The organism is Herminiimonas fonticola (assembly GCF_003293745.1).
GTDB lineage: Bacteria > Pseudomonadota > Gammaproteobacteria > Burkholderiales > Burkholderiaceae_D > Oxalicibacterium > Oxalicibacterium fonticola.
This window is the reverse complement of sequence record NZ_PTLZ01000001.1, coordinates 1,034,052-1,264,737: the sequence shown is the minus strand read 5'-3', so window position 1 is coordinate 1,264,737 and position 230,686 is coordinate 1,034,052. Positions and strand designations below refer to the sequence as shown.

The 230,686-nt window shown below is 51.1% G+C and carries 222 protein-coding genes, 5 tRNA genes, 1 pseudogene and 1 riboswitch (2 of these 229 only partly in view); of the genes and pseudogenes, 87 read left to right on the top strand and 141 right to left on the bottom strand.

Going from position 1 to position 230,686, the window contains the following annotated elements; all coding sequences use genetic code 11:
* Positions 1–2,237, top strand: partial view of a DNA mismatch repair protein MutS gene (mutS, locus tag Hfont_RS06280; protein WP_112991423.1) — the 3' portion only. 412 nt of this gene lie to the left of the window's left edge; 2,237 of the gene's 2,649 nt are visible here — the last part of the coding sequence; its start codon lies off the left edge, out of view; it ends in the stop codon at positions 2,235–2,237.
* A complete protein-coding gene (locus Hfont_RS06275) occupies positions 2,234–3,184 on the top strand; it encodes a hypothetical protein (RefSeq protein ID WP_112991422.1) in 951 nt (316 codons plus the stop codon). The genes mutS and Hfont_RS06275 overlap by 4 nt, the downstream gene beginning before the upstream one ends.
* A 114-nt stretch (positions 3,185–3,298) precedes the next feature.
* Here the strand turns inward: Hfont_RS06275 and Hfont_RS06270 are convergent, their stop codons facing one another.
* Positions 3,299–3,844 (bottom strand): FKBP-type peptidyl-prolyl cis-trans isomerase, encoded by a 546-nt coding sequence (locus Hfont_RS06270; protein WP_112991744.1) that lies wholly within the window; start codon positions 3,842–3,844, stop codon positions 3,299–3,301.
* A 98-nt stretch (positions 3,845–3,942) separates the two neighbouring features.
* On the opposite strand from Hfont_RS06270, the gene Hfont_RS06265 reads away from it, so the two are divergent.
* Together Hfont_RS06265 and Hfont_RS06260 are read left to right on the top strand one after the other, a co-directional pair.
* Positions 3,943–5,064 (top strand): cupin domain-containing protein, encoded by a 1,122-nt coding sequence (locus Hfont_RS06265; protein WP_112991421.1) that lies wholly within the window; start codon positions 3,943–3,945, stop codon positions 5,062–5,064.
* 294 nt (positions 5,065–5,358) lie between these two features.
* The gene (locus tag Hfont_RS06260) at positions 5,359–5,586 is read left to right on the top strand and encodes a hypothetical protein (protein WP_112991420.1); all 228 of its coding nucleotides are present in this window, start codon (positions 5,359–5,361) and stop codon (positions 5,584–5,586) included.
* Between the two features lie 100 nt (positions 5,587–5,686).
* Here the strand turns inward: Hfont_RS06260 and Hfont_RS06255 are convergent, their stop codons facing one another.
* The 12 genes from Hfont_RS06255 to Hfont_RS06200 all read right to left on the bottom strand — a co-directional run bounded on the left by Hfont_RS06255 (position 5,687) and on the right by Hfont_RS06200 (position 16,464).
* Positions 5,687–6,466 carry an MBL fold metallo-hydrolase gene (locus Hfont_RS06255; protein WP_112991419.1) on the bottom strand — a complete coding sequence of 260 codons (780 nt, stop codon included), beginning with the start codon at positions 6,464–6,466 and terminating at the stop codon, positions 5,687–5,689.
* A 40-nt stretch (positions 6,467–6,506) separates the two neighbouring features.
* On the bottom strand, positions 6,507–7,658 hold the full coding sequence (bamC, locus tag Hfont_RS06250) for an outer membrane protein assembly factor BamC (protein ID WP_181666418.1): 1,152 nt from the start codon (positions 7,656–7,658) through the stop codon (positions 6,507–6,509).
* 83 nt (positions 7,659–7,741) lie between these two features.
* On the bottom strand, positions 7,742–8,620 hold the full coding sequence (gene dapA, locus Hfont_RS06245; RefSeq protein WP_112991418.1) for a 4-hydroxy-tetrahydrodipicolinate synthase: 879 nt from the start codon (positions 8,618–8,620) through the stop codon (positions 7,742–7,744).
* Between the two features lie 83 nt (positions 8,621–8,703).
* A complete protein-coding gene (locus tag Hfont_RS06240; RefSeq protein ID WP_112991417.1) occupies positions 8,704–9,297 on the bottom strand; it encodes a class I SAM-dependent methyltransferase in 594 nt (197 codons plus the stop codon).
* On the bottom strand, positions 9,294–10,499 hold the full coding sequence (locus Hfont_RS06235) for a tryptophan--tRNA ligase (protein WP_112991416.1): 1,206 nt from the start codon (positions 10,497–10,499) through the stop codon (positions 9,294–9,296). Before Hfont_RS06235 ends, Hfont_RS06240 begins: the two co-directional genes overlap by 4 nt.
* 6 nt (positions 10,500–10,505) lie before the next feature.
* Positions 10,506–11,162 carry a site-2 protease family protein gene (locus Hfont_RS06230; RefSeq protein WP_112991415.1) on the bottom strand — a complete coding sequence of 219 codons (657 nt, stop codon included), beginning with the start codon at positions 11,160–11,162 and terminating at the stop codon, positions 10,506–10,508.
* Between the two features lie 148 nt (positions 11,163–11,310).
* Positions 11,311–11,934, bottom strand: coding sequence for an L-threonylcarbamoyladenylate synthase (locus Hfont_RS06225; protein ID WP_112991742.1), 624 nt, complete (start codon positions 11,932–11,934; stop codon positions 11,311–11,313).
* Between the two features lie 67 nt (positions 11,935–12,001).
* Positions 12,002–12,874, bottom strand: a complete 873-nt coding sequence (gene htpX, locus Hfont_RS06220) for a protease HtpX (RefSeq protein ID WP_112991414.1) — start codon at positions 12,872–12,874, stop codon at positions 12,002–12,004.
* A gap of 129 nt (positions 12,875–13,003) precedes the next feature.
* On the bottom strand, positions 13,004–13,840 hold the full coding sequence (locus tag Hfont_RS06215; protein WP_112991413.1) for a 3',5'-nucleoside bisphosphate phosphatase: 837 nt from the start codon (positions 13,838–13,840) through the stop codon (positions 13,004–13,006).
* A gap of 97 nt (positions 13,841–13,937) precedes the next feature.
* Complete coding sequence (locus Hfont_RS06210; RefSeq protein WP_112991412.1) at positions 13,938–14,819, bottom strand: alpha/beta fold hydrolase; 882 nt, start codon at positions 14,817–14,819, stop codon at positions 13,938–13,940.
* Positions 14,820–15,093: 274 nt separating this feature from the next.
* A complete protein-coding gene (locus Hfont_RS06205; RefSeq protein ID WP_112991411.1) occupies positions 15,094–15,390 on the bottom strand; it encodes a hypothetical protein in 297 nt (98 codons plus the stop codon).
* Between the two features lie 219 nt (positions 15,391–15,609).
* Positions 15,610–16,464, bottom strand: coding sequence for a ferritin-like domain-containing protein (locus Hfont_RS06200; RefSeq protein ID WP_112991410.1), 855 nt, complete (start codon positions 16,462–16,464; stop codon positions 15,610–15,612).
* A gap of 172 nt (positions 16,465–16,636) precedes the next feature.
* Between Hfont_RS06200 and Hfont_RS06195 the strand changes: the two genes are divergently transcribed.
* Together Hfont_RS06195 and hslO are read left to right on the top strand one after the other, a co-directional pair.
* Positions 16,637–17,161: a gamma carbonic anhydrase family protein gene (locus tag Hfont_RS06195; RefSeq protein ID WP_112991741.1), complete on the top strand. Its 525-nt coding sequence runs from the start codon at positions 16,637–16,639 to the stop codon at positions 17,159–17,161.
* A gap of 2 nt (positions 17,162–17,163) precedes the next feature.
* Positions 17,164–18,090, top strand: a complete 927-nt coding sequence (gene hslO, locus Hfont_RS06190; RefSeq protein ID WP_112991409.1) for an Hsp33 family molecular chaperone HslO — start codon at positions 17,164–17,166, stop codon at positions 18,088–18,090.
* A gap of 69 nt (positions 18,091–18,159) precedes the next feature.
* On the opposite strand, the gene ftsB is transcribed toward hslO, so the two are convergent.
* The 7 genes from ftsB to Hfont_RS06155 form a co-directional block, all read right to left on the bottom strand.
* Complete coding sequence (gene ftsB / locus Hfont_RS06185) at positions 18,160–18,492, bottom strand: cell division protein FtsB (protein ID WP_112991408.1); 333 nt, start codon at positions 18,490–18,492, stop codon at positions 18,160–18,162.
* A 55-nt stretch (positions 18,493–18,547) separates the two neighbouring features.
* The gene (gene eno / locus Hfont_RS06180) at positions 18,548–19,831 is read right to left on the bottom strand and encodes a phosphopyruvate hydratase (RefSeq protein WP_112991407.1); all 1,284 of its coding nucleotides are present in this window, start codon (positions 19,829–19,831) and stop codon (positions 18,548–18,550) included.
* Positions 19,832–19,918: 87 nt separating this feature from the next.
* Positions 19,919–21,574 (bottom strand): CTP synthase, encoded by a 1,656-nt coding sequence (locus Hfont_RS06175; protein ID WP_112991406.1) that lies wholly within the window; start codon positions 21,572–21,574, stop codon positions 19,919–19,921.
* A gap of 86 nt (positions 21,575–21,660) precedes the next feature.
* Positions 21,661–24,090, bottom strand: coding sequence for a DNA internalization-related competence protein ComEC/Rec2 (locus Hfont_RS06170; protein ID WP_112991405.1), 2,430 nt, complete (start codon positions 24,088–24,090; stop codon positions 21,661–21,663).
* A gap of 7 nt (positions 24,091–24,097) precedes the next feature.
* Positions 24,098–24,895: a TatD family hydrolase gene (locus tag Hfont_RS06165; protein ID WP_112991404.1), complete on the bottom strand. Its 798-nt coding sequence runs from the start codon at positions 24,893–24,895 to the stop codon at positions 24,098–24,100.
* An 82-nt stretch (positions 24,896–24,977) separates the two neighbouring features.
* Positions 24,978–25,679 carry a lipoprotein-releasing ABC transporter ATP-binding protein LolD gene (lolD, locus tag Hfont_RS06160; protein ID WP_112991403.1) on the bottom strand — a complete coding sequence of 234 codons (702 nt, stop codon included), beginning with the start codon at positions 25,677–25,679 and terminating at the stop codon, positions 24,978–24,980.
* Positions 25,672–26,937, bottom strand: a complete 1,266-nt coding sequence (locus Hfont_RS06155) for a lipoprotein-releasing ABC transporter permease subunit (protein ID WP_112991740.1) — start codon at positions 26,935–26,937, stop codon at positions 25,672–25,674. Before Hfont_RS06155 ends, lolD begins: the two co-directional genes overlap by 8 nt.
* A 235-nt stretch (positions 26,938–27,172) precedes the next feature.
* On the opposite strand from Hfont_RS06155, the gene Hfont_RS06150 reads away from it, so the two are divergent.
* Both Hfont_RS06150 and recJ read left to right on the top strand, forming a co-directional pair.
* Positions 27,173–28,210: a hypothetical protein gene (locus Hfont_RS06150; RefSeq protein WP_112991402.1), complete on the top strand. Its 1,038-nt coding sequence runs from the start codon at positions 27,173–27,175 to the stop codon at positions 28,208–28,210.
* Complete coding sequence (gene recJ / locus Hfont_RS06145; RefSeq protein ID WP_112991401.1) at positions 28,207–29,904, top strand: single-stranded-DNA-specific exonuclease RecJ; 1,698 nt, start codon at positions 28,207–28,209, stop codon at positions 29,902–29,904. The genes Hfont_RS06150 and recJ overlap by 4 nt, the downstream gene beginning before the upstream one ends.
* Before the next feature lie 23 nt (positions 29,905–29,927).
* Here recJ and Hfont_RS06140 read toward each other — a convergent pair whose 3' ends face one another.
* Positions 29,928–30,653 (bottom strand): hypothetical protein, encoded by a 726-nt coding sequence (locus tag Hfont_RS06140; RefSeq protein WP_112991400.1) that lies wholly within the window; start codon positions 30,651–30,653, stop codon positions 29,928–29,930.
* Between the two features lie 143 nt (positions 30,654–30,796).
* Between Hfont_RS06140 and prfB the strand changes: the two genes are divergently transcribed.
* The 3 genes from prfB to Hfont_RS06125 all read left to right on the top strand — a co-directional run bounded on the left by prfB (position 30,797) and on the right by Hfont_RS06125 (position 34,349).
* Positions 30,797–31,901, top strand: a protein-coding gene (prfB, locus tag Hfont_RS06135; protein ID WP_112991739.1) for a peptide chain release factor 2 whose coding sequence is annotated in 2 segments (ribosomal slippage) — positions 30,797–30,877 and positions 30,879–31,901 — 1,104 coding nt in all. Because the reading frame shifts where the segments join, the coding sequence is not laid out codon by codon here.
* 76 nt (positions 31,902–31,977) lie between these two features.
* On the top strand, positions 31,978–33,513 hold the full coding sequence (gene lysS / locus Hfont_RS06130; protein ID WP_112991399.1) for a lysine--tRNA ligase: 1,536 nt from the start codon (positions 31,978–31,980) through the stop codon (positions 33,511–33,513).
* A 191-nt stretch (positions 33,514–33,704) separates the two neighbouring features.
* On the top strand, positions 33,705–34,349 hold the full coding sequence (locus tag Hfont_RS06125; RefSeq protein ID WP_112991398.1) for a glycine zipper 2TM domain-containing protein: 645 nt from the start codon (positions 33,705–33,707) through the stop codon (positions 34,347–34,349).
* A gap of 104 nt (positions 34,350–34,453) precedes the next feature.
* Here Hfont_RS06125 and iscX read toward each other — a convergent pair whose 3' ends face one another.
* The 8 genes from iscX to iscR form a co-directional block, all read right to left on the bottom strand.
* Positions 34,454–34,648: a Fe-S cluster assembly protein IscX gene (gene iscX / locus Hfont_RS06120; RefSeq protein WP_112991397.1), complete on the bottom strand. Its 195-nt coding sequence runs from the start codon at positions 34,646–34,648 to the stop codon at positions 34,454–34,456.
* A 20-nt stretch (positions 34,649–34,668) separates the two neighbouring features.
* Positions 34,669–35,007 carry an ISC system 2Fe-2S type ferredoxin gene (gene fdx, locus Hfont_RS06115; protein ID WP_112991396.1) on the bottom strand — a complete coding sequence of 113 codons (339 nt, stop codon included), beginning with the start codon at positions 35,005–35,007 and terminating at the stop codon, positions 34,669–34,671.
* A 112-nt stretch (positions 35,008–35,119) separates the two neighbouring features.
* Positions 35,120–36,982: a Fe-S protein assembly chaperone HscA gene (hscA, locus tag Hfont_RS06110; protein ID WP_112991395.1), complete on the bottom strand. Its 1,863-nt coding sequence runs from the start codon at positions 36,980–36,982 to the stop codon at positions 35,120–35,122.
* 65 nt (positions 36,983–37,047) lie between these two features.
* A complete protein-coding gene (hscB, locus tag Hfont_RS06105) occupies positions 37,048–37,563 on the bottom strand; it encodes a Fe-S protein assembly co-chaperone HscB (RefSeq protein WP_112991394.1) in 516 nt (171 codons plus the stop codon).
* A 163-nt stretch (positions 37,564–37,726) separates the two neighbouring features.
* Positions 37,727–38,050 carry an iron-sulfur cluster assembly protein IscA gene (iscA, locus tag Hfont_RS06100; protein WP_112991738.1) on the bottom strand — a complete coding sequence of 108 codons (324 nt, stop codon included), beginning with the start codon at positions 38,048–38,050 and terminating at the stop codon, positions 37,727–37,729.
* A 62-nt stretch (positions 38,051–38,112) separates the two neighbouring features.
* The gene (gene iscU, locus Hfont_RS06095) at positions 38,113–38,517 is read right to left on the bottom strand and encodes a Fe-S cluster assembly scaffold IscU (RefSeq protein WP_112991393.1); all 405 of its coding nucleotides are present in this window, start codon (positions 38,515–38,517) and stop codon (positions 38,113–38,115) included.
* Between the two features lie 54 nt (positions 38,518–38,571).
* Entirely contained in the window at positions 38,572–39,825 is a 1,254-nt protein-coding gene (locus Hfont_RS06090; RefSeq protein ID WP_112991392.1) for an IscS subfamily cysteine desulfurase, read from the bottom strand.
* Between the two features lie 18 nt (positions 39,826–39,843).
* Positions 39,844–40,317: a Fe-S cluster assembly transcriptional regulator IscR gene (gene iscR / locus Hfont_RS06085; RefSeq protein ID WP_012079108.1), complete on the bottom strand. Its 474-nt coding sequence runs from the start codon at positions 40,315–40,317 to the stop codon at positions 39,844–39,846.
* A 523-nt stretch (positions 40,318–40,840) separates the two neighbouring features.
* On the opposite strand from iscR, the gene Hfont_RS06080 reads away from it, so the two are divergent.
* Positions 40,841–41,569, top strand: coding sequence for a TetR/AcrR family transcriptional regulator (locus Hfont_RS06080; RefSeq protein ID WP_112991391.1), 729 nt, complete (start codon positions 40,841–40,843; stop codon positions 41,567–41,569).
* On the opposite strand, the gene Hfont_RS06075 is transcribed toward Hfont_RS06080, so the two are convergent.
* A complete protein-coding gene (locus Hfont_RS06075; protein WP_112991390.1) occupies positions 41,566–42,357 on the bottom strand; it encodes a uracil-DNA glycosylase family protein in 792 nt (263 codons plus the stop codon). The genes Hfont_RS06080 and Hfont_RS06075 overlap by 4 nt on opposite strands.
* A gap of 137 nt (positions 42,358–42,494) precedes the next feature.
* A complete protein-coding gene (uvrB, locus tag Hfont_RS06070; protein ID WP_112991389.1) occupies positions 42,495–44,588 on the bottom strand; it encodes an excinuclease ABC subunit UvrB in 2,094 nt (697 codons plus the stop codon).
* 117 nt (positions 44,589–44,705) lie between these two features.
* On the opposite strand from uvrB, the gene Hfont_RS06065 reads away from it, so the two are divergent.
* Complete coding sequence (locus Hfont_RS06065; RefSeq protein WP_112991737.1) at positions 44,706–45,920, top strand: amino acid aminotransferase; 1,215 nt, start codon at positions 44,706–44,708, stop codon at positions 45,918–45,920.
* Between the two features lie 105 nt (positions 45,921–46,025).
* Positions 46,026–46,101 (top strand) — tRNA-Asn (locus Hfont_RS06060).
* Positions 46,102–46,535: 434 nt separating this feature from the next.
* On the opposite strand, the gene Hfont_RS06050 is transcribed toward Hfont_RS06060, so the two are convergent.
* From Hfont_RS06050 to Hfont_RS06020, 7 genes are all read right to left on the bottom strand, one after another.
* Positions 46,536–47,336, bottom strand: a complete 801-nt coding sequence (locus Hfont_RS06050) for a putative bifunctional diguanylate cyclase/phosphodiesterase (protein WP_162845866.1) — start codon at positions 47,334–47,336, stop codon at positions 46,536–46,538.
* Positions 47,337–47,340: 4 nt separating this feature from the next.
* Positions 47,341–48,642 (bottom strand): diguanylate cyclase domain-containing protein, encoded by a 1,302-nt coding sequence (locus Hfont_RS06045; protein WP_112991386.1) that lies wholly within the window; start codon positions 48,640–48,642, stop codon positions 47,341–47,343.
* Positions 48,643–48,780: 138 nt separating this feature from the next.
* Complete coding sequence (locus tag Hfont_RS06040; protein WP_133467269.1) at positions 48,781–49,269, bottom strand: hypothetical protein; 489 nt, start codon at positions 49,267–49,269, stop codon at positions 48,781–48,783.
* A gap of 386 nt (positions 49,270–49,655) precedes the next feature.
* Positions 49,656–49,865 carry an OmpW family outer membrane protein gene (locus Hfont_RS15300; RefSeq protein ID WP_421800980.1) on the bottom strand — a complete coding sequence of 70 codons (210 nt, stop codon included), beginning with the start codon at positions 49,863–49,865 and terminating at the stop codon, positions 49,656–49,658.
* A 212-nt stretch (positions 49,866–50,077) separates the two neighbouring features.
* Positions 50,078–51,418, bottom strand: coding sequence for an SAM-dependent methyltransferase (locus Hfont_RS06030; RefSeq protein WP_112991384.1), 1,341 nt, complete (start codon positions 51,416–51,418; stop codon positions 50,078–50,080).
* Between the two features lie 386 nt (positions 51,419–51,804).
* Positions 51,805–52,170: a hypothetical protein gene (locus Hfont_RS06025; protein WP_112991383.1), complete on the bottom strand. Its 366-nt coding sequence runs from the start codon at positions 52,168–52,170 to the stop codon at positions 51,805–51,807.
* Positions 52,171–52,221: 51 nt separating this feature from the next.
* Entirely contained in the window at positions 52,222–52,536 is a 315-nt protein-coding gene (locus Hfont_RS06020) for a hypothetical protein (RefSeq protein WP_112991382.1), read from the bottom strand.
* A gap of 362 nt (positions 52,537–52,898) precedes the next feature.
* Here Hfont_RS06020 and Hfont_RS06015 point away from each other — a divergent pair, with 362 nt between their 5' ends.
* Positions 52,899–53,690 (top strand): hydroxymethylpyrimidine/phosphomethylpyrimidine kinase, encoded by a 792-nt coding sequence (locus Hfont_RS06015; protein WP_112991381.1) that lies wholly within the window; start codon positions 52,899–52,901, stop codon positions 53,688–53,690.
* A gap of 91 nt (positions 53,691–53,781) precedes the next feature.
* Here the strand turns inward: Hfont_RS06015 and Hfont_RS06010 are convergent.
* From Hfont_RS06010 to Hfont_RS05995, 4 genes are all read right to left on the bottom strand, one after another.
* A tRNA-Val gene (locus Hfont_RS06010) sits at positions 53,782–53,856 on the bottom strand.
* A 37-nt stretch (positions 53,857–53,893) separates the two neighbouring features.
* Entirely contained in the window at positions 53,894–54,601 is a 708-nt protein-coding gene (dnaQ, locus tag Hfont_RS06005) for a DNA polymerase III subunit epsilon (protein ID WP_112991380.1), read from the bottom strand.
* A gap of 157 nt (positions 54,602–54,758) precedes the next feature.
* The gene (rnhA, locus tag Hfont_RS06000; RefSeq protein WP_112991379.1) at positions 54,759–55,196 is read right to left on the bottom strand and encodes a ribonuclease HI; all 438 of its coding nucleotides are present in this window, start codon (positions 55,194–55,196) and stop codon (positions 54,759–54,761) included.
* Between the two features lie 42 nt (positions 55,197–55,238).
* On the bottom strand, positions 55,239–56,009 hold the full coding sequence (locus tag Hfont_RS05995) for a class I SAM-dependent methyltransferase (RefSeq protein WP_112991735.1): 771 nt from the start codon (positions 56,007–56,009) through the stop codon (positions 55,239–55,241).
* Between the two features lie 4 nt (positions 56,010–56,013).
* On the opposite strand from Hfont_RS05995, the gene gloB reads away from it, so the two are divergent.
* Both gloB and Hfont_RS05985 read left to right on the top strand, forming a co-directional pair.
* Positions 56,014–56,787, top strand: a complete 774-nt coding sequence (gloB, locus tag Hfont_RS05990; protein ID WP_112991736.1) for a hydroxyacylglutathione hydrolase — start codon at positions 56,014–56,016, stop codon at positions 56,785–56,787.
* A gap of 180 nt (positions 56,788–56,967) precedes the next feature.
* A complete protein-coding gene (locus Hfont_RS05985; RefSeq protein WP_112991378.1) occupies positions 56,968–58,539 on the top strand; it encodes a transglycosylase SLT domain-containing protein in 1,572 nt (523 codons plus the stop codon).
* A 48-nt stretch (positions 58,540–58,587) separates the two neighbouring features.
* On the opposite strand, the gene Hfont_RS05980 is transcribed toward Hfont_RS05985, so the two are convergent.
* The 4 genes from Hfont_RS05980 to Hfont_RS05965 are packed head-to-tail and all read right to left on the bottom strand — an operon-like array spanning position 58,588 to position 64,112.
* Positions 58,588–60,189: an ABC transporter ATP-binding protein gene (locus Hfont_RS05980; protein ID WP_112991377.1), complete on the bottom strand. Its 1,602-nt coding sequence runs from the start codon at positions 60,187–60,189 to the stop codon at positions 58,588–58,590.
* Positions 60,186–61,247: an ABC transporter permease gene (locus Hfont_RS05975; protein ID WP_112991376.1), complete on the bottom strand. Its 1,062-nt coding sequence runs from the start codon at positions 61,245–61,247 to the stop codon at positions 60,186–60,188. Before Hfont_RS05975 ends, Hfont_RS05980 begins: the two co-directional genes overlap by 4 nt.
* Complete coding sequence (locus Hfont_RS05970; protein ID WP_112991375.1) at positions 61,244–62,302, bottom strand: microcin C ABC transporter permease YejB; 1,059 nt, start codon at positions 62,300–62,302, stop codon at positions 61,244–61,246. The genes Hfont_RS05975 and Hfont_RS05970 overlap by 4 nt, the downstream gene beginning before the upstream one ends.
* Positions 62,303–62,312: 10 nt before the next feature.
* On the bottom strand, positions 62,313–64,112 hold the full coding sequence (locus Hfont_RS05965) for an extracellular solute-binding protein (RefSeq protein WP_112991374.1): 1,800 nt from the start codon (positions 64,110–64,112) through the stop codon (positions 62,313–62,315).
* Between the two features lie 257 nt (positions 64,113–64,369).
* Here Hfont_RS05965 and fabI point away from each other — a divergent pair, with 257 nt between their 5' ends.
* Both fabI and Hfont_RS05955 read left to right on the top strand, forming a co-directional pair.
* Positions 64,370–65,158: an enoyl-ACP reductase FabI gene (gene fabI, locus Hfont_RS05960; protein WP_112991373.1), complete on the top strand. Its 789-nt coding sequence runs from the start codon at positions 64,370–64,372 to the stop codon at positions 65,156–65,158.
* Between the two features lie 428 nt (positions 65,159–65,586).
* Positions 65,587–66,996, top strand: coding sequence for a DEAD/DEAH box helicase (locus tag Hfont_RS05955; protein ID WP_112991372.1), 1,410 nt, complete (start codon positions 65,587–65,589; stop codon positions 66,994–66,996).
* Here the strand turns inward: Hfont_RS05955 and Hfont_RS15045 are convergent.
* On the bottom strand, positions 66,993–67,139 hold the full coding sequence (locus Hfont_RS15045) for a hypothetical protein (protein WP_162845864.1): 147 nt from the start codon (positions 67,137–67,139) through the stop codon (positions 66,993–66,995). The genes Hfont_RS05955 and Hfont_RS15045 overlap by 4 nt on opposite strands.
* Between Hfont_RS15045 and Hfont_RS05950 the strand changes: the two genes are divergently transcribed.
* From Hfont_RS05950 to leuA, 3 genes are all read left to right on the top strand, one after another.
* Complete coding sequence (locus tag Hfont_RS05950) at positions 67,138–67,512, top strand: YXWGXW repeat-containing protein (RefSeq protein WP_112991371.1); 375 nt, start codon at positions 67,138–67,140, stop codon at positions 67,510–67,512. The genes Hfont_RS15045 and Hfont_RS05950 overlap by 2 nt on opposite strands.
* A 95-nt stretch (positions 67,513–67,607) precedes the next feature.
* Positions 67,608–68,420, top strand: a complete 813-nt coding sequence (locus Hfont_RS05945) for a DODA-type extradiol aromatic ring-opening family dioxygenase (RefSeq protein ID WP_112991734.1) — start codon at positions 67,608–67,610, stop codon at positions 68,418–68,420.
* Positions 68,421–68,793: 373 nt separating this feature from the next.
* Positions 68,794–70,455 carry a 2-isopropylmalate synthase gene (gene leuA / locus Hfont_RS05940; protein WP_112991370.1) on the top strand — a complete coding sequence of 554 codons (1,662 nt, stop codon included), beginning with the start codon at positions 68,794–68,796 and terminating at the stop codon, positions 70,453–70,455.
* A 69-nt stretch (positions 70,456–70,524) separates the two neighbouring features.
* Here the strand turns inward: leuA and egtB are convergent, their stop codons facing one another.
* Both egtB and egtD read right to left on the bottom strand, forming a co-directional pair.
* Positions 70,525–71,751 (bottom strand): ergothioneine biosynthesis protein EgtB, encoded by a 1,227-nt coding sequence (gene egtB / locus Hfont_RS05935; protein ID WP_112991369.1) that lies wholly within the window; start codon positions 71,749–71,751, stop codon positions 70,525–70,527.
* 91 nt (positions 71,752–71,842) lie between these two features.
* A complete protein-coding gene (egtD, locus tag Hfont_RS05930; protein WP_112991368.1) occupies positions 71,843–72,805 on the bottom strand; it encodes an L-histidine N(alpha)-methyltransferase in 963 nt (320 codons plus the stop codon).
* A 386-nt stretch (positions 72,806–73,191) separates the two neighbouring features.
* Between egtD and Hfont_RS05925 the strand changes: the two genes are divergently transcribed.
* The 7 genes from Hfont_RS05925 (at position 73,192) to Hfont_RS05895 (ending at position 80,458) form a co-directional block, all read left to right on the top strand.
* On the top strand, positions 73,192–74,979 hold the full coding sequence (locus Hfont_RS05925) for an ABC transporter transmembrane domain-containing protein (protein WP_112991367.1): 1,788 nt from the start codon (positions 73,192–73,194) through the stop codon (positions 74,977–74,979).
* A gap of 113 nt (positions 74,980–75,092) precedes the next feature.
* Positions 75,093–76,067 carry a thymidylate synthase gene (locus tag Hfont_RS05920; RefSeq protein WP_112991366.1) on the top strand — a complete coding sequence of 325 codons (975 nt, stop codon included), beginning with the start codon at positions 75,093–75,095 and terminating at the stop codon, positions 76,065–76,067.
* A gap of 29 nt (positions 76,068–76,096) precedes the next feature.
* A complete protein-coding gene (locus tag Hfont_RS05915; protein ID WP_112991365.1) occupies positions 76,097–76,585 on the top strand; it encodes a dihydrofolate reductase in 489 nt (162 codons plus the stop codon).
* 206 nt (positions 76,586–76,791) lie between these two features.
* A complete protein-coding gene (locus tag Hfont_RS05910; RefSeq protein ID WP_112991364.1) occupies positions 76,792–79,044 on the top strand; it encodes an arginine/lysine/ornithine decarboxylase in 2,253 nt (750 codons plus the stop codon).
* Positions 79,045–79,072: 28 nt separating this feature from the next.
* Entirely contained in the window at positions 79,073–79,495 is a 423-nt protein-coding gene (locus tag Hfont_RS05905) for a VOC family protein (RefSeq protein ID WP_112991363.1), read from the top strand.
* Between the two features lie 30 nt (positions 79,496–79,525).
* Entirely contained in the window at positions 79,526–79,912 is a 387-nt protein-coding gene (locus Hfont_RS05900) for a DUF488 domain-containing protein (protein WP_112991362.1), read from the top strand.
* 93 nt (positions 79,913–80,005) lie between these two features.
* Positions 80,006–80,458: a PliI family lysozyme inhibitor of I-type lysozyme gene (locus tag Hfont_RS05895; RefSeq protein ID WP_112991361.1), complete on the top strand. Its 453-nt coding sequence runs from the start codon at positions 80,006–80,008 to the stop codon at positions 80,456–80,458.
* A 144-nt stretch (positions 80,459–80,602) separates the two neighbouring features.
* On the opposite strand, the gene Hfont_RS05890 is transcribed toward Hfont_RS05895, so the two are convergent.
* The 4 genes from Hfont_RS05890 to Hfont_RS05875 all read right to left on the bottom strand — a co-directional run bounded on the left by Hfont_RS05890 (position 80,603) and on the right by Hfont_RS05875 (position 85,271).
* Complete coding sequence (locus Hfont_RS05890) at positions 80,603–80,992, bottom strand: VOC family protein (protein ID WP_338322769.1); 390 nt, start codon at positions 80,990–80,992, stop codon at positions 80,603–80,605.
* A gap of 23 nt (positions 80,993–81,015) precedes the next feature.
* Positions 81,016–83,949 carry an HD domain-containing phosphohydrolase gene (locus tag Hfont_RS05885; RefSeq protein ID WP_112991359.1) on the bottom strand — a complete coding sequence of 978 codons (2,934 nt, stop codon included), beginning with the start codon at positions 83,947–83,949 and terminating at the stop codon, positions 81,016–81,018.
* A 222-nt stretch (positions 83,950–84,171) separates the two neighbouring features.
* On the bottom strand, positions 84,172–84,702 hold the full coding sequence (locus Hfont_RS05880) for a chromate transporter (RefSeq protein WP_112991358.1): 531 nt from the start codon (positions 84,700–84,702) through the stop codon (positions 84,172–84,174).
* Positions 84,699–85,271 (bottom strand): chromate transporter, encoded by a 573-nt coding sequence (locus Hfont_RS05875; protein ID WP_181666417.1) that lies wholly within the window; start codon positions 85,269–85,271, stop codon positions 84,699–84,701. Before Hfont_RS05875 ends, Hfont_RS05880 begins: the two co-directional genes overlap by 4 nt.
* 103 nt (positions 85,272–85,374) lie before the next feature.
* Between Hfont_RS05875 and Hfont_RS05870 the strand changes: the two genes are divergently transcribed.
* Complete coding sequence (locus Hfont_RS05870) at positions 85,375–86,301, top strand: LysR family transcriptional regulator (RefSeq protein WP_112991357.1); 927 nt, start codon at positions 85,375–85,377, stop codon at positions 86,299–86,301.
* Between the two features lie 120 nt (positions 86,302–86,421).
* On the opposite strand, the gene Hfont_RS05865 is transcribed toward Hfont_RS05870, so the two are convergent.
* The 3 genes from Hfont_RS05865 to hrpA form a co-directional block, all read right to left on the bottom strand.
* A complete protein-coding gene (locus Hfont_RS05865; protein WP_112991356.1) occupies positions 86,422–87,063 on the bottom strand; it encodes a hypothetical protein in 642 nt (213 codons plus the stop codon).
* Entirely contained in the window at positions 87,060–87,626 is a 567-nt protein-coding gene (dcd, locus tag Hfont_RS05860; RefSeq protein WP_112991355.1) for a dCTP deaminase, read from the bottom strand. The genes Hfont_RS05865 and dcd overlap by 4 nt, the downstream gene beginning before the upstream one ends.
* A 91-nt stretch (positions 87,627–87,717) precedes the next feature.
* Positions 87,718–91,773 carry an ATP-dependent RNA helicase HrpA gene (gene hrpA / locus Hfont_RS05855; RefSeq protein WP_421800979.1) on the bottom strand — a complete coding sequence of 1,352 codons (4,056 nt, stop codon included), beginning with the start codon at positions 91,771–91,773 and terminating at the stop codon, positions 87,718–87,720.
* A gap of 85 nt (positions 91,774–91,858) precedes the next feature.
* Here hrpA and argA point away from each other — a divergent pair, with 85 nt between their 5' ends.
* Together argA and Hfont_RS05845 are read left to right on the top strand one after the other, a co-directional pair.
* Positions 91,859–93,169, top strand: a complete 1,311-nt coding sequence (gene argA / locus Hfont_RS05850) for an amino-acid N-acetyltransferase (RefSeq protein ID WP_112991354.1) — start codon at positions 91,859–91,861, stop codon at positions 93,167–93,169.
* Positions 93,170–93,289: 120 nt separating this feature from the next.
* Positions 93,290–93,562, top strand: a complete 273-nt coding sequence (locus Hfont_RS05845; protein ID WP_011870593.1) for an oxidative damage protection protein — start codon at positions 93,290–93,292, stop codon at positions 93,560–93,562.
* Between the two features lie 82 nt (positions 93,563–93,644).
* Here Hfont_RS05845 and Hfont_RS05840 read toward each other — a convergent pair whose 3' ends face one another.
* The 3 genes from Hfont_RS05840 to Hfont_RS05830 form a co-directional block, all read right to left on the bottom strand.
* Entirely contained in the window at positions 93,645–94,355 is a 711-nt protein-coding gene (locus Hfont_RS05840; protein WP_241523017.1) for a carbonic anhydrase family protein, read from the bottom strand.
* Positions 94,356–94,668: 313 nt separating this feature from the next.
* On the bottom strand, positions 94,669–95,121 hold the full coding sequence (locus Hfont_RS05835) for a DUF2721 domain-containing protein (protein WP_112991353.1): 453 nt from the start codon (positions 95,119–95,121) through the stop codon (positions 94,669–94,671).
* Between the two features lie 171 nt (positions 95,122–95,292).
* Positions 95,293–96,195 (bottom strand): recombination-associated protein RdgC, encoded by a 903-nt coding sequence (locus Hfont_RS05830; protein WP_112991352.1) that lies wholly within the window; start codon positions 96,193–96,195, stop codon positions 95,293–95,295.
* Positions 96,196–96,512: 317 nt separating this feature from the next.
* Here Hfont_RS05830 and minC point away from each other — a divergent pair, with 317 nt between their 5' ends.
* The 5 genes from minC to fghA all read left to right on the top strand — a co-directional run bounded on the left by minC (position 96,513) and on the right by fghA (position 100,568).
* Positions 96,513–97,313, top strand: a complete 801-nt coding sequence (minC, locus tag Hfont_RS05825) for a septum site-determining protein MinC (RefSeq protein ID WP_112991351.1) — start codon at positions 96,513–96,515, stop codon at positions 97,311–97,313.
* A gap of 34 nt (positions 97,314–97,347) precedes the next feature.
* Positions 97,348–98,163, top strand: coding sequence for a septum site-determining protein MinD (gene minD, locus Hfont_RS05820; RefSeq protein WP_112991350.1), 816 nt, complete (start codon positions 97,348–97,350; stop codon positions 98,161–98,163).
* A gap of 2 nt (positions 98,164–98,165) precedes the next feature.
* Positions 98,166–98,435: a cell division topological specificity factor MinE gene (gene minE / locus Hfont_RS05815; protein WP_112991349.1), complete on the top strand. Its 270-nt coding sequence runs from the start codon at positions 98,166–98,168 to the stop codon at positions 98,433–98,435.
* A 147-nt stretch (positions 98,436–98,582) separates the two neighbouring features.
* Positions 98,583–99,689, top strand: coding sequence for an S-(hydroxymethyl)glutathione dehydrogenase/class III alcohol dehydrogenase (locus tag Hfont_RS05810; RefSeq protein WP_112991348.1), 1,107 nt, complete (start codon positions 98,583–98,585; stop codon positions 99,687–99,689).
* Positions 99,690–99,725: 36 nt separating this feature from the next.
* Complete coding sequence (gene fghA / locus Hfont_RS05805) at positions 99,726–100,568, top strand: S-formylglutathione hydrolase (RefSeq protein WP_112991347.1); 843 nt, start codon at positions 99,726–99,728, stop codon at positions 100,566–100,568.
* Positions 100,569–100,703: 135 nt separating this feature from the next.
* On the opposite strand, the gene Hfont_RS05800 is transcribed toward fghA, so the two are convergent.
* The 4 genes from Hfont_RS05800 to Hfont_RS05785 form a co-directional block, all read right to left on the bottom strand.
* Positions 100,704–102,422: a methyl-accepting chemotaxis protein gene (locus tag Hfont_RS05800; RefSeq protein ID WP_112991346.1), complete on the bottom strand. Its 1,719-nt coding sequence runs from the start codon at positions 102,420–102,422 to the stop codon at positions 100,704–100,706.
* Between the two features lie 598 nt (positions 102,423–103,020).
* Positions 103,021–103,734, bottom strand: a complete 714-nt coding sequence (locus Hfont_RS05795) for an rRNA pseudouridine synthase (protein ID WP_112991345.1) — start codon at positions 103,732–103,734, stop codon at positions 103,021–103,023.
* A gap of 140 nt (positions 103,735–103,874) precedes the next feature.
* Positions 103,875–104,516, bottom strand: a complete 642-nt coding sequence (locus tag Hfont_RS05790) for a DUF5610 domain-containing protein (protein ID WP_112991730.1) — start codon at positions 104,514–104,516, stop codon at positions 103,875–103,877.
* An 11-nt stretch (positions 104,517–104,527) separates the two neighbouring features.
* Positions 104,528–104,815: a hypothetical protein gene (locus Hfont_RS05785; protein ID WP_112991344.1), complete on the bottom strand. Its 288-nt coding sequence runs from the start codon at positions 104,813–104,815 to the stop codon at positions 104,528–104,530.
* Between the two features lie 98 nt (positions 104,816–104,913).
* Between Hfont_RS05785 and Hfont_RS05780 the strand changes: the two genes are divergently transcribed.
* The 5 genes from Hfont_RS05780 (at position 104,914) to Hfont_RS05760 (ending at position 110,659) form a co-directional block, all read left to right on the top strand.
* Positions 104,914–107,133 (top strand): YgiQ family radical SAM protein, encoded by a 2,220-nt coding sequence (locus tag Hfont_RS05780; protein WP_211338190.1) that lies wholly within the window; start codon positions 104,914–104,916, stop codon positions 107,131–107,133.
* Positions 107,134–107,319: 186 nt separating this feature from the next.
* A complete protein-coding gene (gshA, locus tag Hfont_RS05775) occupies positions 107,320–108,906 on the top strand; it encodes a glutamate--cysteine ligase (protein ID WP_112991342.1) in 1,587 nt (528 codons plus the stop codon).
* Positions 108,907–109,150: 244 nt separating this feature from the next.
* Complete coding sequence (locus tag Hfont_RS05770; RefSeq protein ID WP_112991341.1) at positions 109,151–109,333, top strand: hypothetical protein; 183 nt, start codon at positions 109,151–109,153, stop codon at positions 109,331–109,333.
* Positions 109,330–109,641: a BON domain-containing protein gene (locus Hfont_RS05765; RefSeq protein WP_112991340.1), complete on the top strand. Its 312-nt coding sequence runs from the start codon at positions 109,330–109,332 to the stop codon at positions 109,639–109,641. Before Hfont_RS05770 ends, Hfont_RS05765 begins: the two co-directional genes overlap by 4 nt.
* A 325-nt stretch (positions 109,642–109,966) precedes the next feature.
* Positions 109,967–110,659 carry a YiaD family glycine zipper/OmpA-like lipoprotein gene (locus tag Hfont_RS05760; RefSeq protein WP_112991339.1) on the top strand — a complete coding sequence of 231 codons (693 nt, stop codon included), beginning with the start codon at positions 109,967–109,969 and terminating at the stop codon, positions 110,657–110,659.
* Positions 110,660–110,801: 142 nt separating this feature from the next.
* Here the strand turns inward: Hfont_RS05760 and Hfont_RS05755 are convergent, their stop codons facing one another.
* From Hfont_RS05755 to glyA, 3 genes are all read right to left on the bottom strand, one after another.
* On the bottom strand, positions 110,802–111,650 hold the full coding sequence (locus tag Hfont_RS05755) for a Crp/Fnr family transcriptional regulator (RefSeq protein WP_112991338.1): 849 nt from the start codon (positions 111,648–111,650) through the stop codon (positions 110,802–110,804).
* Between the two features lie 233 nt (positions 111,651–111,883).
* A complete protein-coding gene (gene nrdR, locus Hfont_RS05750) occupies positions 111,884–112,354 on the bottom strand; it encodes a transcriptional regulator NrdR (RefSeq protein ID WP_112991337.1) in 471 nt (156 codons plus the stop codon).
* Between the two features lie 259 nt (positions 112,355–112,613).
* On the bottom strand, positions 112,614–113,858 hold the full coding sequence (gene glyA, locus Hfont_RS05745) for a serine hydroxymethyltransferase (protein WP_112991336.1): 1,245 nt from the start codon (positions 113,856–113,858) through the stop codon (positions 112,614–112,616).
* A 168-nt stretch (positions 113,859–114,026) separates the two neighbouring features.
* Positions 114,027–114,131: riboswitch (ZMP/ZTP riboswitch) on the bottom strand.
* A gap of 224 nt (positions 114,132–114,355) precedes the next feature.
* Here glyA and xth point away from each other — a divergent pair.
* The gene (xth, locus tag Hfont_RS05740) at positions 114,356–115,120 is read left to right on the top strand and encodes an exodeoxyribonuclease III (RefSeq protein WP_112991729.1); all 765 of its coding nucleotides are present in this window, start codon (positions 114,356–114,358) and stop codon (positions 115,118–115,120) included.
* A gap of 199 nt (positions 115,121–115,319) precedes the next feature.
* Here xth and Hfont_RS05735 read toward each other — a convergent pair whose 3' ends face one another.
* Together Hfont_RS05735 and Hfont_RS05730 are read right to left on the bottom strand one after the other, a co-directional pair.
* On the bottom strand, positions 115,320–117,074 hold the full coding sequence (locus Hfont_RS05735; RefSeq protein WP_112991335.1) for an ATP-binding protein: 1,755 nt from the start codon (positions 117,072–117,074) through the stop codon (positions 115,320–115,322).
* Between the two features lie 9 nt (positions 117,075–117,083).
* Entirely contained in the window at positions 117,084–118,412 is a 1,329-nt protein-coding gene (locus tag Hfont_RS05730; RefSeq protein WP_206604461.1) for a DNA cytosine methyltransferase, read from the bottom strand.
* A gap of 66 nt (positions 118,413–118,478) precedes the next feature.
* On the opposite strand from Hfont_RS05730, the gene Hfont_RS05725 reads away from it, so the two are divergent.
* Positions 118,479–119,234, top strand: coding sequence for a SprT-like domain-containing protein (locus Hfont_RS05725; protein ID WP_112991334.1), 756 nt, complete (start codon positions 118,479–118,481; stop codon positions 119,232–119,234).
* A 52-nt stretch (positions 119,235–119,286) separates the two neighbouring features.
* Here Hfont_RS05725 and Hfont_RS05720 read toward each other — a convergent pair whose 3' ends face one another.
* The 7 genes from Hfont_RS05720 to Hfont_RS05690 form a co-directional block, all read right to left on the bottom strand.
* Positions 119,287–119,520, bottom strand: coding sequence for a hypothetical protein (locus tag Hfont_RS05720; RefSeq protein WP_112991333.1), 234 nt, complete (start codon positions 119,518–119,520; stop codon positions 119,287–119,289).
* A gap of 197 nt (positions 119,521–119,717) precedes the next feature.
* Positions 119,718–120,404: a hypothetical protein gene (locus Hfont_RS05715; protein ID WP_112991332.1), complete on the bottom strand. Its 687-nt coding sequence runs from the start codon at positions 120,402–120,404 to the stop codon at positions 119,718–119,720.
* A gap of 32 nt (positions 120,405–120,436) precedes the next feature.
* Positions 120,437–122,467, bottom strand: a complete 2,031-nt coding sequence (locus Hfont_RS15190; RefSeq protein WP_112991331.1) for a nuclease-related domain-containing protein — start codon at positions 122,465–122,467, stop codon at positions 120,437–120,439.
* Between the two features lie 238 nt (positions 122,468–122,705).
* A complete protein-coding gene (locus Hfont_RS05705; RefSeq protein ID WP_112991330.1) occupies positions 122,706–123,581 on the bottom strand; it encodes a hypothetical protein in 876 nt (291 codons plus the stop codon).
* Positions 123,582–123,646: 65 nt separating this feature from the next.
* On the bottom strand, positions 123,647–124,192 hold the full coding sequence (locus Hfont_RS05700) for a hypothetical protein (RefSeq protein WP_112991329.1): 546 nt from the start codon (positions 124,190–124,192) through the stop codon (positions 123,647–123,649).
* A 60-nt stretch (positions 124,193–124,252) separates the two neighbouring features.
* A complete protein-coding gene (locus tag Hfont_RS15130) occupies positions 124,253–124,987 on the bottom strand; it encodes a type II toxin-antitoxin system RelE family toxin (RefSeq protein ID WP_206604460.1) in 735 nt (244 codons plus the stop codon).
* A 127-nt stretch (positions 124,988–125,114) separates the two neighbouring features.
* The gene (locus tag Hfont_RS05690) at positions 125,115–125,381 is read right to left on the bottom strand and encodes a hypothetical protein (protein WP_133467268.1); all 267 of its coding nucleotides are present in this window, start codon (positions 125,379–125,381) and stop codon (positions 125,115–125,117) included.
* A 375-nt stretch (positions 125,382–125,756) separates the two neighbouring features.
* On the opposite strand from Hfont_RS05690, the gene Hfont_RS05685 reads away from it, so the two are divergent.
* A complete protein-coding gene (locus Hfont_RS05685; RefSeq protein WP_112991327.1) occupies positions 125,757–126,158 on the top strand; it encodes a helix-turn-helix domain-containing protein in 402 nt (133 codons plus the stop codon).
* Between the two features lie 235 nt (positions 126,159–126,393).
* Positions 126,394–127,485, top strand: coding sequence for an IS1595 family transposase (locus Hfont_RS05680; RefSeq protein ID WP_112991326.1), 1,092 nt, complete (start codon positions 126,394–126,396; stop codon positions 127,483–127,485).
* Here the strand turns inward: Hfont_RS05680 and Hfont_RS05675 are convergent.
* The 6 genes from Hfont_RS05675 to Hfont_RS05650 all read right to left on the bottom strand — a co-directional run bounded on the left by Hfont_RS05675 (position 127,482) and on the right by Hfont_RS05650 (position 131,650).
* Positions 127,482–128,000 carry a hypothetical protein gene (locus Hfont_RS05675; protein WP_112991325.1) on the bottom strand — a complete coding sequence of 173 codons (519 nt, stop codon included), beginning with the start codon at positions 127,998–128,000 and terminating at the stop codon, positions 127,482–127,484. The two genes, Hfont_RS05680 and Hfont_RS05675, sit on opposite strands and share 4 nt — an antisense overlap.
* A gap of 103 nt (positions 128,001–128,103) precedes the next feature.
* Positions 128,104–129,081 carry a Bug family tripartite tricarboxylate transporter substrate binding protein gene (locus tag Hfont_RS05670; protein ID WP_112991324.1) on the bottom strand — a complete coding sequence of 326 codons (978 nt, stop codon included), beginning with the start codon at positions 129,079–129,081 and terminating at the stop codon, positions 128,104–128,106.
* 176 nt (positions 129,082–129,257) lie between these two features.
* Positions 129,258–129,608 carry a DUF6572 domain-containing protein gene (locus Hfont_RS05665; protein WP_112991323.1) on the bottom strand — a complete coding sequence of 117 codons (351 nt, stop codon included), beginning with the start codon at positions 129,606–129,608 and terminating at the stop codon, positions 129,258–129,260.
* A gap of 97 nt (positions 129,609–129,705) precedes the next feature.
* The gene (locus Hfont_RS05660) at positions 129,706–129,963 is read right to left on the bottom strand and encodes a hypothetical protein (RefSeq protein ID WP_112991322.1); all 258 of its coding nucleotides are present in this window, start codon (positions 129,961–129,963) and stop codon (positions 129,706–129,708) included.
* A gap of 21 nt (positions 129,964–129,984) precedes the next feature.
* Entirely contained in the window at positions 129,985–130,641 is a 657-nt protein-coding gene (locus Hfont_RS05655; RefSeq protein WP_112991321.1) for a class I SAM-dependent methyltransferase, read from the bottom strand.
* Positions 130,642–130,708: 67 nt separating this feature from the next.
* A complete protein-coding gene (locus Hfont_RS05650; protein ID WP_112991320.1) occupies positions 130,709–131,650 on the bottom strand; it encodes a CysB family HTH-type transcriptional regulator in 942 nt (313 codons plus the stop codon).
* Positions 131,651–131,802: 152 nt separating this feature from the next.
* Between Hfont_RS05650 and Hfont_RS05645 the strand changes: the two genes are divergently transcribed.
* From Hfont_RS05645 to cobA, 7 genes are read left to right on the top strand one after another with little or no spacing between them, the layout of a single operon-like run.
* On the top strand, positions 131,803–132,576 hold the full coding sequence (locus Hfont_RS05645; RefSeq protein ID WP_112991319.1) for a sulfite exporter TauE/SafE family protein: 774 nt from the start codon (positions 131,803–131,805) through the stop codon (positions 132,574–132,576).
* A gap of 10 nt (positions 132,577–132,586) precedes the next feature.
* Positions 132,587–134,281: a nitrite/sulfite reductase gene (locus Hfont_RS05640; protein ID WP_112991318.1), complete on the top strand. Its 1,695-nt coding sequence runs from the start codon at positions 132,587–132,589 to the stop codon at positions 134,279–134,281.
* Positions 134,274–134,840 (top strand): DUF934 domain-containing protein, encoded by a 567-nt coding sequence (locus tag Hfont_RS05635; RefSeq protein ID WP_112991317.1) that lies wholly within the window; start codon positions 134,274–134,276, stop codon positions 134,838–134,840. The genes Hfont_RS05640 and Hfont_RS05635 overlap by 8 nt, the downstream gene beginning before the upstream one ends.
* A complete protein-coding gene (locus Hfont_RS05630) occupies positions 134,837–135,571 on the top strand; it encodes a phosphoadenylyl-sulfate reductase (protein WP_112991316.1) in 735 nt (244 codons plus the stop codon). The genes Hfont_RS05635 and Hfont_RS05630 overlap by 4 nt, the downstream gene beginning before the upstream one ends.
* A 6-nt stretch (positions 135,572–135,577) precedes the next feature.
* Positions 135,578–136,513 carry a sulfate adenylyltransferase subunit CysD gene (cysD, locus tag Hfont_RS05625; RefSeq protein ID WP_112991315.1) on the top strand — a complete coding sequence of 312 codons (936 nt, stop codon included), beginning with the start codon at positions 135,578–135,580 and terminating at the stop codon, positions 136,511–136,513.
* A complete protein-coding gene (locus Hfont_RS05620; protein WP_112991314.1) occupies positions 136,513–137,838 on the top strand; it encodes a sulfate adenylyltransferase subunit 1 in 1,326 nt (441 codons plus the stop codon). Before cysD ends, Hfont_RS05620 begins: the two co-directional genes overlap by 1 nt.
* A 27-nt stretch (positions 137,839–137,865) precedes the next feature.
* Positions 137,866–138,594, top strand: coding sequence for a uroporphyrinogen-III C-methyltransferase (gene cobA, locus Hfont_RS05615; protein ID WP_112991313.1), 729 nt, complete (start codon positions 137,866–137,868; stop codon positions 138,592–138,594).
* Between the two features lie 78 nt (positions 138,595–138,672).
* On the opposite strand, the gene Hfont_RS05610 is transcribed toward cobA, so the two are convergent.
* From Hfont_RS05610 to lptF, 3 genes are read right to left on the bottom strand one after another with little or no spacing between them, the layout of a single operon-like run.
* Positions 138,673–139,053: a sirohydrochlorin chelatase gene (locus Hfont_RS05610; RefSeq protein ID WP_112991312.1), complete on the bottom strand. Its 381-nt coding sequence runs from the start codon at positions 139,051–139,053 to the stop codon at positions 138,673–138,675.
* Between the two features lie 2 nt (positions 139,054–139,055).
* Entirely contained in the window at positions 139,056–140,204 is a 1,149-nt protein-coding gene (gene lptG / locus Hfont_RS05605; protein ID WP_112991311.1) for an LPS export ABC transporter permease LptG, read from the bottom strand.
* Positions 140,201–141,331, bottom strand: coding sequence for an LPS export ABC transporter permease LptF (gene lptF, locus Hfont_RS05600; protein ID WP_112991310.1), 1,131 nt, complete (start codon positions 141,329–141,331; stop codon positions 140,201–140,203). The genes lptG and lptF overlap by 4 nt, the downstream gene beginning before the upstream one ends.
* 39 nt (positions 141,332–141,370) lie before the next feature.
* On the opposite strand from lptF, the gene Hfont_RS05595 reads away from it, so the two are divergent.
* From Hfont_RS05595 to Hfont_RS05550, 10 genes are all read left to right on the top strand, one after another.
* Positions 141,371–142,882: a leucyl aminopeptidase gene (locus Hfont_RS05595; RefSeq protein WP_112991309.1), complete on the top strand. Its 1,512-nt coding sequence runs from the start codon at positions 141,371–141,373 to the stop codon at positions 142,880–142,882.
* Between the two features lie 122 nt (positions 142,883–143,004).
* Positions 143,005–143,751 carry an SDR family NAD(P)-dependent oxidoreductase gene (locus tag Hfont_RS05590; RefSeq protein WP_112991308.1) on the top strand — a complete coding sequence of 249 codons (747 nt, stop codon included), beginning with the start codon at positions 143,005–143,007 and terminating at the stop codon, positions 143,749–143,751.
* 141 nt (positions 143,752–143,892) lie between these two features.
* A complete protein-coding gene (gene ybgC / locus Hfont_RS05585; protein ID WP_112991307.1) occupies positions 143,893–144,318 on the top strand; it encodes a tol-pal system-associated acyl-CoA thioesterase in 426 nt (141 codons plus the stop codon).
* 160 nt (positions 144,319–144,478) lie between these two features.
* Positions 144,479–145,171 carry a protein TolQ gene (gene tolQ, locus Hfont_RS05580; protein ID WP_112991306.1) on the top strand — a complete coding sequence of 231 codons (693 nt, stop codon included), beginning with the start codon at positions 144,479–144,481 and terminating at the stop codon, positions 145,169–145,171.
* Between the two features lie 11 nt (positions 145,172–145,182).
* A complete protein-coding gene (locus tag Hfont_RS05575; protein WP_112991305.1) occupies positions 145,183–145,620 on the top strand; it encodes an ExbD/TolR family protein in 438 nt (145 codons plus the stop codon).
* A gap of 10 nt (positions 145,621–145,630) precedes the next feature.
* Positions 145,631–146,503, top strand: coding sequence for a cell envelope integrity protein TolA (tolA, locus tag Hfont_RS05570; protein ID WP_112991304.1), 873 nt, complete (start codon positions 145,631–145,633; stop codon positions 146,501–146,503).
* Between the two features lie 3 nt (positions 146,504–146,506).
* Positions 146,507–147,778, top strand: a complete 1,272-nt coding sequence (tolB, locus tag Hfont_RS05565) for a Tol-Pal system beta propeller repeat protein TolB (RefSeq protein ID WP_112991303.1) — start codon at positions 146,507–146,509, stop codon at positions 147,776–147,778.
* Between the two features lie 58 nt (positions 147,779–147,836).
* The gene (gene pal / locus Hfont_RS05560; RefSeq protein WP_112991302.1) at positions 147,837–148,340 is read left to right on the top strand and encodes a peptidoglycan-associated lipoprotein Pal; all 504 of its coding nucleotides are present in this window, start codon (positions 147,837–147,839) and stop codon (positions 148,338–148,340) included.
* Between the two features lie 5 nt (positions 148,341–148,345).
* Positions 148,346–149,083 carry a tol-pal system protein YbgF gene (gene ybgF, locus Hfont_RS05555; protein ID WP_112991301.1) on the top strand — a complete coding sequence of 246 codons (738 nt, stop codon included), beginning with the start codon at positions 148,346–148,348 and terminating at the stop codon, positions 149,081–149,083.
* 258 nt (positions 149,084–149,341) lie between these two features.
* A tRNA-Lys gene (locus Hfont_RS05550) sits at positions 149,342–149,417 on the top strand.
* A gap of 212 nt (positions 149,418–149,629) precedes the next feature.
* Here Hfont_RS05550 and Hfont_RS05545 read toward each other — a convergent pair.
* The 8 genes from Hfont_RS05545 to Hfont_RS05510 all read right to left on the bottom strand — a co-directional run bounded on the left by Hfont_RS05545 (position 149,630) and on the right by Hfont_RS05510 (position 156,767).
* Complete coding sequence (locus tag Hfont_RS05545; protein WP_112991300.1) at positions 149,630–149,983, bottom strand: PilZ domain-containing protein; 354 nt, start codon at positions 149,981–149,983, stop codon at positions 149,630–149,632.
* A 128-nt stretch (positions 149,984–150,111) separates the two neighbouring features.
* Positions 150,112–150,984, bottom strand: a complete 873-nt coding sequence (locus Hfont_RS05540) for an ABC transporter permease (RefSeq protein WP_181666416.1) — start codon at positions 150,982–150,984, stop codon at positions 150,112–150,114.
* Positions 150,977–151,909: an ABC transporter ATP-binding protein gene (locus tag Hfont_RS05535; protein WP_241523016.1), complete on the bottom strand. Its 933-nt coding sequence runs from the start codon at positions 151,907–151,909 to the stop codon at positions 150,977–150,979. The genes Hfont_RS05540 and Hfont_RS05535 overlap by 8 nt, the downstream gene beginning before the upstream one ends.
* A gap of 1 nt (position 151,910) precedes the next feature.
* The gene (locus Hfont_RS05530) at positions 151,911–152,915 is read right to left on the bottom strand and encodes an ABC transporter substrate-binding protein (protein WP_112991298.1); all 1,005 of its coding nucleotides are present in this window, start codon (positions 152,913–152,915) and stop codon (positions 151,911–151,913) included.
* A 2-nt stretch (positions 152,916–152,917) separates the two neighbouring features.
* A complete protein-coding gene (locus Hfont_RS05525; protein WP_112991297.1) occupies positions 152,918–153,970 on the bottom strand; it encodes an ABC transporter substrate-binding protein in 1,053 nt (350 codons plus the stop codon).
* Positions 153,971–154,065: 95 nt separating this feature from the next.
* Entirely contained in the window at positions 154,066–154,959 is an 894-nt protein-coding gene (locus Hfont_RS05520; RefSeq protein WP_112991296.1) for a TauD/TfdA dioxygenase family protein, read from the bottom strand.
* Positions 154,960–155,127: 168 nt separating this feature from the next.
* Positions 155,128–156,090: a serine O-acetyltransferase EpsC gene (gene epsC / locus Hfont_RS05515; protein ID WP_112991295.1), complete on the bottom strand. Its 963-nt coding sequence runs from the start codon at positions 156,088–156,090 to the stop codon at positions 155,128–155,130.
* Between the two features lie 401 nt (positions 156,091–156,491).
* On the bottom strand, positions 156,492–156,767 hold the full coding sequence (locus Hfont_RS05510) for a hypothetical protein (protein WP_112991726.1): 276 nt from the start codon (positions 156,765–156,767) through the stop codon (positions 156,492–156,494).
* Between the two features lie 357 nt (positions 156,768–157,124).
* On the opposite strand from Hfont_RS05510, the gene Hfont_RS05505 reads away from it, so the two are divergent.
* The 3 genes from Hfont_RS05505 to Hfont_RS05495 all read left to right on the top strand — a co-directional run bounded on the left by Hfont_RS05505 (position 157,125) and on the right by Hfont_RS05495 (position 158,147).
* On the top strand, positions 157,125–157,379 hold the full coding sequence (locus tag Hfont_RS05505) for a hypothetical protein (RefSeq protein ID WP_112991294.1): 255 nt from the start codon (positions 157,125–157,127) through the stop codon (positions 157,377–157,379).
* Between the two features lie 79 nt (positions 157,380–157,458).
* The gene (locus tag Hfont_RS05500; protein ID WP_112991293.1) at positions 157,459–157,806 is read left to right on the top strand and encodes an ElaB/YgaM/YqjD family protein; all 348 of its coding nucleotides are present in this window, start codon (positions 157,459–157,461) and stop codon (positions 157,804–157,806) included.
* Positions 157,807–158,003: 197 nt separating this feature from the next.
* Positions 158,004–158,147: an entericidin A/B family lipoprotein gene (locus Hfont_RS05495; RefSeq protein ID WP_112991292.1), complete on the top strand. Its 144-nt coding sequence runs from the start codon at positions 158,004–158,006 to the stop codon at positions 158,145–158,147.
* A gap of 122 nt (positions 158,148–158,269) precedes the next feature.
* Here Hfont_RS05495 and Hfont_RS05490 read toward each other — a convergent pair whose 3' ends face one another.
* The 3 genes from Hfont_RS05490 to dusA all read right to left on the bottom strand — a co-directional run bounded on the left by Hfont_RS05490 (position 158,270) and on the right by dusA (position 160,785).
* Positions 158,270–158,815 carry a DUF421 domain-containing protein gene (locus Hfont_RS05490; protein WP_162845863.1) on the bottom strand — a complete coding sequence of 182 codons (546 nt, stop codon included), beginning with the start codon at positions 158,813–158,815 and terminating at the stop codon, positions 158,270–158,272.
* Between the two features lie 203 nt (positions 158,816–159,018).
* Positions 159,019–159,477 (bottom strand): BON domain-containing protein, encoded by a 459-nt coding sequence (locus Hfont_RS05485; protein WP_112991291.1) that lies wholly within the window; start codon positions 159,475–159,477, stop codon positions 159,019–159,021.
* Positions 159,478–159,771: 294 nt separating this feature from the next.
* Complete coding sequence (gene dusA / locus Hfont_RS05480; protein ID WP_181666415.1) at positions 159,772–160,785, bottom strand: tRNA dihydrouridine(20/20a) synthase DusA; 1,014 nt, start codon at positions 160,783–160,785, stop codon at positions 159,772–159,774.
* Positions 160,786–161,023: 238 nt separating this feature from the next.
* Here dusA and aptA point away from each other — a divergent pair, with 238 nt between their 5' ends.
* Positions 161,024–162,343, top strand: coding sequence for an omega-aminotransferase AptA (gene aptA, locus Hfont_RS05475; protein ID WP_112991288.1), 1,320 nt, complete (start codon positions 161,024–161,026; stop codon positions 162,341–162,343).
* Positions 162,344–162,510: 167 nt separating this feature from the next.
* Here aptA and typA read toward each other — a convergent pair whose 3' ends face one another.
* The 9 genes from typA to Hfont_RS05430 form a co-directional block, all read right to left on the bottom strand.
* Positions 162,511–164,346: a translational GTPase TypA gene (typA, locus tag Hfont_RS05470; RefSeq protein ID WP_112991286.1), complete on the bottom strand. Its 1,836-nt coding sequence runs from the start codon at positions 164,344–164,346 to the stop codon at positions 162,511–162,513.
* A 202-nt stretch (positions 164,347–164,548) separates the two neighbouring features.
* Positions 164,549–165,490: a tRNA pseudouridine(55) synthase TruB gene (truB, locus tag Hfont_RS05465; protein WP_112991285.1), complete on the bottom strand. Its 942-nt coding sequence runs from the start codon at positions 165,488–165,490 to the stop codon at positions 164,549–164,551.
* A gap of 123 nt (positions 165,491–165,613) precedes the next feature.
* The gene (gene rbfA, locus Hfont_RS05460; RefSeq protein ID WP_112991283.1) at positions 165,614–166,000 is read right to left on the bottom strand and encodes a 30S ribosome-binding factor RbfA; all 387 of its coding nucleotides are present in this window, start codon (positions 165,998–166,000) and stop codon (positions 165,614–165,616) included.
* Between the two features lie 117 nt (positions 166,001–166,117).
* Entirely contained in the window at positions 166,118–168,922 is a 2,805-nt protein-coding gene (gene infB / locus Hfont_RS05455) for a translation initiation factor IF-2 (protein WP_112991281.1), read from the bottom strand.
* A 49-nt stretch (positions 168,923–168,971) separates the two neighbouring features.
* Entirely contained in the window at positions 168,972–170,531 is a 1,560-nt protein-coding gene (gene nusA, locus Hfont_RS05450; protein WP_112991280.1) for a transcription termination factor NusA, read from the bottom strand.
* Positions 170,528–171,013, bottom strand: a complete 486-nt coding sequence (gene rimP / locus Hfont_RS05445; protein WP_112991278.1) for a ribosome maturation factor RimP — start codon at positions 171,011–171,013, stop codon at positions 170,528–170,530. Before rimP ends, nusA begins: the two co-directional genes overlap by 4 nt.
* A 292-nt stretch (positions 171,014–171,305) precedes the next feature.
* Entirely contained in the window at positions 171,306–172,943 is a 1,638-nt protein-coding gene (rluB, locus tag Hfont_RS05440; protein ID WP_112991276.1) for a 23S rRNA pseudouridine(2605) synthase RluB, read from the bottom strand.
* Complete coding sequence (scpB, locus tag Hfont_RS05435; RefSeq protein ID WP_112991274.1) at positions 172,921–173,814, bottom strand: SMC-Scp complex subunit ScpB; 894 nt, start codon at positions 173,812–173,814, stop codon at positions 172,921–172,923. The genes rluB and scpB overlap by 23 nt, the downstream gene beginning before the upstream one ends.
* Positions 173,815–173,973: 159 nt before the next feature.
* Positions 173,974–174,050, bottom strand: a tRNA-Met gene (locus Hfont_RS05430).
* 140 nt (positions 174,051–174,190) lie between these two features.
* Between Hfont_RS05430 and Hfont_RS05425 the strand changes: the two genes are divergently transcribed.
* Positions 174,191–174,778 (top strand): NUDIX hydrolase, encoded by a 588-nt coding sequence (locus Hfont_RS05425; protein ID WP_112991273.1) that lies wholly within the window; start codon positions 174,191–174,193, stop codon positions 174,776–174,778.
* A gap of 55 nt (positions 174,779–174,833) precedes the next feature.
* Here Hfont_RS05425 and Hfont_RS05420 read toward each other — a convergent pair whose 3' ends face one another.
* Positions 174,834–176,036, bottom strand: coding sequence for an ammonium transporter (locus tag Hfont_RS05420; protein ID WP_112991271.1), 1,203 nt, complete (start codon positions 176,034–176,036; stop codon positions 174,834–174,836).
* A gap of 182 nt (positions 176,037–176,218) precedes the next feature.
* On the opposite strand from Hfont_RS05420, the gene aat reads away from it, so the two are divergent.
* From aat to Hfont_RS05405, 3 genes are all read left to right on the top strand, one after another.
* Positions 176,219–176,950 carry a leucyl/phenylalanyl-tRNA--protein transferase gene (gene aat / locus Hfont_RS05415; protein WP_112991269.1) on the top strand — a complete coding sequence of 244 codons (732 nt, stop codon included), beginning with the start codon at positions 176,219–176,221 and terminating at the stop codon, positions 176,948–176,950.
* A gap of 92 nt (positions 176,951–177,042) precedes the next feature.
* Positions 177,043–177,792: an arginyltransferase gene (locus Hfont_RS05410; protein WP_112991267.1), complete on the top strand. Its 750-nt coding sequence runs from the start codon at positions 177,043–177,045 to the stop codon at positions 177,790–177,792.
* Positions 177,793–177,882: 90 nt separating this feature from the next.
* A complete protein-coding gene (locus tag Hfont_RS05405) occupies positions 177,883–178,923 on the top strand; it encodes a quinone-dependent dihydroorotate dehydrogenase (protein WP_112991266.1) in 1,041 nt (346 codons plus the stop codon).
* Positions 178,924–179,049: 126 nt separating this feature from the next.
* On the opposite strand, the gene clpA is transcribed toward Hfont_RS05405, so the two are convergent.
* Both clpA and clpS read right to left on the bottom strand, forming a co-directional pair.
* On the bottom strand, positions 179,050–181,353 hold the full coding sequence (clpA, locus tag Hfont_RS05400) for an ATP-dependent Clp protease ATP-binding subunit ClpA (RefSeq protein ID WP_112991264.1): 2,304 nt from the start codon (positions 181,351–181,353) through the stop codon (positions 179,050–179,052).
* A complete protein-coding gene (gene clpS, locus Hfont_RS05395) occupies positions 181,350–181,658 on the bottom strand; it encodes an ATP-dependent Clp protease adapter ClpS (protein WP_112991262.1) in 309 nt (102 codons plus the stop codon). The genes clpA and clpS overlap by 4 nt, the downstream gene beginning before the upstream one ends.
* Positions 181,659–181,992: 334 nt before the next feature.
* On the opposite strand from clpS, the gene cspE reads away from it, so the two are divergent.
* From cspE to Hfont_RS05380, 3 genes are all read left to right on the top strand, one after another.
* Positions 181,993–182,196, top strand: a complete 204-nt coding sequence (gene cspE, locus Hfont_RS05390) for a transcription antiterminator/RNA stability regulator CspE (RefSeq protein WP_009665919.1) — start codon at positions 181,993–181,995, stop codon at positions 182,194–182,196.
* 183 nt (positions 182,197–182,379) lie between these two features.
* Positions 182,380–182,940, top strand: coding sequence for a pseudouridine synthase (locus Hfont_RS05385; RefSeq protein WP_112991260.1), 561 nt, complete (start codon positions 182,380–182,382; stop codon positions 182,938–182,940).
* Between the two features lie 129 nt (positions 182,941–183,069).
* Complete coding sequence (locus tag Hfont_RS05380; protein ID WP_112991258.1) at positions 183,070–183,525, top strand: DUF192 domain-containing protein; 456 nt, start codon at positions 183,070–183,072, stop codon at positions 183,523–183,525.
* A gap of 136 nt (positions 183,526–183,661) precedes the next feature.
* Here the strand turns inward: Hfont_RS05380 and rpsT are convergent, their stop codons facing one another.
* Complete coding sequence (gene rpsT / locus Hfont_RS05375) at positions 183,662–183,925, bottom strand: 30S ribosomal protein S20 (protein WP_112991257.1); 264 nt, start codon at positions 183,923–183,925, stop codon at positions 183,662–183,664.
* A 346-nt stretch (positions 183,926–184,271) separates the two neighbouring features.
* On the opposite strand from rpsT, the gene murJ reads away from it, so the two are divergent.
* The gene (murJ, locus tag Hfont_RS05370) at positions 184,272–185,822 is read left to right on the top strand and encodes a murein biosynthesis integral membrane protein MurJ (protein ID WP_112991255.1); all 1,551 of its coding nucleotides are present in this window, start codon (positions 184,272–184,274) and stop codon (positions 185,820–185,822) included.
* Positions 185,823–185,881: 59 nt separating this feature from the next.
* A complete protein-coding gene (locus Hfont_RS05365; protein ID WP_112991254.1) occupies positions 185,882–186,721 on the top strand; it encodes a SirB1 family protein in 840 nt (279 codons plus the stop codon).
* A gap of 52 nt (positions 186,722–186,773) precedes the next feature.
* On the opposite strand, the gene Hfont_RS05360 is transcribed toward Hfont_RS05365, so the two are convergent.
* Complete coding sequence (locus Hfont_RS05360) at positions 186,774–188,687, bottom strand: ATP-binding cassette domain-containing protein (protein ID WP_112991252.1); 1,914 nt, start codon at positions 188,685–188,687, stop codon at positions 186,774–186,776.
* Between the two features lie 171 nt (positions 188,688–188,858).
* Between Hfont_RS05360 and Hfont_RS05355 the strand changes: the two genes are divergently transcribed.
* From Hfont_RS05355 to Hfont_RS05340, 4 genes are all read left to right on the top strand, one after another.
* A tRNA-Arg gene (locus tag Hfont_RS05355) sits at positions 188,859–188,933 on the top strand.
* Positions 188,934–189,059: 126 nt separating this feature from the next.
* Positions 189,060–190,145, top strand: coding sequence for a DNA cytosine methyltransferase (locus tag Hfont_RS05350; RefSeq protein WP_241523015.1), 1,086 nt, complete (start codon positions 189,060–189,062; stop codon positions 190,143–190,145).
* 3 nt (positions 190,146–190,148) lie between these two features.
* Positions 190,149–191,231, top strand: coding sequence for a DUF262 domain-containing protein (locus Hfont_RS05345; RefSeq protein ID WP_112991250.1), 1,083 nt, complete (start codon positions 190,149–190,151; stop codon positions 191,229–191,231).
* Positions 191,231–191,905 carry an MAE_28990/MAE_18760 family HEPN-like nuclease gene (locus Hfont_RS05340; RefSeq protein WP_112991248.1) on the top strand — a complete coding sequence of 225 codons (675 nt, stop codon included), beginning with the start codon at positions 191,231–191,233 and terminating at the stop codon, positions 191,903–191,905. The genes Hfont_RS05345 and Hfont_RS05340 overlap by 1 nt, the downstream gene beginning before the upstream one ends.
* Positions 191,906–192,176: 271 nt before the next feature.
* Here the strand turns inward: Hfont_RS05340 and Hfont_RS05335 are convergent.
* A pseudogene (locus tag Hfont_RS05335) lies at positions 192,177–192,752 on the bottom strand (aminotransferase class V-fold PLP-dependent enzyme); the annotation flags it as partial.
* A 286-nt stretch (positions 192,753–193,038) separates the two neighbouring features.
* On the opposite strand from Hfont_RS05335, the gene Hfont_RS05330 reads away from it, so the two are divergent.
* Positions 193,039–193,524 (top strand): outer membrane lipoprotein, encoded by a 486-nt coding sequence (locus Hfont_RS05330; protein WP_112991246.1) that lies wholly within the window; start codon positions 193,039–193,041, stop codon positions 193,522–193,524.
* Positions 193,525–193,631: 107 nt separating this feature from the next.
* Here the strand turns inward: Hfont_RS05330 and Hfont_RS05325 are convergent, their stop codons facing one another.
* On the bottom strand, positions 193,632–194,327 hold the full coding sequence (locus tag Hfont_RS05325) for a fumarylacetoacetate hydrolase family protein (RefSeq protein ID WP_112991245.1): 696 nt from the start codon (positions 194,325–194,327) through the stop codon (positions 193,632–193,634).
* A gap of 303 nt (positions 194,328–194,630) precedes the next feature.
* Between Hfont_RS05325 and Hfont_RS05320 the strand changes: the two genes are divergently transcribed.
* Positions 194,631–195,329: a GntR family transcriptional regulator gene (locus Hfont_RS05320; protein WP_112991243.1), complete on the top strand. Its 699-nt coding sequence runs from the start codon at positions 194,631–194,633 to the stop codon at positions 195,327–195,329.
* 108 nt (positions 195,330–195,437) lie between these two features.
* Here Hfont_RS05320 and Hfont_RS05315 read toward each other — a convergent pair whose 3' ends face one another.
* The 8 genes from Hfont_RS05315 to Hfont_RS05280 all read right to left on the bottom strand — a co-directional run bounded on the left by Hfont_RS05315 (position 195,438) and on the right by Hfont_RS05280 (position 204,434).
* Entirely contained in the window at positions 195,438–197,033 is a 1,596-nt protein-coding gene (locus Hfont_RS05315; protein ID WP_112991242.1) for a gamma-glutamyltransferase family protein, read from the bottom strand.
* A 172-nt stretch (positions 197,034–197,205) separates the two neighbouring features.
* Positions 197,206–198,528 (bottom strand): oxalate/formate MFS antiporter, encoded by a 1,323-nt coding sequence (gene oxlT / locus Hfont_RS05310; protein ID WP_112991240.1) that lies wholly within the window; start codon positions 198,526–198,528, stop codon positions 197,206–197,208.
* Between the two features lie 429 nt (positions 198,529–198,957).
* Entirely contained in the window at positions 198,958–199,683 is a 726-nt protein-coding gene (locus Hfont_RS05305) for an ABC transporter ATP-binding protein (protein WP_112991239.1), read from the bottom strand.
* 154 nt (positions 199,684–199,837) lie between these two features.
* Positions 199,838–200,611 (bottom strand): ABC transporter ATP-binding protein, encoded by a 774-nt coding sequence (locus Hfont_RS05300; RefSeq protein WP_112991723.1) that lies wholly within the window; start codon positions 200,609–200,611, stop codon positions 199,838–199,840.
* 10 nt (positions 200,612–200,621) lie between these two features.
* On the bottom strand, positions 200,622–201,836 hold the full coding sequence (locus Hfont_RS05295) for an ABC transporter permease subunit (protein ID WP_112991237.1): 1,215 nt from the start codon (positions 201,834–201,836) through the stop codon (positions 200,622–200,624).
* A 9-nt stretch (positions 201,837–201,845) separates the two neighbouring features.
* Positions 201,846–202,775, bottom strand: coding sequence for a branched-chain amino acid ABC transporter permease (locus Hfont_RS05290; protein ID WP_112991235.1), 930 nt, complete (start codon positions 202,773–202,775; stop codon positions 201,846–201,848).
* A gap of 178 nt (positions 202,776–202,953) precedes the next feature.
* On the bottom strand, positions 202,954–203,883 hold the full coding sequence (gene ispH, locus Hfont_RS05285; RefSeq protein ID WP_112991234.1) for a 4-hydroxy-3-methylbut-2-enyl diphosphate reductase: 930 nt from the start codon (positions 203,881–203,883) through the stop codon (positions 202,954–202,956).
* Between the two features lie 95 nt (positions 203,884–203,978).
* The gene (locus Hfont_RS05280; RefSeq protein WP_112991232.1) at positions 203,979–204,434 is read right to left on the bottom strand and encodes an FKBP-type peptidyl-prolyl cis-trans isomerase; all 456 of its coding nucleotides are present in this window, start codon (positions 204,432–204,434) and stop codon (positions 203,979–203,981) included.
* A gap of 156 nt (positions 204,435–204,590) precedes the next feature.
* Between Hfont_RS05280 and radC the strand changes: the two genes are divergently transcribed.
* The 3 genes from radC to rpmG all read left to right on the top strand — a co-directional run bounded on the left by radC (position 204,591) and on the right by rpmG (position 205,956).
* A complete protein-coding gene (gene radC, locus Hfont_RS05275; protein ID WP_112991231.1) occupies positions 204,591–205,265 on the top strand; it encodes a RadC family protein in 675 nt (224 codons plus the stop codon).
* A gap of 263 nt (positions 205,266–205,528) precedes the next feature.
* Positions 205,529–205,765, top strand: a complete 237-nt coding sequence (rpmB, locus tag Hfont_RS05270) for a 50S ribosomal protein L28 (RefSeq protein ID WP_011871857.1) — start codon at positions 205,529–205,531, stop codon at positions 205,763–205,765.
* A gap of 23 nt (positions 205,766–205,788) precedes the next feature.
* Positions 205,789–205,956: a 50S ribosomal protein L33 gene (gene rpmG, locus Hfont_RS05265; protein WP_009667251.1), complete on the top strand. Its 168-nt coding sequence runs from the start codon at positions 205,789–205,791 to the stop codon at positions 205,954–205,956.
* A gap of 83 nt (positions 205,957–206,039) precedes the next feature.
* Here the strand turns inward: rpmG and Hfont_RS05260 are convergent, their stop codons facing one another.
* The 10 genes from Hfont_RS05260 to dctP form a co-directional block, all read right to left on the bottom strand.
* Positions 206,040–206,987, bottom strand: a complete 948-nt coding sequence (locus Hfont_RS05260) for an ACP S-malonyltransferase (RefSeq protein ID WP_112991229.1) — start codon at positions 206,985–206,987, stop codon at positions 206,040–206,042.
* 42 nt (positions 206,988–207,029) lie between these two features.
* The gene (mdcB, locus tag Hfont_RS05255) at positions 207,030–207,839 is read right to left on the bottom strand and encodes a triphosphoribosyl-dephospho-CoA synthase MdcB (protein ID WP_241523014.1); all 810 of its coding nucleotides are present in this window, start codon (positions 207,837–207,839) and stop codon (positions 207,030–207,032) included.
* Between the two features lie 95 nt (positions 207,840–207,934).
* Positions 207,935–208,600, bottom strand: coding sequence for a malonate decarboxylase holo-[acyl-carrier-protein] synthase (gene mdcG, locus Hfont_RS05250; protein WP_112991225.1), 666 nt, complete (start codon positions 208,598–208,600; stop codon positions 207,935–207,937).
* On the bottom strand, positions 208,584–209,300 hold the full coding sequence (locus tag Hfont_RS05245) for a biotin-independent malonate decarboxylase subunit gamma (protein ID WP_112991223.1): 717 nt from the start codon (positions 209,298–209,300) through the stop codon (positions 208,584–208,586). Before Hfont_RS05245 ends, mdcG begins: the two co-directional genes overlap by 17 nt.
* Positions 209,297–210,196, bottom strand: coding sequence for a biotin-independent malonate decarboxylase subunit beta (locus tag Hfont_RS05240; protein ID WP_112991722.1), 900 nt, complete (start codon positions 210,194–210,196; stop codon positions 209,297–209,299). Before Hfont_RS05240 ends, Hfont_RS05245 begins: the two co-directional genes overlap by 4 nt.
* 8 nt (positions 210,197–210,204) lie before the next feature.
* Entirely contained in the window at positions 210,205–210,519 is a 315-nt protein-coding gene (mdcC, locus tag Hfont_RS05235; protein WP_112991222.1) for a malonate decarboxylase acyl carrier protein, read from the bottom strand.
* A gap of 8 nt (positions 210,520–210,527) precedes the next feature.
* Complete coding sequence (gene mdcA, locus Hfont_RS05230; protein ID WP_112991220.1) at positions 210,528–212,168, bottom strand: malonate decarboxylase subunit alpha; 1,641 nt, start codon at positions 212,166–212,168, stop codon at positions 210,528–210,530.
* The gene (locus Hfont_RS05225; protein WP_112991218.1) at positions 212,168–213,514 is read right to left on the bottom strand and encodes a TRAP transporter large permease; all 1,347 of its coding nucleotides are present in this window, start codon (positions 213,512–213,514) and stop codon (positions 212,168–212,170) included. The genes mdcA and Hfont_RS05225 overlap by 1 nt, the downstream gene beginning before the upstream one ends.
* Before the next feature lies 1 nt (position 213,515).
* Entirely contained in the window at positions 213,516–214,052 is a 537-nt protein-coding gene (locus Hfont_RS05220; protein WP_112991217.1) for a TRAP transporter small permease, read from the bottom strand.
* A gap of 61 nt (positions 214,053–214,113) precedes the next feature.
* Positions 214,114–215,142 (bottom strand): TRAP transporter substrate-binding protein DctP, encoded by a 1,029-nt coding sequence (gene dctP, locus Hfont_RS05215; protein ID WP_112991216.1) that lies wholly within the window; start codon positions 215,140–215,142, stop codon positions 214,114–214,116.
* A 301-nt stretch (positions 215,143–215,443) separates the two neighbouring features.
* On the opposite strand from dctP, the gene Hfont_RS05210 reads away from it, so the two are divergent.
* Positions 215,444–216,106, top strand: a complete 663-nt coding sequence (locus Hfont_RS05210) for a GntR family transcriptional regulator (protein WP_112991214.1) — start codon at positions 215,444–215,446, stop codon at positions 216,104–216,106.
* Positions 216,107–216,119: 13 nt separating this feature from the next.
* Here Hfont_RS05210 and Hfont_RS05205 read toward each other — a convergent pair whose 3' ends face one another.
* Positions 216,120–217,028, bottom strand: a complete 909-nt coding sequence (locus Hfont_RS05205; RefSeq protein ID WP_112991212.1) for a LysR family transcriptional regulator — start codon at positions 217,026–217,028, stop codon at positions 216,120–216,122.
* A gap of 192 nt (positions 217,029–217,220) precedes the next feature.
* Between Hfont_RS05205 and Hfont_RS05200 the strand changes: the two genes are divergently transcribed.
* Positions 217,221–217,970, top strand: a complete 750-nt coding sequence (locus Hfont_RS05200; RefSeq protein WP_112991211.1) for a maleate cis-trans isomerase family protein — start codon at positions 217,221–217,223, stop codon at positions 217,968–217,970.
* Positions 217,971–218,197: 227 nt separating this feature from the next.
* Here the strand turns inward: Hfont_RS05200 and Hfont_RS05195 are convergent, their stop codons facing one another.
* The 11 genes from Hfont_RS05195 to kdsB form a co-directional block, all read right to left on the bottom strand.
* A complete protein-coding gene (locus tag Hfont_RS05195; RefSeq protein ID WP_112991209.1) occupies positions 218,198–219,391 on the bottom strand; it encodes a DesA family fatty acid desaturase in 1,194 nt (397 codons plus the stop codon).
* Positions 219,392–219,496: 105 nt separating this feature from the next.
* Complete coding sequence (locus tag Hfont_RS05190; protein ID WP_112991208.1) at positions 219,497–220,852, bottom strand: mechanosensitive ion channel family protein; 1,356 nt, start codon at positions 220,850–220,852, stop codon at positions 219,497–219,499.
* Positions 220,853–220,874: 22 nt separating this feature from the next.
* Complete coding sequence (locus tag Hfont_RS05185) at positions 220,875–222,137, bottom strand: RsmB/NOP family class I SAM-dependent RNA methyltransferase (RefSeq protein ID WP_112991206.1); 1,263 nt, start codon at positions 222,135–222,137, stop codon at positions 220,875–220,877.
* Positions 222,138–222,221: 84 nt separating this feature from the next.
* Positions 222,222–222,851 (bottom strand): phosphoribosylglycinamide formyltransferase, encoded by a 630-nt coding sequence (gene purN, locus Hfont_RS05180; RefSeq protein WP_112991721.1) that lies wholly within the window; start codon positions 222,849–222,851, stop codon positions 222,222–222,224.
* A 165-nt stretch (positions 222,852–223,016) separates the two neighbouring features.
* The gene (locus Hfont_RS05175; protein WP_112991204.1) at positions 223,017–223,415 is read right to left on the bottom strand and encodes a barstar family protein; all 399 of its coding nucleotides are present in this window, start codon (positions 223,413–223,415) and stop codon (positions 223,017–223,019) included.
* Between the two features lie 59 nt (positions 223,416–223,474).
* Positions 223,475–223,849: a guanyl-specific ribonuclease gene (locus tag Hfont_RS05170; RefSeq protein ID WP_112991203.1), complete on the bottom strand. Its 375-nt coding sequence runs from the start codon at positions 223,847–223,849 to the stop codon at positions 223,475–223,477.
* Between the two features lie 122 nt (positions 223,850–223,971).
* Entirely contained in the window at positions 223,972–225,198 is a 1,227-nt protein-coding gene (locus tag Hfont_RS05165) for a patatin-like phospholipase family protein (RefSeq protein ID WP_112991201.1), read from the bottom strand.
* Positions 225,199–225,284: 86 nt separating this feature from the next.
* A complete protein-coding gene (ggt, locus tag Hfont_RS05160) occupies positions 225,285–227,075 on the bottom strand; it encodes a gamma-glutamyltransferase (RefSeq protein WP_112991199.1) in 1,791 nt (596 codons plus the stop codon).
* Between the two features lie 169 nt (positions 227,076–227,244).
* Positions 227,245–229,395: a sodium-translocating pyrophosphatase gene (locus Hfont_RS05155; protein ID WP_112991197.1), complete on the bottom strand. Its 2,151-nt coding sequence runs from the start codon at positions 229,393–229,395 to the stop codon at positions 227,245–227,247.
* A 261-nt stretch (positions 229,396–229,656) separates the two neighbouring features.
* Entirely contained in the window at positions 229,657–230,313 is a 657-nt protein-coding gene (gene adk / locus Hfont_RS05150) for an adenylate kinase (protein WP_112991195.1), read from the bottom strand.
* Positions 230,314–230,479: 166 nt separating this feature from the next.
* Positions 230,480–230,686, bottom strand: partial view of a 3-deoxy-manno-octulosonate cytidylyltransferase gene (kdsB, locus tag Hfont_RS05145; protein ID WP_112991194.1) — the final stretch only. It continues 546 nt past the right edge of the window; only the last 207 of its 753 coding nucleotides appear in the window; its start codon lies beyond the right edge, outside the window — the gene reads right to left on this strand; its stop codon occupies positions 230,480–230,482.

Genomic DNA, 230,686 nt, shown 5'->3' with positions numbered 1-230,686 from the left:
TGTACAGCACGACACAACGCAAAACCGTCACCATCGGCATGGCTTGGCTATCGATGGCGAGTGGTGTCTTGAAGTTGATGGAATTTTCCACCGATGCCGAGAATGCAGATACACGTTTGAAGCATGAACTGGAACGCATCGCACCGGCTGAAATTTTATTGCCAGGCAATGTCAACGACCTGTTCAATGAATTCGCGTTTGTAAAAAATACCACCGTACCGGACTGGCACTTCGATATCACGCACGGTACGAAAGCTTTGTATGAACAATTGAATGTTGCCGCCCTCACCGGCTTTGGCGCGGAGAATCTGACGGCTGCCATAGGCGCTGCTGGCGCATTGCTGCTCTATGCACAATCCACGCAAGGTAAAGGCCTGCAGCATGTACGCACGCTGACGGTAGAAACAGAAAACGAATTCATAGGACTTGATGCCGCCACGCGCCGCAATCTGGAGCTGACCGAAACCATACGTGGCCAGGACGCCAATTCAGGCACGCTGTTCTCCTTGCTCGATCACTGTCGTACCGCGATGGGTTCGCGCTTGCTGCGCCATTGGCTGCATCATGCTCGCCGCGATCAAACCGTCGCACGCGCGCGGCATGCGGCGATTAATGCGTTGATGCGCGCAGATGCGAGCACAGGCATCTCTTCCACATTGGCCTCAGTGCCCGACGTCGAACGCATCACCACACGCATCGCCCTGCAATCAGCACGTCCACGCGATCTGGCTGGGATGCGTGGCGGTTTGCAGCAATTGCCGTCCTTGCGCGCCTACGTTTCAATGTGCAACAAGGATGCCGATGCACCTTTGCTGAAAGCCATACACGACGCACTAGCAACACCAAGCGAATGCCTGGATTTGGTAGAGCGTTCGATCGCGATGGAACCGGCCGCGATGGTGCGCGATGGCGGCGTGATTGCTCGCGGTTACGACGCCGAACTGGATGAGCTGCGCGGACTGTCGGAAAACGCCGGGCAATTCCTGGTTGATCTGGAAACGCGCGAGCGCGCACGTACAGGCATCAACAATCTGCGCGTCGAGTACAACAAGGTGCACGGTTTTTACATCGAAGTCACGCACGGTCAGACCGACAAGGTGCCGGACGATTATCGCCGGCGACAAACATTAAAAAATGCCGAACGTTACATCACGCCGGAACTAAAGGCTTTTGAAGACAAAGCCTTGTCCGCACAGGAGCGTGCGCTCTCCCGAGAAAAATATCTGTACGACCAGGTTCTGCAGCAGATGGCACAGCACATCGGCACGCTGCAAAACATCGCGCATGCGCTCGCGCAACTCGATACGCTGGCCGCACTGACTGAGCATGCCTTGCGTCACAACTGGTCTATGCCACAGTTGGTTGCCGAGCCCATGATCAAGATAGAACAAGGTCGACACCCGGTAGTCGAAAACCATATAGAACGCTTTATCGCCAACGATTGTCTGTTGAGTGATGAAAGCAAACTGCTGCTGATTACCGGACCGAATATGGGCGGTAAATCGACCTACATGCGACAGGTTGCCTTGATTACCTTGCTGGCCTATATTGGTAGTTTTGTGCCGGCCGAGAGCGCTACCATAGGCCCTATCGACCGCATCTTTACGCGCATAGGCGCAGCGGACGATCTGGCTGGTGGCCGCTCTACTTTCATGGTGGAAATGACGGAATCTGCCGCTATTCTGAATGGTGCCACCGAGAACTCACTGGTCCTGATGGATGAAGTCGGACGCGGTACCTCAACCTTCGACGGCCTCGCGCTGGCGTGGGCTATCGCCAAGCATTTGATCGACACGACACGCAGCTTTACGTTGTTTGCCACACATTATTTTGAACTGACGCAGCTGCCTGAGGTCCATTCATCAGCCGCCAACGTGCATTTATCGGCGGTGGAGCACAAGGACAAGATTGTTTTCTTGCATGCAGTAGAAGCCGGTCCTGCATCGCAAAGCTATGGCTTGCAGGTTGCTCAACTGGCTGGCGTGCCGCAAGCCGTGATTCGCGCTGCACGCAAGCATCTGGCATCGCTGGAAGCCAGCTCGATGCAGACTACTCCGCAGTTCGATCTGTTTGCTGATCCTGGCATGGCGGCAACAGTTGCTGATGACGAAATTTCTGTACCAGTGTCTGCGATTGAAGAAGCACTTGTCTCCATCAACCCCGACGCCTTGTCACCACGCGATGCATTGGATGCACTTTACAGATTGAAGGAACTGAGTAATCAGCATAAAGAATGAAGAAATTTGCAGCTCCCTTGCTGATGGCTTTTACGCTACTGCATCCAGTATTTGCGCACAGTACACAGTCCAGTCCATTTAGTTTTGGCGTGATTGCCAAACCGCTCAAGGCAGCAGCCGGGGCAGGCATGGTGCGCGATGCCATTACAGAAAGCGATGCAGACAACCTCGCTTTTGTCGTCGCCAATGGTGTCAAGGCTGGCGACGAAAGCTGCAGCGACGAGGCGTATAAAAATCGGCGCAGCCTGTTCGATGAAGCAAAGAACGGTTTGATCGTTTCGATCACCGCCAGCGACTGGGCACAATGTGTCAGCGCCAAGAATCGCTCTATTTCCGCTGAGCGCCTGAGTCGCTTGCGCGATGTATTTTTTGCTGATGAATTCTCTTTTGGCGACAGCAAAATACCGTTGGTACATCAATCCACAATGCCGAAATTCCGACTGTATGCAGAGAACATGCACTGGCGCATAGGCGACGTGATGTTTGCGACTGTCAATCTGCCATCAAACAATAATAACTATCTGAATGCTGCAGGCCGCAATAGCGAATTCGAAGATCGACAAATCGCCAATAACGACTGGCTGAAGCGTATTTTTCTGACGGCAAAAATCAGCAAGCTGGATGGCGTCGTCATATTTTGCGACGGTAATCCGCTGATTCATGTGGAGAATTCATCGTTTTTTTCCTCTACCGGAAAACGCGAAGGCTTTGCCGATATCCGTAAACAGATCACTGCATTTGCGGGGAAATTTCAGGGGAAAATCCTGATAGTGCACAGCGATCTGGATGCGCGCCGCATGTCGAATGCAAACGGCATAGAGTGGAAAGCCAATATCGGGACATTGCACACTGAAGTACCGTGGATAAAAATCACGGTTGACTCCAGCCAGCCGCAACTATTCGCAATGAAGAATCCGTCAATCTCAACACAAGCAGCGCGTCGATAAGATTGCGCATCAAACGCATGTGAATAAGCAGCTATAAAAATAAAAAAGGATGCGTTGAACGCATCCTTTTTTTATTTTCCAAACCCGTTCTTTTAAACAGGCAGCAAGCAACGATTAATGAATCGGATGCGTACGGAAGTGATCGCCTTCTTCACCGTCGTCATCTTCTGCACCGTGATGATGACCATGTGCGCCATGCACATGTTCGTGCGCAATTTCTTCTTCGGTTGCTTCACGCACATCGGTTACCTTCAGCGTAAAGCGCAAAGCCATGCCGGCCAATGGATGATTGCCATCCAGCACAACCTTGTCATCGGCAATATCGGTCACCGTGAAAATGAGCGGTTGCTCATCTTCATCTTCTGTTTCTGGGGAACCTTCGAATTGCATACCGACTTCCAGCGGTGTAGGCAGACGACCACGTGGTTCGATTTTTACCAGGTTAGGATCGTAATCGCCGAATGCGTCTTGCGGTTCAACCTGGATCGTATCTTCAAAGCCGACTTCCTTGCCGTCCAGCGCTTCTTCAATCTTTGGCAAGGTATTTTCATAGCCACCATGCAGGTAGACCATAGGGTCACGACTTTCTTCAATCAAATCGCCTTGCGCGTCCAACAATTTGTAATCAACGGTCACGACCGTATTTTTGGCAATCTTCATGATGATCCTTTCATTTTGTGTGGTCGCCATTATACCCGTGACGATATGAGATGAATACCTGGCTTCTGCGCTGCGAGGCCTGCCTATATAATGACGTCATGAAAAAATTGACTCTTTTAGGCGGCATTACCGCCGCAGAATTTCTGCGTGACTACTGGCACAAAAAACCCCTGGTGATTCGCCAGGCAATCCCTGACTTCAAAGCCTTACTCTCTCGGGAAGAACTATTCGAGCTGGTTCAAAGCGACGAGGTTGAATCGCGCTTGATCACACACGAAAAGCGGCACTGGAAGATGGACAACGGCCCTTTTGAGCAAGTTCCTCCATTGGCACAGAAAAACTGGACCTTGCTGGTGCAAGGCGTCAATCTGGTCGATGAAGCAGTTGATGCATTGATGCGGCAATTCGATTTTGTACCGGATGCACGTCTGGACGATCTGATGATCAGCTATGCGACGGAAACCGGCGGTGTCGGTGCGCATTTCGACTCCTACGATGTGTTCCTGCTGCAGGCACATGGGCATAGGCGCTGGCGCATTAGCGCGCAAACAGATTTGACGCTGGTTGACGACGTACCGCTGAAGATATTGAAGAACTTCAAGGCCGAAGAAGAATTCATTCTGGCTCCTGGCGATATGCTGTACCTGCCACCGCAATACGCGCATGAAGGCGTAGCGATGGACGAATGCATGACTTATTCCATAGGTTTCCGCGCGCCCTCATATCAGGAATTGGGGGAGGCATTCCTCGAGTCGATGATAGAAACGATATACCTGCCCGGCCGCTATGCAGATCCCGATTTGAAGTTACCGAAACACAAAGCCGAAATCAGCAATACCATGCTGTCCCGGGTCAGCGCCGAATTGAACAAGGTCAGATTCACGCAAGAAGATATCGCGCTGTTTTTGGGCGAATATCTATCCGAACCCAAAGCCCACATCTTTTTCGACGCGCCAGAACCACTTTTGACAAGCACCCGTTTTATCCAGAAAGCCAGAAAAAATGGCGTAAAACTGTCGCTCAAGACTCAGATGCTGCACCGCGACAATTACGTCTTTATCAACGGTACTTCTTTTGAAGTTGGACCAGAAGACTTGGCAGTTCTTCAAGTTTTAGCCAATGAACGAACCTTGAACGGTGTAATTATCGCCTCGGCATCAGAAGACATTATTGATGCCTTGCATACCTGGTACAAGGACGGCTGGCTGACTTTGCAATAGCGTAAAAAGGGCGAAATTGCCGGAAGTAACCTGTTTGCCAGCGCGTTCGAATCAGGTATATCAGGGCCATTTTGGCAGGGAATAAATATTATCAGGGCAGCACACTTACCAAAATGTAAAAGTGTTGTGTCACAAGCAAAAAGAAGCGCTATAATTATCGGTTAGGAAGGTTTCGTTTCATCGCACCGCAGCATTTGGTTCGAAATACGTACGAAGCACCCTATAGAGCGATAATTACCGGTAATTATTCATCGCAAATTAATATCAACCCTGACTTATTATTGAAAGATAATCATGACAAAATCCCTGCTGATCGCATCCCTGTTGGCTATCGCTTTGACCGCTTGCTCGAAAAAAGAAGAAGCACCAGCTGCTCCTGCAGCTGAAGTTACAGCTCCAGCACCAGCTGCTGAAGCTCCAGCAGCACCAGCAGCTGCTCCAGCTGAAGCTCCAGCAGCACCAGCTGCTGAAGCTCCAGCAGCTCCTGCAGCACCAGCAGCTGAAGCTCCAGCCGCTAAATAATTCAGATTATTTCTGAATGAAAAAGCCGACCCTCAGGTCGGCTTTTTTTATGTCTTTCTTGTTAGTAGCAATTGAAATAAATCCTAAGTACTACCCAGCTTTATCTATCCGCCACATTCACCCAGAAAAATCCTTCTTCCTGACATGCGATCATCACGTCGACGCTATCCGCGACCACGTCTGTTAATGCAGTCCGTGCAAGCTCAGGCGTATTATTTTTAAGACTCAGGTGAGCGCCGACTATACGTTTCAGCCGGGATTTATCCAGCTCGCTCAGAATTTCACTGGCCGTCTGATTCGATAAATGTCCGTAATCGCCGCCTATGCGCTGCTTCAGCGATGGAGGATAAGTGGAATCACGCAGCATCTGGCGATCATGGTTACATTCCAGCATCAAGGCATCGCAAGCAGCCAGCTCGGTAATCAAATGCGCAGTCGCATGGCCAGCATCGGTCAACACGCCCAGCCTCAAGGCTCCATTGCTTGCCACATACTGCACCGGCTCGCGCGCATCATGCGGCACCGTGTATGGAGACAGCTCCAGATCGCCAATTGAGAAAATGCCACCATCTCGACAGAAATGAATATCCACATCGTCGCAACGATCGCGAGTTGCTTGATAAGTGCCGAAGGTAAGCCACACCGGCAGGCGATGACGCCGCGCAAACTTGAATACGCCGCCAACATGGTCTTGATGTTCGTGAGTAACGATGATGCCGGCCAGATCGGCAGGTGTCATCTGCAGTCGTTCGAGACGGCGTTCGGTTTCCCGAATGCCGAAGCCGCAATCCAGCATGACTGTGGTGCTAGTCGTGCCGGATTGGGTAGAAATGAGTAAGGCGTTTCCTTCGCTACCACTGCCGAGACTGGCAAACTTCACCGTGATACCTCAGCAGTCGCAGGAAAAATCAAGTCCGCTTTTACTTCAGTTGTTCGTTCAACAAAGTCAGGATTTTTTCACCGGTTTTCGACGCTTCCGGTTTGCCATCATTGTTCTGAACAGAAATCTGGCTGGAATCGGTAGCGCCCTTGACGGAGATGCGATAACGGGTAGCAGCCTTGTCTTTTTCAGTTTTGGAACCACCGAAGGTGAACAGGTTGCTGAAGAAGCCTTTTTTCTCGGTGTTCTTGGCATCGTCACCTTGATCGACATAACGTACGAAGTACAAACCTTGCGTACGGTCTCGATCTTCAACGGTAAAGCCGACACGATCCAGCGCCAAACCTACGCGACGCCATGCACGATCAAAACCTTCGTCAACCTGAACGTAACTAGCGTTAGCGCTTTTGATCATTTTTGCACGCGAGGATTGCGCGGCAACATTCGCAACAGCAGCTTTGGCACGCGTACCTTCAACGCCGAGCTGAATCATCAGGCGCGACAGGAATTCAGCTTCCAGATCCGGATCAGAAGGACGTGCGGTCCATACTGTGGTTTCCTTGTCTGTGCCGGTCAAGACTTCTTCGGCACCACGGTGGCTGACATAGACTTCAGTCGCGCCATCGCCACGACGTTCAAGACGGGTACGAAATTTATCGCGCTCACCGGTTGAATAGAGCGAGTCGAAAATCTTGCCGAGCGAATTGCGAAGAAAATCTTGTGGAATTTTTGCGCGGTTTTCTGCCCAGTCAGTTTCCATCACGCCAGTTTGCGGCGCATCAAGGCTGATCAGAAAACCATTGTCCTGCCAGAAATCCTTGATTTGCGGCCACAATACTTCAGGTGGTTGATTGACGACCAGCCAGCGTTGCGAACCATCGCGCTCTACGCGTACATCCGACAATGCTTTAGGTGCAACCGTGGCAGCCTGCTCGGCTGGACGCGTACCTTGTTGCTGATTGTAGGCAGATGCAGTTGCTGTGCCACGATTGGAATCCGGCAATGCGTAACGATTTTCACGTTGCAGCTGCGTCAGGTCCGGCGGGATTTCCAGCGTAGGCGTCTTCTTGACCTCGCTTTTATAATCGATGCGTCCTGGTTCCAGCATGGAATTGATGGAGCTGCATCCAGCCAGGCCGGTGAGCGCGAGCACGTAAATCATTCCACGTTTTGCGAAGCTGCTTTGAGCCATGTAAGAAATCTTCCGAGTAATAAAGTGAATACTTAAAAAGTCTGTTCAGCAGGTAACTTCAGATGCTGGCGCCAAATCGAGGCTTATTGTAATACACCCGATTCACGCATCGCCGCGCGCACGACATCATGGTATTCCGCAGCCAGTGGCACGATAGGCAAACGCATGCCCGGTGGGATGAGGCCGATTTCCGCCATTGCCCATTTCAATGGAACAGGATTCGGTTCGACGAAGAGCTTGTTATGCAATGGGAACAGCTTGTTATTGATGGAAATTGCTTCGGCAACGCGCTGATTCATCGCGGCATCGCACAGCTCATGCATGCCACGTGGCGCGATATTCGCCGTCACTGAAATATTGCCTTTTGCTCCGCAAAACATCAGTGCCATTGCAGTAGCATCGTCGCCGGAATAAACCGCGAACTCTGCCGGTTTCAAACGCATCAGGTCTGCGCCACGAGCGATATTGCCGGTCGCATCCTTGACACCGATCACGCCTGGAATTTGCGCCAGACGCAGGATCGTTTCATTTGCCATATCGGCGACAGTACGACCAGGCACGTTATACAGAATAGCCGGCAGATCAACCGCTTCGGCGATTTTTTTGAAGTGCTGATACATGCCTTCTTGCGTCGGACGATTGTAGTAAGGAACAACCAGCAAAGAAGCATCCGCGCCCACGTCTTTGGCAAACTGGGTCAGTTCAATCGCTTCGGAAGTGGAGTTGCCGCCTGTGCCGGCAATGATAGGAATACGCTTGGCAGTATGGTCAACCGCGACGCGAATCAGCTCGCAATGTTCATCAACCGAAACGGTAGGCGATTCACCTGTGGTCCCGACGATCACGATGCCGTCCGTACCTTCGGCGATATGCCAATCGATCAATTTGCGCAGACCCGGCAAATCGAGTGAGCCGTCCGCGTGCATGGGAGTAACGATTGCGACTATGCTGCCCTGAATCATAATAGTGTGTGAACGAAAAATTGGAGAATATTAGATTGTAGCGGATCGCCCGCTTGTGTGGTGCAGTCTTGCTCAGACGCAGATCAAATTAAGCGAAGATTTTCCGGTGGCAGGCGGTGGCGGCTCTTGATGGCGCAGATTCTTTGCACCATGGCCGGTTTTGGCGTATCGATATAGCCATCTTCATAGGCAATTACCTGCAAACCGTGACTGTGCGTGATTTCCAGCAATTCACCATGTCGCAGTAAAAAATCCGGATTCGACGGCTTGCCAAATTGCTCATTCCCCAGTGCGAAAGTTTCATAGATAAGGATGCCGTCGATTGCCAGACTGGCGATCATCTTCGTCCACAGCGGTCTATGCAGATAGTTCACCACGACCACACCGGCAAAACGTTCTGCGGCAAATGGCCACGGATTGCCGTTTTCCAGATCCACTTGCTGGGTCTGGATACCTTCTCCAGCTGCTAAAGCCAGTGCATCGGCATTGCGATCCACCGCCAACACAGGATGTCCCTGCCCTGCCAGCCAGCGGCTGTGACGTCCGGCACCAGAGGCGAGATCCAGTACTTCGCCGGATGGAATCAAGTGGGTAAAACGTGTCACCCAGGCCGACGGCTTCGAAATCAAATGTGAATCGGCATCGTGCACTACTGCATTTTTGCCGTCGGCACTCATGAGCGGTAACCCAAACCCATCGCGTCACGTACTTCGCGCATGGTTTCCTGCGCCAGCGCACGTGCCTTGTCGCGCCCGTCGGCGACAATTGCACGCACCAGCGATGGATCGTCGATGTATTTCTGCGCACGTTCACGCATAGGCTCCTGCTCTTTCAGCACGCCGTCGATCACTGGCTGTTTGCATTCAATGCAACCAATGCCAGCTGATGTACAACCTTTGACTACCCACTCCTTGGTCGGCGCATCGGAATACACCAGGTGCAATTGCCAAACCGGGCATTTTTCCGGATCACCAACGTCGGTGCGACGCACACGCGCAGGATCGGTCGGCATCGTACGGATTTTCTTGGTCAAACTCTCTTTGTCTTCACGCAAGGTAATCGAATTGCCATAGCTCTTGGACATTTTTTGTCCATCGAGCCCCGGCATACGCGATGCTTCCGTAAGACGTGCTTGTGGTTCGAGCAAAATCTGTTTGCGGGTGCCGGCCAAATAACCGAACAGGCGCTCGCGATCGGTTTCGCTGATGCTTTGCACGCTATCCAGCAAGGTTTTCGCCCAGCCCAAAGCTTCGGCATTGCCCTGTTCTTGATACGCAGTGCGCAATTCCTTGTACTGCTTGCCTTGCTTGCCGCTCAATTTCTTCAATGTGTCGGCGACTTTTTCTTCAAAGCCTTTTTCCTTGCCGTACAGATGGTTAAAGCGGCGCGCAATTTCACGCATCATTTCGATATGTGGAATCTGATCGGCGCCCACCGGTACCTGCGTCGCGCGATAAATCAATACGTCTGCCGCTTGCAACAAGGGGTAACCGAGAAAGCCGTAAGTCGCGAGATCGCGTTCCGACAATTTTTCCTGCTGGTCTTTATAGGTCGGCACACGTTCCAGCCAACCCAGTGGCGTGATCATCGATAGCAGCAAATGCAACTCGGCATGCTCGACCACTTGCGATTGAATGAACAGGCTCGATTTATTTGGATCAATACCGGCCGCCAGCCAGTCGATCAGCATTTCCCAGGTACTACTTTCGATGATGCTCGGATCGTCGTAATGCGTCGTCAGTGCATGCCAATCGGCGACGAAGAACAGGCAAGGCACTTCAGATTGCAGTTTGATCCAATTCTTCAGCGCACCGTGATAGTGGCCAAGATGCATCGCGCCTGTCGGGCGCATACCGGAAACAACGCGATCAATAGACATAAAAACTCAGTTCAGAAAAAAAGTAAGGGGAGATACAAGCAGCAGCAAACCAGTTTTGGCAATTCCCATGACCGGCCCCATCCAGAAGTGCAGCACGTTCAAAAACATTAATCCCAGCACGATAAAGAAACCATACGGCTCCAGTTGTGCAAATTTATACGCATATTTATGCGGCAGGATGCTGGTCATGATGCGTCCGCCATCCAGTGGTGGAATCGGGAACATATTGAAGGCAAAAATCACCAGATTGGTCAGCACGCCGGCTTGAGCCATGCGCATAAAGAACTCTTCGCCGGAATTAAAGGCATGCAGGAAGATCATCAGCACCAGCCACATCAGCGCCATCGCCAGATTAGCCAGTGGCCCGGCCAGCGCGACAAAAGCCATCTGCTTTTTTGGATTACGCAGATTGCCGAAATTGACCGGAACCGGCTTCGCGTAGCCAAACAGAAACGGACTGCCGACGAAATACAGCACGATAGGAATCAGCAAAGTCCCGATAGGGTCGATGTGCTTGAGTGGATTCATGCTCATGCGACCTTGCGCATAAGCAGTCGTATCACCGAAGTATTTGGCGGCGTAAGCATGTGCTGCTTCGTGCAGCGTGATTGCAAAGACAATCGGCAACGCATAAACAGCAAAAGTTTGGACGAGTTCGTTCATGGGCAGGATTTTATCAGAGGGAAGGCTGCAATTTGCGGCGGCAAACAAAGCAATTGCATGCCAGCAGGCTGGTCACGGATACAGTAGCGTAGACACAAGGAGGAAAAGAAGGCTGAATACACTACCCAGCCTCGATTGAGAAAACGATTTAAAGACCGAATGGCGATGCATCGCCGCGCCCTTGCCGCTGCAGCACGGGTTCGGGGCCAGTCAGATCTATGACCGTGGTCGGCTCCAGGCTGCATGCGCCACCATCGATCACCAAATCGACCACCTTGGCCAAGCGATCACGTACTTCTTCCGGATCTGTCAGAGGTTCATTTTCATTCGGCAAAATCAAGGTCGTACCTAACAAGGGCTGCCTCAATTCTTCCAGCACCGCATGCACAATCCGGTTTTCCGGTACGCGCAAACCTATGGTTTTGCGTGAAGGATGACTCAGGCGGCGCGGTACTTCCTTGGTTGCTTCCAGAATAAAAGTGTAGGAACCCGGCGTTGCCGCTTTCAGCAAACGATATTGCTGGTTATCGACTTTCGCATACAGAGCGATTTCACTCAGGTCACGACACAGCAAAGTCAGGTGATGCTTGTCATCGACATTGCGTATCCGACGCAGGCGCGTCACCGCATCCTTGTCATCAAGATGGCAAACCAGCGCATAGCAGGAGTCGGTAGGCATCGCGACGATGCCGCCCTCTTTGATAATCTGCACGGCTTGATTAATCAAGCGCTGCTGCGGATTGTCCGGGTGTATCTGAAAAAATTGGCTCATGAAATAATAAAACCCAAGAAATACGGCGACCATCTGGTCGCCGTCGTATGCCTACTTATTGAGAGAATCAGCGAATTTCGCGCAAGGCAGCGATACGTTGTTCTATCGGCGGATGGCTGGAAAACAAAGACATGAATCCAGGTTTGTCATTGATACCCAGCGAAGCCAAACCTTCCGGCAAACTGGAAGGCGTAATGCCGCCCAGACGTGCCAGCGCATTCATCATAGGTTGCGGGCTGCCGAGCAATTTTGCAGCACCAGCATCAGCGCGGAATTCGCGATGGCGCGAGAACCATGCAACGATTACCGAAGCAGCGATACCGAACACGATCTGCGAGACAATCACTGTGACCGTGTAGCCGATACCCTGACCGCTGTTGTTGTCTTTCGAAATGGCACGATCGACAAAGTAACCGACCACGCGTGACAGGAACACGACGAAGGTATTCACCACGCCTTGCACCAAGGTCATTGTTACCATATCGCCATTCGCGACGTGGGCAACTTCATGCGCCAGAACAGCCTCGACTTCTTCCTTGGTCATGCTTTGCAGCAGACCTGTCGAAACAGCAACGAGAGCAGAATTTTTGAAAGCGCCGGTTGCAAACGCATTCGGCTCGCCGTCATACACAGCGACTTCAGGCATCGCGATACCTGCGCGTTCCGACAATTTGCGTACTGAGTCGATCAGCCACAACTCTGTGCTCGACGAAGGTGCATCGATGACACGCGCGCCTGTCGACCATTTCGCCATAGGTTTGCTGATCAGCAGCGAGATGATGGAACCAGTAAAACCCACTACCAGCGAAAACACCAGCAGCATAGGCAGGTTCAAACCGGCTTGTGAAATAAAGCGATCCACACCCAGCAGCGACAAAACAATCGACATCACTGCGATGACGGCAATGTTCGTTGCGACGAAGAGGATAATTCGTTTCATTCAATAATCTCCAGAGGGAATTAGATGCGTAGGATAAATAGGGACGCCGGCTGATATTTCAAGAGCGCAAGATAACTGATTAAGTGACTTCGCTCAACAAGCTGCTCCATGAGCAACATCGCGAGAAATTCAAATAGGCCAGTCGTGCCAGATTGGTTTTACGCCGGATGGCAATGGCGGTAATTGGCCCAGATCCACCCGCGATTCACCTAGCCCGTGAAAATCGGAGCCACGCGACGCCAGAAAACCGTAGTTGTTCGCAACTTTTGCGTAATAGCCGTACTGATCTACCGTGTGACTGCCGGTGGTGACTTCAATCGCAGCGCCACCCAAATCCTTGAATTCACTGAACAATGCATCAAAGGCAAGGTCGCTGAATTTGTAACGTCCCGGATGCGCAATCACGGCGATGCCGCCAGCACTGCGTATCCACTCAACTGCATTTTGTAAAGTCGCCCAGCGATGCGGTACGAAACCCGGCTTGCCTTCGCCCAGATAATCGGCAAAAACATCGTGCAAATCTTTGCTCAAGCCTAATTCGATAATGTAGCGAGCGAAATGGGTGCGTGAAATCAAATCCGGATTGCCGACGAACTTGAGCGCACCTTCGAATGCACCTGGAATACCAGCTGCTGCAAGTTGTGCGGAAATCTCTCGCGCACGTTGTTCGCGACCGCCACGCGTGGCAGTAAGTCCTTGCACCAGCGTCGGATTGGTTTCATCAATTTGCAAACCGACGATATGCACGGTTTGGCCGGCCCATGTAGTAGAGATTTCAACGCCTGCTACAAAGGGCAGAGCTAGCGATGCCGCAACGGCTCGCGCTTCTGCTATGCCACTCAACTCGTCGTGATCTGTTATCGCCCACACATCCACGCCATTTGCCTTGGCGCGCGTTGCCAGCGCCGTCGGCGTCAGCGTACCGTCGGAGATATTGGAATGACAATGGAGGTCAACGTTCAGCATGCAAATTTATATAGATAATGTCCAAGGCAGAAATACAACTCGATTGTACGCGTGATAAACGTATTTTGTTGCGATGCAAAATGATGCCAGTCACGTTTTAAACCAGAAATTGATCCATCGCATGTGCCACAATCTCAGGCTGATCATGCTGCAGCATATGGCCTGCATCCGCCACCATCAACTTGGTGACCTTAGTCGCATTCTGTAAATGCGCAACACGTCTGTCAATCTCTGCACGTGCCTGTTCGTTGGACCCCATGCGTGGCAGCAGTTCACTATTTTTTGCCTCGACCCACAATACGTCCGCAGTCACTGCTTGCCAACATGCCATGACTTCTTCAACGCGATACAAGTTCGGATTAGGCAGCTTGTGCCACGGATCGGCTTGAATATCCCATGTACCGGCTTCATTTTTCGCGGCCCAATGCTGTGCCAGAAATGCAGCGCGCTCATCGCTTAAACGCGGATTGTTTTTCTGCAGACGTAGCGCGACTTGTTGCGATGTCGCATAGCTGCGCAGGTTTGGATTGTTCCGCACTTCTTCCAGCCATCTTGCGTAACGTGCCGGCGCTTCGTTCGCTTGCGTTGTCGGCATGCCAAAGCCTTCCAGCATGATGAGCTTCTTGATTCGGGCAGGACGTACACCGGCGTAAATACCCGCGACATTTGCCCCCAGGCTATGGCCTAATAAATTGACAGGCTGCTTAGGCGCATAGTGCTGCAGTATCGCATCCAGATCAGCCAGATAGTCAGGAAACCAATATGACTTGCCAGCATACTCACTCAACCCGAAGCCACGCCAGTCAGGTGCGATCACGTGCCAATCGCGCTGCAGCGCATCGACCAGAAACTGGAATGAAGCAGACACGTCCATCCAGCCATGCAGCATGAATAACAGTGGTGCATTGTTGTCCCCCCAATGCCGGATGTGATACTGCATGCCACGAATAGGCAGGAATTCGGAGCGCGAAGATTTCATGCGGAATGACGATAGAAAGCTGTGAATAAAAATGTGCAATTACCTGCGATGAAAATTCTGCAAGCAGGAACAAAGGATAGACCATCATTTAGCTGTCGGCCAGCGTGCACTGATTCAGAATTTCTTGGTATGAAAAATCCTCAAGTCGCATGGTGAACACTGAGCTGAAACAAACCTTAAAGCTTCAACGGAAAGTGAAGCCGATGATTACGCAAACCGTTAACCAGAAAGCGCGTCGATGATCCCGAATCATCGACGCGCTATGTAGACGTGCTTACTTGTCTTTAGGAGCTTCCTGCATTTTTTGACCGATTTCTTCCAGCTTCTTGCCAGTTGCATCCTGCATATTTGCTACGCTTTGGCTAGCTTCAGCTTTTGCCTTGTCAGCCTCTTGGCCGACTTTGGTCGTGGCCTCATCTATTTTTTGCCCTGCAGTGGTGGCAGCCTGATCAATTTTTTGACCTGCAGTTTCTGCCGGGCCAGCGACGTCTTCTTTTTTCTGGCAGGCAGCCAAACCTGCGATCAACACAGTAGCGGCGAGTATGGAAACGAGAGTTTTGCTTGAATTCATGATTTTCCCTTTTATCAATTGACGTTATAAATCTGAAATGATGCGAAAAAATGCCTGAAGCCAACAAACCCTTGCGGCAACTTATTGTCGTCTTGTAGGACATCCTTTGCGCATTCGATTGCCGAGTACCTCACGAGATAACTCAATTGCAATCTTTCATCTGACTATCAACTTCTAATCAAGTTTCATCCACGTAGTAACAAGGTGTAACCCTGACAACTACTTTAATACAGTGGCTGATGGTACGCCATCCATTAGCGCCGTCAATTCGATCTCGCTAAAACCAGCCGCTCGTCTGGCAGGAAAATTAAACGGTCCTCTTAGTACAGGCGCTTTGTATTGCACAGTCAAGATTGCATAGGTCGCGACCGGATCGAGACTGCGTTCGTCACACAGCACCTTGTACCAATGATTACCGATGGCGACGTGACCGATTTCATCACGCAGGATGATGTCAAGAATCTCCGCCGCTGGCTGATCGCCGGCCTGCGCCAGCTTGGCCCGCGTCATCGGCGTCGCATCCAGTCCGCGCGCCTCCAATGTGCGCGGCACCAGCGCCATTCGCGCCAGAATATCGCCGCTGGTTTTATCGGCCATTTCCCACATGCTGTTATGCGCCGAGAAATCGCCATATTGATAACCTAAGGTCTGCAAATGTGCCGCCAATAATGAGAAGTGCAAAGCCTCCTCACCTGCTACTTGCAGCCAATCCGCATAGTAGGCCTGCGGCATCCCGGCAAAACGCCACACCGCATCCAAGGCGAGATTGATCGCGTTGAATTCAATATGTGTCAGTGCATGAATCATCGCCGCGCGCCCTTCCACCGTAAGCATGGATCTATGTTTTACAAACCTGGGCGAGATCAGTTCAGGTCTAACGGGCCGCCCCGGTATGGGCAGTTGCGTCGCCAATCGCTGCTGTGTATTCAACGACAATTGACCCTCTTGCCATCTTGTCGCCATGGCTATCACACCTTGTGCCTTGCAGGACGGATCGGTTTCACCCGCCCATCGCAATGCGAGCGTACGCAATTCCGTGACATCTGAGGGCGCAGTAAGGTGGGGACTATTCATCTGAGTGACGTAAAATAATGCCTTTGCAGGCGGAAAAAGCTCAAGAGATGACATTGTGGAGGAAAAAACTCTTCCAATTCCGCTATTTGGCCCCATTTGCATGCATTGCTGGAATCTTGCGTATCAACGCTATCAGCACGCTGCCCCGACAACCACCAACTTTATTGAAACCATGGCTATCTACCAATTAGGCGAACACGTTCCGGATATCGCAGCCTCTGCCTACATTACCGATTCGGCAACGGTAGTCGGGCGCGTCACGATCAAGGCCAATTCCAGCGTCTGGTTTCAAGTGACGGTGCGCGGCGATAACGAAGACATCACTATCGGCGAAAACTGCAATCTGCAGGAAGGTGCCGTGTTGCATGCCGACCCCGGCTTCCCGCTCACGCTGGCAGACAATGTGAGCGTAGGCCATCAAGCGATGATCCATGGCTGCAGCGTCGGCGAAGGATCGCTGATCGGCATTCAAGCCGTCATTTTGAACGGCGCAAAGATAGGCAAGAACTGCCTGGTCGGTGCCGGCGCATTGGTCACTGAAGGCAAGGAATTTCCGGATAACTCGCTGATACTCGGTACCCCTGCCAAGGTGGTACGCACACTGAGCGAAAGTGATATCGCCAACCTGCATAGAATCGCCGACAGTTACGTGGCGCGCAGTCGCGAGTTTAAAAATACATTGAAGAAAATAGGATAAGCATGGCTGACACAATGCAAAAATTCGTGTTTGAAGACGCGACCGTGCGTGGTGAACTGGTAGATGTTTCCGAAACCTGGAAGCATGTTCAAGCACGTCGCGATTACCCAACGGCGGTAAAAACCGTTTTGGGTGAAATGCTGGCGGCAACCGCATTGCTCTCGGCAAACTTGAAATTCAACGGTGCCATCATCATGCAAATATATGGTGACGGCCCCTTGCGGCTGCTGGTCGTCGAGTGCGATTCGGATCTGAACATGCGCGCCACTGCCAAGCTGGCAGAACATGCGATTGTCAGCGACGACGCCACACTGCCGCAGCTTGTAAACGTCAAAGGCGAAGGTCGCTTCGTCATTACCCTGGATCCAAAAGACAAATTACCAGGCCAACAAGCCTATCAGGGTATCGTGCCGCTGGATGGCGACACGGTCGCTACCGTGATTGAAAACTACATGCTGCGCTCGGAACAACTCGATACCAAGCTGTGGCTCGCTACTGACAATGAAGTCTCGCGTGGTTTGTTGTTGCAAAAACTGCCGCATGAAGGCGGCATCGTCACCAACACTGAAAGTGATCTGGCAACCTGGGATAGATCGGTGATGCTCGCATCCACCTTGCGCCAGGAAGAGATGATTACAACTGATGTCGAAACCCTGATGCGCCGTTTGTTCTGGGAAGAAACGATACGCGTCTTCGACCCGCAACATCCAAACTTTCTGTGCACCTGCACCCGCGAAAAAGTCGGCACGATGTTGCAAATGCTGGGACAGGAAGAAGTGAATTCTGCACTTGAAGAATTAGGCAAACTCGCAGTCGATTGCGACTTCTGCGGTCAGCACTATGAATTTGATCAGGTCGACTGCGCCCATCTGTTTACAACAGAGGCGCCGGTAGAAACCCTGATTGCCGCCAGCCCGATCAAACACTGAAAAAAACAATACGAGAATAAAAAAACGCGCTTAACTTAACTAAGCGCGTTTTTTATTCGCATGCATTATTCAGTGCTTCTCTTTAGGTTCAATCTTGGGCGGCGGGATAGAGACGAAGGTAGACTTCTTGGTCGGATCAAGAACTTGCACGAAGATTTCGTTTTCCTTGATCATGCCCAGCTCGTAACGGGCCCGCTCTTCGACCGCACCTGTACCGTCCTTCAAATCCTGCACTTCGGAATTAAGCTTCGCATTGCGCGCTCTTAATTCATCGTTCTTCTTTTGTGCAGCGACGACTTGCTGGTCCAGATCCCACACGCGCAACCATCCACCCTTGCCCAACCACAGTGGGTACTGAATCAGCACAACGAGTGCAGCGAGGCAGAGAATGATGAGGCGCATCGGACATTTACACGGCAAATCCGGTCATGCAGCAAAGCCACATGACCGATAGGGATTACTTCAAATTGTAAAACGCACTACGACCAGGATAGCTGGCGATGTCGCCCAGATCTTCCTCGATACGCAACAACTGGTTGTACTTCGCCATGCGATCCGAACGTGACATCGAGCCGGTTTTGATTTGCAGGGAATTGGTACCAACCGCGATATCGGCAATCGTCGAATCTTCGGTTTCGCCTGAGCGATGCGAGATCACGGCTGTGTAACCGGCGCGTTTTGCCATTTCAATCGCTGCGAATGTTTCTGTCAGCGTACCGATCTGGTTGATCTTGATCAGAATCGAATTGGCGATGTTCTTCTCTATGCCTTCGCGCAGGATCTTGGTGTTGGTAACGAACAGATCGTCGCCTACCAATTGCACTTTCTTGCCCAAGGCGGCGGTCAAGGTTGCCCAACCTTCCCAGTCGTTTTCGGCCATGCCGTCTTCGATCGAGATAATAGGATATTTGTCGCACCAGGTTGCCAGCAGATTGGTGAAATCAGTGCTCGACAAGGTCAGGCCTTCGCCTTCCAGATGGTATTTGCCGTCTTTGTAGAATTCGCTGGCTGCGCAATCCAGGCCCAACGCGATTTGCGTGCCTGGCTCGTAGCCCGCTTCTTCAATCGCTTGCAAGATCAGCTTGATTGCTGCTTCATGGTTTTCAACCGATGGTGCGAAACCACCTTCGTCACCAACCGAAGTAGGCAAGCCTTTGTCGTTCAGGATTTTTTTCAGTGTATGGAACACTTCTGCGCCATAACGCAGTGCTTCACGGAAGCTGGGAGCGCCAACCGGAATGATCATGAACTCTTGCAGATCAAGGTTGTTGTTGGCGTGTGCGCCGCCGTTGATGACGTTCATCATAGGCACTGGCATTTGCATAGCGCCTGAACCGCCGAAGTAGCGATACAGCGGCAAGCCGGATTCTTCAGCAGCTGCCTTCGCAACCGCCATCGACACTGCCAGCGTTGCATTCGCGCCCAGACGTGCCTTGTTGTCAGTGCCGTCCAGATCAATCAGCGTGCGGTCGAGGAATGCTTGTTCGTTCGCATCCAGACCCATGATCGCTTCGGAGATTTCTGTATTGATGTATTCGCAGGCTTTCAATACGCCTTTGCCGAAATAGCGGCTCTTGTCGCCATCACGCAATTCGATTGCTTCACGCGAACCAGTCGATGCGCCGGATGGTACCGAAGCACGGCCCATGACGCCGGATTCCAGCAGTACATCGCATTCCACGGTTGGATTGCCGCGTGAATCGATAATTTCACGTCCTATGATGTCAACAATTGCACTCATCTATTTCTCCCTAAATCAGCAAAATTCTGAATAACGTTTTGTAAACGATGGCAGGTCTCAGCATGCATGCCTAGACCTGCGCTGTCGTTAGCCCACTTTTTTTGATGTCGCCTGATTTTGCGCCAGCGCAGCCTTGATGAACGAGATGAACAACGGATGTCCATCGCGCGGCGTTGACTTGAACTCAGGGTGATATTGCACGCCTACGTACCATGGATGTGCATTCTTGCCGGTACGCGGCAATTCCATGATTTCGCACAGCGATTCGGTTGGCGTACGAGCGGACACGATCAAACCCGCATCTTCGACACGACCAAGGTAATGATTATTTGCTTCGTAACGATGACGGTGACGTTCGGTAACTTCGGTGCCATAGATTTCAGCAGCGAGCGTGCCCGGTTTGACTGCGCAGGTTTGCGCACCCAAACGCATGGTGCCGCCCAGATCTGAATTCAAGTCACGACGCTCAACCTTGCCGTCATGGTTTTGCCATTCATTGATCAGCGCAACAACTGGCTGTTCCGTATCCGGATCGAATTCAGTCGAATTCGCTTTGGTCAGACCCGCCATATTGCGCGCATATTCAATCAGCGCGACTTGCATGCCCAAACAGATACCGAAATAAGGAATGCTTTGTTCACGTGCGAAACGCGCAGCAGCAATCTTGCCTTCCACACCGCGTTTGCCGAAGCCACCAGGCACCAGAATCGCGTCGTACTTGGCCAGACATTGCGGACCATTGGTTTCGATTTCTTCCGAATCCAGATATTCAATATTGACGCGGCTTTCGGTATGAATACCGGCGTGACGCAATGCTTCGGTCAATGATTTGTAGGATTCGGTCAGATCGACGTACTTGCCGACCATGCCGATCGTGACGCTGTGCTTAGGATTTTCCAGTGCGTGCACCAGCTTGGTCCAGACCGACAAATCAGCCGGTTTTGGCGATAGGGCCAGTTTTTCGCAGACGATGCGATCCAGACCTTGGTCGAACAGCATCTGTGGAATTTTGTAGATCGTGTCTGCATCCCATACCGAGATCACAGCATCTTCTTGCACGTTCGAGAACAGCGAAATCTTCGCGCGTTCATCATCCGGAATCGGTCTATCGGCGCGGCACAACAATGCGTCTGGCGAAATACCGATTTCGCGCAGTTTTTGCACGCTGTGTTGCGTAGGCTTGGTTTTCAATTCGCCGGCAGAAACCAGATATGGCACCAAGGTCAGATGCACGAATGCAGCCGCATTACGACCGGCGCGCAAGCTCAGTTGACGAGCCGCTTCGAGGAAAGGCAAGGATTCGATATCACCGACGGTACCGCCAATTTCTACCAAGGCAACGTCGAAACCTTCGGCGCCGCGATAGATGTAATCCTGAATTTCATTGGTGATGTGCGGGATGACTTGAACCGTTTTGCCGAGGTATTCACCACGACGCTCCTTGCGGATAACGGATTCATAAATCTGGCCGGTCGTGAAGTTATTCACCTTGCGCATTTTCGCAGTGATGAAACGTTCATAGTGACCCAGATCCAGATCGGTCTCGGCGCCGTCTTCGGTAACGAAAACTTCGCCGTGCTGGAATGGACTCATCGTGCCGGGATCGACGTTGATATACGGATCGAGCTTGAGAAGAGTGACTTTGAGGCCGCGCGATTCAAGGATCGCGGCGAGAGAGGCGGCTGCAATCCCTTTGCCTAGGGAAGACACAACGCCGCCAGTTACGAATACAAACTTGGTCATTACAGAAGGTGCCGAATGGCACGTGCGGGAAATTCGAATTATACCTCAAACATGCACAATTCTTCGCCGTTTTAGCAGGAATTTAATTAACGGCCATACCAATATCTGGCATGTTCGACACGATACTCGCTCACGTCCAACGTAGAGCCAAAGTGTAAAGTAATTGTCCCCGCCTCGTCATTACGCAGCCGCGTAATACCTAATTCGCCGTAGCGTTCGAAAATTTCCGGTTTGGGATGGCGGTAACGATTGCGATAGCCGACCTGAAACAAGGCGATCTGCGGATGTACTGCCTGCAGGAACGGCAAGGTTGACGAGGTACCACTGCCGTGATGCGGCGCGAGTAAAACATGCGCCGCCAGCTTGGTAGCTCCGCCCTCCACTAGCTCGGCTTCCTGTACCGCTTCTATATCGCCGGGCAATAAAATGGAAAGCCCATTCAAAGTGATCTTCAAAGTACAACTACGGGCGTTCGGCTTCCATTTATCGCTGGCATAACTAGCTGCCGTCGGATGCAGCAACTCAAAATCGGCGCCATCCCAATGCCACGCTTGGCCGGCAACACATGGTTCATGCAAGGAAGCTGCATTAACAATCGGATGCTGAAGCGGCAAGGACGACGATACCCGGGCTATCTTTATTTCTTTCATGATCGATAACGCGCCGCCCGCATGATCCATATCGCTATGCGAAATCATCATGCCATCCAATTGATTTATGCCACGTGCACGCAAATAAGGCAGGATCACGCGATTGCCACCATCCGATTCCGGCGAATAAAACGGCCCAGTGTCATATAAAAAGCGATGCTGTTCGGTTTCTATCAACAGCGCCATGCCCTGCCCCACATCAAACGCAGTCACCCACATTTCTCCGGCACGCGGATGCGTAGGTGCATTCAACACCAGCGGCAACCATGCAAAGAAACCGAGGTAACGCGCAGGCCAGCCGCGCGGTGCCAGCATCCACAGCGTGCCTATCAAGGCCAGCGCAAACATCCACCAACTTGGAACAGGCGCAGCCCACACTGCCCATGAAAATTCACTTAGCCAATTGAGCAACTGCGCTAATTCCGCCACTAAAAAATGTGCAGTTAATAGACACCAGCCCGATAAAGGCGATGGCAATACGCTACCGACCAGCGCCAACGGCGTCACCAGAAAACTGACCAGCGGAATTGCGATTGCATTGGCGACAGGACTCACCAGAGAAGTTTGCCCGAACAACAGAACTGTAAGTGGCACCAAACCCAAGGTCACTGCATATTGCGTCAAGGTCGCGCTCTTCAAAACCGTGCGCCAATGTGATTGCCCATCAACAGCATTCGCTGTCGCACGTCCGACGCTGACGTACAAAATCACGGCGACTGCAGCAAACGACAGCCAGAACCCCGGCCCCAACACCGCCCACGGATCCAGCAGAACTACCAGACCCAAAGCCAGACATAACACGTGCGAAATACTGGTAATGCGGCCACACCACAAAGCCGTCGCCACCACACCCAGCATGATCAAGGTACGCTGCGCCGGCAATCCGGAACCGGCGAGGAGTACATAAATTAAAGCGGCCAATGCACCAGCCAACGCGGCGGCTTTTTGTGCTGGCAAGATCAGGGGCAAACGGGCAGAAGTAAAAAATGATCGGCGCCATAGCGCAAAAATCAAACCGGCAAACAAGGCTGCAACCATCGTAATGTGCAAACCTGAAATCGACACCAGGTGAGAAATGCCAGTTCGATTGAACACTGTCCAATCCGATTGACTGATCGCGCGCTGATCTCCGACTACCAGCGCTACGATCACACCGGCATAAGGTTTATCCTGCAATGCGTGTTGCACACGTTCGCGCAACCAGCTGCGACAGCGTTCGACAACATGATTGAAACTGAAAACAAAGTCGTCGAGTCGCACATTCTTTTGCTCAATGGATGGCTCGGGACGGATATAACCGGTCGCCCTGATGTTTTGCTCCAGCAGCCACATTTCGTAATCAAAGCCCGATGGGTTCGCGTTGCCGTGCGGCTTGCGCAAACGCACTGTGAATTGCCAGCGTTCGCCGGGCTGTACTTCAGTGATTTTTTGTTTTGCGTCCGCTTTGATATTGCTGTAGTCGTAATCGGTATACCAGGACAAGGCCAGCTTGCCTGGAATAACAGGTGCCAAGCCTTCCAGCGGCAACACCTTTTCAACCGCAAAATTAAATCGCACACCACGCTCGAAATAACTGGGCATGCTATTTATCGTGCCAACTATCGTTATATCTTGCCCTTCCAGTTCTTTCGACAGTTCATGCGATAAATAATAATGCGCAAACAGCGCCGCCCAGACAAAGCCCAGCAGCACGCCCATCACTGCACGTAAAAGAATTTTGAATTGAGATGGAGGAGCGTGACGACTCAGCGCAAAAAGCGCGCAAGCAAGAATGAACAGGAAGATGAGAAGGAAGTACTGAGGCAGCGTCGCCTGCATCTGCAGCCAGGCAGCACCGACGACGAAGCCGACGATCGCGCTGCGCATACGGCAGCTAGATCACGACACCGAGTCGCGGCATCGCGACTAGCGCGTTCGCAGACGTGATTTGCGCAATGGCAGCAACTGGCATGTCGCGCAATTCAGCCAATACCTGACCTATGCGTGGCAATTGCTCGGGGCTATTGCGTTCTGGATGTACCCATGCGGGAGAAATATCGGGTGCATCGGTTTCCAACACGATGGAATCAATGGGTAGCGTAGTTGCAAGACGACGCAACTGCAATGCACGTGTAAAGGTCATTGCGCCGCCAAAGCCGAGCTTGAATCCAAGCTCGATAAAAATCTCGGCCTGTTGAAAGCTGCCATTGAACGCATGCGCAATGCCACCGATAACGTTGATGCGGCGCAGATATTTCAGAATACTGTCCTGTGATTTACGTACATGCAGTAATACAGGCAAGCCAAAATCGCGCGCGATCTTCAGTTGTTCGGTGTAGAAAAATTCCTGCTTCTCGCGCATCTCGGGCGTCGTCAAGATCGGAATAAAAAAATCCAGACCGATTTCGCCAATTGCTACAAAGCGTGTATCGGTCATTGCAGCTTCGACAGCGACGCGCATCGCGGCAAGGTCTTCTTCCCTGGCCTGCGGTACAAAGATCGGATGTATACCCAGCGCGTAAGTGCAATTGGAATTTCTGTGTGCCAGCGACTCCACTGTGGCGAAGTTATCGCGCGCAACTGCAGGGATGACGATCATCGTCACAGCCTGCTGCTGTGCACGCGCAGCGACCGCATCTTCTTCAGACGCAAACTCCGCCGCATCCAGATGGCAATGGGTATCTATCCACATATCAGTCGATCACCGTCGAACAGTTAAACCGTATGCAGGCATCCATCATGTCGACTCCGGCTCCAAACTAGTTGATCGCTAATTAGCTATGGTGCAACTCATCACTGTAGGTTTGCAAACCGTCGTCAGACAGACGCAAAATGCGATCGCAATGCGTCGCAAGCTCAACGTCATGCGTAACGATGACAAATGCAGTGCCCAGCGTATGCGATAACTCCAGCATCAGGTCGAAGGTTTTGTGCGCGGTGTGCCTATCCAGATTGCCGGTAGGCTCATCGGCCAGCACGCATGCAGGTTGCGTCACCAGAGCACGCGCCAGTGCAACACGCTGACGTTCGCCGCCCGACAATTCACCCGGTACGTGTGTGACGCGATGTTCGAGGCCGACGCGTGCCAGAATCGCACGTGCTGCTTCATGTGCTTCCGCACGCGGTACGCGACGTATCATCAGCGGCATGGCGACATTATCCAGTGCCGAAAACTCAGGCAACAGATGATGGAATTGATAAACGAAACCCAACGAGCGATTGCGCAAGTTGCCACGGGTCTTTTCGTCCAGACTCGCAAAATCCTGATTCAGCAAAGTCACCGAACCAGTAGTCGGCGTATCCAGTCCGCCCAGCAAATGCAGCAAAGTCGATTTGCCCGAACCGGACGCACCGACGATCGCCACGCGTTCGCCTTTGACGATATCGAGATTGATACCCTTCAATACATCGACCGCGTATTTCCCTTGCGTAAATGTCTTCGCAAGATCGCGGCAAGCCAATACATGTTCACTCATAACGCAATGCCTCTGCAGGTTTTACACGGGCGGCCCACCAGCTTGGGTAAATCGTCGCCAGGAATGCCAGTACAACCGCCACACCGCCAATAGTCCACACATCTGGCCAACGCAAGTCGGACGGCAATGAACTGATCAGGTAAATATCTTTAGGCAGGAATTGCACGTGCAAGAGTCTTTCGATAAACGGCACGATGACATCGATATTGGACGCGATCAATACACCGCCACCGACACCGATTGCCGTACCGGCCAAGCCCACCAGCGCGCCCTGGATCATGAAGATCTTCATGATGGAACCCGGAGATGCACCCAGCGTACGCAAAATTGCAATATCCGCCTGCTTGTCGGTCACCGTCATCACCAGCGTCGATACCAGGTTGAATGCAGCAACCGCAATGATCAAAGTCAGGATGATGAACATCATGCGTTTTTCAGTCTGCACGGCAGCGAACCAGTTGCGATTCTGACGCGACCAGTCACGTATCAACACATCGCCGCTCAAGGTCCGTGACAAATCCAGTGCGACTTGCGGTGCACGTTGCATGTCTTCGATTTTCAAACGCAGGCCGGACGGCGCGCCCAGCTTGAACATCTTCATCGCGTCGTCGATATGGATAAACGCCAGCGTCGAGTCGTATTCGAAATGTCCCGAATCGAAGATGCCAACCACCGTGAATTGCTTGAGTCGCGGAATCACACCGGCCGGCGTAACCTGCCCTTGCGGCGCGATCATCGTGACCTTGTCGCCGAGTTGCGCATTCATGCTGCGCGCCAGTTCATTGCCAAGGACGATATTAAATTCGCCACCGCGCAAATCATTCAGGCTACCCCATTTGACTTGCGAAGCCACATCCGAAACCTTGGGCTCCTGATCCGGCAACACCCCGCGCACGGCGACGCCGCGCAGCGTTTCGTCGCGCGTCATCATTGCTTGCGCATCGACATACGGCGCTGCGCCAAGTACTTCCTTGTTGGTGAATGCCTCGCGTGCAGTGTTTTGCCAATCCGGCAAAGCACCTTGCGGCTCGAAGATTTCTATATGCGACAGCACCGACAACATGCGATCGCGCACTTCTTTTTGAAAACCGTTCATCACTGACAGTACGACTATCAACGCCGCCACGCCCAGCGCAATACCAGCCATGGAAATCAGTGAAATGAATGAAATGAAGCTGTTGCGGCCACTGCGTTTGCCGGCACGTGTATACCGTATGCCAACCAGCCACTCGAAAGATAGATTTTTTATGATGCTCAATGAAGGCTCCTGAATGCAGCACGCAGTTTGCCATACATTTTCGACTACCAGCAAAGTGCAGAAACGAAAATCGGCAATCCCATTTATTAGCGTGCTTGCGCCATCTATTGAGTGGCGACGTACGCCGAACGTTCCATGCATCCAGCAAATAGTAGCTTGCCGAATCGTCGCGCATACACCAGAAGAACAGCGATATCGCCGCCAGAAGTAGTCGCAATTGCCCTACAATCGCGGCATGACTCAACTTGAACTTCTTTTACCTTTCGCAATGCCGCCTGCCGAAATGGCGCGTGACCTGCTGCGTGAACTGAAAATGCCGTCGCTCGCCATGCTGCTGGCCCGCTCCAGCCGTTCGGCACATCAGGTTTTCGATGGATTTTCGCGCGCTTTGCCGCATGAATACTGGCTGACTCGCCAGTTCGACTCCGACAACAGCCCAGCCCTGGCGACTAGCGCCATGCGCAGCTTTAACCTGCCTGCTGAAACCGGCGTATGGTTCATTTTGCAACCGGTACATCTGCACATTTCGCGCGATCATCTGGTCTTGACTGATACTCGCCAATTACAACTTGCAGAATCCGATGCACGCGCCTTGTTCGATATCGTGCAGCCCTTGTTTGAAGAAATCGGCAAGACCTTGGTATACGGCGATGCGCAAACCTGGTTCATGCGCGCCGATGACTGGCACGCACTGCGCACATCCACATCCGATGCCGCCTGCGGCCACAACATCGATATCTGGATGCCGAAGGGACCGCGTGAGCGCGACTGGCGCCGTCTGCAAAATGAAATCCAGATGCATTGGCATGCACACGCAATCAACGAACAACGAGAAACACGCGGACTGAAGCCGATTAATTCAGTCTGGTTATCAGGTGGCGCAGAAGCAGAAAAAACTTCGGAAGCAAATACAAAATTTGAAGAAGCATTCATTTTTTTAAATGAGCGGAATTCTTTTACAGCCCTGACAAAAAAACAGATTCCCATTACGTCCTCGGCAGATATTTTCGATGCAAAACCACAGCACGGCTTGCTGGTTTTGGACAATCTGATAGGACCTGCGTTGGCAGGCGATTGGTCAGAATGGCTGATGTGTTTTCAGTCCATGGAAGAACGATGGTTTGCGCCATTGCTGCAAGCCTTGCAGGATGGGCGACTCGACAAACTCGCGATTACGATCAGCCACAACACGGTCTATTCCACCTTCGCCATCAGCAAATCTTCACTACGTAAATTCTGGTGCAAACCTGCGCTGGCACGTCTTGCATCATGACCCGTATTGTCACCAGACCCTATCCGTTTCGCGATGCCGAACGCATGCACCAAGGCGGCGTACATCCTGTCATGGCGCGCCTGTATGCAGCGCGCGGCCTGCTTGACTTGAAAGAACTGACCAGCGACCTGACTGCACTGATCCCTCCTCCCGGCTTGCTGCATATCGATGTCGCTGCAGTATTTCTGGCGGATGCGATTGCAGAAAAAAGGAAACTGGTCATCGTCGCCGACTACGATTGCGACGGCGCGACCGCTTGCGCCATCGCCTTGCGCGGTTTGCGCGCCATGGGCGCGATTGTCGATTTCATTGTGCCGAACCGTTTTGAATACGGCTATGGACTGACGCCGGAAATCGTCGCACTCGCCGTACGCGAAAAATCGCCAGACATCATCGTCACCGTCGATAACGGTATCGCCAGCATAGACGGTGTGGCAGAAGCAAATCGACGCGGCATTGATGTCGTGGTCACCGATCATCATTTGCCGGCAGATACCTTGCCGGCGGCACGCGTGATCGTCAATCCGAATCAGCCTGACTGCGGCTTCCCCAGCAAAAATCTGGCTGGCGTCGGCGTTATGTTTTACGTATTACTGGCCTTGCGTGCAGAAATGCGCAAGCGCGGCATCTTCGATGCGCAAACCCAACCAAAACTGGACACATTGCTCGATCTGGTAGCGCTCGGCACCGTGGCTGACGTAGTCAAGCTCGACGCCAACAATCGCATCCTGGTCGCACAAGGCTTGAAGCGCATGCGCGCAGGTCGCATGCATGCCGGCATTGCTGCGTTGTTCCGTGCAGCCGGTCGCGAAGCGCGGCGTGCGTCCCCCTTCGATCTTGGCTTTGCACTTGGGCCGCGCCTGAATGCAGCCGGACGTCTATCGGATATGTCGCTCGGTATTGAATGCCTGACAACCGACGACGAAGGTCGTGCCTGGGCGATTGCGCAACAACTCGATGAAATCAATCGTGAACGCCGCACCATAGAAGCCGACATGCAGGAAACCGCCCTGCTCCTGCTCGACAGTTTCGATCCGCAAAACAAGACCACCATCAGCGTCTTCGATGCCAGCTGGCATCAAGGCGTAATCGGGATTGTTGCATCCCGTTTGAAAGACAAGTTTTATCGCCCGACCATTACCTTTGCCGATGCAGGCGATGGCTGGATCAAGGGTTCGGGACGTTCGATTGCAGGTTTCCATTTGCGCGATGCACTGGATCTGGTTTCCAAGCATGCGCCGACCTTGATCGATAAATTCGGTGGTCATGCGATGGCGGCTGGTTTGACGATACGTGCTGATGCGCTGGACGCTTTCACACAAGCGTTTGAAGCAGTTGGCAAGGATTGGCTGAATCAGAATCAGCTGGAACGCGTAATCGAAACCGACGGCCCGCTCGAATCAGCCTATTTCACCACGCAATTCATTGAATTGATGGAAGCACAAGTGTGGGGACAGGGTTTTGCGCCGCCACTGTTTTGCGATGAGTTCCGCGTCATCAATCAACGCATCCTTAAAGAACGTCATCTGAAATTGACTCTGGAAAAAGACGGTGTGAACTACGATGCGATCTGGTTTGGCCACATCGATTCTTTACCCAATCGAGCTAGAGTCGCGTACCGCTTGGACGCCAATGAGTTCAATGGCAGAACGCGCGTGCAATTGCTGGTCGAGCACGCGGAAGCCACCGAGTAAGAAGTAAGGTACTGTCTTCTTACTCAACGCACTGGCAGGAATTGCAGCAAGGACCCGCCAAACAAATTTTGCACATAGTTAATACCAACCCGCCGGTATTTTTCAGTCACGAATTCGGCCAACAGATCGAGGCGTCCGACGATCTTGCCGAATTCGCGCTCGAAGCTTAAATTACGCCCGCTCTCGCTGATATCGTCGGACAGCAGCAATATCTTCCCTGTCGCATCGCGGCGACTGCCCATCAACCAGATGGCGATTTCGATATTGCGTGCCGCGTTGTAAAGATGTTGTGCATCCAGGCCGTCGATCAAAAAGAATTCAGTCTTGCCATCATGCGCGGTGATGATCATGTCGGTGGACGCATAGATGAATGCGGCCACCCGATCACCGCTGAAATCAGGCGTCAAGGCCAGCGATAGAGCCTTGATATCACGCTGCCCCTGCAGCCCCGGCCATACCTGTCTTTGCTCTATCGCGTTACGTACGCGTTTGACCGCATCTTCGCGGGTGGCAGCAGTCTTTTTCCATTCGGCTGGATTGCGCCGGTACAGCTTGTCCATTAACAGATAGAGGCTGTCCAGATTGTCGCGCATGGCGATGGTGGCGATACGATTGGTATCGGACTGCCCCATTTCCTTGCCACTGGTAGACGCGCCCTTGACTTCCCCGCGCGGTGCCGGCGTTGCCGTGCAACCCGCCAATACGGCACACATGCACAACAGCCAGCAAGCGCGGCGCGATCCTTCCATATTTGTTACTCCCTTATTAATTTTTATAAAAAAAGGACCGTAAAAACTGAAAACAATTCAATCCGCAAGACTGTATCCAGGACAGGCTTAAAACACAGTGTGGCTCGCGTATAATGTCCGGTTTTACCGCAAAAGAAAATACTATGGAAGCCGAACGCCTCAATTCCCTCGAATCCCTGCTCGCCGATCTCACGACTCGCGCGACCGAACTTCGGAGGTATCTTTGACTTCGATATCAAGTCAGAGAAACTAGACCAAGTCAACGGCGAACTGGAAGATCCTAAAGTCTGGGATGACCCAAAACGCGCCCAGGAACTGGGCAAAGAAAAGAAATCGCTGGAAGCGATCGTGCATACCCTCATCAAGGTCGATGCCGAGCTGAAAGACGCGCACGACCTGTTCGCGATGGCACGTGAAGAAAAAGACGAAGACACCATCGTCGCGATTGAAGCGGATACACAAGAACTGCTGAAGATCGTCGAAGGCATGGAATTTCGCCGCATGTTCAGCGGCCCCATGGATGCGAATAATTGCTTCATCGATATCCAGGCCGGTGCCGGCGGTACCGAGGCACAGGATTGGGCATCGATGCTGTTGCGCCAGTATCTGCGCTATTGCGAACGCAAAGGCTTCAAGGTTGAAGTCCTGGAACAATCCGATGGCGAGGTTGCGGGTATTAAAACTGCCACACTGAAAGTCGAAGGCGAATACGCCTACGGCCTGCTGCGCACCGAAACCGGCGTGCATCGCCTGGTACGCAAATCCCCATTCGATTCTGCCAACGGTCGCCACACGTCTTTCTCCAGCCTGTTCGTGTATCCCGAAGTCGATGATTCGATCGAGATCGACATCAACCCAGCCGACGTGCGCATTGATACCTATCGCGCGTCCGGCGCCGGTGGCCAGCACATCAACAAAACCGATTCTGCTGTGCGTCTAACGCATGGTCCATCCGGTATCGTCGTGCAGTGCCAGAACGATAGATCACAGCACCGTAACAAGGCCGAAGCATGGGACATGCTGAAAGCCAAGCTGTTTGAACTGGAAATGCGCAACCGCATGAGCGAACAGCAAAAACTGGAAGACTCCAAAACCGATGTCGGCTGGGGTCATCAGATCCGCTCTTACGTGCTGGATCAGTCGCGCATCAAGGATTTGCGCACCGGCTTTGAAACCGGTAATACCAAGGCAGTGCTGGATGGCGATCTGGACGACTTTATCGCCGCATCGCTGAAGCAAGGCGTTTAATTCACCTTTATTCACCTGCATCAACACGCTTGTCACTGCTTCATTTTTAATCGCATTCACTTAACAGATTGTCCCCATGACTACGCATAACGACGACGCTGCAGCATCGCTACCGATAGACGAAAACAAAATCATCGCCGAGCGCCGCGCCAAGCTGAGCGCCTTGCGCGAGCAAGGCATTGCCTTCCCTAATGACTTCCGCCCGCAGCACAAGGCGGCTGATCTGCAGGAAAAGTATGCCGGCAAGACACGCGAAGAACTGGAAGCAGAATCTGTCACCGTCGTGCTGGCAGGTCGCATGATGCTGAAACGTGAAGCGGGCAAGAAAGCTGCATTCGCAACTTTGCAGGATGCATCCGGCCCGAAAGCCGATGGCCGCATCCAGATCTACGCGACACTGGATCTGACCGGCGAAGCGGCGATGGCTGCGCTGCATCACTATGACCTCGGCGATATCCTGGGTGTCAGCGGCACACTGTTCAAAACCAAGACCGACGAATTGACGATCAAGGTGTCCGAACTGCGCCTGATCACCAAATCGCTGCGTCCGCTGCCGGACAAATTCCATGGCCTGGCCGATCAGGAAACCAAATATCGTCAGCGTTACGTTGATCTGATCATGAATGAAGACACGCGTCGTACCTTCAAGGCGCGTACTGCTGCGATCTCATCGATTCGTCGCTTCATGGAAAAGAACGAGTTCATGGAAGTGGAAACGCCGATGCTGCACACGATTCCCGGTGGCGCAGCGGCCAAGCCTTTCACGACTCATCACAATGCACTCGACATGCAAATGTTTTTGCGTATCGCGCCTGAGCTGTACCTGAAACGGCTGGTCGTCGGCGGTTTCGATCGCGTGTTCGAGATCAACCGCAACTTTCGTAACGAAGGTGTATCGATCCGTCACAATCCTGAATTCACGATGATGGAATTCTATGCGGCCTACACCGATTACAAATGGTTGATGGATTTCACCGAAGCAGTAATTCGCCAGGCGGCAATCGATGCGCATGGCACAGCGACACTGACTTACGGTGGTCGCGAGCTGGATCTGGCTAAACCCTTCCATCGTTTGACGATTGTTGAAGCGATCAACAAGTACGCACCTGGCTATAGTGCTGAACAACTCAACGATGCAGAATTCATCAAGAAAGAACTGCTGAAATTCGGCGTCAAACCGCATGCACATTCCGGCCTCGGTGCCTTGCAACTCGCACTGTTTGAAGAAACTGCGGAAGCGCAACTGTGGGAACCAACCTACATCATCGATTATCCGGTTGAAGTGTCACCACTGGCACGCGCATCGGACACCGTCACCGGCATTACCGAGCGCTTTGAGTTGTTCATGGTTGGTCGCGAAATCGCCAACGGCTTCTCCGAATTGAACGATGCAGAAGATCAGGCAGCGCGCTTCCAGGCGCAAGTCGCCGCGAAAGATGCGGGCGACGAAGAAGCAATGTTTTACGACGCTGACTATATACGCGCGCTGGAATACGGCATGCCACCAGCCGGCGGTTGCGGCATCGGCATTGATAGGCTGATGATGATCATCACCGATTCGCCTAATATCCGCGACGTATTGCTGTTCCCGCATCTGCGCCGCGAAGATTAAGTTCCCGCAAGGAAACCAGAAAAAAGGACTGCTACGGCAGTCCTTTTTTATTACGGCAACTAATGATTGCTACCCCTTCATGGTTACATCAACTTACATCTGACACAGGTTTAAGCTTTCTATTTGCTTCAAGCGGAGCAATACTTTGTTCACATTAACAAATCGTGGAAATGCCCACATCCGGAGGATTTATGGAAACCAACAATAATTCAAAACGTATTCATCCCCTCGTTGCTGCCGCTGCCGTCGGCGTATTGCTCGTCAGTCTGGTCGGCGTTGCTGCAATGACCGGTATGCTCCCAAATTCAAATAGCGAGGGCTCGCAAAAAGAAGCCATCGCTGCCTTGGAAAAAGACGCTGCAGATAAAGCGGCAGCAGCACAAGCTGCTGAAGATAAAGCATATCAAGCACGTAAAGAAGCGGACGAACGCCAGGCTGCAGCAAGCAAGACAGCCAATCAAGCCAAATCCAGCTCCTCTACCAAGGTTGCACAAGCACAAATTTGCTACGACTGCGGTCGTATCGAATCGATACGTTCAGTACAAACCCAGGCTAAACCGAGCGGTGTTGGTATCGTTGGCGGCGCAGTAGTGGGCGGCTTGCTGGGCAATCAGATCGGTAACGGCAATGGTCGCAGTCTGGCAACGGTTGCTGGTGCAGTAGGTGGCGGCTATGCCGGTAACGAAATTGAAAAACGTACGCGCACCGCGACAACATATGAAGTACGTGTACGCATGGAAGATGGCAAGATCCGCACCTTCCCTTACGATCATCAGCCAAACTGGAACACAGGTGATCGTGTTCGCGTAGTAGATGGTTATTTGCGCGCGCGTTAATCTGTAAGCGGAAACAAAAAAGAGCGGCAAATTGCCGCTCTTTTTTATGTCCTGCGATTCCCTACTGAACTCAGATCAGTCTGTTGCCGCAATTATTCCAGGCTTTATTCCGCTTCTTCTATCCAGGCCTGTTGAATTGCTTCCAGAATTTTCTCACCGGAACGATCAGGTGCGTCATCAAAGTCTTCCAGCTCACAGACCCATTTATGCAAATCGGTAAAGCGCACAGTCAGCGGGTCAATATCAGGAAATTTATCCCTCAACTCTTCCGCAATACGGATGGTATCTGTCCATTTCATCGCAAGCTCCTCAGTTCTTTTTAGTGATTTTCGCTAGCGTGGTTGATCGTGTAACGCGGGATTTCCACCACCAGATCTTCGTTTGCCACAATAGCCTGACACGACAGGCGCGATGCCGCTTCCAGGCCCCACGCTTTATCGAGCAAATCTTCTTCGGTCTCACCCGCTTCGTTCAGCGAATTGAAGCCTTCGCGCACGATCACGTGACAGGTCGTGCAGGCACAGGATTTCTCACATGCATGTTCGATATCGATATCGTTTTCAAGCAAGGCATCGCATATCGATTTTCCGGCTGGCGCTTCAATCACGGCGCCGTCAGGGCACAAGGCATGGTGGGGAAGAACAACAATTTGCGGCACTTGGTTTACCTCGAAAGTTAAATGTTATTACGTTGAAAAACGGCATCTACTTTGCCGATTTCCTCAACGCCATGCTGCTTTTTTGCCCAGCTAAACAAGGGCAAATGATCAATCAAATCTCGTCCAGTTTCTTGCCCGACAAGGCAGTGCGTACGCTTCTATCCATTCTACGCGCGGCAAATTCTTCTGTCCCGTGCGCCAGTGCATCGACCGCCGCCTTGATCGCTACGTGATCAGTGCCGTCACCAGTCTGCCGGACCTTTTCAAGCAAAGCGATGACATCTTTTTGCTCATCATCCGATAGCAAGTTCGCATCGGCATCCAGCGCCGATTGCGTCGCCAATACAATACGTTCTGCTTCCACCTGCTCTTCGCGCAAGGCACGCAAAGCCATATCCACATCTGCCGATTTGAATGAATCCTGCAGCATTTGCGAGATCTGATCGTCGGCCAAACCGTATGAAGGTTTGACACTGATCGATGCTTCTACGCCTGAACGCAACTCGCGTGCAGAAACCGACAGCAAACCATCGGCGTCCACTTGATAAGTTACGCGTATGCGCGCCGCACCAGCCGCCATAGGCGGAATGCCGCGCAATTCAAACTTTGCCAATGAACGGCAATCCGTTACCAACTCGCGTTCGCCCTGCACGATATGCACGGCGAGCGCCGTCTGGCCATCCTTGAAGGTCGTGAATTCTTGGGCACGCGCGCATGGAATCGTCGAATTACGCGGGATAACTTTTTCTACCAGGCCGCCCATGGTTTCGATACCCAGCGACAGTGGAATCACATCCAGCAACAACCAGTCATCTCCAGCAGCACGATTGCCAGCCAGCAGATTCGCCTGAATTGCAGCACCCAGCGCCACTACTTTATCGGGATCGATGTTCGCCAAAGGCGTGGTCTGGAAAAAATCGCCAACAGCTTTTCGTATATGCGGCATGCGTGTTGCACCGCCAACCATCACCACACCATCAACATCATCCACAGTCAGGTCTGCATCGCGCAAAGCCTTCTTGGTTGGCGTAATCGTCTTCGCGACCAGATGCTGCGTGATCTGGATAAAATCTGCCGCGGTTACTGTGACATGTACTTCTTCGCCGGACGTCAGCACAGCGTCGATATGCGTTTCCGATTTCGACGACAACAGTTCTTTCGCTTCGCGTGACTTGACCATCAGGATGCTGGTATCGATATCCGATAAAGGTGCCAGATTGGATTGCTCGATAATCCAGCAAAACAAACGATGATCGAAATCGTCACCGCCCAGCGCAGAATCGCCGCCGGTAGACAGCACTTCAAACACGCCTTTAGTCAATTTCAGAATAGATACGTCGAAGGTGCCGCCGCCCAGATCGTAGACGGCGAACACGCCTTCCGACGCGTTGTCGAGTCCATAGGCAATCGCTGCTGCAGTCGGCTCATTCAGCAAACGTAATACGTTCAGACCAGCCAATTTGGCTGCGTCTTTCGTCGCCTGGCGTTGCGCATCGTCGAAATATGCAGGCACGGTAATCACTGCCCCCACCAGCTCATCGCCCAATGCGTCTTCAGCTTGCTGGCGCAAGGTCGCGAGAATCTCTGCCGATACTTCAACCGGGCTCTTAACGCCGGCAACGGTTTTCAATTGCACCATACCCGGCGTATCGAGAAAATCGTAAGGCAGATTTTCAGCGTACGCGATGTCTTTCAAGCCGCGCCCCATGAAGCGCTTGACGGAAACGATCGTGTTCTTCGGATCGGCATTCTGCGCCGCTTGCGCCTTGTAGCCGATATGCGCATTACCATTTTTCAGGTAATGCACAACCGACGGCAGCAATGAGCGCCCTTCTTCATCGGTCAATACTTCTGGAATGCTGTTGCGCACAGTGGCAACCAGCGAATTAGTCGTACCGAGATCGATACCAACGGCCAGCCTGTGCTGATGCGGTGCGGTAGACATGCCGGGTTCGGCGATTTGAAGTAGAGCCATATTCGTTTGTAACTTATCTCAGGTAAGTCGCTGCCATCGTTAATCGACGACAGCGGACAACAATGCTAGTCCGGTAACGTATCCAGCGCGATGGATACTTCATCTGCAAATTTTTCGAGGAACATCAACTGCCGCACCAAACCGGCCGCCTGCGTAAAATCGTTGGCGTCCAGCAATTGGGCGATCTCTAACAACTCTATCTTGCGTGCGCTGCGAATGTCGTCATCCAGCGTTTCCAGCTCAGCTCTATTCTTTTGCGCGCGCGCTTCACTGAGCGCTTCACGCCATTCCATTTGTTGCATCAGGAACTCGACCGGCATCGCCGTATTCGATTCTGTCTGCAGATCGACGCCATTCAACTCGCACAAATATGCTGCGCGCTTGAATGGACTTTTTAATGTCTTGTACGCTTCGTTCGCGCGCGTAGCCCATTGCATCGCAACACGCTTTTCAGCATCGGAGGCATTTGCGAACTTGTCTGGATGGACCTGATTCTGCACGCTGTGATAAGCGCTATCGAGTGCGCTGGCATCAATCGTGAAACGTTGCGGCAGATGAAAAAGGTCGAAGTGGTTTTGCATTTCTTGTGCGCTGGCGGTCGGCTGGCTTATCTTGCGATGCAGCGCTATCGCTGCCGAATGATTGATGCATCAAATAAAAGAGCCTGCACACGTTCTACAGGCTCTATCGGAACAAAACATCTGTTGACATCTGCGGCAATTTTCGCCGTACAGTCGTCACGTATCAAATACGGAAGCTTTCGCCACAACCGCATTCATCCTTGACGTTCGGGTTATGGAATTTAAAGCCTTCGTTCAAACCTTCTCGCGCAAAATCCAGCTCTGTGCCATCGATATACGGCAAGCTTTTAGGATCAACAAAGACCTTCACGCCATGCGATTCAAATACGCTATCTTCGGTCGCGCTTTCGTCCACGTATTCCAGCTTGTACGCGAGGCCGGAGCACCCGGTCGTGCGCACGCCGAAACGAAGGCCGATACCTTTTCCGCGCCGTTCCATGTAGCGATTGATGTGTTTCGCTGCTTTTTCAGTCAATGTAATAGCCATGATTCTTCGCTCAAAAAGATTGTCGTTGAAGCGCGCAGAAAATGCTGCGCGAACCAACAAACTTAAGCCGCTTTTTCCGTTTCTACGACGCCATGCTTGGTTTTGTAATCCAGCACTGCAGCCTTGATCGCATCTTCAGCCAGAATCGAGCAGTGAATTTTCACTGGTGGCAATGCCAGCTCTTCGGCGATTTGCGTGTTCTTGATCGCCAGCGCTTGATCCAGCGTCTTGCCTTTGACCCATTCGGTCACCAGCGACGACGATGCAATCGCCGAACCGCAACCGTAGGTTTTGAATTTTGCATCTTCGATCAAGCCGTCTGCACCGACCTTGATCTGCAGTTTCATGACGTCGCCGCAAGCCGGCGCACCAACCATGCCGGTACCGATAGTGTCATCACCTTTATCGAACGCACCAACGTTGCGTGGATTTTCGTAATGATCGAGAACTTTGTCTGAGTAAGCCATTTTGATGCTCCTAGTTAAACCTTGCTTCTGCTTTATTTGCAGAAACAAAAACGATTAGTGTGCCGCCCATTGAATCGTGCTGATGTCGATCCCGTCTTTGTACATATCCCACAGCGGCGACAATTCACGCAGCTTGGTGACTTTTTCCTTGATCAGATTGATCGTGAAATCCACGTCTTCTTCGGTAGTAAAACGACCGAAAGTAAAACGAATCGAGCTATGTGCCAGTTCGTCGCTACGACCTAGCGCTCTCAATACATAAGATGGTTCCAGACTGGCCGAAGTACAAGCCGAACCTGAAGAAACAGCCAAATCCTTGATTGCCATGATCAGCGACTCACCTTCAACGTAGTTGAAACTGACGTTCAGGTTGTGCGGTACGCGGTGATCCATATCGCCATTGATATAGACCTCCTCCATATCCATCAAGCCTTTGGCCAGACGATCGCGCAAACCCTTGATACGGACGATTTCTTCATCCATTTCTTCGCGGGCGATACGGAAAGCCTCACCCATGCCGACGATCTGATGCGTTGCCAGCGTGCCCGAACGCAAGCCGCGCTCATGACCGCCACCGTGCATTTGTGCTTCGATACGCACACGCGGTTTGCGACGCACATACAAGGCGCCTATGCCTTTAGGGCCGTAGGTTTTGTGCGCGGTAAATGTCATCAGGTCGACTTTGGTTTTTTCCAGGTCGATTTTGACTTTGCCGGTTGCCTGCGCAGCGTCGCAATGGAAAATGATGCCCTTGCTGCGGCAAAGTTCACCGATTTCATCGATAGGCTGAATCACGCCGATTTCATTGTTGACCAGCATGACCGATACCAGGATCGTGTCTGGGCGAATCGCTTCAGCCAACTGCTCAATCGTGATCAAGCCATTGTCTTGTGGTTGCAAATAAGTTGCTTCAAAACCCTGGCGCTCCAATTCACGCACGGTATCCAGCACAGCTTTGTGCTCGGTCTTCACCGTGATGATGTGCTTACCCTTGGTTTTATAGAATTGTGCTGCGCCTTTGAGCGCCAGGTTGTTGCCCTCCGTTGCACCCGAAGTCCAGATGATTTCGCGCGTATCCGCATTCACCAGTTTGGCGACTTGTTCACGCGCATCTTCCACCGCTTTTTCTGCCGTCCAGCCGTACATATGGCTGCGCGAAGCCGGATTACCGAACTGCTCGCGCAGATAAGGAATCATCTTGTCGGCTACACGTGGATCGATAGGCGTCGTCGCCGAGTAATCCATATAAATCGGAAAGTGCGGCGCCTTGATCGTATCTATCAAGCTTTTATCTAACGGGGCATTCATCTTTTATAGCTCCAATAATCAAACGGCTGCGTGGTTACGGTGCACCACCACCACGCATTGTTCAGAAATCTTTTGTTTTTGCTGATCGACCAAGTCTTTCAAAGACACAGAATCGAGATAATCCACCATTTTTGCATTCAGCGTTGCCCACAGGTCATGTGTCATGCAACGTCCACCATGTTCATGCTCGGGGCTGTGGCAATTTTCCTTGCCGCCGCATTGTGTTGCATCCAGCGGCTCATCAACTGCAATGATGATATCGGCGACCGTTACATCCTCTGCACGTCGCGCCAGGTTGTAACCACCACCCGGCCCGCGTACCGACTCCACGATTTCATGGCGACGCAATTTGCCAAACAATTGCTCCAGATACGACAGAGAAATTTCTTGCCGCTGGCTAATACCGGCGAGCGTCACGGGACCATTGTCCTGACGCAATGCCAAGTCAATCATTGCTGTTACAGCAAAACGTCCTTTAGTCGTCAAACGCATTAAATACCGCCTCTAGAATCAACCTGAGTGTAATCACCCGAGTTGTTGATCGATTTGGTCAAGTATAACAAACTTGACTGAATCTGTCAGGTACTCGCTTTTTCCCAATCCGCCCAGCTTGGATGGGTATAAGGACATCCGATTTCCACACATCAATTTTATTCCCTAACCATCCGCTCGACATTGACCGGCGTCACTAAGCGGAGATTTTGCTATATGCGCATATTCAAAAATTTCCCTCGGCAAACACCCATAACTGATGTCTTCATGAGCTCACTTAACCTCTCATCATCTCAACCCAGAAACCGCAGTCAAGTACCAGCAAAATGAACCAAAATAAAAACTTTGAACGATCATTCAGTTACTTGATTAACAAATACAAATCCCGCACAAAAAATAGAACAAAAATCGATATTCCGAGGGGCATCAACACATGTCTTGCGGATACTTTATATTTTGAGCGAATATTCAATTTATAATGAGTGCCATATTAATTGACTGAAACTTCGTTTCGATATCCGCAATGGCCACACGCATTACCAAGACCCCGCAATCCCCCACTCAAAAAGCCGACAAAAAACGAGTCGAGGTCCTGAAGGCTGCCGGCAAATGTTTCCGCAAAACCGGCTTCCACCAAACCTCCATGCAGCAGATTTGCGCCGAAACCGGCTTGGGTCCTGGCGCGGTTTATCGTTATTTCACTGGCAAGGAAGCCATCATCGAAGCGATGGTTGAAGACGAGCGTCGCCAGGCGCGCGCCATGTTGCTGCAAATGCGCGATGCCGAATCCATACAGGCTGCCTTGAGCGCCATCACACGCCAGTTTGCCGAACGCTATCGCGCTGGCGGCGATGCCAGCCTGATGACCGAGGTTTATGCCGAAGGCATGCGTAGCAAACGGGTGGGCGCCGTTTTACGCAAGATAGAAGCGGAATGGATCATGGGATTGACCAATCTGTTGCGCATTGCACAGGCGCGTGGGCAGATAGACGCGTCGCTTGATGCCGCGCAAACAGCCTTGTTCCTGACCGGCATGTGGGATGGGATGGTGATACGCCAGCATTTTCATGCGCATGAAGATCCGCAGGCGCTGCCGAATTTCTTTGAAACCATGATTGCGCGACTGCTGGCAAAGGATAACAAGGTCAGTGGCAAGCCATTGACGACGCCACCCATCGAGAACTCATTGTTTGCCGAAGAATTGAAGAAGCGCGCAGAGTCGGAAGATCTGCGCCAGCTCAGTCTGATTTAAACCGAATTCTTTTTCAGCAGATGCATGGCGCCGAAAAGCTCCTGCATCACCGGATTGGCAATAAAGCTCAGGTTGTATGGATGCTCGGAGACTTTTTTCGGAAAGCGAGCACTCTCAGGTAAAGCCTCCAACTGTACGGCAATTTTCCCCCACAACACCAAGCTTGGTGGCTGCTCTGCCCCCCGATCTGCGTGATCTGCCAAGGCTGCCAGCACCGTTTGCAAAAACGGTATCCACGGCTTGGCTTCCTTCACCGGCGGCACATGTGAACGGAAAACCAGCGCCGCATTCAGTAATAAAAAGCCGTGCGCGATCAGATTAGCCTGCAATTCCGGCAAGGTTTGAATCACGTTTGACGCTGGCGCCTGCGCCTTTGCAGATACACCCGCCAGCGCATCGCCTGTGGTTTGCGCTATGGCCAATTGACCATCCGTCACCAGCAACATCTTCATGAAATTGCGTAATGAGGTCGCGCGATTGACTTGTTTAGACAAGCCTTTCTCCGACCACAGGGAGCCAACTGCACCATCCATGAAGCAAACGCCAGTCGCACTGTCGGCCCGCGGATAAGGTCCTTCACCAACCAATACATAACGCACTGCGTCCAAAGGCTGGGCGAATGCAGCAAACAATCTGCCGCCATTCGGCAAGTAATTATCTTCGGCCAGCGCAGGTAAATAATCGGGAAATGCCTTGTGAACTGCGTTCAGGCCGGCCAATAGTATCGGGCGCCACGATGCGTCGGCGACGTCCAGCATAGCGAGGAAAGATGATGGAATAGCTTGCATGCAGTTTAAAGCCAAAGGTTTACAGCCTGAGTTTCATACAGGCCGACGAAAGCAGCGATTGTAGCCGCAAGATACAGACACAAGTCGAATTGCTGTTCGTCACAACCTTCATTTCAATCCAGCATAAGCGCTAAAAATTATGCGCCAGCCAAGGATTCGATAGTGTCCGTCCCGGATGCGCCAAACAATTGCTCCTTCAATATTCGCAACTGATCACGCACTTGCGCGGCTTTTTCGAACTCCAGGTTTTTTGCATGGCCAAGCATCTGTTTTTCCAGACGTTTGATTTCCTTGCTGACCTGCTTCTCGCTCATCGCTTCATACTTCGCATGCTCTTGTGCGGCATTCAACTCTTCGCGCGCTTCCTGCGGGCTGTACACACCATCGATCAATTCCCGAATATTTTTCTTGATACCCATCGGTGTGATGTTATTCGCAGTATTAAACGCGATCTGCTTGGCGCGACGGCGTTCAGTCTCGTCAATCGCGCGTCGCATCGAATCAGTTACCTTGTCGCCATAGAGGATAGCCATACCACTTAAATTACGCGCAGCACGGCCTATGGTTTGAATCAGACTGCGCTCGGAGCGCAGGAAGCCTTCCTTGTCCGCATCCAGAATCGCCACCAATGAAACCTCAGGCAAATCCAGACCCTCGCGCAACAAGTTAATACCCACCAGCACATCGAAAGTACCCAGACGTAAATCCCTGAGGATTTCCACGCGCTCAACGGTATCAATATCGCTGTGCAGGTAACGCACCTTGATACCGTTATCGCTCAAAAATTCGGTTAACTGCTCAGACATGCGCTTGGTCAGCGTCGTCACCAACACACGCTCATGTTTTTTCACGCGCTCGGTAATTTCCGACATCAGGTCATCGACCTGAGTCAAAGCCGGACGCACGCTGATCAAGGGATCGACCAGGCCGGTCGGACGCACAACCTGCTCTACTACCTGATCGGCATGCGTGTTTTCATAATCAGCTGGCGTGGCGGAAACAAATACCATTTGCCGCATTTTTCCTTCGAACTCATCAAAGCGCAGTGGCCGATTATCCAGCGCTGAAGGCAGGCGGAAACCGTAATCAACCAGATTGGTTTTGCGCGCCCTATCGCCGTTGTACATGCCATTGAGCTGTCCCATCAGCACGTGCGACTCATCCATGAACATCAGGGCGTCTTGAGGCAGATAATCGACCAGTGTTGGCGGCGGATCGCCTGCCTTGGCACCACTCAAGTGACGTGAATAGTTTTCGATGCCTTTGGTAAAACCGATTTCCTGCATCATCTCCAGATCGAACCTCGTACGCTGCTCCAGCCTTTGTTCTTCGATCAATCTGTTTTCCTTGCGGAAAAATTCCAGGCGATCTCGCAATTCATCCTTGATGGTTTCTATCGCACGCAACACGGTCGCACGCGGCGTCACATAATGCGAACCCGGATAAACGGTAAAACGTGGAATTTTTTGCCGTACGCGGCCGGTTAATGGATCGAATAGCTGCAGACTTTCAATTTCGTCATCGAACATTTCAATGCGAATTGCCAGCTCGGCATGTTCCGCCGGGAAGATATCGATGGTGTCGCCACGCACGCGGAAAGTCCCGCGGCCGAAATCGACTTCATTACGTGTGTATTGCATCGCGATCAAGCGCGCAATCACATCGCGCTGGCTGACTTTGTCCTTGGCACGCAAGGTCAGGATCATCTGATGGTATTCGGTCGGGTTACCAATACCGTAAATCGCCGAGACCGTTGCAATGATCACCACATCGCGACGCTCCATCAGCGATTTGGTGCAGGACAGACGCATCTGCTCAATATGTTCATTGATAGACGAATCTTTCTCAATAAACAAATCGCGCTGCGGCACATAAGCTTCAGGCTGGTAATAATCGTAATAACTGACGAAATATTCCACCGCATTCTGCGGAAAAAACTCGCGGAATTCGCTGTAAAGCTGCGCCGCCAAAGTCTTGTTCGGCGCAAACACAATCGCCGGGCGCCCCATGCGCGCAATCACGTTAGCGACGGTATACGTCTTGCCCGAACCCGTGACGCCAAGCAAGGTTTGGTAAAACAAGCCATCGTCTATGCCTTCCACCAGCTTTGCAATCGCGGTCGGCTGATCGCCGGCCGGAGGAAATGGCTGGTGCAGACGGAACGGGGAATTCGGGAAGGTAACAATTTTCGATTCGTCAACGGAATCGGTAACTTGGGATAAATCAGCCATTTAAATCCGACCTTTGGTAAAATAGTGAGTCGCATTTTCCGCAAGACTTATGGTCTTGCGCTCTATACAACCCCACTGCAAAACGACCGTTTGCAGCTAACTTTTGATGTTATCACGATGAACGCACCTCTTCCTGCTTCGCTCCTCAACGCCATTGAAATGGCGCCCCGTGACCCGATTCTTGGCATTACCGAGGCGTTTAACGCCGACAAGAATCCGAATAAGATCAATCTTGGCGTCGGCGTTTATAACGACGACAACGGCAAATTGCCGCTGCTGGAATGCGTGCGTAAAGCCGAATTGCAATTGATGGAAAAACTGTCGCCGCGCGGCTACCTGCCGATCGACGGCCTGGCCGCTTACGACAAGGCAGTACAAGAACTCGTATTTGGTGCCGATAGCTCGGTAGTCAAGGACAAACGTGCAGTGACCGCACAAGCAATCGGCGGCACAGGCGCATTGAAACTCGGCGCAGATTTCCTGAAACGCTTTGCGCCAAACGCGCAAGTCTGGATCAGCGATCCAAGCTGGGAAAACCACCGCGCTCTGTTTGAGTCGGCTGGCTTCGTCGTCAACAATTATCCATACTACGATGCAGCAACCCGTGGCGTAAATTTCGCCGGCATGCTGGATACACTTAAATCGATTCCTAGCGGCTCCATCGTTCTGTTGCACGCTTGCTGCCACAACCCAACCGGTGCCGATCTGAGCGACGCGCAATGGTTGGAAGTTCTGAACGTTGTGACAACACGCGGCTTGATTCCATTCCTCGACATGGCCTATCAAGGTTTTGGCGACGGCATTGAATCGGACGGCAAAGTCGTACGCCAGTTCGCTGAAGCAGGCGGCGCTGTATTCGTCTCCAACTCATTCTCCAAATCGTTCTCGTTGTACGGCGAACGCGTTGGTGCATTGAGCATCGTTTCCAGTAACGCAGAAGAAGCAGCACGCGTCCTGTCGCAATTGAAACGCGTCATCCGCACCAACTACTCCAACCCACCTATCCACGGCGGCCAAGTCGTTGCAACAGCTCTGGCATCACCAGAACTGCGCGCACTGTGGGAAGAAGAACTGGCGGGCATGCGCGTACGCATTCGTGAAATGCGTCAAGCGTTTGTGCAAAAATTGAAAGAACAGGCACCTGGCCACAATTTCGATTTCGTTATCGCACAACGCGGCATGTTCTCGTACTCAGGCTTGACCAAACCACAAGTAGATCGCCTGCGTGATGAGTTCTCGATTTACGCTGTCGACACCGGCCGTATCTGCGTCGCTGCGCTGAATACAAAAAACATCGATTACGTTATTGCAGCAATCGCAAAAGTTCTTTAATATTCGCGCCTGCAATAAATTTCTGCGTCAAGTAAACGAAGCAAAGAAATTTATTGCACAAGCTTTGACAAGCGAGCAAGAAACATCTTATAATCTCGCTTCTGTTCCCTGATAGCTCAGTTGGTAGAGCGACGGACTGTTAATCCGCAGGTCCCTGGTTCGAGTCCAGGTCGGGGAGCCACAGAATATGAAGGGCCTAGTTGAAAAACTAGGCCCTTTTCTTTTGTCCAATCCAGTTGGAGATAGAGCCAACGATGATCCGTAGAAGCGGATAGAAAAATCTCCGCATGACGAGGATTTTTAGATGCTGAAATATGCGCTTGGCATTCTTTCGAGTCATCTTGAATTCAGTTTTAAATTTAGGAGCTTGCATGTGGCAACCATCGAGCATACCTACGCAAATAAATACTCCCGACTTCCACTCCATAAATACGCGATCAAGTTCTTAGTCTGCTACAACAATTATGTAGCGCAGCCATAGAAGCAAGGGCAGACGCTAAACAGATGCGCGCGATTTAATATCCATTGAGATTTGAAAAAGTACATGATCGGATGTCCGCCTTTGCAAGGCAGTAAACACAAGATCAGTTGGATGAGCCGAGTTCCGCAAAACAATTAACAACTGTGTGGGCTTTTCTGTCGGAACAAAAGAGCTTCGAACTCTCCAATAGATAAAGGCCCGCTGAAAAAATAACCCTGAAACAATCCACAGCCATTTGCTAATAGAAAATTTCTTTGCTCTTCAGTTTCCACGCCTTCAGCTATCACCTCCAAATTCAAACTATGTGCCATGGCGATAATGGTCTGCACGACAATCGCGTCAGATGCCTTGAGCAGCATGTTATGCACGAAAGACTGGTCTATTTTGAGCTGATTTAACGGTAACCTGGTCAAGCCTGAAAGTGATGAATAGCCGGTTCCAAAATCATCCATGGAGAAACTAACGCCCAATTTTTTTATACTTTCCATCTTTATGGAAGTAGCTTCGACGTCGTGCATCATGCTTTCCGTCAATTCGAGTTTCAGGCGCGCTGGATTGATTCCACTCGCCGTAATCACATCGATTAACAAAGATACAAAGTCCTCCTGCAAAAACTGGCGTGCGCTAACATTCACGGCGATCTGAAGATCACTGGTACGCGGGTCTTTTTCCCAAGTCTTGATCTGCTCACAGGCTGTTTGCAGTACAAAAAGTCCAATGCCGATAATCAATCCGGTATCTTCGGCGATCTTGATGAAATCATTCGGCAATATCAGTCCCCGTTCGGGATTTCGCCACCTCACCAAAGCCTCCGCTGCGATAATTTTTCCGTCAGAGTTTAATTGCGGCTCGAAATAAACTTCCAGGTGGTGTTCTCTCAGTGCATATCGCAACTCCTGTGCGAGCTTTAAGTAAGCTGCTACAGTGGCTTGCATCTCCTCATTGAAAAAACATAAGGAGTTCCCCCCCCTCTTTTTTAGCTTGATACATCGCCATATCTGCATTCTGTAACAGCGCCTTGGGAGATTCGCCTCCCTCAAACATACAGACCCCAATGCTGGCAGTGCAAGTAAATTCACAATCAAGAAATTGATATGGCTTGGCTAAAGAAGTCAGAATTTCCCTGCCTATTGTCATTGCCTGCCGTGCCGCCTCCACTTCGCTCGCGTTTAAGTCGCTCACTAATACAACAAATTCGTCACCACCCAGCCTGGCGACAGTATCTTCATACCGCACGGAATGACGCAGACGCTCGCCAATTTCAATCAGCAATTGGTCTCCCGCAGCATGCCCCTTGGTGTCGTTAATTGTTTTGAAGTTATCCAGATCAAGGAATAATAGCGCGCCGCGCAAACCACCTTGTGGCAATTTGGCCAATATCCTGGTGAGTCTATTCTCTAGATGCAAACGATTAGGAAGTTGTGTCAGCGAATCATAAAATGCCAATCGCTTGATTTCTTCATGAGCGTTACTGTGAGTTATGTCATACAGAAAACCGACGTAAGATGAAACTGTCCCCTGATCTGGCTTGATCGATGAGATGTTGAGCCACCCGACAAAAGGATGCCCATCCTTGCGTCGTTCGTGTATTTCACCCTGCCAATGACCATGCGCCAGGATGGAGTCAAATATCAATTTATACGTTTCTTGTTCTGGACTTTCCGAACTGAGTAGCTGCACGCTCTTACCTCGCAGCTCTTGCCCTGTATAACCCGTTAGCTTGGTAAAGGTTTTATTGACATGCAGAATTATTCCGTCGGGATCTGTGATGCAAACTCCAGCAACAGATTCAAGTGCGCTAGCAGCGATCCGAAGCTTTTCTTGCCCCTTCTTCTGCGAAGTCATGTCAAACATGAGGTATCTGCAAGGTAACAACTGGCCGGCTGTATCTCTCAGGCCACTCGTACTTAGGGAGATGTGACGTGCGGCACCGTCTTTTGATAGCAGATCCAGCTCAAGACCTGAGAACTCAGATTGAGTGGCTAGTACGGATTCTGCCCATAGTTTTTCCTGACTATTGCTCGTCAAGAAGTCACTGAATTTCTTTTTACCTATTAATTCTTCTGAGGTGGAGGCCAGCCAGCGCACTACATGCGAGTCAACACTGAAGAAAGTACCGTCGGCAGCAAGGCTGTAACTGCCAAACGGCATTTGGTCATACAGAAGGGCAACTTCAGCTTCAAGCTTCTCAATCTTTTCTATAAAAAGGGCTTTTTCCTTTTTGAATCGGCAACTGTACATTTCGCCACCTTCAGAAAATAAGCACCGAATCAGCTACACAAATTTATAAAAAATAATGATGCAGCTATTGCTATACCAAGAATCAGATTTAAAAAAGACACCATTCCGGTTTTATTTGCAAAACGGGAATTAAATAATTTATTTCGCTAATGATTTCGCAACATCAGAAGCACGGTTTGCCATTTTGGCAGCCTCTGCCGCGGCTGAAGTTGCTCTTACTGTGGCATGTGCAGCCTCAGCCGAAGCTTGCACTGCCATTTCTTCTGCTTGAGCAGCAGCAGCAGATGCGGCGGCGGCGGCGGCAGCAGATGCGGCGGCGGCCGCTTCAGATGCGGCCAAAGCAGCTTGACCCGCCGCCTCTGCGGCAGCAGATGTGGCCTCAACCAATTGCGCTGAAGCAGAGGCCATCGCAGCGACCGTAGCACTCTTGCAAGCCATGGCTGCTTTTTCAGCGGCGGCAGCCGATCGCAATGCACACTCCAAGGCATTTTCGGTAAGCCCCTTCATCGTTTGAAGTGTTTCTGCATAGCGCTTATTAACGATCAGATAGCCATCCCGGAGAGAAGAGAAATCCGACTCTAATCGCGTCAGCCTGTCACTAATGATTTTGTCTGAATCTGTATTCATAAATTGCTATTTCCCGATAAGAATTAAGTAGCTCAATAAAACCGCTTTGCTAAATTCGATTATTGTCAAATCAATATATATCCGAAATGCCGCATGCCGCAACAAAAAACAAACAACAGAATCGATAATGCCAGTGCTGACTAAATATTGAGCAGCCATAGTATTGCGAATGCGTCGCTTTCATTTTCTTCTGTTGCTACAAGCAAGCGTGGCGCACTCAAATCAAAGCCTTGAATCCCTGAATTTGACTTGAGAGTGACGCGCATTAAGTTTGGCAACTGTCAAATCAAAACTCTGCCTCGCGTAACCTTTAGCAGAATAAGCAAGCCCAACTCCTAGCAGCCAAGGATCAATTTTGGCAGCGCTCAGTTGTCCCACTACGGTGCTTACATCGCTTCGACTCTCCAGAGCCATGCACCGGTGAGCAACTTGACGCTGGAAATCTGCGTGTAATTGATACCGGCTCCAACATACGGGCTGATCGTTTTTCCAGGTGTGGAGTGATATTGCACTATGAGTGTTGGCGGCCGATGTTTAAAGGTGCCAATCTCAGTACCGTCGAGGGAAGCTTTCTGCGTTTGCGGATAAATCAGCACCAACTCGGCTGTCCAATTCGTTGTAAAAAATACTGGCTAGAGAAACTAATGCGCTGCCAAGACTGACTTTTCACGATAACTCCGGCGTTGATGGGAACGAATACCAAGGTATCGCACCAACATTCTCAGAGCTTGATCTTGATCAAATATGTCGCAAACTAATGAAAAATATGGCCGGGCATAGAAGTATCTGCGCTGTGATACATCATGACTCACGCTGTATCACAGCCACGAGCGCTGCGATAAATATCGCTACGCGTCAGTGGAACCGCAGGTTTATCGCCCCCCGGTTTGGACGCGAGTATCTGATAAATGCCGGTGCCGCCAGATTCAAACTCCAGTGCACACGCAGCCATATAGAGACGCCAGACGCGATAAGCCGATTCGCTGACATATTCCAATACCTCTTCACGTCGCGCTTCCAGACGGCTGACCCAATGCCTGAGCGTCAGCGCATAGTGCGGGCGTAGCGCTTCTACATCATGGATTTCAAAACCGGTTTGCTCCATCCTGCGTTGGACATTACTGACCGTATCCAGCTCGCCATCGGGAAATACATAGCGATTGATGAACTCGGTATCGATCGTGCGTTGCCAGCCTTCTTCGTCGTGCGTAATACCGTGATTAAGGAATAGACCGCCAGGACGCAGCACGCGCTTGATGGCCGCGTTATACATAGGCTGATTCGCCAAACCTACATGTTCAAACATGCCGATGCTGGAAACCTTGTCGTAAACGGCCTCACCTTCCAGATCGCGATAATCACGCAACTCGACGGTCACCAGCTCATTCAATCCTTCCGCTGCGATACGTGCCTGCGCATACTCGTACTGCTTTTGACTCAGTGTGATGCCATGCGCACGCACGCCGTAATGACGCGCAGCCCAGCACACCATCGCGCCCCAACCGCAACCAACGTCAAGCAAGCGCTCTCCCGGTGCCAGCCGCAGCTTGCGGCAGATATGGTCGAGTTTATGTTCCTGTGCGTGCTCTAGCGTGTCATCCTCGGATTCAAAATAGGCGCAGGAATACACCATCTCCTTGTCTAGCCATAATTTATAAAACAGATTCGATACATCGTAGTGAAATGCGATGGCGGCCTGATCACTGACTTTTGAATGTCGATGCGAAAAACCACCGGCATCAAATGGAATGTTGGCGAGATTTTTTGGTTTTGCCGGCAAGCGCCAGGCATCGCGCACCAACGCCCAACGCACGCCTAGCGAAAAATTGAAAGTTTGAAAATACTGCTTCAATCCAAGCGCCGCATACAGATCGCCCTCAACATCAATCAAGCCATTAATGTAGGCATCGGCTAGCGGCAATGGGCTGTGTCCGAATATCAGTTTGCGCAAGACCACGGTATCTTTTAACAAGAGAGTAAATTTGGGTGTGGTGATTTCAATATGGTGCAGTTGGTCGTTCAACAAACGTAGCGCTGTCGCACCGGGAAAGTCCCGCAACAAATGAGTCAATATCCGCAATGCAGCATCCGCCTGCCCCGCCTCAATCGCATAGGAACTGCTAATCACATTATTGTTTCGATCATTCATTGCTGAAGCCCTATCTGAAAAATTCTGACGGGTTGCCCATGCAAGAAAATCGATAGGGCAAAAGTAAATTCTGCGCACAACAACAACCGGATACTCACATTCGAAGTATCAGAAAAATTATCTATAAATGAAATTAGGCTGCAGTTGCGTCCTTATGCATGACGACAACGATCTATGCATCTGCAATGCACGGACAAGAGCTTGATGAAAATGCGAATCAGATTGCATGTAATTTTCCTCTTACTTAAAAGCAGAAAAAAACGTTACGCCCATCTAGACCGACTTGATTTTTTACGAGAATACTAGAGCAACTCAGACATCCGAACATGATGATACAACTACACAAGGTATATGTGTATCACCATGTTTTTTGTAAGAAGACAGAATTACTTGCTGTTACTGTCTATATCGGCCAGGCATTCACGGCCTTTGGGCGTGATATCAAAACCACTGGCGCCTTCTTGCGCCACGATGTGTCCTTTTTTACCAAGGAAGGTGGCGACATCGGACTTGAGCACAGTGTGTGAATCACTTTCAATTGCACGCAAACCTTCAATGCAACTCTTGATAAACAATGTCTGCTTGCCCTTATCGGTCAAACCCAGACTGCCATCTTTTGCATAGGCAATATATTTCAAACCCGTCAGACGCTTGGTATTACGCGCCACACAGGCAGATGGCCGCGCATGCTTGATACCTGCGACTATCTGCTGTAACGCGTCAAATTCATCTGTCGTTAAATCCCCACCCATACACATTTCCCATCTTTAATATCTATGATTCCCGCAGCCAAATGGCGGCGTTTAAAATCGTGGCAAATCGGCCAAAGTACGACCAGGTACATCGTGATCTATCGTATCGATATCTTCAATACCGTGTTGATGTATGACGATGTGCACTCGCGGACCCAGCACCATATCGCTGCCGACCTTGAATGCTGTAGCTACTTCATCGCCGAAGTGCAATGCATCTACTACCAAGTTAACATCTTGCTCAGCCGTAACTGCATCCCAGCCTGGCGAGCCATCAGCTTTACGATGTCCACGTCCCCATCGCACCATTTCCACTCGGTCACCCGCATCGTTAAATCGCACTGCTTCAATCAAATGAACTGACATCAATCTCTCCGTAAAAGAATGGCCGACTTTTCCGCCCCCATGGTACGCGCCCTGCGAATTCGCAGCAAGAACAGAACTATTGATCAACAAGCCGGATACAGGCCGAACAAAATAAAGCATCCAGTCAATATATTAACAATGTGCGTTTCCCGGCAAGAGATTTTTTGATTTCCCCAACACGCTATTTTGAGAAGCTCGGACAAAGGGCATTAGTATCGTTTCCCTCTCAAAATTACCCCCCACCCTCCAATCTGAATGCCTCCGCAGTTATAATGTCGGTCGTAGCAAGCCTTACCATTTTTCACCTGCTTCTCCTGCATTTTTCGCAAGCGATGCGCTCTTGTTAAAGAATAAGCTGCACCATGAACAATTCACGTCCTATCGTCCTCTGTCTCTCCGGCCACGATCCAAGCGGTGGCGCAGGCCTGCAAGCAGATATCGAAGCCTTGATGGCACAAGGCTGCCATGCCGCCCCAACAGTCACGGCATTGACCGTACAGAACTCGGTTGATGTATCCGATTTCCGCGTACTGGATTCTGAATGGGTACTGGCACAGGCAGATGCAGTCATCACCGATTTGTCCGTAGCCGGCATCAAGCTCGGCATGCTGGGTTCAGTCAAGATGGTGGATACCGTCGTACAAATTTTGCAGCGCCTGCCGCATGTACCGATTGTCTGCGACCCGGTGTTGCGTGCCGGTGGTGGTGGCGCACTGGGCAAGGATGAAGTCGGCTACGCCATGCGCGAACGCTTGCTGCCGCTCGCCACTATCGCGACACCGAACTTGCCGGAAGCACGTATTCTGGCCGAACTGCCGAATGGCACGCCGGATGAATGCGCAGAGAAATTACTTCCTTTCTGCAAGCACTTACTGATCACAGGCGGCCACGGCGACGAGCACGAAGTTCACAACCGCCTGTATTCGCGCGATGGCAGCTCCAGCACCTTCACCTGCGCACGCCTGCCGGGAAGTTATCACGGCTCGGGTTGCACGCTTGCCAGCGCATTGGCGGGCCGTTTGGCATTGGGTGAAGATACGCTGACCGCTGTGGAAACGGCACTGACTTATACTTGGCGCACCCTGCGCGATGCGGATCATCCTGGCAAGGGACAGCACTTCCCACGTCGCTTGCCTCTGGATTTCTGCGCTTGACCGTTTCGCAGTCGACATGGCTGTATAAATAAAAAAAGCCTGCCGAGAAATCGACAGGCTTTTTTTATTACAGACAAATTTGAAGAATTCTTGGTGGGAAGTACAAGTTTCGAACTTGTGACCTATCGCGTGTGAGGCGATCGCTCTACCCCTGAGCTAACCTCCCGAAGCGGCGCAAATTATCTCATAAAAGCTTGCGCCCATCAATTTGCCAACGCTGCACGCCAAAGACATTGGCCTCTGACTTCCTTGTCCAGGCTTTTCATTACCAGTTCATGCTCGGCAAGTTCATCCTCGCTTGCCTGCTGCAGCAAAACATCGGCGATCGCCACTACTTCCAGCATCACGCCATCGCTGTCGACATCCTGACCGCCGAGATCCATAGACAAGCTGTTCTGGCCACGCGTCATGGCTAGATAAACTTCTGCCAGCAATTCTGCATCGAGCAAAGCGCCATGCAATGCACGGTGTGCATTCGATACGCCGTAACGATCACACAATGCATCCAGCGAGTTGCGCTTGCCTGGATGCATTTCCTTTGCCTGCACCAGCGTATCGATGACCTCGCCTACTTGTTCTTTGAAGTTAGGCATATCGACGCGCTTGAGTTCCGCATCCAGAAAACCGACGTCGAACGGTGCGTTATGAATGATTACGTCAGCGCCGCTGATGTAATCGCGAAATTCATTCACGATTTCGGCAAACTTTGGTTTGTCGCTGAGGAATTCCGTCGTCAATCCGTGGACTGCCAGCGCACCCTCTTCCGAATCACGTTCCGGATTGATGTAGTGATGAAAGTTATTGCCCGTCAAACGACGGTCTATCAATTCGACGCAACCGATTTCAATGATGCGATCGCCGGAGCGCGGGTTCAGTCCCGTGGTTTCTGTATCGAGAACAATTTGGCGCATGATTTAAGTACTTAAAAATAAATGGTTATTTCCGCGCGGATTAACACGCTGAGAAAACAAGATGCGCAACATACGACTGGCAGCTGTCATTACCTGAAATTGCTTGCGAAGCGCAGGCCGAAGGCCTTTCAACTGCACAAGATTTTTATAACATTGCTCAGGATGCGATTGTTTCCACACCGCGATTAGCCAATGCATCAGCGCGTTCATTACCAACGTGACCGTTATGACCGCGCACCCAGCGCCATTCAATTTTATGTCGTTCCTGTGCAGCATCCAACGCCTGCCACAAGTCTACATTCTTGACCGGTACCTTTGCTGCGGTTTTCCAGCCACGGGCCTTCCAGCCGTGTATCCATTCGCTGATACCTTTTTGCACGTACTGGCTATCGGTATGCACAACGACTTCGCATGGCCGTGTCAACGCATTCAGCGCCTCGATCACGGCCTTCAATTCCATCCGGTTATTGGTCGTACCAGGTTCACCGCCAAACAATTCCTTCTCGCGCTCGCCCATGACGAGCAACGCACCCCAACCGCCACGACCGGGATTTCCCTTGCATGCGCCATCGGTAAAAATATCTATCTTTTCCATTGCTTCGTTCTGCTTTCGTTTTACTTTTTTATTCTTGTTTATCTATCGATGAATCTTGTTCGTTGCCGGCACACCTTGTGGAGCTGCAGCTTTTTGCGCTTTCCATGCAAGCCCGATCAAACGCATGCCTTTAACACGCTTGATCGCTTGCACCACATAGACCGCACCCAGATAAGGCCACCATTGATCGCCGGCCTTTTCCATAAAGGAAAACCTTTTCAAGCATTTCTCTGTTTCGCACGGTGGCGCATAACAACCGAGGTGACCACCGCTGACTTCCATATTCAGTAATTTCAACCAATCCTTCAGGCGCGACAGACTGATGAATTCACCTTCCTGCGGCAGGAAATAGCTTTCGCTCAAACGCCCAGCGATCTGACGTGCGCCCCATAAGCTGAAGGGATTAAAACCAGAGATAATGACCTGCCCTTCCGGAATCAATACGCGCTCTACTTCGCGCAAAACCTGATGCGGTTCTTTTGCAAATTCAAGCACGTGTGGCAACACGATCAGGTCGATGCTATTGGAAGCAAATGGTAATTCCTCGAAATCCTGTACCACCACCAGCGGCTTGGCGACATTGTCATAACCGCTTGCGGGAATGAGCGTATCGGTCAGCCACTTATGCGGCATACGGTTTGCACGCAAAGCCTGAATTTGCGGCAAACCTATCTGCGTCGCATTAAAACCGAAAATATCCGCAGTCAACTCATCGAGACGCGCATGCTCCCAATCCCGCACATAATTGCCGGCCGGCGTCTCTAGCCAGGAGCCGAGAGATATAATGGATTTTTCAGATGAAAATGTTTCCATGCGCATGTTAAGTGTATTAACCGTTCCCGCTTTTAACGACAATTATCTATGGATTATCCACGATGGCGTCCATGCTGCCGTGGTCGATCCGGGTGATGCTGCGCCGATTCTGGATGCCTTGAAACAACACAAGTTGTCCTTAGTCGCTATTCTACTGACACATCATCATAGTGACCACGTCGGCGGCGTCGTAAAACTCTTGCAACACTTCAAAGTGCCGGTGTTTGCCCCACGTCATGATCCGATTGCCAATGTGACGCAGCCGCTGGATGAAGGCGATATTGTCAACATTCCTGAACTCGATTTGAAGCTATCCGTACTGGAAGTGCCTGGCCATACGCTGGGTCATATTGCCTATGTGGCAGCCGAACAAGGTTGGCTATTTTGCGGCGATACGCTGTTTGCAGGCGGTTGCGGGCGTTTGTTTGAAGGCACACCCAAACAAATGCTGTCGTCGCTGGACAAGCTGGCAGCCTTGCCGGATGACACTAAAGTCTATTGCGCGCATGAATACACCATCTCGAACCTGCGCTTTGCACTGGCCGCAGAACCGGGCAATGCCGCGCTGTCAGCACGTTTCAAGCTTGAACAAGCCAAACGCGAACAGGGCATACCCACGGTTCCATCCAATATTGGCCTGGAGAAAACAACAAATCCCTTCCTGCGCGTTCGCGAACCGGCCATTGCGCAGCAATTGATTGCCGAAGATCGAGTAAATAATGACGACCCGGTGATGGTATTCGCCGCCTTGCGCGAATGGAAAAACGGCTTCCGCTAATATTTTTCCTTGCATTTCCGCACTTCAATGCTATTTTACTAACAGATACCAATAGTCAATTATCAACTTTAATCACTATCAGTTATGTAAATTGTCTTGACGCGCAAAATGCGCATTACTTACACTCGACGATTATTCTTTTCAACCGGCTGATCATGGGTCGGTATTTTGTGAGACCCCATGCCTAGATCCGATTTAAAAGTATCTCTTAAAGTTATTTCCGCTACCGTTTTTCTACTCGGTGCCACCACCGCCTCCCACGCCGCCAGCGATCTTTCTCTACCTTACTCATACAGTAGCTGGGCACAAGATGCCGCTCTGCAAGACAACCCCAACCTCGCCAATGATCCGCTCAGCGAATTTGTCGTCGCCAGCGATGTCGATGTGTGGGCGCGTATACGCAAGGGTTTTGCAATTCCGGACCTGGTCGACAATCAACTGGTGATCAATCAGACAGTCTGGTACAGCTCGCGGCCCGACTATATCGGTCGCACTACCAAGCGTGCGTCGCTATATCTGTATCACGTGGTCGAAGAACTGGAAAAACGCGGCATGCCGACAGAACTGGCACTATTGCCATTCATCGAATCGGCATTCAATCCGCAAGCTTATTCGACCGCCAAAGCAGCCGGCATGTGGCAATTCATTCCATCGACAGGTCGCGACTTCAACCTGAAACAAAACATGTTCAAGGATGAGCGCCGCAGTGTGCTGGCTTCAACCGATGCTGCACTGACTTACCTGCAACGCCTGTATGGCATGTTCGGCGACTGGCAACTTGCATTAGCCGCCTATAATTGGGGCGAAGGTTCGGTGCAACGGGCAATAAAGAAAGCCGAAGCGGCAGGCGTAGGCACCGATTTCAACAGCCTGTCGGCCTACATGCCTGCAGAAACGAAGAACTACGTTCCCAAGTTGCAAGCGGTCAAAAACATCATTGCCACACCGGATGCGTATGGCATCACTTTATTGAAGGTAGACAATCAACCTTACTTTGTCAGCGTGGCAAAAACGCGCGATATCGACGTCAAGCTCGCCGCGCAGTTGGCAGAGTTGCCTATGGAAGAATTCAAGGCACTGAATCCGCAATTCAATCGCCCTGTTATCACCGGCAGCAGCACTACGCAGATTCTTCTGCCGCAAAGCAACGCAGAGAAATTCAAGACCAATCTGGCCAAATGGGGACATGCATTGTCGTCATGGACTGCGCACAAGGTCACCAACGCCCGCGAAAAAATTGAAGTAATCGCCGCCAGATTTCACACCACGCCGCAAGTCATCCGTGAGGTCAACAATATTCCGCCGAAAATGGTGTTGAAGGCTGGTTCGACGATATTGGTGCCGCGTACGGATGAGACGGGACAAAAAGATATTACGCAAGACGTTGCAGATAACGCGACGATGGCAATGGCACCTGATGTGCCGGATTCCAAGAAAATCAATGTGACTGCCAAGAAGAGCGACACGATCAACAGTATCGCCAACCGTTACAAGGTCACGACTGCACAGATCAAGAACTGGAACAATTTGCGTGGCGACAAACTGGCGAGTGGCCAAAAACTGGAACTGCATGTGCCTTTCCGTACTGCCAGCACTACCCGCACGGCCAGCAAATCAAAATCCAGCGCAGTCGTGACTCGACAAGCAAGTCGCAATACCAAATCAACAAAAACAGTTGCAGCCAAATCTAACAACAGCCGTTCCAGCAAAGTCATCGTTTCTGCGCAATCCACTCGCGTCGCAATCAAGTAATCGAGAAAAGTTACGCCGTCTCTGTTTTAAGCGGTGTAACTTAAGACTTCACTGGGTATTTGCTGCGCCGTCTTTGGTCCCGGCATACACCGCAGCCGCCAGCAAACGTTTCGTATAAGCCTGCGCTGGTTGCGACAGCACGACATCCGTCGCACCGCTCTCAACCACCTTGCCGTCTTTCATCACCAATACACGATGCGCCATTGCGCGTATCACTGCCAGATCGTGGCTGATGAAAATATAAGCCATCCCGTATTTCTGCTGCAGCTCTGCCAGCAAGGACAACACTTGCTGCTGTACCGACACATCCAGCGACGAGGTCGGCTCATCCAGCAAAATCAGATCAGGCTTCAACACCAGTACACGTGCAATCGCTATGCGCTGACGCTGCCCACCGGAAAACTCATGCGGATAACGCGACATGATTTCCGCAGGCAGACCAACTTCCAATAAGCCATCGGCGACGGCTTTACGTATTCCCTCAGCGCCCAATTGCGGTTGATGCAAAGCCAAACCTTCACCGACGATTTGTTCTATCGTGCGTCGTGGCGACAAGGAAGCAAACGGATCCTGAAACACAACTTGCATACGCGCACGCAAAGGCCGCAAGGCATAGCTCTGCATTGCACCGATAGTATTACCAGCGAATGCAATCTCACCGCTGACCTGGGCGCTGGATAGACGCAACAAGGCCAAACCCAGCGTCGACTTCCCTGAACCGGATTCACCGACTATGCCCACAGTTTCGCCTGGCCGTACCTGCAGGCTGACCTCGTCAACCGCCACAAATTGCGTCTTCTTGAACCAGCCTTGCTTGATATCGAAGGTGCAGCGCAGATGCTCGGCATTCATCAAAGCTTGTGCGGTCGAATCAACTGTATTCACCAATTTATGCGGCTGGCTGGCCAGCAATTTGCGTGTATAGGCTTCGCGTGGCGCCGCGAATAAGTCTTGCGTGGTGGCGACTTCAAGCAGACGCCCTTTTTCCATCACGCCGACGCGATCGGCGAAATGTCGCACCAGATTCAAATCGTGCGTAATCATCAGCACGGCCATGTTTTCTTCACGCTGCAACTGATTCAGCAATTCAACGATTTGCACTTGTATCGTTACATCCAGCGCAGTGGTCGGTTCATCGGCGATCAACAATTTAGGTTTGCAAGCGAGCGCCATCGCAATCATCGCGCGCTGGCGCTGACCGCCGGACAGCTGATGCGGATACGACAAGGCACGACGCTGCGGTTCTGGAATGCCGGTCTTGTCCAGCAACTCGATAGCCCGCAGTGCAGCGACCTTGGCGCTGATGCCTTCATGCAGCATCAATACTTCGGCAATCTGGTTACCAATCGTGAACAGCGGATTGAGCGCAGTCATCGGCTCCTGAAAGATCATCGCGATGTCATTGCCACGCACTGCGCGCATCGACGCTTCCGTACGCTGCAAAATATCCTGACCTTCAAACAGGATTTTTCCGCCGTAGTTTACGTCCTGATTCAAGCGCAGGATGGACAAGGCGGTAACCGTCTTGCCCGATCCGGACTCGCCCACCAATGCAAATTTTTCACCCGCCGCAATGCTGAAACTGACGTCATCCACGACCTTGGCCGTACCAAAGGCTACCTGCAGATTTTGAACATCCAGCAAACTCATGCCTTCCTCCGCACATCCAGGGAATTGCGCAAGGCATCACCAATATTCGTCAGCAGCAATAACATCACCGTCAGCACGACAAATGTCGATACCGCGATCCACCATGCATCCAGATTGTTCTTACCCTGCGCCAGTAATTCACCCAGACTGGCGGTTGATGCCGGCACACCCAGACCGAGAAAATCCAGACTGGTCAGCGCCAGGATTGCGCCGCTCATGCGGAACGGAAGAAAGGTCACCACCGGAGTCAAACTATTCGGCAGCACATGGCGCCAGATGATCTGCCCATTCGACAATCCAAGTGCGCGCGCAGCCTGCACATATTCAAGATTGCGATTACGCAGGAAATCAGCGCGCACATAATCCGACAAGCCCATCCAGCCAAACAAGGAAAGCAGCAGCAATAACAATCCAACGCTAGGCTGAAAAATCGATGCGAAGATGATCAATAAGTACAACTCCGGCATCGAGCCCCAGATCTCCATAAACCGCTGGAAGAACAAATCCGTTTTACCCGCGAAGTAACCTTGGATCGCGCCAGTGACCAAACCAAGCAATACGCCGGTAAAAGTCAGTGCCAGACCAAACAAGACGGACACGCGAAAACCATAAAGCAAACGCGCAAAAACGTCGCGGCCACGGTCGTCGGTCCCCAGCCAGTTTTCGGCTGAAGGCGGTGCAGGATTCGGCGATTTCGCAAAATAATTCAGCGTATCGAAGTGGTAATGATTGAGCGGATAAATCGCCCAATTACCATCCTTCTTGAATTGATCACGTATGAAGGGATCGAGATAATCGGCTTGCGATTCAAAATCGCCACCAAATTTCTTTTCCGAATATGTCTTCAACAGTGGGAAAACAATCTCGCCCTTGTAACTCGCAATCAATGGCTTGTCGTTCGAAACCAGTTCAGCCAGCAAACTGATGGCGACCAATACACTGAACAGAATCAGGCTCCAGTAACCACGACGATTTCTCTTGAAACGCAACCAGACACGTCGTCCCGGCGAAACCGATTTCGTCGCAGATGCTTCTTGTGGAATGACAGATGCGTTCATCGATTCAAACTTTCAAACTGCAGGCGCGGATCGGCCCAGACGTAGCACAAGTCGCCCAGCAACTTGACCAGCAAACCGATCAACGTGAATAAATACAGCGTCCCCATCACAACCGGATAATCGCGACGTATCACCGATTCGTAAGACAACAAGCCGAGACCATCCAGCGAGAACAAGGTTTCGATCAATAGACTGCCGGCGAAGAACGCGCCTATGAACGCAGCAGGAAAACCAGTCACCAGCGGGATCAATGCATTACGAAACACATGCTTGTACAGCACAGCGTTTTCACTCAAACCCTTGGCGCGCGCGGTCAGTACATATTGCTTGCGTATCTCTTCGAGAAAGGTGTTCTTGGTCAACATCGTCATTACGGCAAAAGAGCCCGCCACCGATGCCGTCACCGGCAAGGTGATGTGCCACAGGTAATCAAGCACCTTGCCTATCACTGTCATTTGCTCCCAGTCATCCGAGGTCAAGCCGCGTAACGGAAACCATTGCACAAAGCTACCGCCACCGAACATCACCAGCAGGAACACGCCGAGAATAAAACCGGGAATCGAATAACCGACCAGGACCACCATGCTGGTAATTGAATCAAAGCGACTGCCTTCACGCACGGCCTTCGCAATCCCGAGCGGCACCGAAATAAAGTAGGTCAAGAAGAAGGTCCACAAACCGAGGGTGATGGAAACCGGAAGCTTCGATACGACCAACTCCCACACATCCTTGTGATGGTAAAAACTCTTACCCAAATCAAAAGTGGCGAAGCCTTTCAGCATTTGCCAGAAACGTTCAGTCGCAGGCTTGTCGAAACCGTACAACGCCTTGATCTCTGCGACACGCTCGGCATCTATGCCTTGTCGTCCACGATATTGCGAAGCACCACCACCAGTTGCCTCACCTGCACCGACCTGCCCTTTCAATTCGATCAGCGCCTGCTCCACCGGGCCGCCAGGCACAAACTGAATCACCGCGAATGTAATCGCGATCACACCCAGCAAGGTGGGCAGCATCAACAACACGCGCTTGATTATGTAAGACCAGATATTCATCGCAGCATCCTCATCTTGCTTTCTGTTGCCACCATGTTGAAATCACATACGGATCGGCCTGATAGTAAAGCGGCGCGGTCGCAGGGATGCCGAAGCGATCGCGATACGCAACACGATGTGTGGACGAATACCAGTGCGTCACGACGATGTGTTTATGCAGCAGCACTCGATCCAGGGCACGTGCAGCGGCAACCAACTGCTGGCGACTGTCGGCAGCCACCAGTTTCTCAACCAAGCGATCGACTGCAGGATCTTTCAAACCCCATGCATTGTTCGAACCTTTTTCATCCGCTGCCTTGGAGCCGAACATGTCGAACATTTCATTACCCGGACTGCTGACATCCGGGAAGCGGATGCTGGTCATGTCGAAATCGAATTCATCCATGCGCTTTTGCACCAATGCAAAATCGGCGGTGCGCTGCGTCACTTGAATGCCCAACTTTTCCAGATTGCGAACATAGACGCTGATCACGCGCGAGAGTGCAGACTGATCGTCGATGATTTCAAACGCAAACGGCTCGCCCTTGGCATTACGCAAAGCGCCGTCTCTATAAGTCCAGCCAGCCTGGCGGAACAGTTCCACCGCTTCCAGCAAGTTCGCGCGCAAGGAACGCGGCGCGTCTGTATTCGGCGGGATAGGCGCGGGGCCAAACACGACAGGATCGAGTTTGTCGCGCAAGGGCTCCAGCAACTTCAATTCATCCGCTGAGGGCAAACCGGTCGCCGCCATCGGGCTGTTATTGAAGAAGGAATAAATTCGCTTGTAAGAACCGAAGAACAACTGCCGGTTCATCCATTCGTAATCCAGCGCCAGATCAAGAGCACGACGCACACGCACGTCCTGGAACTGCGGCCTGCGCAAGTTCATCACAAAGCCCTGCATGCCGGCACCGTTGGAATGTGTCAGTTCGCGCTTGATGATTTCGCCGCTGGTAAATTTCGGACCTTTATAACTACGCGCCCAGTTCTTTGCGCTGTACTCGACGACCAGATCAAATTCACCCGCCTTGAAGGCTTCCAGCTTGGCGACATCATCCTTGTAAAATCGATAGTTGATGCGTCCGAAATTGAATGTTCCTTTTCGTGTCGGCACATTCGCACCCCAGTAATCCGGATTCAATTTATAGCTGATAGAGCGGCCAGTATCGTAACGATCAATCAGGTATGGGCCACTGACGATAGGCGCTACCAACTGAATCTGATCGAACTCGGTACCCGCCGCCCATTTGCGTGAGAACACCGGCACGCTACCGACAATCAGCGGCAATTCATGATTCAGCGATTTGAATTCAAAGCGCACTGTGCGTTCATCGACGACGACACAACGTTTGACTTCGGCAAAGATGGACTTGAATTGCGGCGCGCCTTTTGCCATCAGCGTGTCGAACGAGTATTTGACGTCTGCCGCCAGCACCGGATCGCCGTTGTTGAAACGCGCTTTCGGATTGATATGAAAAGTCATCGCCAACCTGTCGGGTGCCAGCACCATGTCATCCGCCAGCAAACCGTACATGGTCGCCACTTCATCGCCAGAACTGACGGCCAGCGTCTCGAACATCAGATTGGAAACGCCTGCGGCAGCGACGCCTTTCAGCGAATATGGATTGAACTTGTCGAAGCTGCTGCGACGATCAGGATTGGCGAGAAATAGCTCACCGCCTTTGGGCGCGCCGGGATTGACGTAATCGAAGTGGGCAAAACCAGCCGGATACTTTGGCGTGTCGTAGAGAGAGAAGGCGTGGGCGGCAAAGGCAGCATTACCTTGCGCCATGAAACAGAGCAGCAAAAATGCGTAAATTGATTTAACCATGCGCCTGTCGTGAATGATGTTTGCCAGCCCAGCAATTCTGCGTTGGTACAGGATTGCCCATGTTGTCGTTCCAGCTATTCTACAGAAACGCCCACAGCGCGTCGCACTCGCGGCCAGCGATGACCTCACGAAAAACCATAGATTTGTCACAAAAGTTGCTGTTGTTCCCGTCAGCCCCTACAATCTTGCCCATTCCGCATTTATTCCCGCGCAATTATTCACGCGCAGTTAATGTCAAAAATCCACCGGAGTCGTTCATGGCATTCTTGCAAGGCAAAAAAATTCTTATCACCGGTTTGTTATCGAACCGTTCCATCGCTTACGGCATTGCAGAAGCCTGCAAACGTGAAGGTGCAGAACTGGCATTCACCTACGTTGGTGAACGCTTCAAGGATCGCATCACCGATTTTGCCAAGGAATTCGACAGCACACTGATTTTCGATTGTGATGTCGGCAGCGACGAACAGATCACGGCTTTGTTCGCCGATCTGGGCAAATCGTGGGACCGCCTCGACGGCCTGGTGCACGCAATCGGCTTTGCACCACGCGAAGCAATTGCTGGCGACTTCCTCGAAGGTTTGTCACGCGAAGGCTTCAAAATTGCGCATGACATCTCCGCCTACAGCTTCCCTGCAATGGCAAAAGCTGCATTGCCGATGTTGAGCCCGAATGCTGCGTTGCTGACCCTGAGTTATCTCGGCGCCGTCCGCGCCCTGCCTAACTACAACACCATGGGCCTGGCAAAGGCATCGCTGGAAGCCAGCGTGCGCTACATGGCTGAATCGCTGGGCCCTAAAGGCATACGCGTCAACGGCATCTCCGCTGGCCCGATCAAGACTTTGGCTGCCAGCGGCATCAAGGACTTCGGCAAGATCCTCAACTTCGTCAAGGATCACGCACCCTTACGTCGCAACGTCACACAAGAAGACATCGGCAATGCATCCGCATTCCTGTTGTCGGATCTATCCAGCGGCATTACCGGCGAAATCACTTATGTCGATGGTGGCTTCTCGCATGTCGTCGGTGGTATGGGCGGCATGGAGTAAGTTCTTATTCAAATTACATCAGTGGGTAGAACAAGTAGCCACAACATGTAATTTAGTAAAAAAGCGGCAGAAAATTCTGCCGCTTTTTTATTATTCAAGGGCGTGCATCAACGCTCGTTTTCAGTGCAAATCAGCGAATGACTCGACATCGCACACGATCTGTAATACAATGCGCGCTGTGCTTTGCAACAGGCATTGCACTTTGTAGCATCGCGAACCGTTAGCATTAACGATAAAGCCCTCCCGCCTTCAGGTGTTGAAGTTTATACACCGTCCCGGCGCAAAGCTTTTGTGCCGAAATCTCTCAGAGTTTTCACAGCTGTTTCTGTTTCGTTGGTTGGCTTTGCATTTTTGCGCATTTCGCAGTCTCTGCTTGGACACGATCCGGGTTAGATTCTGCAGCGCTTGCTTTATACGAAAGAAAAATAATGACATTTGAATCACTAGGCCTCCACGCGTCCATCATCAAGGCATTGACTGAATCCGGCTATACCGCCCCTACCGGCGTACAAGCACAAGCGATTCCTGCTGCGATCGAAGGCCGTGACATGATGGTCTCGTCGCAAACAGGTTCCGGCAAGACAGCGGCATTCATGCTGCCTGCGCTGCACAAGTTTGCAGTTCAATCCGAACAACAGCAACCTGAAGGTGGCAGAACGCCAAATCAGGAAGCGCAATCGGCACGCTCACGCGGCGATCGCCCACGCTTTAAAGCTGCTCAACCAAAAATGCTGGTGTTGACCCCAACCCGCGAACTGGCTTTGCAAGTTACCACCTCGACCGACAAATACGGCGCGTTCATGAAACGTGTTAAAGCTATTTCGATCCTGGGCGGCATGCCTTATCCAAAACAAATGCAATTGTTGGCGAAGAACCCAGAGATCCTGGTTGCTACGCCAGGTCGTTTGATCGACCACATGGAATCGGGCAAGATCGATTTCTCGGAATTGCAGATTTTGGTGCTGGACGAAGCTGATCGCATGCTGGACATGGGTTTTATCGATGACATCGAAAAAATCGTTGCAGCAACACCAGAAGGTCGTCAAACCATGTTGTTCTCGGCAACGCTCGACGGCACCGTCGGCACCATGGCTAAACGCATCACCAAAGATCCACTGGTCATCCAGATCGCCGGTTCCGCTACCAAGCATGAAAACATCAAGCAAGGCGTACATTTTGTCGACGATCTGTCACACAAAAATCGCTTGCTCGATCATCTGCTGCGTGATGAAACCATGGATCAAGCAGTTGTCTTCACCGCGACCAAACGCGATGCTGACACCATTGCTGATCGTTTGAACATCGCTGGTTTCGCTGCTGCTGCCTTGCATGGCGACATGCATCAAGGTGCACGTAACCGTACACTCGACGGTCTGCGTCGCGGTCAAATCCGTGTATTGGTTGCAACCGACGTTGCCGCACGCGGTATCGACGTACCTGCGATCACTCACGTGTTCAACTACGATCTGCCAAAATTCCCGGAAGACTACGTGCACCGTATCGGTCGTACCGGTCGTGCTGGTCGTAACGGTATCGCGGTTTCGTTGGTCAATCATGCAGAAGGCATGAACGTCAAACGTATCGAGCGTTTCATCAAGCAATTGATTCCTGTCTCGGTAATCGAAGGTTTTGAACCAAAGCGTACCGCTTCGGCACCACGTTCGAACCACAAACCAGGCGGCTGGAAACCAGGCGACAACCGTGGCAACGCGGCTAAACCAGGTCAACGCACGTTCAGCAAACCAAATGCTCCACGCAACGATGGCGGCGGCTACAACAAAGGCCCACGTACCAGCGATGCAGGCGGTACAACACGTCGTCCTTTCGGCGAACGTTAATAACTGATCAAGCCAGAACCATAAATAAAAAGCCGGGCCAGAAATGGCCCGGCTTTTTTACATTCGCAAGCAAATGCAGCAGCTAGAAGCACTGCCTGGATATGCGCTATATTGGCAGCATCCCCAACAAGGAGAGTATTCATGAAGCATCTACTTATTAGCGCTGCCGCCATTCTTATCAGTACTACTGCCATCTTGCCTACTCAAGCAATGGCGCAAGTAAGCATTAGCGTTAACATCGGCACGGCACCGCCGCCGCCACGATATGAGCCTGTGCCATCACCACGTAGCGGCTATATATGGGTGCCTGGTTACTGGAACTGGAATGGCCATGCGCATGTATGGTCAGACGGCCATTGGGAACGCGCACGCCCAGGCTACATCTATGAACACTCAGAATGGCGGCAAGACAATGGGCAGTGGCATTTGAATAAAGGTGGATGGAAGCCAGGCAAAGACAAGCATCACAAGAAAGATCATTGCCCTCCCGGCCAAGCCAAGAAAGGTAACTGCTAACAGGCAAGGATAATGATGCGTCATCACAGCATGCCATCTCGCATCATCAAATGCCATACGGCTCCAAATATTCACTATACCCATCGAAAAAAATCATGCACAAGATACTTCCCACTCTCTTCATCCCGCACGGCGGCGGCCCCTGTTTTTTCATGGAGTGGCCGGGGGATCCGCATATGTGGGATCACATGGCGGATTTTTTACGCAATCTGACCAAGGCGGTAGGTGTACGTCCGAAGGCGATACTGATTATTTCCGGCCATTGGGAAGAGGAAGAATTTACTGTAGGAGCCAATCCGCAGCCGTCACTGATTTACGATTATCACGGCTTCCCGGCACATACTTATGCACTGACTCATCCTGCACCAGGCGCACCGGAACTGGCCGCACGCGTGCAAAATCTGCTGGTCGAAGCCGGACTGCCGGCGCACCTCGATGCGCAACGCGGTTGGGATCACGGCGTCTTCATTCCCTTGAAGGTAATGAATCCGGATGCAGATATTCCACTCGTACAGTTGTCGATGAAAAAAGGACTCGATCCCGCCACACACATACGCGCGGGTGAAGCTCTGCAGGCATTGCGCAGCGAAGGGGTGTTGATCATAGGCAGCGGCATGAGCTTTCACAATATGCGAGGCTTCAGCCCTGCGTTCAGGGAAGCCTCCGAACATTTCGATGACTGGCTGGCCAACATGGCAACGCAGGACGAAGCTGAGCGCAATACGTTGTTGCAGCACTGGCAAGATGCGCCAAATGCACGCGAAGTACAGCCGCATCCGGATCACTTGCTGCCCTTGATGGTGGCGGCTGGCGCAGCAGGTGCCGACAAAGGGAAACGGATCTTCCAGGACACCGTAATAAATGTTGTCGTCTCGGCAATCGCGTTTGGAGAAATAGCCAAAACTTGACAAGGGCTGCCGCGATCACCTAAAGTGGCTACATGTCCGCGACACCTTTTCAATCCCGCACCACCTCGTACGCTGCCAGCTCCCTGCTAGCAGCGCTACTGCTATCGCTACGATTAAACTGATCGTACGCGCTGTTGTTCCTGCCGGTTCTGTTCACCCGGTGCATTATCAAACACCAAGGTTTCACCCGAAAAAATGACTATCAAGGCCCTTCCTGCATCGTTCATCGCTGGCGCTCTTTTCGCCGTGTTGTCCTGTGCGCGTGCTTTGCTATTACTACCGATCGGTTACCTGGCCTCGCGTCGCGTGGCAAGTCAGGTAGCCTACTGCCATACCGAATCTCCCCTATTCAGCAAAGCAAGGAAAATACATCATGATGTTGTCTAACCCAGAACAAAAATACCGCGCATTTCCGCCCGTCCGTCTCACCGACCGCACGTGGCCGAACCAGATCATCAGCAAAGCACCGATCTGGATGAGTACCGATCTGCGCGATGGCAATCAATCACTGATCGAGCCGATGAACCACGAGAAGAAATTTCGTTTCTTCGACATGCTGTTGAACATCGGTCTGAAAGAAATCGAAGTCGCCTTCCCTTCCGCATCGCAAACCGATTTCGATTTCGTACGCAAACTGATCGAAGAGAAACGTATTCCGGACGACGTCACGATCGAAGTATTGACGCCAGCCCGCGAAGACCTGATACGTCGCACCGTCGAATCTGTCATCGGTTCACGCCGCGCCATCGTTCATATGTACAACGCCACGGCACCATCATTCCGTCGGATCGTATTTAATATGTCGAAGGAAGAAGTGAAAGAACTGGCAGTCAAAGGTACCAAACTGGTTCGCGAATTGACCGATGCGCATCCGGAAACGGAATGGGTATTCCAGTATTCGCCGGAAGCCTTCAGCATGACAGAACTCGAATTCGCGAAAGAAATCTGCGACGCCGTATCCGAAGCATGGCAACCGACGCCAGAGCGCAAGATGATCATCAACTTGCCAGGCACGGTGGAAGCCAGCACACCGAACGTTTACGCCGATCAGGTGGAATGGATGCATCGCAATCTCGCACGTCGCGATTCCATCCTCATCAGCGTGCACCCGCACAACGACAGAGGTTGTGCAGTAGCGGCAGCCGAACTGGCTGTGATGGCTGGCGCCGATCGTGTCGAAGGCTGCTTGTTTGGCAATGGCGAACGTACCGGCAATGTGGATCTGGTGACGCTTGCTCTCAATCTGTATTCGCAAGGTATCAATCCGGGTCTGGATTTTTCGGACATTGATGCAGTGCGTCAGTGCGTGGAAGAATGCAATCAAATTCCGGTGCATCCGCGTCATCCGTATGTCGGCGATCTGGTGTACACCGCATTCTCCGGTTCGCATCAGGATGCGATCAAGAAGGGTTTTGCGAAACAGCAGCCGGACGCCATCTGGGAAGTCCCTTACATGCCGGTTGACCCTGCAGATCTGGGTCGCAGCTACGATGCGGTGATTCGCGTCAATAGCCAGTCGGGTAAAGGCGGCATGACGTATTTGCTGGAGCAGGAATACGGCCTCGTATTGCCGCGTCGCCTGCAGATCGAATTCAGTCGCGCAGTACAACGCATCACCGATGAAACCGGTGGTGAAGTGGCTGCCAACGATATTCACAAAATTTTCAACAGTGAATATCTGAATGCAGTCACGCCATATCAATATCGCGGCCACCACATCGACGATACAAAAAGCGGCGAAGTGCAGATCAAGGTCGATCTTGAAAAAGATGGCAAGGCGGTATCTGTACAAGGTGCCGGCAATGGCCCTATCGACGCATTCATCAATGCATTGGAACTCGACATCAAGCTGATGGATTTCCATGAACACGCGATCGGTGCCGGCGCCAGCGCAAATGCGGCAAGCTATGTCGAACTGCGCGTGAACAACGGCGCAACACGTTTCGGCGTCGGCATTGATGGCAACATCGTCACCGCATCGTTCCGTGCGGTCTTGAGTGCAGTCAATCGCGATCTGGCTTTGGCTGAGAAATAATTTTTCCTCGTTACATGAAAAAAGCCGCTGAAATATTCAGCGGCTTTTTTATTTTTAAGTGTTAAAAATTTATCGTGCCAATCTGATTCCGGAAAACTGCCAGCGCGCGGTTGCCGGGAAGAAGTTGCGATACGTCGTACGACTATGTCCGTCCGGCGTCACGCAGGATGAGCCGCGCAATACATACTGGTTGGACATGAACTTGCCGTTGTATTCACCCAATGCACCGGCTGCAGTTACATAGCCGGGATAAGGCGAATAACTACTGGACGTCCATTGCCAGCAGTGGCCGAAAAACTGCATGCTGTCTGTCGGGTTATCAGTTGCATTCAGCGACTGTATTGCTGCATTTTCCCACTCTGCTTCTGTAGGCAAACGCGCACCAGCCCAGCGCGCATAAGCGTCCGCCTCAAAGTAGGAAATCTGCGTTACCGCAGCATCAAGGTTCAAGGCCTGCAATCCATGCAAGGTGAATACCTGCCACGCATCGTCATTTCTTTGCCAATACAAGGGACGCATCCATTGCTGTGTCTGCACCCAATCCCATCCTTCCGACAACCATACAATCGGATTTTCATACGCACCGGATTCGACGAAATTCAGGTATTCACGATTCGTGACCAAACGCGATGCGAGCGCATACGGTTCAAGGAATTGTCTGTGCACAGGCATCTCGTTATCGAAACAAAATTCCTGATCGTCATGCCCGATCTGCACCACGCCGCCATCGAAAGACAGCCACTCCATTTCTGCTGCAGGTTTTGCAACCAGTCTTGGCGTTTCAGCATAGGCTGGCTTCAATGGATTGCATGACAGCAGATGCAAGACGTCAGTCATCATCAATTCCTGATGCTGCTGCTCGTGTTGCAAACCCAGTTCCAGCAAATTGTTCAGCTCGGTATAGGCATAGTCCGCAAACGGATGTGCCAGCAAAGTCATGATGCGCGCATCGACATCACGTCTATAGCTCAACACATCTGCAAATGGCGGGCGCGTCAGCAAGCCGCGCTGCGCACGCGCATGCTTGTCGCCGATACCGTTGTAATAAGAATTGAAGAGGACGCGGAAGGCTGGATGATGCGGTTGAAAATTAGGTTCAAAACGTTCGAGAACAAATGTTTCGAAAAACCAGGTGGTGTGCGCCAAATGCCATTTGACAGGACTTGCATCCGGCATCGATTGCGCACAACAATCTTCTTCCGACAATGGTTCTGCCAGTGCGATCGAACGTGCGCGTACAGCTTCATAGCGCAAGGGCAACTCATTCAGGAAAATGCGTTCTGTCTGTACGTTCATGATGTTCCGCAATCTTGATGGAGAGATACTTTTTTCTCACGGTTCAGCTTAGGTTCGACCACTTATATTTTCCAGCGTTCACATCCATCAATTACGCTGCCCGTGCATGGCAAACCATAAACCACTGTTGCGGATCGGTCCAGGTCGTCACATTCTCGAATCCGGCCTCTGTCAGCAAACTGATAAAACTCTGGCGCGTGTATTTATAACTGTTCTCGGTATGTATCCGCTCGCCGCGTTCAAAACGGCGTACACCGTTCGGCCAGCGCACGGTCTGATCCGACAAGGCTTCCAGATGCATTTCAATGCGACTCAATTTGTCATTGAAAAATCCGCGATGCCGCCATTCACGCAAATCAAAATCGGCATCCAGTAAGCGATTTAGATGCAGCAACAAATTCAGATTGAAGGATGCGGTCACGCCCAAAACATCATCATACGCCGCATCGAGTATCGAATTTTCCTTGACCAGATCCACACCGATCAACAGACCGCCGTCAGCTACATCGCCCTGCATGCAAGCCGATTTGATCTGCCGCAAAAATACCAGCGCGTCATCCGGCATAAAGTTGCCTATCGACGAACCCGGATAAAAGAACAGCCGCTTCTCGCTGCGCACATTTTTCGGCAACCGCAGATCCACCGAAAAATCCATGCCGACCCCCACCATGTCGATATCCGGAAATTGCTGCTGCAATTTATTGACAGAATCACGTAAAAACTCGACCGAGATATCGATCGGCACATACTGCGCAGGCTGCAAGCAGGGAAATAAATTTGCGGCCTTTGCACAATTACCGGCACCAAGATCGATCAGGGTCGTTCCAAGACCTATTGCCTGCGCCATCTCTTGCGCATGCTTGCCGAAAATTTTTGCCTCGGTACGGGTTGGATAATATTCCGGCAGTTCGCAAATCGCTTCAAACAGTTTGGAACCCAAAGCATCGTATAAATATTTTGGCGACGTCGTCGCTTGAGTGGCAGTCAAACCTGCCACTAGCTCATCGTCTATGCATTGCGTGCGCTGCTCTACGAGTTGAATGAATTGTGCCAAGCTGGCTGCTCCTTGGTGGTATTGCAGATGGTCGAGTTAGCGATACTGGTCAGACTATGTTCGAACTTATCCGCTCCTGGTCACACGACTGCAGAATTCAATTGAAGCAAGCAAAGCTTGTTCCCAGCGATACCGCCCCCATATGGCATCGAAAGTCGCCGGGCACGCAAGCGAAACAAGGTCATTCCTGCAGCCATTACCTGTAAGACTTACAAAGACGCGCAGCGACTGGTGCTAAGCTACGTGAACGATTGAATATACGACTCAATAACGATGACTTAGCGTCAACCTTATCATGCAAAGCCTGCACGCATAACGTGACCGCTTAATGATCTACATTCCTCATATCGAATTCGCATTCCAATTTTAGGCAAGCTAGTGAACCCATGATTCCGAAGACGTCCAGAGAATTACAAAAAGGCAGTATCGCCACCTTGCGCGGTTTGCTGACATTTTTACTGCCTTATAAAAAACAGTTTGCACTGGCAGGCATCGCCCTGATCATTGCCGCCGCTGCGACGCTGACGATACCGTATGCCTTCCGGCAAATGATCGATCTTGGCTTCGGCGCCAACGGCATACATGACACGGCCAGCATCAATACCTACTTCATTGCATTGTTCGGCGTGGCTTGCATACTGGCGGTCGCTACTGCAGCGCGCTTCTACATGGTGTCGTGGCTGGGCGAACGCGTAACTGCAGATGTACGCAGCGCCGTCTATTCGCATGTCGTCACACAAAGCCCGCAGTTTTTTGAAACCACGCAAAGCGGTGAAGTTCTGTCACGCATCACCACTGATACGACACTGATTCAAACCCTGATCGGTACTAGCGTATCGATGGCCTTGCGGAATGCCCTGTTGTTCATGGGTGGTCTGGTGATGCTGTTTGTCACCAGCATCAAGTTGTCATCCATCATTCTCGTGATGTTGATCGTCACTGTTCTACCTATCGTCTGGTTCGGCCGTCGCGTGCGTACGCTGTCGCGCGACTCGCAAGATCGTGTTGCTGATTCGTCGGCGCTGGCTGGCGAAATCCTGAATGCGATGCCGACCGTACAGGCATTCACGCACGAAAAAATTGAAGCCAGCCGTTTTGGCAAAACTGTAGAGGAAGCATTCAAAACTGCGATGCGCCGTATACGCGCGCGTTCGATGTTGACGATGATCGCGATTCTGCTGATTTTTGGCGCCATCGTTTTTGTCTTGTGGCTGGGTGCGCATGCTGTCATCAACGGCACCATGAGCGCTGGCGAACTCGGCCAGTTCATTTTGTATTCCGCCATCGTCGCCGGTGCGATCGGCGCACTGTCAGAAGTACTCGGCGATGCACAACGTGCAGCCGGTGCGACCGAGCGCCTGCTGGAACTATTGGCCGTGCAATCACCGATCTCGTCACCAGCGACACCGATCGCGTTACCACCGCGTCGCGCCAATGGCGCAGCACTGGCACTGGATCTGGTGACCTTCCATTACCCGTCCCGCCCATTGACACCGGCCTTGTCCAATATGTCAGTTGCCATCAAGGCAGGCGAAACGGTGGCCGTAGTCGGCCCGTCGGGTGCAGGGAAAACTTCCTTGTTCCAGTTACTGCTGCGCTTTTATGATCCGCAAGAAGGCGTGATCGAACTCGATGGCGTCGATATTCGCCAGCTCGAGCTGCATGACTTGCGCAACACCATAGGCATCGTGCCGCAAGACACCGTGATTTTCTCTGCCAATGCGATGGAAAACATACGCTACGGCCGTCCCGGTGCCACAGACGAAGAAGTCATCGCCGTCGCCAAATTGGCTGCCGCACACGAATTCATAGAACGCTTGCCTGAAGGCTATCTATCCTTCCTCGGCGAACGCGGCGTACGCCTGTCCGGCGGCCAGCGCCAGCGCATCGCCATTGCGCGCGCCTTGTTGAAAAATCCGCCCTTGCTCTTGCTCGATGAAGCCACCAGTGCTCTGGATGCAGAATCGGAGCGTCTGGTACAAAGTGCTTTGGAAGCCGCAATGGTCGGTCGTACCACGCTGGTTATTGCCCATAGACTGGCGACAGTGCAACGCGCTGATCGCATCATCGTGATGGAACACGGCCACATCGTCGAAACCGGCACGCATGCGTCGCTGGTTGCTGCCGGCGGCCTGTATGCCAGCCTCGCTGCGCTGCAATTCGGCCAGCATTAAGCGCAGACTGACCAGCCCGCCCGTTCAGTTAAAATAGCGCTTTACTGCGGAATTCAGGCCTTCCTGTATTCCGCGCCTACCCGCGTCACACATTAATCTTAAACGGACTATGCATGAAACAATATCTTGACCTTGTGCGGACCGTACTCGATTCCGGAACCTGGCAGGAAAATCGTACCGGCATTCGCACCATCAGTATTCCCGGTGCAATGTTGCGTTTCGATCTGCAAAAAGACGGTTTCCCGGCAATCACCACCAAGCGTCTGGCTTTCAAATCTGTCATCGGCGAGTTGATCGGCTTTTTGCGCGCGACCCGCAGCGCAGCCGAATTCCGCGCGCTGGGCTGCAAGGTTTGGGATCAGAATGCGAATGAAAACGCCGAATGGCTGAACAATCCGTATCGCCTCGGTGAAGACGATCTGGGCCCGGTGTATGGCGTGCAATGGCGTCAATGGCCAGCCTACAAATTGCTGGACGCCGACAATAAAGACCAAATTAAGGATGCGCAAAAGCGCGGCTTTCGCCTGATCTCGGCCGTCAACGACGACGGCACCGACAAGGTGTTGATGTACAAGGCGATCGACCAGTTGCGCGATTGCCTGGATACCATCATCAATAATCCAGGCAGCCGCCGCATCCTGTTCCACGGCTGGAACTGCGCCGACCTCGACGCGATTGCGCTGCCAGCTTGCCATCTGCTGTATCAATTCCTGCCTAACCAGACCACGAAAGAAATTTCGCTATGCCTCTACATCCGCAGCAACGATATCGGCCTCGGTACGCCTTTCAATCTGGCTGAAGCGGCAGCATTGCTGCACGTGGTCGGACGCCTGACCGGCTACAAGCCGAAGTGGTTTACCTACTTCATCGGCGATGCGCATATCTATGAAAATCATCTGGATATGCTGAACGAACAAATGACGCGCGAACCGTACGCGGCACCGAAACTGGTGTTGTCGGATCGCATCCCGGATTACGCCGTCACCGGCAAATACGAACCAGAATGGCTGGAGAAACTCGAACCCAGCGATTTCAGTCTTGAAAACTACGAACATCACGCACCATTGAGTGCGCCGATGGCGGTTTAATCTGGAGCCATACTCTTAGAGTAATACTTATGCCTGCACACCTGACCATCGTCGTCGCCATCGATACCCATAACGGCATCGGCATCAACAACACCCTGCCCTGGCATTTGCCCGAAGATTTGGCGCACTTCAAGCGCACGACCTCCGGCCATCCCATCATCATGGGGCGCAAGACTTTCGATTCCATAGGCAGACCTTTGCCGAATCGCCGCAATATCGTCATCACCCGCAATGCAGAATGGCAACACGCTGGTGTAGAAGCGGTCACTTCGATCGCGGCGGCAAAGGAGTTGGTCGGCGACCAGCAGGCCTTCATCATAGGCGGCGGGCAGATTTTTACCGACACGCTAGCCGACAGCGACCGTCTGATCGTGACCAGGATAGACAAAGCCTTCGACTGCGATGCATTTTTCCCTGCAATCGACCTCACCAAATGGCAAGAAACGGCGCGTGAAGAACATCATTCCGAGGCGAATGGTTTCGATTACGCCTACATTACCTATGAGCGGATAAGCTGAACCAGGGTTTTGTCATACAGCCGTCACGCCCACGCGCGACACTAGCTGGTATTACTGCCGTATCACTCTGGTAACAAGAGGCCGTAGATCAGATGATCTGCGGCTTTTTTCTCCCAAATTCTGTATATATCTGCGAAAATTCGCTTTCCTTTTCTGGCGCACATCTAGACCCTGCGCGCCGCACTATCCGTCCTGCTGGAGACCGCATGAAATTTCGTTTCCCCATCGTCATCATCGATGAAGATTTCCGTTCCGAGAACACTTCGGGCCTTGGCATACGCGCGCTCGCCGATGCAATGGAAAAAGAAGGCATGGAAGTGCTGGGCGTCACCAGCTACGGTGACCTCTCGCAATTTGCGCAGCAACAATCACGCGCATCCGCTTTCATCCTGTCTATCGATGATGAAGAGTTCGGTGCCGGCTCCTTTGAAGAAACCGATTACGCACTGAAATCTCTGCGCGCATTCGTTGAAGAAATTCGCCACAAGAACGCCGACATCCCGATTTATCTGTACGGTGAAACGCGTACCTCGCGCCACATCCCGAATGACATCCTGCGTGAACTGCACGGCTTCATTCACATGTTCGAAGACACGCCTGAATTCGTCGCGCGCCACATTATTCGTGAAGCGAAGTCCTATATGGATGGCTTGTCGCCGCCATTCTTCCGCGCGCTGGTGCATTACGCACAGGACGGTTCGTACTCGTGGCATTGCCCTGGTCACTCCGGTGGCGTCGCATTTTTGAAATCGCCTATCGGCCAGATGTTCCACCAATTCTTTGGTGAAAACATGTTGCGCGCCGACGTCTGCAACGCGGTGGAAGAACTTGGCCAGTTGCTCGATCACACCGGCCCGGTTGCCGCTTCGGAACGCAATGCTGCACGCATCTTCAACGCCGATCACTGCTACTTTGTAACAAACGGCACCTCGACCTCGAACAAGATGGTCTGGCACTCGACGGTTGCGCCTGGCGACATCGTCGTCGTTGATCGCAACTGCCACAAATCGATCCTGCACTCGATCATCATGTGCGGCGCGATTCCAGTATTCCTGATGCCTACCCGTAATCACCTTGGCATCATCGGCCCGATTCCATTGTCGGAATTCACGATGGAAAACATCCGCAAAAAAATCGAAGCCAATCCGTTTGCGCGTGAAGCCGTCAACAAGAAGCCGCGCATCCTGACCATCACGCAATCGACTTACGACGGCGTGATCTATAACGTCGAGACCTTGAAGAACATGCTGGATGGCGAAATCGACACCCTGCATTTCGATGAAGCATGGCTGCCGCACGCAACTTTCCACGATTTTTATAGAGACATGCACGCGATCGGCAAAGACCGCCCGCGCGCCAAAGAGTCGATGATTTTTTCTACGCAATCGACGCACAAATTGCTGGCAGGCTTGTCGCAGGCTTCGCAAATTCTGGTGCGTGAATCAGAGAAAGTGAAGCTCGATCAAGACGCCTTCAATGAAGCGTACCTGATGCACACATCAACTTCACCGCAGTACTCGATCATTGCGTCATGCGACGTCGCGGCTGCGATGATGGAAGCACCAGGCGGCACTGCACTGGTAGAAGAAAGTATTCTCGAAGCGCTCGACTTCCGCCGCGCAATGAAGAAGATCGATCAGGAATGGGGTCAGGACTGGTGGTTCCAGGTGTGGGGACCAGATACTTTCAGTGAAGAAGGCATAGGTACGCAAGACGACTGGATGATACGCGCCGAAGATACCTGGCACGGCTTCGGCGATCTGGCTCCGGGCTTTAACATGCTCGATCCGATCAAGGCCACCATCGTCAATCCGGGTCTGTCGCTGGACGGCAAGTTCGGCGACTCGGGCATTCCGGCATCGATCGTCACCAAATATCTGGCCGAGCACGGCGTCATCATTGAAAAATGCGGCTTGTATTCGTTCTTCATCATGTTCACGATCGGCATCACCAAAGGTCGCTGGAACACGCTGCTGACCGCGCTGCAACAGTTCAAGGACGACTACGACAAGAACCAGCCTATGTGGCGCATCCTGCCGGAATTCGCGGCGGCAAACCCGCGCTATGAACGCGTTGGTCTGCGCGATCTGTGCCAGTCGATTCATGATTTCTACAAAGCGTATGATGTGGCGCGTTTGACGACAGAGATGTATCTGTCAGATATGCAGCCAGCGATGAAACCGTCGGATGCGTTCGCCAAAATGGCGCATAGAGAAATCGATCGCGTACCTATCGATGAACTCGAAGGCCGTGTCACATCGATTCTGTTGACGCCTTATCCACCGGGCATTCCATTGTTGATCCCGGGTGAACGCTTCAATAAAACGATCGTCGATTACCTGCGTTTTGCGCGTGACTTCAACGAGAAGTTCCCTGGCTTCGAAACCGATGTCCACGGTCTGGTCACGCGTGAAGTCGATGGCAAGCGCGGTTACTTCGTCGATTGCGTACGCCAGTAAATCAGTTTGTTGATGAAAGGAATGTGAAATGAAACCTCGCATTACCGTCATCACACTAGGTGTCGATGATCTGGAGAAGGCACTCCGGTTTTATCGGGATGGCCTCGGCCTGCAAACACCAGGCATCATCGGTGCCGAATTTGAATATGGTGCAGTTGCCTTCTTCGATCTACAGGCAGGATTGAAGTTGGCACTGTGGCCACGCAAGAGTATTTCCCAAGACACCGGCCTTCCTGTCGCATCCATCAGTCCTACCGAGTTCACCATCGGGCATAACGTATCTTCAAAAGAAGAAGTTGATACCGTCATGCTGCAAGCACAGAATGCCGGAGCAATCATCGTCAAACCGGCCCACGATACGTTTTGGGGTGGCTACTCAGGCTATTTTCAGGATCCCGATCAGCATCTATGGGAAGTTGTATGGAATCCCGCCTGGGATGCGCCAAACTGAAACGCATAAACGCAATGATCAGAGGCCGTCATGGTTGCACGTATCGTCAGATTGGGTAGCAAGCGCATCACAGACGAAGGCATACGCATAGGCACTGTCCGTCGCCCGCCACGCGGCGTAGCCAAAACCGATTTTGCTTCGCATAACTGGTTCGATGTCTGGTTCCCCAACCTCGCTCCCAGTGCCGCAACCGTCAAGCTCGCACATAGCGCCACCACAACGCAAGAGTGGAACACCTTCTTCAAACGCTATCGTGCTGAAATGGCGACACCCGAGAATGCACACACGATTGAACTACTCGCAGCACTTTCGCATCACAGCAACTTCTCGGTCGGATGCTACTGCGAAGACGAAGCGCACTGTCATCGCTCTGTGTTACGCAGCCTGTTAATCGACAAAGGTGCAAAAGTCGCGTAAATCCATCATTTCGCAATGCCGCACATCGCGTGCGTCGCATCAACGGTGAATGTAAATTTTTCGAATCAAATCAACTGAACAAAAGAGATATCAATGAACAAGCTCGTGTTATTTTTTCTGAGCGCTGTACTGTCTACGGCCACCCTCGCCGCCGGACATGAACGCATCGTCAAGACAGAAGTTTTGCCGCAAACCAAAGGCATGCTTGTCGCAGCGGAAGGCGATCTCGAACCGCGCAGCATAGGCAGTTACAGTTTGCGTCTGTATGCGAAAAACGATCCGGCCTATCCGTATGACAATTTCATCAGCGGTGTTGTGCGACTGCGCAATGGCACGCTAGAAGGAATCAAATTCGCCGATCTGGATCATGACGGCAAGCCGGAAATCATCGTCACCATACGCTACGTAGGCAGCGGCTCATTCGTTACTGTCGATGCCTTCCGCTTTCGCAATAAATCCTTGCAATTGCTGACATCGATTGCCGGGATGGATGCGAAGAAAGATGCCATCAAGGCATTGAAGAATAAATTGAATAGCCGACACTAAACGTCATCCCATCTTTAACAGAAATATAAATGACGGCGTGGAAGGTAATGAGCATTCAGTTTATGGAATCGCTTTGCCAGCCACATCCGAGTTTGAATGCCGGGGCGATACAGCATTAGCCCAAGCGACGACTGTCCTGTCGAATTACGTCTGACGTGCATAGCTGACCGTCAACATTTCCCATTGATGGCCATCCGGTTCGTTCCAGTAGACGATGCTGCCGCCATGCTGCGTGTCAATCCGAAAGTCGACCGGTTCATGAACCTTGCTGCGATATGCGATCCCAGCGTCCTTGATACGTTCAAGGATGGCGTTGAAGTCATCCTGACTCACCCGAAAACAGTAATGCATCAAAGGAAAGGGATCGCTCCATTCATCAAAGTCGAGCGTCAAACCATCGTTCACGTAAACAGGGGAGAACGGCCCTATGCCTGTTTCCGACCACGGCACCCCTAACACTTCAGCCAAGAGTTTGGCAGAAGCCACCTTGTTGCGGGATGGCACCATAAGGTGATCAAGATGCACTGTCATCATGCTCTCCTGTTTTACTGTCAAACTTAAGCGGCCGCTTCCACAACCGGTTTATCCAGATAGGTATTGATATCCACTTCATCTATCTGCTCCGCTGCCATATAACACTGCGCGTATTCCATATAGACGCCAGAACGCAGGAATAACTCAAACAGTTCGTCATCGATATGCTGATCCTTACTCATGAATGACATGATCTTCAATGCTTCGGACAAGGTCTTGCCCTTCTTGTAAGGACGGTCGGCAGCGGTCAGCGCCTCGAAGATATCGGCAATCGCCATCATGCGCGCAACCGGGCTCATGTCTTCCTTCTTCAACATCTTCGGATACCCGGTGCCATTCATCTTTTCGTGATGACCGCCTGCGATCTCCGGGACGTGACGCAGATGACGTGGAAACGGCAGCTGCGACAGCATGATGACGGTCTGTATCATGTGTTCATTGATCTTGTAGCGCTCCTCTTCCGACAAGGTGCCGCGACTGACAGACAGGTTGTAAACCTCGCCGCGGTTGTAGAGAAGCTCAGGCACCTTCATGCGGAAGTTCCATTTATTGTCTGCCGCAATCTTGTCTTGCGCACGACGCTCAAACAAATGCTCAGGCTTGTCGGCCAGCAGCGATTCCGTCACTGGCAAGGGTGTAACCGGCGTGCCGGACTTGCGCCGCTTTTCTTCGTAGGAAATTCCCAGCGCGTCATCCAGCGTACGCAACCAGGTTCTCTCTGCAATCTTCTGCAGACGCTCGACTCTTTCCGGCGCCATGAATTCACCACCCTCATTGCATGTCGCGATAAAGGCAAATTCCTCATCCAGTTCACGTAGCTTTTCTGCCAGCTTTCCTTCTGCAATATCCTTGTTCTCACCCGAAGCAATTGCACGCAAACAATCAATCTCGGCATCGCGCTTGAGGACTTCAAAACGCATGCGTACTTCATGAATACGGTCGTAGATGGTTTCCAGCTTGGTGGCTTTATCAACCACGTACTCCGGTGTGGTGACCTTGCCGCAATCATGCAGCCACGCAGCAACGTGCACTGCTTCCCATTCATCCTTGCTCAAATCGAAATCGGCGTACGGCCCGCTATCTTGAATACAGGCGGCACGCGCCAACATCTTGGTCAATTCAGGCACGCGTGCGCAATGGCCGCCGGTATAGGGACTCTTGGCATCAATGGCACCAGCGATCAATTGAATAAAGGCTTCGAACAAGGCCTTCTGTTCGTGGATCAAGCCGCGCGTTTCCATCGAGCTGCTGGCGGAATCCGACAAGGCACCGACGAAAGCCAGCTGTGTCGCATCGATGCGCGTTTTACGCTTCAATAGCATCAACCCCAGCAATTCATGCTGACGGTTGAAAAGCGGCACTGCGACCATCCACGCCGCATCTGCTTTTTCGCAAAGCGCGTTCAAACCTGCTGCTTCGATTTCATCTGCATTCATCATGTCGTCCTGCGCCTGCTGCCTGTCCAGTGCGGTACGCAGCAGCGCAGGCAAAGCATCCATACGCAAGGTCTGCAAGCTGCGGCTAACCTCCTCTCCTACGCAGGAAACCGCAGTGCAAGGCAGCAGTTTGTCGCCATCAACCAGATACAGCGCACCCGACTGCGCGCCGCCGGCAGCAATCGTCTCATTCAACAGCATCGGCAATAATTTTTCAAAATCCGTCTCCGCAGCTACCGCATGCGTAATGCTGATGAACTTGCGGATCGTGTTCTTCATCACGTCCATCGTTTCAGCCAGAGAATTGACTTCAGTGATGCTGGACCGCAGCCGGATTGGCTCGTCAAATTTAAAGCGGCGTATCGACTCTGCTTCATTGGCAAGAACACGTATCGATTTTGAAATAAACCGCGATACAAGCCAGATCAGAGGGATCGCGATCAAAATAATCAGCAAGGTAACCAGGATGGATGTGGAGCGAATTTTGAGCGCTGTCGCAAACAGCTCGCCCTTCGGAATCGCCGTCATCAGGTACAAGGACTCGGCACCTTCAAGTGGAATGGGCAGAACCGATACGCGCCAGTCCTCACCATCAATCTCGACCGATCTGGAGATACCTTCCGGGTCCATGTTTTTTGTAATGGAGCCGGCCAATCCAGCCAGCGGCGGGATACCAAAGTCTTTCAAATTCTTGAGCGCGGGCGGTGTATTCGCCGTCGTCGGCGTCGCGATCAGTCTTTTCAAATCCTCGTATGCGACGACATTACCGTCGGCACTCACCAAGGTTAATTGACTTGATGGCGTGACTTTTTGCCGCTGCAAGACAGCGCCCAGGGATAACAAGGGAATATCAACCGCAATCACTGCGTGACCATCCTGCGAACGTTGCGCAACCGTCAGGCCGACTTGACCAACTGAAAAGAAAAGATAGGGCTTGGTAGTAACGGTGCCGTTTGCTGCCATCGCACTCTGGTACCAGCCGCGCTGGCGTGGATCGAATCCGGCCGCGTATTCAGGATGAACTTCTTCCCCCAATACCTGCATGTCGGCATCCAGGTAAATGTATTTTGCTTCCCCATTTCCATTACTGCGTTCAATACTGCGGAGCTGGTAGTAACTGCCTGCCGGAGCGCGATACCTGATGCGCTCCTCTTCACTACTGATGCGATGCAAAAAGAGATAATCACCTGAAGCGTAACCGATAAAAATGGAAGTCATGCCTGAAGCGTTGTTCAGGGTTGGCTGCAGGACGTTGAAACTTGCCATACGCTCTTCCAGCGTCTCGGCGTAGGCCAGCCTGTGATAACTCAACAATTCAACTGTGGTATTGGCAGGGCCGATAATGCCGTTGATCTCGCCGGCAATTTCGCGGCTGGCGCGTTGGGTCAGATCCTGTGCCGAGGTTTCCAGCATGTCGTAAGACATCTGATAACCGACACCGGCAATCACGCCGCTGATGACGAGCGTCATCACAATAAAAAGGGTGGACAGGTGTATGTGAAGAGGAAACTTGAACTTCATGAAGCACCTACCCGTCTGAGAGATTGTCAGTGAATCAAGTGATGCTTATTCTGCCGTAATTTTGTGAAATGCTCCATGCAAAAGTTGATGCTATGCATACGCTGAAAAAGAAACTGCGGAAAAGCCGATAACACCAAGCCGTAACGCACAATGCAAAACGAAAAAGCATTGTGCTTTTTCGCTCTGACAATCTGAAGAGGCGCCTCGCAACATCCTCAATAATTAAACCAGACCATTACCGAACAAACCGATCATGCTTCCCGCCAGCAAGAGCCACAGCGGATGTATGCGCGTTTTCCAGGCAATCAATGCAGTAAAAACCGTAATCGCGGTCAGTAACCAATTTCCATCCGAAGCATGCGCAATCAGCGCGGCACTGGCAGCCACGATGCCAGCCGTCACGGGCACCATGCCCGATTGAATATAAGTGCGCCAAGGTTTGTCCTTGAAGCGTTCCCACGCGTGCAAGGATACGATCGTCAGTAGCGATGAAGGTCCGAATTTTGCGATGGCAGTTACCAGCATGCCCATCCATCCCGCGACATGCCAGCCGACCAGATTCACTATCATCATGTTTGGTCCTGGTGCCGCCTGGCTCAAGGCGAACAAGGCACTAAATTCTTTTGCCGACATCCATTGGTGCACCTCCACTACCTGGCGCTGCATCTCCGGCAGGATCGCATTACCACCACCAAATGCGAGCAGCGATAACTGCGAAAAAATCAGGAATAAGGCAATCAAGGTCTGCGTCATTTTTTGCTCCGCGCAGTTACCCAGATGCTAAGCGGCGTCATCACCAGCATGACCCATAGCAAAGGCCAGCGCAGCAAAGCGATGGCGACAAAACAAATCACTGCAACCAGCGCCATCAAAAACTTCTTGCGCAAGGGCAGCGCAATCTTGATCGCCATCGACACCAGCAAACCAGCGGCAGCCGCGGCCAGACCGGCAAATACATGCGCTACTTGTGCATCGTTCTGGAAACGCTCATACAACATGCCCAGCATGATCAGCACCACCGACGGCATCGCGACCAGTCCCATGATGGAAACGAACGCGCCCTTTACGCCACGAAAGCGCATGCCGACCGCTACCGACAAATTAATCATATTGCCGCCCGGCAGAAACTGGCACAGCCCCAGCAACTCCGTAAATTCGGTTTCATTCAACCAGCGCCGCCGCTCAACCAGCATTCGATGCGCCAGCGGCAAGGCGCCACCAAAAGCCATCATGCCAAGCGCGAGAAAACCCAGGAACAATTCTTTAGAGGTGGGTATCGCAGCGACCTCTTCTACCTGCATATCGCTCACATTGCTGCTCATATTCTTTACCTCTGTTCTCAATCACGTTGCTGTGAACGAACGTTACGCTTGCACCGTTATTCTGTCTAATATATGGTAGACACAATAACCATACATAAAATATATGTCATCCATAGATCTACGCCTGCTGCGCTACTTCGTTGTTGTTGCCGAAGAAGGTCATCTCACCAAGGCTGCGCAACGGATAGGCATACAGCAACCGCCCTTGAGCCAGCAAATTCGCGCGCTTGAAAAGGAGCTTGGCGTCACACTATTCCGACGCCTGCCGCGCGGCATGGAATTGACTGAAAGCGGGCAAGCTCTGCTGGTCGATGCCCGCATCATTCTGGATCAGGTCAACACGACCATAGAAGGCGTGCGCCGCATCTCGCAAGGTGAGCTGGGCCGCATTGCAGTTGGCTTTACCGAATCGGCATCGCTGCATCCATTCATCCCATCCGTCATACGCGCATTCCGACAAATATCGCCAGGCGTTACTCTGGCCGTAGAAGAAAGCAACACCTCTGATCTGGTCGAAGCCTTGCGTCAGGATCGTATCGACGTCGCCTTCATACGCTCCCCGATAGGCAATGCAGCTGGATTGAAAATGGAAACGATGCTGGTGGAGGAAATGATCGTCGCGCTGCCGGCCACACATGCACTGGCGCAAAACAAGCGACGCAAGAGTTTGCCGCTCGCGGCTTTGGCAGAAGAATCCTTCATCCTGAACCGCCGTCCCAACAGCCCCGGTTTATACGATACCGTGATCGCTGCCTGTCGCGTCGCAGGCTTCAGCCCCAAAGTAAAACTGGAAGCGCGCAAGAATTTATCCACGCTGAGTTTGGTCGCCGCCGGTCTGGGCATCTCCATCGTCCCGGCCTCGATGCGGCATGTGCAACTGGAAGAAGTCGTTTACTTGAACGTGGATCAAGCACCCGGCCTGCGCGCGCCCTTGCATCTGGCTTATCGCGACATGCCGCAATCAGGCGCGGTGGAAAGAATGATTATTGAGGCGAGGAAATTGACGAAGCTTGAATCGCCTCGGGCTTGAATGTTGGGTTTATAAATCATCAACCCCAGCTAGCATGCTGGAGCTATACAGTCCCTGAAGTCTTCAAGACCTGCGCACATCCTTAAACCGCACAGTGCTGTTGTCAAAACCAGTCAGAATTTACTGCGGTTCAGATGGCTCAGGCGTCACTGGTTTGGCTGCAGTTTTTGCGATCTGCACACCTTCCAAGAAGGCCTCAGCATCCTTGGCCAGATTGTCATCAAGTACAGCACCACGATGAGACAAGCCAACCATGAAACCAACACCTGTCACTCCAGGATGCTGGCAATACAACGAATTGAACTGCAGCAAAAGACTTATGGTGGCAGAAGTCGCCGTCTTCGCTTTCATGTCCTCGGTCACACCCACATACTTCACGCAGGGATAACCGCGCTGCTCGGTGTATTCATAATTGGCCGATACCGATTTGAAGCGCTCGGGCGGCGCGTCTGCTTCTATACCTTGCTTCACCAATGCTTCAAACTCAGCCTTGTCTTTTAAATCAGGCAAGGCAAACAAGGTAACCTGTGCAATAAAACTTTCATTGACGACGGTACCTGTGCGGGCAAAAGCGAGCTCTGTCTGCGACGATCTAACTATCATCCAGTCACCGGAAACCGGCGCACGGACATCGAGAAAGGCATTGGAAAACATTTTTCCCGCAGGCACCAGGGCTTGCGCATTTACCACCGCAGGCGCGAGGCACAACAGCGCCAACTTGAGCACATACGCAAGCTGCTTCATATGCAAAGTACGCATCATGCCTTAGGCAAAGTCACGCCATGCTGCCCCTGATATTTGCCGCCCCTGTCCTTGTACGACACTTCGCAGACTTCATCGCTTTCAAAGAACAACACTTGCGCGCAACCTTCGCCTGCGTAAATCTTCGCCGGCAACGGTGTCGTGTTCGAAAACTCCAGCGTCACATAGCCTTCCCATTCAGGTTCAAAAGGTGTGACGTTGACGATGATGCCGCAGCGCGCGTAGGTTGATTTACCGAGGCAGATCGTCAACACATTGCGCGGGATGCGGAAGTACTCGATCGTGCGTGCGAGTGCGAACGAGTTTGGCGGAATGATGCAGACGTCGCTTTTGACATCAACGAAGGAATTTTCATCGAAGTTTTTCGGATCGACGATGGTGCTGTTGATATTGGTGAAAATCTTGAATTCATCAGCGCAGCGAATATCGTAACCGTACGACGATGTACCGTAAGAGACTATCTTCTGGCCATTGGCCTGACGTATCTGGCCTGGTTCGAAGGGTTCGATCATGCCGGTTTCTGCCGCCATGCGGCGTATCCATTTGTCGGATTTAATTGTCATTTTTTTCGGTAAGAAGGATTGTTATTCGGGAGTTCGCGCAATTTTACGCGAAATAGATTCCCATTCCATGATTTAGAACCAGGCTTGCAGATCAACGTTGCATGCTTTCCCATACTTTTTGCAGGCGCTTGGCAGATACCGGCATAGGCGTACGCAACTCCTGCGCATACAGTGACACGCGCAACTCTTCCAGCAACCAGCGGAATTCCGTCATCTTTGGGTCGCCATGCCTATCTTTCAATGCGCGTTGCCACGGCGCGGCAACTTGCTGCCATTCAGCCATCGAACGCGTATCGCGCGCAGGATCGGCGCGCAATTTGTCGATGCGCACGTTGATCGCTTTCAAATAGCGTGGGAAATGCGTCAGGTTGATGTAATCGTTGTCGGCGATGAAGCGCTTGCCGACCAAACCCTGTAATTGCGTTTGAATATCGGTAACTGCTTGCGCATGCGCTTTGACGGTTTGCAGTTTTTTCGGCAAGGCGTGATATTCGGTCAGGATCAATCCGGTCAGACGAGCAATTTCGTTGACCAGCAAACCCAGTCGCGACTTGCCTTCATCCTTGCGCGCATTGAATTCTTCTGCATTCTTGGGTAACGGTTCCTGCAGGCAGGCGCGCTCCAATCCTGCGTGAATAATCTGGTCGCGCAATTCTTCCTGCGAACCAAGCGCCATGAATTGCATGCCCATTTGCTGCAAGCCGGGAATGTTCTTTTCCAGATACTTGAGTTGTTCTTTCAACTGCAAAGCCAACAGGCGACGCAAGCCTATACGATGGACGCGCGCCGCTTCAGCCGGATCGTCGAAAACTTCCAGATCACAATGCGCGCCCTTATCCACCAAGGCCGGGAAGCCGATCAAGGTTTGTTTGCCTTGCTGGATTTCCAGCAGTTCCGGCAATTCACCGAAGGTCCAGCCCGTCAGGTTTTGATGTGTGGTCGCGCTGGCTACTTTGCCCGCGACTTGAGGAACGGCACCTGGCTGTGCTGCGATTGCTTGGTTAGACGTTTGCGTTTTACCGGTGACAGATATGACTTTTCCAGCACCAGTCGATTGGCCAACCAGATTACCAGCCAGCGGCATCGCCGTTTGCTCTGCAATACGCTGGAAACTTTCCCTCGCCTGTCCGCCAAATTCTGAACGCAAGGTGCCAAGATTGCGCCCCATCTCCAGCTGGCGACCATGCTCATCTATCATCTTGAAGTTCATGAACTGATGCGAGGACAGGGTTTCGAGTTTGTAGTCTGTCGTCTTGGTAGCGATGCCGGTTTGTTCACGTACGTCGGCAATCACTGCATCCAGCAGACTGCCTTTGCCGAACGCATGTGCGCTCTGCACACGATCGCAGAAACCGGCGGCGTAATCAGGTAGTGGCACACAATGGCGGCGCAGCTTTTGTGGCAAGGACTTGATCAGCAGATGAACTTTTTCCTTCAGCATGCCGGGTACCAGCCACTCGCATCTATCGGCGGATACCTGATTCAGCGCGTACAGCGGCACCGTCAAAGTCACGCCATCGCGCGGCGTGCCGGGTTCGAAGTGATACGACAGCAGCATCTCGACACCAGCGACGTTCATCATCTTCGGGAACAATTCGGTCGTCACGCCAGCTGCTTCATGCCGCATCAAATCATCACGATTCAGATACAGCAACTTCGGCTCTTTGGCGGTCGCTTCCTTGTGCCACTTCTCAAACGTGATGCCACTGTGAATATCGGCAGGAATCAGTTTGTCGTAAAACGCCGCGATCAATTCATCATCGACCAATACATCGAGACGACGCGATTTGTGTTCGAGGTTTTCAATCTCGCGTATCAGCTTGTTGTTGTGCGCGAAGAATGGTGCACGCGTATCGAAGTCGGCACCGACCAGCGCATCGCGGATAAAAATTTCGCGCGCATCGGATGGATTGATCAAGCCGTATTGAATACGACGCTGGCTATATACAACCAGACCATACAAAGTCGCTCGCTCATACGCCGATACTTGCGCGGTGCGTTTTTCCCAGCGCGGTTCGCCGTAGGATTTTTTCAGCAGATGACCGGCGACGCGCTCCAGCCATTCCGGCTGTATCTGCGCAATGCAGCGCGCATACAGGCGCGTGGTATCGACCAGCTCGGCGGCCATGATCCACTTGCCGGCCTTCTTGATCAGCGATGAGCCAGGCCAGATGTGAAACTTGATGGCGCGCGCACCGAGATAGTGTTGCTCTTCTTCAGACTTGAAGCCGATATTGCCCAACAATCCCGTCAGCAGCGCGGTGTGCAATTGTTCATACGTAGCTGGTGCTTCATTCAAACGCCAGCCCTGCTCGCGCACGATAGTCAGCAGTTGCGAATGTACGTCGCGCCATTCACGCAAACGCAGTTGCGACAGGAAACTGGTGCGGCATTCCTCCTGCAACAGACGATTCGATTTCTTGTGCGCGATCGCATCTTCAAACCATTTCCAGATTTTGAGATAGCTCTGGAATTCCGATTTTTCATCAGTGAATTTCTTGTGCGCGTTGTCTGCTGCAGTTTGCGCTTCCATCGGACGGTCACGCGGATCTTGCACCGACAAGGCGGCGGCGATGATCAACACTTCCGTCAGGCAAACGTTGTCTTTTGCAGCGAGGATCATGCGACCTACGCGCGGATCCAGCGGCAAGCGCGCCAGTTCACGGCCTAGCTTGGTCAGATTATTTTCGTCGTCGACTGCGCCTAGTTCTTGCAGCAATTGATAACCGTCGGCAATCGCGCGGCCCAACGGCGGTTCGATAAACGGGAAGGTTTCTACATCCGCCAGATGCAAAGACTTCATCCGCAAAATGACGGAAGCCAGCGACGAACGCAGAATTTCCGGCTCGGTGAATTTCGGCCGCAGCAAATAATCCTGCTCGTCATACAGGCGGATACAGACGCCAGCCGAAACACGACCGCAACGACCGGCGCGCTGATTCGCCGCTGATTGCGCGATCGGTTCAATCTGCAATTGCTCGACCTTGTTGCGATAGCTGTAGCGCTTGACGCGCGCCAGACCGGCATCGACGACATAGCGTATGCCGGGTACGGTCAAGGAAGTTTCTGCGACGTTGGTGGCGAGCACGATGCGACGTGCGTTGGAAACCTTGAAGACGCGTTCCTGTTCTTGCACCGACAGGCGTGCGAAGAGAGGCAGGATTTCTACATGCGGCGGATGATGCTTGCGCAACGCTTCCGCTGCATCGCGAATCTCGCGTTCACCCGGCAGGAAGACCAGCACATCGCCAGAACCTATGCGCGCCAGTTCATCGACTGCATCGACCACCGCATCCATCAAGTCGCGTTGACCGCGTTCTTTGGCCGCCAGTGCCGAACGTCGCGCCTGACCTGCATCGGAAGTGGCATTCGGATTAGGTGCCGCCGCATTTTTATCAAAAGCTTCAACTGGGCGATAGCGCACTTCAACCGGATACATGCGACCCGACACTTCAATCACTGGCGCGAGTTTTCCGCTATTGCCAAAGTGACGCGCGAAGCGATCAGCGTCGATAGTCGCCGAGGTGATGATGACTTTCAGATCGGGACGTTTGGGCAGCAACTGCTTCAGGTAGCCGAGCAGAAAGTCGATGTTCAGACTGCGTTCATGCGCTTCATCGATGATGATGGTGTCGTACTGGCGCAGCAAAGGATCTGTCTGCGTTTCCGCCAGCAAAATCCCGTCCGTCATCAGCTTGATCCACGCACCCTTGGTCAGCGTATCGTTGAAGCGCACCTTGAAGCCGACGTGCTCGCCGAGCGGCGAGCCGATTTCTTGCGCGATTCGTTTAGCGGTCGATGAGGCGGCAATCCGGCGCGGTTGCGTGTGGCCGATCAAGCCGTTCAGGCCGCGACCGAGTTCCAGGCAGATTTTTGGCAATTGCGTGGTTTTGCCTGAGCCGGTTTCACCGCTGACGATGATGACCTGGTTCGCCTGAAGCGCCTGCGCAATATCGTCGCGTCTACCGGAAACCGGCAACTCTTCGGGAAAAGTAATGACAGGCAGCGGATTACGTAGCGGCTGCTTCAATTCGGGCTGCGCAGCAGCAGACTCATCGCGCGCAGGACGATTACGGGCAACAGCGGGACGATTCTGCATATTCTGCGGAAGCGCAGGATTTTTTGGGGTGAATTCTGGAGCGGACATGTAGAGCGGAATTATACAGAGCAGTGTCGTATTTCGGTCTTGCATCGCGCAATCGATGGGCTTTGCTATGGTTATAATGTGCCTCATGGAAAATCCAGAACAATTCGTCCAGTGGTTGCGCTCCGTCGCGCCTTACATTCACGCCTTCCGCGGTAAAACCTTCGTCGTCGCCTTCCCCGGTGAATTGGTCAAGGCCGGTGCCTTGCCGGTACTGGCGCAGGATTTATCGCTGCTGCACGCGCTCGGCATCAAAGTCGTGATCGTCTACGGCTCGCGCCCGCAAGTAGAAGAACAGCTCGCACTGCGCAATGTCGAAGCACGTTTTCACAATGGCTTGCGCATCACCGACGCCGCCGCGCTGGAATGTGCGAAAGAAGCTGCCGGCGAATTGCGCCTTGATATCGAAGCAGCATTCAGCCAAGGCTTGCCGAATACGCCTATGGCGCATGCGGCTATCCGTATTATTTCCGGCAACTTCGTTACTGCACGTCCGCTCGGCATTGTCGATGGCGTCGATCTGGAACTAACCGGTGTGACCCGCAAGATTGCTTACGAAACGATTCACCCGATTTTGAGCGCAGGCGGCCTCGTGCTGCTGTCGCCACTCGGCTTCTCGCCTACCGGCGAAGTATTCAATCTGACGATGGAAGATGTCGCAGTCTCGGCGGCAATGGCATTGCGCGCCGACAAACTGATTTTCATCACAGAAACACCGATGATCACCGACAAGGCTGGCGTCGAAATTCACGAATTGTCGTCGCATCAAGTCGATGCCGTATTGAATTACGACTGCGTGCCTGACGACTCGGCGTTTTATCTGCAGCATGCAGTACAAGCCTGTAACGGTGGCGTACCGCGCGCGCACATTGTGCCCTTCTCTACCGATGGTTCAGCGCTGCTGGAATTGTTTACGCATGATGGTGTCGGTACCATGGTTTCGTTTGAAAATCTGGAAAGTCTGCGTGACGCCACGATTGAAGACGTGGGTGGTATTTTGAAATTGATCGAACCGCTGGAAGCCGACGGCACATTGGTCAAGCGCGGTCGTGAATTAATCGAACGCGAAATCAATTACTTCTCGGTCATCGAACATGATGGCGTGATTTTCGGTTGTGCTGCGCTCTACCCTTTCCCTGCCGAGAAAATGGCCGAGATGGCTTGCCTGATCGTTAATCCGGAAGTGCAAACCCAGGGCGATGGCGAGCGCCTGTTGAAACACATGGAAAACCGAGCGCGCGCCGCCGGCCTGAAAAAACTGTTCGTGCTGACGACGCGTACTGCGCACTGGTTCCTCAAGCGCGGTTTCGTCCCGGCAACGGTGGACGACCTGCCGAAAGACCGTCAACATATGTACAACTGGCAGCGCAAATCCCTGGTTTTCACGAAAAATCTATAATAGCGGCAGTTTCTAAATACCTCTATCAATACGCTGGCGTTCATTCTTGAACGATGGCATTAATTAAACCCGGTCTGTACGAATATGTTTCTACAGCAGGCAACACAAAGGAATAGCAACATGACACGCATGGTTCACTGCATCAAACTCGACAAGGAAGCCGAAGCACTCGATTTCCCCCCTTATCCTGGCGAACTCGGCAAACGCATTTACGAAAGCGTATCGAAAGAAGCATGGGCTGCATGGCTCAAGCATCAAACCATGCTGGTCAATGAAAACCGCCTGAACCTGGCTGACGTGCGCGCCCGCAAATACCTGGCGACGCAAATGGAAAAACATTTCTTCGGTGAGGGTGCCGATGCAGCGCAAGGTTACGTGCCACCGACTGAATAAGATTCGCCAACTCTTGGCCATAACAAAAAAGCCCGCAGATAAATTCTGGCGGGCTTTTTTAATACGCTGAGTTTTTGACTAATTAGAAGAAGCGAATTTTCCCTGTCTCTACATCCAGCATCGCGCCTACCACCTTAATCTGGCCTTTTTGCGCCATATCGCGCAATACCGGGCTCTTGTCCAACACTGCTTTCACTTGCAGCTTCACATTGTTTTCTGCAACTTCATCGACGAAGTGATGGTTCTTCGATGAACGATCGCTACCGTGCACGTCTGGTGTCATGTTCACTGCCGGGCGAATTTTGCCGACCAGTTGCGTGAGGTTACCCAGTTCGACTGCATCGCATGCGCCTTTGACGCCGCCGCAATGCGTGTGTCCGAGGATGACGATCAATTTGGTTCCTGCCACTTTCGATGCATATTCAAGGCTGCCGAGAATATCTTCATTGACGACATTGCCTGCCACGCTGGCCACAAATAAATCACCCACGCCTTGATCAAATACTTGCGATGGCGCCGAGCGTGAATCGATGCAGCTCACAATACTCGCCAACGGGAATTGCCCGTCGTGGCCGGTTGCCTTCACCTGCGCCGGCAAGTCGCGCTTCACGGTATTGCCGGATACAAAACGCGCATTGCCATCCTTCAGTACTTGCAAAGCCTGATCTGCCGTCATTTGATTCTGCTTCGCCTTGGTCATGACTGCCGGATCCGCTGCGATGCCAACTGATGGCTGATGCGCACAAGCGAACAAGGTCAGGCTCAAGAACAAGACGCTTGCAGTGCTCATCATTCGAGAAGCTGCGCCAAGACTTGCACGTGAGGAAAAAGAAGTTTGTTTCATTGATAAATGTCCCTGATTGAACCTGCCTGAAACAGCACGGTTTATTTTTTAGTAGGATTATTTTCGGTGGCAGAAAGCCTGGTCTCCGAATTACTCTCAAAAATGAGCTCCACAGAGTAGCATCGCCATTATCAAAAAAACATGACTCTTATCAAGAACGCATAAGATGCAGCAGAAAAAAGAGTTGCTCTACTACACGTAGCAGCAATAAAAAACCGCCTGGATGCAGGCGGTTTTTTTGAAACTGAATAGCTCTTTATCATCAGAGTCGTTCAATGGGCTCGATTCTTCGCTGATACAAGGAATTCGTTGCAGCCAGAATTTCTCGCAACAAGACTAGAAAGCTGCCAACCAGACACAACATCGCAAGAACAAAAAAGATTGCAATGAACTTGGACAACTCGATGCTCAAGGCGTCGCCAATAAACAGCGAGATGATCACCAAACTGACCATCAGCGCGCATGCAGTACTCAAGGTAATCGCACGATTGATCAAATGCGCACGTGGATACAAAGTAACCAGTTCCGCATTCAAATCCGGATGATGAATGGGATCAGTCGTACGCAATCTGTCTTCCAGAACGCGTGAACGATCTGTGATGCGGCCAAGACGATTTGTCAGCACCATTAAATTGGTGCCGACGCCTGTCAACAGGAACACTGGCGCCACTGACAATTGAATGATGTGACCGATATCACCGACTTGAATTTCCATGGCTATTTTTTAGAGTTAAAACATAATAAGAACACGGGCAAAGATACATCAGGCAAGCATCGATTTCCAATAGATTCGACACCTCATCATACTCGCGCCATATGGCAAGTTATAGCAAATTACATGCCAAAAACCAACACCGCGAGAACTCAAAGCCTTGCGCAATTCCGATTATTTCTTTTCTATTTCCCCACCCAGAGCTTCAACCAGATCGGCCAGCATGCGACTTAGTTCGCCCGTCATCAACATCACGTCAGAATCAAAGCGTTCATCGTCGTTTTGCGCGGTGCTGTCGGCGTTCTCTTTAATAACATCGAGTGGTGCGACACGCTTGATGGCCAGCGATTCGGTCAATACAAAAGAAATTTTGTCGGCCCAGCTCATTGCCAGGCGTGTGCATTGTTTGCCGGCTGCGATATGCCGCTGCACGTCTTCCGCTTCCAGCGTGTGACGCACGTAACGTACAGTCGCCTTGCCTTCGCCGTTGGAGCGCAGTTCGGTATCCTGATCCACGGTAAAGCCGCTAGGTGCAGCATCAGCCAGCAGCCAATTCGTCATCGCGGACACTGGCGACTCTGTAACGTGCAAGGCTTCCATCGGCAATTTTTCTACAGACTTGATCAAGAGCTTCAAGACTTCATCCGCTTTTGCCGGGCTGCCGGCATCGACTACCAGCCAGCCATTGACCGGATCGATCCAGACCCAGGTTTGACGCCAGATGCTGAAGGCGCGCGGCAATAATTCATCCGTCACGTCTTCCTTGATTTCCTTCATCTGCTTGCGGCCAGGCTTGAAGCCTTGTTGCTCTTCAATTTCGGCCGCCTTGATCTTGGTGACTTGATTGATGACGGTGGTCGGCAACAATTTTTTCTCTGTGCCCAGCAACAACAAAATCTGTTTGTTGAGCGAATACACCAGCGCGCCGTTTTCACGCGGCGATACCCAACCCTGGCTTTGCATGTCCAGACTGCTGCAAGGCTGGAATGCGTGCGGCGCAAGATCGGCTTCCAGCTGTTCGCTTGTAATGGCCCACGGTGCAGGAAGACGGTATATCTGAAGATTCTTGAACCACATGGCTAGCCCCGGCGAAAAAAGGGGCTATTCTACACGCGGGCAGATGCATCGCAGCAGTAAAAATTCAGTTTTGATCGTGATCAAAATTCAGACAAAAAAACCGTTCAGTGAAGCAAGAAAGTACTGCAGAGATTGCGCTCATAAACAACACGACTTATCTGCCGATCTATCCGGCCAATCAGCCGCTGAAGCAAGCCCGGTAGCGGTTATAATACGCGTCACTGAATTACCGAACGAGGCCTGAGCACGAACAGATTACCGCTCGGAAATTGAATCGAAAAATTGCATTTACACCTGTACCACCAATTATTGTTTCCATGTCCAAACGCCCATCCCGCAAGCCGATCGAAATCAAGATTTCCACTGTCGTCGCCGTCTCCGCAATTCTGAATGAGTCCAATCTGGGTCTACTCGATGCAGCCATGCAGGAAATGACTGGCGGCAATATCGATTTCTTCGAAGATGAATTCACCGTCATAGACGTCGGCTCGCTGAACGTCGCGCATCAGACTATCGACTGGCACGCAATTACCACGCTGTTGAAAACCTATCGCCTGAATGCCGTTGCCGTACGCAATGCAGCACCAGAGATGGAAGCCGACATTCTGGCGCATGGCCTGAGCCTGGACGGCCCGGTCAAAGCGCGTGTGGCAGTTGCAGCAGCCACACCGGAACAGGCAGAAATCGAACTTGAACCGACGGAAGAAATCGCCGTAGCAGTTGCCCCACCGGCACAAGCGGCTGCGGCAACCTCGCCTACTGCAACACAATTCGCTGCAAACACGATGATTGTCGATACGCCAGTGCGCGCCGGACAACGCATTTATGCACGCGGCGCCGACCTGATCATCACCGCTGCCGTCAATAACGGCGCCGAAGTCATCGCCGATGGCAGCATCCACATTTACGCACCATTGCGCGGTCGCGCGCTGGCTGGTGCCAGCGGCAATACCGAAGCGCGCATTTTTACGCTGAGCATGGAAGCGGAACTGGTTTCCATCGCAGGCATGTACCGCACGTTTGAAGATGGCTTCCCACCAGAGCTCAAACAGCAAGCCACACAAATTCGTCTGATAGGCGATCGCATCGATATGTTGCCTATCAAGTCAGCCGCATAAATCAATTACATCATTTAACGAAAAGGGGTTTCCTTTGGCAAAAATCATTGTTGTGACATCGGGTAAAGGCGGTGTCGGAAAAACTACTTCAAGCGCAAGCTTTGGCTCCGGCCTGGCCCTGCGCGGATTTAAAACCGTCATTATCGATTTTGACGTCGGCCTGCGTAACCTCGATCTGATCATGGGCTGCGAACGCCGCGTCGTATATGACTTGATCAATGTCGTGAATCAGGAAGCCACGCTCAATCAGGCGCTGATCAAAGACAAACATTGCGACAACCTGTTCGTATTGCCAGCATCGCAAACGCGCGACAAGGATGCATTGTCGGAAGAAGGCGTCGAACGCGTGTTGAAAGATCTGTCCGCGATGGATTTCGAATACATCATCTGCGATTCGCCAGCCGGTATCGAACACGGTGCCGTGATGGCGCTGACCTTTGCCGATGAAGCGATCATCGTCACCAATCCGGAAGTGTCGTCGGTACGCGATTCGGATCGCATTCTCGGCATCATTCAAGCCAAATCGCGCCGCGCGCTGAATGGCAAAGAACCGGTCAAGGAACATTTGCTGATTACCCGTTATGTACCGAAACGTGTGGAAGCCGGCGAAATGCTGTCCCACACCGACGTGCAGGAAATCCTGCGCATTCCATTGGTCGGCATCATTCCCGAATCGGAATCGGTCTTGCATGCATCGAACTCCGGCAATCCGGCGATTCATATCGAAGGCACTGAAGTATCGGAAGCCTACAAGGATGTTGTGTCACGCTTTTTGGGAGAGGAGGTTCCATTGCGCTTTACCGACTATGAAAAGCCTGGCTTTCTGCAGAGAATTTTTGGAGGTAAGTAATCATGGCGCTTCTGTCTTTTCTCTTTAATACGAAACCAAAAGCTACTGCATCGTCTGCCAAGGAACGTCTGCAGATCATCATCGCGCGCGAGCGTAATGGTCGCGCCGGCCCTGACTTTCTTCCTGCATTGCATCAAGAGCTGATCGCGGTAATTTCAAAGTACGTGAAGGTCAATCCGGAAGACATCAAGATTTCCCTGAATAGCCAGGGCAATCTGGAAGTGCTCGATGTCAACGTCGTACTGCCGGAAGACGAACTCGTCAAACCATAAGCATCTGCGGCTCATCTCAACGGTGAGCCGCAATATTCTCGTTACTGCCCTCTTGCAGCGAATTCCCGGAGCCTCAAACACCTCCGGCGAGATAACTGATCATTTCGCGTATCATTTCGCTTCGCCCATCTTTTTTCAGGATTACTCATGAAAACCAAAGCCGCCGTCGCCTGGAAAGCAGGACAACCTTTAACCATAGAAGAAGTTGAATTAGGTGGACCGCGTGAAGGCGAAGTGCTGGTCGAGATAAAGGCCACCGGCATTTGCCACACCGATTACTACACACTGTCGGGCGCAGACCCTGAAGGCATCTTCCCGGCGATTCTCGGTCACGAAGGCGCAGGCGTAGTGGTTGAAGTCGGCCCCGGCGTCAAAAGCCTGAAAAAAGACGATCACGTCATTCCGCTCTACACGCCGGAATGCCGCGAATGCAAATTCTGCCTGTCGCGCAAAACCAATTTGTGCCAGAAGATACGCTCGACCCAAGGTCGTGGCTTGATGCCGGATGCAACGAGCCGCTTCTCTATCGACGGCAAGCCGATTTTCCATTACATGGGAACCTCGACTTTCTCCAACTACATCGTCGTGCCTGAAATCGCGCTGGCGAAGATTCGTGAAGATGCGCCTTTCGACAAGGTTTGCTACATCGGTTGCGGTGTTACCACCGGTGTCGGTGCTGTCTTGTTCACAGCCAAAGTGGAAGTTGGCGCGAATGTGGTCGTGTTCGGTCTCGGTGGCATCGGCCTCAACGTGATTCAAGCTGCAAAGATGGCAGGCGCAGACAAGATCATCGGTGTCGATTTGAATCCTGCACGCGAAGCAATGGCGCGCAAATTCGGCATGACGCATTTCGTCAATCCAAGCAAAGTTGAAAACGTCGTTGACGCCATCGTGCAGTTGACCGACGGCGGCGCAGATTACAGTTTCGAGTGCATAGGCAATGTGCACACGATGCGCCAGGCGCTGGAATGCTGCCACAAGGGCTGGGGCCAATCGATCGTGATCGGTGTGGCCGAAGCCGGTGCAGAAATCAGCACGCGTCCATTCCAGCTGGTCACCGGTCGCGAATGGAAAGGTTCAGCCTTCGGCGGTGCACGCGGACGTACCGATGTACCGAAGATTGTCGACTGGTACATGGAAGGCAAACTGAATATCGATGACCTGATCACGCATACGCTGCCCCTGGAGCGTATCAACGAAGGCTTCGATTTGATGAAGAGCGGCGAATCGATACGCTCGGTCGTTCTTTACTAATCAAACATACTTGAACCAGAAACGCGCGGAGAAGAAGTGGAACTGATCAGCCAGCATAAATGCTTTAACGGTGTACAGAGCTTTTACAAACACGAATCGACATCGACCAGTTTGCCGATGACGTTTTCCGTCTATGAGCCGCCACAAGCGAAACAGCACAAAGTACCCGTGCTGTTTTATCTGGCCGGTCTGACCTGCACCGAAGAAACCTTCATGATCAAAGGTGGCGCGCAACGCTACGCCGCCGAGCACGGCATCATGCTGGTGACCATGGATACCAGCCCGCGTCGCACTGGCATCAAGGGTGCAGGCGATAGCTGGGACTTCGGCCACGGCGCAGGTTTTTATATCGATGCTACGCAAGAACCATGGTCTGCCTTCTTCCGCATGGAATCTTATGTCGTGCAGGAACTGCGCAACCTCATCATAGCCAACTTCCCTGCGAGTGCGGATCGCATCGGTGTGTTCGGTCATTCGATGGGCGGTCATGGCGCATTGACGCTGGCATTGAAGTATCCAGAAATTTATAAATCGGTATCTGCTTTTGCTCCGATCACAGCGCCGACGGAAGTGCCGTGGGGACAAAAAGCATTTTCGGCATATCTGGGCTCCAATGAAGCTACATGGCTGCCACACGATGCAAGCGCATTAATGCGCACACGCAAGACGCCATTTCCGCAAGGCATATTGATCGATCAGGGACTGGAAGATCAATTCCTCGACGAGCAATTGAAGCCGCATCAGTTTGAAGCGGCATGCTGGGCGGCAGATCAGCCTTTGACCTTGCGCCGTCATTCCGGTTACGACCACAATTATTATTTCATCTCGACCTTCATGCAGGATCACATCGCCTTCCACAGCGCGATCCTGAATCAATAAAATTTGCAGCCATTCTGTTTCGAATGACTGCAGCATTTGAAACGCACAAATAAAAAGCCTCGGCGAAATCAATCGCCGAGGCTTTTTTATTCTCTCAATTGATCCGGTCAGACCGGATCATTAAATCGCTGAATCTTAAAACTCTTCCCAGTCACCATCACCAGTGGAAGCTGGTTTAGCGGGTGCTGCCGGCTTACGCTCAGGTGCTGCCAATGATGTTTTCTTGGCAGGCGCTGCAATCGGCGCACGCACTGCCGTCGATTGCACTGTACGGCGTGGCGCTTCCGCTTGCACGCCTGCATAAGTAGCATCCACACGGAATACGCTAACTGCCTGTGCCAGGTTTTTCGCCTGATCCTGCAGCGATTCCGCAGCAGCCGCCGCTTCCTCAACCAGTGCAGCATTCTGTTGCGTAACCTGATCCATCTGGCTGACTGCTTGATTGACTTGCTCGATGCCGTCGCTTTGTTCCTGGCTCGCGGCAGTAATCTCGGCCATGATGTCGGCAACGCGTTTCACGCCATCAACGATCTCATCCATCGTGGTACCGGCTTCTGCCACCAATTTGCTACCTGCATCGACCTTCTCAACCGAGTCCCCGATCAAGGCTTTGATTTCTTTTGCGGCAGCTGCTGAACGTTGTGCCAGATTGCGCACTTCAGTTGCCACCACGGCAAAACCACGACCTTGTTCGCCGGCACGCGCCGCTTCAACTGCAGCATTCAGTGCCAGGATGTTGGTCTGGAATGCGATGCCATCGATCACGCCGATAATATCGACAATCTTTTTCGCCGAGCTGTTGATCGCACCCATAGTGTCGACCACTTGCGACACCACTGCGCCACCTTTGACAGCAACTGTCGATGCCGCCACTGCCAGCTGATTCGCTTGACGCGAATTGTCGGCATTCTGTTTCACGGTCGAAGTCAGCTCTTCCATCGAGGAAGCAGTTTCTTCCAGCGAACTGGCTTGTTCCTCAGTACGCGAAGACAAGTCCAGATTGCCACTGGCAATTTCGCTCGATGCGGTTGCGATGGTATCGGTACCCATGCGGATTTGCGAAACCGTTCTGGCAAGATTTTCCTGCATGCTACGCAGTGCATTCAGCAACAAACCCGGCTCATCTTGCGTAGGCGGCAAACTGCTGCGCGCAGTCAGATCGCCTTCAGCAACCGATTCAGCCAAAGCCAAGGCTTCTTTCAATGGACGTGTGATACCGCTAGTCAAACGCCATGCGATGATCGCGCCCAGCAGGATAGCAATCAAGGCACCGATGATCATGGTCATGCGGCCAGACTGATAGTTGGCTGTAATTGATTCATCCGACAGCTTGACTTCATTTTCATAGTAACCAAGCACATCTTTTACGCTATCAACATACGCGTCCAGCGCCGGCACCATTTTGGTGTCAATCATCTGGTTGGCCTCAGCAATGTTGCCACCTGCCTTGACTTCGAGAATGGCTTTACGAGCATCGACGTAAGTAGTACGTTTTTTTGCGACTTCGGCGAACAGTTCTTTTTCCTTGTCGGTATCAGCTCTGTCTTCGATCGCTTTTTGGATTTCGGTAATCTGTTTGCTTTGCGCGCTGATCGCTTTTTGGAAGAATTCCTGCGTTTCAGTATTCGATGCCTTTACCAATGCCAGCGTACGCGTCGCATTGACACTGGTACCCATCAACCAGTTTTGTGCTGCTTTTTGATTTTGCAGTGACTGATCAACCAAGTCACGGCTAGCATGGTTGATGTTTTCCAGGCGCATGATGCCGGTTGCGCCCATTGCAGCGACCAGCAACAGGATCAATCCGAATCCCGCTCCAAGGCGCGTGCCTATTTTCATATTTGCGATGCGCATGGCGTCTCCTCCAAGATTGTTATTTGTACTGTAAACATGCTGCTATTTCATCCTCCAGAGTTAAGGCCCATGTGCCCTGCGGCACTGGCAAAAATTACTACGTTGATGCGTCCAACTAATTGATGCGATATAACCAAACAAGAAATCAAGACCTGACATAACATGTCAAATCAACATGCACTTCAGAAAATATCTGTCATACGTTTGTCATATAACGGCGAGTTATACGCAAGCTTGACGGTCTAGCGAAAAAATAGCGTGCGAGTGTGTAGAGATCGACAAGTGTTCAACGACGTCGATACAGATTGCTCTGGTCTGAGCACCATGAAGGGTTTTCATAAAGCGGTCCTTGTCTCCGAACTGTATTGTTCTTTTTACTTAGCGGATTTTTATCCGTCTGAAAGATGGCATTCGTTTTTTGCATCAAGCATTCCTGCCTGTTCAACGAAAACAATCCTGTTGCCGAGAACTTTACACCTGAATGATTCAGAGACGCTAATCTTTATTGACGCACTACAGTCGAAGAGACACATGCAAAAAAGTTTTACGCATATGCAGCAAGTGAAGAGGCATCTCAATCAAACGACCACAGACGTCGTTAAAACCGCTCATACCCTTTCAGATAACGCCATTCGCCAACAGGCAAACTCGCCATCGGAATCCGCGCGATGCGTATGCGCTTTAAATTGAGCAGCTTCAAACCGACTGCTTCGCACATATGTGCAATTTGTCCGCGACGTCCTGCTTTCAATGCAAAGCGCAAACGTGTTTCGTTTTGCCAGCTGACTTTGATAGGTGGAAGAAGACGATTATTGAAACTCAATCCATGATTGAGTAAAGCCAGCCCGCCTTCGATCAAAGCGCCACTGACTTCGGCTATGTATTCCTGCTCGACAGTCGCCGCGTCATCAATTAATTTACGCGCGACGTGCCAATCCTGCGTGAAAACGACGAGGCCGCTGGCATAGGTTTCCAGAGCGTCTGTCGGCTTGAGTGCGTTGGTATGTTTTTTCAGGAAGCGAATACCAGAACGATCTTCTGCATAGAGATTGTCCGGCGCTATGCTTTGCAAGGCGGCATCCATATCCATGCCGGCTGGCTTGTGGAACAGGATAGTGACCGGATCAACCGCAAGCAAAGTTGCATCAGGCGACAACACGATCGCTTGCTGCGGTGATACGCGATAACCAGGTTCTTCGACGACTATGCCTTCGACGCTCACCCAACCGCCTTCGATATATTGTTCGGCTTCGCGACGCGAACAGGGAATCGCGTCGGCGACGCGTTTAACGAGTCGAATGGAATCGGTCATGGTCAGGCAATCTGGAAAAAGAGGCGTATTGTCGGCCGGCCTGAGATTGACTGCAAGGTTTTTGCGCGCAGCGGCAAAGCTTGTGCTCAGATTGCTGCGGAAACTATTACTACACTAACTGCAGCACAGCTTGATGGAGCTCAAGTCTGAGCGGCATCTTCTTTCGGTGCAAGACTGACAGCGCCGGCTGGGATGCCTTCGCTTTGCCAGCGATCGAATTCACCCATGATGGCGGCATAGGTTTTTTGGCTAATGTCGGGCAAGGTACCGCCCAGCATGTCCGTCGCTTCCTTGAAACCTTTTTCAACGCCGGCACGTATCGCGGCCAGTTTGGATTGATCGTCGCCTATCGCACTTTTCGCAAAATTCAATATGCGCTCGGCAACCTGGCGCACGCCAAATTCGCCATCTTCGGCAATCGCGGCTTTGGCTTTTTCTATGGTGGCAGCATCCGTTGTCAGTTGTTGCTCACCGCTGATGACTTTGCTGATTTCCAGGCCTTGCTGACGCATCAAGGGCAGGATCAGATTGATGATTTCCTGCACCTTGCGGTTGGACTCTTCCAGCATGGAGGCAATATCCGTACGCGTTTGCGCAATGCTGTTACGCGGGTCGGGATAAGTCGCCGTGTCTGTGACTTGCGCACCCAGCGTCACCTTATCGGTCACGGTCGCATCATCAGCCTGATCGGCAGCAGGCTGCGTGGTCTCCCGCGGCGTTACTGCAGGAGCAGCGACGGGTCGCGGCGCATTTTGTGTAGTGTTTGAAATTACGATACTCATGACTATGTCCTTCATTCATCAACCAAAGTTGGAAATGATCGCAATGACAACATCAAGTGAGAATTTATCGCGATTGTACTAGTTTTATCGGCTGAAAATTGGAAAAGATGAATCTTGCCGCATGCATCGTGATTGTCATTATGGAAATAATTTCGGATTGCGCAGCAAACGTCTGCCGGAACTCGACTTAAGCACCACTTAATCGCCGCTAAAGCAAGGTCGGCAGCCGCCAAAGCTGTCATACTGTCGCCTTTCTCCATTCGCGACATGACGCCCGCTTTTATCGTCATTTGCCACATTGCATTCCATGAGCGCTCAGCCCAAAAATCTGTTTTCCTATCCTGTTCAACGCATCGCCGGCAGCAAGGGCGCGCTCAAGCCTGCGCCTTTCCTGCCAATGTCGCGCGAAGAGATGGACAAACTCGGCTGGGATAGTTGTGATGTGATTTTGGTGACTGGCGATGCGTACATCGATCACCCAAGTTTTGGCATGGCCTTGGTCGGACGATTACTGGAATCGCAAGGCTTCCGCGTCGGCATCATCGCGCAACCGGACTGGCTGTCGGCAGACGCGTTCCGCGCACTGGGCAAACCCAATCTGTATTTCGGCATCACCGCTGGCAATATGGATTCGATGGTGAATCGCTACACCGCCGATCGCAAGATCCGCTCCGACGATGCGTACACGCCGCATGGCGAAGCCAACAAGCGGCCGGATCGCGCATTGACAGTGTATTCGCAACGGGTGCGTGAAGCCTATCCTGGCGTGAATGTCGTCATCGGCAGTATCGAAGCCAGCTTGCGTCGTATCGCGCATTACGATTACTGGTCGGACAAGGTACGTCGTTCGGTACTGCCTGATTCGAAGGCAGACATTCTGATTTTCGGTAATGCAGAACGCGCGCTGGTCGATCTGACGCATAGAGTCGCGGCAGGTGAACCTATCTCTTCCATACGCGATCTGCGCGGCACCGCCTTCATGGTGCCGTCTGGCTGGAAACCGACGCCGGAATGGGCAGAAGCCAATTCCACGCGCGTCGATACGCCGGGCAAGGTCGATGTGCATCCCGACCCGTATGAAATGAAGATGAAAAATACGGAAGGCTGCAAAACTGACGATGCTGATCCAACAGCTGCATCAGCTCCTGCAGCGCCGGCAGAACCAGTCGTCAAAGTCATCAAGATCATGAGCCGCGAAGAACGTCGCGAAGCTGAAAAAGAAGTACGCAATAAAACCGTGGTGCGCCTGCCGTCTTACGATGTGATCAAGGACGATCCGGTGTTGTACGCCCACGCATCACGCGTGTTCCATCTGGAATCCAATCCCGGCAATGCACGCGCCTTGGTACAGGCACACGGCGAACGTGACGTCTGGCTCAACCCGCCACCGCTGCCATTGGCGATGGATGAGATGGATGGCGTGTACGACATGAACTACGCGCGCGCGCCGCATCCAAGTTACGGCAAGGCACGTATACCCGCATGGGAAATGATTCGCTTCTCGGTCAATATCATGCGTGGCTGTTTCGGCGGCTGTACCTTCTGTTCGATCACCGAACATGAAGGCCGCATTATCCAGAGCCGTTCCGAGCCATCCATCCTGCGCGAGATCGAACTGATACGCGACAAGACCAAAGGTTTCACCGGCACGATTTCCGATCTGGGTGGCCCAACTGCAAACATGTATCGCCTTGCCTGCAAGGACAAACGCATTGAAGAATCATGCCGCCGCTTGTCGTGCGTCTATCCAAGCATCTGCTCCAACCTTGGCACCGATCACAGCAAGTTGATCCAGTTGTATCGCAAGGCCCGCGCGATTCCTGGCGTGAAAAAAATTCTGGTCAGTTCAGGCTTGCGTTACGACCTGGCCGTGCGTTCGCCAGAATACGTCAAGGAACTGGTCACGCATCACATCGGTGGCTTGCTGAAAATTGCGCCTGAGCACTCGGAAGAAGGCCCATTGTCGAAGATGATGAAGCCGGGCATGGGTGCTTACGACAAGTTCAAGGAACTGTTCGAAAAGTATTCGAAAGAAGCCGGCAAGGAACAGTATCTGATCCCCTACTTCATCGCCGCACATCCTGGTACTACCGATGAAGACATGCTGAATCTGGCACTGTGGCTGAAGAAAAATAACTTCCGCCTGGATCAGGTGCAAACCTTCATGCCGACGCCGATGGCGCTGGCAACGACGATGTATCACACGCGTAAAAATCCTTTACGCAAAGTGACGGAAGAATCGGAAACAGTCGAGACCGTACGCACCGGCAAGATCCGTAAGCTGCACAAGGCCTTCCTGCGTTATCACGATCCGGACAACTGGGAAAGTCTGCGCGAAGGATTGCAACGCATGGGCCGCAGCGACTTGATCGGCAGTGGTGAACATCATCTGGTGCCGCGCCATGATGCCGGCAACCGCAGCCTGGCAATTGCAGAACGTCGCCGTGAAACGCCGGGACCAAATCAACTCGCCAAAAAATTCGGCCAGAACAAGCCGCGTCCGGGTGGTGCAGTGCAGCGTACTCCGGTTGCGCGCAGCACGACTGCCCGCGTTGTCGTGGCTGGCAAACCTGCACGCAAGGGCATCGCGACTACTGGCAAAGGCGGCCGCAAATAAACATTGCGGCTGCCCGTTTTACCTCGCTGCTCGATGCGTGATGTTTTGACTTGAGCAGCGATCCAGCAAAAAACTTATAAGTAACTGCAAAAAATCCCGTCGTCCTACCTGATTGTCCGTTTTCGGTTATTCTTCCGCCAAAGTTGCCGCGCTTGAGCAGGCGGACTATCGATAGAGGATCACCAATTGAGCAATTTATTCACGCGACGACTCGCACTGGTAGCCAGCGATACACATCGCGGCCTGCTGAATCAAGGACGCCGCGGCATTGAACGCGAAACCCTGCGCGTAGACATGAGCGGCAAGCTCGCCATAGACCCACACCCGCGCGCACTCGGGTCGGCATTGACCAACGCACAAATCACCACAGATTATTCCGAATCGCTGCTGGAGTTCATCACACCGGCCGAGCATGACGTCGCTACTGCACTGGAAGAACTCGATCGTATTCATCGTTTCGCCAATGCCAAGCTGGACCACGAATTATTGTGGAGCCAGTCTATGCCTTGCACCTTGCCGGATGAAGAAGATATTCCCATCGCCTGGTACGGCACCTCGCACATAGGCCGCATCAAGTACGTCTATCGTCGCGGCCTCGCGCTACGTTACGGCAAGGCGATGCAATGCATCGCCGGCCTGCACTACAACTATTCGCTGTCTGAAGATCTGTGGCGCGTTTTAAAGAACGATGAAAAAAGCACGGCCGACGACAAGACCTATCAATCCGAAAGCTATATCGCGCTGATACGTAATTTTCAGCGTTATAGCTGGCTGCTGATGTATCTGTTCGGTGCATCGCCTGCGCTATCTACGCATTTCTTGCGCGGTCGCGAACATGAACTGGAAACACTGTCTGATGACACCCTGTATCTGCCGTATGCAACCAGTTTGCGCATGAGCGATCTTGGTTATCAAAACAATGCACAAGCCGGCTTGATGCCGCCGTATAACGATCTGGAAAGTTATATGCGCAGTCTGTCGCGCGCAGTGCGACAAGCTTATCCGGCATATGAAGCAATCGGCACCCGACGTGATGGCGAGTGGATACAACTCAATACCAATCTGCTGCAAATCGAAAACGAATACTACGCAACGATACGCCCCAAGCGCGTGATCAATAGCGGCGAACGGCCGGTGGAAGCATTGTGTGCACGCGGCGTGCAATACATAGAAGTGCGCTGCATGGATATCGATCCCTTCGAACCGCTAGGCATCAGTCTTGAAACCTCCCGCTTCCTCGACGCCTTCCTGCTGTTTTGCGCATTGGACGACAGCCCATTGACCAATGCAGTGACCAATAAACGCAATCAGGAAAATTTCGCACTCGTCGTCAAGGAAGGACGTCGTCCCGGCTTGATGCTGCAAGGCGATGATGGTGCAATCGATTTGCAAACGTGGGGACTGCAACTCCTGGAAAAAATTCAGGCGACTGCAACTCTGCTCGACGCACAAGGCAATGAGCAACAACACAGCAATGCGCTGGCAATTCAAAAAGGGAAATTACTCAACTCTGCGTTGACACCTTCCGCACGCGTTCTGGCAGCATTGCAAACAACGGACAAATCGTTTGAGAAGTTCGGCCTGCAACAAAGCATGCAGCACGCGGAATATTTCCGTCAGCGTCCCTTAAGCGCAGATGAAAATACCTATTTTGAAAATCTGGCAAAAGAATCCATTGCTCAACAGGAAGAAATGGAACGTACACAAACCGGCGACTTCGATGACTTTGTTCTTGCTTACAGCCAAAGAACACCACGCCAGTTGTGTGACTGAAATACATCCCAGCTATTTTCGTAAGGCAATCAATCTCGGTTGATTGCCATCTTCATACAATGAAGCCCGGTTGAGGCAGCCGGCTTCACCTTTCCCCACCGCATCATCCGTAGCCAATAGCAACATACTCACATCCTGTGTACGTTAGCGTACAGACGACACCATTGCACCTCAGTAAGCTTGCTCCGTCGATGGCATCTATATCCATTGAAGGCTATACAGATATTTTCCTGTGAGGAAGTGCATGAATCAACAAGACTTCAGTCAGCGAAATGCCAAACATCGCTCATTGAAATCCATGTCTATTTTTGCAACTTTTAAATATGGAAACCACTCTAAACCGCAGCATGAACACCAAGAAACAAAAAAGTTTTTAAACAATGTATTGCTTGCTGCAACGATGGACCAACCGGAGAATAAACCATGACTAAAACAAAACTGATGACTGCACTGCTCGCTGCCGTAATGATGACTGCTGTAGTAGGCTGCGCTTCGACTTCCAAAACAGAAGGCACAGGCGAATACTTCGACGATTCGTGGATCACCACCAAAGTAAAATCGGCCATCCTGAATGAACCTGGTTTGAAATCGGCTGAAATCAATGTCGAAACATTCAAAGGCACCGTCCAGCTGAGTGGCTTCGTTAAACAAAAAGAAGATATTGCGAAAGCCGCTGCAGTTACTCGCACTGTCAAAGGCGTGAAAGATGTCAAAAACAATTTGATTCAAAAGTAATCTGAATGGAGAAACCGCTGAAATGGTTTCTCCATTTTTTATTGCAGCTCCTGCATTGACGAACTATGCATGCCAAAGACGATGAATTTCAACGCGTCTTCACCATCCCGCATACCCTAAATAATCCTCGTATCTGTCAACGCATTCCCGGCAAAACCGTTACTTGCCTTGTACTGGATAAGCAAACCCGCACACGTAAGATCAGGCACCTGAATCGCTTTCAGGAATCTGCATTATGATGACGTTCTGATACGGCAATTTCTCGCGTAAATTTGAACGAATGTTCTTACACACAATCTAAAATTTCTTCTATAAGGAACCCGCCATGCGTAAATTAATGATCGGTAGCTTCGCTGCAGTATTGGCCCTCTCTGGCTGTGCCAACATGTCCGAAACCGAACGCGGCACTGCGCAAGGTGCAGGCATAGGCGCAGGTCTTGGCGCTTTGATCGGTGGCGTGGGCGGCGGCTCGAAAAACATTGCAGGCGGCGCTGCATTGGGCGGCATTCTCGGCGCAGTAGCCGGCAACGTCTGGTCCAGCAAAATGGAAAACCAGAAACGCTCGATGGAACAAGCTACCAAAGGTACCGGCGTCCAGGTTACACAGACTGCCGATAACCGCCTGAAACTCGAAATTCCAAGCGATATTTCGTTTGCTACAGGTCGCTCGGATATCAACTCCAGCTTCCGCCCTATCCTCGATCGTTTTGCCACTGGTCTGGTTGATAATCAAGCCGCAACCGTGACCATCATCGGCCATACGGATAGCACCGGCAGCGATGCAATCAACAATCCTTTGTCATTCGACCGTGCATCACGCACCCGCGATTACCTCGCCGGCCGTGGCGTTGCACCACAACGTATCTATGTTGATGGACGTGGCAGCCATGAACCGATTGCCAGCAACGCCGGTGAAGCCGGCCGCGCACGTAATCGCCGCGTAGAAATTTATGTGGCAGAACAACAGCAGCAACCTCAACAGCAACAGTACCAACAACAGCAATATCAACAACGTTAATTCAAACAGCGAGTAACTTACTCGCTTTCGGATAATAAAAAGCCCTCGATAAACGAGGGCTTTTTTACGTCATTTTTAAATCGTCAGTCCAAACAAAAAAGTCGCCTGAAACATTCGGCGACTTTTTTATTTGGACTTCTTGTTATCGTTCGTTTGCTGCCAGCAATCCGTCATATTCTTTTTTCAGGCTGGTGTAACACTCGCAGATTTGCTCTTCCAGACCTGCTCTATCCACGACCGTGATTTGTCCACGGCTGTAATGAATCAATCCTTCATCCTGCAATTTACGTGCGGCTTCAGTGACGCTTTCACGTCGCACGCCCAGCATGTTTGCAATCAGATCTTGCGTCATGCTGATCTTGTTGGTCGGCAGACGATCCAGACTAAGCAAGAGCCAGCGGCACAGTTGCTGCACGATCGTATGATGACGATTGCATGCAACTGTGTGTGCCATTTGCGAAAACAGGGCTTGGGTAAAGCGCAGCAATAACTGTTGCAATGCACCTCCCCGTGCAAACTCTTCTTTCAACACGGAAGCCTTGATACGGAAGCCGTAGCCGGCACTCTTGACGAAGGCGCGATTCAACGATGCGCCACCACCCATGACGATGTCGACACCTACCAGGCCTTCATAACCGATCACGGCTGTTTCCGATGAAGCGCCATCGGCAGTTTCATACAGGAGCGAGACTATGCTACTGCTTAAAAAATAGGCATATTGCATTTTTTCGCCAGCGGCGCAAATTGTCGTACCGAAAGGCATTTCGACGAATTCAAGATGCGGCAGCAAGCGATCATAATCTGCGGCCGGCAATGCGGCGAGCAAACCATTGTGCTTAGGATTGTGGCCATGCAAACCTGCCAGCGCTTTAGGTGCAATCGGCCGATTATCAGGAGTTTCATCAAGCCTGGTTTTAAGCGCTGCGATGGTATTGGAATTAATAACATGATGACCAACAGGCTTGATGCGCAGATTCGAAACTTGTGCCATGGGTATTCCCCTTGTAATCATGATTTCCGAGGTTTGATCATCACCCCATCTTCGCGCCAGAAAAATCAGCGCTTATCCCATTTGCGTGTGAGATCACACTGACAAAGAGACAATAATCAAACAATGGGTTGCCCAATGGAAATTATCGAGCCGGGATCTGCTGGCAAGCACTCGTTGCTGCATAAAAAAAATGACCCGCATTGCGGGCCATTTTAAAATTCTTACAAGCATTCTTATTTAGGTGGAACTTTGCGCTCACGCCCCACTTCGGCAATCGCATCCTGGAACTCGGCAACGTCTTCAAAACTTTTGTAGACCGACGCAAAGCGGATATAGGCAATCTTGTCCAGTCGCTGCAGCTCGCGCATCACCAGCTCGCCAATTTGCCCGGAAACAACCTCACGCTCGCCGCTAGACAATAGTTTTTGTTCGATACGATGAATTGCTGCGTCCACCGCTTCGGCTGAAACTGGACGTTTGCGCAAGGCAAGTTGCAGACTGGCTTGCAGTTTTTTTGGATCGAAGTCGGTACGGCTGCCGTTCTTCTTGACGATGACAGGCATCGTCAACTCTATCCGTTCGTAAGTCGTGAAGCGTTTATCGCAGCTCACGCAGCGGCGCCGGCGACGTATGCTGTCCCCCTCCTCCGAGATGCGTGTATCCAGAACCTGAGTATCGTCGTGCTGGCAAAAAGGACATTTCATTGCGGTACGCGGCCTTATGGATCGTCTTGTAGATCGTTGTTTTATAGATCGCTACTTCAGCGAAACCTTGAACATTCTCGGCAATTTTCGCCGGCTCAAAAATACGACTGCAGATGCATTCAAATACCACTACTAGCTACCCAACATCCCAAAATGGCCTCATCCGGTTATTCACCGCGACGAGGCCATTCTGCCGTACTTTTCCATTTTTACAAAAAAGTTCTTTGCTACAAAAATTCTTTAAAACTAAAGTTTGAGATCAACCATAAACCGGGAATGCATCCGTCAATTTTTTGACTTCAGCTTTCACGCGTTCAATGGTTGCTGCATCGTTTGGATTATCCAGTACGTCGGCGATCAGGTTGCCGACCTTGGTGGCTTCCGCTTCCTTGAAACCGCGTGTCGTCATCGCCGGGCTGCCGAGACGAATACCGGAAGAAATAAACGGTTTTTCCGGATCGTTAGGAATGCCGTTCTTGTTGGTCGTGATGTGCGCAGAACCGAGCAGCGCTTCAGCATCCTTGCCCGTGATTTTCTTCGCGCGCAAATCGACCAGCATCACGTGCGATTCAGTGCGATTGGAAACGATACGCAAACCGCGTGCGATCAAGGCCTTGGCCAACGCGTCTGCGTTCTTGACGACTTGTTGCTGATACGCCTTGAACTCTGGTGCCAATGCTTCCTTGAATGCGACTGCCTTGCCGGCGATCACATGCATCAATGGGCCGCCTTGAATCCCCGGGAAGATAGCCGAGTTGATGATTTTTTCATGTTCGGCTTTCATCAGGATGAAGCCGCCGCGTGGGCCGCGCAATGATTTGTGCGTGGTCGATGTAACGAAGTCGGCAAACGGTACAGGATTCGGATATTCACCTGCAGCGATCAGACCGGCGTAATGCGCCATGTCGACCATGAAGTAGGCACCGATTTCTTTCGCAATTTTTGCAAAGCGTTCAAAGTCTATGCGCAGTGCATACGCCGATGCGCCGGCAATGATCATCTTCGGTTTGTGTTCACGCGCCAGACGTTCCATCTGTTCGTAATCGATTTCTTCCTTGTCGTTCAAGCCGTAGGAAACCACGTTGAACCATTTGCCGGACATGTTCAATGCCATGCCGTGCGTCAAGTGACCGCCTTCTGCCAGCGACATACCCATGATGGTGTCGCCTGGTTTGAGGACGGCAAAGAACACGCCCTGGTTCGCTTGCGAACCGGAATTCGGTTGTACGTTGGCAGCTTCTGCGCCAAACAATTTCTTTACGCGATCGATCGCGAGTTGCTCAACGATGTCTACGTATTCACAGCCGCCGTAATAACGCTTGCCTGGATAACCTTCCGCATATTTATTCGTCAGCTGCGACCCTTGTGCTTCCATCACGGCAGGCGAAGTGTAGTTTTCGGACGCGATCAACTCGATGTGATCTTGTTGACGGGTATTTTCCTTCTGGATCGCCGACCACAGTTCGGTATCTGTTTTTGCGAGGGTCTGGTCTTTTGAAAACATGAATCACTCCAATCGTTCAAAAATGAGAAGAAAGCTATAGCGTAGGTACAACGGCACATCAAAGCCGCATCAAAAAATCGAAGCGCAAAGACATGCAATTACAACAAGCTGGGATAGAAAGAGGAGCCAAAATTTAACGCGCAGGCAGCCTCAGTCTTACTCAACCATTCGGGCTACCCAGGCGCACGGCAATGAAATCTCACGCTTCACGGTGGATAGGCCCACCTTACGACGCGATGTAATCGGTCGGATTCGCCAGTTACGTGAGACGAAACGGTGCGTGAATTTTACGGCAAGCGCCTCCTTTGGGCAAGCAGCAGGCTGCTTTATGCACGATGAAAAAATGGCAAGATCAGGCCCAACGACTATCGCAGCTGACTGATACAATTCCGCATCCAAGGCGCAGGAGAGTCAGCATCGCCACGAGAGTTAAAAAACTGCTGCCGCACTCACCTCGCATTTACATCGCATTTACTTATCCAGCAATCGAACCTCACATGAAAATAGCCACCTGGAACGTCAACTCCCTGAAGGTTCGCCTGCCGCAAGTCCTGCAATGGCTGGCCGATAATCCCGTCGATGTGCTCTGCCTGCAGGAAACCAAAACAGTCGATGAGAAATTTCCGGTAGCGGAAATTGAAGCTGCCGGTTATCAGGTCGTATTCAGCGGACAAAAGACTTATAACGGTGTCGCCATCCTGTCGCGCCATCCCATCACGGACGTCGTCAAAAACAATCCGCTGTACGCAGATGAACAGCAACGCATCATCGCTGCCACGATAGAAGGCGTGCGCGTCATCTGCGCTTACATCCCTAACGGACAATCGCTGGATTCCGACAAGTACATCTACAAACTCAGCTGGCTCAAGGGCTTGCATAAATGGCTGGAACAAGAGCAAAAGCAGCATGCGCAACTGGCATTGCTGGGCGACTACAACATCGCACCTGAAGACCGCGACGTACACGATCCGGCAGCATGGGTGGGACAGGTATTGGTATCAGAACCGGAACGTGCGGCATTTGTGCGCCTGCAGGAAATGGGCTTTACAGATGCCTTCCGCATGTTTGATCAGCCGCCAAAATTGTATAGCTGGTGGGATTATCGTCAGATGGGATTCCGCCTGAATCGCGGCATGCGCATCGATCACATTCTGCTGTCGGCACCATTGGCTGAACGTTGCAGTGCCTGCGTCATCGACAAGGTGCCGCGCAAGTGGGAACAACCATCGGATCACACGCCTGTGATTGCCACCCTCGATTGATGATAGAACGTGCCTGTGTAGCTTTTCGGAGCCAGCGCAGGATGTAAAAAAGCACTCTTATCCAGCAAGCGCCCAATACGACGAAAGCAACACTCTTATCCAGCAAGCGCCCAATACGACGAAAGCAACAAAAAAGCCCGCTGAATTACGGGCTTTTTTTACTTGAACGTGCGTATGATTTAGCAGAATAAACAAAGACTTACGACGGCTGTCTCTGATATGCCCATTCTAACAATGGCTGAATGTTAAGCAAAACACGATCTAACGTCGGCTTTGTTGGCTGAAAATGTCCATGAGAAATAGTATTCAATAGAATAATATCCAACTGATCGCTAGCCTTATTAGTATTAGCTTGTATGCATTTAATTACGGCATGATCATTCTTAAAATGAAAAACATCTCCTTGTAAATTATTCTTTGATAGCTGTGAAGCATTTTTGTTTAGGTGAGTTAGGAGAGCTTGAATGCCCAAATCCGAAACTTTTCTATACTCCGAATTGAAATCTCTACGAATACGATCAAGACAGCCGCATTCCAAAACAATACGAAGACATAAAGCCGTACTAATAAATCTTGTGGCACGATATTGTCGAATCGTTTCCTCAATAATTGACTTAAGAGCTAGGTTACTTGTGCTCACCATAAGCGAGTCAAGAAGGGCTATTGCAGGCGCGGGTATCACTTGAGGTTTTACCGGATTAGTAGGAGGATTTGTTTTCGGATTCCCTTTATTATTTCCCTCCTCGGTCGCAGGGCTGACAGGCTTCTGAGTTGGTTTTCCCTCATCTTTCTCTGGCGCCTTGGGTTTAGGTGACGGCTTAGTAGGAGAAACGCCCTCCTTATCTTCATCTTCAACTACCCACCCGGCGGGTATTTCTTTCCGATAATTTTCCGCTTGAGCCATTAAAGCTTCCACGCCGTCAAGACGCAAAATATGAACCAGAAAATCATCTTCATCGATGTTAAAGCCATCTTTCATATAACTCACAGGCAAACCGTCTAGATGAAGCTCCCCGTAAATACGTTGCTTGCCATATTTGTTGGCTGTTTTATATAGTTTCGGAGGATTGTATGGCTTGCTCTTCAATCCTTTAATTACTCGCCCATATCGAAACAGTACAAGCCCTGGATTATTGACGTAACTACCAGTCTCACGGAGTTCAAGATGGCCGGTTACATGATGTCCTAAGTAATCAAATTCAACTGGCACAGTCCATGATTTTTCTGGCCCGCTAAGAATGAGTTTTTTCCCGCGCACCTTGTAATTTCGAGCTATTAAAACGTCAGAAGCTCCAGAATCTTGATATTTCAGATTTTTTTGATTGGCACCGTCATATGTAGCGTTCAAGGTTAGATAAGCTCCAGTGCCTCGAGTAAAGGTCTGGTAAATTTCAGTCAATGCTTCGCAAATGGCAACATACCTGTCCGATGCTATCGGCTTATGTAAATCCTTCAATAAGATCGTCGTTCCGCTTGCATGCCTCTTTGTTGCGCTAGTTTTTTTAACATCGATTTCAGTTTTTCCAGCAGCAATCAATTTATCTAAATCGAAATCGACGGTGTAATCAAAATTTTCCCCAGTCGGGCTTGTGGATAGGGACCATATTGGAGAAAACCACACCGCAGCAGCTTTCATACCAATACCAAATTCGCTTAATCCTCGTTGCGTAGGAGGTTTCGCAGGCTTAAGTGCATGGACTAAATGTTCTCCAGAGATGCCGACTCCATCATCAATAATTGAAATCGAATTTTGAGAGGCGGCATCTCGATAATTATTTGAATAGAAGGATAAATTAATCGTTAATTTTTCATGCAACTTTGGATTGCTCGCGACAGCATTCTGGTGTGCATGAATAGCGTTATCAATGAACTCCGCTAATGCATAAGACTCCTCGTAGCCTTGGCTACGGAGAAGAAGATACATCGACATGTCTGGCGATACGTCAACTAACATAGCGGTCCCTTAGCGAATTAATTGATTGGCAATTTCGCCAACGATATGAGCATTTACTGCATTTCCCAATGCCTTGAAGGCCATACCATTGAATTTTGGAAAATGCTTCAATCCATCTAATGATTGAAGTGCGGCTGCTTCACGCACGCTCATATATCGACGTTTTGCTCCGATTATTGGTGTTTGCGTAGGTGTCATGGCTACGAGAGACGGTGCGTAATCAGGTTTGCTGATACGAATTCCAGAGGCTCTAAATTGGATTGTATGTTTCCAAATACTTGGTACTTGGCGATTGCCACGCCATTCCATTTTTTGCCAACTGTTATGGCTGTCGATAAAGTCCGTTTTCCAAACATCAAGAAAATCAACGTGTTGTTCATAAAGCTGCCTACTATGAATAATTGATTGCTTCAGCCACTCAGGTGTTTTTCCGTCTTTCCCCCCAACATAATGCGGCAGCTTCGACATGACCTCGGCCCATGTTTTGCATTCAGATAATGAAGCGCCGAACGCTCCTCTAAAGAGACGCATCTCTTTCAATGTCATGCGCTTCAAATCCGTCAGGGGATAATCGGCACCAAACTCGGCCGCCAAGGTTGTTTTATGACTGAACGTCTTTACTTCAGTAATCAATGCTTGCCAACGCTTCAATACCTTTATTTTTTCTTTTTCTAATGGCCGAGTTTCAGTATCGTTTCCGATCAAATCAGATAATTTTTTAACTGGATGAAGATTAATAACAGGCCAACTAAAGTGGTCTAACCCCACTTGGCTAGCAACAACAAAAACACGCTCACGCTTTTGCGGTATGCCAAATTCGTGCGGGGAGTAAATCCTGTAATCAATCGTATAACCGAGTTTAATAAACGTGCGTTTAATGTGATCCCAAAATTCACCATTTTGAATGGTTAAAATTTCAGGAACATTTTCAAGCATAACAAAACTAGGTTTGTGAGCTCTAACGATTCGGAAAACATCATCAATTAACTTGCCAGATGCGGGACATGCAGCCCCCTTCTTTTTACCTGCAGATGAGAAGGGTTGGCAGGGAAATCCGGCGCACAGAACGTCGTGTGGAGGTATATCTAGTTCGTTCACCTTCCGAATATCACCTTCAGGTCGCAATCCGAAATTGCGTTCATAAATATCTCGTAGCTCACCATCCAGCTCGGAGGCAAAAATGCATTGCATCCCTTGTTTTTCGAGGGCGACATGAAATCCTCCTAACCCAGAAAATAAATCCGCAAATCGCAAGATTTTTTTAGGCGATGCAAATGAAGTCGGCATTGCTAAAGAACCATACGATTCATTTTCCGACCCAGATTTGAAATCATCCATTTAGCCCCCTGAAATATCAGAATTTTGTTTTATAATGTTTCGTACGATACATTATCCACATGAAAAATGAAAGCAGTCAAGCCAACTAACGATTTTTATGGGCAGTTGCAATATGCGTACGAACACTTCAATCGGACGCTTTTTGATCGAGCTCTTCCAGAGTGCTTAATTACTGTCCAGCGTGAGAAAAACACAATGGGATTTTTCTCGCCGTTGCGCTGGAGTAGCACGTCCGCTTCCGATGTGCATGAGATAGCCTTAAATCCAATTTATTTTGCTAATCGCAAAGTAATCGAAATATTTCAAACACTTGTCCATGAACAATGCCATTTGTGGCAACACGAGTTTGGCAATCCTAGTCGGTCTGGTTACCACAATCGTGAATGGGCAGAAAAAATGGAATCAATTGGATTAATGCCGAGCTCATCTGCTCAAGTAGGTGGTCGAAAAGTCGGTCAGAAGATGTCTGATTATGTGATTGACGGGGGAGTATTTCAACGCTCGTGCATTGGGTTGATAAAAAAGGGGTATCAATTTAATTGGGTCGATCGGCGGACTAATCTGCAAGGTAGCGAAGACTCATTGAAAAGAAAACATAAGCGCTCAGTTCCAACAAAGTTCATGAAGAACTCTCCTGAAGTTCTCCTTGAGCTTCCAGTTTCGATTTTGATACCTAACTTTGTCCCTGAAATGAAGACGACGGCGGAAAAAACGCGTTATAAAACGAAATATTGCTGCCCACATTGCAAGATCAATGTCTGGGGAAAGCCAATGCTTCATATAAGATGTGAGACATGCGACGCAAGTTTTATTCCGGAGTAGATACTGCAAGTGATGGGCTGAATTTCGTCGGACTTTTGCGATACCGATTGCTTTACGATGGATTTGAATGGTTACGCAAATATTCATGAATCGCAATTTTCTGACCACTCGATGGACTTCTGTCCATATCACTATGCCAGTCAATGTGAGAAATATCCTCACTTTGAAAACCTGCTTTAACTAAAAGCGAAGCTAGGACAATCGCATCAGCAGATTCGAGCGTCTCTCCGTTGGGTAGGGCCGCAACTAGAATTCCGTCATCAAGTGATATCTCTATCGTATTCATGTACCTTTGGCTCGTAATCAAATTGTCGCGTTTAGTTCTATCAATGGGCGGGCGCGGACTCGCAAATGTCATTGAAGTATATGGAGTATTGGGAAGTATCTACTTATTAATCGCAAGCTTCCCCGAACTTCAAAGCGCACTCGGTATGCCGCATATATGTACGGATATGAAATAACAAATAACTAATTGAGACCCAATCAATTTTTTCTATTTTTAATGGCTTGGTTGAGTTCAATTACAAGCTCTTCAGCACACTTTAAACAGTCTGAATATTCCTGAATAAGGCTGTCGCCATGCTCGATAAATTTACTTTGTGAAAAGTCAACTTTCGCTTGGCGTATGGCTTCTTCGACCGCAATGATGCCTCCAGTCGGATAAGGCAGATTCTGCATAGCTGAATAATCGGCAAGTTGGTCGTTGTTAATTTTAAGTGCGACTAACAATAGTTCAAATCGTGCATATGCCCCGATGATAGTTTCCCGAAGTTTATCTTCTGGAATGATGCCTATCCTGTTGACGTTGCTATTGTAAATTTTGAACGGCCGATCCGAAGGATAGAAAGTCATCTGCACGCCTTCGCCAATGATGGCCTCCGAAATGCCCTTTCCAAAGGACGTCTTCGCTCCCCTCATGGCGATTACCACTTCATCTCTCAAGCCAAGCAGAAGACGCAGGACTGCAACCTCATCATTTATTGCGTCACGCGTTAAATCGTTTCTATGCTGATTTATGGAGACACCGATAGCAACAAAAATAGCGAGGACAGAACCAACAGCCTGAACCCAAGCCGGCGCGTCTTTATTTGCCCAATCTAGTTGCCAAATCAGTACGCCACCTACCCAACATCCTGTAAACATCAAATAGATGTTCATAAAAATCTTCATGCTTCTCCTTTGTTTGAAGAGTGCTTTAGTAACTACGGCGCATTACCAAGGTGGCACTTCTTGTATTTCAACCCGCTACCACATGGGCAAGACTCATTGCGGCCAGTTTTGTCCCTCGTCCATTTAACAAAAGGTTTCTGAGGGACCGCGCCTCCCTTACGCTGCTGCATTGTTGCAGTTTGTGAGTCCATTTCATCGGACTGCTCCCATTCGAAATCCAAAACGACGCCCATACGGATGCTCTCGTCAGTGTTTAGGCAAAGACCAATCCATTTGTGTGCTTTCTGCGTGTATTTCCGCAGGTGGCAATGAGCTGCCAGTCTATCTGCGGCTTCGTCTGAGGACTTAGGGTTACAGTGCAGGCATATGCCTTCCCCTGTCTCACCAATGCCGACTGTAAAGTCGTGAAGTTTGCCATCCACTTTAGCTCGTCGAGTTATCTGGTGAATGGCCTCGTCAATGTGTCGGCATGTTTCTTCTCCTATGCTGAGCAAAAGAAAACCAAGCTCAACCGCAGCTGGATCACTCTTCTTTTCAATCTGCGTTATCAGGCGCTCAAACGCAGTTCCAGCGAACTTAGTCAATATTCCGTCTGGCGTTCTTTTCCCAGGAACACCATCTCGCCGAACAGTCATCGCAAGGTCTAGGTCGCTGCTAATGTCGTCTCCCAGCATGACTAAGGAATTCTCCGGAGAGAGCCAAAGGTTTTGCTTAAGATGGAAAGACAATGCGACTAACTCGTGGGCTAGGTGCAGCCGATCAGCTTGAAGAACTCTCTGGTTGATATAGCTTAGAAGCCGCAGTGGCGTTTCAAGCATCTCCGTCATCGCATCTAGGAGGAAAACATCCATGATGAATGGTGGTCTGATTCCATCAGAAACCTCAGGCTTCAGAAACTGGCCAGCTTGAAAGCTTAGAGCGGGGTAATGATCTGCAACGACATTGAGGATGAAGACTTCTTTTGGTGCCCACACTAACTTGACCTCCGCACCTGCACTGTCACGCAGTGCGCAGTCTCCATCGAGTATCCTGCGAGCACATAACAATCCTTGTTCATACGAGTCTGCAATTGCCTTTTGAAAGTCAGCTTCAATTTGGCCGTCATTTCCTTTTCTTGCTTCTAATGTCAGTCTTTTTGACTTTGCTTGAACGACAATTACGCGATCACCGAATGTCACAAGAACATCAATCTCGCCAGCTTTGTTCTTCCCATGAAAAACATCAATATTGCTGCGGACATTTGCCCCTCCGAAGACTTTCGCTAATCGGCGAGCAGTGAATGACTCCGTGAACTCACCGCGGTGCTTGAAGGCTTTTGCTTTATATGTATCATCCGCACCCATCCAGTAAAAAGGCGATTCATAGAGGGCTTCCACAATGCTGTAATACTGGAACAGTAATACGCGCCCATCTGGCAGTGGAATTAATGGAGTTGCCGAAATGGAGTTGAATGCGGTGGCATCTGTAAATGTTGTATTTCGTCCTTTGAGCGTAAAAGCATCCAGCACAGCCCGAACTTCCTCTATTGGAACTCCACTGGCAAGTGCTAGTTCTTCCGAGGCAAGGTAGAAGCCAGGAAGAATTGTCCAACTTGCGGGAGCATCTGGAGGCATGGCTTTATGTGCTTCCATGACATTGATGTTCTGTCTTTCGCCAATGGCGCGTACAACGGCAGTAGCGGCTTGAATATCGAAGCCCATTTTTCTGCGCAACCAGTCATTGTCTTTGCCATACTTTTCTGGTGAGAAGTCTCGATACTGAAAACCATAAGCGGACTCACCACCATAAAAGATTGGTTCACGAAGAAACGCACCACGTTGCGAAGCTGCCTCGTCTGACTGACCAGATCTTGATGCAGTCATGTTTTCGAACATCGGCATGCCTATCGCCGCGTGAAGTTCTTCCATTAACTGAAGTGTCCGGTCCACATAGGCCTGCATTGTTTCTGGACTCGGGAGACTCAAGTCAACGGCATTCTGTACTAGGAGTCCGATAAGCGTCGTAATCTCCGTACGAATCAACCTGTCGGAAGCGAAGAGCCTCTGCATGTCGTCTGCCTTCATTTCAGAGTCAAACGCAACGAAGTTGTCTCGATGACAGATGTAAGCAATGGCGTGAGCGTAGCCCGGGCTACTACATAGAGCAAAAATCTCAGCGAAAACTTCGGCTTCAGTCTTACTAGTTTTATGTGGGCCTAATCGCACGCTACTTCTTTCTAATTGGCTGAATAAAAATGACCATAAATCTCGGCATGAATACTTACCATTTCCTGCTGAGGCAGATATTGAATGACGCGCTTTTTCAATTTACAGCTATCGGTGGAATTTTTGGTTTGCTCCAACCGTATTGCTCGCGCATTGCTTCAGTAAATGTCGTAATGAGTTCGTGAGCCAGACCCCAGTCACAAATAAGCTGTGGATGCATGTAGATGGGTGGCGAGGCATCATCACCTATCAGGGAAAGTGCCATCATGATGCTGTTGCGACCTAAAGATTCCTTTTCCCTCTCAATGCTTTCGTGTTTTTCCAAACGTTCATCAACTTCATGTCTTGTTTCACAAGATACCGTGGCGCATAAAGTTTGCATTGATTCTTCATTAAGCTCCTGCCAGCGGTTTCCGTCTTCGGCTGTGTAAACACGGGAAGGAAGATAGGGAGCAATGCGATGCGCAGTAGAGTCTCTATAGAGTTTGCCGTAATCATCAAACCAAGTTTTGACTGTTTCTTGTGCGAGATATTCTTTTAGCCGCTTTGGAAAAAATCGCTGCGACTCTGACTTGAACGGGCCAATTTTCAATGGCGCCAACTGTTGTCCAGATTCGAGAATACAAACCCATGCGATATTGTCAAATAGTGCATATAAGTTAATAACAAAAGCATGCATCTGTATTGCAATGTCTATGCACTCATCCTTGGTGAGGAAAGTTTTCTTGTTAAGTGGGTAGATGCGGTAGATGTTATTAACTGCTCGTTCAATTAGTTGCAGCCTTCGTCCAATTCCCTCATTTGCAAATGTTCGTGCACGTGGAACCTTAAGCTGACCAGCCAAACTATATAAATCTATTTGAACGGTCACTTGTGCATTTCTTAGCGTCCGCACTTCTTTCATAAAGTCGCGTGCATGCTTCGCAGAATATTCATTTGCGTCATCGCCGGTTGATTGTTCTCTTTGATCCATTTTTATTTACGGATATTAATGAGGGCATTTCATGCATAAGTAATGCATGCCTAAACAGACAGCTGTTAATTATTTCTCTCGACGTCCGGTAGGATTTGATAATGCTGCTTAGCTGCAGCTTCGAGATTTTGTAAAAGCTCAGCGTCTTCAGAAGATGAGGCGATGAACTTATCAATAGATCTCCGTAGAGCTCGAAGAAGAACATCGTAGTGCAACGTTATAATCTGGCCCGCAAACTTAGTAGAAGCCAGTGCATCATCCATAGCCTGTGCGTTAGCAGTGCCTGCGGCATAGCCGATACGCCTCGCTTTCCCAGCCGAAGATAAACGCGACGTACCTGTTAGCGTATGTACCATGCCGCATCGGGCAGCATAGAGTTCGCTTGCGGTAAGTGTGGGGTAGCTGGAAACAAGCTCTGGCAAAAGCCACGTGGATACCCAGGCTTCATAACTCTCTCCGATTGCAATCTTTCCTTTAGATGAACCTGCCCAGGCCAACGTATCTATATGCGAATAAAGAAGTACTTGTGCTGGAACGTACTGTCGTACTTCAATGCAATGCGCAGCAGCTGAGAGCATGTCCTCGTTATTCTTTAAGAAGTGCTCTAGCATGCAAAGGTTCCTTTGAAAACGTTTTGGCAATTGAGACTGGTTAGTGTTTTTTTAGATGTTTTATTCATACACGCTCCCTCTCGAACTAAAGGACATCAATACAATTTGGTTTGTAGATGTAATTACCTTGTAGATCAATCTGTCGTCGCCAATTCTGTAACGCCAAAGACCAGAGAGGTTACCAGTGAGAGGCTTCACGGTGTCGCCATGCACAGTAAAGGGGGCATCCGTTAGTTTAGTGATTGCCTCCAAAACTCTTGCTCGTTTGTTTTTATCAATCCTCGAAATGGATTTGACAAACTCTGCTGAAAATCCCACGTACCAATCTGGTTCCGCAAGGCTATATGAAATGTTCTGAGCTTCTCGATAGCTTTCGCTGAGCCGCCATCTCGCGTCTTTCAGAGAGCGATAAGCCTGCGGAGGGATGTCTTGTTCCCAGAAACTTTTTAGTACTTTCTGGAAGTCTGCAAAGTCAGGGAAGAAGGTAGTCCCTTCTTCTCCGTCGCTGACCGTTAACTCGACCCGAAGTTTTTCTTCATCAGTCAGTGTCAAGAAGTCTTCTGGAGAAGCATCTATTAGTTCCTGCCAAGTTTTCTTTTTTTTTCGTGGCAAATCATCATATCGTTTAACGATAAATTCAGGCGTAAGGAGTAGAAACAGAGGCCAAAAAAGAAGAATGAAACATATGGGCGCAATGCGCCACCGTTCTGATTGTCCTCTTCGAAACAAAGCAATTACAGTCAGTAGTAATCCCACTGCAAAATATGACCAAAGATATGGCGCGAGCTCGCTCACGGAGCATCCTAACGTGAAAGGAATGAGCGAATGATTCTACTGGTAAAGATACTTTTCGATAGATGAAATTGTTGGGCAAAATCTATTCCCATATTTATGGGATACCAATCTATGAAAGAGTAGTACGTTATTTTTTTGGGTCAGGTTTAACCGCAGCGGACTTAATCGTGATTGAGTGTTTACGGAAATACTGATGGATCGCAATTTTCTGCCCAGCAGACGGACTGCGATCCATATCACTATGCCAGTCAATATGTGAGATATCTTCACTTTGAAAACCCGCTTTAACTAAAAGCGAAGCTAGGATAATTGCATCGGCAGATTCGAGCGTCTCTCCATTGGGCAGAGTAGCAACTAGAATTCCCTCATCAAATGAGATCTCTATCGTATTCATGTATCCACGTAGAAGAAGTACGGCGATCATTGGAAGCAATGAAAATGAAGCATATCACTGACAAACTTTTAAATCATCGTTAAAGATATGAAGAATGGATTCCAAGCAGAAGTGTGATTGATGTTGTAAGAATGCATCAGTAACTTAAATCAATGAACCCAGTAAATCACTCTAAAAAATCATAATTTTTTACTTAAAAAAGCGTCAAATTTCATTTTTAAAATGAAATTTATTGAATCACATTCGAATAAATATTTTATTTAGTATTTATTTTAGAAGAGAAAAAATATGTAATTTTTATCCTAATTTTTTCTCTGTATCTTCATCATCTGGTTCGGTACTCTTACAGCAATACATTAGATTGCAAGATACCAAATGTCACCTTACGGCGAGAAACTTTCAGAATTTATTCGACGAGAAAATCTGCAGCAGAAACAGTTTGCTGTGGAGATAGGTGTATTGCCTAATCATATTAGCCAAGTCTTGAGCGGTACGAAGGGACCGCTACTTAATCAACACGAAAAGATCGTCAAGACCTTACGACTCAGGGCTTCAGAAAGTGCTGAACTATTGAGCTTGGCAGAAATTTCGAATCTTACATTCCGTTTGCCGGATGATTCTCAGCCAATCCACTATCGGATCGCTGCACTGCTCTGTAAAAAATCCCATCTGGAGAGCAGCAAGGACAAGCTTATTGAAATTGCTCAGTTAGCTTTAGCCGAGTATGTAGATAGTTCTGCTTATCGGCCAATACGATCACAGGAGGCAAAAATGTAAAACGCGACAAGCCTTTCGACCTGCCGCGTTTCGCGCCGGTAGTGAAACCAACGACCTCAGAATCTACAGTTTCCTTCCTCACGCGTTCTGCGTCAAGCCCCACATTCCTGCACGTACCTCTTTTTGTCCGATTACCGCGACAGGGTGACTTTTTGCACTCTTAAGGAAGTCCGTGCTTACCGATCAATGCGTCACGTGACACATTGAGGACGTTTAACGCCAAGAAGGAAACTATATGGCGCAGCACTTTCTATTGTCAGCAGCCTCTCGAGACTTGTGTGCATACGATATTGCAGGATGGTCTGAAGAGGATGCCTTCTGGTTCTTTGTGGAGCAAAGATGGGGTAATCGAAATACCCAAACGTGCCCTTCCTGTGGTGTTGTAGATGCTCACTATTTTCGTTCCAAACGCCTCCAATGGCGTTGCAGACATTGTGATCGTTCTTTTAGTGTGACAAGCGGCACGCCATTCGACTCAAGAAAAATGCCTTTCCGAAAAATGATGTTAGGAATTTCACTGTACTTGTCTGGGGCAAAGGGGAAGTCCGCTATTCAGTTGGCGAGGGAGATAAATGTGAATGTGAAAACTGCATTTGTCTTTATTGGGAAACTTCGAGAATGCCTACTTCGCAATCGATCAGTCGAGAAGCTTTGTGGGCAGGTGCAAATTGATGGAGGGCATTTTGGAGGAAAGCCGCGTAAGAAAAATTTTCGAAATCGACCAGATCACGCCGCGATTGCTAATAAAGTCGAAGGCATCCTTAACCCTAGTATCAAGAAGCAAGGAAAAAAACGTCATTATGCTTATAGCAAAGAAAATGTCGAAAGAAGAAAGAAACGTCGGATCGTTATGGTGCTTCGTGAAATTTATCCAGAAGAAAAACGCGGAGCCCGTCGGACTATCGTATCAATTGCGATGAGCGAGAATGAACGGGATGCCATTGAACTGGCGCATCGATATATTGATCCAGATGCATACATATGGACAGATGAAAATACTGCATATGGGCAGCTCTCGGCATGGTGGGAGCATGAAGCTGTATCACACTCAGAAATGTTTTATCGTCCGGATGGTGTAAACGAGAATCAGGCTGAGTCGTACTTTAGTCGCTTGCGCAGATGCGAGTATGGTGTCGTCCATCGCATTACACCCAAATATTTGATGGACCTATCCAACGATATGGCGTGGCGTGAGGATGTTCGCCGCTTAAGCGAGGGGGAGAAGATGAAAGAACTTTTTTCAAAAATCATGAAGAATGGCTTGTCACGTTGGTGGCGCGGCTATTTTCAAGGACATCATCGTGAAGGCGAATTTTTGATGCTTTAGGTTTTTCGTTTAGGTCTTCCAATATTCTCGATCGCATTCCAGTTTTTTAGGCGCCATCGCCCTTCAAGAGACGTCTTAGCGGTGTGCAGGCGTTCGACTTTCCCTTCTGCATATTTTGCTCTGAGAAGTTTACGAACTGCAAACCTAAGATTCATCAATTCTATTTGATCCAAGTTGGCGCCTTTTTTTGCAACTGCAGCTGTTATCTGAGTAGTAGTTAGTGCCTCATTGCCAGCGCGACTTAATGCCGCATAAATTGCTTTGGTAATAGCGCCGTGTTTGAACTTTCTAGTTGCAGTTTGAGTGCCGATGGAGGAAATGTTTTCGGGATTAATTGCAATTTCATGTAATCGGATGGTCTGGTCGATACTTTTCAGATCAGCCTTAAGCATATCGATTTCTTGTTGAGTAATTTCTACCCTCCAAAGTGCGAGCTCAGCTTTTTTGAGTTCGCCTGCTAGCCGCGCGCGCTTGGTTGCGAGCCATTTCAACGCCGAAGGAATTTTTGTAGTCATAGCCGCTAGCTTGCGGCTATGACTCAAAAAATCAAAGGGCAATTGCTACATAAGAGCGTTTACGTTACTGCACGCTGACTTTCGTCAGCCTGCTTCAACACTATCAGTCTACAGTTGCGCCGCTTTCTTTCACGACTTTTGCCCATTTCACCGATTCTTCTTTCACGAATTTAGCGAAATTTTCAGGGGTGTCGCCGACATAATCGGAACCAGTATCAGCCAGAATTTTCTGGAAGGATGGCTCTTTCATGATCTTCAAAGTTTCAGCATTGATTTTGGCGACCAATGGTTTCGGTGTGCCAGCTGGTGCGAAGAAACCGTACCAAGCGTAGGAAACCAATGTTGGGTAACCAGATTCAGCAAAAGTTGGAACATCAGGAATCAAAGGCGAACGTTTTGCGCCAGATACAGCAATCACTTTAACCTTGCCGCTTTTGATATGCGGCATGATCGCGATCATGCTGTCGAACATCACAGGTACGTGGCCGCCCAGCAAATCGGAAATCGCAGGAGCCGAACCTTTGTAAGGTACGTGTGTGATGTCCAGCTTGGTTACGCTCTTGAACAACTCACCGGTCATGTGCTGCGGCGTGCCGTTACCAGCAGATGCATAGGAGAACGTAGGTTGTGACTTGATGTAAGCAATCAATTCTTTCAGATTGTTAGCAGGCACGGATGGGCTCGCTACCAGTACCAAAGGTACGCGCAACAGATTGGTGATAGGCACCAGATCCTTGCTTGGATCGAAAGCCATTTTTTTGTACAGACTAGGATTAATCACGATCGGTGCGCTGGATGTGATCAACAGTGTGTTGCCATCTGCCGGCGCGCGCGCCACTGCTGCGCTACCGATGTTACCGCCGCCGCCACCACGATTATCAATGACGAAAGGCTGACCGAGATCTTCAGTCAGGCGTTTGGCGATAGGACGTGCCGCGATATCAGATGGGCCGCCTGGAGGCCATGGCACGACGACTGTGACCGTCGAATTAGGCCAGTTTTGTGCAAATGCACTCACTGAAAAACTGGCTGCTGCAATCGCGCAAAAGAGTACTTTGCTGACGCGGGATACTTGTCTCATGATGCAATCCTTATAAAAATTAATCACGCATCAGCTGGCGATTGAGTTGAAAAATAATCAATACAAGCTGCTGCGCGAAGGGTAAGGCGACGGATGTTACGCCTCAGAAAAAGAAGAATACCGCATCTTGCCGGATGATACTTACCGAATACTTACCAATTACTTACACGATCAATTTATTCGGCCGTGCTAATCGCATAATCGCTGCCTAATGGACCAAAGCTGAATTCATAACCGGCATCGCCGAGTACATTTTGCGCTTCTTGCAGAAACCGGTTTGCTTCTTCGTTCGGTGCATAGATAAATTGCACATGAATCGCCATATCAAAACCACGCGACGCTGGATAGGCGATATAAATTTCACTGCTCTCGACGTATTGCAAGCAGTTGTTGATCTTTGCTTGCAGTTCAGTGAGATGATCGTCATCGTCAGTCCACGGCAAGGGATCAACGATGTTCAATGTGCATAAGCCGAAGTCGCTTTCGATGATAATGCTATCGATCAGCTTGAGGCGTTCGTCTTTCATGATTTGAATGTACTCGTATTTAAATAAGTTGATGGCAGTGTAATTTTTCAGTGCATGTGCAGCACTGAGTCATACTCCGATTACTGCTTTTTCAGCCTTAACTCTTTTTAACCAGCTGCTTTTCAAAAGCAATATCGGATTTGGTCTGACGCCGCGGTTTTTGCGGACCGTATGCCTTGACGAAGGTAACAAACTCATCCAGCTGCAGGCGCTCGCACAAGACAACAGGCGCACCCTCACCCGAATTATCGACCAGATAGAACGATTCATCAGCAGTACGCACCATTGCATATGCGTCATTACCGCTGCGTTCTTTCAGCCGTTCAACAGCTGATGTAGCTCGGGTTGATCTCACGTCATGCTCCTGTTTTTCGTCTTAGCGCAAACGCGCAGTCAGCATCCAGTAATGCTCAAAATAATGGATGCGCATGTCCTTCAGCAATGGCCCCAGGCGTTTGCGCAAGGTGCTGCTGGTATAGTAATTTTTAAGAATTTCGTAACGCTCGCCATCGGGCAGGGTATGAATCTGGAAGGTGTTGCCCTCCAGATCAGTACGCGCGATCACGGTTTTTTCGGTATCGACTTGCGAATTATCTACCAACACCAGCAAGCCATCCTTGCCTATGATCTTGCGTATGCGTGCTATGACTTCAATCTGATCCTGGCGCTTCACGTGTGACCACCAGAAGCCGGCGAAACAGGCCGTGAATTCGCCTTCGACTTGTGGGTCCAACGCATCGACCACGGCAAACTCCACAATCTCTTCCGGCAATTCTCTGGCCTGCGCTTGCTCAATCAAATTGGGATTGATATCGGTCGCGAGCACGAACTCTGCATATTCGGCCAGCTCATCGGTCCAGTAGCCATCGCCACATGCAAGTTCCAGCACGCGTTCATCTGTCAGTTGATCGCGCAGCTTTTCCATGATGTCGTCAAGCGCATCCATCCCATCCGGATTCTCGACATCTTCTTCATCGAAATTATTACGCTGCGCGTAATACGCTGCCATATCGGTATTGACCGGTTTAATCATGCTTACAACTTCCTAAAATACAAAAATAAAACTTAAAAATTTGTCGAACACGCATTACAAGCTCGTACTACAGCTCGTACATGTCCTTCTCACCGTTCAACACTTGCTCAACCAGTTTGCGATTGAGTGTAGGTGTCAGCAATTCAATAAACGTGAATACATAACTGCGCAGATACGCGCCCTGCTTCAAGGCCACGCGCGACACATTCGTGCCGAACAAATGACCCGCAGGAATCGCCCGCAGATTCCTGTCACGTTCGGCATCGAAAGCCATGCCGGCAATAATGCCGACTCCCAAACCAAGTTCTACGTAGGTTTTGATCACATCCGCATCGATTGCTTCCAGCAATACATCAGGCTTCAGATTACGCAGCGTGAACGCATGGTCTATCTTGTTGCGACCGGTGAACGCACTGTCGTAAGTGATCAAAGGATAAGCGGCCAGTTCTTCCAGAGTGATCGACTTCGACTTCAACAATGGATGCTCAGGCGGTACGACGACCAGATGCTCCCATTGATAGCACGGCAGCGAAATAAGACCGTCGACGTTGGCAATCGATTCCGTCGCGATCGCCAGATCGGCCTGCCCCATCAAAACCATATCGGCGACCTGCTTCGGATTTCCTTGCAATAAAGACAAGCGAACTTTTGGAAACTTCTGCGTGAACGCCTGTACCACTTTCGGCAGCGAATAACGCGCCTGCGTGTGCGTGGTCGCGATCGTGAAGCTGCCGCTATCGTGAGCGGCGAATTCATTGCCTATGTGCTTGAGGCCGTCGATCTCTTGCATGATCACTTCGACCGCCTTCAATACTGCGCGCCCAGGTTCGGTTAAACCGCGAATACGCTTGCCGTGGCGTGAAAAAATATCCACGCCCAGCTCTTCTTCCAGTTCGATGATCGCTTTGGACACGCCAGGCTGCGACGTAAAAAGCGCCTTCGCAGCTTCAGTCAAATTGAAGTTTTGTCGAACGGCTTCGCGCACAAAGCGAAGTTGGTGGAGATTCATGCCTTCCCCTTATGTGTTTTTTCGACCGAACTCGCGTTTCAGTCGTTTTTCATCATTGCTTATATCAAAAATGCATATAAGCAAATAATTAGTAAGTAGTTTGGAATAAGGCTCAAGTTTATTACTATTCGTCCTACTTTGCGCGAGGTCTTATGTCTGTTTCTTATATCGTTTCAGGTTTTGCTGTCGGTTTGCTGGTCGGTTTGACCGGCGTAGGCGGCGGCTCCCTGATGACGCCTTTACTCACCCTGCTGTTCGGCGTGTCGCCTACAGTCGCGGTCGGAACCGATCTCGCGTTTGCTTCTGCGACCAAGGTTGCAGGCACTTTTGCGCACCGTTATCGCGGCAATGTGCACTGGAATATTGTCCGTCAATTATGCATAGGCGCCTTGCCGGCTGCGGTCTTGACCACGCTGACACTGAAATACTTTGGCGGGCTGGACAAGGAAGTCGGCCAGATTATCCGTTATTCCATCGCCGGTTCGGTCATGTTGACCGTCATTGCGCTGATGTTCAGAACGCGCTTGCAAAACTGGATGAGCGCGCATCCAAATCGTCAGATTCACGGGACAAAATTGGTAACGGCAACCATTGTTTCCGGTGCAATTCTCGGTACATTGGTTACAATCTCGTCTATTGGTGCCGGCGCAATCGGCGCCACCATACTGGTTTTGCTTTATCCACGCCTGTCGCCGGCCGAAATTGCCGGTACCGACATTGCCTACGCAGTGCCGTTGACCGCTATCGCGGCGCTCGGTCACTGGTGGCTGGGATCAATCAATTGGGAGTTGCTGGCCATGCTGTTATTGGGTTCCGTACCTGGTATCACGCTGGGATCGCTAGTCTCGAAAGCCATACCGGAAAAAGTGTTGCGCGTCTTGTTGGCCAGTGTGCTGACAACCGTTGCCGTCAAGTTAGTTTTTTAAGGAATACAAGATGTATCGCTACGATCAATACGACCATCAAATCGTCAAGGAACGTATCGCACAATACCGCGATCAGGTTCGCCGCCGCTTGTCGGACGAGCTGGCTGAAGACGAATTCCGTATCCTGCGCCTGCAAAACGGTCTGTACATGCAGCGCCATGCCTACATGTTGCGTATCGCAGTGCCTTACGGCCTGCTGTCGTCGGCACAGATGCGCATGTTCGGCAATATCGCCCGCAAGTATGACCGTGGCTATGGCCACTTCACGACACGTCAAAACATCCAGTTCAACTGGATCAATCTGGAACAAACCCCGGACATTCTGACTGAACTCGCTTCGGTCGAAATGCATGCAATCCAGACTTCGGGCAATTGCATACGCAACACGACTTCAGATGAATTGGCCGGCGTCGCCGCCGACGAAATCGTCGATCCACGTCCGTATGCAGAAATCATCCGCGAATGGAGCACCTTCCATCCGGAATTCGCCTACCTGCCACGCAAATTCAAGATCGCCATCAGCGGCGCCAAAGAAGATCGTGCGGCAACTGCCGTGCATGACATTGGCCTGCACGTAATCAAGAACGAACAGGGTGAAATCGGCTTTCGCGTGATGGTAGGCGGCGGTATGGGCCGCACGCCTATCCTCGGCAGCGAGATTTGCGCATTCCTCCCTTGGCAGCACGTGATGACGTATCTGGAAGCGATCCTGCGCGTCTATAACCAGTACGGCCGTCGCGACAATATCTACAAGGCGCGTATCAAGATTCTGGTCAAGGCCATCGGCATCGAAGAATATCGCCGTCAAGTCGAACAAGAATGGCTGGACATCAAGGATGGTCCTGGAACCGTGACGGAAGAAGAATTGAATCGCGTCGCCGCATTCTTCACTTCACCAGCGTATGAAACGCTGTCTGCTGACAATGCAGATTTCGAAGCGAAAAAAGCGGAAGACAAAGCTTTCAGCAACTGGCTCACACGCAACGTCAAGGCACACAAGGTTCCTGGCTACGCAGCTGTTGTTTTGTCGGTCAAAAAAACCGGCGTGCCACCAGGCGATGCGACTGCAGAACAACTGGATTTCATGGCTGATCTGTCTGACCGCTACAGCTTCGGCGAACTGCGCGTCACGCATGAACAAAACGTGGTGCTGGCTGACGTTAAATTGTCTGACCTGTACACAGTTTGGCAAGAAGCCAAAGCACACGGCTTGGCAACGCCGAATATCGGTTTGCTGACCGACATGATTTGCTGCCCTGGCGGCGATTTCTGCTCGCTGGCAAATGCCAAATCGATTCCAATTGCAGAAGCGATTGCAGAGCGTTTCGACAATCTCGACTTCCAGCATGACATTGGCGATATCGAATTGAATATCTCAGGTTGCATCAACGCCTGCGGTCACCATCACGTCGGCAACATTGGCATTCTTGGCGTCGATAAAGACGGCGCCGAGTGGTACCAGGTATCGATAGGTGGCGCACAAGGGAATGAAAGTTCGATCGGCAAAATTATCGGACCATCGTTCTCTGCGCATCAGATGCCAACCGTGATCGAACGCCTGCTGGAAGTCTATGTACGCGATCGCATCGAAGACGAACGCTTTATCGATACGGCGCGCCGCCTTGGCGTCGCGCCGTTCAAGGAACATGTATACGCGACACCGATCAAGGTCGCGCATGCCAAGGGAGAAGACGCATATGCTTAATATCATCAAAGACAAAGTCGTTGTCGGCGAAGACGATTGGACATTGCTGCGCCTGAAACCGACCATCGTTGAAGGTACCGAAGGCGCGGAAGCGCAAGCAGCCGAAACACCGGAAGCGGTGGTCGTTCCTGCCGGCAAAGTCATAGTGCCGCTGGCGGTATGGCAAGCGCAACGCGCGACACTGGAAGCACGCAAGGATATCGGCGTCTGGCTCGCCAGCGACGAACGTCCGGAAGCATTGAAAGACGACGCGGCTAAATTGACCATGATCGCGATCGACTTCCCTAAATTTGCAGATGGCCGCGGCTATTCGATCGCCTACAACTTGCGCGCGCGTTACGACTACACCGGCGAATTGCGTGCGGTTGGCGATGTATTGCGCGATCAACTGTTTTACATGCAACGCGTAGGCTTCAACTCGTTTGCCGTGCGTGCAGATAGGGACGTCAACGATGCACTGAAAGGCTTGAGCGATTTTTCGGAAAGCTATCAGCAATCGTGGGATAAAAAGACACCACTGTTCCGCCGTGTTGATCGTCAGGCAGTGGCATCAAAATGAACGAAGCAGATTTCGCAGCATTGGTTACGGCCACCAAGGAAACACTGCAACGTGTCGCCGATCAGTTCGCACCAGCAGTCTTCGCATCCAGTCTGGCTGCGGAAGACATGGTGCTGACTGACATGATCCTGCGCGGCAAATTGCAGGACAAGATAAGCATCTTCACGCTAGAAACCGGCCGCCTGCATGCAGAGACTCTGGCCGTACTCGACCGCATCAAGGAAACCTACGATTACGACGTCACGCCGTATCGTCCGCAACCGGAAGCCGTGGAAGCCTACATCAAGCAAAACGGCTTGAATGCGTTTTACGAAAGCGTGGAAATGCGCAAGGAATGCTGCCGCATCCGCAAGGTAGAACCGCTGAATCGCGCGCTGAAAGGCAATCGTTCGTGGATCACCGGTCAACGCCGTGCGCAATCCACGACACGCGCTGCGCTGGATGTGCAAGAGCAGGATGAAGCGCACGACATGATCAAGTTCAATCCGCTTGCGGATTGGTCGGAAGAAGATGTCTGGCATTACATCCGCAGCAACAACGTGCCATACAACACGCTGCACGATAAAGGATTTCCATCCATCGGCTGCGAACCATGCACACGCGCGATTCAACCCGGCGAAGACGTACGCGCCGGTCGCTGGTGGTGGGAAAATCCGGAATCGAAAGAATGCGGTTTGCACGTCGTCGACGGCAAACTGATCAGAATCAAACCTGTAGCAACTAACGCTTGAGATCCTATGAACACAGTAGTCGATAAATTATTTCTCGATGCCGCCAGCAATAAACATCTGGACTGGCTCGAATCGGAAGCGATCCACATCATGCGCGAAGTCGCAGCAGAATGCTCTAACCCAGCACTGCTGTTTTCGGGCGGCAAAGACTCGGTTGTGATGTTGCGCCTTGCTGAAAAAGCATTCCGTCCGGGAAAATTTCCGTTTCCGCTGGTGCACATCGACACCGGCCACAACTTCGACGAAGTCATTCAGTTCCGCGACAAGCGTGCAGCTGAACTCGGCGAACGCCTGATCGTCGGCTCGGTGGAAGACTCCATCAAACGCGGCACTGTACGCCTGCGCAATCCGCTGACAGATTCACGCAATGCAGCGCAAGCTGTGACTTTGCTGGAAACCATCGCTGAATACAAGTTCGACGCCTGCATCGGTGGCGCACGTCGCGATGAAGAAAAAGCCCGTGCCAAGGAACGCATCTTTTCCTTCCGTGATGAATTCGGCCAATGGAATCCAAAAGCACAACGCCCTGAACTCTGGGATCTGTATAACACCCGCGTACATCCGGGCGAAAACATGCGTGTGTTCCCGATCTCGAACTGGACAGAACTCGACGTCTGGCAATACATCGCGCGCGAAAAACTGGAATTGCCATCAATCTATTTCGCGCATGAACGCCAAGTCATTCCACGCAACGGCTTGCTGGTGCCACTGACACCGTTGACGCCGGCCAAAGATGGCGAAACGGTTGAAACTCAAGTCGTCCGTTTCCGTACCGTCGGCGATATTTCATGCACCTGCCCTGTGTCATCAGATGCAGACACAGTAGACGCGATCATTGCAGAAACCGCAGTCACCCAAATTACCGAGCGCGGTGCAACCCGCATGGACGATCAAACGTCTGAAGCATCGATGGAAAAACGTAAAAAAGAAGGATATTTCTGATGAGTGCCCAATTGAACGCTAACGCCGCTGAACAAAAATCGGCAGAACGCGGCTTGCTGCGCTTCATCACCGCTGGCTCCGTCGATGACGGCAAGAGCACACTGATAGGCCGCCTGCTGTTCGACAGCAAAGGTATTTTTGCCGATCAACTGGATGCGATGTCGCGCGCCAAACATAAACGCACGGTCGGCGACACCATCGATTTGTCCTTGCTGACCGACGGTCTGGAAGCAGAACGCGAACAAGGCATCACGATCGACGTTGCGTATCGCTATTTCGCGACACCAAAACGCAAGTTCATCATCGCCGACACACCGGGCCACGAACAGTACACCCGCAATATGGTGACCGGTGCATCGACTGCGGATGCCGTCATCATTTTGATCGACGTATCCAAAGTGAAGTTGGGCGACGATGGCAGTGTTGAATTGTTGATCCAGACCAAACGTCATTCGACCATTGCACATCTGCTGCAAATCGAACACGTGATCGTTGCAGTCAACAAGATGGATTTGATCAACTACGATCAAAAAATTTATGACCGTATCGTCGCGGCCTACACAGAATTTGCAAAAACGTTGGGCCTGAAAGATATTCGTCCGATTCCATTGTCGGCACTGGCAGGTGACAACGTCGTGACTCGCGGTGAAAAGCTGGATTGGTATCAAGGTCCAACCCTGATCGAATTGCTGGAATCGCTGAGCGTCTACGACGAATCGCATGACGAACCATTCCGCTTCCCGGTGCAATTAGTCGCGCGTCACAATGGTCACGAAGCAGATGACTTCCGTGGTTACATGGGACGTATCGAAGCCGGCAAAGTCAGTAAAGGCGATAAGCTGATCGTGCAGCCTAGCGGCCACACCGCAACCGTCAAGGACATTCAAACGCTGGACGGTTCGCTGGAACAAGCCGTGGTCGGTCAATCAATCACGCTGCTGCTGGAAGAGCATGTTGATATTTCACGCGGCGATATGTTGTCGGCGGCTAGCAGTCCTGCTGAATTGCTGAAAACCGTCAACGCTGATTTGTGCTGGCTATCGGAAGAACCATTGGATGTACGTCGCAAATACTGGTTGAAGCACACCACTCGTCAAGTTGCCGCACGCATCACCAAGATCGATACGCTGCTCGACATCAACACGCAGGAAAAACGTCCTGCCGATGAAGTCAAACTCAACGGCATCGCCAGCGTCACGATCAATGTGCAACAACCTTTGGCAGCTGATGCCTATGACGAAATCCGCTCGACTGGTGCTTTCATTCTGATCGATGAAGTCACGCATCAAACCGTCGCGGCCGGCATGATCCGTCTGGCGAAATAAGATTCTCGGCGAACCAAGCAGCAAAGCATGACGCAAAAAACGTACGGTAAGGTTTATTTGATAGGTGCCGGCCCCGGTGCCGTTGATTTGATCACCGTACGTGGTGCGCGCATTCTGGCGCAGGCTGATGTCGTCTTGCACGATGCCCTGGTTACGGCCGAGATGCTGGCGCTGTGTCCGCAGGCGAAAAAAATTTCCGTCGGCAAGCGCAGTGGCCAGCGTTCTACTGCACAGATTGCGATCAATCAGTTATTGATCGATTGCGCAGAAAAATACAAATTGATCGTGCGCCTCAAAGGTGGCGATCCGATGTTGTTCGGACGTGCCGATGAAGAATTGCACGCGCTAGAGTCCCACGGCATCGCAGTAGAAATCATTCCCGGCATCACCACCGCATTCGCGGCAGCCGCCGCTACGCAGCAACCGTTGACCAAGCGTGGCATCGCGCGCAGCATCGCGTTTTTCACCTCCAGCACCGCACCCAATCAACCTGATGAATTGACGTTACCTGATTGCGATACCTTGATTCAATACATGGGTGGTCGTGAAGCAATTGTCACTGCACAAAAACTACTGGAACAAGGCCGTTCACCGGCCTTGCCGGTTGTTGTCGTCGAAAACTGCAGTCTGGAAAACCAGCGCATCATGCGCATGACCTTGCATGATCTGGAACAGGGATTGGGAGATTGCGAAGGTCCGGTGCTGGTGATGATAGGCGAAGCGATGGCTGCACGTAACACGTCAAAAGCTGATTAACTCAGTAGTCTGCTTCAAGCTGGAGTCGCATTGATGACTATCAGCGAGCAGCGAGCAGCGATCAATCACAGCAAGTAACTAATCAATCGCGCCCAGGCAGTAAGTCGCCATCGCACTCAACACTTGCGGGTCTTCGCCGACTGCACCTGCGATCTTGAATGAAACGGCAGGATGAGCCGCCTTCAACTCAGCTATGATCAAAGGCAGATCCCGCATCACATGGCCACCCTGCCCGAGAAATACCGGCACGACGGTCACATCACCAACACCGGATGCCACCAGTTCAGGGACCAGCTCTGGCAAACGCGGCGACATCAATTCCAGAAACGCCAGTGCGACCGTCAGTTCAGGAGACTGCGACTGCACAATTTCCTGCAAGCGTTTGAAAGGTTCAGCCCAACGCGGATCACGTGCGCCATGAGCGAATAAAATCAAAGCGCGTTTTTGTAAAGTCGCCATGCTTAGTGTCGCTCCACCCATAACAAGGCACCGATCGCAGCCAGCAAAAATAACAAGCTAGGCAGAATTGCAGTTGCAAACGGCGGCCAGGTATTAAGCAAACCCAGATGCGAGAACAGGCTGTTAATCAGCTGAAAGCTGACACCTATCATGATGCCGGTAAAAATCTTCAGGCTCACGCCGCCGGAGCGGAAGTGCAAATAAGCGAACGGCAAGGCGAGCGCCATCATCACAAACACGGCAAACGGATAAACCACTTTTTTCCACAAGGCGATTTCATAGCGTACGGTTTCGCGATTGTTTTCCGCCAGATACCGCGTGTAATTCACCAGATCGTAAGCTGACATTTTGGCCGGATCAGAGAAACCAACCGAAAGAATTTCCGGCGTCACTTCAGATATCAGTGGCTTGCTGGCAAATTTCTTGGTCGAGATCGCGCTTGTAATATCGGTCGCGACAGTGGCACCCATCAATTGCGTTTCACCAAAGTTCGCTTCCGAGCCATCGGATAACTTCCAGGTATTGGCTCCGGTGTAGGTCGCTGTCGCCGCTGTGATCAATGCGGTCAGATGAAAATTACGATTGAATTCATAGATCTTGAGATCGACCAATTGACCGTCAGGCTGCACTGTTCGCACATTCAAAAAGCGCGAGCCGACAATTTCGCCATCAGCGCCATTCGCTCGGATCAAATCCTTGGTCCACAAACCGGAGCGAAATTCCTGCGACAAGGAACCGCCTTGATTCAGAGTTCTGATTTTTTCTGCCGTCGATGACGAAATCGGCACGATGAATTCGCCAAATACAAACGTCGTGATCGCAAATATCATACCGATTTTGATCAGCATCAGCCCGGCCATACTGGTCGACATGCTGGATGCGCGCATGATCGTGAATTCGGAACGCGCTGCAAATTGCGATAAGGTCCAAATCGTGCCAATCAAGGCGGCAATCGGCATTAATTCATACAGATAACCAGGCATGGACAAAAGCACATACAGCAAAGCATGCTGAATCTTGTAGCCGCCATGACCAACTGATTTCAACTCGGCGATCAAATCGAAGAAGCCGAACAAGGCAAGAAAGGCGATCAATACAAAGATCACCGAACGGCCGATTTCGGCCGCAAAATATTTCTGCAGGATTCTCATGGTGCCGCCCGCCGCATGAAGTAAGCGCGCTTGATCATGGACCACACGACGAGTGGATGGTAGCGACTGTTAACTTTCAGCCGCCATGAAAAGAATATGACAACCACCAGCAATGCCACCAAATGCACCGGCCACCAGGCCAGCATAAAGGAGCTGCGGCTCTGTACTACCGTCGCTTGCGCATAGCTAAGCATATTGCTGTAAAAAACGAAGAGGAATAATGCGATCAACAGATTGGCAGAACGACCGCCACGTGGATTGACGAAGCCTAGCGGAATCGCCAGCAGCATCAACAAGATACCCATCAGAGGCAAGGACACGCGCCACAGAAGTTCGCCATCATTGAAATTATTTCGCGTGCCTAACAGTTCTTGTGTCGACAAGGCACGGGCCGATGTATCGCCAACCAGCGCTGTTGATTTACTTGCCACCAAGACGCCGTAACGATCGAATTCCATCAATTGAAAATCCGACTGTGTAGGCACGCCGTCGTAACGTCGGCCCTGATGCATGACCAGGAACTTGTCGCCGGCAGAGTCGATTTCTATCGTGCCTTCCTTGGCTACCACTACGCTGGTTTTGCCATTGCGCACGCTACTGACGAAAATATTTCTAACCTTGGTCGCATCGCCTGCCACACCTTCGACGAAGAAGACGCGATTGGATGAGGACGATTCCTGGAATTTACCTGGCGAAACGCGCGCGATATCTTCGCGATTGGCATAACGTTCTTTATACACAGCGCTTTGCTGATTCGACCAAGGCGTCAGGAAAAAGCTGAGCATTGCCGTCATGAACACAATCGGCAAGCTGAACATCAGCACTGGTGCGATCCAGCGCGACAGACTCAGGCCGGAGGCAAACCACACCACCATTTCAGAATCCTGATAGCTGCGCGTAACGACCAGCAAGACCGACATGAAGCCGGCCAGATTCAGAATGATAGGTAAATAGTTGAGCGCAGAAAAGCCGATCAAGGCAATCACGTCGGCGGACGCGACTTTGCCGCCCGCAGCCTGCCCCAGGATACGAATCAACATCACAGTGATCGTAATAGTAAAAAGGGTAGTGAAGACGGCGCCAGCGGTGTTAAGCAAGTCGCGTCTAAGCGCGCGCTGAAAAATCATTGGAAGGCTATAATCGTGGATCGATAAGGAGAGCAACGCATGGACTTTAGCATAAAAGCACTGGACTCAAAAAGCACTATCGCCAGTATCAAGACCGGCTGTATCGCAGTCGCCGTATTTGAGAACAAAACCCTGTCAGCCGCTGCACAAGCCTTGAACCACAAAGGCGACATCAGTGCAGCACTGAAGTCCGGCGACATTACCGGCAAAGCTGGTTCCACCCTGCTGTTACGCGGCGTCAACGGTGTTGTCGCCGAGCGCGTCCTGCTGGTCGGCCTCGGCAAGGAAGATTCCGTCAGCGAAAAAGATTTCTCGTCGGCAGTGCAAGCCGTTGCACGCACCTTTAGTTCGCTGGGTGCCAGCGATGCCATCGTCGCCCTTCCCTTTGACGCGGTTGCATCCCGCGATACCGCATGGGCAATCCGCTGCTACGTGCAGAATGCACGCGATGCGGCCTACCGCTTCGACAGCCTGAAAAGCAAAAAAGAACCGGCACCTGTAGGCGTGAAGAAAATCTCGTTTGCAGTCGCGTCGACTTCTGCCAATCTTGCCAAAGAAGCGATCACGCAAGCCGTAGCCGTCGCAAACGGCATAGACCTGACCAAGGACCTCGGCAATCTGCCAGCCAATGTCTGCACCCCGACCTACCTCGCCAACACAGCGAAAAAAATGGCGAAGGAATTCAAACTGCAGGTTGAAGTGCTGGATCGCAAGCAATTGCAGGCGCTGAAAATGGGCAGCTTTTTGTCTGTCACCAACGGCAGCGTAGAACCACCTAAATTCATCGTCATCAAACACCTGGGCGGCAAAGCCAAGGATGCGCCTACCGTACTGGTCGGCAAGGGTATCACCTTCGATTCCGGCGGTATTTCGCTGAAGCCGGGTGCCGCCATGGATGAAATGAAATACGACATGGGCGGTGCCGCGTCTGTGCTCGGCACCATGCGCGCGATTGCCGAACTGAAGTTGAAGCTCAACGTCATCGTCGTCGTTCCAACCTGCGAAAACATGCCATCTGGCAGTGCGACCAAACCCGGCGATATCGTTACCTCGATGTCCGGTCAGACAATTGAAGTCTTGAATACAGATGCGGAAGGTCGTCTGGTTCTGTGCGATGCACTGACTTATGTAGAACGCTTCAAGCCGGCCACAGTAGTAGACGTGGCTACCTTGACCGGCGCTTGCATCACCGCACTCGGCCATCACAATTCCGGCCTGTTTACCCGCAGCGACGACGCACACGATGCACTCGCAAATGAATTGCTGGCAGCAGGCAAAGCCGCTGGCGACACAGCATGGCGCATGCCTATCGAAGACAGCTATCAAGAACAGCTGAAATCGAATTTCGCGGACATGGCGAACATTGGTGGCCCGGCTGGCGGCGCAGTCACTGCTGCCTGCTTCCTCGAACGCTATACGAAGAAATACACTTGGGCGCATCTGGATATCGCCGGCACCGCATGGAAAAGCGGCGCAGCCAAAGGCTCAACTGGCCGCCCAGTACCCTTGCTGACCAGCTTCCTGATCCAGCGTGCGCAGGCAGCGAAGTAATCAGATGATCTTGTGCGTGAGCGAAAATCATTTCGCCACGCACATTTTAATCAGCAATAGCGAAACAACCATCGTTCTACGAGCGTCTTCCTTGGCCTCGTCTTCGTTTTAAAGGACATTCCATGATCGTTTTGATCACAGGTGCAAGTTCAGGCTTCGGCGCTGAAATGGCACGAAAATTTGTGCAACAAGGTCATAAGGTGATCGCCACCGGACGCCGTACCGACAAGCTTGCCGACCTTGCGGCAGAACTGGGCACGGCTGTTTTGACGGTCGCGATGGATGTGACGGACAAGAATTCGATTGCCGCCGCCTTGGCTTCTTTGCCGAAAGAATGGCAGGAAATCGACGTCCTGATCAACAATGCCGGCCTCGCACTGGGCGTTGCACCCGCACAAAGCGCATCGCTGGAACAATGGGAAACCATGATAGAGACCAACTGCAAAGGTCTGGTCACTGTCACGCGACTGGTTTTGCCAGATATGCTCAAGCGCAATCGCGGCACCATCATCAATATCGGTTCCAGCGCTGGCGCATACGCTTATCCCGGCGCGAATGTATATGGTGCGACCAAGGCTTTCGTCGCACAATTTACACTGAATTTGCGCGCAGACTTGGTCGGTACCGGCGTGCGTGCGACTAATCTCGCACCTGGTTTGGCTGGCGGGACGGAGTTTTCGAATGTGCGTTTGAGTGATGATGCGGCTGCAGCCAAGGTGTATGAAGGTACAGTACCTTTGAGTCCGGGCGATATCGCGGATACTGCGTACTGGATCGCGACTTTGCCACCGCATGTGAATATCAATCACATCGAAATCATGCCGACCTGTCAGGGCTTTGGCCCCTTGTTCATCAAACGTAATACCTGAAATTCAAAAATTCCAGATCGAGAAACTGATTCCGCATGACAAGTAACAAGCTTGTCATGCCAAATCAATATCATCGATAATTGCGCATCCGCAGATAATCATGGCAATACCGCGCTGGTGCTGCCACTTCAAGGTCAATAGATGCCGTCAAATTTTACGTGGACTATCCGCGTCTACTATGAAGATACCGATGCTGGTGGCGTCGTGTTCTACGCGAACTACCTGAAATTCTTTGAGCGGGCGCGCACCGAATGGTTGCGTAGTGCCGGCATCAACCAGCAAATCATGACCGAAACCCACGCCGTCATGTTCGTGGTCAAGAGCACGGCGCTTGATTATCACGCCCCGGCGAAACTGGATAATGAACTGAAATTGACTGTAGTAGTCGAAAAGATGGGCCGCGCTTCGGTACAATTCGTGCAGCAGGCTTGGCGCATCAATGGCGACAGCGAAGAATTGCTGGCCACAGGACACATCAAGGTCGGTTGCGTAGATACCTTGCGTTTTCGTCCTAGCGAAATTCCGCAGGAAGTTTTGCAAGCCATCAAGACGATCGAAGCAGCGTAATAAGCGCTACGCGGTCGACGAACCGTCAATGCGCGCCGTGAATATATAGAGAAACAGTTACAGAAACACAGATAAATAGAACAGTACTGGCAAGACCAAAGCGCATAGCCCCCTGCCAGTTGCGCATACAATTGATCAAATTCGACTACACCACACTCCCATGACCGTTACTCAAGACCTTTCTTTTGTTCACCTGATCACCAACGCTTCGGTTCTTGTACAGCTCGTCATGGTGCTGCTGGTCGCCGTCTCCGCCATGAGCTGGACCTACATCTTCCGCAAGATGTTCACGATCAAGAATGCACGCAAACAGACGGAAGAATTCGAACGTGCGTTCTGGTCAGGCGGCGATTTGAATGCCTTGTACCAGGATGCAACCTCCAATCGCCGCAAAAGCAGCGGTTCGACCGGTGCACTGGAACGCATCTTCGAAGCCGGCATGAGCGAGTTCAACAAATCCCGTGCATCGCACGATCCATCGCAAGCCAGCGTACGTCTGGACGGTGCACGCCGCGCGATGCGTGCTGCTTACCAGCGCGAAATGGATGCACTTGAATCTCACCTCGCCTTCCTCGCTTCGGTCGGTTCGGTTTCACCGTATGTCGGTTTGTTCGGCACCGTGTGGGGCATCATGAATTCTTTCCGCGGTCTGGCCAACGTACAGCAGGCAACGCTGGCTGCCGTCGCGCCAGGGATTGCCGAGGCACTGATCGCGACTGCGATTGGTTTGTTCGCAGCGATTCCTGCAGTGGTTGCCTACAACCGCTACTCGCACGATATCGACAGACTGGCGATGCGCTTCGAAAGCTTTGTTGAAGAGTTCTCGAACATTCTGCAACGTCAAACGCGTTAAGGGCTGCAGCGATGTCATTCTCATCCGGAAGCATGCGCGGCGGACGCAGCAGAAAATTCAAGTCAGAGATCAATGTCGTCCCGTACATCGACGTCATGATGGTGCTGCTGGTGATCTTCATGGTGACCGCACCTATGGTCAACCCTAACGAGATCCAGTTGCCGAATGCCGCCAAATCCACACAGCCGCCGACCGAATACATCAGCATAGAATTGAAAGCCGATGCTTCGGCTACCGTCTCGGTGAAGGGAAAAAAAGGCGCAGCAGCGCCTAGCGAAACTATCGGTCGCGGCGAGCTGGGTAAAAAATTGCAGGCACTGTATGCCGACAATCCTGATATTGCAGTCATGATTGCGGCCGACAAGAACATTAAATATGACGAGGTGATTCAAGCCCTCTCCGAAGCTAAAAGACTTGGCATCAGCCGCGTAGGTCTGGCCACCAAGTGAACACCGTTTTATGACTGACAATTCACCCTACACCGTCCCGAGCGAACCTGGTCGCTGGCGTGCCATCACGCTGGCAGTGGCGGTACACGTCGCTCTCCTCGTGTTTTTCTGGATAGGCATCGATTGGCAAAATCAAACACCAGTCGCCATCAAGGCAGAAATCTGGGACATGCAGGCGAAAGAAGCCGCACCGCTGCCGCCAGAACCGGAACCAACGCCGCAACCTAAACCTGAACCAAAGCCTGTCGTCAAGGAAGAGCCGAAGGCCGAGCCCATCAAGCCAGAACCTCCTAAGGTCGATATCGCACTCGAAAAAGAAAAGAAGCGCAAAGAGCAGGAACGTAAAGACAAGCTGGCAGCAGAAGAAAAAGAGAAAAAGCTGAAGCAAAAAGCCGAGCAAGAGAAACAGGACAAACTCGACAAGCAGCTAGCCGACAAGAAAGCCGAGCAGCAAAAGAAAGCTGATGCGGACAAAAAACGCCTGCAGGATCAACGTGATGCAGAATTGAGTGATAAACGGCGTGCTGAAGAACTGCGCCGCCTGACTGGTGCAATAGGCAGCGGTGGCTCCGGCCAGGCTGCGAAATCACAAGGCAGCGGTCGTGCCGATGGCGCGTATGCCGATAAAATCCGGGCAAAAATCCGCTCAAACACAGTATTTAACGTCCCGCCTGAATTAAGCGGGAATCCTCAGGTCGAATACGATGTCGAACTGCTGCCTGACGGATCGCTGCGTGGATTGCACCTCCGCAAGTCGTCTGGCTTGCCAGGTTTCGACGAAGCCGTTAAACGTGCGATCGAACGTTCGCAACCATTTCCTCCCGATCAATCCGGCAGCGTCCCTGGCCGCTTGACCATCGTACACAAACCGAAAGATCAGTGACCCATGACAAAGACTTCTTTTTTACGCTCATTCGCGATCCTCGCCTTGTTCTTTACCAGTCTCGCTCACGCGCAATTGCGAGTGGAAATCGCCGGCGTCGGCGCTAACCAGATACCAGTCGCCATCGCCACCTTCGGCGACGAATCGCTTGCACCGCATCAGGTCAGTGCCATCATCAAGGCCGATCTGTTGCGTAGTGGTTATTTCAAGGTCATTGATACCGGCTCGGTACTGACCGAAAATTCCGCAGTCAATCTTGCCGACTGGAAATCGAAAGGTGCGGACGCATTGGTAGTCGGCAGCGTACAGCGCCTGCCTGATGGCCGTTTCGACGTGAAATATCGTTTGTTCGACACTATCAAAGGTGCGCAACTTTCTTCACTGGCATTGGCCAACCAGCCTCAGTTCATCCGCGTCTCGGCACACAAAATCGCCGATGACATCTATGAAAAACTGACCGGCATACGCGGCGTGTTTGCGACTCGCGTTGCCTACGTGACCAAGTCCGGCAAGGAATTCCGTCTGGAGATCGCCGATTCCGATGGCGAAGGCACCCAAGTCGCACTGCGCTCGAATGAACCTATCATTTCACCAGCCTGGTCGCCAGACGGTACCAAGGTCGCGTATGTGTCGTTCGAAAACAAAAAACCTGTGGTCTACATTCAAGATCTCGTCAGTCGCCAGCGTACGGTTGCCGCCAACTTCAAGGGCAGCAATTCGGCACCGTCCTGGTCGCCGGACGGCAAGCGCCTGGCAGTGGCGCTGTCCCGCGATGGCTTGACCCAGGTCTATGTCGTCAATGCTGACGGCACCAACCCGCGCCGCCTGAGCAATTCAAACGGCATCGATACCGAACCGCAATTCTCCGCTGATGGCCAGAACATTTACTTCACCAGCGACCGCAGCGGCGGCCCGCAAATCTACAAAATGAGTGCAAATGGCGGCGAAGCCCGTCGCGTGACCTTCTCCGGCGGCTACAACATCAGCCCGCGTATCTCGCCAGACGGTAAGTTTTTGGCCTATATTTCGCGCCGCGAAGGGAAATTTCAATTATTTACGCTGGATTTGAGCAATGGTCAGGAACAACGGCTGTCCGATACCGTCAAAGACGAATCGCCCAGCTTTTCGCCTAACGGCAAATATCTGATGTACGCAACCGAATCCGGTCGCCGCGGCACACTGGCGGTTGTTTCGGTTGATGGTCAGGTTAAACAACGCCTGACTACTCAAGCTGGTGATATACGTGAGCCCACATGGGGCCCGTTTATGAAATAATGCACGTCAATCAGTTTAATTAACGTTCGAACGCTTATTATCAACAAGGGAAATAAAAATGCGCACAATTACATCCGCCTTCATCTTATCGACAGCCATGCTGCTGGCAGCATGCTCGTCTACCAAACTGGACGACAAGGCACCAGTTGAAGACCGCACAGGTTCATCAGCAGATGCACGCTCGGTTGGCACCGTCAACGCGTCCAGCGATCCATTGAACGACCCACAAGGTGTATTGGCCAAGCGCAGCGTGTACTTCGACTACGACAGCTATGTCGTCAAACCTGAGTACCAGCAAGTCGTTGCTAATCACGCCAAATACCTGCAAAGCAACAAGGCTCGTAAAATCATCATCCAAGGCAATACAGATGATCGTGGCGGCGCAGAATACAATCTGGCTCTCGGTCAAAAACGTGCAGAAGCAGTGCGTAAATCCTTGTCCCTGTTAGGCGTTCCTGAAGCACAAATGGAAGCTGTCTCGCTGGGCAAAGAAAAACCAAAAGCATTGGGTAGCGATGAAGCAGCATGGGCAGAAAACCGCCGTGCCGATATCGTTTATTAATCTGAATGGCAATGATTAAAAAAACCCTGATTGCGGCCTTGATGGCCGCATTTTCTTGTGCGTCGCTGTCAGCGCATGCCGCGCTGTTCGGCGACGACGAAGCGCGCCGCGCGATCCTCGATGTACGTACCAAGGTCGATAGTCTGCAGCAAAGCAAAGCGGATAATTCTGCGGTGCTTGAACTATCGAATCAAAACGACCAACTGCGTCAGGAAATTGCACGCCTCAACGGTCAGATCGAAGTACTGTCCAATGAAGTTGCAAATATCCAGCAGCGTCAAAAAGATTTTTACGTCGACCTCGATAATCGCCTGCGCAAACTCGAACCGCAAGTCGTTGCAGTCGATGGCAAGGACGCGACAGTTGAATTGTCCGAGCAACGTACTTACGACAATGCACTCGCGCTCTTCAAGGCCGCCGATTATAAAAAATCCGGTACCGCTTTTGTCGACTTTCTGCAGCGTTACCCACAATCTGCATACGCCCCTTCCGCACAATACTGGATAGGCAATGCTTACTATGCGCAACGCGATTATAAAAATGCGATCGCGGCACAGCAAACGCTGCTGAAAAAATATCCAGGTAATCCAAAAGGTGCGGATGCCTTGTTGAACATTGCCAGCTCATATACAGAGTTGAAGGATAGACCTGCCGCGAAAAAAGCATTGGAGTCACTGGTTGCCCAGTACCCTAACGCTCCTGCAGCGCAGATTGCGAAAGAACGTCTGGCCAATTTCAAATAATTCGCATGTAAGCATGGCCCACGCGATGCATGCATCGAATTGAAAAGCTGACATTTTTTCAATATCACAAAAAAAATCACCCATTAGTAGGGTGATTTTTTTGTCTTCAGAGGGAAAACACTTGGGCCTGGATCGCATCGCACCCAGCGTATACGCTGGGAAAATCAATGATTCATGTCGTGCCAATAAACATTAGATAAAAAGTTGGTATGTGATTGACACAGGCTATAAGAGTTCTCTATAATAGCTCTCTTTCGGGGGTCGTTAGCTCAGCTGGTAGAGCAGCGGACTTTTAATCCGTTGGTCGCAGGTTCGAATCCCGCACGGCCTACCACGAATTCACAAGGGTCTAGATGAAAATCTAGACCCTTTCGTGTTTCTGGCGATGTAAGTAGCGACTCATCAAAAGCAGGCGCTTACGAAATATCCCGCCCGCCTTCCGGCAATCTCTTCAAATTTTTATAAACTGAAATATTCAGCTACTCACCAGCGTGCGTAATCGCATAGCGTTAAGTAAAGCGGTGTCCAAAATTTTAACGGCAATGATTACAGTGACTCTTGCATGATGTGTGCGATATGCTTTTTGTGAAGTGCATCGCCTGAAGCAAGCGCAAAGCCGACACGGAATCCTTCCGTACCCACCAGCACGCAATAACTCACTCTGCCCTTGAACTCCAATGGTGTCGTTTTCTGTTTGATAGTGACGTTGAATGCAAGGCTGGCGGAATGGCCAATCTCCAAGGGGGTATCGACCATGATATTCAAATCCTGCGCAGAGATATCGATGGTTCTCGCATGAGAGGTTTGATTATTCCCCGAGGTAAGAATCGCACGTCGGCGAAAAATCTTTCTGTCAGTCGGTCTTTGTACCTGCGCGAGCATGAGTTGATGTGCGGTCATATTGTTCTTCGCCTTTTTAATTGAATTCGTTGCTGCCTGAAGACCACTTCATGGAAACTTCATCTTACGAATTCCTTGAAAAAAACAAACGAATGTTTTGCGATATCAATATGACGAAAATAAAATACTTATCGTTGCATGCCCCAGCGTTGCACTGTGACTCTTTCCAAAGTGCGGAACACGATGTTCTCCACCAGCAGTCCAATCAAGATGACTGTAGCAAGTCCGGCAAACACCTTGTCGGTATACAGCTCATTACGGTTCTGGAAAATATACCAGCCGAGGCCACCCTTGCCTGACGACGCGCCGAATACAAGTTCAGCTGCGATCAGAGTGCGCCATGCAAATGCCCAGCCTATTTTCAAACCGGAGAGAATCGCAGGCAGTGCAGCCGGCACCAACACTTGCAGCACATAAGGCAAACCGCGCAAACCATAATTGCGACCAGCCATACGCAAAGTTTCCGGCACGCCCTGGAAACCTGCGTAAGTATTCAAAGCCAATGGCCACAGCACGGAATGCACCAGTACAAATACCAGACTGCCGCGCCCCAAGCCGAACCACAACAAGGCCAACGGTAGCAAAGCGATCGCCGGCAAGGGATTGAGCATGGACGTCAAGGTGTCCAGCAGATCGCGACCCAGTTGAGTAGAAACCGCCAGCGTCGTCAATGCAAATGCCACCAGCACACCGATGAAATAGCCTTGCAATAACACCGATAAAGAAATCGCGACCTTCTCTATCAATTCGCCACTGATCACGCCTTCTACCAGCGCATGAGTAGTGGCGACGAAGGTTGGAAACAGCAAATCATTATTCTGCCAACGCGCAGCCAGTTCCCAGATCACGGCCAGCACAATCAGGATTACACCTTTGCGCAACCAGCCTTGCGCCCACAAACGCGATGTAAACGACAAACGGCGCTCAACTGCAATTTCGTTGAATGTTTGCAAGGGCAATTCATATTCAGGCCGGACAGGCGGATGCAAGGTATTACTCATGATGAACTACGCTTTCCTGCTCTTCTTCAAACAGCATGTGATGTATGCGTTGTGCGGTACTTTGAAACTCGGCGCTACCGGAACTTGCCAGATTGAAGTCGTGGCTATTGATTTCTGCACGCATGCGACCAGGATGTGGCGACAGCAAGGCAATGCGATTGCCGACGATCAGCGCTTCTTCAATCGAGTGAGTAACGAAGAGCAGCGTGAACCTGACTTCGTCCCAAAGCTGCAAGAGTTCTTCCTGCATCTTGCGACGCGTCAATGCATCGAGCGCAGCGAAAGGCTCATCCATCAACAACACACGCGGCTGCATCGCCAAGGCCCTGGCAATCGCGACGCGCTGCTTCATGCCGCCAGACAGTTGATGCGGATGGACATCGGCAAACTTGGAAAGACCAACTTTGGCTAGATAATGCAAGGCGCGCTCTTCCGCTTCTTTTCTGCCCAAAGTACCGGATGCTTTCAGCGGAAAGACCACATTCTGTTTCACCGTTTTCCACGGTGACAGTTGATCGAATTCCTGGAAGACGACAATACGGTCCGGACCTGGCGCAGTCACACGCTGACCGCCCAAACGAATCTCGCCTTCGACCGGTGCGATAAAACCGCCCACCGCTTTCAGCAAGGTCGACTTGCCGCACCCCGAAGGGCCGAGTAATACAAAGCGATCGGCTTCATGCATATCGAAGCTGACGCGATGCGTCGCACGGACCACGCGCTCATGCGTGCGGTATTCGAGGCTGACACCATCAACCTGTAACAAAGGCGAAACCGCCGTCACCGCTTCTGTATGGCGAGACGGCGCTGCATCGCGTCCGGGCGCTACCAGCGGACCAAAGTCGGGAGCACGGTGTAATGCACTCACACCGCTATTCAAAATAGGTTCACCCGCAGCTTGCGTGGCTAGTCGCGCGCCCAGCATCTTAGCTACCCTGCTGCGTGTAGGCTTCTTCGAAGAAGTAATCCTTCCACGATGCAGCCTTGTTTTTAATCACGCCGAGTTTATGCAATTCATCTGCATAGACGAAGGTACGGTGTGGCGAAATGGTGAAGTCATTTTCTGGATCTTCAACGATGCTGCGCACCAGCTCTGGTTCGAGTTTCGATTTCTGCACACGGATGAAGGTATCAGCAGCCTTGGCCTTGTTGGCCTTGATGAATTGCGATGCTTCCAGCAACGCGTTGTAGAAAGCCTTGTAGGTTTTTGGATTCTCGTCATGGAACTTTTGCGTCGTGTACAACACGTTAAACGTCGCAGGTCCGCCTAGGATGTCGTATGAGCTGATCACCTTGTGCACGTTCTTGTTCGCAGCCAAGGCCTGATAGTAGAACGGCGCGCTGGAGAAATGCGTGTTGATTTCAGAACCGCCAGCAATCAAGGCAACCGTCGCGTCAGGATGCGGCAAGCTGACCGAAATATTATCGAATTTTTTGAAATTATCTTTACCAAACTGACGCGCAGTTTCTATCTGCAAGGTACGCGACTGGAAACCGACACCAGCTGCAGGCACCGCAATGCGGTCTTTGTCGCTCAGATCCTTCAGCGTTTTGACTGCAGGATTATTCGACAACAAATAGTTAGGCAGGGAACCGAGTGCAGCCACTGCTTTCACATTCTGCTTGCCCTTGGTTCTATCCCACATCGTCAACATAGGTGGCACGCCAGCCGAGACGACGTCGAGTGCGCCTGCCAGCAAAGCTTCGTTCATTGCAGTTGCGCCAGAGATGCTGGACCATTCAACGTCAATATTGACGCCTTGCTGCTTGCCGTGTTTTTCAATCAGCTTTTGATCGCGTACTACGTCGAGAATCAGATAACCGATACCGAATTGCTGTGCGATGCTGATCTTGCCTTCGGCATGCGCCGTACCGCTCAACAGAGCCAGTCCCAGGCTGATGCCGCTTAATAGGAATTTTGTTGCTTTCATGTTTAATTACCCGCTACGTTGTGCGCATCGTCGAAGAAATAGTCTTTTGCCGATGCAGGTTTGTTTTTGATGGCACCGATGCGATGCATGAATTCCGCCAGCGTGTAAGTGTTCTGTGGCGTAATCTTGAATTGGACTTCAGGATTCTTGATGATCTTCCGCAAAAGATTGCGGTCGATATTTGCATTGCTGACCTTGATATAGATGTCAGCCGCTTTTTCAGGATTCTTTGTAATGAACTGTGCTGCTTCTGCCAGCGCATCGACGAAAGCCTTGTAAGTCTTAGGATTGTCGTTGCGGAATTTTTCAGTCGCGTACAACACGGTTGCCGATGCCGGACCACCTAGCACTTGATACGAGTTCAAGACAATGCGCGCGTTTGGATTACCTGCCAATTCTTGTTCCTGAAAAGGAGGATTGCCGAAGTGACCGGTGATCTCGGTGCCACCCTTGATGATTGCAGCTGCAGCATCTGGATGCGGCACCGCAACGCTGAATTTGTCGAGTCGTGCGAACTCCTTATCACCCCACAGCTTGGCCGAAGCCAGTTGCAAGATGCGTGACTGCACCGAGACGCCAACTGCTGGCACAGCAATCCGATCCTTGTCCGTAAAATCAGCAATGCTTTTCACCGCTGGATTATTGGTTACTAGGTAGTATGGGAAATTACCCAATGAAGCAATGCCCTTCACATTTTGCTTACCCAGGGTGCGATCCCATATCGTCAGCAACGGACCAACGCCCGCACCTGCAATATCGATGGAACCCGACAGCAATGCATCGTTGACAGCAGAGCCGCCGGAGAGCTTCAGCCATTCGACATCCACATCGACACCATTTTTCTTGCCATGTTTTTCAATCAGTTTTTGATCCTGCGCAACGTTAAGCAGCAGATAGACGATACCGAACTGCTCAGCGATGCGTATCTTTCCTTCAGCGCGCGCTGTTTGCGCCGACAGCAGTGAAACCACAATCGCGGCGACGCACAGAACTACACCTAGCCAGCGGCGACGCGGTGCATGATGGCTACGATATGTACGAGATGAATGCGACATGAACTCTCCGTGTATGAATTTTTATTCAGAGTTAAATGCAAGGAGTTGGACACATCCAAATGAATGCATCCAAATACAGCAATTAGTTATAGCAATTAAAAAGGCAGATCGCCTTCAATCGTGGTGCGATACAACTTGCGGCGTTGATCGTCCGGACAACCGCCAGCCAGATGCATCAATGAGCGGTTATCCCAAAACACCAGGTCATGCGGCAGGTAATGGTGGCGATAAACGTGCTCAGGTTTGACGCTGTGCTCGAATAATTGATGCAGCAGATCGCGACTCTCATCGTCGGGCAAGCCGGCTATGCGCGTCGTGAAATGTTCGCTGACGAACAAGGCTTTGCGACCGGTTTCTGGATGCGTACGCACAATAGGTTGGAGTACCGGTTTGACCTTGGCAATTTGCTCAGCAGTCAAATTAGGACGCCAAGGATTGCGACGTTGCAGCTCGGCGTATTGCGCAAGATAGCTGTGTTCAGCCTTCAGATTGCTTACCTTGCGTTGCAGAACAGGATCCAGCGTGTCCCATGCCAGATGCATATTGGCAAACAGCGTATCGCCGCCTTCAGCTGGCAGCTCCTGCGCATGTAACATTGACCCCAGGCTCGGCAATTCGACATACGACAAGTCTGAATGCCAGAAGTGACCGGCATCGCCCAAGCCGATAGGTTCGCCGTTTTCCTTGATGTTCGAGATGATCAGAATCTCTGGATAAGCAGTCAACTGGAACTGATGCAGTACATGGATCTGCAAAGCACCGAAGCGACGGCTGAATGCAATTTGCTGTTCTGGTGTAATGCGTTGATCGCGGAATATCAACAGGTGATGATCCAAATGTGCCTGATGCACGCGCTTGAATTCATCCTGTGGCAATGCACGGGTCAGGTCGAGAGCTATGATCTCTGCGCCTAGCGGGCCATTGAATGGATTTACCTTGAATGCTGAAGTGGTCACCACTTCAGGTTCGGAAATAATTGCTGCGTACATAATAAGAAAACTCGTTTTATCCAGATAAGAAAAATCAGTTTATCTGGCGAGCTCTCTGCAGCAAACGAATGTTATTTTCTAACCATATGCGATTTGTGATTTACGAAGCAGCATCCGTATAACAATACCCAACATATACAAATTCGCGCAATTTTCCTCGGAAGCGGACTAGTGATTACGTGTTTGCGCCTGCGTGATGCTGCTGGCAGGCGGCACGGTTTGTGTCAGCCAGACACCACCACCTATCGTCGATCCTTTACCAATCGTGATACGTCCCAGCACAGTCGCACCGGCGTAAATCACGACATCGTCTTCAACGATAGGATGACGTGCATTGCCTTTGATCAGCACGCCGTTTTCATCAGTCGGAAAGCGTTTTGCACCTAGCGTTACCGCTTGATACAAGCGTACGCGTTGTCCAATGACGGCGGTTTCGCCTATCACGACGCCGGTGCCATGATCGATAAAGAAGCTGCCGCCAATTTCCGCGCCGGGATGAATATCTATACCTGTCGTTGAATGCGCAATGCTTGAAATCAGGCGCGCCAGGAAAGGAGAACCCAGATTATGTAATGCGTGTGCAAAGCGGTGATAAATGATCGCCGTCATGCCGGGATAGCAGAGCAGAATTTCCGACACGCTATGCGCAGCAGGATCCCCTTGATAGGCCGCCTGTAGATCGGTCACCAACAGATCACGGATATAGCGCAATTGCTCGGCAAAGTTACGCGTGATCTGCAAGGCTTCACGCTCTAAAGTTTCATGGCTGATATTGACTGGCTGATCGCTCTCTTTACCGTCCGCATCATGGTGCGAGATAAAAAGCAAACCACGACGTACCTGTTCGGCCAGATCATTCAATGCGACGTTCAGTTTCTCACCGACGAAGTAATCGATGCTTTCATCAGTCAGATCTGGCTGGCCGTAATGTGTAGGGAACAGAGCTGCCGACAGACCGCCCAGAATATTCGTTAATGCTTCGCGTGATGGCAATTCACGGATCTGCCCACGGTAGCGGATGTTATGTGTTTCTTCTCGCGATTCACGCAAGGAACGGATGATGTCGTTCAGCCCCCAGGTTCCGGCTGCAACAGGAACGACAAGCTCTAGTGATGGACGCAGATTTGACATGGTATGCAGTGGAAGCCGGTGGAGAAAAAAATCGATAGTCGACCGAAATCGACTATCGGAAAACTACCAAGAGATGAAACATCATGAAGACATGGAAATTATAGGAGCGTGTTCAAGCGCTTGAATACGAATAAAACCGCATATCCAAAAACGAAAAATGCTGGATGGTGAGGATGGCCCATCTATAGGGAAGATATACGTCCTCGTTCTGAGCCGACGTATGGATGCACGGCGATGATGCAGGTAAAGGCATTCAAAATTTCATGAAATATTTCAATTCCCGAATGAGTCATTACACAGCATTGTGGTCAGGCCTTGCATCGTCAGCATGATTGCTGGCTGCGCACTGCAACATCGAGGTGAGATCTAGTGAGGAGTAAACCAGATGCGATTCAACGCAGCTATAAAGGGGGAGTGAGACGCCGCTCGCCTTTTCGTCTGCATAGGAAAGGCTGTTGTTCGTCCTTGACAGTCACCTTGGCTCTACGTGCATTGGAAAATATCTGACCAATATATTGCATATCGCTCTCTATGCTATAGACACGTTCCAGTTTTTCTTCTGAAACAGCGAGTGCAACCAGCGATTGCAAGGCTTTGAGATACAGCTGCCTGTCGTGGCGTTCGAGTTTGCAGAATGCGGTGGCCAGTTCGCTGATAGCCTGATCGATTCGTTTCATGGCGCACATTGAAAAGTGATCAAAACCATTATCAACATAGCGCAATTATTCTTAAAGTTCCATCTGTAACTCCGTTAAACAGCCGACATAAGTTTGTCAATTTACGCCAAAAAAATAAAATATGCGGCTAGCTGAAAATTGGTCAGAGACATGCATCAAGACACAAAATACACATCAAACAGCATAAGAAAAAACGGAAATTGATGGCGCATTTTTACAGCATTTTCCACACAATAAAATTGTCCCGACAAGTAAAAAATTTGATAAATAAATGCTTTTTATCGAATCATTCCACCTCAGCATGGTCTGACCATTAACAAAATGAAAGTTTGTACCTCATTTACATAAGGTAAAACCATGTTGAACCGAAATGAGTGGGACCAGTTTCATATTGAATTGAAACAACGCTTTGAAGACTTGGTGAGTTGGGCTGTTGCACACAGGCCAGATCACAGCCCTCCGCTGTCGTCGGCCGATTTTGAAACAGCCAGAAAAGAAATCATGAAACTTGCAGTCCAAGATTTAAATATTGGCGAACGCAATGCAAAGATACCCGAGCCGGCAGAAAACGGGCCGCAATATGTCAACCTCAATCCGGCACCTTGGCCATGATGGATGAGCGGTCATATCAAGTTGAACTTACTTAAATCAGCATCCACTTGTTTTATTAATCAATGACAAAGGAACTACCATGAGCTCAAATACTTCCACCCTGCCAGCCCAAAGCACAAAATCTGTGCCACCTACGACAGCCACTTTGCGCGAAGATTTGCAAACATTGAAATCAGATCTCGATACCTTGCTTGCTCATGCTACTGAACTGACCGACGTAGAACTGCATGATGCGCAAGAACGTATTCTGGCTAAATTCAGTTCTTTGCGTTTTGCTGCAAAAGGCATTGCTGTCGAAGCCGGTCGCCAGTTTCATCACGGCGTCGAGGTAACCACCGGCTATGTAAAAGAAAAGCCAATACAATCGATTGCATTGGCAGTTGGCTTCGGCACACTTCTGGGCGTCCTTATCAGTGGACGCAAATAATATCGAACTCTCTTCAGTCTTTCGCTTGATCAATTGATTCATTAAATTGATTAAATGAACTTTACCGCAAGCTGCTGTCCAATTATCAAGTTGCTTGACCACATACGGAAAAGTGACATGAACGTTTTCCAGCATTCATACTGGAAAAATAAAGGAGGCGTTCTTACGCTTATCCACTTAACTGAAAGGAAAACATCATGAAAAAAATCATTTCCATTATGTGTCTCGTAGCCATGAGCGTTGGCCTGTCTGCATGTAACACCATTAAAGGTGTAGGCAAGGATGTGGAGCGTGGCGGTGAAAAAGTACAAGACGCTGCAACTGACGCTCAACGACGTTAAGCGTCAGCAGTCGATAAAAAGCGTGAAGAGATTCACGCTTTTTTTGTATCTGCATCGTACTTACAATTGTCGGCCACTGCCTAGGCAAGCTATTAAGTCACTTTCCTATCCCCTACTTGGGCTTACATACTTTCAGAACGCGAAGGACTGTGCGGATTATGATGTTCACTGCCTGCTTTCTTGATCACACTGAATCCGCCGTCAGACTCAAGATAAGCAGCGCGCACCTGGTCGAGAGACTCGACGCCATCCATCCTTAAATGTCCCCATAATTCATCGTCGGTAATAAACTCGCGGCGCATATTGCGCTTTAACATGCGACCATCTTTGACCAGACATAAGCTGGCCGGCGTGGCAAATCGACGGAATGCGGGAAAGTAAAAAGCAAATCTGTCGAAGGCAAGATTCCATCCGACCATCACCGCTATCAGTACCATGCCATCGGTGATGGTTTTATAGTCACCGGACATCGCGTTTTGCGACGCATCGGCGATGATCACCAGGATCAGAATATCTGCAATGCCTATCGCGCCCACGTCACGTGGAATGACAAAGCGAAAGACTATGAAGAGGAACCAGTAGATCGCCGTTCCGCGAATGATCATTTCCGATATCGGAACGCTGAAACCGAACAACTCGGCCCAATCAATACCAAGCAAGATAGCCATTGCGCCCTCGAAAAGAATGACGATTACGTCGAACGATCGTCGATTTAACGACGCAACGTTTTAATCAATCGCTCAGCAAAAAAATTAACCGCAGCGGATTTGATATCCGGTTGCGGTCAACTCATGCATCAAAATTTAGTCAGTACAAGCAAGCATGAACCAGTACGTATTCGCTGATCCTTCAGCTTGCTTGCGACGGACTTTTATTTTTTGATCGTGAGATTGTTGATTACAGATTTCACGCCTGCCACATCAGTCGCGAGTTTACCGGCACGATCAATCTGAGTTTGATTATTGACGGCACCATTCAAGGTCACCACCGCTTTGGATGTATCTACATTCACATCCAGACCTTTGACGTCAGAATCGGCCAGCAACGCAGTTTTCACTTTAGTCGTGATGACCGTGTCATCCACAACGCTACCTGGTAGTTGATCGTTGGCGGCGCTAGTGTCGGCAGGAGTAACTGGAGCAGGCGCAGCTGGAGCGGTTGCAGGCGGTGCGCTAGATGCTGGTGCCGGCATGGTCGCTGGCGATTCTGCAGGCGGCGTAGCACCGGTTGCAGTATCTGCCGCACGACGTTCGCAGCCAGTTGCAAACAATACAGTCAAGACAGCTGCTGCAAGAACAACGCGGGAATTATTTGGCAATGCTTTCATCATGATTTCCTTTCAGGGAATAAGAAATACCAATTCCACTCAAAACTACGGAAGTGGAGATTTCATATGGCACTTGAATTGAGAATCCGACTTGCCTTCAAGCAGCACTTAAAAACAGAATCGTTATTTTCTTGACCACACTGTTTTCAGAAGGTTCTCAATAAAAATTCTTGTTCAGGAAAAAGAAATGAGGACTAGCAAGATTTACATGTCCTGTAAAAATTACAGAACAAAAATGGACGAATGTAGAAAGAGAAATTGCAAATTGCCACTCTCTTGTCGCAGCAAGATACAGCGCTACGCTGCAATCGGTTGCATGCGCGCCAAAGCCTGCAATAACAAATCGGGATCGCCCAGCGCCAGCTTTTTAGAGTCCGACAAGGTTTGGCGGAAGGCGCGTGCATTCGGTAGCCCCGCCATCAAACCCAGCATGTGACGTGTGATGCTGTTTAACTTCAAACCGCCACCCTTTTCACTCTTGCCGTGCTTCTCAAGCTGAGACTGAATATATGGAATCATTGCATGCAATACTTCTGCACGCGTTTTCGGCACAGCGGTATCGCCGTAATAACGCGCATCGAAGGACGTCATCATGAACGGATTGTGATACGCCTCGCGGCCTATCATCACGCCGTCTACATGCAGCAGATGCGCATCGATTTCTTCCACTGTTTTGAAACCACCATTGATGATGATTTCCAGCCCGGGAAAATCTTTTTTCAACTGATGTGCAAACTCATAACGCAAAGGCGGAATCTCGCGATTTTCCTTCGGGCTCAAGCCTTTGAGTATCGCATTGCGCGCATGCGCGATAAAAGTATTGCAACCGGCATCGGCAACGGTACCGACAAAGTCGCGCACAAAATCATATGAAGTGATGTCATCGATGCCGATTCGGTGCTTGACCGTCACATCGATCTGCACGGCATCACGCATCGCCTTGACGCAATCCGCCACAAGCGATGCCTCACTCATCAGGCACGCGCCGAACGCACCTTTTTGCACGCGCTCTGAAGGACAACCGCAATTCAGATTAACTTCGTCATAGCCCCATTGCTCGCCTAGCTTGGCGCTCTTCGCCAGATCTGCCGGTTCACTGCCACCCAGTTGCAAGGCAACCGGATGCTCTTCATCGTTGAAATCCAGATGACGCGGCACATCGCCGTGCAACAAGGCACCGGTAGTCACCATTTCGGTATATAGCCAGGTATGACGACTGATCTGTCTATGAAACATGCGGCAATGCCTGTCCGTCCAATCCATCATTGGGGCAACAGAGATACGGCGCGAAGGAGTGTTATCTGGTTTCATTACTACTGACAAAAAAATGGAAGACCCGGCTTATCTCACGGCAAAGTAGTCGCAACAGCAAAGGGCAAAATTCAGAACAGCACGAAGTATACGCAAGATTGCGTAAGCTGGCTTTATTCTGTGCCTATCTTGTCATCCAGTCATGCATAACAAGATATGCACAGAGTTACGCTCTCTTTCGTCCCGTCCGCAAACGTAATACCATTAAGTTGATTACTTTTTGGAAATCATCCTGTCCATGACCAAAGCTCTCGATACCTCACACCTGTGGATGCCCTTCACTGCTAATCGTCAGTACAAGGCCAAGCCTCGTTTAATGGCTTCCGCGTCGGGCATGTATTACGCCACCGACGACGGCCGCAAGATTCTGGATGCTACGGCGGGCTTATGGTGCGTCAACGCAGGTCACTGCCACCCTAGAATCGTTGAGGCCGTGCAGAAGCAGGTCGCGATCATGGATTTCGCACCCACGTTTCAGATGGGCCATGCCAAGGCCTTTGAAGCCGCCACTGCCTTGGCTGAGATGGCGCCGGAAGGATTGAATCGCATCTTCTTTTGCAACGATGGTTCGGAAGGCGTCGATACGGCGCTGAAGATCGCACTAGCCTATCACCGCATGCGGGGCGATGCGGGACGCACACGATTGATAGGTCGCGAACGCGCGTATCACGGCGTCGGTTTTGGCGGGATTGCCGTCGGCGGTATCGCCGGCAATCGCAAGCAATTCGGCCCCGGCCTCGCTGCAGATCACCTGCGCCATCCACTGAATATCGAAAAGAATGCCTACTCGCGTGGCTTGCCCTTGCATGGCGCCGAGATAGCCGATGAATTGGAACAACGTCTACTCGCACTACACGACCCATCCACCGTTGCAGCAGTCATCGTCGAGCCACTGCAAGGATCGACCGGGGTCATTTTGCCGCCTAAAGGCTATCTGGAAAAAATCCGTGCGATCTGCGACAAGCACGGCATCCTGCTGATTTTCGATGAAGTCATCACCGGTTTTGGCCGTCTTGGCACAGCCTTCGGTGCGGATTTCTTCAAGGTCAAACCAGACATGATGGTCTGCGCCAAAGGCTTGACCAATGCCACCGTTCCTATGGGTGCGGTCATCGTTAAACAAGAGATACACGATGCCTTCATGGATGCTGCGCCAGCAGACACGATTGAGTTCTTCCACGGCTATACCTACTCTGGCCATCCGGTGGCAGCCGCAGCGGCAATTGCCACACTAGAAGTCTACAAGGAAGAACAACTCTTTGAACGTGCGGCAGAGATGTCATCATATTTTGAAGAAGCCGCACACAGTCTGAAAGGCCTGCCTTTCGTCAAAGACATACGCAATCTCGGTTTGGTGTGCGGCATCGAACTGGAAGGCATCACCGGCAAACCGGGCGCACGCGCTTACGACCTGTTCAACAAGGCGTTCTGGTACAAGGGCTTGCTGCTTCGTACAACAGCCGACGTGATTGCCTTATCGCCGCCCTTGATCATTAACAAAGCCCAGGTCGATGAGATTTTCGGCAGCATTGCGGATCTTTTGAAGGCTATCAAATAACAGCACATATGCATTACGTGCGTTTTCAGTTTCGTCCTAGCGTAAAAATCTGCTCAATAAAAAAAGCCCGCCGATCCTTGCGCCTTTAGAGGCACCAAGAATCAGCGGGCTTTTTGACTTGGACGGCTCAAATTATATTGAACCGTCACCTGTCACCTGCTTGTCAATTAAGATTCGCGGCCAGCTTTTTTACGCTCGTGTTCTTTCAAGTAACGCTTGCGCAAACGAATGCTCTTCGGTGTCACTTCAACCAGTTCGTCGTCGTCGATGAATTCAACAGCGTATTCCAGCGACATTTCGATAGGTGGTACGAGGCGCACCGCTTCATCGGTACCCGACGAACGAACGTTGGTCAGTTGTTTACCTTTGATCGGATTCACGACCAGATCGTTGTCACGTGAGTGAATACCGATGATCATGCCTTCATACACTGGATCGTTGTGGCTGACGAACATACGGCCGCGATCTTGCAGTTTCCAGATTGCGTAAGCAACAGCTGCGCCGTCATCTTGCGAAATCAGCACGCCGTTACGACGGCCACCGAGTTCACCCTTGGTGTTATCCACTGGTGCGTATTCGTCGAACACATGGCTCATCAAGCCGGTACCGCGTGTCAGCGTCATGAATTCGCCCTGGAAGCCGATCAAGCCGCGTGCAGGAATGCGGTATTCCAGACGAACACGACCTTTGCCGTCCGGTTCCATGTTTTGCAGGTCGCCACGGCGACGACCGAGTTCTTCCATGACGCCGCCCTGGTTGGCTTCTTCAACGTCAACGGTCAGGTTTTCATACGGCTCGTGGCGTACGCCATCCACCATTTTGAATACAACGCGAGGACGCGACACAGCCATCTCGAAACCTTCGCGACGCATGTTTTCGATCAGAATAGTCAGATGCAATTCGCCGCGACCCGACACTTCGTAGGTCGAATCGTCGTCTTCAGATTGCACAACGCGCAAAGCCATGTTCGCTTTCAATTCTTTTTCGAGACGATCACGGATTTGGCGCGTGGTCACGAACTTGCCTTCGCGGCCAGCCAGTGGCGAGCTGTTAACCATGAAGTTCATGGTCAATGTCGGTTCGTCGACTTTCAACATAGGCAGGCCGTTAGGCGCATCAACTGCACAGATGGTGGAACCGATGCTGATTTCTTCGATACCGTTGATCAGTACGATGTCGCCAGCCAGCGCTTCATCAACCAGAACACGATCCAGGCCTTTGAATGTCAGGACTTGATTGATACGTGCCTTGGTTGGCTTGTCTTCAGGACCATTCATCCAGACCACATCTTGCAACGCTTTTACGCGACCAGCCAGAATACGACCAACACCGATCTTGCCGACGTAGGAAGAATATTCCAGCGAAGTAATTTGCAATTGCAGTGGTGCATCAGGATCATCTTCACGCGCAGGAACGTGTTCCAGAATCGCGTCGAACAAAGGCTCCATATTGCCTTCGCGCACAGTATCTTCCAGACCTGCGTAGCCTTTAAAGCCCGATGCGTAAACGATAGGGAAATCCAGTTGTTCGTCGGTTGCGCCAAGCTTGTCGAACAATTCGAAAGTCGCGTTCACGGCTTTTTGTGGATCGGCGTTTTCACGATCGATCTTGTTGACGACAACGATAGGCTTCAAACCCAGCGCCAAAGCTTTACGCGTTACGAAACGCGTTTGTGGCATTGGGCCTTCTTGTGCATCGACCAGCAACAACACGCTATCAACCATCGACAGAACGCGTTCCACTTCACCACCGAAGTCGGCATGGCCTGGGGTATCAACGATGTTGATGTGTGTACCTTTGTACTCAACCGCGCAGTTTTTCGACAAGATCGTGATGCCACGTTCTTTTTCGATGTCGTTCGAGTCCATCACGCGGGCATCGACCTGCTGGTTGTCACGGAAAGTGCCTGATTGACGCAATAATTGGTCAACAAGCGTGGTTTTGCCGTGATCAACGTGAGCGATGATGGCAATGTTACGAATAGCGCGTTTTGAGTTTGACATGGTGTGTTTAGCGGTTGGGGGTGGTGCAGAATTTGAATAGCCGGATAGTATAGCATAGCCAACCTCGCCAAAGCCCGATAAACCTTGCTCTGTCAAGGACTTGTACGCGTTTTGAGAACAACGGGGGAGACAAGGGACTGAGGTGAAACAAGCTAAGGCTTGCTTAAACCAAGGCAGTCATTTACAAAAAGAAAACGTTTTATCAGGCAACTGTTGCCACGGTAGAAATCAGGCGCTCAGGTGCCAGAATACTGTATTCCTGCATCAGTCCAGTACCTAGCAATTGGCCATCGCTTTCACGATAGATACGCATCCTGCCCTGACCTTCAGGCAACACAATATTTTCTTTTCCCAAAGCCAATCTTTGGCCATGCAAAAACCGCTTGGCCAATTCTTCAGACAAATGCAGCGCGGGGAACGAAGTCAACAATGCATCGACTGGTGCCAAGGCTGCGATGCGCTCATCAGCATCTTTGGCGGCAAGTTCTTCGATGCTGATCGCCTGGGCTATCAACAGATCGCCCACTTGAATCCTGCGCAAGGCATTCAAATGTGCGCCGCATCCTAATGCGGCACCTATATCTTCACCCAGCACGCGTATGTATGTACCCTTGCTGCAACGCACGCGCAAGGTCAGGTACGGCGCCTGAAAATCGACGAACTCCAGCAAATGAATGGTCACAGGACGCGCTTCGCGCTCCAGGGTGATGCCGGCACGCGCATATTCATACAAAGGTTTGCCATCGCGTTTGAGCGCGGAATACATGGGCGGCACTTGTTGAATATCGCCGCGAAATTGCGCCAGCACAGCATCGATTTGCGCCTGACTGACATTGACCTCGCGCGTATCGATGACATCGCCTTCTGTATCGCCGGTATTGGTGGTGATACCGAGATGCACGACGGTTTCATAAGTCTTGTCTGCATCGAGCAAATCCTGCGCAAACTTGGTCGCTTCACCAAAGCACAGCGGCAGCAAGCCGGTTGCAAACGGATCAAGCGTACCGGTATGGCCGGCCTTGAGAGCATTCAACAACCATTTGGCTTTGATCAAGGCATCATTGCTCGATACGCCAACTGACTTATCGAGCAGCAAAACGCCATGAACCGGCACGCGTTTTTTTTTGATGGGAGTTGTTGCCATGATGGATGCCGGGAATTGCAATTTGGCCTGTCAAACTAAACTATCCGTCTGATCTGGCAAGAAAGAAATGAAACGAAGCGCCTGTAGCAAGAACAGCACTCGCGACAAGCTGAAAGCGGAGGCTTAGTCTTCCGCATCCTTGGCGCGTGTTGCATTGGCTTCATCGATCAGCTTGGACATTTCAATGCCGCGCGCAGTCGATGTGTCATGCACGAAATGCAGTTGCGGCAAGGTATGGATCGACAGGCGGTGACCGAGCTGGCCGCGGATATAACCGGAAGCCGCGCTCAAGCCCGATACCGTGTTCTTGATCTCGTCTTTATTGTCACTCAGCATCGTGAAAAATACTTTGGCGTGCGCATAGTCAGGCGTGACCTGCACTTCGGTAATCGTGATCATCCCGACGCGTGGATCTTTCAATTCAAACGCGACAATTTCAGACAGATCGCGCTGGATCTGATCTGCAACGCGCAAGCCGCGTCCTGGGATGGATTTACTGTGTTTGGCCATAAATTTCTTCGATACAACTGGGGAAGCAAAAGTAAGTTCGCATCGGCAAGCAGGGAAGCCGGCCGATGCGATCATGATAAAACAAGGGCAGCCGCTGAGCCACCCTGAGTAAGGCTATTAAAGCGTACGCGCGATTTCCTGAACTTCAAAGACTTCGAGTTGATCGCCTTCTTTGATGTCGTTGAAGTTTTTCAAGGTCAAGCCGCATTCAAAGCCGGATTTAACTTCTTTTGCATCATCCTTGAAGCGCTTCAGCGAATCGAGTTCACCGGTCCAGATCACGACGTTCTCACGCAACAAGCGTACCGATGCACCGCGTTTGACCACGCCTTCGAGCACGTAGCAACCGGCAATCGCACCGACTTTGCTGACCAGAATAACCTGGCGAATCTCGACCAGACCCAAAGCTTGTTCGCGTTTTTCTGGCGACAACATGCCGGACATCGCTGCCTTGATTTCGTCTACCGCATCGTAAATGATGTTGTAGTAGCGAATATCAACGCCGTTGGCTTCTGCCAGCTTGCGAGCCGAAGCATCGGCACGGGTGTTGAAGCCGATGATGACCGCTTTCGAGGCAACCGCGAGGTTGACGTCGGACTCGGAAATGCCGCCCACCGCTGCATGCACAACTTGCACACGCACTTCGCTGGTCGAGAGTTTTTGCAATGAACCAACCAGTGCTTCTTGCGAACCCTGCACGTCGGTCTTGATGATCATAGGAAGGTTTTTGACTTCGCCCTCGCCCATGTTCTCGAACATGTTTTCCAGTTTCGCTGCTTGCTGTTTAGCCAGTTTCACGTCGCGGAATTTACCTTGACGGAACAAGCCGATTTCGCGCGCCTTGCGTTCGTCAGCCATGACCATGACTTCTTCGCCGGCATTCGGTACTTCGGTCAGACCTTGAATCTCAACTGGGATCGATGGGCCGGCTTCAGTAATGCTCTTGCCGTTTTCGTCCAGCATCGCACGAACACGACCGTAAGCCGAACCTGCCAGCACGACATCGCCGCGCTTGAGAGTACCGGACTGCACCAGAATCGTGGCAACCGGGCCGCGACCTTTATCGAGCTTGGCTTCTACCACCAAACCACGCGCAGGTGAAATGACAGGCGCTTTCAGCTCCAGCACTTCAGCTTGTAACAATACTTGTTCCAGCAAGGCATCAATGCCTTCGCCGGTTTTAGCCGAGACAGGAACGAATGGCGAATCGCCACCGTATTCTTCCGGCACGACTTGTTCAGCAATCAGTTCTTGCTTGACGCGATCCATGTTCGCACCCGGCTTGTCGATCTTGTTGATCGCTACAACCAGAGGTACGCCAGCAGCTTTCGCATGAGCAATCGCCTCTTTGGTTTGCGGCATCACGCCATCGTCGGCCGCCACCACCAGAATCACAATATCGGTCGCTTTCGCACCGCGTGCACGCATAGCCGTAAATGCTTCATGGCCTGGTGTATCGAGGAAGGTGATCATGCCGCGTGGCGTTTCAACGTGATAAGCGCCGATGTGTTGTGTAATACCGCCCGCCTCACCAGATGCAACCTTGGCGCGACGGATGTAATCCAGCAAGGATGTTTTACCGTGATCGACGTGACCCATGACGGTGACAACCGGTGCGCGTGGCAGCGATTCGACGTCAGCGTGTTCTTCGCCGATTTCCAGCAGCGCTTCCGGATCGTCCAGTTTCGCTGCGTGTGCGGTGTGACCCATTTCTTCAACCAGAATCATTGCTGTTTCTTGATCGAGTACCTGGTTGATCGTGCACATTTGGCCGAGCTTCATCAAATGCTTGATGACTTCGGATGCCTTGACAGACATTTTGTGCGCGAGTTCGGCAACGGTGATCGTCTCCGGCACATGCACATCTTTTACAACAGCTTCAGTCGGTGCCTGGAAATTGCTTTCGCGATCATCATGGTGCGATTGACGACGGCCTTTAGGGCCTGCACGCCAACCATCACGACCACCACCGGTGTTGCCACGGGTCTTGATGCCGGCACCGCGTTTTTTCGCATCATCCTGCCAGGTCGATGAAACATTGGCCGATTTGATCGACTTTTTGTCTGCGGTGACAGCAGGTTTTTTCTCGTCTTTTTTCTCGCCAGGCTTTTTATCAGCCGGTTTGTGCAAGGTACCTTCAGCAGCAGGTTTTGCGACTGGCGCAACCGGCTCGGGAGCCTTGATCGCGCGACGTGGCGCGTTCATCATGGCCTTGATCTGTGCGACTTCGTCAGCAACGACTTTACGGGCAACTTCCGTTGCTGCCGCTTTTTCAGTTGCTTCCTTGGCTGCTTCCTTGGCTACTGCTGCAGCTTTTTTCTTGCTTTCTTCAGCGGCAACACGTTTTTTCTCTTCGCCTGCAGACTCATCGACTTTGACTTCAGCCGGCTTTTCAGCTTCCGCTTTTTGCGCGTCGACTTCGGCTTTTTTCAATGCTTTGGCTTGTGCTTCTTTTTCAGCTTCCAGCTTGGCAAGACGCTCCTGCTTCTCGCGTAAATCTGCTTCCTGGCGCGCCATCAATTCTGCATGACGTCGCGACTCTTCCGCGCGGCGTTCCACTTCAGCCTCGTCGATGACGGATGCAGCAGCAACTACCGGCGCTTCTTCAGCTGTCGGTTCATCGCGTTTTACAAAGGTGCGTTTCTTGCGAACTTCGACTTGAATCGTGCGCGACTTGCCGGTGGCATCCGCTTGCTTGATCTCGGTCGTTTCCTTGCGCGTCAGCGTGATTTTCTTTTTCTCTGCGTCAGGCGCAACACCATGCGCTCGGCGCAGGTGATCAAGGAGCTTGTCCTTGTCAGCCTTGGATAACTCGTCGGACGTGGAACTTTTTTCGACGCCAGCATCCCGCAGTTGCGTGAGCAGTACATCTGCTGGCATCTTGAGCTCGGTGGCAAATTGGGCTACGTTGTTACTCGCCATTCAGTCCTCTTTTCTATATGACACGTTAGATGTAAACAACCTTCGTGGATTATTTCGCTTCCGCGAGGCTCCACACCTTGGCTTGCAGCGCCTTGGCGTGATCATCGTATTTGGCATCGATGAGCTTCATCTCTTCGTCTGTCACATCTGCAAATTCAGTTTCAATCAATTGACGCGCGCGGTCTGCGGACAAGGCCAGGATTGCGCCAAATTCGTCATAGGCCAAGGCAGCAAAACCTGCCAGCGTTTTGACACCAGCAAGGCCAAGCTTGCCAGCCACTACGCGATCCATACCTTCCAGATTCGCCAGTGCGTCGTCCATACCTTCCATGCCTTCTTCGGATGCGATCGCTTCCGTTACCAGTGCATCACGTGCGCGGTTGCGCAATTCGTTGACGGTATCTTCATCGAAGGATTCAATATCCAGCATTTCGCTGATAGGCACGTAGGCGATTTCTTCCAGCGAGGCAAAACCTTCATCGACCAGAATGTCAGCGACTTCCTGATCCACGTCGAGTTTTTCCATGAACAGAATACGGATGGCAGCGGTTTCCAGCTGAGATTTATCCGCAGATTCTTCTGCTGTCATGATGTTGATTTGCCAGCCGGTCAATTCGGAAGCCAAACGTACGTTCTGACCACCACGACCGATTGCAATCGCGAGATTTTCTTCGTCGACAACAACGTCCATTGCATGTTTTTCTTCATCGACAACGATGGAGGAAACGTTGGCCGGTGCCAGTGCGCCGATGACGAATTGCGCTGGATCTTCCGACCACAACACGATATCAACACGCTCACCGCCGAGTTCACCGGTAACCGCTTGCACGCGCGAACCGCGCATACCAACGCAAGTACCGATAGGATCGATGCGTTTATCTGCTGTGAAGACAGCAATCTTGGCACGTACACCTGCATCGCGTGCGGCTGATTTGATTTCCAGCAAGCCTTGTTCGATCTCAGGCACTTCGAGTTCAAACAATTTCATGATGAATTCTGGCGCGGTACGCGACAGAATCACTTGCGGGCCACGTGCATTGCGATCTATGCGCAAAATGTAGGCACGGACGCGATCGCCGATACGCAGGTTTTCTTTTGGAATTGTTTGGTCACGTGGCAGACGCGCTTCGATGCGGCCAGACTCGACAATCGCGTCGCCGCGTTCCATGCGTTTGATGGTGCCGGTTACCAGCGAGTCGCCACGTTCCAGGAAGTCAGCAAGAATCTGTTCACGTTCTGCATCGCGAATACGTTGCAAAACAACTTGTTTGGTATCTTGTGCAAAACGACGACCGAACTCAACCGATTCAATCGGCTCTTCGATATGGTCATCTACTTCGATATCGCCAATTTGTTCCTTGGCTTCAAAGTGCAAAATTTCCTGATCGGGCAATTGCAAGCCTGCATCGTCAGGCACCACGTGCCAGCGACGGAAGGACTCGAAAGCACCTGTTTCGCGATCAATCGATACGCGGATATCAACATCGCCTTCATAGCGTTTTTTGGTGGCTTGTGCGAGCGCGTGTTCCAACGCTCCAAACACGATGTCTGCTTCGACGTTTTTTTCGCGCGCGAGCGCATCAACCAACTGTAAAATTTCGCGACTCATGCTTTGCGACTCCTAAAATTCACTTGCGGCACCAAATGTGCCTTGTCTACATCAGCGAGCGTAAATTCAAGCTTCGCCGGCCCCTCGTTTCCTTCAAATTCCAGCGCCAGATTTTCACCTACCGGTTCCAGCAAAATACCCTGGAACGATTTACGATTAGCCGCATTCGGCATCGGCAAGCGCAATTTCACAAGCGCTTCCGCTCCTGTAAAACGCACATAATCCGACAGCTTTTTCAACGGCCTATCCAAACCTGGCGACGACACTTCCAGACGTTCATAATTGGCGTTTTCAACCGTCAATACATGCAACAACTGGTGCGTCACTTTTTCACAATCTTCAACGGTGATCGAACCTTTATCCGCGTCTTCCGGCGTAAAGTCTATATACACACGTACCAAACCACGAGCTGCCTGTTCAAAATTGACCAGTTCATAGCCCATGCCAACCACGGTTTTTTCAATCAACGCCGACAACAGCAAAGGAATTCTCCGAATAACGTCCAATCACGGCAAACCCGCCACCGAAATTGAATACAACAACGCAAACTGTTTAACAAAAAAAAAATGGGCATCTGCCCATCCTTCTTGTCATTCTAGCCACCAAAGTCGATGCCAAAAACATAAGTTTTTGGCTGGCGCCCTTTGTTAACTGCCGAATTATAGTCGATTACCTTGTGCACCGCAATGTGGGAATCCTTACGGCATCAATTCAGGCAATCAACAATCAGAGCACTTCAAGCGCAAAACTAGCAACTTGCGCTCAGAACAAAAATTAAATTTTGGAACGACGACGTGGTCCGCCCTGGTCACCCTGCGGCCCATTACCGCGCGCGGGACCATTGCTGTTCTGGCCGCGATTCGGGCCATTACTGCGGCGCGGCTGACCCATGCCAGGAAAACCCAGCGAGGTTTGCAAAGGATCTGGCTGACGACTACGTTGCTGACCTTGACGTCCGCCCGGTTTGCCAGGATTTTGTCCTTGCGAACGCCCCTGGCCTTGGCCTGCGCCCCATTGGCTTGGGCTGCGTGGCTGTTGACCCATACCGTTATCAATGCGTGGTGCACGATTGCCGTTTTGGCGATCGCCTGTGCCGCTGCGACCTCCTTTAGGCCCGCCATCGACAGATTTTTTCTCCAGCCCGCTCAGTGCCAGCAAGTCGCGCACTGCGTGCTCTTCCATTTCTTCCCAGCGTCCGCGCTTGAGGTTTTTTGGCAAAGTAAGCGCACCATAGCGTGTACGAATCAGGCGCGATACGGTCAAGCCAATCGCCTCAAACATGCGGCGCACTTCACGATTCCGACCTTCGCCGATGATGACGCGATACCATTTATTAATACCTTCACCACCGCCATCGGCAATCTTGGAGAATTGCGCAAGGCCGTCTTCCAGTTCGACACCAGCTAACAGCTTCTGGCGCATGCCTTCTTCGAGCTCGCCCAAAGTACGCACTGCATATTCGCGGTCGATGCCGTAACGCGGATGCATCAATCGATTAGCCAGATCACCGGATGTAGTGAACAATAACAAACCTTCGGTATTGAAATCGAGGCGACCGACGGCTATCCATTTGGCAGCTTTCATCGTCGGCAGACGCTCGAATACCGATGGACGACCTTCAGGGTCGTTGGTACTGACAATTTCACCTGCCGGTTTGTGATACACGAGTACGCGCGGCGGCTTATTACTTACCTTGCGCTGAATCAACTTGCCGTTAATACGCACCTGATCAGTTGGCAAAATACGTTGTCCGATATGCGCTGGCTCACCGTTCACAGAAACGCGACCGGCGATAATCAACTCTTCCATATCGCGACGCGAGCCGAGACCAGCTTCTGCCAAAACCTTGTGCAATTTCGGCGCGTCATCGTCGGCGGTTAAATCGCGGCGTACATTTTTTTGCTCGTGGCGACGTTTGCCACCAGCAGCATCGTCTGCAACGGCAAACGTATCAAATCCTTCAGATGTGACGAAAGAAAATACTTCATCTGCATCGCCGGCTTTGGAATGTGGCTTAGCGCCACGATTCGGTCCTGGATTATTCGATTTGCCGCGTGATTTTTGTGGCGCTCTAGCGCCGGGCTGACGATCATCACGACGCGGAGGACGCTCTCTACGTGCTTCATCTGAAACTGGCGCACGTCCATCGTGTTGCGATGCCGAAGGCGCTTCACCGCCAACCGCATCTGCCTTAACAGCTCGCGACTCATTACTCTCAGGAGTAGCACCGGCATCAGTGCGAGGAGCATTACGCGCGCGACGCAAAGTACGAGGACCACGCAAACCGCGTTTCGCCGGCTTTGCATCCCCAGCTATTGCATTTTGTTCAGTCTCACCACGATCAGCATGCTCTGCAGGCGATGCCTCATTGATCGGTGTATCAGACGTATTATTTTTTGTTGGGCGATTCATCATTCACTTCTTGGTTGTCTTGACTTGTGACGTCAACAACCGTCAAGTCGGGCGTCGCGTCAGCGAGGGGTGTTTCGAATTCCGAAACTGGGAGTGCGCTTGTATTCGTTTCTGTAGTGTTGTCGCTATCTGGATCTTCAGTCGCGTCGACGTGGGCGATCTCAATGTCATCAACTTCAACGGCGACAAATTGAGATTCTTCTTGAGGTTCCGCTTGAGATTCAGTAGCTTCCGCAGCAGTATCGGCGTCAGCAAAATCGATGGCAGTCTGATCCAGGTGCGCTTGTATTTCTGCTTCCAGCGTTTGCATTTCAAGCAATACATCGCCTTGCATATCGCCCTTCTCTACTTGCTGCAATGGCGGCAATTGATCGAGAGAAGTTAAACCAAGGTCATCCAGAAAATGTTTGGTTGTCGCAAATAATGCGGGACGTCCGGGAACGTCCCGATGTCCGATCGCTTCGATCCAGCCACGATCTTCCAGCATCTTGATAGTTTGCGAATTGACTGTGACGCCACGAATTTCTTCGATATCGCCGCGAGTTACCGGTTGACGGTAAGTAATGATGGCGAGCGTTTCCAGGGTGGCGCGCGAATATTTTGGCGGCTTTTCCGGGTTCAGTCGCTCCAGATATATTTTCATCTCCGGACGACTTTGGAATCGCCAGCCGGTCGACAAGCTTACGACCTCAATCCCTTTATCAATCCAATCTTCACGCAACTCTTCAAGCATTTGCTTGATGGTATCCGTATCGATTTGAGTGTCTGATTCGTTCTCGACATAAAGCTTCTTCATGTCGTTGATAGACAGTGGCTCGTGAGCGCAGAGTAGCGCCGTTTCGAGGATCTTCTTCGCCTCAGCAATATTCATTTACGATTTTTACGACTGTTTAGTTGCAATGTGCAAAATTATATTCAACGACAGGATCTTACGATGCTGTCCGGCTAGAGAACCAGTTGATATTGCTGTCCGACGCCCGTTTAGAGGAGATGTACTGATGGGCGGGATTATATAAGACTTGTAAGACTTTGGTTGCGGGGGCAGGATTTGAACCTACGACCTTCGGGTTATGAGCCCGACGAGCTGCCAGACTGCTCCACCCCGCGTCTGAAGATATGAAGTATATAGAGTATCTGAGCGCAAAGCAATCTTAATTGCAGATTCTTTACTCGGTGCTACACTTCATCGCTTGTAATTTGACTCGCCACAATCCCGACACCGCAGGTTTTAAACGATTTTATTTTTTATGAAATTTTGTTCCGAGTGCGCTCATCCTGTTTCATTATCCATCCCTGATGGCGACAATCGTCCGCGCTATGTGTGCAGCAATTGCGGTGCCATCCATTATCAAAATCCGAAAATGGTGCTGGGTTCGATTCCGGTATGGGATGAAGATGGCGACATGCGCATTCTTCTATGCAAGCGTGCCATCGAGCCACGTTACGGCTATTGGACATTGCCGGCTGGATTCATGGAAAACAATGAAACCACAAGCGAAGCCGCGATACGTGAAACCATTGAAGAAGCCGGCGCAAACATTCAATTGCACGAGCTTTTTTCATTACTGAATGTGCCGCATGTACATCAAGTTCACATGTTCTATCGTGCAACTTTGCTAGATTTGAACTACGAGCCCGGTGTTGAAAGTCTCGAAGTGAAAATGTTTTCTGCGGATGAAATCCCGTGGGACGAGATCGCATTTCAAACCGTCAGCCATACATTGAAATTTTTTCTCGCAGATCATGCGACAAAAAAAGCCGGCGGCAAATACGGCTTTCACACATTGGATATTACGAAAGCCGCTTCTTATCTTGAACCAGCCAAGGTCGACTAGACATTATCATCGCGACGCAATCGCATGCGTCGCTTTTATCTTCATCCTGCCGCTCTTACCAATACGTTTCGCGCTCTGGCGTTGCACTGACATTGTGTATAGACAAATCAGCGCCATTGAATTCCTGCTCTGCATCCAGGCGTATGCCCATCGTCAACTTCAAGGTTCCATAAATCAAGGTACCGCCAATCAACGCAATCGCAATTCCCAACGCAGTGCCAAACAATTGCGACATGAATGACACGCCGCCCAAACCGCCCAGTGCTTTCAAACCAAAAATTCCTGCAGCCAAGCCGCCCCACGCGCCACACAAACCGTGCAAAGGCCACACACCCAGCACGTCATCGATTTTCCATTTGTTTTGCGTCAAGCCAAACATCCAAACAAAGATGAAGCCTGCAATCGCGCCCGTCACCAATGCGCCCATCGGATGCATCAAATTAGAACCGGCACATACCGCCACCAAGCCGGCTAGCGGTCCGTTATGCACATAGCCCGGATCATTTTTACCAGCGATAAATGCAGCCAATGTGCCGCCGACCATTGCCATCAATGAATTGACGGCTACCAGACCATTCATGTTTTCCATGGTCTGCGCGCTCATTACATTGAAACCGAACCAACCAACGGTAAGTATCCAGGCACCGAGTGCGAGGAATGGAATGCTTGAAGGCGGATGCGCTGCAATCGTGCCCTCTTTCGTATAACGCCCACGCCGCGCGCCCAGCAAGAGAACCGCCGGCAAAGCAATCCAGCCACCGACTGCATGCACAACAATCGAACCTGCAAAATCATGAAAAGGCGCACCAAACGTTGCCAGCAACCAAGCTTGAATACCAAAGTGCTGATTCCAAGCGATGCCTTCAAATAAGGGGTAGACCAAACCGACTATCAATGCCGTCGCCAACAGTTGCGGATGAAAACGCGCACGTTCCGCAATTCCGCCAGAAATAATGGCCGGAATCGCCGCAGCAAATGTCAGCAGAAAAAAGAATTTAACCAGCTCGAAGCCATTGCGCTGAGTCAGCACCTCGGCACTACCGAAAAAGCTGACACCATAAGCGACGCTATAACCAACGAAAAAATAGGCAATTGTCGAAACCGCAAAATCGACTAATATTTTGACCAAGGCGTTGACTTGGTTTTTCTTGCGTACCGTCCCAAGCTCAAGGAAAGCAAAACCGGCATGCATGGCTAAAACCATAATGGCGCCTAGCATGATGAATAATGCATCCGTGCCGTTTTTAAGTGCATCCATGCAAAAAAATCTCCCAATCAGTGTGCAGTTAAGTAAATTAATGCACCATAAAAGCAAAAATCGTTCCATTTTGGTGACATTTACAAGCCCATGATTTTTAAAGATAATTTTTCGACGACTGAAAAAATCATGTTTTACGCACTAAAATCGCGCGAAATAATGATCCAAAACAGGGATAAGCGATGATTCCATGGCTGGAAGATGATGAGCCGTTCCCCAATGTATCCAGTGCATTGACCGAAGCCGATGGCGCCGCGGGTTTGCTGGCTGCCGGCGCCAACCTTTCTCCGGAACGCCTGTTGCAGGCTTATCAGAACGGGATTTTCCCTTGGTTCTCCGAAGGACAACCGATACTGTGGTGGAGCACAGATCCGCGCATGGTGCTGTTCGTAGATGATTTTAAAATCTCTGCGAGCCTGAAAAAGACATTAAAAACCGTCCATCGCAGCATGGAATCAAACGGAAAGTGGCGAGTTAGTTTCGATCAAGCATTTGAAGATGTCATGCGTGCATGCGCTGCGCCGCGCAATGGTGAAATCGGCACGTGGATCTCCGAAGACATCATTGCCGGATATGGCGGCCTGCATAAGCAAGGCTATGCCCATTCGGCGGAAGTTTGGTTGGACGACAAATTAGTGGGCGGCGCATACGGCGTATGCATAGGCAAAATGTTCTATGGCGAATCAATGTTTACAAGCGTGACAGACGCGTCAAAAATCGCTCTCGCCTATCTCGTCCACTTCCTGAAAAGTCAGGGAGTTTCAATGATAGACTGCCAACAGCAGACTGCACATTTGGCATCACTGGGCGCTACGCCGATTGCACGCTCAGAATTTATTTCTCGCTTGCAGCAAGCAATTAACGCCCCCCAAATCAAGAATTGGAAACCGATTCCCGTATTTGAAGTCGATTGAAAGCGCGCTTACATTGCAACATCTATCTGATATAAATAACGTAAAAGTAGTAGAGTTAAATCGAGTCGCCGAATTAGCCACCATCAGCAATCATGACGCATCCAAAAGAACTACCGTTCTCCACTCTGCAGTTTTATGCGACAGCACCGTATCCATGCAGCTATCTGGATGGCCGTCAGGCACGCTCGCAAGTTGCAACTCCCTCACATTTAATCAACGCCGATGTCTATAGCGAACTGGTCAAAAATGGATTTCGTCGCAGTGGAATTTTTACCTACCGTCCGTATTGCGACGGCTGCCAGGCATGCACTCCCGTCCGCATCAAGGCCAATGAGTTTGCACCAAATCGCAGTCAAAAACGTGCGCAAAACAAGCATGGTGACTTGCAGACTTCGGTAACCAAGCTTGCCTATGTAAGCGAGCATTACGATCTCTATCTGCGTTATCAAGCCGCACGACATGCAGGCGGCGGCATGGACCAGGATAGTCGCGATCAGTACGCACAATTTCTTTTGCAAAGCAAAGTGAATACGCGACTGGTAGAGTTTCGCGACGCAGATGGCATCTTGCGCATGATCAGCATCATCGACGTACTCGATGATGGCCTGTCTTCCGTCTACACTTTTTACGATCCCGACGAAAAAAACACTTCCTACGGCACCTACAATGTCCTTTGGCAAATAGAACAAGCCAAATTGCTGCAAATGCCTTACGTCTATCTCGGCTATTGGATCAAGCAGAGCCAGAAAATGTCATACAAACAAAACTTCCAACCGCTGGAAGCGCTACAACATGGAGAATGGCAAGCACTGGATGACACCGAGCCGCCTACCTCGCGCTAAAATGCTCGCACTTGAGCGCTCATCGCATTTTCAATGTGACCGCTCCGAAGGCCTTACTCACAACCCTGATTCACCAACTTGACTCCCATCGTGTCCGAAAAACTTCTCTACGCACTTGCTCGCCCCCTTTTATTTGCCATCGATCCGGAAGCCGCTCATAACCTGACCTTGCCGGCCCTGCGTCGTGCCGCAGCATTGGGCTTGACTGCATCGATCGCAAAACCTGCCAGCAATCCGCGTACCGTAATGGGCATCACCTTCCCCAATCCGGTCGGCCTCGCTGCCGGACTGGATAAAGATGGTGCCTATATCGATGGCCTGGCTACCCTAGGCTTCGGCTCTATTGAAGTCGGCACCGTCACTCCGCGTGCGCAACCAGGCAATCCTATGCCACGCATGTTTCGCCTGCCACAGGCCAACGCAATCATCAATCGCATGGGTTTTAATAACGGCGGGGTCGATACCTTTGTCGCCAACGTGCAGGCATCGCGCTTCTATCAAAACAAGGAAGGTATTCTCGGCCTGAACATCGGCAAAAATGCAGATACGCCAATTGAACGCGCAGTCGATGATTATTTGATCTGCCTGGAAAAGGTATATCCATACGCCAGCTATGTGACTGTGAACATTTCGTCACCGAACACCAAGAATCTACGGCAATTGCAAGGTGCATCCGAGCTCGACGCGTTGTTATCCCAGCTCAAGGAAGCGCAGCAACGTCTGGCGGATCAGCACAAACGTTATGTACCTATTGCGTTGAAGATTGCGCCTGATATTGATTCCGAACAAATCCAGACTATTGCACAAGCATTGTTACGTCACAAGATGGATGGCGTCATCGCGACCAACACGACGATCAATCGTGATGCAGTCAAGAACATGAAACATGCGGAAGAAACCGGCGGTCTGTCCGGCGCACCAGTTTTCGAATCGTCGAATATCGTGATCCGTGCATTGAAAAAAGAACTGGGTGGTGCCCTGCCTATCATCGGCGTCGGTGGGATTTTGTCAGGCGAAGATGCACAAACCAAAATTGATGCAGGCGCATCGCTGGTGCAGCTATATACCGGCTTGATTTATCGTGGCCCGGCCTTGATCAAGGAATGTGCTGCCGCTTTGCGTGCGGCATAGAAATGTCGCCATACTGCTCATATGAGTAGCATGGCGTACCTCGACTTCAAGCAAGACTTGAAATCAGACGCAGAATTGAAAAAGCCCGAACTGTAGTTCGGGCTTTTTAATTTTCCGGCAGAAGCTTTACTCCACTTCAACCGTCTCTTGCGCTGCTGCAGGAGGCGCTGTATCACCTTCGCTAAAATCCAGTTTGATCAGATCGTTTTCATCCAGATCAACTGTGACCTTGCCACCGGTAACCAGACGACCAAACAACAATTCATCTGCCAGCGCCTTGCGTATCATGTCTTGAATCAGACGTGACATTGGGCGCGCGCCCATGAGCGGATCGAAGCCCTTCTTGGCGAGGAAAGTACGAAGCTTGTCGGTAAAGATCGCTTCCACTTTTTTCTCGTGCAATTGTTCTTCGAGCTGCATCAGGAACTTGTCGACCACACGCAAGATAATTTCCTCATCCAGTGCACGGAAGCTGATGATCGCATCCAGACGATTACGGAACTCAGGCGTAAACATGCGCTTGATATCCGCCATCTCGTCGCCGGCTTCTTTCTTCTCGGTGAAACCGATCGTGCGTTTCTGCAGGCTTTCGGCACCGGCATTCGTCGTCATGATGATGATCACATTACGGAAATCCGCCTTGCGACCATTGTTATCCGTCAACGTACCGTGATCCATCACCTGCAACAGGATATTGAAAATATCCGGATGTGCTTTTTCGATTTCATCGAGCAGCAGAACAGCATGCGGTTTTTTGGTAATCGCTTCAGTCAGCAAACCACCTTGATCGAAACCAACGTAGCCCGGAGGTGCTCCGATCAAACGACTGACCGCATGGCGCTCCATGTACTCGGACATATCGAAACGAATCAGATCGATACCCATGATGAAGGCGAGTTGCTTCGCTGCTTCGGTTTTACCAACACCGGTAGGTCCGGAGAACAGGAAAGAGCCAATCGGTTTGTCCGTTTTACCCAAACCGGCGCGCGCAACCTTGATCGCTGAACCCAATGCTTCGAGTGCAGGATCCTGACCGAACACGACATTCTTCAAATCGCGATCGATCGTTTGCAATTTCGAACGATCGTCCTGATTAACCGTTTGCGGTGGGATACGCGCAATTTTGGAAATAATGTCTTCGATCTCGGCTTTACCAATTGTTTTCTTTTGCTTCGATTTCGGCAAGATCCGTTGTGCAGCACCCGCTTCATCGATCACATCGATTGCCTTGTCGGGCAAATGTCTGTCGTTAATAAAGCGCGCAGCCAGCTCCGCAGCCGACGTCAAAGCCGATGCCGAATATTTCACACCATGATGTTCTTCGAAACGCGATTTCAAGCCACGCAGAATTTGAATGGTTTGTTCGACCGTAGGCTCGTTCACATCGATCTTCTGGAAGCGGCGTGACAAAGCGTGGTCTTTTTCAAACACTCCACGGAATTCAGTGAACGTGGTCGCGCCTATGCATTTCAACTGACCGTTGGATAATGCAGGTTTCAGCAAATTAGATGCATCCAAGGTGCCGCCCGATGCCGAACCGGCACCGATGATGGTATGAATTTCATCGATGAAGAGAATCCCGTTCGGATTGTCTTTCAATTGCTTCAATACCGCTTTCAAACGTTGCTCAAAGTCGCCGCGATACTTGGTACCCGCCAACAGCGCGCCCATATCGAGCGAATACACGATGGCGTTTTGCAATACTTCCGGTACCTCACCTTGCGTAATGCGCCATGCGAGGCCCTCGGCGATCGCGGTTTTACCAACACCGGCTTCACCAACGAGCAGTGGATTATTTTTACGGCGACGGCACAAGGTTTGGATAACGCGCTCGACTTCGCCTTCACGACCAATCAGCGGATCGATCTTGCCTTCGCTAGCCAGCTTGTTCAGATTCTGTGTGAACTGATCAAGTGCGCTTTCTTTAGGCTGGCCTTCTGCGGTAGACACGTCTTCCGCACCTTCAGAGCTTTTCTGCGCGTCGATCTGTTGATCCTTGCGTACGCCATGAGAAATGAAGTTCACCACGTCGAGACGCGTTACGCCTTGCTGGTGCAGATAATAAACTGCGTGCGAATCCTTTTCACCAAAGATCGCAACCAGCACATTCGCACCGGTCACTTCCTTCTTGCCGTTAGACGCAGATTGAACATGCATGATCGCACGCTGAATCACGCGTTGAAAACCAAGTGTAGGCTGGGTATCGACTTCTGCAGCGCCAGGGACTGTCGGCGTGTTATCGCCGATAAAATTAGTCAACGTTTTACGCAGGTCTTCGATATTGACCGCACAAGCACGCAAAACCTCGGCCGCTGATGGATTGTCCAGCAGTGCCAAGAGCAGGTGCTCAACGGTGATGAATTCATGGCGCGCCTGTCTTGCTTCGACAAAGGCCATGTGCAAACTGACTTCCAATTCCTGCGCAATCATACTTCCTCCATCACGCACTGCAGGGGGTGCCCTGCTTTTCGGGCGTGGTTCAAAACCAGCTCAACTTTCGTAGACGCAATATCCTTCGGATACACGCCACAAATACCTTTTCCGTCCCGGTGAACCATGAGCATGATTTGCGTTGATGTCTCACGATCTTTACTAAAGTATTCCTGAAGAATCATCACGACGAATTCCATCGGCGTGTAATCATCATTCAACAATAACACCTGATACATAGACGGCGGCTTGAGTTTTTGCTCTTGCCGCATAAGGACCGTACCATCGTCATGCTTAATCGCCATAGGTCTATTCTAATACGTTCACCTGTGCGCACAATGCCCAGAAGAACAGAGAAACAAATTAATTTAAATCTTACGCGTTTTCTTCTGAAGACGCAGATGACGATCAATTACAGGAATTCAAGAGGTCGTGTTTTCAGCACCTAAAATAAACTTGCAAACACGGCATCAAAAATCTTGACTTTTATATTTTTTGCGTAAAGAATGACTTTTATTGACATGCTTGACAACATTGGCTGTCAATATGAAGTGAGCAGGTTTTAGGAGGGGCAACGATAGTCGAGGCTTCTTTCTTTTGCGGCTCGTGTGATTAAGTCTATATAGAAAGACGCTTTTTATGGCAACAGGTACAGTCAAGTGGTTCAACGATTCTAAAGGCTTCGGCTTTATCACCCCGGACGACGGCGGTGAAGATTTGTTTGCACACTTTTCCGCAATCCAGATGAACGGCTTCAAGACTCTCAAAGAAGGTCAAAAAGTACAGTTCGAAGTCACGCAAGGCCCTAAAGGCAAGCAAGCTTCCAACATTCAAGCTCCTTAATTTTTTAAGAAGCTTAAAGAAAAACCCCGCCCCGGCGGGGTTTTTTATTGTCTCGCACAAAATTAGGGCACGTTAAGACCCGTATTTTGATATCGCATCAGATGAAATCTCTTTACCATTCCATCTGATTCTCGCTTGTATTTTGTACTCGCGATCGATTTTTCAAAACCCATACCGTCGACCATGCCTCTGATTCTGTTCAACAAACCCTTCCAGGTAATGTGCCAATTCTCGCCGCATCCGACCCGACCATCTCTCGCGGATTATCTGGATATTCCCGGCGTCTATCCTGCGGGCAGGCTGGATGCCGACAGCGAAGGCTTGTTGTTGCTGACGGACGATGGCAAGTTGCAGCATGCAATCAGTCATCCCGATCACAAACAGAAAAAAACCTATCTGGTTCAAGTAGAAGGCATTCCCGACGCTGAAGTACTCGCCCGCTTGCGCGCACCGCTTGATCTTGGGGATTTCATTACTCAGGGCTGCGAAGCAAAACGAGTAATGGAACCCGATTGGCTTTGGCCACGCGATCCACCCATACGCGAACGCGCTCAAGTACCGACAAGTTGGCTGGCCATTACGCTGGCCGAAGGAAAAAATCGGCAGGTGCGCCGCATGACTGGCTCCGTCGGTTTGCCCACACTGCGCCTGATTCGCATCGCAATAGGTGCGATCTCCTTGCAGTCGCATCCACTTTTACCTGGTGAATCGCGCGAAATTTCTGCCTCTGAGTTAGGTCTTTAAGCAACACTCAATCTAAGTTCTTACAGATTTTCAGCGCTTCATTTTTTTGTGGGAGAAACGCGTATTCTATTTTTTGAATTACACTCCTGCAGATTCATTCCACATTACCTTTTGCTCAGACATCGCCTCATGAATAAATTCTTCAGTACTTGCGCAGCCGCTTTAGTCATTACCTCAGCACTTTCTGCGGGCGCGGTATTTGCTCAGCAAAACAAGAAATTCCCGGTGATTCCACTGACCACGGGTATGCACGTTATTCAAGCTGAAGTCGTTGCTACCGAGGCCGAGCGTCAGCAAGGTTTGATGTTCCGCGAACACATGGCGCAGAACGAGGGTATGGTTTTTCTCTTCGGCGCACCGGCTGGCGTTTGCATGTGGATGAAAAATACCTTGATCCCGCTGTCCGTCGCATTCATTGACGACGATGGCAAGATCGTGAATATCGAGAATATGAAACCGCAAACCCTGGAATCACATTGCTCGAAAAAACCGGTGCGTTATGCGCTGGAAATGAACGAGGGCTGGTTCAAGCAAAAAAATATCAAGCCGGGTAGCATGATTGATGGTTTGCCGAAGGGTAGATAAGAAATTGAAAGCTAAGTAGCGAAGTACTACCGGACACTTGCAAAAGTGCGACACAAATAAAAACCCCGCATGATGAAAATCATGCGGGGTTTTTATTACTTGATCGCTGCATTTCTGCAGCAACACAAGGAATCTATTAAGCCAGCGCTTTCAAAGCTGCTGCGAGGCGGCTTTTATGACGTGCTGCTTTGTTTTTGTGAATGATCTTTTTGTCGGCGATACGATCGATCGTCGAAACAGATTTCAAGAAAACTTCAGCTGCTGCAGTTTTGTCGCCAGCTTCGATTGCTTTGCGAACTGCTTTAACTGCTGTACGCAATGTCGAACGTTGGCTCGAATTGTGAGCGTTTTGTTTGACTGCTTGACGAGCGCGTTTGCGTGCTTGTGCGGTATTTGCCATGAATATTATTTCCTAAAACAGGGTCGAAGCGCATTCGCAAACACGCATTAGTGAGACAGAATTCTGTGAAGCCTCGGATTATAGCGGCATTTTGCCAATCACGCAAATAGATGCTATCAAGGCACGAAGCTTGTTGCAAAACGCGCGGTTTGCGCGAGTGCCTCTATTTTAAGGACAATACGCCACCGTTACCAAATAAATACTAATTTGACATCAAATACCTGCATGCTGGTTTTATGACATTGCCTAGTCGCAACTACCAATACCGCTGGCAGCTTGCACTGCAGTCAAAACCAATAGGAATCCGTACGCCAAGCTTATCTGCCACCAGCTATAATCCCGCTCCATGAACTTGCACAAAACGCTCGCGGCAGTATCCGGCATGACGATGGTTTCTCGTGTGACAGGATTGATCCGCGAGATCCTGTTTGCCCGTGCATTTGGCGCATCCGCCTATACCGATGCGTTCAATATCGCCTTCCGCATCCCCAATTTATTACGCCGCCTGTTTGCCGAAGGTGCCTTTTCGCAGGCATTCGTACCGATTCTGGCCGAATATAAAAGCCAGAAAGGCGAACAAGCCACCAAAACTCTGGTTGATCACGTCGCCACCGTATTGATGTGGACGATGCTGCTCACTTGCCTGATTGGCATCATTGCCTCCCCGTTTATTGTCTACCTGATCGCTACCGGCCTCAAAGCCAAGGGCCCCGCATTTGATGCTTCGGTCTGGATGACGCGCGTGATGTTTCCATATATCGGCTTCATGTCCTTCGTCGCGCTTAGCGGCGGCATTCTGAATACTTGGCGCGAATTCAAGATTCCAGCCTTCACGCCGGTTCTGTTAAATCTGTCCTTCATCGTCGCCACGCTGTTCCTCGCACCCTATCTCGAAACGCCCGTCTACGCCATGGCAATTGCCGTCGTGGTTGGCGGTATTTTGCAGATGGCGATCCAGATTCCGGCCTTGCTGAAAATCGGCATGTTGCCGCGTATTTCAAAAAATCCGTTTACCAGCCTTGGTGATGCCGGCGTGCGCAAGATTTTGAGCAAAATGGGACCGGCCGTATTCGCCGTCTCTGCTGCGCAAATCAGCTTGATGATCAATACAAACATTGCATCGCGGCTGGAAAGCGGCAGTGTCTCGTGGTTGTCTTACGCTGACCGCCTGATGGAATTCCCGACCGCCCTGCTTGGAGTCGCACTTGGGACAATCTTGCTACCGAGCTTATCCAAGGCTAATTTCGAGGGTAATACTGCTGAATATTCATCATTGCTGGATTGGGGCCTGCGCCTGACCTTCTTGCTGGCCCTACCCTGCGCCGTCGGCCTGGCAACGATCTCCGAGCCATTGACCGCAACCTTATTCCATTACGGGAAATTCGATGCGCAATCGGTTGCAATGACGTCAAGAGCCTTGGTCGCTTATGGCGTCGGTCTGATCGGTTTGATTCTGGTAAAAATTCTTGCGCCCGGATTTTATGCGCAACAAAACATCAAAACCCCGGTCAAAATTGCAATCGGTGTACTGATTGCAACACAATTGATGAACCTGATTTTTGTACCCTGGATTGCACACGCAGGTCTGGCCCTGTCGATCGGTTTGGGCGCATGCTTGAACGCAGGCTTCTTGTATTGGGGCCTGAAAAGCCGCGGAATTTATTCAGCCTTACCAGGCTGGCGCATGTTCTTTATTCGCCTGGCCGGTGCACTGTTTTTGATGGGCGGCGTTGCCTTGTGGACGGCTGGACATTTCGACTGGGTAGAAATGCGCGCATTCCCGCTACGCCGCGTCAGCGCCTTGCTGATTGTGATGGCAGCTTGCGGCGTCAGTTATTTTGGTGCATTGTTGGCCATGGGATTTCGCTTCCGCGATTTCAAACGGATAGCACACTGATCGCAACACCTTGAACGTGCGTCTGCACGTTCGCCGCATCCTCGTTATGATGGAGGCATATGACGATCAACACTCTCGAATACTTTTCAACGCTGGTGCAGCAAGACGACAGCATTCCCTTGTTCGAAGCTGCATTGGCGATTGCCCAGGACGCCGATCCGGATCTCGATCTGGCGGCTCTGGAGGAGGAAGTCGACACGCTTGCCGCGAAACTCAGGCAACGCCTGCCCGACGATGCCTCCCACCTGCAAAAACTGCGCATGCTGAATCATTATTTTTACAATGAGCTCGGCTTCAGCGGCAACGTCAACGATTACTACAATCCCGATAACAGCTACTTGCATCGTGTGCTCAGCACGCGCCGCGGGATTCCGATTTCGCTCGCGATTCTGTATATGGAACTGGCGCAGCAAATTGATCTGGAAGTTCAGGGCATTTCATTTCCAGGACATTTTCTGATGAAGCTATCGGTGCAATCCGGTCAGGTCGTGCTGGACCCATTCAATGGCTCCAGCCTGTCGCGTGAAGAATTGGAAGAACGCGTAGAACCTTATATTCTTGAACAGGATTTCCCGGATGATTTTCAGTTCAACGCCTATCTCGATGCAGCCAGCCCGCGTGACATTTTGGTACGCATGCTGCGCAATCTGAAGCTGTTATTCATGCAGCAAGAACGCTGGCAGCGCTTGCTTGAAGTACAGGAAAGATTATTGATCTTGCTGCCGCGTGAAATTACCGAGCGACGTGATCGTGGTCTGGCATATGCCAATCTGGAATGCCCGCTAGCTGCGGTGCAGGATATCGAAGCGTATCTGGAGCAACGTCCGTACGCGATGGATGCAGCGGAATTACGCGCCAGATTGCCTGATTTGAGAGATGCAATCGGACGCTTGAATTAATCTGCCGCTCCTGCGCAGGCAGGAACGGCAACATGTAATTCTTCTTCCTGCATTACGCTTTCGCGCGCGCCTCTATGGTTTCCCACTTCTCGAGTGCTTCCAGCAACAAGCCGTCGATTTCTACAAAACGCTGATTCAAGCGTTTTGCTTCATCTGGCTGCTTGGTATAGATGCTGGCATCGGCCAATTTTTCGGTAATCGCTTTTTGCTCTTCTTCCAACTGTGCAATCAGCGTCGGCAAAGCATCGATCTCGCGCTGTTCTTTGTAGCTCAGCTTTTTCTGCTTTGCAGCCGGTACGGCTTGCGACGACACGGCTTCAGTTTTAGCTTCCACTTTGCCCGAACCTTTTGGTGAGCCAGCCGGAATCGCTGCCGGACGTACACGCTCCCAATCGCTATAGCCACCGATATATTCGCGCCACAAGCCATTGCCTTCTGCCACGATCACTTGCGTGACGACGTTATCGAGGAAGGTGCGATCATGGCTCACCAGGAACACAGTGCCGGTGTACTCTTCCAGCAATTCTTCCAGCAGTTCCAGCGTATCAATATCCAGATCATTGGTCGGTTCATCGAGCACCAACACGTTGGCTGGCTTGGCAAACAAACGTGCCAGCAGCAAACGATTGCGTTCGCCACCTGACAATGATTTAACCGGTGAACGTGCACGTTCCGGAGCAAACAGGAAGTCGTTCAAATAAGTCATCACATGTTTGCGCTGACCATTGATCTCGACCCAGTCGCTACCCGGAGCGATAGTGTCGGCCAAGCTCATGTCTTCATTTAATTGCGCACGCATCTGATCGAAGTACGCGATCTGCAATTTGGTACCTTGCTTGACGGTGCCCGAATCCGGTTCTTCTTCACCCAGAATCATTTTCAGCAGCGTGGTCTTACCCGCGCCGTTCAAACCGATCAGGCCAACTTTATCGCCACGCAAAATCGTTGCGCTGAAATCCTTGACGATGACTTTATCGCCATAGACCTTGTTGATATTTTCCATCTCGGCCACGATCTTGCCGGAGCGATCGCCAGAAGATACATCCAGCTTGACCTGCCCTTGCTGATCACGCCGTGCACTGCGCGTGAGGCGCAATGCTTCCAGACGGCGCACACGGCCCTCATCACGCGTACGACGCGCTTGCACGCCCTTGCGTATCCAGACTTCTTCCTGTGCGAGGAATTTATCAAATTTGGCGTTTTCGACTTCTTCGATTTCCAGCTGCTCAGCCTTGCGAACTTGATACGCGCTGAAGTTACCCGGGAAAGATAACAAGCGGCCGCGATCGAGTTCGATGATGCGCGTCGCCACGTTATCCAAGAAGCTACGATCATGGGTAATAAACAGCACGCTACCTTTGTAATCGCGCAGCAAACCTTCAAGCCAGAGGATCGAAGTGAAATCCAGATGATTGGTCGGTTCATCGAGCAGCAACACGTCAGGCGCACTCACCAGCGCGCGTGCCAGCGCAACGCGCTTTTGCATACCACCCGACAAAGTACCCATCAGCGAATCCTTGACCAGATTCAAGCGATCAAGCGTTGCTTCAACCTTGTGATTCAGATTCCACGCATCGGCCGCGTCCAGCTTGACCTGGATGTCGTGCATGCGCTCCATCAAGGCTTCGTCGTCATCACCGCCAAACTGACCAGTCAGCGTATCGTATTCGGTCAACAACGCCTGCATATCGCCCATGCCGGACGCGACGGCGTCATAGACGGACATGTCTTGCGAAAAATGTGGCTCTTGCTCCACGTAAGCGATCTTGATGCCTTGCTGCATGACAAACAAGCCATCATCCAGCTTCGACGTACCGGCGATAATTTTCAGCAAAGACGATTTGCCGGTGCCATTACGGCCGATCAAACCCACGCGCTCGGTAGTTTCCAGAGAGAATTCCGCTTTATCGAGCAACGGGACGTGGCCGAACGCGAGCTGCGCGTTCGAGAGAGAGATGACTGCCATAAATGCCTGAGGATGTAAGGTCTGCGTGCGATTGCAGGCGACCAATTAAAAAGAGTAAATCGAGAATGAAGTCCGCATTGTACCGATAGCAGCGCCTATCCTGCCATTCTTTGCACTTTCGTCAGCTATAATCGCGGGCGGAAGTGAGCAACATGCCTCGCTTTCGCGCGTCTCGCCGTAGTTCAATGGATAGAACGAGTGCCTCCTAAGCGCTAGATATGAGTTCGATTCTCGTCGGCGGGACCAATAATGATAAAAGAACTAAATACAGCCGCTTATTTTTCACCTTCAGCGCGCCGGTCGATAGAATATAAATTTTGTAATATCTGATCAAGTAATTCAAGATCAGCCCTTAACAAGATTGGAAGCGGAATGAAAATGGGGGAGCCAGATTTGCCGAAACAGCGCAGAGCAAAGGTTCGCGCAACTGCGGTTGATCTCTTCTGCGGTGCGGGTGGGCTAACCAACGGGATGCTAATTTCAGGCATTCCCGTAGCAGCGGGTTACGATATTGACCCAGCCTGCCAATTTCCGTACGAAGCCAATAACGGCAAAGCCTCATTCAAATTAAAAAGTGTTTCTGATTTAACAGTTGAAGAACTCGCCTCGTTTTACCCACCTGGACATATCCGAATTCTTGTCGGTTGCGCACCCTGCCAACCATTCTCAAAATATACACAAGGATTAGACAAAGCCACTGACGCAAAATGGGGATTACTAGGTGAATTCGGTAGGTTAGTAGCCGAACTAAAGCCAGAAATTATAAGCATGGAAAACGTGCCAGAAATTCAGCGCCATAGCGTGTTCACTGCTTTCATAGCTACGCTAGAAAAAGCCGGTTATCACGTTACACATCAAGAAGCATTTTGTCCTGACTTCGGCATTCCACAAAAACGAAAACGTCTTGTTTTATTAGCGTCACTACTCGGACCTATTTCCTTAGTTAAGGCTCCAAAAACCTCCATAAACGTCACAGTTCGTGATGCTATTGCACATTTGCCAAAGCTTCAGGCGGGAGAAGCAAGTATTGACGATGGCATGCATCGCGCGTGTCAACTATCTCCTCTGAACCTCAAACGCATCCGAGCATCTCGTCCGGGTGGCAACTGGCGATCATGGCCAAAACATTTAATTGCAGCGTGCCATCGAGAAAAAAGTGGACAGACTTACCCAAGCGTATATGGACGCATGGAATGGGATATTCCATCTCCAACAATAACGACCCAATTTTTTGGATTCGGGAATGGTCGCTTTGGTCACCCTGATCAGGACCGCGCAATCACTCTCCGCGAAGGCGCAATTCTTCAATCGTTTCCAGCAGATTATAAATTTATCCCTGAAGGACAAGCAGTCTCATTTGCTACATTAGGTCGGTTGATCGGTAATGCGGTTCCCGTTCGCTTGGGTGAAGCGATCGGCTATTCAATTCACAATCACCTTAATTCACTTACGGTATAAAAAATGTCAGCTGTCATCACCGCCATTCCAGAAAAAACTGCAGCTGAACGTGATGCTGCAGAAGCTCAAATAGCCGCACATCACAAGATTATTGATTACGATACTCGTGAATATCCAGTCGAAGTTATTGTTGATAAATATCTAGATAAACTTGAAGAGGATGAAAATGATTTTTTTATCCCAGATTATCAACGAGATCTGACATGGCCAGAAGAGCACCAATCTCGATTCATCGAATCCGTACTAATGGGTCTTCCTATTCCGATGTTATTTCTGGCAGATATAACAGGTCAAGAAGGCCGAGCTGAGATAGTTGATGGCTCACAGCGTGTGAGAACTCTGGCGAGATTTATGAAAGACAAGCTTCGACTTTCAGGCTTAGAGCGATTACATCTACTCAACGGTTTTCTTTTTAGCGACCTCCCTCCCATTCGCCAAAGACGTTTTGGTCGACATACGGTAAGAATGATCGAACTACGCGAAGGATCAGACGCAGAAGTTCGGCGCGATATTTTTGGTCGAATTAATACGGGTAGTCTGAAACTTAATGACATGGAGATACGTTGGGGAGTTAATGACGGGCCATATTTGCAATTTATAAGAGAACTTTCTCAGCAACCTCTCTTTATTGAGCTTGCGCCACTCAGTGAAAAAGCAGTAAAACTTCGTGAACCACAGGAGTTTGTTCTTAGATTTTTTGCCTACTTAGATGGCTATCAAAATTTTGATCGTAGCGTGGTGGAATTTCTTGATACCTTCCTTAAAGCAAAGATGGAAACATTTAACGATACAGAAATGGGTATCGCTAAAACTGAATGGGACAACATGCTTGCATTCGTTAAAGCGCACTTTGCGCATGGTTTCAGTAAAGGCAAAGGACATGTGCGAACTCCACGTATTAGATATGAAGCTCTTTCTGTAGGGACGGCATTAGCTTTGAGAATTAATCCTAATCTTGTACCTGCATCAGTTGATTGGCTTGAATCCGAAGAATTTAAAGACCTCATGAGATCTGACGCCAGTAACTCACGCCCAAAAGTTATTCGCCGCATAGAATTCGTACGCGATAAATTGCTAGGACGATAATGATAGGCGTCCAACAGGATTTCAATGACCGCGTAAATGAAATCAAAGCATATTTTGACTTCATCGAAAAAGTCGATAGCGGACAAATCATCCTAGCTAATCGCGCACCGCGAGTTCCAGTTTTCACTAATTCTGAACAAACAGATTTAATCCGAACATTTAAGGCTAGTGCATTTTTACTTCTGTACAACCTTATGGAATCAACGGTTACCAATTCGATTGAAGCAATATTTGATGAATTTGAGAATAAAGCAATATCATTCGATGCCTGCAAATTACAAGTGAGGCGAGTTGTATTGCGCAATTTATCTCAACATAATGTCAATGATATTTCACTTAATTTAAATCGACTGGCTCATGATGCTGTCACTAAGACATTTCTTAAGAAAAAAATAGTCTCTGGTAACGTTGACGCATCTAAAATTAGAGATGTCGCTGATGAATATGGCTTCACTCGTCCCGCAGCGGATGGCGATAAATTACTTACCGTGAAAACCAAACGTAACGACCTTGCTCATGGAGGAAAATCGTTTGGTGAAGTAGGTCGCGATTATTCCGTCCCGGACATGATAATTATCAAAGACAAAGTAATCATTTATTTATCTGCTATGTTATCCAGTGTCGCAACGTACCTAGCTCAACAACATTATTTATCTGGGCCAGATAGGCCTTAATGACGAATACCCTGTCAGCAAAACCATTCGGTTTTTCTCATATATGCTGGCATGTTGAAATTTCCTCATTGCCATTCAGCAAAAAAATACACGTTTAATAAAAAAACCCACGTCCGTGAGGACGCAGGCTTTGTGTAGATTTACCCAAACCTATAGTGGAGAGTGGCAAATCTGAAGGAATCTTAAAAAGGTTTTATTACCTCTTTATGACAATCATTCAAAATCTTCGAGCAACTGAAAGACCTTGAATGATCGCGGTTCAATGCGCCTTCTATTTCGATGAAAGCCGACGCTGTCCAGCCAGTTGCGTCACCACTTGTATCAAACGATCAATTTCATCGAAGGTGTTGTAGAACGCCAGTGATGGACGCACAGTAGTTTCCACACCGAAGCGACGCAGAATCGGTTGTGCGCAATGATGGCCGGTACGTACTGCGATACCTTCTTCATTGAGCGCCTTGCCGACTTCTTCTGTCGTATATCTCTGCAGGACGAAAGATATGACACTGGCTTTGTCGGCAGCAGTACCGATCAAACGTAAGCCGGAAATCGCAGCTAGCTTTTGCATGCCGTAGACCAGCAGTTCGTGTTCGTAGCGTGCGATGTTTTCGATACCGACTTTGGTGACGTAATCGATTGCTGCTCCCAAGCCCACTGCATCGGCGATGTTGCCGGTACCGGCTTCGAACTTGTTCGGGATAGGCTGAAACACAGTCTTCTCGAACGTGACGTCGGCGATCATGTTGCCACCGCCTTGCCATGGCGGCATGTCTTCCAGCACTTCGCGTTTGCCCCAAACCACGCCGATACCGGTAGGACCGAATACCTTGTGATTTGAATTTGTGAACTAGCGGGGAAAGAGACGCGGCATGCATGCACACAAAGCTATGCAATAAAAATAATACGGCCTCGCAATCGTTACGCAGCCTTGCATGCATTTTGTTACAAAACACACACTTTCTTAACCATCCCTCTCCGCACTCATGGCTGGCGATATGGTCTATCGACGTATGCGATCAGATGTTTGCCTATCGTTGAAGCAAGGTACGTTACCGCACCGAGTATTCCGGCAATCGCAGCTAGGCTCTTCCCGTACCTTCAATAAAAATACCATTAACAATAACGGAGTCATCATGAAAACTACTCAAACAAAAACAATATTCACGGCTGCTGCTGTTCTTTCAGTAGCGCTTCTTGCAGCTTGTGCCACTCCTTACAATTCTGACCCGGGAGCCAACCAATATCCGCAAACACCTGTCTCGAATGCTCCCGCGTACAACTCTGCTTATGGCGTAGTTGATTCGATTCAAGTCGTGCAGCAAACTACAGGTCGTAGTGGCATCGGCGCTGGCGCTGTAGTCGGCGGCGTCGTTGGCGGTTTGGTCGGCAATCAAATCGGTAGCGGTTCAGGCCGCACTGCAGCCACAGCAGCAGGTGTAGTCGGCGGCGCGCTGGTTGGCAACCAGATTCAAAACAGTAATCAGCAAGTGCGTGATGTATATCAAATCGGTGTGCGTCTCGACAGCGGGGCCTATCAAACCATGACACTGGATAGCATAGGCGATCTGCGCGTCGGTAACCGAGTACGTATCGAAAACGGTCGCGTATATCGCTACTAATATAGATACGAATCTGTATCGACATTGTTGTACTCCGTGAGTACAACGTGAAAAAGCCCCGCTTCATGTAAATGAAGCGGGGCTTTTTCTGTTCGGCTGAAAAAACCTTACACCACTTTTATATTCAATTCGCCCAAGCCTTCAATTTTGCATTCCATCAGATCGCCCTTCTTCACTGCCGATACACCTGCTGGCGTCCCAGTCATGATCAGGTCACCTGGTTGCAGCGTGAAATATTGCGACAGGTAGGCAATCATTTCTTCTATGCTCCAGATCAGTTTGTCGACGGTACTTTTTTGTTTGATCTGGCCATTGACACTCAACTGGATCGCACGATTGCCGGGTGCGCCTATCGCTGCTGCAGGATGGATAGGGCCGATCGGTGCTGATTGTTCGAATGCCTTGCCGGTATCCCAAGGGCGGCGCAGGCTTTTTGCTTCAGCCTGCACATCGCGACGCGTCATGTCCAAACCGATCGCGTAACCCCAGACGTATTGCATCGCATCTGCCGCAGCGATGTTCTTGCCTGTTTTGCCGATTGCGGCGACCAGCTCAAGCTCATACTGAAAATCTTCCGTCATTTCCGGATAAGGCAGTTCCGCCACCTCACCGTATGCAACCGGGAAAACCGCATCTGCCGGCTTCATGAAAAAGAATGGCGGCTCCCTGCCCGTGCCACCCATCTCAATCGCATGATCAACGTAGTTACGTCCCACGCAATAAATGCGATGAACCGGGAACAATGCGTCGCTGCCCACAACGGGAACTGCGGCCGGCGGCAAGGCGGGAATAACAAACTGCATGACAACTCCTTGTTGTGAAAAACCCAGGCTCGTTGGTTTCGGTCTATGGTTTTATTAAAATAATTCAGTTACTTCAGTAAAAATACGAATCATGGAATTATGCCATCCACGTCCGCACATCGTTGTGCGTGAAGTACTGACTTGATCGCGGGCGCTGTTTTTGCTTGTAATCATCCTGCTTTCATAAAGCAAGATGAACGGATTATTCCGGTGCAAGGTAGACGAATCGTATAATCAACAAGCAATCAGCAAACCGCCACCAAATAGTGCGGAGCAAAAAGGCGTTATCTCAAAGGTAGAGCGATGATCACAGAAGAACAAATAAAAGCATTGCAGTCTGAAATGGAGGGAAATGGCGAGAACCAGGCGCAGATGGCTTATCGCATCCTGGAAGAAATGATCGTCACGCTCAAACTCCCGCCTGGCAGCAAGATTTCTGAAAAAGCCTTGAATCGTTCCTTAGGCTTTGGCCGCACACCTCTGCGTGAAGCGCTGCAGCGCCTCGCTATCGAAGGTAACGTGAAAATCATGCCGCGCTCCGGTGTGATCGTTTCTGAAATCGATCTGGCCGATCAGTTGAACATGATCGAAGTCAGGCGCGAACTGGAAAAAATCATTGCCGGTCGCGCAGCGCGTCTGGCAATGGAAGACCAGCGCGCGGTTTTCCTGAAACTGGCTGAAGGCTTCGAGCGTGCGGCGGAAACCAATGACAGCGCCATCTTTATCGAAACCGATAGAGACTTCAACAGCCTGTGCATAGAGACTGCGCAAAACAAATACGTGTCCTACGCGATCGGCCCGATCGAAGCGCAAACCCGTCGCTTCTGGTATTTGCACTTCAAACGCTTCGGTGACCTGGCGCGCGTATCCTTATTGCACGCTCACATCGCACGCGCAATTGCGGCCAACGATGAAGCAGGTGCACGCGAAGCGTCGGATAGATTGATCGATTACGTTGAGGAATACACGCGCAAGACGCTGCAGTTCATGGGCGGGCTGTAAACAAAAGAGACGAAAAAACGGCGGCATCACTGCCGCCGTAAACTTGCTGTAACAATCAAACGGGATCAGTCGTTTGACGATTACTTTCACATCGACCTTCCCCATCAATCAAAAGCCGGCAACAATCCCGTTGCTGCGTGGATCAAACCCACCTTCGAACATGCCATCCGCATTGCGCACAATCGCACCGGCATGGCCGACCATCTCATCGAACGCGGCTATCACATCAACCTCATGACCCAGCGCCTGCAAGCCGGCAACGATCTCGGTTGAAAAACGATTTTCCACCTTCAGCGAATCCGAACTCTGGCCCCAGGTACGACCCAGCAACCAGCGCGGCGCCGTTACCGCCTGCTGCACTGCCTGCCCGAATACTGCATAGCGTGTGAACACTGCAGCCTGCGTTTGCGGCTGGCCGTCGCCACCCATCGTGCCGTACACCATGGTGCGACCGTCGTTGAAACGAGCGAGCGCAGGATTAAGCGTGTGGAAAGGTTTTTTACCCGGTAACAATGCGTTCAGATGATTAGCATCCAGCGAGAAAGAACAGCCACGGTTTTGCCAGTTGATGCCGGTTTTCTCCAGCACGACACCACTACCAAACTCGTGATAAATGCTCTGGATGAAAGATACCGCGCGCCCTTCACCATCGATGACGCCCATCCAGATGGTGTCGCCCGGACCTTTACCCTGTCCCCATGGCAAGGCCTTATCAACACGTATCGCCGCAACATAGGGCGCGAGAAATTCATCGGTCAAACATTCCTGCGGATCTATCGTCATGTACGCAGGATCAGTCACATACTTGTCGCGAATGGCAAATGCCTGCTTGGTCGCCTCGACGACAAGATGTACATATTCCAGACTGTCTGCTTCGTACTGCGCCAGATTCAAGCGATCCAGAATGCCAATGATAATCAGCGAGACTACGCCCTGCGTCGGTGGCGCCGAATTATAGACATCGCCCAAACTGTGTTTCAGATGCACCGGTGCAACCGTACGCGCGCGGTAAGCGTTTAAATCCTGCAAGGTGATCGGGCTACCGACTGCGGCCAGATCAGCCGCAATTTGCTTAGCCAGATCGCCGCGATAAAAACTGTCCAGACCGTCGCGGGCCAAAGTACGCAAAGTCGACGCCATGCGCGACTGCTTGAAGCGACTACCAGCTGTCGGTGCTTTACCTTTCACCAAAAACGTATCGGCAAATCCCGGCTGACCAACCAGCTCCTCATGTTTGGCCGAAGTACTTGCATACTGCGATGGCGTCACTGGAATACCATCTTCTGCATAGTGAATCGCATCAGCGAGCAAACGCGACAGCGATAACTTGCCGCCCCAACGCGCGCTCAGTTCCAGCGCCTGTTGCCAGCCGCCTATCGTGCCGGCAGTGGTATTCGCGGCCAACGGTCCACGCACCGGAATCGCGTCAAGCTTGCGACTCGCATAAAAATCGGTGGACACTGCCGCACCAGCTACACCGCAAGCTTCGATCGCCAGCACCGGCTCACCCGGTTCGGACATCACCCAAAAACTGTCGCCGCCTATCCCATTCATGTGCGGATAAACGACTGCAATCGCCGCCGCCGCGGCAATCATCGCTTCCAGCGCATTGCCGCCATCTTGCAATACCGACTGTGCCGCCTGGGCAGCGAGAGAATGTGGAGCAACAGCCATGCCGCGCGTTGCGTAGGTAGTATTTTGCATAAAAACCTTTGTATTAAATCCTGGTATTAATTCGCTTTAATAAATTGCTTTATTACGTCTTGATCTCAAATCTTTGATTCAATCTCGACGCAGTTCGATCAATGGAATCGCCGCATACAGCTATCGCGACAATTCCATTTTTCAGAATTACTGAAACTATTTACCGCAATGTCTATGCCTTACTTGTCTGCAAGCCCACATTGGCAGCGTCCAAAACCTGCTGTTTGGTCTGCGCGAGGAACTTGCGACGCATAGGCTTCAGAATGACGATAGCCAAAAACGCCGTGAAGAAATCCATGCAGATGACCGTTGCAAACACTGGCGTCCACGAGCCGGTTGCGTCATGCATCATCGCGGCCAGCGGGCCACCCAAGACCGAGCCCACGCCTTGTGCCATGTACAGAAAACCGTAGTTGGTGGTTGCATGCTTGGTGCCAAAGGTATCGGTCAGGATAGATGGGAACAGCGAGAAAATTTCACCCCAGCCGAAGAACACCACGCCAGACAACAATACAAACAACACAGGATTGTCCGTTGTCATCAACCACAAGGTCATCGCGACGCCTTCCATACCGAAGGCAATGAACATCGTGTTTTCACGACCGATGCGATCAGACACCCAGCCAAAGAAAGGACGCGTCAAACCATTCGCGAATCGATCGATCGTCAATGCCAGCGGCAACGCCGCCATGCCAAACACCATTGCATCATGCACGCCAAAATCCTTGGCAAATGCTCCCATTTGCGAAATCACCATCAGGCCCGATGTCGACATCATGGTCATCATGATGAACATCAACCAGAACACCGGCTTCTTCAGCATTTGTGCCGGCTCGTAACCATGACCGGTATCGCGATTTGGATTGACTGCTTGATGACGAATACTGAGTTCAGCAACCTCTTCCGCCCTAGGGCGACGCATTCCTTGCGCAGCAAGAAAGCCGACAATACCGATGATCAAACCGAAGATCATCAGCGTGCTGGATACGCCAGCCGATTTGATGTGAGATGAAATGGCAAACGTGGTCAGGATCGCGCCAAAGCCGTAACCAGCTGCGACCATGCCAACCGCAAAACCGCGCTTGTCCGGAAACCATTGCACCATCAGGCCAACCACACCGACGTAAATAATGCCGGTGCCGACGCCCCCCAACAAACCGTAAGTCAGATACAGACCCCAGACACTGGATACGGTCGAAGCCAGAATCCAGCTGAGCGCAGTCAAAATAGCACCGGCAGATAACAATAGGCGCGGGCCGAATTTATCGACCAGATAACCCTGGAACGGCGACAGGAATGTCTGGGCAACGATCAAGATTGCAAACGTAATCTGGACCTCAGTCAATGTTGCACCGAGTGATGCAGTCAGTTCAGTCGTAAAAAGCGCCCACACGTACTGCGGACTGGAAATGGCCATCATCGCCACTATGCCGAAACACAGTTGCCACCATCTGGTTCCGCTATTGCCGGCAGGGGAAGTATTTAGTTGCTTCATTATTCGTCTCCAGTGTAATTATTGAAATTAAACTTATCTCAACGCATGTCTTTTACTGACATGTCAGTTTTAAGCGTAAGTTAAGCTCAGTAATTCCACCTGTCAAGGATTTAGCACATCTGCGATGTCTTTTTACAAATAAAAGAGCACAGTCATCATGAGTTTCATCTTAAGCAAACTTGATGCCAATTAACTAGAGATAGGCAGGAGTAGTAGCGCACGCCTAGTGATATGTCAGAAAACCGTATATCGAAAAGCTAGCTTGATGTATCGAGCTTTGCGCCCGCTTTTAGTGCGGGAAATGCGTATTGGAATCAGCTTGAGTGCAAAAACCTAGCAAACCACGCAATCAGTTACTGTGAAATCAGAACTAAGAGCGGGTTATCCATGGTGCTGGAGATTACCAAAGAGAAAAATCGCAGAGAGCGATCAGCTCTCACCCAGATACGCTTCTTTCACCTTGGGATCGTTCAGCATTTGCTGAGCATCGCCCTGCATGGTGACCAAACCAGATTCCATGACGTACGCACGATTCGCCGCCTGCAGCGCTAGCTTGGCATTTTGTTCGACCAGCAAAACCGTGATGCCTTGAGCAGACACGGTGCGAATGACTTCAAAAATCTTTTCCACCATGATCGGCGACAAACCCATAGACGGCTCATCCAGCAACAGCAATTCGGGATGACTCATCAAGGCGCGCGCCATCGCCAGCATTTGCTGCTCGCCACCTGACAAGGTGCCGGCCATTTGCGCAGACCGCTCCTTCAGGCGTGGGAAAACGCCAAACCATTTTTCGATATCGGCATCGATCGCCGCCTGGTCGTCGCGTGTGAAAGCGCCCATCAACAAATTTTCACGGATAGACATGCGTGTAAAAACGCCACGTCCCTCGGGCACCATCGCCAGCTTTTTTCTGACCAACTCAAACGAATGCAGTCCCTTGATAGGCTGGCCGGCGTATTCGATATGACCTTCGACGCGGCAATCCGGCAAGGTGCCGGTGATCGCCTTCAAGATCGTCGTTTTTCCTGCACCATTCGCACCGATCAAGGTGATCAGCTCGCCCTTGTTGACTTCCAGATCAACACCTTTGACCGCTTGAATGCCGCCGTAGGCAACCTTCAAACCTTCGATCTTCAGAATATTCGTAGTCATGCTTGATCTTTCAACTGTTTATCCCACGAATCTGGCGTGTCTTGAGCGCCGTCGCGAGCAAGTGCAGGCTGGCAGGAGAAGAGCAGCCGTACGAAAGTACGGTGAGCATCGCAGTGTCGGTCTGCGCTTGCACAGTAGGCGAACAAGGTGCGCATCAGTGAGCGCCTCCCAGATAGGCCTCAATCACCGCCGGATTTTTTTGCACGTCAGCGGGAATACCTTCGGCAATCGGCTTGCCGTAATCCAGCACCGTGATGCGATCGCACAAACCCATCACTAGCTTGACGTCATGCTCGATTAACAAAATGGTTTTCCCTTCCGCCTTGATCTTGACCAGCAACTCGCGCAAGCCCAACTTCTCGGTCGCGTTCATCCCTGCGGCCGGTTCATCCAGCGCCAGCAATTGCGGATCGGTCGCCAGTGCGCGCGCGATTTCCAGGCGGCGCTGATCGCCATACGACAAATGACGCGCCGTGCGCTCGGCAAACTTTGCAATGCCGACGAAGTCCAGCAATTCCATCGCACGTGCACGAATCTCCGCTTCTTCGCGACGTGCCGCCTTGTGATGAAAAACTGCGCCGAACAAACCCTGATGCGTACGCACATGCCTACCGACCATCACATTTTCCAATGCACTCATCTCGCCGAACAAACGAATGTTTTGAAAGGTCCGTGCGATACCAGCCTTCGCGACTTCATGCGGAGCGGATGGCGAATACGGTTTTCCTGCCAACTCAAAACTGCCCGTGTCAGCCTGATACAAACCGGTAATCACATTAAAGAAAGTGGTTTTTCCGGCGCCATTGGGGCCGATCAAGCCATAGATCTGGCCTTGCATGATCTTGACGTTGACGTCAGTCAACGCCTGCAAGCCGCCGAAGCGCTTGCTGACGTTTTCTATATTGAGAATAATTTGTGAGCTACTCATCATCATTACCTCACACCGCCACGACGTCTGTCGATTTCGCCGCCGTGTCGGCATCCGAAATTGGGCGGTCTTCGCTCTTGGGCGAGGGCCATAGTCCGGCCGGACGTATCAGCATGATCAAGACCATCGCGAGGCCGTACAGCAATTGACGCAGAATTTCTGCATCGACCAGGACTTCGCCGAACAAGGATTGCTGCAGAGGTTCGACCACGTGACGCAGAACCTCCGGTAATGCAGCGAGTAAAATCCCACCTAGCACCACGCCGGGAATATGGCCCATGCCGCCCAGTACCACCATCGCCAGTACCGCAATCGATTCTGTCAGCGAGAAAGATTCGGGCGAAACAAAACCCTGAAATGAAGCGAACATCGCACCGGCCACACCACCAAAGGAAGCGCCCATTGCGAATGCCAGTAATTTGACGTTGCGTGTGTTGATGCCCATCGCTTTTGCCGCAATTTCATCTTCCCGTATCGCGACAAAGGCACGACCCAAACGTGAGTTCTGCAAACGTACCGAGATAAAAATAATTGCGATGCACAAAGCGAGGAACAAAAAATAATACGCATTCACCGATGGCATCGCATAATTGCCGAGCATGACTGTCGAGGCCGAGCCTTCTTCACCATTCAGTGACACGCCGAAAATACGGATTGGATCGATCAGGTTGATGCCTTGCGGGCCGTTGGTGATATTGACCGGACCGTTCAGGTTGTTCATGAAGATGCGGATGATTTCGCCAAAGCCCAAGGTGACGATGGCCAGGTAATCACCACGCAACTTGAGCGTAGGTGCCCCTAGCAACGCACCGAAAAATCCGGCCACCAATGCTGCCAGCGGGACAATCACCCACAACGATAAGTGAATACCGTTCTGTGCAATCTCCGGACCGAAAACCCACAACAAGCTGGCGCCTATCGCCGGATATTGATTGACGAAAGATTCCAGCACGACGGCAAACTGCGGCGACGCCAGCAAAGCAGTCAGGTAAGCACCGATCGCATAAAACGCGATGTAACCCAGATCCAGCAAGCCGGCAAAACCGACCACCACATTCAAGCCTAGCGCCAGCATGATGTAGAGCAGCGCGAAGTCCATGATGCGCACCCACGAATTGCCGAAGTTTTGCGCAATGAAAGGAAAGACCAGTGCAATCGCCAGAATGATAAGCAAGCCCGAATAGGCTTTACGTGGATTGTTTTTGACGTCGAAATAATTGGACATGATTTCGCCTTACGCTCTATCCGGCACGCGTTCGCCCATGATGCCGGACGGCCTTAGCGTCAACACGATAATGAGAACGACGAAGGCAAAAATATCCTGATAATGGCTACCGAGAAAACCGCCGGTCAGATCGCCGATATAACCAGCGCCCAGACTTTCGATCAAGCCCAGCAAGATGCCACCCAGCATCGCGCCATAGATATTGCCGATGCCACCAAGTACCGCTGCGGAAAACGCCTTCAGTCCTGGGACAAATCCCATCGCAAATTGCGCCGATGAATAATTCGCTGCCCACATCACGCCGGCAATCGCTGCCAGTATCGCGCCTATGACAAAGGTCATCACGATGACGCGGTTGGAATCCACACCCATCAAACCGGCGACACGCGGATTCTCTGCGGTTGCGCGCATCGCGCGACCCATCTTGGTTTTTTCAATCAAGAGCACCAGCAAACCCATCGCGATCGCGGCGAGTACCAGCAACATCACCTGTACCGGAGAAATCAATGCGCCCATGATGTGCAAAGGTTCACCCGGCATCACTTGCGGAAAAGGAATCGGACTGCGGCCCCAGATCATCATGGCCAGCGTTTGCAACAGAATCGATACGCCAATCGCGGTAATCAATGGAGCCAGGCGCGGTGCATTGCGCAAGCGTCGGTAGGCGACGCGCTCGATCAACACATTGACGCCGACACAGACCGGAATCGCACCGAGGATGGCAATCATCAATTTGACGATGCCGGGCAAATCGGGGGCGACGGTGTTGACCATCTTGAGTATCGTCAGGCCCGCCATCGCGCCTATCATCAGCACGTCGCCATGCGCAAAGTTGATCAGGTTGAGAACGCCGTACACCATCGTATAGCCGAGCGCGACCAATGCGTACATGCTGCCCAGCACCAGACCGTTGATGATTTGCTGGATAAAAATATCCATGAATGCTTGCTCTCCTGATGGTGTATCAAGGTTTTGCCGACAATCCCGTCGACAATTATTGGAATCTTGTTTCGCCTACTGCATAAATCTTTAATACGATATCTGCATCGCAATAATCGTTCCCGCCAAATAAAAACGGCACCCCGTCATGGGTGCCGCAATACAGGCTGTCATCGAATTATCGTTTCAAGCCCTTAGGCAATGGGAAGATAACGTGTTCTTCCACGCCTTCCAGTGTACGTACACTCTTCGCGCCAAATTCTTTCAACTTGTCGATCACCGCTTGCACCAATACTTCCGGTGCGGATGCGCCTGCCGTCAAGCCTATGCGTAACTTGCCTTGCACCCAATCAGGATCGATCTGCGATGCGTTATCGACCATATAAGCAGGCACATTTTTCTTGCGGGCGACTTCGCGCAAGCGATTGGAGTTGGAACTGTTCGGGCTGCCGACCACGATAACCACATCGACTTGCGGTGCCATGAACTTGACTGCTTCCTGACGGTTAGTCGTCGCATAGCAGATGTCGGCTTTTTTCGGCTCGGAGATATTCGGAAATTTGCTTTTGAGTGCAGCAATCACATCGGCCGTATCGTCGATCGACAAGGTTGTCTGCGTGACGTAGGAAACCAGATCCGGATTCTTGACCTGCAGTTTTTCTACATCTTCAACAGTTTCAACCAGATGCATACCGTCTTCGGTCTGGCCCATCGTACCTTCGACCTCGGGATGACCGTCGTGACCGATCATGACAATCTCGCGACCGTCGCGGCGCATTTTTTCAACTTCGATGTGTACCTTGGTAACCAGCGGGCAAGTCGCATCGAAGACACGCAAACCGCGTTGTTCGGCTTCTGCCTGTACGGCTTTCGACACGCCATGTGCAGAAAACACCACCGTGTTGCCGGCGGGGACATCTTCCAGCTCTTCGATGAAGATCGCACCCTTGTTACGCAAATCGGAAACGACATAAGCGTTATGCACGATTTCATGGCGTACATAAATCGGCGCGCCAAACTCGGTCAACGCGCGTTCGACGATTTCAATCGCCCGATCAACACCGGCGCAAAAGCCGCGTGGTTGAGCCAGTAAAATTTCCGTTTCCATCTTTATCCTTTTGATGCTCCGCCAGCTTGCTCATGACTGCAGCGATGCTGGGTGAATCTAAACGCATATCGCTTTTTGATGCGACCTTAATGTTCTTACATTATGCCGATGATCTTGACCTCAAACTGCAGCGACTGCCCAGCCAGTGGGTGATTAAAATCGAACACCGCGTTTTCATTATCGATCTCACGCAATACGCCGGCAAATTGTCCACCGCCAGGAGCAGCGAATTCCACCAGATCACCGATTACGTAATCTTCGGTAGGCCCGGAATTTTGTTCCAGCGTGGCGCGCGACACAGGACGTATCAGTTCCGGATTACGCGGACCGAATGCGCGCTCAGGTGGCAATTCAAACGTCTGATGCACACCCTCTTCCAAACCAATCAGACAGGCTTCCAGAAATGGCGCCAACTGGCCTTTTCCCATTTGCAGCGTGGCTGGATTATCCGCAAAAGTGCTGACTATATCCTCACCAGCTACCGATGCCAGACGGTAATGCAGGGTCAAATAGGCAGTTTCGGTAACGACAGGATGTGGTAAATTTGACATTAAAATTCCGTGTTGCACAACAGCCGCTATTTTAAGCCAGGTTGCCAGACTGCGTTAAGCATTCGGCGATTCAGGGCCTGTTGATAATAACTAGAACAAACGCATGTGCACCGTACGCCATGCTCCAGCATTTCCACTCTTTTTCTGAAAAAACATATGGCGATTACCGACTGGCCGGAAGATCAGCGTCCACGCGAGCGCTTGATCAAGCATGGAGCTGCGATTTTGTCGGATGCTGAATTACTGGCGGTTTTTCTGCGCGTCGGCGTTGCCGGCAAAAGCGCAGTCGATCTGGCGCGCGATATGGTGCAGCACTTCGGCTCCTTGAACGGCTTGTTTGGCGCCTCGCTCAAGGATTTCTCAAAATTGAATGGCCTCGGTCCGGCAAAGTATGCGCAGCTGCAAGCCGTGCTGGAACTGGCGAAGCGCTCACTATCAGAAGAACTGCAAGCCGGCGTAACGCTCAGTTCGCCACAGGCAGTGAAGCAATATTTGCAATTGCTGTTGGGTGGCAAGGCGTACGAATCGTTTGCAGTGCTGTTTTTAGACGTCAAGAATCGATTGATCGCATGTGAGGAACTGTTCCGCGGAACCTTGACCCACACCTCGGTTTATCCAAGAGAAATTGTCAAGGTCGCACTGGCACACAATGCTGCGAGCGTGATCCTGGCCCACAATCATCCATCCGGCACGCCTGAGCCCAGCACCGCAGATCACACACTGACGCAGGCGCTCAAGCAAGCCTTGGCATTGATAGACGTGCGTGTACTGGATCATTTTGTTGTCGCTGGCAAACACGTTTATTCATTTACCGAGCACGGACAATTATAGGAACTGGCGTGCTTGCTGGAGCAAATGCGGTTTGATTCATGCAGCAAGATCATGTCCGATAGCAGCACCGGCGCTGCAGATCAAGGTATCTGCTGAAAGCCGGCGCTATATTCACGCTTTAGGAGTGTGAATTGCCAAACATCAAATTGTTAAATTAATATAACTGGTAAGACACAATTGATTTACGCAAGTCGTTGAATAATCTGGATTTTTTAGATATACTCACGTTTTTTCCAATTCCGGAAATCTTTAGGAGCACAAATATGGCACGTGTATGCCAAGTCACTGGGAAGGGGCCGATGGTCGGCAACAATGTTTCCCATGCAAACAACAAAACGAAACGTCGTTTTTTGCCTAACTTGCAAAATCGCCGCATTTTCGTTGAGTCGGAAAATCGCTGGGTTTCCCTGCGCCTGTCCAACGCCGGTCTGCGCGTCATCGACAAGATCGGCATCGATGCCGTGTTAGTCGACATGCGTGCTCGTGGCGAAAAAGTCTAACTAGCAGAATATAAGGAATCATCATGGCGAAATCTGGCCGCGACAAAATCAAGTTGGAATCGACCGCAGGTACGGGTCACTTCTACACGACTACCAAAAACAAGCGTACCACTCCGGAAAAAATGTCGATCATGAAATTCGATCCAAAAGTCCGTAAGCACGTTGAATACAAAGAAACCAAGATCAAGTAATCGATCTTTTGTTTCGCAAAAAAGCCGCTTCAATGAAGCGGCTTTTTTTTCGGCCGAATTATTGCAGACTCATTACCGCAAGCTCATGCGTCTGCGTACTGCTCCACCCATTTTTTCAAACCGGCAAGCGATCTGAATTCTTCAATTGAGCGACACTGAATATGCGGATGGCGCGTTTTCAACATTTTAGCCAAAGCGCTGCCGGGGCCAAGTTCAATCACCATTGTCACGCCAGCTTCATGCAAGCCGTCCATCACCGCTTGCCAACGAATAGGCTCAGCCAGTTGGCGCGATAAGCTGGAAGTTGCCGCCGCTTTATCATGCAGGCGTGCGCCGGAGATTCCAGCCAATAGCGGGAACAAAGGAGCCTTCATGTTGCTGGACGCCAGCGCCTGCTCGAATGGCTGGACGGCTGCCTGCATCCACGGAGTATGCGAAGCAATTTCTATCGGCAAACGCGTGACCTTGCCACCTGCATTGCTAATAACTGCTTCCAGTGCATCAGCCTGCTGCAACAAGCCACCGGCGATCACCGCATCTTCAGCCACATCAATGGCGACGTAAAAACCGTGCGCCTGCAGCAGAGGTTGAATCTCCGTCATCTGCGTCAGAGTTTGCGACAGCGAAATCGCCAGCATCACTTGCGGCTGATCACTGGCGATGCATGCTTGCAGCAATTTCGCGCGCAAGGCAGCCAGCCTGATTGCCTCTTCCGCAGTGAGTGCGCCCGCCACCGCCCACGATGCAAGCTCGCCTATGCTGTAACCAGCGACTACTACCGGCTTGGGGACAAGCGTTTTTATCGCCTCCCAATTTGCCAGGATGGCGGCGACAACCAGCGGTTGTGCAATCGGATTGGCAAACAGCAGTTTGTCATCCGATAAAATTCTCTGTAAAGAATACCCGCATAATTCTTCCAGCGGCCATCCCTGCAACAACTGTGCGACACGCGCATCTTCAAGTGCCAGATCGAACATACCCGCATGCTGACCTGCCTGTCCTGAGCACAAAATAGCAACGCGATTACTCATATAAATTCAGCATACCAACCCGGCGTATAAACTCTGTAAATCCTATTCAACAGTTTGTGTGATTTGATACACAAACCAGCTGGCAGACAGCATATCTGCTGCACCGCCCGGCGACAAATCTTTGCTGACGAATAAACGATGGCATTCCAGCGCCCTGCTGCGCCAATCAGGATGTGCGGTACCACCCGACTGCATGAATTGCTGCGCAGCCTGCCTGACCAATGCCGCGCCGTCTGCGCCGCCCCTATGGTAAATATTCGTATCGGCCATCTGCGCCATCAGGCGGAACAAGACATCGATCTGTGCCTCGTGTGCGTTTGCACCTGTTGCGAACGATGACAGTAACTGCGGCAGGCCGATCTCAAACACTGCGGGGAAACCCTGTGCGCCTTCGGCACGCGCACCATTGACCGCATACAGATGAGTCACACGTATGCCATTGGATAATTTGGCTACTGCAGGATTTGCATGCGCAAGCAAAGCCTTTCCCCACTCTGCCCGCAACACACTACGCAAATTATTTGCCGACAAAGGCAGCGAGCGGGCATGACAATAACCTGCCGCCGCACACAGCATGCCAAGTGAAAAAATCGCGCCCCTATGCGTATTGATTCCATTGGTTGCTGTCAGCATGCGTCGCTCCGCCTGCATGCCATATTCTTTCAGTACATCGAACGACACAGCTTGCACACCTGCATGCGCCATCCGGATAAAGTAATGGCGTAAGGAAAACAGGCTGCGCATAAACAAGCCTGCATCCATATCGACGTGACTGCCATTGTCTATAGGCGAAACCAAACCAGGTTTCGGATATAGCACCAGTTCGGCATGCAGGCTGCGAATCGCACACATGGCTGTATGTAGACAAGCCGAGCGCAGAGAGACACTTATCTGCTCACTTTCGCGACCCGCGTCAGTGCAAACCTTTAGCACCCTATTAACTGGTTTCATGATTGTTCTTCCAGCTCAGACAGCAAGTCGTCGACATTCATCAGGTTCAAGTTAGCCATGCTCTTAACCATGACCTTGTGCGAACTCCCGGCTGCGTCCACCCACTCCTTCCATGCCACGGCACGGCATGATGGAAAAACGATTTCGCCATCTAGCGGCAAGCGTTGCGCATAGGTGTGCAACAGATGTAAACCTTGCTGCAGTTGCGCATCAGTGCGCGGATGGAACAGCACATCGATATCGGAAGTCGTCGTGCGATAAGGCAAACCGGTGATGGCTTGCAACGCAAGAGAACCATAGACGTGCAGCTCCAGTTGCGCGTCTATCAAGTCGTGTGTCAAATCGGTGTATGCATCTTGCCAGGCAGGCGGTATGGCACTCGCGACGGCCGTAAATGCCAGCGGCGGCTCATGCCGAGCAATATCATTCAGATAAACCGTTAGTGGAATCCTCGTCTTCAGACCAGTCTGCGCATCCGGCGGCAATGCCAGACCAAGCCCCAGACTATCCGCCGACAGCGCAGATTCGCTGCGACGCACGACGAGCGGCCAGTCATTTTCAGCCCAGCATTCCAGTTCGGGTACATGGGCGTCACTCGCCGCTGCACATGCACGTTGCCAGCCACTGGCACTCAGCCAAACTCTGTTATGTCGGTAAAACATCGCGCGTGCCCAGCACGAGTTGTGTGACCGGCAGCGACATCTTGCGACCGCCTCTTTCCAGACCGCGTGCACTACGCTGATCGATGCTGTCCGCCTGTTGCAAGGCGCGTGCGAAACAGGATGCAAGATCACCTTGCCAGATCGCTTCCACGCCACCCATGTTCAGATAATTTTCCGCACCAGGCGCAAACACCGGATTCGATACAGCAAGTTCTGTTAAACGTTCCAGCGGCACCTTGGTAATACGCGCCATTGCCGCCAGGCCCATCACGCGAATTTCCGCTTCGGGCAATGCATAACAGGCATCGGCCATCAAACCGCTGGTGATGAAGCCGCCTGACAGCGCCTGATCGTAGACCAGACCAATCACGGCATGGCCGCGTCGGCGCGCAACATCTATGCATTTTCCCAGATGTGCCATGTAGCGATTGATGCCCAGCATCTCATCGCGATAACGCAAGCGCTGGCCTTGCGTATCGACCAGAATCACCAGTGGACGACCCGGAAAATTGCGCATCGTATCGAGTATCGCATTCGCCTGCGCCAATGCGATCTCAACGCCTATCGACGTATGGCCGGTGGTGCCGATGACCGCAACTGTTTGCTGATCTACCTTGGCAGTACCGTGCAAAAAATAGTCATGCTCGACAATGTCATGTCCTTGCGGGAATAACTGCGATGCCAGTGTTTGCCATTTCATGACTGTTCTCCCGCGCGGCTACCTGCTACGCGCTGCATGAAAACCTGCGCTTCCAGCATAGGCAATACTTCGGGCTCGGCTACACCCAACTTGGACCAGATATCCATAGGTTCGGAGAATTGACCGAAGTTCTGCAAGCGCTGGCTCAACAAAATATGTTCAGCCTCCAGATCCGTCAGCGTCAACTCGGCAGATTTTTCCTGATAGCGCAGCAATGTTTCAAACGCCGCTTGCCGGAACGCTGCAATATCATCCGGCAAGACCGCGCTGCAATCGCCGAGCAAATAACGATGCTTGCCACCGGTGGTGCGCCACACCAGCGCGCGATCACGTGAATCGAATTCTTCTACGCCATGCGTGGTTTCAATCACTTCCGGCCCCGACATTGCCAAACGCCCTTCTTCCGACATCAGGATGTCATTCGCGCAGCAAGCGACGATGCCCATGCCGCCGAAGCAACCATTCGCACCGCCGACCAGAACGATCACAGGAATATTCGCTGCGCGTGTATCGAGCACGGCACGCATGACTTCCGATACGGCGATCAGGCCTGCATTCGCTTCGTGCAAACGTACACCGCCGGTTTCCAGCAACAGGAGCACACCATCCACGCGCTCATTGATCGCACGTTTCAATAAACCGACCAGCTTGGCGCCATGTACCTCACCGACTGCGCCGCCCATGAAGCCGCCTTCCTGCGCAGCAGCAAGGACCTTGCGCCCCTGCAAAAGACCGCTGCCGATGATGACGCCGTCATCAAACGAAGCTGGTGTATCCAGTTGCGCCAGATGCGGACTGGTTATGCGCAAGCTGGGCGGCAAAAATTCTTCAAACGAACCGGCATCCAGCAAGGCATGGATACGCTGGCGCGCATTTGCTTCCAGATAGCTGCTCATGCTGCTACTCATGCTGCCGCTCCCGTTACCGATTCCACCGCCTGATCCAGGCGCAAACTGACGACAGCCGGTGTCGCTCCTGCATCGTTGATCAGGATGCGTACGTTTTCCAGTGCCCAGCGCTGATGAAAATCGGATATGACGGCCTGCCAGATCGCGCCAAAGCCGACTGCTGCAGTTTTGATTTCGACTTCGCAGCCACCATTCAACTCGGCTGACTCGATCAAGACTTCCAGATTGCCGGAGCTGACGACGCCTACCATATTCGCCGGCAACACCAGTTGGCGGTTACCTTTTTCAAAACGAAAATTCAAAGTTTCCATATTCAGCCTTACCAGTTTCTGAAACGCTTGGGCGGCACGTATAAACCACCGGATGCGCGTACCAGGTCTTTCATGTTTTTTGCAGCGAGTAAATCGCGCGTCGCCATGCGCTTGTCTATGCCCATGTCTTCTGCGCGCAGGATGATGCCGCGATCGCGCAGGTTTTCGACCATTTTTTTATCCCGTGCCATACCGACCGGCGTGTAACCGGCCACGCCGCGTATCGCCTGTTCGCGCTCTTCCGGTGTGCGGCACAGGAGCAGATTGGCAATCCCTTCTTCCGTCAGGATGTGCGTGACGTCATCGCCATAAATCATCACCGGCGGAATCGCGAGCTTGGCCTGGTCGGCGAGTTGCCATGCATCCAGTCTTTCCACAAAAGCCGGCTGCATGTGTTCGCGGAAGGTTTCCACGATTTGAACCACCAATTTTTGACCACGCGGCATCACATCCCTGCCTTGACGCGCCTGCTCGCCTGCTTTCAACCACGCAGGACTGGCATGTCGTCTGCCACGCGCATCCGATCCCATATTCGGTGCGCCGCCAAAACCGGAGATGCGACCTAGCGTGGCGGTGGAAGAGTTGCCCTGCAAATCGATTTGTAGTGTCGAGCCTATGAACATATCGCAGGCATACAGTCCGGCCGTTTGCGACATCGCACGATTGCTGCGCATCGAGCCGTCGCGTCCGACAAAAAAGACATCCGGACGCGCTTCGATATAGCGTTCCATCCCCAGCTCGGAGCCGAAGGAATGCACCGACTCGACAAAGCCGGCTTCGATGGCGGGTATCAGTGCCGGATGCGGATTCAATGCCCAGTGGCGTCCGATTTTTCCCTTCAGTCCAAGCGACTCTGCATACGTCGGCAGGATCAATTCAATTGCGGCGGTATCGAACCCGATACCGTGATTGATGCGCTCCACGCCGTATTCGGCATAGATGCCCTTGATCGCCATCATCGCCATCAATACCTGCACTTCGGAAATCAAGGCAGGATCGCGCGTGAACAAGGGTTCTATGTAATGTGGCGTCGGTGCCTGCACGACAAAATCCACCCAGTCGGCAGGTATGTCCACGCGCGGCAAGACATCGACGATTTCATTCACCTGCGCGATGACGATGCCGCTTTTGAAAGCGGTCGCCTCGACGATGGCAGGCGTGTCTTCCGTGTTGGGCCCGGTGTACAGATTGCCATGCCGGTCGGCCGCCTGCGCCGCGATCAGTGCCACGCGCGGGGTCAGGTCGATGAAGTAACGGCCGAACAATTCCAGATAAGTATGAATCGCTCCGATATTGAGCTTGCCGTCTGCAACCAAACGCGCAAGCCGCACTGCCTGCGGTCCAGAGAAAGAAAAATCCAGCTTGGACGCAATGCCTTTGTCAAAAATATCCAGATGTTCAGGCAAGGCGAGAACTGACAACAACATGTGCAAATCATGCACACGTGCCGGATCAAGCGCGCACAAAGCGCCAGCCAAAAAATCAGCCTGCTTCTGATTATTTCCTTCCAAGCAAACGCGATCACCCGGCTCGATCAACGCTTCAAGCAGAGCAACGATTTTGTCGGGGTCAGCGATTCGTCCTGTAATCGTCAGCCCCCGCTCAATTCTCTTCTGTCTATTCTCGGCAAGCAGATTCCATTGTTTCATTACGATCCTACTTTGTTAGGCAAATAAGTGACGATTTCCGGGAACACGGCCAGCAATGCTATGAACGCCATCATGATAAAAATGAAGGGGACAACGCCTCTGAGAATCTCGCGATTTTTGATGTCCGGTGAGATGCCTTTGATGACGAATAGATTTAGTCCGACTGGCGGCGTAATCAATCCGAGCTCCATGTTGACCGTGAGCACAATGCCGAACCAGATAGGGTCGAAACCGTTGGCGATAATTCCCGGCAAAATAACCGGCGTCACCATCAATATGATGGCGACCGGCGGCAAGAAGCAGCCGAGTACCAACAACAAAATGTTGACCCAGAATAGATAGGCCCACTTGGACATTTCCACTGCTGCCAACCACTCTGCCGCACTCTGCGTGATACGCAGATAACTCATCACATAGGTGAATAAAAAGGCCATCGCAATGATCATCATAATCATGCAAGACTCTTTGGCCGTCCCGAGGAAAATTGCGCGCACGTCCATCCAGCGATAGCATTTGTAAACGAGTGCCACCAGTAACATCGCACCGAATGCACCTATGCCGGCGATCTCGGATGGCGTTCCGATGCCACCATACATCGCGTACATGATAACGGCGATCAGGAGTACGAAAGGCAGCAAACGCGGCAACACTTCAAAGCGTTCGCGCCAGCTATAATTTTCGACTATCGGAGCCGCAAACACAGTCTCGTTGCCTGCTGCAATGGCCTCGTTGGCCAGACGTATATCTTTGGAGGCGCGATACACGACATAGGCAGCAAAGAAAAACGCCAGCAACAAACCCGGAATAATGCCGGCCAAAAACAGCTTGCCGATAGACTGCTCTGTGATCAAGCCATAGATGATCAAAGTGATCGATGGTGGAATCAAAATACCCAGCGTGCCACCTGCAGCAATCAATCCGGTTGCCAGCGCATCCGAATAACCGCGCTTGCGCATTTCGGGAATGCCCATGCCACCGATAGCCGCACACGTTGCAGGACTGGATCCGCACAATGCAGCAAAAACCGTACAACCGATCACATTCGCTACGCCAAGTGAACCAGGCATTTTGTGCATCCAGCGATAAGCCGATTCATACAGATCGACTGCTGCCCTAGTCTTGCCTATGGCAGCTCCCATGATGATGAACAAGGGAATCGTCAATAGAGTGAAGTTATCCAGTTCGCCATACAAGGTTTCAGCCAGCAATTCCAGATTCATAGGCGGCATGAAAAAGTACATGAAACCAAGCGCACTGGCACCCAGAGCAAACGCAATCGGCATACCGGAAAATAAAAGTACCAGAGTGACGCCGAGATAAAGCAAACCAAGTTCTAGCGTACCCATGTCAAGCTCCCATCAAATTTTGTTCTTCATGTTTTTTTTGCGGGTCGCGATTAGCTGCCGTTTCGATGATCTGCATGACCATCTGCAGACCCATGGTGCTTAAACCAAACGCCATGAAAAAATATGGTATCCATAAGGCAGGCGCCCACGTCGAGCTGGTAGTCCAGCCCTGTTGATACGCGTTCCATGCGTAATGCCAGGCATTCCGCGCAACAAAAAACACAACAACCAACGATAGGAAATCACCAGCTAAAAGCCGATACCTATTCCATTTTGGTGACATCACTTCGTCCAGCACTTCAATGCCTACATGTCCACGTTCGGCCTGCGTATAGGCAGCAGCAAGAAAAGTCGCAGCGATTAAAAGAAAAACACAAAATTCGATCATCCAGTCATTGGCAATACGCAGGTAGTAGCGAGTCACTACCTCATAAACCAGCGCCAGCGTCGCCGTCACAATAAGCAAGGCGGAAAGTATCGCCATCCAGCGGTTAAAGGCACGCAGCCCCTTACCCATCTGTTGAATAAAATTAGTCATAGAAGATTCCTGAAAAAAATGCCTGCAAATGAAATTGCAGGCATTTTTATTTCAATGATAGTTACTTGACGGCCTGTGCCATTTCGAGCAGTTGCTGGCCGTTCTTCACGTTTTCAGAAAAGGTTTTCCATGCTGTCTGCTTCGCGAGTTCGCGCCATTTTGCAAAAGCGGCATCATCCATATCCACTGCGGTTGCGCCATTTTTGCTGTAGACCTCACCGAGACGCACGTCATCCTTCTTGGACTCTTCCATCGCAAATTTCTCGAGGCTCGCACCGACTTCCATCACGATTTTTTGCTGTGCTGGAGTCAGGCTGTCGTAAGTACTTTTCGCCATCAGCAGCGGTTCAAACATGAACCAGAAAGTATTCTTACGCGCGGTGGTTACCTGCTTTGCAACTTCATACAGACGGAAGCTCAACAGGGATGTGCTTGAAGTCACTGCGGCATCGAGTACACCGGTTTGCATTGCGTTATAGATTTCGGAGGAAGGAACGTTCGTAATCGAACCACCAGCGCCTTTCAGCATCATGTCCATTTCCTTGCTACCGCCGCGGATTTTTACGTCCTTGGCGTCTGTAGGCTGAACAATTGATTTGGTCTTCGATGCAACGCCACCGGCCTGCCATACCCAAGTGATAATCTTGACGCCTTTGGCTTCGATGACATCGTTCAAAGCCTTGCCGATAGGTGCAGTCTTCCAGCGCAAGCCTTGCTCGTAACTAGTCACAAGTGCTGGCATCAAGCCGAGATTGGTTTCAGGAATTTTGCCACCTTCATAGGCTAATGGCAGCACAGTCATATCCAGCGCACCGGTTTGCATTGCTGAAAACTGGCTGGTTGGTTTAACCAGGGAAGCAGATGGATAAATTTCAAACTTCAATTCGCCGTTGGTACGTTTTTCCACATCTTGTGCAAATTTGACTGCGAGGCGATGACGGAAATCGACATCGGCACCGTCACCACCAGGGAATTGATGGGAAATCTTGATGACTTTGGTTGCAGCCATGGATGGAACTGCAAATCCCAGTGCAAACGCACCTATCAGGACCGAAGATAGCGTGGACTTCAAAAGCTTGTTACTGATCATTTTTGTCTCCTGTATAAACTTCTTTTTTAGAATTTATCTACTCCAGGTTGTCAGTTACAAGCGCTTTTCTAGCTGTGCATTCGCATCTGTCCACGCTCGCAGACTGACAATCAATTACACACCACGGTCAATTTGCATATGCAATCGTTGTGCGATTGGGGAACAAATGCCATGTATGCCTTTCCTTTTTATGTATACAAGAATACATTTAAAGAATACACAGTCAAGAATTAAATCCATTTTATAATCGGATTTGTATATTTATTATGCTTTTGACTACCTTTTATAAAAGCACTTGCCCATGAAAAAACGCTCCGAAGTCCTGCGTGAAGCAATCGAAGAAATGATCGCTGTTGGAAAATTGCCGCCCGGCCATCATCTGGATGAAACCGAACTCGCTACAGAATTCGGTGTGTCGCGCACGCCCATACGCGAGGCACTGATACAACTGGATTCGATGGGAATTATCGTGATGCGTCCTCGACGTGGGGCCATCGTGGCTGAAATCAGTCCGCAAAAACTGGTTGAAATGTTTGAAGTGATGTCTGAGGTGGAAGCCATCTGCGCCCGTCTTGCCGCGCGTCGGATGTCGCCTGCAGATCATGCCGAGTTACTGGCGCGTCACCACGCTTGCGAAGAAGCACGCAATGCACCGGATCCGGATGAATATTTTTATCGTGGGGAAGAATTTCACGATTGGATTTACGTTGGTAGTCACAACGACTTTTTGATTGAACAGGCGCGTACCTTGCATCGCAGGTTGCGCCCCTACCGCCGTCTGCAATTACGCGTACGTGGCCGCATCAATAAATCTTTCTCTGAGCACGACGGTGTAGTCAAAGCCATCATCGAAGGCGATGGCGACAAGGCGAGCGAATTATTACGCGACCACATCATGATTCAGGGACAGCGTTTTACCGACCTGATTACCTCGATGTCAAAACGCTCCAATCTCGCCGCCTGATTCCATAATTTCGTCACAGTAAAGCGCGCGCCGCAGCGCTGCTCAGGCTGGAAGCCAACAGACGCACGGGCTGAGCCAGTGCGCGTACATCCCGTACAGCGAGCAACAAGGTACGCTCGGCCCAGGCATCGTCTACGCGTAAAAAATGTATGCCCTGCGCGCGTGCCTGCGTCGGTGTTAAAGCAGGCACGACACCAACTCCCATTCCGGCATGTACCATTCTGCATACGGCATCAAAGCTACGCACCTGCGTCCGCAGCTTCAATGATTTTTGCAGTCGACTGCATTCTGCATGCAGTCTTTCCGTCAAAGAGGTCGCCTCGGCAAGACTGATGAAATCGTAATCAAGCACATCGGAAAGCGTCACTTTCTTGCGCGTAGCCAAAGGATGATCCAGCGGCACCACCAATCCCAGCTTTTGTTTGCGGTACTCAAACGTTGCCACGCCATCCATCGGCGTCGGCGCGGCAAATATTCCAATATCAGTCCGATTTTCGCGCACGCCGGCCACCGTATCTCCACTGTTACGCTCCTCGAGATCGATACGTATTCCTGCATGCGTGCGCAAGAATTCATGCAAATCAAGGGGAAGGAACTGCGTAATTGCAGAGGTATTCGCCCAGATACGAACCTGCCCTCTTACCCCTGACGCGTAGTCCGACATGACGCCAGACATGCGTTCTACATCTTGCAGAATACCCAGTACATGCTGAAAGCAAGCATTGCCGGCATCGGTCAATGTCACGCCAGTTGCATGTCGGTAAAGCAAGGATGTACCGAAGTGAGATTCGAGATCCGAGATGCGTTTGCTGGCTGCGGCCAACGCAAGATTAGCTTGATGCGCGCCGCGCGTGATGCTGCCGGTACGCGCAATGGCGACAAAAAGATTAAGTGTGACTAAATCAAAACGCGCAACATTCAAGGCATTCTCCTTTTAACAGTCGCCAGCAGCAAACATTGTTGCCCATACTATCGCAGCCTTCGTGGTTTACGAAGACTCCTCCTCACGCATGACGAAATGACTTCCGGCGCTCGCAGCCGTATAGTTTTCACCAAGATGGTGGCAATCTCAACGACTAAGCAGTCAACATTACATGTGTGAAAGGTGCTCTTCATGAAAAATTACCGCATTGGACAGATCGTCCCCAGCAGCAACACAACGATGGAAACGGAAATCCCCGCCATATTACGTGCGCGAGAAGATGTCTCTCCAGAACGCTTCACCTTTCATTCCAGCCGCATGCGCATGAAGCGCGTCACCAAGGAAGAACTTGCCGCAATGGATGCCGACTCGGATCGCTGCGCACTGGAACTATCCGATGCACGCGTCGATGTGCTCGGATATGCCTGTCTGGTTGCCATCATGAGCATGGGTCGCGGTTACCACCGCATATCAGAAGAACGACTGCATGGCCGCACGGTGGAAAACAACGCGCCAGCCCCTGTAGTCACCAGCGCCGGAGCATTAGTGCATGGACTGGGGAAAATCGGCGCAAAAAAAATCGCCATCATCACTCCATATATGAAACCACTCACTGACTTGGTGATTGACTATATTGAACATGAAGGCTTTGAAGTCCTGGACAGCATTTCCCTGGAGATCGCCGACAACCTACAAGTAGGAGCGCGAGACCCACATGCACTAATCGAAATATCAAGGAAACTTGCATTGGCAAACTGCGACGCGGTGGTGCTTTCTGCCTGCGTGCAAATGCCATCGCTGGCATCGATACAGCCTGTGCAAGACCGGATAGGCTTGCCAGTATTATCGGCGGCGGTCTGCACCACGTATCAAATGCTGGAAAAACTAGGTTTGAAAACCATTGCGCCAAATGCCGGCGCCCTTTTGTCTGGCAAGTATTGATAAGTAGCAATGACAGTCGCTAGCGCATGCCCACATTTGGGCATGAAATGAATTCTGTTATCTATCAGCGACATAGACCACTTGCCCTACTGTTATCCACAAGCCTGTGCACAAAAACGGGGGATAACTTTCTAACTTATGCACAGTCAAATCAACTCTGATTAAGCTGATTGCAGACATAAAAAAAGCCCGGATAACCGGGCTTTTTTTATTACGACTGCAATGTTTTAAGCATAGCTGCGAAGACGCAGGGAAAAGTCACGCAGCGCGGTAATACCCGACGCTTCAGCGCGTACACACCAATCCTGCAACTGATGCAGCAACTGATCGCGGCTGGCGTGTGAACGCTCCCAGATCGCACCAAGCTCGACACGCATTTCATGCATCGTTTTCAAGGCTTTGCTATGCGTGAACAATTCAGTCAACTGCTCTTTATGCGGCGCTTCCAGCTTGGCTGGTTCACGGTGCAACAGTTTTTTGGCTGATTTCAAGAAGCTCGATTCCAGCTTGGCCTTTTCCTTCAGATGTTCAACTTCATCGTGCCATGCGAGCTTCAAGGATTTTGCATATTTCGCTGTCACATCGTAGCGATTCGAGATCACCGATTGCAGTGTGTTGAAGTCCATATGCAATTTGCCATGTTCGAACTTCGGTTCAGGCGCCACTTTTTTAACGGTAGCCAGACCCACTGTTTCCAGTATGCGGATATACATCCAGCCGATATCGAACTCATACCATTTCGATGACAGCTTGGCTGAAGTACCGAAGGTGTGATGATTGTTGTGCAGTTCTTCGCCACCGATGATGATACCGATAGGGAAAATATTGGTCGCTGCATCGCTGCATTCGAAATTGCGATAACCCCAGTAGTGGCCGATACCGTTGATGATGCCGGCAGCAGTAATTGGAATCCAGGCCATTTGTAATGCCCATACCGATACACCGATCACGCCGAACAGCATGAAATTGATGATCAGCATCAACACGATACCGGTCGCGCTACGGCCAGTATAAATATTGCGTTCGAGCCAGTCGTCGGGCGTGCCGTAACCGTACTTTTCCATCGTTTCCATGTTCTTTGCTTCGGCACGATACAACTCGGCGCCTTCAAAAAACACTTTCTTGATGCCGCGCGTTACCGGGCTGTGCGGATCTTCTTCAGTTTCACATTTGGCGTGATGTTTGCGGTGAATCGCAACCCATTCCTTGGTAACCATGCCAGATGTCAGCCACAGCCAGAAACGGAAGAAATGACTAGGAATCGGATGCAGGTCCAGTCCACGATGTGTTGCGCAACGATGCAGATAGATCGTCACGCCAGCGATCGTGATGTGCGTCACGGCAAGTGCATAGAAAAACACTTCCCAGCCGCTTGCGCGAGTCAGGCCGTTGGACAGGAAATCAAGTACTGCATCTAACATCGTTGTGGCTCCATTGTGAATGGCATAGATAGGGATGACTTATATGGTGTCCCTTCGCACAAAAACGAGGGGCAACTGAAAATTTCGAGAAGGATTGTACCCTTTTTACGGACGAGAATCAGGCTCGGCAGGGCTTTGTGACGAATTTAAACGCTCTTTTATCGAGATATATTGCTCATCCATCAATCTTATTTCGCGCTGAGGGAAAGGAACATTGATTTTATGCTCTTGAAATGAACGCCAGATTGCACGATTGACATTGGAAAGCACACCACCCCGACCTTCCGGATCGTTGACCCAGAAACCCAGTTGCAACTCAATCCCATCCGCACCGAATGCGACCAGCGTCGCTCCGGGCCCGCGATCAGGCCCTGTCCGTACTCGCTCCACACTCAGCGCAGCTTCTTCCAGCAAACGTAGCGCCAAATCGATATCGGTTCTGTAATCCACCGTAATGCGTGCCGTCAGTTGCACAACACTATCGGTCAGCGAAAAATTCTGTACTACGCTGGAGACGAACATTTCATTCGGCACCACCGTGTCGGTGCCATCGCCACCACGCAACACCGTGTAACGCGTATTAATCTGTGACACGCGTCCGGAAAATTTATCGACAATTACCGTATCACCGATTGCGAGGCTGCGTTCCAGCAAGATCACGAAACCGGAAACATAGCTGCTGGCAATTTTCTGCAAGCCCAAACCCAGGCCCACACCCAGCGCGCCGCCAAAAACCGACAGCACCGTCAAATCAATCCCTACCATCGACAGACTGACCAGCAAGGCAATCAAAATCAGAATCGCACGACTCATGCGCGACAACACCGCACGCATCGATGAATGCATGGTATCGAGCTTCATCAAGCGTTCTTCCAACAGCGCCGATGCCCACAAGGCAAGAATCAGAGTGACACCTACCGATAACACAGCCTGCAGCATCGTCATGATGGAGACTTTATGACGACCCAAAGGAAGCACCGTATCGTCAAGAAACGCGATGAGGTCAGGTAGCAAACCGGTGATATGCATAGCCACCACAACCCAGACCAGCAAGGCAAAACTTTTTTCAAACAGTAAAACAAAACTACCGACTCGACCGCCTCGTACAAAGATTCTACGCATCACATAGAAGGCCAGACGGATCAAGGCAAACGATCCCACCAGCGGTATCGCCAGACGCAAGAGATGCACACCTTCCCAGCGCGCCAATATCGGCTTGACCATCACGATCAACAGCAAGGTCAGCAAAGGCCATAACACGCGCGTAAAACTTTCCACTCCCAATCGACGTATCGCGGTTTTCTCTGCTTCACGCGCAGCAATCACGCCACGCACGGCACGCGCCAAACCCCAGCCCGCCGCCACACAAAGTACGAGCGCAATGATTTGCCAACGCAAGCCGGGAAGTCCCAGATCAGTCGACAAATCAGTCCAAATCGTTGAAAGCAAATTCTGGCTCATGTTTTACGATTACATATTGGTTTTACGTTCTAGCCTTGCGTTCCAGCACCGCAGCAAAAAATCCATCTGTGTGATGCAAGGAAGGAGACAATTTCAGATATTTTTCCATATTCAAAGTGATCTTTTGTTCAGCCAATACATCACTCATAGGAACCAGAACAAAATCGTCGTGTGTCGCAATGAACTGCTCGACTATCGCTTCATTTTCTTCATCCAGAATACTGCAGGTCGCATAAACCAGACGACCGCCCGTTTTTACCAGACGTGCTGCACCAGCCAGAATAGATGCCTGCTTTTCATTCAACTCAACCAGCGATTGCGGCGTCTGACGCCATTTGACATCCGGATTACGACGCAAGGTACCCAGACCGCTGCACGGTGCATCGACCAACACGCGATCGATCTTGCCGGCCAGGCGTTTTACCTTGGAATCGTTTTCATGCGCAATCTGTACCGGATGGACATTCGATAATCCGCTACGTGCCAGGCGCGGCTTCAATTTTGCCAAGCGCTTTTCAGAAATATCGAACGCGTACAAGCGACCGGTATTGCGCATCGTCGCTCCAAGAGCCAGGGTCTTGCCGCCTGCACCTGCGCAAAAGTCGACGACCATTTCACCGCGCTTCGCACCAACGATTTGCGACAGCAATTGGCTACCCTCATCCTGTACTTCAATCGCACCACTCTTGAACAAGGGCAGATTTTGCAAGGCTGGTTTCTTGATGATGCGAATCCCGAGCGGAGCAAATGGCGTGGCCTCGCACAGAATCGGCGCTTCAGCCAATTCCTTGACGACATCCTCACGCGTAGCCTTGATCGTGTTGACACGCAGATCCAGCGGCGCGGGCTGATTCATTGCGTGTGCCAGTTCCAGCGTGGCGGCTTCGCCATCGCGTGCTACCAGCTTGTCGAACAACCACTCAGGCAAATTCGCGCGCAACAAGGACGGCAACAAAGTGCGATCGATTTGCATCACGTGATTCAGCCATTCTGTTTCTTCTTCGGTCAAACCGGCGAGCGCATCAACGCCAACTGCATCCGCCAGGCCGAGCAAGGTCATGCGGCGCATGGTAGGGCCATTGCCCGATTCTGCAAAACTTGTATAGACAGCTTTATTGCGCAGCAAACCATAAACCGCTTCGGCAACGACGCCGCGTTCACGCGAACCGAGCCGTGGATGATCGCGGAAATAGCGCGACAAGGTACCGTCAGCCGGGCCGGTAAAGCGCAAAATCTCACGCAATACTTCTTCCGTGTTGTTAATGATCGCGGGAGGCAATCTCATAAAAATTCCTTCATAAAATATTCTTGCAGATGATTCTGCTTAGCTAAACTTCTTAAGCAAGCTGTTAATTTAGTAAGCCAGCGGTTAGTGAGCCGGTGGCTCGACTTTGTCTGTTGCGATGCAAGCAATGCCATCAATGAGCGACAAGCGCCCTTCGATAAAGCTGCGGATTGCTTGCGGATAAATGAGGTGTTCCTGTTCCAGCACGCGGGCGGCCAGAGTGTCTTCCGTATCGTCCGCCAACACCGGCACTGTCGCTTGCGCCACGATAGGACCATGATCGAGATCCGCAGTAACAAAATGCACGGTTGCGCCATGAATTTTCACCCCGGCTGCCAAGGCTTGTCTGTGCGTCGCCAAACCGATGAAACTAGGCAGCAAGGAAGGATGAATATTCAACATCCGGCCGGCGTAATGGCCAACGAAGCGCGCAGTCAGTACTCGCATGAATCCGGCCAGTACCAACAGATCGGGCGCAAACTCATCGATCCTGCTTTGCAGCGCAGCGTCAAACGCTTCCCGCGTTGCATAGTCTTTGTGCGGCACGACAATCGCAGGAATGCCCTCTTCAGTCGCAAACCGCAAACCGCTGGCGTCAGTCCGATTGCTGATGACAGCAGCTATCTTCACCGGCCATTTTTCATTTTGCGCGGCCCGGATGATGGCTTGCATATTGCTGCCACGTCCGGAAATCAAAATGACGATTGTTCTCATGGCGCGCATTGTACCGTACCGCGGACATGCCTGATTCCATCCATCAACGACAAACGCAAACAAAAGGCCCTAAACACAGAGAGTGAATAGAGTTAAATCGTGGCAAACAGAGGAGATGGAACAGGCAGATCAGCCGCCCATTAGAGCGACCGAATCAGGGAGAAATTACTGAAAAGAGTAAAACACGCGGAATGCGATTTTTTTATCGGCCCAGAAATCGGCCGCGTCGCGGAACACGTCTAACAGGGTTTCGCGCGCTTCCTTGTCGAACTTTGCTGTATTTGGCAATTGTTCGAGCACCACCAGAAAACCTGGCTGCGGCCCGGCTTTATGCGCAAGACTGGTCAGGCAATCGGACAAGGCATCGAAATTCTTGCCGAAATGCCGAGGAAACTGGAATGCTTCCGCAATGGCGGCGAGTACCTGTTGTTTGGTCGTGGCATGCGCGCAATGTGCGTACAGAAAGTGCTGCCCAAGCTGTGCAGCCTCCGCTTGCAGATCAGCCACGCGGAAAGCCCGGATCGATTGCACTACATTTGACGGCACGGTTTTAAACAAACTCATTTATCCCTCATCTCCAGCAATTTATTATTAACGTCAAACTCAAGCTCAATCGCTCAGCTTCAATCGATAACCCGCTTGAAGCTTCTATAGTGATCGGCGGTGTAATAATATTCGCGCGGATTGCTTTTCTCTCCGCCGGTAATCATCCTTCTTGCGCCACGATTGCGGGCATACGGCGTTTTCACGGTGAATTCGCGATAATACCCGCGCTTTTTCTGCGGCAAAAGCTTTTCGTAGTTTCCAAATACAGAACCATCTTTCTCATACGGGAAAGGGCCGCCCTGACGAATTAATGCGATGGTTTGCCGTGCCTCAGGTGGTAAATCCCTGGCTTGTATGGTGCCAAGCGCGCCGGAATCGAAGGCAAAAGCATTGTAAGAAAGTAATAATGTAGCGAAAAACAGGAAAAAACGTGTGATTAATTTAACTTTCACCAAGATTCCTTCATAAATACGATCAATTCAAGGCGCAAAGCTGACATATCTGTCACCCCGACAACATGAGAGTAACGTGTTGCGCTAATGGAATCAACCCGTAAACCTTTGCTAGACGCTGACTACATGGCGTTGCTGCCGGTGTTTCCCGGCCCTGCAATTCCAATTTCATCCTCCGTCTGACTTGCAAAGAAGGCCAGAATTTCGCTTTTATGCGCGATGGCATCCTTTCGACCCAGGGCAATCAACTCACCGGTGTAGCTTTTTTCAAACAAAAGGTAGGACGCCAGCGCCGCGCCGCGTACCTCAGTTGCTCCTATGCCCGCCAGCAACATGCGTACCGGACGCGGTAAACTGCTGATATTGCGGCTGGCGATCGTGTCCAATCGTTCTGAAGGCGCGATGGTCAGCATTTCAACCGGGCGCAACGGCGTCTTGGTCTTTTGCTCATCAGTCAGCAAAGACAAAGTGTGATTGATGCGATTCAGGCGTTCGATATCGCCAGCGATACTATCGAGAAAGATACTGGACATCGCATGTCCGGCGATCTGCGCCAGACTTGGGTATTGCGCATTGATCGAGGAATCAATGGCTGGTTCAAGCAAACGTCCGGCACCAATCACCAATACTTTGTCGGCGCCCAAATGAATGGCCGGTGAAATCGGCGCCATCTGCCGCATCGAACCGTCGCCAAAATATTCGCGGCGACCTTCGCAATAAATCGGTGTCGCCGGAAAAATCAAGGGTATCGCCGATGACGCCAGCAAATGTTCCACACCTATCTGGCTGCGAATCGCCACGCGCTGCGTACGCACCCACGGTGCAATATCGATTTCACTTTGATAAAAGGTGATGTGCTTGCCGGCTGTGTAAGAAGACGCTGTCACCGCCAGTGCATGCAATTTGCCATCCATCAGTGCGGCATCCAGGCGCGGCAGATTCAGCATGCGATTCAACAGGCTGACGAGTGGTGTATTGTCGAGTAAAGAGTTGGGTGGATTTGCTCTCCATTGACGCATCAACCAACCGAAGGACAACAGCGACAACCATCGCGCACCCGAGCGCAGCACACCTAACGAATCGGCTCTATACACTTGTTCGGCGGTGAAATTTTCCCAAACGTTGACGACCTTGTTCAGGCCAGCAGTAAAGTCGTCGGCATGACATGCCAACGCAGTCGCGTTGATTGCACCGGCGGAAGTACCGCAAATGATGTCGTATGGATTGCGTTCCGGAGCCCAGCCAGCTTGCAGCAGTATCTGCGATACGGCTTGCAGCACACCGACCTGGTAAGCCGCCCGGGCGCCGCCCCCTGTCAGTACCAAACCGGTTTTCTTTTGATTTTGCATAAACCAATTATTAGGGTGTTTGATGTTTCGAGCAAGTCTCAAGCTTGCTGCTATAGCGATCGACAAACCGACTTTTCAGCACAGCGTCAATCCCCTTTGGCAATGCCTTCGCGTCGAGGATCTGCAGCACCAAACCAGACTTCTTCGCCATGCACGGATAAACGCATGATGCCGTGCAAACCCGAGGTCTGTTCCATCACCTGCACTTCATGGCCTTTGGCTTTGAGTTGCGTAATCAATGTATCTGACACGCGCCCTTGCTCCAGTTCGGTCGGACCGTTGCGGCTGCCTATATTCGGTAGATTGATCGCCTGCTGCACATTCAGTCCCCAGTCCATCATTCCTACTAAAGTCTTGCTGGCATAGTTGATGATGGCAGAGCCGCCGGGAGAACCTAGCGACAGCACCAGTTTCTTGGTGCCTTTTTCAAACACCAGCGTCGGTGACATCGAACTACGCGGCCGCTTGCCGGGCTGCACACGATTAGCGATCGGACCATCAGCATCAACTGCTTCAGCGGAGAAATCCGTCAATTCATTATTCAGTAAAAAACCATCGACCATCTGACGCGAGCCGAAACCGTTTTCTATCGTGGTCGTCATCGCCAATGCATTGCCCTTGTCATCGACGATAGAAATATGCGAGGTCGATGGAAGTTCCGGCGAAGCATCCGTGCCCCACGCAAGCTGCTGCGTGAATGGCATACCGGCACTTGCGCGGCCCATCGATTTTTCACCTATCAATGCTGCGCGCTGGGTCAGATATTTTTTATCCAGTAGCGCACGCACACCATCCTTCGGCAGTGGAACAAAATCGGGATCGGCGATATAACGATTGCGGTCGGCATAAGCCAAGCGTCCTGCTTCGGTAAACAGATGCACGGCTTCCGCATTCAATACACCATCGACAGGTGCGAGTGCCTGCATGTTTTTCGTTTCCAGCATACCCAGCATCTGCGCAATCGCAATGCCTCCGGATGAAGGCGGCGGCATGCCGCATACCGTCCATGCGCGATAGTCGCTGCAAACCACCGTGCGCGTTTTTGCCTTATAGCCGGCCAGATCCTGCACCGTCAAACCACCGGGATTGGTCGGATGCTGCCTCACCTTGCGTGCAATGTCTTGCGCGATCTTTCCCGTATAAAAAGCATCAGCACCTTCTGTTGCAATTTTCTGCAGGGTTGCGGCAAGTGCAGGATTCTTTAACAGGTAACCTACCGGCCGGGACTTGCCCTGCGCATCATAGAAATAGGCGGCCGCTGCCGGATCGGTTTTCAAATAGGTTTCGGATTCCAGCAAAATTGCCAACCGTGGACTGACAGAAAAACCATCACGCGCAAGCCGTATCGCCGGTTCAAACAAAACATGCCATGGCAGCTTGCCGTATTGCTTGTGCGCCAGCTCCAGCATGCGTAATACGCCAGGCACGCCAACCGAACGTCCGCCAACTACCGCTTCATGAAAAGGCATTACCTTGCCATCAGGCTTTAAAAATAATTTTTCATCGGCGCTGGCCGGCGCCGTTTCACGACCGTCGAATGAATCGATCTTTGCACCGTCGAAATACAGCATGAACGCACCGCCACCTATGCCTGACGATTGCGGTTCAACCAGCCCCAATACCATTTGCGTTGCAATCGCTGCATCCAATGCAGAACCGCCGGCCTTCAGCATTTGATAACCGGCATCGACCGCGAGCGGATTCGCCGCCGCCACCATGAAGCGATGCGCGATCCAGCCACTCTTTTCGGTGTAACCGCTACTGCCTTCCGGTTCGATAGGAACAGGCTTGCTGCTGATCGGCGCACTGCTGCAACCGGCCAGCAAGCTTGTGAGCAAAAGAGCAGAGAGAGATGCGATAAGCGGTGATTTAATCATGCAGGATTCCATCGGTAAAAACAGGGGCAAGCCGGCCCAGTGTAAACCGCTTGCGTTCTGCTGTCGCGCGGTGAAGTGCAAAGCTTCTGAGCAATGATGAATAAGGAATATTTCGAGCAATAAAAAAGGCAGCCGCAGCTGCCTTTTTTATTTTTCATTACCAGCCGGACTAAGGTTTTCCCGGTACGGGGATGACGAGTTCCTTGAATGGCACGACTATCGTCGTCGCAGGTTGAACTATCGTCACCTCCGTCGTGCTGATAGGTTGTGCGACAACCTGCAAACCAGCCGCAGGTAACAAGGGCACGATCAGCAAGGCCACGATGTTGATGATCTTGATCAAGGGATTCACCGCCGGGCCTGCAGTATCCTTGTATGGATCGCCCACGGTATCGCCGGTTACCGCTGCCTTGTGTGCGTCGGAACCCTTGCCACCGTGATGGCCGTCTTCAATGTATTTTTTTGCATTGTCCCAGGCGCCACCGCCGGTAGTCATCGAGATTGCCACAAAGATACCTGTGACGATTGCGCCCATCAACAAGCCGCCTAGCGCCGCTGGCCCGAGTATCATGCCGACCAGAATCGGTATCACTACCGGCAACAAGGATGGAATAATCATTTCCTTGATCGCCGCGGTCGTCAGCATATCGACAGCCTTGTCGTACTCCGGCTTGCCGCTACCATCCATGATGCCTTTGATGTCGCGGAACTGGCGGCGCACTTCTATCACCACGGCACCGGCCGCGCGCCCTACCGCTTCCATCGCCATCGCACCGAACAGATAGGGAATCAGGCCGCCGATGAACAGGCCGACGATCACCAGCGGATTCGACAAGTCGAACGAGGTACTCCTGCCGACCGAATCCAGCGCATGCGTGTAATCGGCAAACAGCACCAGCGCAGCCAAGCCGGCCGAGCCGATTGCATATCCTTTGGTCACCGCCTTGGTTGTATTGCCGACTGCATCCAGCGGATCGGTAATCGCACGCACAGATTCCGGCATGCCGGACATTTCTGCGATACCACCGGCGTTATCGGTAATCGGCCCATACGCATCCAGCGCGACAATGATGCCGGCCATAGACAGCATCGACGTCGCCGCAATCGCAATACCGTATAAACCACCGAGCCAGTACGACGCCAGGATCGCGGCGCATACCGATACCACTGGCCATGCAGTAGAACGCATAGACACGCCGAGGCCGGCGATGATGTTGGTGCCATGACCAGTCGTCGATGCCTGCGCCACATGCTGCACAGGTTTGAAATCGGTACCGGTGTAGTACTCGGTGATGTAGACCATCAGGCCGGTCAACACGATACCAACAATGGCAGAGCCCATCATCGCAACGCGCAATTCAGGTGGCATGACTATCCACGTCACAATCGCAAAACCGATCAAGGACAAAATCGCGGCCCACCATAGACCGGTGTACAAAGCCGACATGATTTTTTTGCCAGGCCTAGCTTTCACCATAGTGCAACCGATGATGGATGCGAGGATAGATACACCGCCCAGCAACAAGGGATAAATTGCCGCCTGCAATTCCATCCCTTTCAACATCAGCGAGCCGAGCAACATTGTGGCGATCAGCGTGACGACATAAGTCTCGAACAAATCTGCCGCCATGCCGGCGCAATCGCCTACGTTGTCGCCTACGTTATCGGCAATCACCGCAGGATTGCGTGGATCGTCTTCCGGAATGCCCGCTTCGACTTTGCCTACCAGATCGGCACCAACGTCAGCACCTTTGGTAAAAATGCCGCCACCGAGCCGCGCAAAAATGGAAATCAGCGATGCACCAAACGCCAGACCGATCAAAGGCGTGATCGCATCGTGCAAGGTCGCCGCATTGCCTGCGCCGTAAGTAATCAGATAGACATAAAAAATCGTGACGCCTAGCAAACCTAATCCAACCACCAGCATGCCGGTAATAGCACCGCCCTTGAATGCGACATCGAGTGCCTCGTTCATGCCTTTGGTGGCGGCTTGCGCAGTACGTACATTGGCACGCACCGACACATTCATGCCAATAAAACCGCAAGCGCCGGACAGCACTGCGCCTATCAGAAATCCGACAGCAGTTTTCAAGCCTAGGCCCGGCACAATGGCAATGATGATGAATAAGACAACACCAACGATCGCAATCGTGCGGTATTGCCGCGCCAGATAGGCGGCTGCGCCTTGTTGAATCGCGCTGGCGATTTCCTGCATGATGGGATTGCCGGCATCCTGCTTCAGGATCCAGCTACGCGAGATCAGACCATAGATGACGGCAATGACGCCGCATGCAATGGCGAACCAAATGCTTGATGCCATATCGACTCCTCCAATTTTTTTAACGACTTAGTTAACCACTACGACATTTACGACAGACATTAAAAAATGTCCTCCGAACTGCGTACTGCAAAACTTTCCGTCGCCCTTTTTATTGTTGGATGCCAGGGCTGGCTGAGTCTGATGCTGCCATCAATATGTCTTCATGCTATAGCGATACGAGAGCAAGGACAAGTAATGCGAAACTAATGCACGCGCTATTGCATGGGCATGAAAAAAGCGGACACATGGTCCGCTTTATTTTTATCCTTCTAACGCTTTGAATGCGCTGTCACGAATTTGATCGACCGGACCGACACCAGCGATCTTGCGATACTTGGGTGCGCCCGGTTTGCCGGATGCTGCCCATTGGTTGTAATAACCGACCAGCACTTCTGTCTGGTTGTGATAAACGGACAAACGCTTTTTGACCGTTTCTTCCTTGTCGTCATCACGCTGGATCAGTTCTTCACCAGTGATATCGTCGCGACCTTCTGCTTTTGGCGGATTGAATTTGACGTGATAGGTACGACCCGACGCAGGATGCACGCGACGACCGCTCATGCGTTCGACAATTGCTTCATCCGGGACGTCGATTTCCAGAACGTAATCGATTGCCACACCAGCGTCCTTCATTGCATCTGCTTGTGGAATCGTGCGCGGGAAGCCATCGAACAAATAACCATGCGCGCAATCGCCCTCTTTCAATCTGTCTTTGACGAGGCCGATGATGATGTCATCGGAAACCAGACCGCCTTCGTCCATGATTTTTTTGGCGGCAATGCCCAGAGGCGTGCCAGCCTTGACCGCAGCACGCAACATGTCACCTGTCGAAATTTGCGGGATGTTGTATTTGTCTTTGATGAAACCAGCTTGCGTGCCTTTACCGGCACCAGGCGCTCCTAAAAGGATGAGGCGCATGAAATTTTTCCTAAAACGAGTTTTGAATTCTATTACCGAAGGGCGCAAAAGCGGCACCGGGATAGTCTTGATCTATAGATATAAGCTATGAACTTTGCACGAAACTTACCACAAAATTATATCAAATCGATGCTTTGCGTTTATTGCGATGCAACATCCGCTGCAATTATTGGCCGAAATAACGACGTACGCGTTGCAGGTCTTCCGGCGTATCCACACCCGCTGCAGGCGCATGCGGCGTAACGTGTACCGCGATCGGAACACCATGCCACAACACACGTAATTGCTCCAAGGCTTCAACTTGTTCCAGCGGCGAAACCGCCAGTTGCGGATAGGACTGCAGGAAATCATTGCGGTAAGCGTACAAGCCGAT

What these genes read in the sequence shown, in the direction of transcription:
- Hfont_RS06275 (WP_112991422.1), top strand. Translation starts at nt 2,234, where the DNA reads ATGAAGAAATTTGCAGCTCCCTTGCTGATGGCTTTTACGCTACTGCAT.
- Hfont_RS06270 (WP_112991744.1), bottom strand. Translation starts at nt 3,844, where the DNA reads ATGAAGATTGCCAAAAATACGGTCGTGACCGTTGATTACAAATTGTTG.
- Hfont_RS06265 (WP_112991421.1), top strand. Translation starts at nt 3,943, where the DNA reads ATGAAAAAATTGACTCTTTTAGGCGGCATTACCGCCGCAGAATTTCTG.
- Hfont_RS06260 (WP_112991420.1), top strand. Translation starts at nt 5,359, where the DNA reads ATGACAAAATCCCTGCTGATCGCATCCCTGTTGGCTATCGCTTTGACC.
- bamC (WP_181666418.1), bottom strand. Translation starts at nt 7,658, where the DNA reads ATGGCTCAAAGCAGCTTCGCAAAACGTGGAATGATTTACGTGCTCGCG.
- dapA (WP_112991418.1), bottom strand. Translation starts at nt 8,620, where the DNA reads ATGATTCAGGGCAGCATAGTCGCAATCGTTACTCCCATGCACGCGGAC.
- Hfont_RS06240 (WP_112991417.1), bottom strand. Translation starts at nt 9,297, where the DNA reads ATGAGTGCCGACGGCAAAAATGCAGTAGTGCACGATGCCGATTCACAT.
- Hfont_RS06235 (WP_112991416.1), bottom strand. Translation starts at nt 10,499, where the DNA reads ATGTCTATTGATCGCGTTGTTTCCGGTATGCGCCCGACAGGCGCGATG.
- Hfont_RS06230 (WP_112991415.1), bottom strand. Translation starts at nt 11,162, where the DNA reads ATGAACGAACTCGTCCAAACTTTTGCTGTTTATGCGTTGCCGATTGTC.
- Hfont_RS06225 (WP_112991742.1), bottom strand. Translation starts at nt 11,934, where the DNA reads ATGAGCCAATTTTTTCAGATACACCCGGACAATCCGCAGCAGCGCTTG.
- htpX (WP_112991414.1), bottom strand. Translation starts at nt 12,874, where the DNA reads ATGAAACGAATTATCCTCTTCGTCGCAACGAACATTGCCGTCATCGCA.
- Hfont_RS06215 (WP_112991413.1), bottom strand. Translation starts at nt 13,840, where the DNA reads ATGCTGAACGTTGACCTCCATTGTCATTCCAATATCTCCGACGGTACG.
- Hfont_RS06210 (WP_112991412.1), bottom strand. Translation starts at nt 14,819, where the DNA reads ATGAAATCTTCGCGCTCCGAATTCCTGCCTATTCGTGGCATGCAGTAT.
- Hfont_RS06205 (WP_112991411.1), bottom strand. Translation starts at nt 15,390, where the DNA reads ATGAATTCAAGCAAAACTCTCGTTTCCATACTCGCCGCTACTGTGTTG.
- Hfont_RS06200 (WP_112991410.1), bottom strand. Translation starts at nt 16,464, where the DNA reads ATGAATAGTCCCCACCTTACTGCGCCCTCAGATGTCACGGAATTGCGT.
- Hfont_RS06195 (WP_112991741.1), top strand. Translation starts at nt 16,637, where the DNA reads ATGGCTATCTACCAATTAGGCGAACACGTTCCGGATATCGCAGCCTCT.
- hslO (WP_112991409.1), top strand. Translation starts at nt 17,164, where the DNA reads ATGGCTGACACAATGCAAAAATTCGTGTTTGAAGACGCGACCGTGCGT.
- ftsB (WP_112991408.1), bottom strand. Translation starts at nt 18,492, where the DNA reads ATGCGCCTCATCATTCTCTGCCTCGCTGCACTCGTTGTGCTGATTCAG.
- eno (WP_112991407.1), bottom strand. Translation starts at nt 19,831, where the DNA reads ATGAGTGCAATTGTTGACATCATAGGACGTGAAATTATCGATTCACGC.
- Hfont_RS06175 (WP_112991406.1), bottom strand. Translation starts at nt 21,574, where the DNA reads ATGACCAAGTTTGTATTCGTAACTGGCGGCGTTGTGTCTTCCCTAGGC.
- Hfont_RS06170 (WP_112991405.1), bottom strand. Translation starts at nt 24,090, where the DNA reads ATGCGCAGCGCGATCGTCGGCTTCGTCGTCGGTGCTGCCTGGCTGCAG.
- Hfont_RS06165 (WP_112991404.1), bottom strand. Translation starts at nt 24,895, where the DNA reads ATGTGGATAGATACCCATTGCCATCTGGATGCGGCGGAGTTTGCGTCT.
- lolD (WP_112991403.1), bottom strand. Translation starts at nt 25,679, where the DNA reads ATGAGTGAACATGTATTGGCTTGCCGCGATCTTGCGAAGACATTTACG.
- Hfont_RS06150 (WP_112991402.1), top strand. Translation starts at nt 27,173, where the DNA reads ATGACTCAACTTGAACTTCTTTTACCTTTCGCAATGCCGCCTGCCGAA.
- recJ (WP_112991401.1), top strand. Translation starts at nt 28,207, where the DNA reads ATGACCCGTATTGTCACCAGACCCTATCCGTTTCGCGATGCCGAACGC.
- Hfont_RS06140 (WP_112991400.1), bottom strand. Translation starts at nt 30,653, where the DNA reads ATGGAAGGATCGCGCCGCGCTTGCTGGCTGTTGTGCATGTGTGCCGTA.
- lysS (WP_112991399.1), top strand. Translation starts at nt 31,978, where the DNA reads ATGACTACGCATAACGACGACGCTGCAGCATCGCTACCGATAGACGAA.
- Hfont_RS06125 (WP_112991398.1), top strand. Translation starts at nt 33,705, where the DNA reads ATGGAAACCAACAATAATTCAAAACGTATTCATCCCCTCGTTGCTGCC.
- iscX (WP_112991397.1), bottom strand. Translation starts at nt 34,648, where the DNA reads ATGAAATGGACAGATACCATCCGTATTGCGGAAGAGTTGAGGGATAAA.
- hscA (WP_112991395.1), bottom strand. Translation starts at nt 36,982, where the DNA reads ATGGCTCTACTTCAAATCGCCGAACCCGGCATGTCTACCGCACCGCAT.
- hscB (WP_112991394.1), bottom strand. Translation starts at nt 37,563, where the DNA reads ATGCAAAACCACTTCGACCTTTTTCATCTGCCGCAACGTTTCACGATT.
- iscA (WP_112991738.1), bottom strand. Translation starts at nt 38,050, where the DNA reads ATGGCTATTACATTGACTGAAAAAGCAGCGAAACACATCAATCGCTAC.
- iscU (WP_112991393.1), bottom strand. Translation starts at nt 38,517, where the DNA reads ATGGCTTACTCAGACAAAGTTCTCGATCATTACGAAAATCCACGCAAC.
- Hfont_RS06090 (WP_112991392.1), bottom strand. Translation starts at nt 39,825, where the DNA reads ATGAATGCCCCGTTAGATAAAAGCTTGATAGATACGATCAAGGCGCCG.
- iscR (WP_012079108.1), bottom strand. Translation starts at nt 40,317, where the DNA reads ATGCGTTTGACGACTAAAGGACGTTTTGCTGTAACAGCAATGATTGAC.
- Hfont_RS06080 (WP_112991391.1), top strand. Translation starts at nt 40,841, where the DNA reads ATGGCCACACGCATTACCAAGACCCCGCAATCCCCCACTCAAAAAGCC.
- Hfont_RS06075 (WP_112991390.1), bottom strand. Translation starts at nt 42,357, where the DNA reads ATGCAAGCTATTCCATCATCTTTCCTCGCTATGCTGGACGTCGCCGAC.
- uvrB (WP_112991389.1), bottom strand. Translation starts at nt 44,588, where the DNA reads ATGGCTGATTTATCCCAAGTTACCGATTCCGTTGACGAATCGAAAATT.
- Hfont_RS06065 (WP_112991737.1), top strand. Translation starts at nt 44,706, where the DNA reads ATGAACGCACCTCTTCCTGCTTCGCTCCTCAACGCCATTGAAATGGCG.
- Hfont_RS06050 (WP_162845866.1), bottom strand. Translation starts at nt 47,336, where the DNA reads ATGCAAGCCACTGTAGCAGCTTACTTAAAGCTCGCACAGGAGTTGCGA.
- Hfont_RS06045 (WP_112991386.1), bottom strand. Translation starts at nt 48,642, where the DNA reads ATGTACAGTTGCCGATTCAAAAAGGAAAAAGCCCTTTTTATAGAAAAG.
- Hfont_RS06040 (WP_133467269.1), bottom strand. Translation starts at nt 49,269, where the DNA reads ATGAATACAGATTCAGACAAAATCATTAGTGACAGGCTGACGCGATTA.
- Hfont_RS06030 (WP_112991384.1), bottom strand. Translation starts at nt 51,418, where the DNA reads ATGAATGATCGAAACAATAATGTGATTAGCAGTTCCTATGCGATTGAG.
- Hfont_RS06025 (WP_112991383.1), bottom strand. Translation starts at nt 52,170, where the DNA reads ATGGGTGGGGATTTAACGACAGATGAATTTGACGCGTTACAGCAGATA.
- Hfont_RS06020 (WP_112991382.1), bottom strand. Translation starts at nt 52,536, where the DNA reads ATGTCAGTTCATTTGATTGAAGCAGTGCGATTTAACGATGCGGGTGAC.
- Hfont_RS06015 (WP_112991381.1), top strand. Translation starts at nt 52,899, where the DNA reads ATGAACAATTCACGTCCTATCGTCCTCTGTCTCTCCGGCCACGATCCA.
- dnaQ (WP_112991380.1), bottom strand. Translation starts at nt 54,601, where the DNA reads ATGCGCCAAATTGTTCTCGATACAGAAACCACGGGACTGAACCCGCGC.
- rnhA (WP_112991379.1), bottom strand. Translation starts at nt 55,196, where the DNA reads ATGGAAAAGATAGATATTTTTACCGATGGCGCATGCAAGGGAAATCCC.
- Hfont_RS05995 (WP_112991735.1), bottom strand. Translation starts at nt 56,009, where the DNA reads ATGGAAACATTTTCATCTGAAAAATCCATTATATCTCTCGGCTCCTGG.
- gloB (WP_112991736.1), top strand. Translation starts at nt 56,014, where the DNA reads ATGTTAAGTGTATTAACCGTTCCCGCTTTTAACGACAATTATCTATGG.
- Hfont_RS05985 (WP_112991378.1), top strand. Translation starts at nt 56,968, where the DNA reads ATGCCTAGATCCGATTTAAAAGTATCTCTTAAAGTTATTTCCGCTACC.
- Hfont_RS05980 (WP_112991377.1), bottom strand. Translation starts at nt 60,189, where the DNA reads ATGAGTTTGCTGGATGTTCAAAATCTGCAGGTAGCCTTTGGTACGGCC.
- Hfont_RS05975 (WP_112991376.1), bottom strand. Translation starts at nt 61,247, where the DNA reads ATGAACGCATCTGTCATTCCACAAGAAGCATCTGCGACGAAATCGGTT.
- Hfont_RS05970 (WP_112991375.1), bottom strand. Translation starts at nt 62,302, where the DNA reads ATGAATATCTGGTCTTACATAATCAAGCGCGTGTTGTTGATGCTGCCC.
- Hfont_RS05965 (WP_112991374.1), bottom strand. Translation starts at nt 64,112, where the DNA reads ATGGTTAAATCAATTTACGCATTTTTGCTGCTCTGTTTCATGGCGCAA.
- fabI (WP_112991373.1), top strand. Translation starts at nt 64,370, where the DNA reads ATGGCATTCTTGCAAGGCAAAAAAATTCTTATCACCGGTTTGTTATCG.
- Hfont_RS05955 (WP_112991372.1), top strand. Translation starts at nt 65,587, where the DNA reads ATGACATTTGAATCACTAGGCCTCCACGCGTCCATCATCAAGGCATTG.
- Hfont_RS05950 (WP_112991371.1), top strand. Translation starts at nt 67,138, where the DNA reads ATGAAGCATCTACTTATTAGCGCTGCCGCCATTCTTATCAGTACTACT.
- Hfont_RS15045 (WP_162845864.1), bottom strand. Translation starts at nt 67,139, where the DNA reads ATGAATACTCTCCTTGTTGGGGATGCTGCCAATATAGCGCATATCCAG.
- Hfont_RS05945 (WP_112991734.1), top strand. Translation starts at nt 67,608, where the DNA reads ATGCACAAGATACTTCCCACTCTCTTCATCCCGCACGGCGGCGGCCCC.
- leuA (WP_112991370.1), top strand. Translation starts at nt 68,794, where the DNA reads ATGATGTTGTCTAACCCAGAACAAAAATACCGCGCATTTCCGCCCGTC.
- egtB (WP_112991369.1), bottom strand. Translation starts at nt 71,751, where the DNA reads ATGAACGTACAGACAGAACGCATTTTCCTGAATGAGTTGCCCTTGCGC.
- Hfont_RS05925 (WP_112991367.1), top strand. Translation starts at nt 73,192, where the DNA reads ATGATTCCGAAGACGTCCAGAGAATTACAAAAAGGCAGTATCGCCACC.
- Hfont_RS05920 (WP_112991366.1), top strand. Translation starts at nt 75,093, where the DNA reads ATGAAACAATATCTTGACCTTGTGCGGACCGTACTCGATTCCGGAACC.
- Hfont_RS05915 (WP_112991365.1), top strand. Translation starts at nt 76,097, where the DNA reads ATGCCTGCACACCTGACCATCGTCGTCGCCATCGATACCCATAACGGC.
- Hfont_RS05910 (WP_112991364.1), top strand. Translation starts at nt 76,792, where the DNA reads ATGAAATTTCGTTTCCCCATCGTCATCATCGATGAAGATTTCCGTTCC.
- Hfont_RS05905 (WP_112991363.1), top strand. Translation starts at nt 79,073, where the DNA reads ATGAAACCTCGCATTACCGTCATCACACTAGGTGTCGATGATCTGGAG.
- Hfont_RS05900 (WP_112991362.1), top strand. Translation starts at nt 79,526, where the DNA reads ATGGTTGCACGTATCGTCAGATTGGGTAGCAAGCGCATCACAGACGAA.
- Hfont_RS05895 (WP_112991361.1), top strand. Translation starts at nt 80,006, where the DNA reads ATGAACAAGCTCGTGTTATTTTTTCTGAGCGCTGTACTGTCTACGGCC.
- Hfont_RS05890 (WP_338322769.1), bottom strand. Translation starts at nt 80,992, where the DNA reads ATGATGACAGTGCATCTTGATCACCTTATGGTGCCATCCCGCAACAAG.
- Hfont_RS05885 (WP_112991359.1), bottom strand. Translation starts at nt 83,949, where the DNA reads ATGAAGTTCAAGTTTCCTCTTCACATACACCTGTCCACCCTTTTTATT.
- Hfont_RS05880 (WP_112991358.1), bottom strand. Translation starts at nt 84,702, where the DNA reads ATGACGCAGACCTTGATTGCCTTATTCCTGATTTTTTCGCAGTTATCG.
- Hfont_RS05875 (WP_181666417.1), bottom strand. Translation starts at nt 85,271, where the DNA reads ATGAGCAGCAATGTGAGCGATATGCAGGTAGAAGAGGTCGCTGCGATA.
- Hfont_RS05870 (WP_112991357.1), top strand. Translation starts at nt 85,375, where the DNA reads ATGTCATCCATAGATCTACGCCTGCTGCGCTACTTCGTTGTTGTTGCC.
- Hfont_RS05865 (WP_112991356.1), bottom strand. Translation starts at nt 87,063, where the DNA reads ATGATGCGTACTTTGCATATGAAGCAGCTTGCGTATGTGCTCAAGTTG.
- dcd (WP_112991355.1), bottom strand. Translation starts at nt 87,626, where the DNA reads ATGACAATTAAATCCGACAAATGGATACGCCGCATGGCGGCAGAAACC.
- hrpA (WP_421800979.1), bottom strand. Translation starts at nt 91,773, where the DNA reads ATGTCCGCTCCAGAATTCACCCCAAAAAATCCTGCGCTTCCGCAGAAT.
- argA (WP_112991354.1), top strand. Translation starts at nt 91,859, where the DNA reads ATGGAAAATCCAGAACAATTCGTCCAGTGGTTGCGCTCCGTCGCGCCT.
- Hfont_RS05845 (WP_011870593.1), top strand. Translation starts at nt 93,290, where the DNA reads ATGACACGCATGGTTCACTGCATCAAACTCGACAAGGAAGCCGAAGCA.
- Hfont_RS05840 (WP_241523017.1), bottom strand. Translation starts at nt 94,355, where the DNA reads ATGATGAGCACTGCAAGCGTCTTGTTCTTGAGCCTGACCTTGTTCGCT.
- Hfont_RS05835 (WP_112991353.1), bottom strand. Translation starts at nt 95,121, where the DNA reads ATGGAAATTCAAGTCGGTGATATCGGTCACATCATTCAATTGTCAGTG.
- Hfont_RS05830 (WP_112991352.1), bottom strand. Translation starts at nt 96,195, where the DNA reads ATGTGGTTCAAGAATCTTCAGATATACCGTCTTCCTGCACCGTGGGCC.
- minC (WP_112991351.1), top strand. Translation starts at nt 96,513, where the DNA reads ATGTCCAAACGCCCATCCCGCAAGCCGATCGAAATCAAGATTTCCACT.
- minE (WP_112991349.1), top strand. Translation starts at nt 98,166, where the DNA reads ATGGCGCTTCTGTCTTTTCTCTTTAATACGAAACCAAAAGCTACTGCA.
- Hfont_RS05810 (WP_112991348.1), top strand. Translation starts at nt 98,583, where the DNA reads ATGAAAACCAAAGCCGCCGTCGCCTGGAAAGCAGGACAACCTTTAACC.
- Hfont_RS05800 (WP_112991346.1), bottom strand. Translation starts at nt 102,422, where the DNA reads ATGCGCATCGCAAATATGAAAATAGGCACGCGCCTTGGAGCGGGATTC.
- Hfont_RS05795 (WP_112991345.1), bottom strand. Translation starts at nt 103,734, where the DNA reads ATGACCGATTCCATTCGACTCGTTAAACGCGTCGCCGACGCGATTCCC.
- Hfont_RS05790 (WP_112991730.1), bottom strand. Translation starts at nt 104,516, where the DNA reads ATGAGTATCGTAATTTCAAACACTACACAAAATGCGCCGCGACCCGTC.
- Hfont_RS05785 (WP_112991344.1), bottom strand. Translation starts at nt 104,815, where the DNA reads ATGTGGCAAATGACGATAAAAGCGGGCGTCATGTCGCGAATGGAGAAA.
- Hfont_RS05780 (WP_211338190.1), top strand. Translation starts at nt 104,914, where the DNA reads ATGTCGCGCGAAGAGATGGACAAACTCGGCTGGGATAGTTGTGATGTG.
- Hfont_RS05770 (WP_112991341.1), top strand. Translation starts at nt 109,151, where the DNA reads ATGAATCAACAAGACTTCAGTCAGCGAAATGCCAAACATCGCTCATTG.
- Hfont_RS05765 (WP_112991340.1), top strand. Translation starts at nt 109,330, where the DNA reads ATGACTAAAACAAAACTGATGACTGCACTGCTCGCTGCCGTAATGATG.
- Hfont_RS05760 (WP_112991339.1), top strand. Translation starts at nt 109,967, where the DNA reads ATGCGTAAATTAATGATCGGTAGCTTCGCTGCAGTATTGGCCCTCTCT.
- Hfont_RS05755 (WP_112991338.1), bottom strand. Translation starts at nt 111,650, where the DNA reads ATGGCACAAGTTTCGAATCTGCGCATCAAGCCTGTTGGTCATCATGTT.
- nrdR (WP_112991337.1), bottom strand. Translation starts at nt 112,354, where the DNA reads ATGAAATGTCCTTTTTGCCAGCACGACGATACTCAGGTTCTGGATACA.
- glyA (WP_112991336.1), bottom strand. Translation starts at nt 113,858, where the DNA reads ATGTTTTCAAAAGACCAGACCCTCGCAAAAACAGATACCGAACTGTGG.
- xth (WP_112991729.1), top strand. Translation starts at nt 114,356, where the DNA reads ATGAAAATAGCCACCTGGAACGTCAACTCCCTGAAGGTTCGCCTGCCG.
- Hfont_RS05735 (WP_112991335.1), bottom strand. Translation starts at nt 117,074, where the DNA reads ATGTTAGTTGACGTATCGCCAGACATGTCGATGTATCTTCTTCTCCGT.
- Hfont_RS05730 (WP_206604461.1), bottom strand. Translation starts at nt 118,412, where the DNA reads ATGGATGATTTCAAATCTGGGTCGGAAAATGAATCGTATGGTTCTTTA.
- Hfont_RS05725 (WP_112991334.1), top strand. Translation starts at nt 118,479, where the DNA reads ATGAAAGCAGTCAAGCCAACTAACGATTTTTATGGGCAGTTGCAATAT.
- Hfont_RS05720 (WP_112991333.1), bottom strand. Translation starts at nt 119,520, where the DNA reads ATGAATACGATAGAGATATCACTTGATGACGGAATTCTAGTTGCGGCC.
- Hfont_RS05715 (WP_112991332.1), bottom strand. Translation starts at nt 120,404, where the DNA reads ATGAAGATTTTTATGAACATCTATTTGATGTTTACAGGATGTTGGGTA.
- Hfont_RS15190 (WP_112991331.1), bottom strand. Translation starts at nt 122,467, where the DNA reads ATGAAGGCAGACGACATGCAGAGGCTCTTCGCTTCCGACAGGTTGATT.
- Hfont_RS05705 (WP_112991330.1), bottom strand. Translation starts at nt 123,581, where the DNA reads ATGGATCAAAGAGAACAATCAACCGGCGATGACGCAAATGAATATTCT.
- Hfont_RS05700 (WP_112991329.1), bottom strand. Translation starts at nt 124,192, where the DNA reads ATGCTAGAGCACTTCTTAAAGAATAACGAGGACATGCTCTCAGCTGCT.
- Hfont_RS05690 (WP_133467268.1), bottom strand. Translation starts at nt 125,381, where the DNA reads ATGAATACGATAGAGATCTCATTTGATGAGGGAATTCTAGTTGCTACT.
- Hfont_RS05685 (WP_112991327.1), top strand. Translation starts at nt 125,757, where the DNA reads ATGTCACCTTACGGCGAGAAACTTTCAGAATTTATTCGACGAGAAAAT.
- Hfont_RS05680 (WP_112991326.1), top strand. Translation starts at nt 126,394, where the DNA reads ATGGCGCAGCACTTTCTATTGTCAGCAGCCTCTCGAGACTTGTGTGCA.
- Hfont_RS05675 (WP_112991325.1), bottom strand. Translation starts at nt 128,000, where the DNA reads ATGACTACAAAAATTCCTTCGGCGTTGAAATGGCTCGCAACCAAGCGC.
- Hfont_RS05670 (WP_112991324.1), bottom strand. Translation starts at nt 129,081, where the DNA reads ATGAGACAAGTATCCCGCGTCAGCAAAGTACTCTTTTGCGCGATTGCA.
- Hfont_RS05665 (WP_112991323.1), bottom strand. Translation starts at nt 129,608, where the DNA reads ATGAAAGACGAACGCCTCAAGCTGATCGATAGCATTATCATCGAAAGC.
- Hfont_RS05655 (WP_112991321.1), bottom strand. Translation starts at nt 130,641, where the DNA reads ATGATTAAACCGGTCAATACCGATATGGCAGCGTATTACGCGCAGCGT.
- Hfont_RS05650 (WP_112991320.1), bottom strand. Translation starts at nt 131,650, where the DNA reads ATGAATCTCCACCAACTTCGCTTTGTGCGCGAAGCCGTTCGACAAAAC.
- Hfont_RS05645 (WP_112991319.1), top strand. Translation starts at nt 131,803, where the DNA reads ATGTCTGTTTCTTATATCGTTTCAGGTTTTGCTGTCGGTTTGCTGGTC.
- Hfont_RS05640 (WP_112991318.1), top strand. Translation starts at nt 132,587, where the DNA reads ATGTATCGCTACGATCAATACGACCATCAAATCGTCAAGGAACGTATC.
- Hfont_RS05635 (WP_112991317.1), top strand. Translation starts at nt 134,274, where the DNA reads ATGCTTAATATCATCAAAGACAAAGTCGTTGTCGGCGAAGACGATTGG.
- Hfont_RS05630 (WP_112991316.1), top strand. Translation starts at nt 134,837, where the DNA reads ATGAACGAAGCAGATTTCGCAGCATTGGTTACGGCCACCAAGGAAACA.
- cysD (WP_112991315.1), top strand. Translation starts at nt 135,578, where the DNA reads ATGAACACAGTAGTCGATAAATTATTTCTCGATGCCGCCAGCAATAAA.
- Hfont_RS05620 (WP_112991314.1), top strand. Translation starts at nt 136,513, where the DNA reads ATGAGTGCCCAATTGAACGCTAACGCCGCTGAACAAAAATCGGCAGAA.
- cobA (WP_112991313.1), top strand. Translation starts at nt 137,866, where the DNA reads ATGACGCAAAAAACGTACGGTAAGGTTTATTTGATAGGTGCCGGCCCC.
- Hfont_RS05610 (WP_112991312.1), bottom strand. Translation starts at nt 139,053, where the DNA reads ATGGCGACTTTACAAAAACGCGCTTTGATTTTATTCGCTCATGGCGCA.
- lptG (WP_112991311.1), bottom strand. Translation starts at nt 140,204, where the DNA reads ATGAGAATCCTGCAGAAATATTTTGCGGCCGAAATCGGCCGTTCGGTG.
- lptF (WP_112991310.1), bottom strand. Translation starts at nt 141,331, where the DNA reads ATGATTTTTCAGCGCGCGCTTAGACGCGACTTGCTTAACACCGCTGGC.
- Hfont_RS05595 (WP_112991309.1), top strand. Translation starts at nt 141,371, where the DNA reads ATGGACTTTAGCATAAAAGCACTGGACTCAAAAAGCACTATCGCCAGT.
- Hfont_RS05590 (WP_112991308.1), top strand. Translation starts at nt 143,005, where the DNA reads ATGATCGTTTTGATCACAGGTGCAAGTTCAGGCTTCGGCGCTGAAATG.
- ybgC (WP_112991307.1), top strand. Translation starts at nt 143,893, where the DNA reads ATGCCGTCAAATTTTACGTGGACTATCCGCGTCTACTATGAAGATACC.
- tolQ (WP_112991306.1), top strand. Translation starts at nt 144,479, where the DNA reads ATGACCGTTACTCAAGACCTTTCTTTTGTTCACCTGATCACCAACGCT.
- Hfont_RS05575 (WP_112991305.1), top strand. Translation starts at nt 145,183, where the DNA reads ATGTCATTCTCATCCGGAAGCATGCGCGGCGGACGCAGCAGAAAATTC.
- tolA (WP_112991304.1), top strand. Translation starts at nt 145,631, where the DNA reads ATGACTGACAATTCACCCTACACCGTCCCGAGCGAACCTGGTCGCTGG.
- tolB (WP_112991303.1), top strand. Translation starts at nt 146,507, where the DNA reads ATGACAAAGACTTCTTTTTTACGCTCATTCGCGATCCTCGCCTTGTTC.
- pal (WP_112991302.1), top strand. Translation starts at nt 147,837, where the DNA reads ATGCGCACAATTACATCCGCCTTCATCTTATCGACAGCCATGCTGCTG.
- ybgF (WP_112991301.1), top strand. Translation starts at nt 148,346, where the DNA reads ATGGCAATGATTAAAAAAACCCTGATTGCGGCCTTGATGGCCGCATTT.
- Hfont_RS05545 (WP_112991300.1), bottom strand. Translation starts at nt 149,983, where the DNA reads ATGACCGCACATCAACTCATGCTCGCGCAGGTACAAAGACCGACTGAC.
- Hfont_RS05540 (WP_181666416.1), bottom strand. Translation starts at nt 150,984, where the DNA reads ATGAGTAATACCTTGCATCCGCCTGTCCGGCCTGAATATGAATTGCCC.
- Hfont_RS05535 (WP_241523016.1), bottom strand. Translation starts at nt 151,909, where the DNA reads ATGCTGGGCGCGCGACTAGCCACGCAAGCTGCGGGTGAACCTATTTTG.
- Hfont_RS05530 (WP_112991298.1), bottom strand. Translation starts at nt 152,915, where the DNA reads ATGAAAGCAACAAAATTCCTATTAAGCGGCATCAGCCTGGGACTGGCT.
- Hfont_RS05525 (WP_112991297.1), bottom strand. Translation starts at nt 153,970, where the DNA reads ATGTCGCATTCATCTCGTACATATCGTAGCCATCATGCACCGCGTCGC.
- Hfont_RS05520 (WP_112991296.1), bottom strand. Translation starts at nt 154,959, where the DNA reads ATGTACGCAGCAATTATTTCCGAACCTGAAGTGGTGACCACTTCAGCA.
- epsC (WP_112991295.1), bottom strand. Translation starts at nt 156,090, where the DNA reads ATGTCAAATCTGCGTCCATCACTAGAGCTTGTCGTTCCTGTTGCAGCC.
- Hfont_RS05510 (WP_112991726.1), bottom strand. Translation starts at nt 156,767, where the DNA reads ATGAAACGAATCGATCAGGCTATCAGCGAACTGGCCACCGCATTCTGC.
- Hfont_RS05505 (WP_112991294.1), top strand. Translation starts at nt 157,125, where the DNA reads ATGTTGAACCGAAATGAGTGGGACCAGTTTCATATTGAATTGAAACAA.
- Hfont_RS05500 (WP_112991293.1), top strand. Translation starts at nt 157,459, where the DNA reads ATGAGCTCAAATACTTCCACCCTGCCAGCCCAAAGCACAAAATCTGTG.
- Hfont_RS05495 (WP_112991292.1), top strand. Translation starts at nt 158,004, where the DNA reads ATGAAAAAAATCATTTCCATTATGTGTCTCGTAGCCATGAGCGTTGGC.
- Hfont_RS05490 (WP_162845863.1), bottom strand. Translation starts at nt 158,815, where the DNA reads ATGGCTATCTTGCTTGGTATTGATTGGGCCGAGTTGTTCGGTTTCAGC.
- Hfont_RS05485 (WP_112991291.1), bottom strand. Translation starts at nt 159,477, where the DNA reads ATGATGAAAGCATTGCCAAATAATTCCCGCGTTGTTCTTGCAGCAGCT.
- dusA (WP_181666415.1), bottom strand. Translation starts at nt 160,785, where the DNA reads ATGAAACCAGATAACACTCCTTCGCGCCGTATCTCTGTTGCCCCAATG.
- aptA (WP_112991288.1), top strand. Translation starts at nt 161,024, where the DNA reads ATGACCAAAGCTCTCGATACCTCACACCTGTGGATGCCCTTCACTGCT.
- typA (WP_112991286.1), bottom strand. Translation starts at nt 164,346, where the DNA reads ATGTCAAACTCAAAACGCGCTATTCGTAACATTGCCATCATCGCTCAC.
- truB (WP_112991285.1), bottom strand. Translation starts at nt 165,490, where the DNA reads ATGGCAACAACTCCCATCAAAAAAAAACGCGTGCCGGTTCATGGCGTT.
- rbfA (WP_112991283.1), bottom strand. Translation starts at nt 166,000, where the DNA reads ATGGCCAAACACAGTAAATCCATCCCAGGACGCGGCTTGCGCGTTGCA.
- infB (WP_112991281.1), bottom strand. Translation starts at nt 168,922, where the DNA reads ATGGCGAGTAACAACGTAGCCCAATTTGCCACCGAGCTCAAGATGCCA.
- nusA (WP_112991280.1), bottom strand. Translation starts at nt 170,531, where the DNA reads ATGAGTCGCGAAATTTTACAGTTGGTTGATGCGCTCGCGCGCGAAAAA.
- rluB (WP_112991276.1), bottom strand. Translation starts at nt 172,943, where the DNA reads ATGAATCGCCCAACAAAAAATAATACGTCTGATACACCGATCAATGAG.
- scpB (WP_112991274.1), bottom strand. Translation starts at nt 173,814, where the DNA reads ATGAATATTGCTGAGGCGAAGAAGATCCTCGAAACGGCGCTACTCTGC.
- Hfont_RS05425 (WP_112991273.1), top strand. Translation starts at nt 174,191, where the DNA reads ATGAAATTTTGTTCCGAGTGCGCTCATCCTGTTTCATTATCCATCCCT.
- Hfont_RS05420 (WP_112991271.1), bottom strand. Translation starts at nt 176,036, where the DNA reads ATGGATGCACTTAAAAACGGCACGGATGCATTATTCATCATGCTAGGC.
- aat (WP_112991269.1), top strand. Translation starts at nt 176,219, where the DNA reads ATGATTCCATGGCTGGAAGATGATGAGCCGTTCCCCAATGTATCCAGT.
- Hfont_RS05410 (WP_112991267.1), top strand. Translation starts at nt 177,043, where the DNA reads ATGACGCATCCAAAAGAACTACCGTTCTCCACTCTGCAGTTTTATGCG.
- clpA (WP_112991264.1), bottom strand. Translation starts at nt 181,353, where the DNA reads ATGATTGCGCAGGAATTGGAAGTCAGTTTGCACATGGCCTTTGTCGAA.
- clpS (WP_112991262.1), bottom strand. Translation starts at nt 181,658, where the DNA reads ATGGCGATTAAGCATGACGATGGTACGGTCCTTATGCGGCAAGAGCAA.
- cspE (WP_009665919.1), top strand. Translation starts at nt 181,993, where the DNA reads ATGGCAACAGGTACAGTCAAGTGGTTCAACGATTCTAAAGGCTTCGGC.
- Hfont_RS05385 (WP_112991260.1), top strand. Translation starts at nt 182,380, where the DNA reads ATGCCTCTGATTCTGTTCAACAAACCCTTCCAGGTAATGTGCCAATTC.
- Hfont_RS05380 (WP_112991258.1), top strand. Translation starts at nt 183,070, where the DNA reads ATGAATAAATTCTTCAGTACTTGCGCAGCCGCTTTAGTCATTACCTCA.
- rpsT (WP_112991257.1), bottom strand. Translation starts at nt 183,925, where the DNA reads ATGGCAAATACCGCACAAGCACGCAAACGCGCTCGTCAAGCAGTCAAA.
- murJ (WP_112991255.1), top strand. Translation starts at nt 184,272, where the DNA reads ATGAACTTGCACAAAACGCTCGCGGCAGTATCCGGCATGACGATGGTT.
- Hfont_RS05365 (WP_112991254.1), top strand. Translation starts at nt 185,882, where the DNA reads ATGACGATCAACACTCTCGAATACTTTTCAACGCTGGTGCAGCAAGAC.
- Hfont_RS05360 (WP_112991252.1), bottom strand. Translation starts at nt 188,687, where the DNA reads ATGGCAGTCATCTCTCTCTCGAACGCGCAGCTCGCGTTCGGCCACGTC.
- Hfont_RS05350 (WP_241523015.1), top strand. Translation starts at nt 189,060, where the DNA reads ATGAAAATGGGGGAGCCAGATTTGCCGAAACAGCGCAGAGCAAAGGTT.
- Hfont_RS05345 (WP_112991250.1), top strand. Translation starts at nt 190,149, where the DNA reads ATGTCAGCTGTCATCACCGCCATTCCAGAAAAAACTGCAGCTGAACGT.
- Hfont_RS05340 (WP_112991248.1), top strand. Translation starts at nt 191,231, where the DNA reads ATGATAGGCGTCCAACAGGATTTCAATGACCGCGTAAATGAAATCAAA.
- Hfont_RS05330 (WP_112991246.1), top strand. Translation starts at nt 193,039, where the DNA reads ATGAAAACTACTCAAACAAAAACAATATTCACGGCTGCTGCTGTTCTT.
- Hfont_RS05325 (WP_112991245.1), bottom strand. Translation starts at nt 194,327, where the DNA reads ATGCAGTTTGTTATTCCCGCCTTGCCGCCGGCCGCAGTTCCCGTTGTG.
- Hfont_RS05320 (WP_112991243.1), top strand. Translation starts at nt 194,631, where the DNA reads ATGATCACAGAAGAACAAATAAAAGCATTGCAGTCTGAAATGGAGGGA.
- Hfont_RS05315 (WP_112991242.1), bottom strand. Translation starts at nt 197,033, where the DNA reads ATGCAAAATACTACCTACGCAACGCGCGGCATGGCTGTTGCTCCACAT.
- oxlT (WP_112991240.1), bottom strand. Translation starts at nt 198,528, where the DNA reads ATGAAGCAACTAAATACTTCCCCTGCCGGCAATAGCGGAACCAGATGG.
- Hfont_RS05305 (WP_112991239.1), bottom strand. Translation starts at nt 199,683, where the DNA reads ATGACTACGAATATTCTGAAGATCGAAGGTTTGAAGGTTGCCTACGGC.
- Hfont_RS05300 (WP_112991723.1), bottom strand. Translation starts at nt 200,611, where the DNA reads ATGAGTAGCTCACAAATTATTCTCAATATAGAAAACGTCAGCAAGCGC.
- Hfont_RS05295 (WP_112991237.1), bottom strand. Translation starts at nt 201,836, where the DNA reads ATGTCCAATTATTTCGACGTCAAAAACAATCCACGTAAAGCCTATTCG.
- Hfont_RS05290 (WP_112991235.1), bottom strand. Translation starts at nt 202,775, where the DNA reads ATGGATATTTTTATCCAGCAAATCATCAACGGTCTGGTGCTGGGCAGC.
- ispH (WP_112991234.1), bottom strand. Translation starts at nt 203,883, where the DNA reads ATGGAAACGGAAATTTTACTGGCTCAACCACGCGGCTTTTGCGCCGGT.
- Hfont_RS05280 (WP_112991232.1), bottom strand. Translation starts at nt 204,434, where the DNA reads ATGTCAAATTTACCACATCCTGTCGTTACCGAAACTGCCTATTTGACC.
- radC (WP_112991231.1), top strand. Translation starts at nt 204,591, where the DNA reads ATGGCGATTACCGACTGGCCGGAAGATCAGCGTCCACGCGAGCGCTTG.
- rpmB (WP_011871857.1), top strand. Translation starts at nt 205,529, where the DNA reads ATGGCACGTGTATGCCAAGTCACTGGGAAGGGGCCGATGGTCGGCAAC.
- rpmG (WP_009667251.1), top strand. Translation starts at nt 205,789, where the DNA reads ATGGCGAAATCTGGCCGCGACAAAATCAAGTTGGAATCGACCGCAGGT.
- Hfont_RS05260 (WP_112991229.1), bottom strand. Translation starts at nt 206,987, where the DNA reads ATGAGTAATCGCGTTGCTATTTTGTGCTCAGGACAGGCAGGTCAGCAT.
- mdcB (WP_241523014.1), bottom strand. Translation starts at nt 207,839, where the DNA reads ATGTGTGCGATTCGCAGCCTGCATGCCGAACTGGTGCTATATCCGAAA.
- mdcG (WP_112991225.1), bottom strand. Translation starts at nt 208,600, where the DNA reads ATGTTTTACCGACATAACAGAGTTTGGCTGAGTGCCAGTGGCTGGCAA.
- Hfont_RS05245 (WP_112991223.1), bottom strand. Translation starts at nt 209,300, where the DNA reads ATGAAATGGCAAACACTGGCATCGCAGTTATTCCCGCAAGGACATGAC.
- Hfont_RS05240 (WP_112991722.1), bottom strand. Translation starts at nt 210,196, where the DNA reads ATGAGCAGCTATCTGGAAGCAAATGCGCGCCAGCGTATCCATGCCTTG.
- mdcC (WP_112991222.1), bottom strand. Translation starts at nt 210,519, where the DNA reads ATGGAAACTTTGAATTTTCGTTTTGAAAAAGGTAACCGCCAACTGGTG.
- mdcA (WP_112991220.1), bottom strand. Translation starts at nt 212,168, where the DNA reads ATGAAACAATGGAATCTGCTTGCCGAGAATAGACAGAAGAGAATTGAG.
- Hfont_RS05225 (WP_112991218.1), bottom strand. Translation starts at nt 213,514, where the DNA reads ATGGGTACGCTAGAACTTGGTTTGCTTTATCTCGGCGTCACTCTGGTA.
- Hfont_RS05220 (WP_112991217.1), bottom strand. Translation starts at nt 214,052, where the DNA reads ATGACTAATTTTATTCAACAGATGGGTAAGGGGCTGCGTGCCTTTAAC.
- dctP (WP_112991216.1), bottom strand. Translation starts at nt 215,142, where the DNA reads ATGATCAGTAACAAGCTTTTGAAGTCCACGCTATCTTCGGTCCTGATA.
- Hfont_RS05210 (WP_112991214.1), top strand. Translation starts at nt 215,444, where the DNA reads ATGAAAAAACGCTCCGAAGTCCTGCGTGAAGCAATCGAAGAAATGATC.
- Hfont_RS05200 (WP_112991211.1), top strand. Translation starts at nt 217,221, where the DNA reads ATGAAAAATTACCGCATTGGACAGATCGTCCCCAGCAGCAACACAACG.
- Hfont_RS05195 (WP_112991209.1), bottom strand. Translation starts at nt 219,391, where the DNA reads ATGTTAGATGCAGTACTTGATTTCCTGTCCAACGGCCTGACTCGCGCA.
- Hfont_RS05190 (WP_112991208.1), bottom strand. Translation starts at nt 220,852, where the DNA reads ATGAGCCAGAATTTGCTTTCAACGATTTGGACTGATTTGTCGACTGAT.
- Hfont_RS05185 (WP_112991206.1), bottom strand. Translation starts at nt 222,137, where the DNA reads ATGAGATTGCCTCCCGCGATCATTAACAACACGGAAGAAGTATTGCGT.
- purN (WP_112991721.1), bottom strand. Translation starts at nt 222,851, where the DNA reads ATGAGAACAATCGTCATTTTGATTTCCGGACGTGGCAGCAATATGCAA.
- Hfont_RS05175 (WP_112991204.1), bottom strand. Translation starts at nt 223,415, where the DNA reads ATGAGTTTGTTTAAAACCGTGCCGTCAAATGTAGTGCAATCGATCCGG.
- Hfont_RS05165 (WP_112991201.1), bottom strand. Translation starts at nt 225,198, where the DNA reads ATGCAAAATCAAAAGAAAACCGGTTTGGTACTGACAGGGGGCGGCGCC.
- ggt (WP_112991199.1), bottom strand. Translation starts at nt 227,075, where the DNA reads ATGATTAAATCACCGCTTATCGCATCTCTCTCTGCTCTTTTGCTCACA.
- Hfont_RS05155 (WP_112991197.1), bottom strand. Translation starts at nt 229,395, where the DNA reads ATGGCATCAAGCATTTGGTTCGCCATTGCATGCGGCGTCATTGCCGTC.
- adk (WP_112991195.1), bottom strand. Translation starts at nt 230,313, where the DNA reads ATGCGCCTCATCCTTTTAGGAGCGCCTGGTGCCGGTAAAGGCACGCAA.